Origin of the sequence: Mesorhizobium sp. C268A (assembly GCF_040324475.1) — a bacterium.
GTDB lineage: Bacteria > Pseudomonadota > Alphaproteobacteria > Rhizobiales > Rhizobiaceae > Mesorhizobium.
The window spans coordinates 3,963,091-4,183,314 of sequence record NZ_JAMYVX010000001.1 but is presented as its reverse complement, the minus strand read 5'-3'; the positions used below and the strand labels follow the sequence as shown (position 1 = coordinate 4,183,314).

226 protein-coding genes, 2 tRNA genes, 3 pseudogenes and 1 riboswitch (2 of these 232 cut by a window edge) are annotated in these 220,224 nt (G+C 63.3%); of the genes and pseudogenes, 110 read left to right on the top strand and 121 right to left on the bottom strand.

What is annotated here, in order from left to right; translation table 11 throughout:
* From NKL06_RS20435 to NKL06_RS20425, 3 genes are all read right to left on the bottom strand, one after another.
* On the bottom strand, positions 1-1,552 hold the 5' portion of the coding sequence (locus tag NKL06_RS20435; RefSeq protein WP_050587141.1) for a PAS domain S-box protein. It extends 383 nt beyond the left edge of the window; 1,552 of the gene's 1,935 nt are visible here — the first part of the coding sequence; the start codon lies at positions 1,550-1,552; its stop codon lies off the left edge, out of view.
* A gap of 202 nt (positions 1,553-1,754) precedes the next feature.
* Positions 1,755-2,393, bottom strand: a complete 639-nt coding sequence (locus NKL06_RS20430; RefSeq protein WP_023671666.1) for an NrsF family protein — start codon at positions 2,391-2,393, stop codon at positions 1,755-1,757.
* Between the two features lies 1 nt (position 2,394).
* The gene (locus tag NKL06_RS20425; RefSeq protein ID WP_023685326.1) at positions 2,395-2,946 is read right to left on the bottom strand and encodes a sigma-70 family RNA polymerase sigma factor; all 552 of its coding nucleotides are present in this window, start codon (positions 2,944-2,946) and stop codon (positions 2,395-2,397) included.
* Positions 2,947-3,150: 204 nt separating this feature from the next.
* Here NKL06_RS20425 and NKL06_RS20420 point away from each other — a divergent pair, with 204 nt between their 5' ends.
* The 3 genes from NKL06_RS20420 (at position 3,151) to NKL06_RS20410 (ending at position 6,963) form a co-directional block, all read left to right on the top strand.
* Positions 3,151-4,158, top strand: a complete 1,008-nt coding sequence (locus NKL06_RS20420) for an iron ABC transporter substrate-binding protein (protein ID WP_023685327.1) — start codon at positions 3,151-3,153, stop codon at positions 4,156-4,158.
* A 154-nt stretch (positions 4,159-4,312) separates the two neighbouring features.
* Positions 4,313-5,884 (top strand): ABC transporter permease, encoded by a 1,572-nt coding sequence (locus tag NKL06_RS20415; protein WP_023694015.1) that lies wholly within the window; start codon positions 4,313-4,315, stop codon positions 5,882-5,884.
* On the top strand, positions 5,881-6,963 hold the full coding sequence (locus NKL06_RS20410; RefSeq protein ID WP_023694016.1) for an ABC transporter ATP-binding protein: 1,083 nt from the start codon (positions 5,881-5,883) through the stop codon (positions 6,961-6,963). The genes NKL06_RS20415 and NKL06_RS20410 overlap by 4 nt, the downstream gene beginning before the upstream one ends.
* Positions 6,964-6,998: 35 nt before the next feature.
* Here NKL06_RS20410 and NKL06_RS20405 read toward each other — a convergent pair whose 3' ends face one another.
* The 4 genes from NKL06_RS20405 to ugpB all read right to left on the bottom strand — a co-directional run bounded on the left by NKL06_RS20405 (position 6,999) and on the right by ugpB (position 11,192).
* Positions 6,999-8,060, bottom strand: a complete 1,062-nt coding sequence (locus tag NKL06_RS20405) for a sn-glycerol-3-phosphate import ATP-binding protein UgpC (RefSeq protein ID WP_023694017.1) — start codon at positions 8,058-8,060, stop codon at positions 6,999-7,001.
* Positions 8,061-8,067: 7 nt separating this feature from the next.
* On the bottom strand, positions 8,068-8,916 hold the full coding sequence (gene ugpE / locus NKL06_RS20400; protein ID WP_023694018.1) for a sn-glycerol-3-phosphate ABC transporter permease UgpE: 849 nt from the start codon (positions 8,914-8,916) through the stop codon (positions 8,068-8,070).
* Between the two features lie 9 nt (positions 8,917-8,925).
* Entirely contained in the window at positions 8,926-9,810 is an 885-nt protein-coding gene (ugpA, locus tag NKL06_RS20395) for a sn-glycerol-3-phosphate ABC transporter permease UgpA (protein WP_023694019.1), read from the bottom strand.
* A gap of 71 nt (positions 9,811-9,881) precedes the next feature.
* The gene (gene ugpB, locus NKL06_RS20390; RefSeq protein WP_023685331.1) at positions 9,882-11,192 is read right to left on the bottom strand and encodes a sn-glycerol-3-phosphate ABC transporter substrate-binding protein UgpB; all 1,311 of its coding nucleotides are present in this window, start codon (positions 11,190-11,192) and stop codon (positions 9,882-9,884) included.
* A gap of 185 nt (positions 11,193-11,377) precedes the next feature.
* Between ugpB and NKL06_RS20385 the strand changes: the two genes are divergently transcribed.
* Positions 11,378-11,524 (top strand): hypothetical protein, encoded by a 147-nt coding sequence (locus NKL06_RS20385; protein ID WP_023694020.1) that lies wholly within the window; start codon positions 11,378-11,380, stop codon positions 11,522-11,524.
* 146 nt (positions 11,525-11,670) lie between these two features.
* Positions 11,671-14,118, top strand: a complete 2,448-nt coding sequence (locus NKL06_RS20380; protein ID WP_023694021.1) for a bifunctional diguanylate cyclase/phosphodiesterase — start codon at positions 11,671-11,673, stop codon at positions 14,116-14,118.
* Here NKL06_RS20380 and tlpA read toward each other — a convergent pair.
* On the bottom strand, positions 14,115-14,807 hold the full coding sequence (gene tlpA / locus NKL06_RS20375) for a thiol:disulfide interchange protein TlpA (protein WP_023694022.1): 693 nt from the start codon (positions 14,805-14,807) through the stop codon (positions 14,115-14,117). The two genes, NKL06_RS20380 and tlpA, sit on opposite strands and share 4 nt — an antisense overlap.
* Before the next feature lie 35 nt (positions 14,808-14,842).
* Between tlpA and argH the strand changes: the two genes are divergently transcribed.
* From argH to lysA, 3 genes are all read left to right on the top strand, one after another.
* A complete protein-coding gene (gene argH / locus NKL06_RS20370; RefSeq protein ID WP_023694023.1) occupies positions 14,843-16,243 on the top strand; it encodes an argininosuccinate lyase in 1,401 nt (466 codons plus the stop codon).
* Between the two features lie 68 nt (positions 16,244-16,311).
* Positions 16,312-16,518, top strand: a complete 207-nt coding sequence (locus NKL06_RS20365; RefSeq protein WP_023673325.1) for a hypothetical protein — start codon at positions 16,312-16,314, stop codon at positions 16,516-16,518.
* 80 nt (positions 16,519-16,598) lie between these two features.
* Complete coding sequence (gene lysA / locus NKL06_RS20360; protein WP_023694024.1) at positions 16,599-17,867, top strand: diaminopimelate decarboxylase; 1,269 nt, start codon at positions 16,599-16,601, stop codon at positions 17,865-17,867.
* Between the two features lie 20 nt (positions 17,868-17,887).
* Here lysA and NKL06_RS20355 read toward each other — a convergent pair whose 3' ends face one another.
* A complete protein-coding gene (locus NKL06_RS20355; RefSeq protein ID WP_023694025.1) occupies positions 17,888-18,190 on the bottom strand; it encodes an ArsR/SmtB family transcription factor in 303 nt (100 codons plus the stop codon).
* Between the two features lie 50 nt (positions 18,191-18,240).
* Between NKL06_RS20355 and NKL06_RS20350 the strand changes: the two genes are divergently transcribed.
* The 3 genes from NKL06_RS20350 (at position 18,241) to NKL06_RS20340 (ending at position 22,322) form a co-directional block, all read left to right on the top strand.
* Positions 18,241-19,182 carry a threonine/serine dehydratase gene (locus NKL06_RS20350; RefSeq protein WP_023694026.1) on the top strand — a complete coding sequence of 314 codons (942 nt, stop codon included), beginning with the start codon at positions 18,241-18,243 and terminating at the stop codon, positions 19,180-19,182.
* Between the two features lie 138 nt (positions 19,183-19,320).
* Entirely contained in the window at positions 19,321-21,909 is a 2,589-nt protein-coding gene (locus tag NKL06_RS20345; protein WP_023694027.1) for a TIGR02302 family protein, read from the top strand.
* A 41-nt stretch (positions 21,910-21,950) separates the two neighbouring features.
* On the top strand, positions 21,951-22,322 hold the full coding sequence (locus NKL06_RS20340; RefSeq protein WP_023685340.1) for a glyoxalase superfamily protein: 372 nt from the start codon (positions 21,951-21,953) through the stop codon (positions 22,320-22,322).
* On the opposite strand, the gene NKL06_RS20335 is transcribed toward NKL06_RS20340, so the two are convergent.
* Complete coding sequence (locus NKL06_RS20335; protein WP_023694028.1) at positions 22,319-23,182, bottom strand: LysR family transcriptional regulator; 864 nt, start codon at positions 23,180-23,182, stop codon at positions 22,319-22,321. The genes NKL06_RS20340 and NKL06_RS20335 overlap by 4 nt on opposite strands.
* 226 nt (positions 23,183-23,408) lie before the next feature.
* Here NKL06_RS20335 and NKL06_RS20330 point away from each other — a divergent pair, with 226 nt between their 5' ends.
* Positions 23,409-24,359: a DMT family transporter gene (locus tag NKL06_RS20330; protein WP_023694029.1), complete on the top strand. Its 951-nt coding sequence runs from the start codon at positions 23,409-23,411 to the stop codon at positions 24,357-24,359.
* Positions 24,360-24,365: 6 nt separating this feature from the next.
* On the opposite strand, the gene NKL06_RS20325 is transcribed toward NKL06_RS20330, so the two are convergent.
* The 3 genes from NKL06_RS20325 to NKL06_RS20315 form a co-directional block, all read right to left on the bottom strand.
* Positions 24,366-24,737, bottom strand: coding sequence for a response regulator (locus tag NKL06_RS20325; protein ID WP_023694030.1), 372 nt, complete (start codon positions 24,735-24,737; stop codon positions 24,366-24,368).
* A 64-nt stretch (positions 24,738-24,801) separates the two neighbouring features.
* Positions 24,802-25,344: a hypoxanthine phosphoribosyltransferase gene (hpt, locus tag NKL06_RS20320; RefSeq protein ID WP_023673315.1), complete on the bottom strand. Its 543-nt coding sequence runs from the start codon at positions 25,342-25,344 to the stop codon at positions 24,802-24,804.
* Positions 25,345-25,367: 23 nt separating this feature from the next.
* Complete coding sequence (locus NKL06_RS20315; RefSeq protein WP_023685343.1) at positions 25,368-26,003, bottom strand: hypothetical protein; 636 nt, start codon at positions 26,001-26,003, stop codon at positions 25,368-25,370.
* Between the two features lie 180 nt (positions 26,004-26,183).
* Here NKL06_RS20315 and ftsE point away from each other — a divergent pair, with 180 nt between their 5' ends.
* The 3 genes from ftsE to NKL06_RS20300 all read left to right on the top strand — a co-directional run bounded on the left by ftsE (position 26,184) and on the right by NKL06_RS20300 (position 28,678).
* Positions 26,184-26,843, top strand: coding sequence for a cell division ATP-binding protein FtsE (ftsE, locus tag NKL06_RS20310; RefSeq protein ID WP_023685344.1), 660 nt, complete (start codon positions 26,184-26,186; stop codon positions 26,841-26,843).
* Entirely contained in the window at positions 26,836-27,825 is a 990-nt protein-coding gene (locus NKL06_RS20305; protein ID WP_023694031.1) for a cell division protein FtsX, read from the top strand. Before ftsE ends, NKL06_RS20305 begins: the two co-directional genes overlap by 8 nt.
* 133 nt (positions 27,826-27,958) lie before the next feature.
* Complete coding sequence (locus NKL06_RS20300) at positions 27,959-28,678, top strand: YdcF family protein (RefSeq protein WP_023673311.1); 720 nt, start codon at positions 27,959-27,961, stop codon at positions 28,676-28,678.
* 5 nt (positions 28,679-28,683) lie between these two features.
* Here NKL06_RS20300 and NKL06_RS20295 read toward each other — a convergent pair whose 3' ends face one another.
* Positions 28,684-29,316: a pyridoxamine 5'-phosphate oxidase family protein gene (locus NKL06_RS20295; RefSeq protein ID WP_023694032.1), complete on the bottom strand. Its 633-nt coding sequence runs from the start codon at positions 29,314-29,316 to the stop codon at positions 28,684-28,686.
* Between the two features lie 114 nt (positions 29,317-29,430).
* Here NKL06_RS20295 and NKL06_RS20290 point away from each other — a divergent pair, with 114 nt between their 5' ends.
* Together NKL06_RS20290 and NKL06_RS20285 are read left to right on the top strand one after the other, a co-directional pair.
* Complete coding sequence (locus tag NKL06_RS20290; protein WP_023694033.1) at positions 29,431-30,336, top strand: LysR family transcriptional regulator; 906 nt, start codon at positions 29,431-29,433, stop codon at positions 30,334-30,336.
* Between the two features lie 115 nt (positions 30,337-30,451).
* Positions 30,452-31,261 carry a lysophospholipid acyltransferase family protein gene (locus tag NKL06_RS20285; protein WP_023694034.1) on the top strand — a complete coding sequence of 270 codons (810 nt, stop codon included), beginning with the start codon at positions 30,452-30,454 and terminating at the stop codon, positions 31,259-31,261.
* 69 nt (positions 31,262-31,330) lie between these two features.
* On the opposite strand, the gene NKL06_RS20280 is transcribed toward NKL06_RS20285, so the two are convergent.
* From NKL06_RS20280 to NKL06_RS20265, 4 genes are all read right to left on the bottom strand, one after another.
* The gene (locus tag NKL06_RS20280) at positions 31,331-31,729 is read right to left on the bottom strand and encodes a LysE family transporter (protein WP_348625511.1); all 399 of its coding nucleotides are present in this window, start codon (positions 31,727-31,729) and stop codon (positions 31,331-31,333) included.
* Entirely contained in the window at positions 31,717-31,956 is a 240-nt protein-coding gene (locus NKL06_RS20275) for a hypothetical protein (RefSeq protein WP_348625512.1), read from the bottom strand. Before NKL06_RS20275 ends, NKL06_RS20280 begins: the two co-directional genes overlap by 13 nt.
* 83 nt (positions 31,957-32,039) lie before the next feature.
* Positions 32,040-32,987 (bottom strand): aldo/keto reductase, encoded by a 948-nt coding sequence (locus NKL06_RS20270; protein WP_023694035.1) that lies wholly within the window; start codon positions 32,985-32,987, stop codon positions 32,040-32,042.
* A 164-nt stretch (positions 32,988-33,151) separates the two neighbouring features.
* The gene (locus tag NKL06_RS20265; RefSeq protein WP_023673305.1) at positions 33,152-33,685 is read right to left on the bottom strand and encodes a gamma-glutamylcyclotransferase; all 534 of its coding nucleotides are present in this window, start codon (positions 33,683-33,685) and stop codon (positions 33,152-33,154) included.
* 124 nt (positions 33,686-33,809) lie between these two features.
* Between NKL06_RS20265 and NKL06_RS20260 the strand changes: the two genes are divergently transcribed.
* Together NKL06_RS20260 and NKL06_RS20255 are read left to right on the top strand one after the other, a co-directional pair.
* The gene (locus NKL06_RS20260; protein ID WP_023694036.1) at positions 33,810-34,808 is read left to right on the top strand and encodes a DUF2125 domain-containing protein; all 999 of its coding nucleotides are present in this window, start codon (positions 33,810-33,812) and stop codon (positions 34,806-34,808) included.
* A 124-nt stretch (positions 34,809-34,932) separates the two neighbouring features.
* Positions 34,933-35,856 (top strand): sugar kinase, encoded by a 924-nt coding sequence (locus tag NKL06_RS20255; protein ID WP_023694037.1) that lies wholly within the window; start codon positions 34,933-34,935, stop codon positions 35,854-35,856.
* 7 nt (positions 35,857-35,863) lie between these two features.
* Here NKL06_RS20255 and NKL06_RS20250 read toward each other — a convergent pair whose 3' ends face one another.
* Both NKL06_RS20250 and hisC read right to left on the bottom strand, forming a co-directional pair.
* Positions 35,864-36,799, bottom strand: a complete 936-nt coding sequence (locus tag NKL06_RS20250; RefSeq protein ID WP_023694038.1) for a prephenate/arogenate dehydrogenase family protein — start codon at positions 36,797-36,799, stop codon at positions 35,864-35,866.
* A gap of 4 nt (positions 36,800-36,803) precedes the next feature.
* Complete coding sequence (hisC, locus tag NKL06_RS20245) at positions 36,804-37,913, bottom strand: histidinol-phosphate transaminase (protein ID WP_023694039.1); 1,110 nt, start codon at positions 37,911-37,913, stop codon at positions 36,804-36,806.
* 126 nt (positions 37,914-38,039) lie between these two features.
* Positions 38,040-38,117, top strand: a riboswitch (SAM riboswitch).
* Positions 38,118-38,178: 61 nt separating this feature from the next.
* Between hisC and metX the strand changes: the two genes are divergently transcribed.
* Positions 38,179-39,348, top strand: coding sequence for a homoserine O-acetyltransferase MetX (gene metX, locus NKL06_RS20240; protein ID WP_023694040.1), 1,170 nt, complete (start codon positions 38,179-38,181; stop codon positions 39,346-39,348).
* The gene (metW, locus tag NKL06_RS20235) at positions 39,345-39,959 is read left to right on the top strand and encodes a methionine biosynthesis protein MetW (RefSeq protein WP_023685353.1); all 615 of its coding nucleotides are present in this window, start codon (positions 39,345-39,347) and stop codon (positions 39,957-39,959) included. The genes metX and metW overlap by 4 nt, the downstream gene beginning before the upstream one ends.
* Before the next feature lie 7 nt (positions 39,960-39,966).
* Here the strand turns inward: metW and NKL06_RS20230 are convergent, their stop codons facing one another.
* Positions 39,967-40,287 (bottom strand): DUF1330 domain-containing protein, encoded by a 321-nt coding sequence (locus NKL06_RS20230; protein WP_023694041.1) that lies wholly within the window; start codon positions 40,285-40,287, stop codon positions 39,967-39,969.
* 248 nt (positions 40,288-40,535) lie between these two features.
* On the opposite strand from NKL06_RS20230, the gene NKL06_RS20225 reads away from it, so the two are divergent.
* Positions 40,536-41,471 carry a glycosyltransferase family 2 protein gene (locus NKL06_RS20225; RefSeq protein ID WP_023673297.1) on the top strand — a complete coding sequence of 312 codons (936 nt, stop codon included), beginning with the start codon at positions 40,536-40,538 and terminating at the stop codon, positions 41,469-41,471.
* 51 nt (positions 41,472-41,522) lie between these two features.
* Here NKL06_RS20225 and NKL06_RS20220 read toward each other — a convergent pair whose 3' ends face one another.
* From NKL06_RS20220 to NKL06_RS20210, 3 genes are all read right to left on the bottom strand, one after another.
* Positions 41,523-42,311: a DUF1194 domain-containing protein gene (locus NKL06_RS20220; RefSeq protein ID WP_023694042.1), complete on the bottom strand. Its 789-nt coding sequence runs from the start codon at positions 42,309-42,311 to the stop codon at positions 41,523-41,525.
* Between the two features lie 64 nt (positions 42,312-42,375).
* On the bottom strand, positions 42,376-44,196 hold the full coding sequence (locus NKL06_RS20215; RefSeq protein WP_023694043.1) for an ABC transporter ATP-binding protein/permease: 1,821 nt from the start codon (positions 44,194-44,196) through the stop codon (positions 42,376-42,378).
* A gap of 137 nt (positions 44,197-44,333) precedes the next feature.
* Complete coding sequence (locus tag NKL06_RS20210; protein ID WP_023670688.1) at positions 44,334-45,116, bottom strand: class I SAM-dependent methyltransferase; 783 nt, start codon at positions 45,114-45,116, stop codon at positions 44,334-44,336.
* A gap of 118 nt (positions 45,117-45,234) precedes the next feature.
* Here NKL06_RS20210 and gloB point away from each other — a divergent pair, with 118 nt between their 5' ends.
* Together gloB and NKL06_RS20200 are read left to right on the top strand one after the other, a co-directional pair.
* Positions 45,235-46,002, top strand: coding sequence for a hydroxyacylglutathione hydrolase (gene gloB / locus NKL06_RS20205; protein ID WP_023694044.1), 768 nt, complete (start codon positions 45,235-45,237; stop codon positions 46,000-46,002).
* A 20-nt stretch (positions 46,003-46,022) separates the two neighbouring features.
* Positions 46,023-46,475 (top strand): cupin domain-containing protein, encoded by a 453-nt coding sequence (locus NKL06_RS20200; RefSeq protein ID WP_023694045.1) that lies wholly within the window; start codon positions 46,023-46,025, stop codon positions 46,473-46,475.
* Here NKL06_RS20200 and NKL06_RS20195 read toward each other — a convergent pair.
* Genes NKL06_RS20195 through NKL06_RS20185 form a run of 3 tightly spaced genes read right to left on the bottom strand, consistent with a single transcriptional unit; the run spans position 46,450 to position 48,851 of the window.
* Entirely contained in the window at positions 46,450-47,121 is a 672-nt protein-coding gene (locus NKL06_RS20195; RefSeq protein WP_023694046.1) for a lysoplasmalogenase family protein, read from the bottom strand. The two genes, NKL06_RS20200 and NKL06_RS20195, sit on opposite strands and share 26 nt — an antisense overlap.
* Positions 47,118-48,005, bottom strand: coding sequence for an aromatic amino acid exporter YddG (gene yddG / locus NKL06_RS20190; protein ID WP_023694047.1), 888 nt, complete (start codon positions 48,003-48,005; stop codon positions 47,118-47,120). The genes NKL06_RS20195 and yddG overlap by 4 nt, the downstream gene beginning before the upstream one ends.
* Positions 48,006-48,050: 45 nt before the next feature.
* Positions 48,051-48,851 carry a DUF3108 domain-containing protein gene (locus NKL06_RS20185; RefSeq protein WP_023686727.1) on the bottom strand — a complete coding sequence of 267 codons (801 nt, stop codon included), beginning with the start codon at positions 48,849-48,851 and terminating at the stop codon, positions 48,051-48,053.
* 259 nt (positions 48,852-49,110) lie between these two features.
* On the opposite strand from NKL06_RS20185, the gene rpmB reads away from it, so the two are divergent.
* The 3 genes from rpmB (at position 49,111) to NKL06_RS20170 (ending at position 50,925) form a co-directional block, all read left to right on the top strand.
* On the top strand, positions 49,111-49,407 hold the full coding sequence (gene rpmB, locus NKL06_RS20180; RefSeq protein WP_023670682.1) for a 50S ribosomal protein L28: 297 nt from the start codon (positions 49,111-49,113) through the stop codon (positions 49,405-49,407).
* Positions 49,408-49,569: 162 nt separating this feature from the next.
* Entirely contained in the window at positions 49,570-50,250 is a 681-nt protein-coding gene (locus NKL06_RS20175; protein ID WP_023694048.1) for a queuosine precursor transporter, read from the top strand.
* A gap of 3 nt (positions 50,251-50,253) precedes the next feature.
* A complete protein-coding gene (locus NKL06_RS20170; RefSeq protein WP_023694049.1) occupies positions 50,254-50,925 on the top strand; it encodes a polyamine aminopropyltransferase in 672 nt (223 codons plus the stop codon).
* 5 nt (positions 50,926-50,930) lie between these two features.
* On the opposite strand, the gene NKL06_RS20165 is transcribed toward NKL06_RS20170, so the two are convergent.
* From NKL06_RS20165 to NKL06_RS20150, 4 genes are all read right to left on the bottom strand, one after another.
* The gene (locus NKL06_RS20165; protein ID WP_023694050.1) at positions 50,931-51,956 is read right to left on the bottom strand and encodes an esterase-like activity of phytase family protein; all 1,026 of its coding nucleotides are present in this window, start codon (positions 51,954-51,956) and stop codon (positions 50,931-50,933) included.
* Positions 51,953-53,851: a cobaltochelatase subunit CobT gene (cobT, locus tag NKL06_RS20160; protein ID WP_023694051.1), complete on the bottom strand. Its 1,899-nt coding sequence runs from the start codon at positions 53,849-53,851 to the stop codon at positions 51,953-51,955. Before cobT ends, NKL06_RS20165 begins: the two co-directional genes overlap by 4 nt.
* Positions 53,852-53,862: 11 nt before the next feature.
* The gene (gene cobS, locus NKL06_RS20155; RefSeq protein ID WP_023670677.1) at positions 53,863-54,849 is read right to left on the bottom strand and encodes a cobaltochelatase subunit CobS; all 987 of its coding nucleotides are present in this window, start codon (positions 54,847-54,849) and stop codon (positions 53,863-53,865) included.
* A gap of 123 nt (positions 54,850-54,972) precedes the next feature.
* Positions 54,973-55,602, bottom strand: a complete 630-nt coding sequence (locus NKL06_RS20150; protein WP_032887126.1) for a J domain-containing protein — start codon at positions 55,600-55,602, stop codon at positions 54,973-54,975.
* A 168-nt stretch (positions 55,603-55,770) separates the two neighbouring features.
* Between NKL06_RS20150 and NKL06_RS20145 the strand changes: the two genes are divergently transcribed.
* The gene (locus NKL06_RS20145) at positions 55,771-56,073 is read left to right on the top strand and encodes a BolA family protein (RefSeq protein WP_023694052.1); all 303 of its coding nucleotides are present in this window, start codon (positions 55,771-55,773) and stop codon (positions 56,071-56,073) included.
* Between the two features lie 12 nt (positions 56,074-56,085).
* Here NKL06_RS20145 and NKL06_RS20140 read toward each other — a convergent pair whose 3' ends face one another.
* Positions 56,086-57,639, bottom strand: coding sequence for an acetolactate synthase large subunit (locus NKL06_RS20140; RefSeq protein WP_023694053.1), 1,554 nt, complete (start codon positions 57,637-57,639; stop codon positions 56,086-56,088).
* Between the two features lie 112 nt (positions 57,640-57,751).
* On the bottom strand, positions 57,752-58,003 hold the full coding sequence (locus NKL06_RS20135) for a hypothetical protein (RefSeq protein ID WP_245260666.1): 252 nt from the start codon (positions 58,001-58,003) through the stop codon (positions 57,752-57,754).
* A 173-nt stretch (positions 58,004-58,176) separates the two neighbouring features.
* On the opposite strand from NKL06_RS20135, the gene NKL06_RS20130 reads away from it, so the two are divergent.
* The 3 genes from NKL06_RS20130 to NKL06_RS20120 are packed head-to-tail and all read left to right on the top strand — an operon-like array spanning position 58,177 to position 63,011.
* Entirely contained in the window at positions 58,177-60,126 is a 1,950-nt protein-coding gene (locus NKL06_RS20130; RefSeq protein ID WP_023685367.1) for a PrkA family serine protein kinase, read from the top strand.
* A gap of 17 nt (positions 60,127-60,143) precedes the next feature.
* The gene (locus tag NKL06_RS20125) at positions 60,144-61,451 is read left to right on the top strand and encodes a YeaH/YhbH family protein (protein ID WP_023685368.1); all 1,308 of its coding nucleotides are present in this window, start codon (positions 60,144-60,146) and stop codon (positions 61,449-61,451) included.
* A 9-nt stretch (positions 61,452-61,460) separates the two neighbouring features.
* Entirely contained in the window at positions 61,461-63,011 is a 1,551-nt protein-coding gene (locus NKL06_RS20120) for a SpoVR family protein (protein ID WP_023685369.1), read from the top strand.
* Positions 63,012-63,052: 41 nt separating this feature from the next.
* Here NKL06_RS20120 and NKL06_RS20115 read toward each other — a convergent pair whose 3' ends face one another.
* Genes NKL06_RS20115 through NKL06_RS20105 form a run of 3 tightly spaced genes read right to left on the bottom strand, consistent with a single transcriptional unit; the run spans position 63,053 to position 65,687 of the window.
* Complete coding sequence (locus NKL06_RS20115; protein ID WP_023670669.1) at positions 63,053-63,949, bottom strand: HlyC/CorC family transporter; 897 nt, start codon at positions 63,947-63,949, stop codon at positions 63,053-63,055.
* Entirely contained in the window at positions 63,946-65,079 is a 1,134-nt protein-coding gene (gene aroB, locus NKL06_RS20110; protein ID WP_023694054.1) for a 3-dehydroquinate synthase, read from the bottom strand. The genes NKL06_RS20115 and aroB overlap by 4 nt, the downstream gene beginning before the upstream one ends.
* The gene (locus NKL06_RS20105; RefSeq protein WP_023670667.1) at positions 65,076-65,687 is read right to left on the bottom strand and encodes a shikimate kinase; all 612 of its coding nucleotides are present in this window, start codon (positions 65,685-65,687) and stop codon (positions 65,076-65,078) included. The genes aroB and NKL06_RS20105 overlap by 4 nt, the downstream gene beginning before the upstream one ends.
* Positions 65,688-65,858: 171 nt before the next feature.
* Between NKL06_RS20105 and NKL06_RS20100 the strand changes: the two genes are divergently transcribed.
* The 5 genes from NKL06_RS20100 to NKL06_RS20080 all read left to right on the top strand — a co-directional run bounded on the left by NKL06_RS20100 (position 65,859) and on the right by NKL06_RS20080 (position 69,824).
* Positions 65,859-66,011, top strand: coding sequence for a hypothetical protein (locus NKL06_RS20100; RefSeq protein WP_023670666.1), 153 nt, complete (start codon positions 65,859-65,861; stop codon positions 66,009-66,011).
* A 20-nt stretch (positions 66,012-66,031) separates the two neighbouring features.
* Positions 66,032-66,943, top strand: a complete 912-nt coding sequence (locus NKL06_RS20095) for a site-specific tyrosine recombinase XerD (protein ID WP_286439652.1) — start codon at positions 66,032-66,034, stop codon at positions 66,941-66,943.
* 88 nt (positions 66,944-67,031) lie between these two features.
* Positions 67,032-67,982 (top strand): acetyl-CoA carboxylase carboxyltransferase subunit alpha, encoded by a 951-nt coding sequence (locus NKL06_RS20090; RefSeq protein WP_023670665.1) that lies wholly within the window; start codon positions 67,032-67,034, stop codon positions 67,980-67,982.
* Positions 67,983-68,219: 237 nt separating this feature from the next.
* Positions 68,220-69,515, top strand: coding sequence for a L,D-transpeptidase family protein (locus NKL06_RS20085; protein WP_023694055.1), 1,296 nt, complete (start codon positions 68,220-68,222; stop codon positions 69,513-69,515).
* A gap of 60 nt (positions 69,516-69,575) precedes the next feature.
* On the top strand, positions 69,576-69,824 hold the full coding sequence (locus tag NKL06_RS20080) for a sulfurtransferase TusA family protein (RefSeq protein WP_027050749.1): 249 nt from the start codon (positions 69,576-69,578) through the stop codon (positions 69,822-69,824).
* Positions 69,825-69,836: 12 nt separating this feature from the next.
* Here NKL06_RS20080 and NKL06_RS20075 read toward each other — a convergent pair whose 3' ends face one another.
* Both NKL06_RS20075 and NKL06_RS20070 read right to left on the bottom strand, forming a co-directional pair.
* On the bottom strand, positions 69,837-70,940 hold the full coding sequence (locus tag NKL06_RS20075) for a CobW family GTP-binding protein (RefSeq protein WP_023694056.1): 1,104 nt from the start codon (positions 70,938-70,940) through the stop codon (positions 69,837-69,839).
* Positions 70,941-70,943: 3 nt separating this feature from the next.
* Entirely contained in the window at positions 70,944-72,122 is a 1,179-nt protein-coding gene (locus NKL06_RS20070; protein WP_023694057.1) for a D-alanyl-D-alanine carboxypeptidase family protein, read from the bottom strand.
* A 233-nt stretch (positions 72,123-72,355) separates the two neighbouring features.
* Here NKL06_RS20070 and NKL06_RS20065 point away from each other — a divergent pair, with 233 nt between their 5' ends.
* Positions 72,356-73,519, top strand: a complete 1,164-nt coding sequence (locus NKL06_RS20065; protein ID WP_023694058.1) for a M20 aminoacylase family protein — start codon at positions 72,356-72,358, stop codon at positions 73,517-73,519.
* 108 nt (positions 73,520-73,627) lie between these two features.
* Positions 73,628-73,704, top strand: a tRNA-Arg gene (locus tag NKL06_RS20060).
* A gap of 278 nt (positions 73,705-73,982) precedes the next feature.
* On the opposite strand, the gene NKL06_RS20055 is transcribed toward NKL06_RS20060, so the two are convergent.
* The 8 genes from NKL06_RS20055 to NKL06_RS20020 all read right to left on the bottom strand — a co-directional run bounded on the left by NKL06_RS20055 (position 73,983) and on the right by NKL06_RS20020 (position 81,651).
* Complete coding sequence (locus tag NKL06_RS20055; RefSeq protein ID WP_023708223.1) at positions 73,983-74,393, bottom strand: TadE/TadG family type IV pilus assembly protein; 411 nt, start codon at positions 74,391-74,393, stop codon at positions 73,983-73,985.
* On the bottom strand, positions 74,383-74,823 hold the full coding sequence (locus NKL06_RS20050) for a TadE/TadG family type IV pilus assembly protein (RefSeq protein ID WP_023696401.1): 441 nt from the start codon (positions 74,821-74,823) through the stop codon (positions 74,383-74,385). The genes NKL06_RS20055 and NKL06_RS20050 overlap by 11 nt, the downstream gene beginning before the upstream one ends.
* Positions 74,824-74,827: 4 nt before the next feature.
* Positions 74,828-76,033 carry a pilus assembly protein TadG-related protein gene (locus NKL06_RS20045; RefSeq protein WP_352580799.1) on the bottom strand — a complete coding sequence of 402 codons (1,206 nt, stop codon included), beginning with the start codon at positions 76,031-76,033 and terminating at the stop codon, positions 74,828-74,830.
* A 375-nt stretch (positions 76,034-76,408) separates the two neighbouring features.
* Complete coding sequence (locus NKL06_RS20040) at positions 76,409-77,395, bottom strand: methyltransferase (protein ID WP_023693716.1); 987 nt, start codon at positions 77,393-77,395, stop codon at positions 76,409-76,411.
* A gap of 236 nt (positions 77,396-77,631) precedes the next feature.
* Positions 77,632-79,023: a chromate efflux transporter gene (chrA, locus tag NKL06_RS20035; RefSeq protein ID WP_023693714.1), complete on the bottom strand. Its 1,392-nt coding sequence runs from the start codon at positions 79,021-79,023 to the stop codon at positions 77,632-77,634.
* Positions 79,020-79,838, bottom strand: a complete 819-nt coding sequence (locus NKL06_RS20030) for a chromate resistance protein ChrB domain-containing protein (protein WP_023670055.1) — start codon at positions 79,836-79,838, stop codon at positions 79,020-79,022. Before NKL06_RS20030 ends, chrA begins: the two co-directional genes overlap by 4 nt.
* A gap of 140 nt (positions 79,839-79,978) precedes the next feature.
* Positions 79,979-80,767, bottom strand: a complete 789-nt coding sequence (locus tag NKL06_RS20025) for a 3-hydroxybutyrate dehydrogenase (RefSeq protein WP_023693713.1) — start codon at positions 80,765-80,767, stop codon at positions 79,979-79,981.
* A 347-nt stretch (positions 80,768-81,114) separates the two neighbouring features.
* Positions 81,115-81,651, bottom strand: coding sequence for a TetR/AcrR family transcriptional regulator (locus NKL06_RS20020; protein ID WP_023693712.1), 537 nt, complete (start codon positions 81,649-81,651; stop codon positions 81,115-81,117).
* A gap of 149 nt (positions 81,652-81,800) precedes the next feature.
* Here NKL06_RS20020 and NKL06_RS20015 point away from each other — a divergent pair, with 149 nt between their 5' ends.
* Both NKL06_RS20015 and NKL06_RS20010 read left to right on the top strand, forming a co-directional pair.
* Complete coding sequence (locus NKL06_RS20015; protein ID WP_023693711.1) at positions 81,801-83,105, top strand: efflux RND transporter periplasmic adaptor subunit; 1,305 nt, start codon at positions 81,801-81,803, stop codon at positions 83,103-83,105.
* Entirely contained in the window at positions 83,102-86,185 is a 3,084-nt protein-coding gene (locus NKL06_RS20010; protein ID WP_023693710.1) for an efflux RND transporter permease subunit, read from the top strand. The genes NKL06_RS20015 and NKL06_RS20010 overlap by 4 nt, the downstream gene beginning before the upstream one ends.
* A gap of 164 nt (positions 86,186-86,349) precedes the next feature.
* Here the strand turns inward: NKL06_RS20010 and NKL06_RS20005 are convergent, their stop codons facing one another.
* On the bottom strand, positions 86,350-86,811 hold the full coding sequence (locus NKL06_RS20005) for a L,D-transpeptidase (RefSeq protein ID WP_023683946.1): 462 nt from the start codon (positions 86,809-86,811) through the stop codon (positions 86,350-86,352).
* A gap of 331 nt (positions 86,812-87,142) precedes the next feature.
* Here NKL06_RS20005 and NKL06_RS20000 point away from each other — a divergent pair, with 331 nt between their 5' ends.
* Both NKL06_RS20000 and NKL06_RS19995 read left to right on the top strand, forming a co-directional pair.
* Positions 87,143-87,475, top strand: a complete 333-nt coding sequence (locus NKL06_RS20000; RefSeq protein ID WP_023670061.1) for a hypothetical protein — start codon at positions 87,143-87,145, stop codon at positions 87,473-87,475.
* A gap of 33 nt (positions 87,476-87,508) precedes the next feature.
* Positions 87,509-87,679 (top strand): hypothetical protein, encoded by a 171-nt coding sequence (locus tag NKL06_RS19995; protein ID WP_023670062.1) that lies wholly within the window; start codon positions 87,509-87,511, stop codon positions 87,677-87,679.
* Between the two features lie 71 nt (positions 87,680-87,750).
* Here NKL06_RS19995 and NKL06_RS19990 read toward each other — a convergent pair whose 3' ends face one another.
* A complete protein-coding gene (locus NKL06_RS19990; RefSeq protein ID WP_023693709.1) occupies positions 87,751-88,455 on the bottom strand; it encodes a response regulator transcription factor in 705 nt (234 codons plus the stop codon).
* A gap of 94 nt (positions 88,456-88,549) precedes the next feature.
* Between NKL06_RS19990 and NKL06_RS19985 the strand changes: the two genes are divergently transcribed.
* Both NKL06_RS19985 and NKL06_RS19980 read left to right on the top strand, forming a co-directional pair.
* Positions 88,550-89,278, top strand: coding sequence for a response regulator (locus NKL06_RS19985; protein ID WP_023670064.1), 729 nt, complete (start codon positions 88,550-88,552; stop codon positions 89,276-89,278).
* 222 nt (positions 89,279-89,500) lie between these two features.
* On the top strand, positions 89,501-91,591 hold the full coding sequence (locus tag NKL06_RS19980) for a hybrid sensor histidine kinase/response regulator (RefSeq protein ID WP_023670065.1): 2,091 nt from the start codon (positions 89,501-89,503) through the stop codon (positions 91,589-91,591).
* A gap of 235 nt (positions 91,592-91,826) precedes the next feature.
* Here NKL06_RS19980 and NKL06_RS19975 read toward each other — a convergent pair whose 3' ends face one another.
* Positions 91,827-92,207 (bottom strand): hypothetical protein, encoded by a 381-nt coding sequence (locus NKL06_RS19975; protein ID WP_023693708.1) that lies wholly within the window; start codon positions 92,205-92,207, stop codon positions 91,827-91,829.
* Between the two features lie 503 nt (positions 92,208-92,710).
* Between NKL06_RS19975 and NKL06_RS19970 the strand changes: the two genes are divergently transcribed.
* On the top strand, positions 92,711-93,913 hold the full coding sequence (locus NKL06_RS19970) for an aromatic ring-hydroxylating oxygenase subunit alpha (protein WP_023693707.1): 1,203 nt from the start codon (positions 92,711-92,713) through the stop codon (positions 93,911-93,913).
* Between the two features lie 15 nt (positions 93,914-93,928).
* On the opposite strand, the gene NKL06_RS19965 is transcribed toward NKL06_RS19970, so the two are convergent.
* Complete coding sequence (locus tag NKL06_RS19965) at positions 93,929-95,341, bottom strand: aminotransferase (protein WP_023670068.1); 1,413 nt, start codon at positions 95,339-95,341, stop codon at positions 93,929-93,931.
* A gap of 292 nt (positions 95,342-95,633) precedes the next feature.
* Between NKL06_RS19965 and NKL06_RS19960 the strand changes: the two genes are divergently transcribed.
* From NKL06_RS19960 to NKL06_RS19950, 3 genes are all read left to right on the top strand, one after another.
* Positions 95,634-96,551 carry an ABC transporter permease gene (locus NKL06_RS19960; protein WP_023693705.1) on the top strand — a complete coding sequence of 306 codons (918 nt, stop codon included), beginning with the start codon at positions 95,634-95,636 and terminating at the stop codon, positions 96,549-96,551.
* Positions 96,548-97,372 (top strand): ABC transporter permease, encoded by an 825-nt coding sequence (locus NKL06_RS19955; RefSeq protein ID WP_023693704.1) that lies wholly within the window; start codon positions 96,548-96,550, stop codon positions 97,370-97,372. Before NKL06_RS19960 ends, NKL06_RS19955 begins: the two co-directional genes overlap by 4 nt.
* A gap of 91 nt (positions 97,373-97,463) precedes the next feature.
* Positions 97,464-98,537 carry an ABC transporter ATP-binding protein gene (locus NKL06_RS19950; RefSeq protein ID WP_023693703.1) on the top strand — a complete coding sequence of 358 codons (1,074 nt, stop codon included), beginning with the start codon at positions 97,464-97,466 and terminating at the stop codon, positions 98,535-98,537.
* Here the strand turns inward: NKL06_RS19950 and NKL06_RS19945 are convergent.
* From NKL06_RS19945 to NKL06_RS19925, 5 genes are all read right to left on the bottom strand, one after another.
* On the bottom strand, positions 98,501-99,811 hold the full coding sequence (locus tag NKL06_RS19945; RefSeq protein WP_023693702.1) for a flavin monoamine oxidase family protein: 1,311 nt from the start codon (positions 99,809-99,811) through the stop codon (positions 98,501-98,503). The genes NKL06_RS19950 and NKL06_RS19945 overlap by 37 nt on opposite strands.
* Positions 99,808-100,884, bottom strand: coding sequence for an extracellular solute-binding protein (locus NKL06_RS19940; protein ID WP_023693701.1), 1,077 nt, complete (start codon positions 100,882-100,884; stop codon positions 99,808-99,810). The genes NKL06_RS19945 and NKL06_RS19940 overlap by 4 nt, the downstream gene beginning before the upstream one ends.
* A 117-nt stretch (positions 100,885-101,001) precedes the next feature.
* Entirely contained in the window at positions 101,002-102,084 is a 1,083-nt protein-coding gene (locus NKL06_RS19935; RefSeq protein WP_023693700.1) for an ABC transporter substrate-binding protein, read from the bottom strand.
* Between the two features lie 53 nt (positions 102,085-102,137).
* Positions 102,138-102,803 carry a transcriptional regulator BetI gene (betI, locus tag NKL06_RS19930; protein ID WP_023693699.1) on the bottom strand — a complete coding sequence of 222 codons (666 nt, stop codon included), beginning with the start codon at positions 102,801-102,803 and terminating at the stop codon, positions 102,138-102,140.
* 48 nt (positions 102,804-102,851) lie between these two features.
* The gene (locus NKL06_RS19925) at positions 102,852-103,631 is read right to left on the bottom strand and encodes a methyltransferase domain-containing protein (RefSeq protein ID WP_031208770.1); all 780 of its coding nucleotides are present in this window, start codon (positions 103,629-103,631) and stop codon (positions 102,852-102,854) included.
* 201 nt (positions 103,632-103,832) lie between these two features.
* Between NKL06_RS19925 and NKL06_RS19920 the strand changes: the two genes are divergently transcribed.
* The 4 genes from NKL06_RS19920 to NKL06_RS19905 all read left to right on the top strand — a co-directional run bounded on the left by NKL06_RS19920 (position 103,833) and on the right by NKL06_RS19905 (position 108,695).
* Positions 103,833-105,452 (top strand): phytoene desaturase family protein, encoded by a 1,620-nt coding sequence (locus NKL06_RS19920; RefSeq protein WP_023693698.1) that lies wholly within the window; start codon positions 103,833-103,835, stop codon positions 105,450-105,452.
* Positions 105,439-107,004, top strand: a complete 1,566-nt coding sequence (locus tag NKL06_RS19915; protein WP_023693697.1) for a phytoene desaturase family protein — start codon at positions 105,439-105,441, stop codon at positions 107,002-107,004. Before NKL06_RS19920 ends, NKL06_RS19915 begins: the two co-directional genes overlap by 14 nt.
* Before the next feature lie 204 nt (positions 107,005-107,208).
* On the top strand, positions 107,209-108,444 hold the full coding sequence (locus NKL06_RS19910) for an aminomethyl transferase family protein (RefSeq protein ID WP_023693696.1): 1,236 nt from the start codon (positions 107,209-107,211) through the stop codon (positions 108,442-108,444).
* Positions 108,445-108,446: 2 nt separating this feature from the next.
* A complete protein-coding gene (locus NKL06_RS19905; protein ID WP_023693695.1) occupies positions 108,447-108,695 on the top strand; it encodes a hypothetical protein in 249 nt (82 codons plus the stop codon).
* On the opposite strand, the gene NKL06_RS19900 is transcribed toward NKL06_RS19905, so the two are convergent.
* The 4 genes from NKL06_RS19900 to NKL06_RS19885 form a co-directional block, all read right to left on the bottom strand.
* Entirely contained in the window at positions 108,692-109,750 is a 1,059-nt protein-coding gene (locus tag NKL06_RS19900; protein WP_023693694.1) for a dipeptidase, read from the bottom strand. The two genes, NKL06_RS19905 and NKL06_RS19900, sit on opposite strands and share 4 nt — an antisense overlap.
* A 116-nt stretch (positions 109,751-109,866) precedes the next feature.
* Complete coding sequence (locus NKL06_RS19895) at positions 109,867-110,166, bottom strand: GNAT family N-acetyltransferase (RefSeq protein WP_023693693.1); 300 nt, start codon at positions 110,164-110,166, stop codon at positions 109,867-109,869.
* Positions 110,159-110,791 (bottom strand): alpha/beta hydrolase, encoded by a 633-nt coding sequence (locus NKL06_RS19890; protein ID WP_023693692.1) that lies wholly within the window; start codon positions 110,789-110,791, stop codon positions 110,159-110,161. The genes NKL06_RS19895 and NKL06_RS19890 overlap by 8 nt, the downstream gene beginning before the upstream one ends.
* A gap of 4 nt (positions 110,792-110,795) precedes the next feature.
* Positions 110,796-111,728: a VOC family protein gene (locus NKL06_RS19885; RefSeq protein ID WP_023693691.1), complete on the bottom strand. Its 933-nt coding sequence runs from the start codon at positions 111,726-111,728 to the stop codon at positions 110,796-110,798.
* Between the two features lie 219 nt (positions 111,729-111,947).
* Between NKL06_RS19885 and NKL06_RS19880 the strand changes: the two genes are divergently transcribed.
* Positions 111,948-113,501 (top strand): alkaline phosphatase family protein, encoded by a 1,554-nt coding sequence (locus NKL06_RS19880; protein ID WP_023693690.1) that lies wholly within the window; start codon positions 111,948-111,950, stop codon positions 113,499-113,501.
* 82 nt (positions 113,502-113,583) lie between these two features.
* Here NKL06_RS19880 and NKL06_RS19875 read toward each other — a convergent pair whose 3' ends face one another.
* A complete protein-coding gene (locus NKL06_RS19875) occupies positions 113,584-114,888 on the bottom strand; it encodes a PRC-barrel domain-containing protein (protein ID WP_023693689.1) in 1,305 nt (434 codons plus the stop codon).
* A gap of 258 nt (positions 114,889-115,146) precedes the next feature.
* Between NKL06_RS19875 and NKL06_RS19870 the strand changes: the two genes are divergently transcribed.
* Positions 115,147-116,067 (top strand): diacylglycerol/lipid kinase family protein, encoded by a 921-nt coding sequence (locus NKL06_RS19870; RefSeq protein ID WP_023683959.1) that lies wholly within the window; start codon positions 115,147-115,149, stop codon positions 116,065-116,067.
* 26 nt (positions 116,068-116,093) lie between these two features.
* Here NKL06_RS19870 and NKL06_RS19865 read toward each other — a convergent pair whose 3' ends face one another.
* Complete coding sequence (locus NKL06_RS19865; RefSeq protein ID WP_023693688.1) at positions 116,094-116,321, bottom strand: hypothetical protein; 228 nt, start codon at positions 116,319-116,321, stop codon at positions 116,094-116,096.
* Positions 116,322-116,433: 112 nt separating this feature from the next.
* Here NKL06_RS19865 and NKL06_RS19860 point away from each other — a divergent pair, with 112 nt between their 5' ends.
* Complete coding sequence (locus tag NKL06_RS19860) at positions 116,434-118,008, top strand: HWE histidine kinase domain-containing protein (RefSeq protein ID WP_081725542.1); 1,575 nt, start codon at positions 116,434-116,436, stop codon at positions 118,006-118,008.
* 58 nt (positions 118,009-118,066) lie between these two features.
* Here NKL06_RS19860 and NKL06_RS19855 read toward each other — a convergent pair whose 3' ends face one another.
* From NKL06_RS19855 to NKL06_RS19845, 3 genes are all read right to left on the bottom strand, one after another.
* On the bottom strand, positions 118,067-118,528 hold the full coding sequence (locus NKL06_RS19855) for a hypothetical protein (protein WP_023683962.1): 462 nt from the start codon (positions 118,526-118,528) through the stop codon (positions 118,067-118,069).
* Between the two features lie 11 nt (positions 118,529-118,539).
* Complete coding sequence (locus tag NKL06_RS19850) at positions 118,540-118,866, bottom strand: ElaB/YgaM/YqjD family protein (RefSeq protein WP_023670092.1); 327 nt, start codon at positions 118,864-118,866, stop codon at positions 118,540-118,542.
* Positions 118,867-118,990: 124 nt separating this feature from the next.
* Positions 118,991-119,752 carry a Crp/Fnr family transcriptional regulator gene (locus tag NKL06_RS19845; RefSeq protein WP_023670093.1) on the bottom strand — a complete coding sequence of 254 codons (762 nt, stop codon included), beginning with the start codon at positions 119,750-119,752 and terminating at the stop codon, positions 118,991-118,993.
* 280 nt (positions 119,753-120,032) lie between these two features.
* Here NKL06_RS19845 and NKL06_RS19840 point away from each other — a divergent pair, with 280 nt between their 5' ends.
* Positions 120,033-120,410 carry a response regulator gene (locus tag NKL06_RS19840; protein WP_023693686.1) on the top strand — a complete coding sequence of 126 codons (378 nt, stop codon included), beginning with the start codon at positions 120,033-120,035 and terminating at the stop codon, positions 120,408-120,410.
* A 56-nt stretch (positions 120,411-120,466) separates the two neighbouring features.
* Here the strand turns inward: NKL06_RS19840 and NKL06_RS19835 are convergent, their stop codons facing one another.
* Positions 120,467-121,018, bottom strand: a complete 552-nt coding sequence (locus NKL06_RS19835; RefSeq protein WP_023670095.1) for a sigma-70 family RNA polymerase sigma factor — start codon at positions 121,016-121,018, stop codon at positions 120,467-120,469.
* A gap of 3 nt (positions 121,019-121,021) precedes the next feature.
* Positions 121,022-121,225 carry a NepR family anti-sigma factor gene (locus NKL06_RS19830; protein WP_023670096.1) on the bottom strand — a complete coding sequence of 68 codons (204 nt, stop codon included), beginning with the start codon at positions 121,223-121,225 and terminating at the stop codon, positions 121,022-121,024.
* A gap of 212 nt (positions 121,226-121,437) precedes the next feature.
* Between NKL06_RS19830 and NKL06_RS19825 the strand changes: the two genes are divergently transcribed.
* The 6 genes from NKL06_RS19825 (at position 121,438) to NKL06_RS19800 (ending at position 124,915) form a co-directional block, all read left to right on the top strand.
* A complete protein-coding gene (locus NKL06_RS19825; RefSeq protein WP_023670097.1) occupies positions 121,438-122,232 on the top strand; it encodes a response regulator in 795 nt (264 codons plus the stop codon).
* A gap of 220 nt (positions 122,233-122,452) precedes the next feature.
* Entirely contained in the window at positions 122,453-122,620 is a 168-nt protein-coding gene (locus NKL06_RS19820; protein ID WP_023670098.1) for a DUF1328 domain-containing protein, read from the top strand.
* Between the two features lie 160 nt (positions 122,621-122,780).
* Positions 122,781-123,815 carry a sensor histidine kinase gene (locus tag NKL06_RS19815; RefSeq protein WP_023670099.1) on the top strand — a complete coding sequence of 345 codons (1,035 nt, stop codon included), beginning with the start codon at positions 122,781-122,783 and terminating at the stop codon, positions 123,813-123,815.
* A 128-nt stretch (positions 123,816-123,943) separates the two neighbouring features.
* The gene (locus NKL06_RS19810) at positions 123,944-124,120 is read left to right on the top strand and encodes a hypothetical protein (protein WP_023693685.1); all 177 of its coding nucleotides are present in this window, start codon (positions 123,944-123,946) and stop codon (positions 124,118-124,120) included.
* Between the two features lie 142 nt (positions 124,121-124,262).
* Positions 124,263-124,589: a hypothetical protein gene (locus NKL06_RS19805; protein WP_023693684.1), complete on the top strand. Its 327-nt coding sequence runs from the start codon at positions 124,263-124,265 to the stop codon at positions 124,587-124,589.
* A gap of 83 nt (positions 124,590-124,672) precedes the next feature.
* Positions 124,673-124,915, top strand: a complete 243-nt coding sequence (locus NKL06_RS19800; protein ID WP_023670102.1) for a YMGG-like glycine zipper-containing protein — start codon at positions 124,673-124,675, stop codon at positions 124,913-124,915.
* A 39-nt stretch (positions 124,916-124,954) separates the two neighbouring features.
* Here the strand turns inward: NKL06_RS19800 and NKL06_RS19795 are convergent, their stop codons facing one another.
* The 4 genes from NKL06_RS19795 to xylF all read right to left on the bottom strand — a co-directional run bounded on the left by NKL06_RS19795 (position 124,955) and on the right by xylF (position 130,069).
* Positions 124,955-126,601: a CHASE domain-containing protein gene (locus NKL06_RS19795; protein ID WP_023693683.1), complete on the bottom strand. Its 1,647-nt coding sequence runs from the start codon at positions 126,599-126,601 to the stop codon at positions 124,955-124,957.
* Positions 126,602-126,757: 156 nt separating this feature from the next.
* A complete protein-coding gene (locus NKL06_RS19790) occupies positions 126,758-127,555 on the bottom strand; it encodes an ATP-binding cassette domain-containing protein (RefSeq protein WP_023693682.1) in 798 nt (265 codons plus the stop codon).
* A 12-nt stretch (positions 127,556-127,567) separates the two neighbouring features.
* The gene (locus tag NKL06_RS19785) at positions 127,568-128,884 is read right to left on the bottom strand and encodes a sugar ABC transporter permease (RefSeq protein WP_023693681.1); all 1,317 of its coding nucleotides are present in this window, start codon (positions 128,882-128,884) and stop codon (positions 127,568-127,570) included.
* Between the two features lie 144 nt (positions 128,885-129,028).
* Positions 129,029-130,069: a D-xylose ABC transporter substrate-binding protein gene (gene xylF / locus NKL06_RS19780; protein ID WP_023683968.1), complete on the bottom strand. Its 1,041-nt coding sequence runs from the start codon at positions 130,067-130,069 to the stop codon at positions 129,029-129,031.
* A gap of 266 nt (positions 130,070-130,335) precedes the next feature.
* Here xylF and NKL06_RS19775 point away from each other — a divergent pair, with 266 nt between their 5' ends.
* The gene (locus NKL06_RS19775; RefSeq protein WP_023807897.1) at positions 130,336-131,571 is read left to right on the top strand and encodes an ROK family protein; all 1,236 of its coding nucleotides are present in this window, start codon (positions 130,336-130,338) and stop codon (positions 131,569-131,571) included.
* A 30-nt stretch (positions 131,572-131,601) separates the two neighbouring features.
* Here the strand turns inward: NKL06_RS19775 and phoB are convergent, their stop codons facing one another.
* The 7 genes from phoB to NKL06_RS19740 all read right to left on the bottom strand — a co-directional run bounded on the left by phoB (position 131,602) and on the right by NKL06_RS19740 (position 142,854).
* Complete coding sequence (phoB, locus tag NKL06_RS19770) at positions 131,602-132,291, bottom strand: phosphate regulon transcriptional regulator PhoB (protein ID WP_023822590.1); 690 nt, start codon at positions 132,289-132,291, stop codon at positions 131,602-131,604.
* A gap of 16 nt (positions 132,292-132,307) precedes the next feature.
* Positions 132,308-133,012 carry a phosphate signaling complex protein PhoU gene (gene phoU, locus NKL06_RS19765; RefSeq protein ID WP_023670109.1) on the bottom strand — a complete coding sequence of 235 codons (705 nt, stop codon included), beginning with the start codon at positions 133,010-133,012 and terminating at the stop codon, positions 132,308-132,310.
* A 41-nt stretch (positions 133,013-133,053) separates the two neighbouring features.
* Positions 133,054-133,878, bottom strand: a complete 825-nt coding sequence (gene pstB / locus NKL06_RS19760; RefSeq protein ID WP_023670110.1) for a phosphate ABC transporter ATP-binding protein PstB — start codon at positions 133,876-133,878, stop codon at positions 133,054-133,056.
* A 17-nt stretch (positions 133,879-133,895) separates the two neighbouring features.
* The gene (gene pstA, locus NKL06_RS19755; RefSeq protein WP_023693680.1) at positions 133,896-135,212 is read right to left on the bottom strand and encodes a phosphate ABC transporter permease PstA; all 1,317 of its coding nucleotides are present in this window, start codon (positions 135,210-135,212) and stop codon (positions 133,896-133,898) included.
* Positions 135,209-136,669, bottom strand: coding sequence for a phosphate ABC transporter permease subunit PstC (gene pstC, locus NKL06_RS19750; protein ID WP_023693679.1), 1,461 nt, complete (start codon positions 136,667-136,669; stop codon positions 135,209-135,211). The genes pstA and pstC overlap by 4 nt, the downstream gene beginning before the upstream one ends.
* A gap of 96 nt (positions 136,670-136,765) precedes the next feature.
* Positions 136,766-137,794, bottom strand: coding sequence for a substrate-binding domain-containing protein (locus NKL06_RS19745; RefSeq protein WP_023693678.1), 1,029 nt, complete (start codon positions 137,792-137,794; stop codon positions 136,766-136,768).
* Between the two features lie 497 nt (positions 137,795-138,291).
* Positions 138,292-142,854, bottom strand: coding sequence for a PAS domain-containing protein (locus NKL06_RS19740; protein ID WP_196814123.1), 4,563 nt, complete (start codon positions 142,852-142,854; stop codon positions 138,292-138,294).
* A gap of 188 nt (positions 142,855-143,042) precedes the next feature.
* Here NKL06_RS19740 and NKL06_RS19735 point away from each other — a divergent pair, with 188 nt between their 5' ends.
* Entirely contained in the window at positions 143,043-143,399 is a 357-nt protein-coding gene (locus NKL06_RS19735) for a hypothetical protein (RefSeq protein ID WP_023693676.1), read from the top strand.
* Positions 143,400-143,517: 118 nt separating this feature from the next.
* Here NKL06_RS19735 and NKL06_RS19730 read toward each other — a convergent pair whose 3' ends face one another.
* Complete coding sequence (locus NKL06_RS19730; RefSeq protein WP_023693675.1) at positions 143,518-144,429, bottom strand: DUF2865 domain-containing protein; 912 nt, start codon at positions 144,427-144,429, stop codon at positions 143,518-143,520.
* A gap of 291 nt (positions 144,430-144,720) precedes the next feature.
* Here NKL06_RS19730 and NKL06_RS19725 point away from each other — a divergent pair, with 291 nt between their 5' ends.
* Positions 144,721-144,936 carry a hypothetical protein gene (locus tag NKL06_RS19725; protein ID WP_023690098.1) on the top strand — a complete coding sequence of 72 codons (216 nt, stop codon included), beginning with the start codon at positions 144,721-144,723 and terminating at the stop codon, positions 144,934-144,936.
* A gap of 135 nt (positions 144,937-145,071) precedes the next feature.
* Here the strand turns inward: NKL06_RS19725 and NKL06_RS19720 are convergent.
* The 6 genes and pseudogenes from NKL06_RS19720 to NKL06_RS19695 form a co-directional block, all read right to left on the bottom strand.
* Positions 145,072-145,438, bottom strand: a pseudogene (locus tag NKL06_RS19720) (UCP034077 family protein).
* A gap of 213 nt (positions 145,439-145,651) precedes the next feature.
* On the bottom strand, positions 145,652-146,533 hold the full coding sequence (locus NKL06_RS19715) for a glutathione S-transferase family protein (protein ID WP_023693673.1): 882 nt from the start codon (positions 146,531-146,533) through the stop codon (positions 145,652-145,654).
* A gap of 25 nt (positions 146,534-146,558) precedes the next feature.
* Complete coding sequence (locus NKL06_RS19710; protein ID WP_023670120.1) at positions 146,559-147,140, bottom strand: VOC family protein; 582 nt, start codon at positions 147,138-147,140, stop codon at positions 146,559-146,561.
* Between the two features lie 594 nt (positions 147,141-147,734).
* Positions 147,735-147,809 (bottom strand) — tRNA-Glu (locus tag NKL06_RS19705).
* 92 nt (positions 147,810-147,901) lie between these two features.
* On the bottom strand, positions 147,902-148,309 hold the full coding sequence (locus NKL06_RS19700) for a VOC family protein (RefSeq protein WP_023693672.1): 408 nt from the start codon (positions 148,307-148,309) through the stop codon (positions 147,902-147,904).
* A 13-nt stretch (positions 148,310-148,322) separates the two neighbouring features.
* The gene (locus NKL06_RS19695) at positions 148,323-148,703 is read right to left on the bottom strand and encodes a hypothetical protein (protein WP_023690093.1); all 381 of its coding nucleotides are present in this window, start codon (positions 148,701-148,703) and stop codon (positions 148,323-148,325) included.
* Between the two features lie 25 nt (positions 148,704-148,728).
* On the opposite strand from NKL06_RS19695, the gene NKL06_RS19690 reads away from it, so the two are divergent.
* Both NKL06_RS19690 and rpoH read left to right on the top strand, forming a co-directional pair.
* Complete coding sequence (locus NKL06_RS19690) at positions 148,729-149,787, top strand: RluA family pseudouridine synthase (protein ID WP_023693671.1); 1,059 nt, start codon at positions 148,729-148,731, stop codon at positions 149,785-149,787.
* A 244-nt stretch (positions 149,788-150,031) separates the two neighbouring features.
* Positions 150,032-150,943 (top strand): RNA polymerase sigma factor RpoH, encoded by a 912-nt coding sequence (gene rpoH / locus NKL06_RS19685; protein ID WP_023670124.1) that lies wholly within the window; start codon positions 150,032-150,034, stop codon positions 150,941-150,943.
* Between the two features lie 161 nt (positions 150,944-151,104).
* Here the strand turns inward: rpoH and NKL06_RS19680 are convergent, their stop codons facing one another.
* The 4 genes from NKL06_RS19680 to NKL06_RS19665 all read right to left on the bottom strand — a co-directional run bounded on the left by NKL06_RS19680 (position 151,105) and on the right by NKL06_RS19665 (position 153,622).
* On the bottom strand, positions 151,105-151,977 hold the full coding sequence (locus NKL06_RS19680; protein WP_023693670.1) for an MBL fold metallo-hydrolase: 873 nt from the start codon (positions 151,975-151,977) through the stop codon (positions 151,105-151,107).
* 145 nt (positions 151,978-152,122) lie between these two features.
* Positions 152,123-152,782, bottom strand: coding sequence for a peroxiredoxin (locus NKL06_RS19675; RefSeq protein ID WP_023693669.1), 660 nt, complete (start codon positions 152,780-152,782; stop codon positions 152,123-152,125).
* Positions 152,783-152,971: 189 nt separating this feature from the next.
* Positions 152,972-153,337, bottom strand: a complete 366-nt coding sequence (locus NKL06_RS19670) for a cell division protein ZapA (protein ID WP_023670127.1) — start codon at positions 153,335-153,337, stop codon at positions 152,972-152,974.
* Between the two features lie 12 nt (positions 153,338-153,349).
* Positions 153,350-153,622, bottom strand: coding sequence for a DUF4164 domain-containing protein (locus NKL06_RS19665; RefSeq protein WP_023670128.1), 273 nt, complete (start codon positions 153,620-153,622; stop codon positions 153,350-153,352).
* Between the two features lie 273 nt (positions 153,623-153,895).
* On the opposite strand from NKL06_RS19665, the gene tkt reads away from it, so the two are divergent.
* The 11 genes from tkt to NKL06_RS19610 all read left to right on the top strand — a co-directional run bounded on the left by tkt (position 153,896) and on the right by NKL06_RS19610 (position 165,660).
* A complete protein-coding gene (gene tkt, locus NKL06_RS19660; protein WP_023683983.1) occupies positions 153,896-155,887 on the top strand; it encodes a transketolase in 1,992 nt (663 codons plus the stop codon).
* Positions 155,888-156,042: 155 nt separating this feature from the next.
* The gene (gene gap / locus NKL06_RS19655) at positions 156,043-157,053 is read left to right on the top strand and encodes a type I glyceraldehyde-3-phosphate dehydrogenase (protein WP_023683984.1); all 1,011 of its coding nucleotides are present in this window, start codon (positions 156,043-156,045) and stop codon (positions 157,051-157,053) included.
* 206 nt (positions 157,054-157,259) lie between these two features.
* A complete protein-coding gene (locus tag NKL06_RS19650) occupies positions 157,260-159,146 on the top strand; it encodes a potassium/proton antiporter (RefSeq protein WP_023683985.1) in 1,887 nt (628 codons plus the stop codon).
* A gap of 145 nt (positions 159,147-159,291) precedes the next feature.
* Positions 159,292-160,494, top strand: a complete 1,203-nt coding sequence (locus NKL06_RS19645) for a phosphoglycerate kinase (protein WP_023693668.1) — start codon at positions 159,292-159,294, stop codon at positions 160,492-160,494.
* A gap of 120 nt (positions 160,495-160,614) precedes the next feature.
* Complete coding sequence (locus NKL06_RS19640) at positions 160,615-161,640, top strand: class I fructose-bisphosphate aldolase (protein ID WP_023693667.1); 1,026 nt, start codon at positions 160,615-160,617, stop codon at positions 161,638-161,640.
* A gap of 171 nt (positions 161,641-161,811) precedes the next feature.
* Positions 161,812-162,552: a DUF899 domain-containing protein gene (locus NKL06_RS19635; RefSeq protein ID WP_023693666.1), complete on the top strand. Its 741-nt coding sequence runs from the start codon at positions 161,812-161,814 to the stop codon at positions 162,550-162,552.
* 63 nt (positions 162,553-162,615) lie between these two features.
* Positions 162,616-163,329: an SGNH/GDSL hydrolase family protein gene (locus tag NKL06_RS19630; RefSeq protein ID WP_023693665.1), complete on the top strand. Its 714-nt coding sequence runs from the start codon at positions 162,616-162,618 to the stop codon at positions 163,327-163,329.
* A 121-nt stretch (positions 163,330-163,450) separates the two neighbouring features.
* On the top strand, positions 163,451-163,858 hold the full coding sequence (locus tag NKL06_RS19625) for a hypothetical protein (protein ID WP_196814122.1): 408 nt from the start codon (positions 163,451-163,453) through the stop codon (positions 163,856-163,858).
* Positions 163,859-164,050: 192 nt separating this feature from the next.
* Complete coding sequence (locus NKL06_RS19620; protein ID WP_023670139.1) at positions 164,051-164,221, top strand: hypothetical protein; 171 nt, start codon at positions 164,051-164,053, stop codon at positions 164,219-164,221.
* Between the two features lie 182 nt (positions 164,222-164,403).
* Positions 164,404-164,814, top strand: coding sequence for a hypothetical protein (locus NKL06_RS19615; protein WP_031193200.1), 411 nt, complete (start codon positions 164,404-164,406; stop codon positions 164,812-164,814).
* Between the two features lie 126 nt (positions 164,815-164,940).
* Entirely contained in the window at positions 164,941-165,660 is a 720-nt protein-coding gene (locus NKL06_RS19610; RefSeq protein WP_023683994.1) for a helix-turn-helix transcriptional regulator, read from the top strand.
* Between the two features lie 63 nt (positions 165,661-165,723).
* Here the strand turns inward: NKL06_RS19610 and NKL06_RS19605 are convergent, their stop codons facing one another.
* The 3 genes from NKL06_RS19605 to NKL06_RS19595 form a co-directional block, all read right to left on the bottom strand.
* Positions 165,724-166,416 carry a DUF1013 domain-containing protein gene (locus NKL06_RS19605; RefSeq protein ID WP_023670142.1) on the bottom strand — a complete coding sequence of 231 codons (693 nt, stop codon included), beginning with the start codon at positions 166,414-166,416 and terminating at the stop codon, positions 165,724-165,726.
* 326 nt (positions 166,417-166,742) lie between these two features.
* The gene (locus tag NKL06_RS19600) at positions 166,743-166,883 is read right to left on the bottom strand and encodes a DUF1127 domain-containing protein (RefSeq protein WP_023670143.1); all 141 of its coding nucleotides are present in this window, start codon (positions 166,881-166,883) and stop codon (positions 166,743-166,745) included.
* A 356-nt stretch (positions 166,884-167,239) separates the two neighbouring features.
* Complete coding sequence (locus NKL06_RS19595; RefSeq protein ID WP_032887144.1) at positions 167,240-168,250, bottom strand: NAD(P)H-quinone oxidoreductase; 1,011 nt, start codon at positions 168,248-168,250, stop codon at positions 167,240-167,242.
* A 146-nt stretch (positions 168,251-168,396) separates the two neighbouring features.
* On the opposite strand from NKL06_RS19595, the gene NKL06_RS19590 reads away from it, so the two are divergent.
* The 3 genes from NKL06_RS19590 to NKL06_RS19580 all read left to right on the top strand — a co-directional run bounded on the left by NKL06_RS19590 (position 168,397) and on the right by NKL06_RS19580 (position 170,222).
* A complete protein-coding gene (locus NKL06_RS19590; protein WP_023670145.1) occupies positions 168,397-168,591 on the top strand; it encodes a DUF1192 domain-containing protein in 195 nt (64 codons plus the stop codon).
* Positions 168,592-168,687: 96 nt separating this feature from the next.
* Positions 168,688-169,926, top strand: coding sequence for an MFS transporter (locus tag NKL06_RS19585; protein WP_023683997.1), 1,239 nt, complete (start codon positions 168,688-168,690; stop codon positions 169,924-169,926).
* A 32-nt stretch (positions 169,927-169,958) separates the two neighbouring features.
* On the top strand, positions 169,959-170,222 hold the full coding sequence (locus NKL06_RS19580) for an ArsR/SmtB family transcription factor (protein WP_023670147.1): 264 nt from the start codon (positions 169,959-169,961) through the stop codon (positions 170,220-170,222).
* Positions 170,223-170,251: 29 nt separating this feature from the next.
* Here the strand turns inward: NKL06_RS19580 and NKL06_RS19575 are convergent, their stop codons facing one another.
* The 5 genes from NKL06_RS19575 to NKL06_RS19555 form a co-directional block, all read right to left on the bottom strand.
* Positions 170,252-170,716 carry an SRPBCC family protein gene (locus NKL06_RS19575; RefSeq protein ID WP_023693662.1) on the bottom strand — a complete coding sequence of 155 codons (465 nt, stop codon included), beginning with the start codon at positions 170,714-170,716 and terminating at the stop codon, positions 170,252-170,254.
* A 16-nt stretch (positions 170,717-170,732) separates the two neighbouring features.
* A complete protein-coding gene (locus NKL06_RS19570; protein WP_032887163.1) occupies positions 170,733-171,107 on the bottom strand; it encodes a nuclear transport factor 2 family protein in 375 nt (124 codons plus the stop codon).
* A 23-nt stretch (positions 171,108-171,130) separates the two neighbouring features.
* Complete coding sequence (locus NKL06_RS19565) at positions 171,131-171,457, bottom strand: ArsR/SmtB family transcription factor (protein ID WP_023699361.1); 327 nt, start codon at positions 171,455-171,457, stop codon at positions 171,131-171,133.
* A gap of 5 nt (positions 171,458-171,462) precedes the next feature.
* Positions 171,463-172,119: a glutathione S-transferase family protein gene (locus NKL06_RS19560; RefSeq protein WP_023693661.1), complete on the bottom strand. Its 657-nt coding sequence runs from the start codon at positions 172,117-172,119 to the stop codon at positions 171,463-171,465.
* A 116-nt stretch (positions 172,120-172,235) separates the two neighbouring features.
* Positions 172,236-173,069, bottom strand: coding sequence for an alpha/beta fold hydrolase (locus tag NKL06_RS19555; protein WP_023693660.1), 834 nt, complete (start codon positions 173,067-173,069; stop codon positions 172,236-172,238).
* Between the two features lie 115 nt (positions 173,070-173,184).
* Between NKL06_RS19555 and NKL06_RS19550 the strand changes: the two genes are divergently transcribed.
* The 3 genes from NKL06_RS19550 (at position 173,185) to NKL06_RS19540 (ending at position 174,632) form a co-directional block, all read left to right on the top strand.
* Positions 173,185-173,712: a winged helix-turn-helix transcriptional regulator gene (locus tag NKL06_RS19550; protein ID WP_023684001.1), complete on the top strand. Its 528-nt coding sequence runs from the start codon at positions 173,185-173,187 to the stop codon at positions 173,710-173,712.
* Between the two features lie 79 nt (positions 173,713-173,791).
* On the top strand, positions 173,792-174,025 hold the full coding sequence (locus tag NKL06_RS19545) for a hypothetical protein (protein WP_023684002.1): 234 nt from the start codon (positions 173,792-173,794) through the stop codon (positions 174,023-174,025).
* Between the two features lie 175 nt (positions 174,026-174,200).
* On the top strand, positions 174,201-174,632 hold the full coding sequence (locus NKL06_RS19540; protein ID WP_023690074.1) for a GlcG/HbpS family heme-binding protein: 432 nt from the start codon (positions 174,201-174,203) through the stop codon (positions 174,630-174,632).
* A 121-nt stretch (positions 174,633-174,753) separates the two neighbouring features.
* Here NKL06_RS19540 and NKL06_RS19535 read toward each other — a convergent pair whose 3' ends face one another.
* The 4 genes from NKL06_RS19535 to NKL06_RS19520 all read right to left on the bottom strand — a co-directional run bounded on the left by NKL06_RS19535 (position 174,754) and on the right by NKL06_RS19520 (position 177,538).
* Entirely contained in the window at positions 174,754-175,155 is a 402-nt protein-coding gene (locus tag NKL06_RS19535; RefSeq protein WP_023670154.1) for a hypothetical protein, read from the bottom strand.
* Positions 175,156-175,348: 193 nt separating this feature from the next.
* Complete coding sequence (locus NKL06_RS19530; RefSeq protein WP_023693659.1) at positions 175,349-176,296, bottom strand: agmatinase; 948 nt, start codon at positions 176,294-176,296, stop codon at positions 175,349-175,351.
* Positions 176,297-176,494: 198 nt separating this feature from the next.
* Positions 176,495-176,677 carry a 50S ribosomal protein L32 gene (rpmF, locus tag NKL06_RS19525; protein ID WP_008834724.1) on the bottom strand — a complete coding sequence of 61 codons (183 nt, stop codon included), beginning with the start codon at positions 176,675-176,677 and terminating at the stop codon, positions 176,495-176,497.
* Positions 176,678-176,830: 153 nt separating this feature from the next.
* A complete protein-coding gene (locus NKL06_RS19520) occupies positions 176,831-177,538 on the bottom strand; it encodes a biosynthetic peptidoglycan transglycosylase (protein ID WP_050587122.1) in 708 nt (235 codons plus the stop codon).
* A 132-nt stretch (positions 177,539-177,670) separates the two neighbouring features.
* On the opposite strand from NKL06_RS19520, the gene NKL06_RS19515 reads away from it, so the two are divergent.
* Entirely contained in the window at positions 177,671-178,588 is a 918-nt protein-coding gene (locus NKL06_RS19515) for a polyprenyl synthetase family protein (RefSeq protein WP_023693656.1), read from the top strand.
* A 97-nt stretch (positions 178,589-178,685) separates the two neighbouring features.
* Here the strand turns inward: NKL06_RS19515 and NKL06_RS19510 are convergent, their stop codons facing one another.
* Both NKL06_RS19510 and NKL06_RS19505 read right to left on the bottom strand, forming a co-directional pair.
* A complete protein-coding gene (locus NKL06_RS19510; RefSeq protein WP_023693655.1) occupies positions 178,686-179,687 on the bottom strand; it encodes an NADP-dependent oxidoreductase in 1,002 nt (333 codons plus the stop codon).
* Positions 179,688-179,755: 68 nt separating this feature from the next.
* A complete protein-coding gene (locus NKL06_RS19505; protein ID WP_023693654.1) occupies positions 179,756-180,571 on the bottom strand; it encodes an oxidoreductase in 816 nt (271 codons plus the stop codon).
* Positions 180,572-180,674: 103 nt separating this feature from the next.
* Here NKL06_RS19505 and NKL06_RS19500 point away from each other — a divergent pair, with 103 nt between their 5' ends.
* Positions 180,675-181,259, top strand: a complete 585-nt coding sequence (locus NKL06_RS19500) for a TetR/AcrR family transcriptional regulator (RefSeq protein WP_023693653.1) — start codon at positions 180,675-180,677, stop codon at positions 181,257-181,259.
* Between the two features lie 113 nt (positions 181,260-181,372).
* Here the strand turns inward: NKL06_RS19500 and NKL06_RS19495 are convergent, their stop codons facing one another.
* The 6 genes from NKL06_RS19495 to NKL06_RS19470 form a co-directional block, all read right to left on the bottom strand.
* Entirely contained in the window at positions 181,373-182,230 is an 858-nt protein-coding gene (locus NKL06_RS19495; RefSeq protein WP_023693652.1) for a sigma-70 family RNA polymerase sigma factor, read from the bottom strand.
* On the bottom strand, positions 182,230-182,703 hold the full coding sequence (locus NKL06_RS19490; protein WP_023673089.1) for a carboxymuconolactone decarboxylase family protein: 474 nt from the start codon (positions 182,701-182,703) through the stop codon (positions 182,230-182,232). Before NKL06_RS19490 ends, NKL06_RS19495 begins: the two co-directional genes overlap by 1 nt.
* A 98-nt stretch (positions 182,704-182,801) precedes the next feature.
* A complete protein-coding gene (locus NKL06_RS19485) occupies positions 182,802-183,902 on the bottom strand; it encodes an ABC transporter ATP-binding protein (protein ID WP_023693651.1) in 1,101 nt (366 codons plus the stop codon).
* A gap of 14 nt (positions 183,903-183,916) precedes the next feature.
* Positions 183,917-186,121 (bottom strand): ABC transporter permease, encoded by a 2,205-nt coding sequence (locus tag NKL06_RS19480; RefSeq protein WP_023693650.1) that lies wholly within the window; start codon positions 186,119-186,121, stop codon positions 183,917-183,919.
* A gap of 91 nt (positions 186,122-186,212) precedes the next feature.
* Positions 186,213-187,238: an ABC transporter substrate-binding protein gene (locus tag NKL06_RS19475; RefSeq protein WP_023693649.1), complete on the bottom strand. Its 1,026-nt coding sequence runs from the start codon at positions 187,236-187,238 to the stop codon at positions 186,213-186,215.
* Between the two features lie 61 nt (positions 187,239-187,299).
* The gene (locus NKL06_RS19470) at positions 187,300-188,133 is read right to left on the bottom strand and encodes an inositol monophosphatase family protein (RefSeq protein ID WP_050587118.1); all 834 of its coding nucleotides are present in this window, start codon (positions 188,131-188,133) and stop codon (positions 187,300-187,302) included.
* Positions 188,134-188,351: 218 nt separating this feature from the next.
* On the opposite strand from NKL06_RS19470, the gene NKL06_RS19465 reads away from it, so the two are divergent.
* The 3 genes and pseudogenes from NKL06_RS19465 to NKL06_RS19455 all read left to right on the top strand — a co-directional run bounded on the left by NKL06_RS19465 (position 188,352) and on the right by NKL06_RS19455 (position 192,021).
* The gene (locus NKL06_RS19465) at positions 188,352-189,371 is read left to right on the top strand and encodes a LacI family DNA-binding transcriptional regulator (RefSeq protein WP_031208759.1); all 1,020 of its coding nucleotides are present in this window, start codon (positions 188,352-188,354) and stop codon (positions 189,369-189,371) included.
* Between the two features lie 37 nt (positions 189,372-189,408).
* Positions 189,409-189,594 (top strand): hypothetical protein, encoded by a 186-nt coding sequence (locus NKL06_RS19460; RefSeq protein WP_023684018.1) that lies wholly within the window; start codon positions 189,409-189,411, stop codon positions 189,592-189,594.
* Positions 189,595-189,679: 85 nt separating this feature from the next.
* Positions 189,680-192,021, top strand: a pseudogene (locus NKL06_RS19455) (response regulator).
* Here the strand turns inward: NKL06_RS19455 and NKL06_RS19450 are convergent.
* The 6 genes from NKL06_RS19450 to NKL06_RS19425 form a co-directional block, all read right to left on the bottom strand.
* Positions 192,022-192,774: a Stf0 family sulfotransferase gene (locus NKL06_RS19450; RefSeq protein ID WP_023693646.1), complete on the bottom strand. Its 753-nt coding sequence runs from the start codon at positions 192,772-192,774 to the stop codon at positions 192,022-192,024.
* 80 nt (positions 192,775-192,854) lie between these two features.
* Complete coding sequence (locus NKL06_RS19445; protein ID WP_031208758.1) at positions 192,855-193,991, bottom strand: sterol desaturase family protein; 1,137 nt, start codon at positions 193,989-193,991, stop codon at positions 192,855-192,857.
* A 166-nt stretch (positions 193,992-194,157) separates the two neighbouring features.
* Positions 194,158-194,709, bottom strand: a complete 552-nt coding sequence (locus tag NKL06_RS19440) for a chloramphenicol phosphotransferase CPT family protein (RefSeq protein ID WP_023693645.1) — start codon at positions 194,707-194,709, stop codon at positions 194,158-194,160.
* A gap of 14 nt (positions 194,710-194,723) precedes the next feature.
* Positions 194,724-195,581, bottom strand: coding sequence for a lytic transglycosylase domain-containing protein (locus NKL06_RS19435; protein WP_023693644.1), 858 nt, complete (start codon positions 195,579-195,581; stop codon positions 194,724-194,726).
* Between the two features lie 3 nt (positions 195,582-195,584).
* Positions 195,585-196,838: a flavodoxin-dependent (E)-4-hydroxy-3-methylbut-2-enyl-diphosphate synthase gene (gene ispG / locus NKL06_RS19430; RefSeq protein ID WP_023693643.1), complete on the bottom strand. Its 1,254-nt coding sequence runs from the start codon at positions 196,836-196,838 to the stop codon at positions 195,585-195,587.
* A gap of 287 nt (positions 196,839-197,125) precedes the next feature.
* A complete protein-coding gene (locus tag NKL06_RS19425) occupies positions 197,126-197,305 on the bottom strand; it encodes a YdcH family protein (protein ID WP_023684024.1) in 180 nt (59 codons plus the stop codon).
* A 239-nt stretch (positions 197,306-197,544) separates the two neighbouring features.
* Here NKL06_RS19425 and NKL06_RS19420 point away from each other — a divergent pair, with 239 nt between their 5' ends.
* The gene (locus NKL06_RS19420) at positions 197,545-197,748 is read left to right on the top strand and encodes a YdcH family protein (protein ID WP_023673103.1); all 204 of its coding nucleotides are present in this window, start codon (positions 197,545-197,547) and stop codon (positions 197,746-197,748) included.
* 24 nt (positions 197,749-197,772) lie between these two features.
* On the opposite strand, the gene NKL06_RS19415 is transcribed toward NKL06_RS19420, so the two are convergent.
* Positions 197,773-198,588: an IclR family transcriptional regulator gene (locus tag NKL06_RS19415; RefSeq protein ID WP_023693642.1), complete on the bottom strand. Its 816-nt coding sequence runs from the start codon at positions 198,586-198,588 to the stop codon at positions 197,773-197,775.
* Positions 198,589-198,744: 156 nt separating this feature from the next.
* Between NKL06_RS19415 and NKL06_RS19410 the strand changes: the two genes are divergently transcribed.
* The 8 genes from NKL06_RS19410 to NKL06_RS19375 all read left to right on the top strand — a co-directional run bounded on the left by NKL06_RS19410 (position 198,745) and on the right by NKL06_RS19375 (position 205,211).
* Positions 198,745-199,575: a transporter substrate-binding protein gene (locus tag NKL06_RS19410; protein ID WP_023673105.1), complete on the top strand. Its 831-nt coding sequence runs from the start codon at positions 198,745-198,747 to the stop codon at positions 199,573-199,575.
* 69 nt (positions 199,576-199,644) lie between these two features.
* A complete protein-coding gene (locus NKL06_RS19405; protein ID WP_023693641.1) occupies positions 199,645-200,310 on the top strand; it encodes an amino acid ABC transporter permease in 666 nt (221 codons plus the stop codon).
* A 1-nt stretch (position 200,311) separates the two neighbouring features.
* Positions 200,312-200,962, top strand: coding sequence for an amino acid ABC transporter permease (locus tag NKL06_RS19400; protein WP_023684027.1), 651 nt, complete (start codon positions 200,312-200,314; stop codon positions 200,960-200,962).
* A gap of 4 nt (positions 200,963-200,966) precedes the next feature.
* Positions 200,967-201,761 (top strand): amino acid ABC transporter ATP-binding protein, encoded by a 795-nt coding sequence (locus NKL06_RS19395; RefSeq protein ID WP_023690058.1) that lies wholly within the window; start codon positions 200,967-200,969, stop codon positions 201,759-201,761.
* A gap of 117 nt (positions 201,762-201,878) precedes the next feature.
* The gene (locus NKL06_RS19390) at positions 201,879-202,340 is read left to right on the top strand and encodes a RidA family protein (RefSeq protein ID WP_023673109.1); all 462 of its coding nucleotides are present in this window, start codon (positions 201,879-201,881) and stop codon (positions 202,338-202,340) included.
* Between the two features lie 20 nt (positions 202,341-202,360).
* Entirely contained in the window at positions 202,361-203,566 is a 1,206-nt protein-coding gene (locus tag NKL06_RS19385; RefSeq protein ID WP_031203187.1) for an aminotransferase class V-fold PLP-dependent enzyme, read from the top strand.
* A 74-nt stretch (positions 203,567-203,640) separates the two neighbouring features.
* Positions 203,641-204,138: a 5-(carboxyamino)imidazole ribonucleotide mutase gene (gene purE / locus NKL06_RS19380; protein ID WP_023684029.1), complete on the top strand. Its 498-nt coding sequence runs from the start codon at positions 203,641-203,643 to the stop codon at positions 204,136-204,138.
* On the top strand, positions 204,135-205,211 hold the full coding sequence (locus NKL06_RS19375) for a 5-(carboxyamino)imidazole ribonucleotide synthase (protein ID WP_023693640.1): 1,077 nt from the start codon (positions 204,135-204,137) through the stop codon (positions 205,209-205,211). The genes purE and NKL06_RS19375 overlap by 4 nt, the downstream gene beginning before the upstream one ends.
* Before the next feature lie 38 nt (positions 205,212-205,249).
* Here NKL06_RS19375 and NKL06_RS19370 read toward each other — a convergent pair whose 3' ends face one another.
* Positions 205,250-205,678 (bottom strand): lysozyme inhibitor LprI family protein, encoded by a 429-nt coding sequence (locus NKL06_RS19370; RefSeq protein WP_023684031.1) that lies wholly within the window; start codon positions 205,676-205,678, stop codon positions 205,250-205,252.
* A gap of 242 nt (positions 205,679-205,920) precedes the next feature.
* On the opposite strand from NKL06_RS19370, the gene ykgO reads away from it, so the two are divergent.
* The 4 genes and pseudogenes from ykgO (at position 205,921) to NKL06_RS19350 (ending at position 208,389) form a co-directional block, all read left to right on the top strand.
* A complete protein-coding gene (gene ykgO, locus NKL06_RS19365) occupies positions 205,921-206,046 on the top strand; it encodes a type B 50S ribosomal protein L36 (RefSeq protein WP_006327841.1) in 126 nt (41 codons plus the stop codon).
* Between the two features lie 113 nt (positions 206,047-206,159).
* Entirely contained in the window at positions 206,160-206,741 is a 582-nt protein-coding gene (locus NKL06_RS19360) for a tetratricopeptide repeat protein (RefSeq protein WP_023690055.1), read from the top strand.
* A 109-nt stretch (positions 206,742-206,850) separates the two neighbouring features.
* A pseudogene (locus tag NKL06_RS19355) lies at positions 206,851-207,917 on the top strand (alpha/beta fold hydrolase).
* Positions 207,918-207,924: 7 nt separating this feature from the next.
* Complete coding sequence (locus tag NKL06_RS19350; protein WP_023693638.1) at positions 207,925-208,389, top strand: hypothetical protein; 465 nt, start codon at positions 207,925-207,927, stop codon at positions 208,387-208,389.
* An 8-nt stretch (positions 208,390-208,397) separates the two neighbouring features.
* On the opposite strand, the gene pyk is transcribed toward NKL06_RS19350, so the two are convergent.
* Both pyk and NKL06_RS19340 read right to left on the bottom strand, forming a co-directional pair.
* Positions 208,398-209,843, bottom strand: coding sequence for a pyruvate kinase (gene pyk, locus NKL06_RS19345; protein ID WP_023673117.1), 1,446 nt, complete (start codon positions 209,841-209,843; stop codon positions 208,398-208,400).
* Positions 209,840-210,328, bottom strand: a complete 489-nt coding sequence (locus NKL06_RS19340; RefSeq protein WP_023693637.1) for a DUF1036 domain-containing protein — start codon at positions 210,326-210,328, stop codon at positions 209,840-209,842. Before NKL06_RS19340 ends, pyk begins: the two co-directional genes overlap by 4 nt.
* Positions 210,329-210,574: 246 nt before the next feature.
* Here NKL06_RS19340 and NKL06_RS19335 point away from each other — a divergent pair, with 246 nt between their 5' ends.
* From NKL06_RS19335 to NKL06_RS19325, 3 genes are all read left to right on the top strand, one after another.
* Positions 210,575-211,372 carry an N-formylglutamate amidohydrolase gene (locus NKL06_RS19335; RefSeq protein WP_023693636.1) on the top strand — a complete coding sequence of 266 codons (798 nt, stop codon included), beginning with the start codon at positions 210,575-210,577 and terminating at the stop codon, positions 211,370-211,372.
* A 12-nt stretch (positions 211,373-211,384) separates the two neighbouring features.
* Entirely contained in the window at positions 211,385-211,627 is a 243-nt protein-coding gene (locus tag NKL06_RS32770; RefSeq protein WP_502903761.1) for a DUF1244 domain-containing protein, read from the top strand.
* 220 nt (positions 211,628-211,847) lie between these two features.
* Complete coding sequence (locus NKL06_RS19325; RefSeq protein WP_023693635.1) at positions 211,848-213,023, top strand: MFS transporter; 1,176 nt, start codon at positions 211,848-211,850, stop codon at positions 213,021-213,023.
* Here NKL06_RS19325 and NKL06_RS19320 read toward each other — a convergent pair.
* Positions 212,987-213,895 carry a LysR family transcriptional regulator gene (locus tag NKL06_RS19320; RefSeq protein WP_023693634.1) on the bottom strand — a complete coding sequence of 303 codons (909 nt, stop codon included), beginning with the start codon at positions 213,893-213,895 and terminating at the stop codon, positions 212,987-212,989. The two genes, NKL06_RS19325 and NKL06_RS19320, sit on opposite strands and share 37 nt — an antisense overlap.
* A gap of 94 nt (positions 213,896-213,989) precedes the next feature.
* On the opposite strand from NKL06_RS19320, the gene NKL06_RS19315 reads away from it, so the two are divergent.
* The 5 genes from NKL06_RS19315 (at position 213,990) to NKL06_RS19295 (ending at position 218,997) form a co-directional block, all read left to right on the top strand.
* Complete coding sequence (locus tag NKL06_RS19315; protein ID WP_023693633.1) at positions 213,990-214,946, top strand: SDR family oxidoreductase; 957 nt, start codon at positions 213,990-213,992, stop codon at positions 214,944-214,946.
* A gap of 178 nt (positions 214,947-215,124) precedes the next feature.
* A complete protein-coding gene (locus tag NKL06_RS19310; protein ID WP_023693632.1) occupies positions 215,125-215,985 on the top strand; it encodes an FAD binding domain-containing protein in 861 nt (286 codons plus the stop codon).
* Complete coding sequence (locus NKL06_RS19305) at positions 215,985-216,467, top strand: (2Fe-2S)-binding protein (RefSeq protein ID WP_023693631.1); 483 nt, start codon at positions 215,985-215,987, stop codon at positions 216,465-216,467. The genes NKL06_RS19310 and NKL06_RS19305 overlap by 1 nt, the downstream gene beginning before the upstream one ends.
* Positions 216,464-218,728 (top strand): xanthine dehydrogenase family protein molybdopterin-binding subunit, encoded by a 2,265-nt coding sequence (locus NKL06_RS19300; RefSeq protein ID WP_023693630.1) that lies wholly within the window; start codon positions 216,464-216,466, stop codon positions 218,726-218,728. The genes NKL06_RS19305 and NKL06_RS19300 overlap by 4 nt, the downstream gene beginning before the upstream one ends.
* A 23-nt stretch (positions 218,729-218,751) precedes the next feature.
* A complete protein-coding gene (locus NKL06_RS19295) occupies positions 218,752-218,997 on the top strand; it encodes a MoaD/ThiS family protein (protein WP_023684042.1) in 246 nt (81 codons plus the stop codon).
* A 275-nt stretch (positions 218,998-219,272) separates the two neighbouring features.
* Here the strand turns inward: NKL06_RS19295 and NKL06_RS19290 are convergent, their stop codons facing one another.
* Both NKL06_RS19290 and NKL06_RS19285 read right to left on the bottom strand, forming a co-directional pair.
* Positions 219,273-220,055, bottom strand: a complete 783-nt coding sequence (locus NKL06_RS19290; protein ID WP_352580763.1) for a hypothetical protein — start codon at positions 220,053-220,055, stop codon at positions 219,273-219,275.
* A gap of 56 nt (positions 220,056-220,111) precedes the next feature.
* Positions 220,112-220,224: the 3' portion of a phage holin family protein gene (locus NKL06_RS19285; RefSeq protein ID WP_023693628.1), read on the bottom strand. It continues 280 nt past the right edge of the window; only the last 113 of its 393 coding nucleotides appear in the window; its start codon lies off the right edge, out of view; the stop codon is at positions 220,112-220,114.

Here is a 220,224-nt window from a genome sequence, read left to right as displayed (position 1 = left end):
CGGCGTGCCCGCCAGTGTCGTTGACCAGCTTGAAATGGTCCAGATCGATGAACATGAAATGATGTTCGCCCGCCGACCTGGCTGTGCCGGCCTTGCGGCTCCGGTCGACCAGTTCCTCCATGGTGCGGATAAAGCTCGAACGGTTGGCAAGGCCGGTCAGCGCATCATGCGCGGCGGCATAGGCGAGCTGGCGCTGCAAGGCGCGCGCATCGGTGAAGTCCTGGAAGACGATGACAAGACCGCAGAACTCCTGGCGGTCGTTCATGATCGGCGACACCACCTGGCGGATGCTGCAGCGTGTGTCGTCGCGACGGATGAGGACGGCGCGACTGTTCTGGTCGGCAGGGCTGGCGCTGCCGAGCGCCGGCCGCGTCATGCCGATCCTTTGCCCGGTTTCTTCGTCCACCGCCCAGTAGACATGGCCAAGCGTCTTGCCGAGCGCCTCCGCGCCAACAACGCCGGTGAGCTTTTCGGCGACCGGGTTCATGAAGGTGATGCGGTTGGCGGCATCGGTGCAGATGACGGCGTCGCCGATCGACTGCAGCGTCACCCTCAGCCGCTCCTTCTCGTCGGCCAGCATTGCCGCCGATACGATGAGGCTTTCCTCGGTTTGCTTGCGCTGGGTGATATCGGTCAGGCTGCCGATGGCCCTGACCAGCCGTCCGTCCTTGTCGCGTTCGAGCGTCTTGCCGCGGTCGAGGATCCAGACCCAGTGGCCATCCTTGTGGCGCATCCGGAACTCGGCTTCGAAGAACGGTGTCCTGCCCTCCAGATGGGCACGATCGGCTTCGGCGACGTTTTCGCGATCGTCGGGGTGGATCATCGCCAGCCAGCGGTCGGGGTCGCCGTCCAGTTCGCCATCGGCATAGCCCAGCATCTTCACCCAGGTGGCGGAGTAGGTGGTGCCGCCCTTCCGCATATCAAGATCCCAGACGCCTTGTCCGGCGCTGGCCAGGGCAAAATTCCAGCGCGTTTCGGCTTCGGCTATGCGCGCCTCGGATTGCTTGCGCGCATCGATATCCTCGATCTGGGAGACCAGGTAGAGCGGGCTCCCGCTCTTCTCGTCGCGAATGACGGAACCGGCAAGATGGGCCCATACCGGCGTGCCGTCCTTCCTGAGGTAGCGCTTTTCGAAGTGGAAGGCGTTGACGGTGCCCGCCCGCATGCCGTCCATCGTCTCACGGCCGATCTGCACATCGTCGGGATGGGTGATCTGAAAGAAGGTCAGCGCCTCGATCTCCTGCTTGCTATAGCCGAGCATGGCGGCGAAGGCCGGGTTGGTTTCGTGGATGCGGCCGTCGAGGCCGACAATGGCGATGCCGATCGCCGAATCCTCCATGGCGCGGCGGAAACGCTGCTCGCTTTCGGCGATCTGCCGGCGGTCGTCCAGTATCCGGTAAATGAACAGGGCGGCGAGAATCAGCGCAACGGCGGCGACCGGCACCGATATCTGCAGGCAGAGTTTCAGCACTTCGGCGCTGACATCGAGCCGCGACAGCAGGAGCGCGACCACGGCAGCGCAAAGCCCTCCGGCCGCAAGCACCAAAGCCACGTGACTGTCAGCCCGCAGGCTTTTTCGCTCTCGTCGCATCACTGTGCATGCCACCCCATGCGCAACACATTTCTGCAAAAAACACTGGATGATCGTTTTTAAGGAAAGGTTGCGCCGGAGCCACCGGCAACACGGTGAACCCGCAAACAATTGCCGGCATGATTAAGCATCGGTGATTATTGGGCGATCTTGAACGGCCCGGTCACCAGCGCACGAAGAACCGTCCCCCGAGCGCGCCCAGACCGGCGAGGACGGCGATGGCGAGCGTGTACCAGGTGGCGACGAAAAGCGGCGAATCGTCGAAGCAGTGCGCGGCGTAGAAGGTCGCCGCCAGGCCGCCGGCGAGCAGTCCCGCGACCGCCCCGGCCAACACCGGCCGCGTCGGCGCGCCATAGCGCAGCATCCACAGGAAGACGGCAAGCGGGCCGATGCCGATCAGCGGGATGAAGCCCATGCAGATCATCATGTTGGAGCCGACCATGCGCGTGCTCCACATCGGCTCCGGCACCATGAACAGTTCGAGAGCCACCGCCACGGCCACCAGCAGCGGCGCCGCCAGCATCCAGGCCGCGGCTCTTGCCGTCGAAGCGCCCGGCGTCGACAACGCCCGGACCAGGCCAAAGGCGGTGACGGCGAGCACGATGGTGAACACGAACTTCGCCAGGAACCGCATCGTGTGCATGGCGGTCATGATGTCGGGACGCGGGCCGATGGTGAGAAAGAAGACCAGAGCCGCGATCACCGCCGCGGCTGCCGCCGCCATCAACCAGGCCGAGCGCAGCGGCATCGCCTTGCTGCTTGTGTCGGCGTCGAGTGCCTTGATGAGATCCTCCGTCCTCATGTCACTGCCGCCCGAAGCGCCCCTGCCCAAATCGCTTGGCGATCGCGGCAAGCCCGCGATGCAGCGACACCCGCACCGCCGTCTCGCTGACGCCGAGCGTGGCCGCCGTCTCGCCGATGGAGCGGCCGTCGACCGAGATCGAAGAAACGACGGAACGCTGCGCAGCCGGCAGTCCGTCCAGCGCCCGGTTGATGTCGCGTTCGCTGACGGTCTCGGTTTCCGGCTCGGCAAAGGTCTCGGCGATCTCGTCGATCTCGATTTCGATGCGCCGTCCGCGCCGCCGGAAAGCATCGATCAGCTTGAAGCGGGCTATCGCATAGATCCATGGCAACACCGGCGCGTCCTGGCGCCAGGTATGCCGTTTCACATGAATGGCCAGCAAGGTTTCCTGCACAACATCCTCGGGATCGACCCCGCCCTGTACGATCTTGCGCCTCGCAAAGCCGCGAACCAGCGCGGCGATCCGGTGCAAAAAGTCGGCGTAGGCCCTTTCATCTCCCGCGATCGCGGCCCGCATCAGCCGGGAAAGCTCGGCCTCATCCTTGCCGCTCACAAGAGTTCACTCCCCGATCTTCGCGCCTCGGCACCGATTTGTTACGTGTCCGGCGAAATGATGTCCAAGCCAAAGTGCCGCAAAATCACGAAAGTTTGCGGGAGCGGCGACCGATTGAAGCAGCCGAGCAATGTTGACTACTGCTGTCAGGTATCGATAGGTGCAGCCTGCGAAACCAGAACCACCGAGATTGAGGATGACGCCATGAGATACACGCTCTCCACCCTAGCGGGGGCCACAGCGCTGGCCGTGAGCATGATCGCCGGGCCGGCGATGGCCGCGGATGCCGGCATCATCGTCTACAACGCCCAGCATGAGAGCCTGGCCAAGGAATGGGTCGAAGGTTTCACCAAGGAAACCGGCATCAAGGTCACGCTGCGCAATGGCGGCGACAGCGATTTCTCCAACCAGATCGTCGCCGAGGGCGCTTCTTCGCCGGCCGACGTGTTCCTGACCGAAAACTCGCCGGCGATGACCCTGGTCGAAGCGGCGGGCCTTTTCGCGCCGGTCGACGCCGACACGCTGGCGCAAGTCCCGGCCGAATTCCAGCCGAGCAGCGGCAGATGGGTGGGTGTCGCGGCGCGCAGCACCGTCTTTGCCTACAACAAAACCAAGCTCACGGCCGAAAAGCTGCCCAAATCGATGCTCGATCTCGCCGATCCGAGCTGGAAAGGCCGCTGGGCAGCCTCGCCTTCCGGCGCCGATTTTCAGGCCATCGTCAGCGCGTTGCTCGAGCTCAAGGGCGAAGCCGCAACCGCCGACTGGCTGAAGGCCATGAAGGAGAATTTCACCGCCTACAAGGGCAACGGCACGGTGATGAAGGCGGTCAATGCCGGCGAGATCGAAGGCGGAATCATCTACCACTATTACTATTTCGGCGATCAGGCAAAGACCGGCGAAAACAGCAAGAACGTCGAACTGCATTATTTCAAGAACCAGGATCCCGGCGCTTTCGTCTCGATCTCCGGCGGCGGCGTGCTCGCCTCGAGCAAACACCCGAAGGAAGCCCAGGCGTTCCTCAAATGGGTGACCGGGAAAGGCGGCCAGGACGTGCTGAAGACCGGCACGTCCTTCGAATACGCTATCGGCAAGGACGCGCAGTCCAATCCCAAGCTGGTGCCGCTGGCCGACCTGCAGGCGCCGAAGGTCGATCCGGCGACACTGAACTCCAAAAAGGTGACGGACCTGATGACGGCAGCCGGCTTGCTTTAGGCTGGGTTCGTCCTAAAAGGGCAACGATTGCGCTCCTGCCGGACTTTCCGCAGGAGCGCTCTGTTTTCGAGATGGCATTGTCCATGACAACACATTGCGTTTCCGGCCGCGCCTGCGGCGCCCCCGCCCCGGCGGCAGTGGCGCGGTCGAGCTGATGCAAACTGCGGTCGATCTCGCACGTTCAGGCCAGACAGTCGGGCGGTCCCGCCGGAAGCCCATGTCCTGGATCGCGCTTGCCGCCATAATTGTCTCGCTGCTGTCGCTGCTGCCGCTGGCGTTCATCATCTGGATCGGTGTGCAGATCGGCTGGGACACTGCTTCGGCCCTGGTCTTCCGGCCGCGCGTCGGCGAACTTCTGGTCAACACCGTGCTTCTGGTGGCGCTCACCGTGCCGATCGCCACCGTGCTGTCGGTGACGCTGGCATGGCTGACCGAGCGCAGCGACCTGCCCGGCGCCCGGCTGTGGGCTTGGCTGTCGGTGGCGCCGCTCGCCATCCCCGCCTTCGTGCATTCCTACGCCTGGATCACCATGGTGCCGACCTTGCACGGCCTGTGGGCCGGCGTGCTGGTCTCGGTTCTCGCCTATTTCCCGTTCCTCTATCTGCCGCTGGCGGCGGCTCTGCGCCGGCTCGATCCTGCTTTGGAGGACGCAGCCGCAGCACTCGGCCTTGGACCATGGCGGGTGTTTTGGCGTGTCGTGCTGCCGCAGCTGAGACTGGCCATTTGCGGCGGCGCGCTGCTGGTCGGCCTGCATCTGCTGGCCGAATACGGCCTCTACGTCTTCATCCGCTTCGACACTTTCACCACGGCGATCGTCGACCAGTTCCAGTCGACCTTCAACGGTCCCGCCGCCAACATGCTAGCCGGCGTCCTGGTGACTTGCTGCTTCGTGCTGCTCGCGCTGGAGGTGCTGGTGCGCGGCGAGGAACGCTATGCCCGCGTAGGCTCGGGTGCCGCGCGCCGCCAGCAGCGCACCAGGCTCGGGCGCGCCACGCTGCCTTGCCTGGCTCTGCCTGCCATCACCACGCTGCTCGCCATCGGCGTGCCCTTCGTCACCATCGGCCGCTGGCTGGTCGCCGGCGGCGCCGATGTCTGGCGTTTCGACGAGATCGGCCTGGCGCTTGGCCAGACGCTCTTCCTGGCGCTCGCCGGCGCCTTGCTTGCGACCATCGCCGCCATGCCGATGGCCTGGATCTCGATCCGCGCGCCGGGACCGCTGCAGCGGCTGCTCGAAGGCTGCAACTACATTGTCGGTTCGCTGCCCGGCGTGGTCATCGCGCTGGCCTTGGTCACCATTACCGTGCGCATCGCCATGCCGCTCTACCAGACGCTGTTCACAATCCTGGTCGCCTATGCCCTGATGTTCCTGCCGCGCGCCTTGATCAGCCTCAGAGCCTCGATCGCACAGGCGCCGGTCGAGCTCGAACGCGCCGCCGCCAGCCTTGGCCGGCCGCCGCTGAAGGCGCTTTGGTCGACAACGATTCGACTGTCGGCGCCGGGGGCTGCGGCCGGCATGGCGCTGGTCGCGCTCGGCATCATGAACGAGCTGACCGCCACCCAGATGCTGGCGCCCAACGGCACGCGCACGCTGGCCATGGCGTTCTGGTCCTATAGCGGCGAGATCGACTATGCCTCCGCCGCCCCTTACGCCTTCATCATGGTGGCGATGTCGCTGCCGCTGACCTGGCTGCTCTATGTCCAGTCGAAACGGATGGCCGGGCGATGAGCTTTCTCGAAATCAGTGGCCTCACCAAGCACTACGGCCCGGTCGCAGCCCTTGCCGGCATCGAGCTCAGCGCCGCAAGCGGCAGTCGCACCGCGATCGTCGGCCCGTCCGGCTGCGGCAAGACGACGTTGCTGCGGCTGATCGCCGGCTTCGAGGCGCCCGACCAGGGCCGCGTCGTGCTCGACGGCGAGGTGCTGGCCAATGGCGGCCATGCGGTGCCGGCGCACCGCCGCGGCATTGGCCTGGTGGCGCAGGACGGCGCCCTGTTCCCGCATCTCAGCATCGCCGACAATATCGGCTTTGGCATGGCCCGCGGCGAGGACCAGCGCGCCGAGCGCATCGCCGAGCTCGCCTATACCGTCGGGCTGGACAAGGCGATCCTCAAGCGCCGCCCGCACCAGCTCTCCGGCGGCCAGCAGCAGCGCGTGGCGCTGGCCCGCGCCATGGCGATGAAGCCCAGGCTGATGCTTCTCGACGAGCCGTTCTCGGCGCTCGACACGGGGCTGCGCGCCTCGATGCGCAAGGCCGTGGCCGAACTGCTCGAAGCCGCCGGCATCACCACCATCCTGGTCACCCACGACCAGGCCGAGGCGCTGTCCTTCGCCAGCCAGGTCGCGGTGATGCGCGACGGAAAGTTCTCGCAGGTCGGCACGCCGCGTGAGCTCTATATGCAGCCGAAGGACCGCATGGTCGCCGAATTTCTTGGCGACGCCATCATCTTGCCGGCAAAGATTTCAGGCGGCTTCGCCACCTCCTCGCTCGGCCGCATCGCCGTCGACTCGAAGGAGCGGCGCGACATCGCCCGCATCATGCTGCGACCGGAGCAGGTGCAGGTAAAGCGCACGTCGCGCGAAGGCATGTCGGGTCCTGCGGGCACGATCTTCGCCGAGGTGACGGACTCGGAATTCGCCGGCTCGATGTGCACCATTGCGGTGCGTTTGTTGAACAACCCCGATCCGCCCGACGCCGCGGCAATAGGCAGCACGCCGCTGATCCTGCGCAAACCGGGTATCGACGCGCCTTCCGTCGGCGAGATCGTGCGCCTGACAGTTTCCGGCAAGGCGCATGTCTTCGCCTGAACTGCCGATGCGTCGGATTGGCGCGAGCGGCTGCGTCAATCGACTCGTTTCCCAGCATTGTCGAACCAATGCAGCTTCTCGGCCCTGGCCACGACGCGCAGTTGATCGCCGGGTTTGGCCGTGGCGCGGCCGGCCACACGCACGACGATGCGGTTGCCGCCGGCGGCACAGTGAAGAAAGCTTTCGGCTCCCACAGGTTCGACCGCCTCGACCGCCGCAGGCAGAATAAGCGCGCCGGATGATGCCTCGGCACTGAAGGTGACGTCGGCATCCTCAGGGCGGAAGCCAAGCGTGGCGGCGTTCGTAGGCGCGAAGTCAACCGTCTTGCCGTCGGTCAGCGCCGGACCAGCCGGTCCTTGCGAAAGAGGCAGAAGGTTCATCGGCGGCGCTCCGATGAAGCAGGCGACGAAGGTCGATGCCGGCTTCTCGTAGATGTCGAGCGGCGCGCCCGTCTGCTCGACCAACCCGCCATTCATGACGACGAGAATATCGGCCAGCGTCATCGCCTCAAGCTGGTCGTGGGTGACGTAGACCGAGGTGACACCGAGCGAGCGCTGCAAATTCTTGATTTCGACCCGCATCTGGCCGCGCAGTTTGGCGTCGAGGTTGGAAAGCGGTTCGTCGAACAGGAAGACTTTTGGATTGCGCACGATTGCGCGACCCATGGCCACGCGCTGGCGCTGGCCGCCGGAAAGCTCGCGCGGGCGCCGGTCGAGCAGCGCCGTGAGCTCCAGCACCTTGGCGGTCGAGCGAACCCTGCTGTCGATCTCGTCCTTGGGAGTACCCCGGTTGCGCAACCCGTAGGCCATGTTGTCGTAGACCTTCATATGTGGATAGAGCGCATAGTTCTGGAACACCATGGCGATGTCGCGCTCGGTCGGACCGATCGTGTTGACGATCTTGCCGTCGATGGCGACGATGCCGGAAGAAATGGTCTCAAGCCCGGCGATCATCCGCAGCAGCGTGGACTTGCCGCAGCCGGACGGCCCAACCAGAACGCAAAGCTCCTTGTCGGGAATGGCGATCGAGACACCCCTCACCGCCTCGACGCCGCCGGGATAGACTTTCTTCACATCCTTCAGATCGACGGTCGCCATCAGCTTCTCACTTTTCGGTATCGACCAGTCCGCGCACGAACCAGCGTTGCATCAGCACCACGATCAGGATCGGCGGCAGGATGGCCAGCATCGCGGTGACCATGACCAGATGCCATTGGGTATCGGCATCGGCGAAGGAGACCATCTTTCTAAGTGCGATGACGATGGTGTTCATGTCATTGCTGTTGGTGACGAGCAGCGGCCACAGGTACTGCGTCCAGCCATAAATGAAGAGGATGACGAACAGCGCCGCGATGTTGGTGCGCGACAGCGGCAGCAGGATGTCGAAAAAGAAGCGCCATGGTCCGGCGCCGTCGACACGCGCCGCTTCCACCAACTCACCTGGGATGGTCATGAAGAACTGGCGAAACAGAAGCGTGGCGGTGGCCGAGGCGATCAGCGGAATGATCAGGCCGGCATAGGTGTCGATCATGCCGAGATCGACCATCACCTTGTAGGTCGGCAGGATGCGCACCTCGACGGGAAGCATCAGCGTGATGAAGATCAGCCAGAAGAAGACCATCCGAAGCGGAAAACGGAAGAACACGATCGCATAGGCCGAAAGGATCGAGATGAAAATCTTCCCCACCGCGATGCCGAGCGCCATGATCGTGGTGTTGAGCAGCAATCGGCCGACACTGACGCCGCCGATGCGGCCGACACCGCCGAACAGCGCCTCGCTGTAATTGTTCCAGACCTGGTCGCCGGGCAAAAGAGGCAATGGCGGCTTGAGGATGGTCTGCAGCGTCTGCGTGGAGGCAACGAAGGTGTAGTAGATCGGGAAAGCGACGATCAGGATGCCCAGGATGAGCACGGCGTGGGCGATGAGGGCGCGAAGCGGGGACTGACCAATCATCGCTCGCGCTCAACCGTAGTGGACTTTGCGTTCCACATAGCGGAACTGGATGGCCGTGAGTGAGATGACGATGACCATCAGGATGACCGACTGCGCGGCCGAATCGCCGAGGATCAAATTGACGAAACCGTCATTGTAGACCTTGTAGACCAGCGTCTCGGTGGCCTTGCCTGGCCCGCCGCCGGTGACGGCATGAACGATACCGAAAGTGTCGAACAGCGCATAGACAGTGTTGACGACCAGCAGGAAGAAGGTCGTCGGTGCGAGCAGCGGGAAGACGATGGTCCAGAAGCGCTTCGTCTCCCCGGCGCCGTCCATGGCCGCCGCCTCTATCAACGTCTTCGGCACCGCCTGCAGCCCGGCGACGAAGAACAGGAAATTGTAGCTGATCTGCTTCCAGGCAGCCGCAGACACCAGCAGGATCATGGCTTGGTTTCCGTTAAGCAAGGGATCCCAGGCGATGCCGAGACCTCTCAAGGCGTAGGCCAGCGAACCGATCGAGGGGTTGAACAGAAACAGCCACAACATGCCGGCAATCGCCGGCGCCACCGCATACGGCCAGATCAGCAGCGTGCGATAAAGGCCTTTGCCGCGCACCACCCTCTCGGCCATGACGGCAAGCAACAGGGCCACACCCATGGCGACCATCGCGGTCGCCAGAGAGAACACCAGCGTAACTTTGATCGAGTTGAGGTAGGCCGGGTCGGCCAGCACCTTGCGAAAATTGGCGAGCCCGACGAACTTGCTCTTCAGCCCGAACGGGTCTTCCCTAAGCATCGACTGGTAGAGCGCCTGCCCCGTCGGCCAGTAGAAAAAGATCAGCGTAATGGCGAGTTGCGGCGCCACCAGCAGGTAAGGCAGGGTCTTGTTGGGAAAGACGACGCGTGGAGACAGTGTGGTTCCCTCGCTGTTCAGGAAGTCGTCCACGCGGGTCCGCGTGGACGAGGTTCAACTGACAAATCGCTTCAATTTCCGATCGCTTCCTGAATCGCCTTGTTGCCGCGTGCGACCGCGTTGTCGAGCGCCTGCTGCGCAGTCTGCTGGCCGGCCAGCATCTTCTCGAACTCCTCGTTCTCGATGTCGCGCACCTGCGGCAGGTTGACGAGGCGCACGCCCTTCGAGTTCTCGGTCGGCGCCTTGCCCAGCATCTGCAGGATCGGCGTCTCACGGCCCGGGTTCTTGTCATAGAAGCCGGACTTCTTGGTCGCCTCATAGGCAGCGAGCGTCACCGGCAGATAACCCGACTTCTGATGCAGATACTCCTGCACTTCGGTCTTGGACAGGTAGGAGAAGAACGCCGCGACGCCCTTGTATTCCTCGTCCGATTTGTTGCCGAACACCCACAGGCTGGCGCCGCCCGGCGTGGTGTTCTGGGGCGCGCCCTTGGCGTCACTATCATAGGGAAGCTGGCCGATGCCGTAGTTCATGCCCGACTTGACGATGTCACCGAGACCCCCCGACGATTCGGTGAAGATGCCGCATTCTCCGGCAAGAAAGATCTGCTTGGCTTCGGATGTACGGCCGCCATATTTGAAGGTGCCGTCCTTGGCCAGGTCGGCGAGCGCCTGGAAATGATTGACGAAGATCGGCGCATTGATCTTGAGCTCGACGTCGGTTCCGGCAAGTCCGTTCTGGTTGGTGCCATAGGAAACGTCGTTCCAGGCCGCGAAGGCCTCAAGGTGGATCCAGGTCAACCACGTCGAGGTATAGCCGCAGGAAGCGGCGCCGCTCGCCTTGATCTTCTTGGCGGCTTCCCACACCTCGTTCCAGGTCTTTGGCGGGTTGTTCACATCAAGCCCGGCCTTCTGGAAAATATCCTTGTTGTAGTAGAGGATGGGCGACGAGGAATTATAGGGGAAGGACAGCATGGTCCCGTCCGGCTTCGAATAGTAGCCGACGATGCCGGGCAAATACTGGCTCTTGTCGAAGGTCACGCCGGCGCTGGTCAGCACATCGGCCACCGGCTTGATCGCACCTTCGGCGGCCATCATGACGCCGGTACCCACGTCGAACACCTGGATGATATCGGGCGCTTGCCCCGCACGAAAGGCAGCGATGCCGGCATTCAGCGTTTCGGGATAGGTGCCCTTGAAAACAGGGAGAATTTCATAGTCGCTCTGGCTGGCATTGAAATCCTTGGCGATCTTGTCGACCACCTCGGCATTGGCGCCGGTCATTGCATGCCACCAACTGATCTGGGTGGCGGCGAAGGCGGAGGTGGTGGAAAGCAGGGTCAAGGTGGCGGCAACACCGGCCGCAAAGCCGAACAACTTCATGTTTCATCTCCCGTTTGTCATTGGCGAAAGGGGCACTCCCGCAAAGGCAATATGTGTCGCTGATGACAATCGGACAACGGATTTGTTGCTGTTTCGTGAATTTCATACCCGGCTAACTTCGCGCCCCCTCGCCTTGCAACGAGGACAGAGAGAAATGCCAAGCCGGCTCAGCGATAGAATGGGGCATGGTGGGCCTGCAAGGATCGCCGACCGCCCAGCGATGCGTGAAGGGCCCGCGTGACAGCGCCACGCACCTGCACCGTGAGGCCGCCAAACCGGCGCTCGGCCAGATCGAGATCGGCCGAGCGGCATCGCGCCAGGCGCTGCTGTAACCGTGCGTCTGGAATGAGACAGGATCGCCGCAACGTACAACCCGAAAAACCCGCTGTAGTTGTAGTTCGCATAACCGATTCTTCGTCAAGCGTGGCATACTAATCAAGTGGACGGCTTGATTGCTGTGGGAGAGCAGGTGGGCGAGATGCTGACGGTCTATAATTGTATCGTGCATGAGCACGATCTGAGACTGGTCGCACTGGCAGCGCTCATTTGCGGTATTTCTTCCTTCTCGGCGGTCAACCTGCTTCGCCATGTCGACCGCTCGAGCGAGCGCAACCGCTATACCTGGCTGATGATAGCAGCCACTTCCACCGGCTTCGGTATCTGGGCGACGCACTTCATCGCAATGCTTGCCTTTTCTCCCGGAATCCCCAACGCCTACAATACGGAAATGTCGGCGCTTTCGCTCGCCGGTTCCGTCGCCCTGACCGCTGCGGGCATGTGGATCGCCACCTTGCGCCGGGGCATCGACTACCCTCTGGTCGGCGGCGCGGTCCTCGGCGCTGGTATCGCCGCCATGCACTATATCGGCATGGCCGCTTTCGAGGTCGAAGGGCGCATCGTCTGGAACCCGCTGCTGGTCGGCGTCTCGGTGCTGGCAGGCGTGACCCTCGCCGCGCTGGCGCTGCTGGTCGTGTTGCGACGGCCGTCCATGCAGGCCACAATCGCCGCCGCCATCCTGTTGACGCTGGCGATCTGCAGCCTGCACTTCATCGCCATGGGCGCGGTGTCGATCTTCCCGGACTCCTCCATCGAGATATCACAGTTCACGGTCGAACCGGTGTCGCAGGCCTTCGCCGCCGCTGCAGTCAGCATGGCTATCCTGGTGCTTTCAGCCGCAGCATTGTGGATCGACCTTCGCTTCCGGCGTCACAAGCTCGAGGCCGAGCGCATGCACGGCCTCGCCAACGCCGCCGTCGAGGGGCTGATCGTCTGCGACGGCGCCCGCATCGTCAGCGCCAATGACAGCATCGCCGCGCTAACCGGCATTGCGCCGGAAGTGCTGAACGCGATGCTGCTTGGCGACCTCTTCGGCGAACGCACCGCGGCCGGCATGTCCGACTGCAGCGGACAGGCACAGGAAGCCGAACTCAGAGCCCATGACGGCGCCACCATCCCCGTCGAACTTATCGCCAGGAGCATCGATTATTGCGGCAAGCGGCACAGCGTGGTCGCCGTGCGCGACATCCGCGAACGCAGGAAGGCCGAGCAGGAGATCCTGCGCCTCGCCCATTTCGACCCGCTGACCGGGCTCCCCAACCGCCGCAGTTTCTCCGGCCGGCTCGAGGCCGAAATTGCCGCAATGGACCGCGGCGGCAAGGGTGGGCATCTTGCGCTGCTGCTGCTCGACCTCGACCGCTTCAAGGAAGTGAACGACCTGTTCGGGCATGGCGCCGGCGATGCCATGCTGCAGAAGGTGGCGCTGTGCGCCTCCGCCGTGCTCCGCCACGGACAGATGCTGGCGCGTCTCGGCGGCGACGAGTTCGCCATCATCGCTCCGAACCTTCCCGATCCGCAGGCGGCCGGCCGCATCGCCGAGGCGGTGCTGGCGGCCATGCGCGAGGAAAACCGGCTGTCGGTCGGTGGCGGGCTGGTGTCGGCCAGCATCGGCATTGCACTTTATCCGCTCGACGCCGATGAGCCGACACTCCTGGTCAGCCACGCCGACACCGCGCTCTACCGCGCCAAGGCCGAGGGCAAGGACACCTACCGTTACTTCGAGGCCTCGATGGGCGCCGAGGCGCGAGACCGGCGCGTGATGGAGCACGAACTGCGCCAGGCCATGGCGCGCGATGAGTTTCGCCTCGTCTACCAGCCACAAAAGGAGATCAGCAGCGGGCGGATGGTCGGGTTCGAAGCGCTGATCCGCTGGCGCCATCCACAGCGCGGCGACGTGTCGCCGGCGACCTTCATCCCGGTGGCCGAAGACAGCGGCGTCATCATCCAGATCGGCGAATGGGTGCTGGCGACGGCCTGCGCCGAGGCAGCGCGCTGGAAGAACCCTCTCACCGTCGCGGTCAATGTCTCGGCGGTGCAGCTCCACAATCCGAATTTCAGCCGCAAGGTGCATGAAGTCCTGCTCGGCTCCGGCCTGACGCCCGGCAGGCTCGAACTCGAGATCACCGAAACGGCGCTGGTCAAGGACATGCCGCGCGCGCTGGCGACCTTGCGCCAGGTGAAGGCGCTTGGCGTGCGTGTGGCGATGGACGATTTCGGCACCGGCTACTCCTCGCTGTCCAATCTCCGCGCCTTCCCCTTCGACAAGATCAAGATCGACGGCTCATTCATCAAATCAGTCGACAGCAACGGCCAGGTGGCAGCCATCGTGCGCGCCGTTCTGGGGCTTGGCCGCGGTCTCGGCCTGCCGGTTCTGGCCGAGGGCGTCGAGACGCTGGGCGAGCTGAAATTCCTCGACGCCGAGGCCTGCGAGATCGGCCAGGGCTACTATCTAGGCCGGCCCAGCCCGATCGAGGCGTTCAGCGAACTGACCGGCGTAGCGGCACCGGCGGCACAAGACGACGCCGGCGTCAAACAACGCGGCGGCAGCATCTTGATGCTGCCGCCGGCGGCGGCCCTGCGCTCATCCTAAGGGGCGAGTGCGGCCTCGACCAGGCGCTTGGCATCCGGTCCCGACCATTCGGCCGGTCCGTTCATATGCGCGATCAGGCAGCCTTCGCCGTCGATCAGCATGGTGACGGGGAGGCCTAGCGCCAAGCCACGCGTCTTGACGTCGTTGAACAGCGCCAGCGTCGAATCGCGGTAGTAGCCGAGCGACCCGATGCCGATATCGGCTAGGAACTTCTTCGGCTTCACATCGTCGCCGGCATCGACATTGACCGCGACCACTTCGAAGGCATCGCTGCCCTTTTCCTTCTGCAGCGTATCGAGCGCCGGCATTTCGGCGCGGCAGGGCGCGCACCACGTCGCCCACAAGTTGAGCAGCACGGTCTTGCCGACATGATCGGCGATCGTCATCGGCTTGCCGTCTGGGCCGTTGAAGGCGAGGCTTTTCAGCGATTGCGGCGGATCGGCGGGCAGCAATGCCGCCACCTGGCCGGTGGCTGCGGCGGCAACCTTTTTGGCGCGGTCGCTCTTGGCGGCGCAGGCGACATCGTCCTTGCTGTTGCCCGCGCCGGCCGCAGGTGCGCTGCCGGTGGCTGCGTTGTTGCCAGACCCGCTCTCGCTGACATATACCGCGACCGCGCCGGCCAGCACGCCCGCCACCAAAGCGGCGAGGATCAGGCGCGGGGCCGGGAAGTATCTGTTACCGTCTGCCATTTTTCTAAGACTGCTCCGGAGCACGGGTTATAGCGATGAGCGACAAGAAGGCCAGCAACCAGATGTGGGGCGGACGTTTTGCCTCGGGTCCGGCCGCGATCATGGAAGCGATCAACGCATCGATTTCGTTCGACCGCAAACTCTATGCCCAAGACATAAGAGGTTCGGTCGCCCACAGCGAGATGTTGGCTGAAACGGGCATTATTTCGGCGGCCGATCAAGAAAAAATCGCTCACGGGCTGAACACGATCCTGAAAGAGATCGAGGCCGGCACGTTCGAGTTCTCGACCCGGCTGGAAGACATTCACATGAACATCGAGGCCCGCCTTGCCGATCTGATCGGCCCGGCCGCCGGCCGCCTGCACACGGCGCGGTCACGCAACGACCAGGTGGCGGTGGATCTCCGGCTCTGGGTCAAGGACGAGTGCTTTCGCGTCGCCGAGGCGCTGAAGGGGCTGATCTCAGCCTTGCTCGACCGCGCCGAGGAGCATGCGGCGACCGTGATGCCCGGCTTCACCCACATGCAGGCGGCGCAGCCGGTGACCTTCGGCCATCATTGCATGGCCTATGTCGAGATGTTTTCGCGCGACCTGTCGCGGACCCGCGATGCCATCGAGCGGATGGATGAAAGCCCGCTCGGCGCGGCAGCGCTTGCCGGCACCAGTTTTCCGATCGATCGCCACAAGACCGCCAAGGCGCTCGGCTTCCGCGAGCCGATGCGCAATTCGTTGGACAGCGTCTCCGACCGCGATTTCGCGCTGGAGTTTTTGAGCCTGGTGGCGATCTCCGCCACGCATCTGTCGCGGCTCGCCGAAGAAATCATCATCTGGTCGACGCCGCAATTCGGCTTCGTCAGGCTGTCGGACAGTTTCTCCACCGGCTCCTCAATCATGCCGCAGAAGAAGAACCCGGACGCCGCCGAACTGGTGCGCGGCAAGACCGGCCGCGTCACCGGCCATCTGGTCGGCCTTTTGACGGTGATGAAGGGCATGCCGCTGACCTACGGCAAGGACATGCAGGAAGACAAGGAATCGGTCTTCGACGCCGCCGAGACGCTCGATCTGATGCTGGCGGCGATGACCGGCATGGTGCGCGACATGACGGTCAATGCCGCCGCCATGAAAAAGGCCGCCGGCTCGGGCCACGCGACCGCGACCGACCTCGCCGACTGGCTGGTGCGCACGCTGGGCCTGCCCTTCCGTGAGGCACACCATGTCACCGGCGGCGCGGTGGCGTTGGCCGAAGAGAAGAAGGTGAGCCTTGAAAAGCTGTCGCTGGAGGATCTGCAGTCGATCAACCCCGGCATCACGGCAGACATCTTCTCGGTTCTGGCGGTGCAGAATTCGGTGAAGAGCCGCACCAGTTTCGGCGGCACCGCGCCATCGGAGGTCAGGAAGCAGATCCGCAGCTGGAAAAAGCGCATCGCCAAGGCATGATGCCGGGGTGCAATGCGCCTAAAACTCGGTTAAAAGCGCAGCACATAAAGTTTCGGACGGATGGATCGATGACCGCGAGCAGGATTTTGGTGACGCTGACGCTGCTGACGGCGATGGCTGCCGTGACCGCTTGCGGCCGTAAGGCTGGTCTCGACACGCCCTATGAAGCGGCCGTCCAGGCCCGCAAGGACGCCGAGCGCGCCAAACAGCCGGTGCCGCCAGAGCCGGAAAAACCGGTCGTGGACAAGAAGTTCATCCTCGACCCGCTGATCTAGAGCCGATGAGACCGGCTTGGTCTTTCTGACCAGGTCTCGTGCTAACCAGGTCTCGTGCTCCAACTTCCGGAAACACTCTCGTGAACCATTTCGATTACCGCGACGGCGTGCTCCATGCCGAGGACGTGGCGATACCAGACATCGCCGCAAGCGTCGGCACGCCGTTCTATTGTTATTCGACGGCAACCTTGACCAGGCACTACCGGGTGTTCGCCGGGGCCTTTGCCGGGCTCGACACGCTGGTCTGTTACGCCTTGAAGGCGAATTCCAACCAGGCGGTGCTGCGAACGCTGGCAAAGCTCGGCGCCGGCGCCGACACCGTCTCGGAAGGCGAAATGCGCCGCGCGCTCGCCGCCGGCATCCCGGCCAGCAAGATCGTATTCTCGGGCGTCGGCAAGACCGCGCGCGAGATGGATTTTGCGCTCGAGGCCGGCATTCTCTGCTTCAATGTCGAATCCGAGCCGGAGCTTGAATTGCTGTCGGCCCGCGCCACCGCGCTCGGCAAGGTGGCGCCGGTCTCGCTGCGCATCAACCCGGATGTCGACGCCAGGACGCACAGGAAGATCTCCACCGGCAAGGCCGAGAACAAGTTCGGCATTCCCTGGCAACGGGCGCGCCAGGTCTATGCCCGCGCGGCCGGGCTGCCGGGCACCAAGCCCATCGGCATCGATACCCATATCGGCAGCCAGATCACCGAGTTGCAGCCCTTTGACGATGCTTTCGCGCTTCTGGCGGAACTGGTCGGCGCGCTGCGCGCCGATGGCCATGCCGTCGAGCATGTCGATCTCGGCGGCGGCCTCGGCATCCCCTACCGCACCGACAACAGCCCGCCGCCTTTGCCCGATGCCTATGCCGAGATCGTCAGGAAGCATCTGACAAAGCTTGGAGTGAAGGTGATGTTCGAGCCGGGCCGGCTGATCGTCGGCAATGCCGGCATCCTGGTCTCGGAAGTGATCTTCGTGAAGGAAGGCGACGCCAAGAACTTCCTCGTCGTCGACGCCGCCATGAACGATCTGATCCGGCCGACGCTCTACGATGCCTTCCACGACATCAAGCCGGTGGTGCAGCCGCCGGCCGACACGCCGCGCATGGCGGTCGATGTCGTCGGCCCGGTCTGCGAGACAGGCGACTATCTCGGCCTCGACCGTGACCTGCCCCGGCTCAAGTCTGGCGACCTAATTGCCGTCACCACCGCCGGCGCCTATGGCGCGGTGCAATCCGGCACCTACAACACCCGCCTACTTGTGCCTGAGGTTCTGGTCGACGGCGAACGTTTCCATGTCGTACGCCGGCGCCAGACCTATGACGAGCTGATCGGCCTGGATTCGGTGCCCGACTGGCTTGCATAGGAGCTGCCACGCCGGCTGCGCTACAGCCGGTTCTGGATGAGCATCCTTGTGTCGGCGATCCTGTCCTCGTCGCGGCGGTAGAACGTCCATTGCTTGATGCGCTTGGGCCGCAGCAGGCCGGCCTGGGTAAGCACGCGCATATGTTCGGAGAGCGTCGCCTGCGTAATGCCGAGCTTCTCCGCGATCAGCAGCGCGCAAACGCCGTCCTCGACCAGATCGCCGTCTGCCTGGGCCGGGAAATGGGCCTGCGGATCCTTCAGCCAGTCGAGGATCTGCAGCCTGCGTTCGTTGGCGATCGCCTTGAAGACATCAACCTCTTGCATTTAGCCATTTTGCCAAGTTACTAATTGCTGTCAATCCCAAGGAGATGGTCATGACGAACGGCAACACCGTCACGCGCGAACGCATTGCCGCGATGGAACCGCGCATCCGCCGCTATATCAGGCACACGCCGGTGCTGCGCGTCGACATGGCCGATTTCGACCGGCCGCCGCTGGCGGTCGACCTCAAGCTCGAATGCCTGCAGCATTCCGGTTCGTTCAAAGCGCGCGGCGCCTTCACCAATCTGCTCGAACGGCCGGTGCCTGCGGCCGGCGTGGTTGCGGCTTCGGGCGGCAATCATGGCGCCGCGGTCGCCTATGCCGCCATGCGGCTTGGCCACAAGGCGACGATCTTCGTTCCCGAAGTCAGCCCACCGGCCAAGCTGCAGCGCATCCGCGGCTACGGCGCCGAACTGATGGTCGGCGGCGCCCGCTATGCCGAGGCGCTGGCCGCCAGCGAGGCTTTTGCCGAAAAGACCGGCGCGCTGCAGATCCATGCCTTCAACCAGGAGGAAACATTGGTCGGCCAGGGCACGCTCGGCCTCGAAATCGAAACCGATCTGCCAGACATCGACACGCTGCTGGTCGCTGTCGGCGGCGGCGGCCTGATCGGCGGCATCGCCGCCTGGTTTGCCGGCCGCATCAGGATCATCGCCATCGAGCCCGAAGGCGCGCCGACGCTGCATCGCGCCTTCGAGGCCGGCCACCCCGTCGATGCGCCGGCCGAAGGCGTCGCCGCCGATTCGCTGGCGCCCAAACGCGTCGGCGAGATGATGTTCCCGATCGCCGAGGCCTTCGTCGAACGCTCCATCCTGGTCACCGACGACGCCATCATTGCCGCGCAGAAGGCGCTGTGGGAGCGGGTGCGTATCATCGCCGAGCCGGGTGGCGCCGCAGCCTTTGCGGCTCTCTTGTCCGGCCGCTACACCCCGGCGCCGGGCGAACGGATCGCGGTCCTGGTCTGCGGCTCGAACACCGATCCCACGAAATTCTGAAGCCTTGCTTTGGCTGAAGTGCAGACCCAAACCCGCCAAAGCTTTTCAAGTTTTCCGGAACCGCCTCGCCTTTGCCGTGTTTGCTGGTAAACTTCTGCTTGTTGAGTCCGGGCTATCCTGCCCGGGCAGGAAGGGCCGATGACGGAACGCCCCATTTCCAGTGGCGATCGCAGCCTGGCCGGGCGGCTTGCCCTGAGCCGGCTGGCGACACGGATCTCGATCACGGTCGAGCGCGGCTGGCCGCTGCTTCTGCCGCTGCTCATCGTCGCCAGCCTGTTTCTCAGCCTCTCCTGGCTCGGCCTTTTCCCCCGGCTGCCTGACATTGCGCGCATTATCCTGGTCACGGCGTTCGGTATTTCCACGCTGGCGGCGCTCTATCCGCTGCGTTTCTTCAAGCTTCCATCCGCCGCTGAAATCGACCGCCGTATCGAGGCCGCCAACCAGTTGCAGCACAGCCCGGTGCTGGTGCAGACCGACCGTCCCAGCGGCAAGGAAAGCATCTTTTCCCAGGCGTTGTGGCGCGAGCACCAAAAGCGCATGGCCGACAAGCTCGGCAGCCTTGGCGCCGACCTGCCGCGTACCCGCGTGCCGGAGCGCGATCCGTGGGCATTGCGTGCCGTGGCGGCGCTGCTGTTGGTCACCGCTTTTGCCTTCTCCTTCGGACCGTCCGGCGGCAGGCTGTCCGATGGTTTCAGTGCCCATGCGGCGCGCGACATCGTACCGCCGCGCGTCGATGCCTGGGTGACCCCGCCGGCCTATACCGGCAAGCCGCCCATCTTCTTGACCGCGCCAGTCATCGATGGCAACGCCAAGCAGGCGGTTGCCACCTTCACCGTGCCGCAAGGCAGCGACGTCTCGCTGCGCGTGACCGGCGGCTCCGGCGAGGAAACGCTAAGCTTTGCCGACAAGGGCGGCAATGCTCGCGCCATCGACCCGTCGGGACCACAGGTGGCGGCCGTCAAGGCAGCGGCGGTCAACCCGGCGACCCCCAAGCTGCGCCAGTTCACCGGCAAGCTGACCGCCGACGGCACGCTGACGCTGAAGTCGGGCGAAGCCGATCTCGGTCGCTGGGCCTTCGCGGTGATCCCCGACAAGCCGCCGACGATCCGCTTCGTCGGCGAGCCCAAGCGCGCCGTCAACGGCGCCTTCGAGCTCAACTACCAGATCGACGACGACTATGGCGCGGCCACCGCCAAGGCGGTTTTCGCGCTGGCCGATCCGGCGGCGCCCGATGCGCATCCGCTCTACGGTCCGCCTGACCTGCCGCTGGCGCTGCCGCGCCGCGGCGGCAAGGCGAACGCCGCCAAGACCACCAAGGACCTCACCGAGCACGTCTGGGCCGGCGCCAGCATCAAGCTGTCGCTTGTCGCCACCGACGATGCCGGACACACCGCGACCAGCGAGACCAAGACTATTGTGATGCCGGAGCGGCCCTTCGCCAACCCGCTGGCGCGGGCGGTGGTCGAGCAGCGCCGCCTACTGGCGCTCGACGCCAATGCCAAGCCGCGCGTGCTCGACCTGATGGACGCCATCACGCTGCGGCCCGAGGACACGTTCGACAACATGTCGCATTACCTCGCCATCATGAGCGCCCGCAGCCGGCTGAAGATGTCGGACAGCGACGATCAGTTGCGCAACGAGGTTGCCTATCTCTGGGAAATCGCGCTCGGCATCGAGGAAGGCAATCTCTCGTCCGCCGAAAAGCGGCTCCGCCAGGCCCAGCAGGCGCTGCAGGACGCCATCAAGCGCGGCGCCAGCGACGAAGAGATCGAAAAGGCGATGAAGGAACTGCGCGAGGCGATGAACGAATTCCTGCAGGAATTCGCCGAGCGCGCCAAGCAGAACCCGAACGCGCCGCAGATGCAGCAGAATGGTCGCGAGCTGCGTCAGAGTGATATCGACCGCATGATGGACCAGATCGAGAACCTGGCGAAGTCGGGCGACCGCGACAAGGCGCAGGAGCTGCTGTCGCAGCTGGAAAACATGATGAACAACCTGCAGGCCGGCCGTCAGCAGCAGGGCGGCGAGCAGGACAGCGAGATGCGCCAGCAGATGGACAAGCTGGGCGAGATCATGCGCCGCCAGCAGGAGATGATGAACGACACCTACCGCATGGACCAGATGCAACGCGGAGATAATCAGCAGCCCGGCGAAGGCAATGGCGACGACCCGGACCAGCCGGGCGTCGGCAAGGATCGCGATCCTCTCGCCCGGCCGAAGTCGATGACACCGCAGGAATTCGCCGATGCGATGAAGCAGTTGCAGGAAGGCCAGGGCCAGTTGCAGAGCGAACTCGACAAGCTGAAGAAGGGCCTGGAAGGCATGGGCATGCAACCCAATGAGGGGTTTGGCGACGCTGGCAAATCCATGGGCAATGCCGAAAAGTCGCTTGGCGAAGGCGAAGGCGACCAGGCAGTCGGCCACCAGGGTCGCGCGCTGGAAGCGCTGCGCAAGGGCGCCAAGGAGATGATGAAGCAGCTGCAGGCGATGCAGGGCGACCAGGGCGGCAGCCAGGAAGGCGGCCGCCAACAGGACGCCGGCCGCGATCCGCTGGGCCGACCGCGCGCCAGCCGCGGACCCGATTTCGGCGATTCGGTGAAGGTGCCCGACGAGATCGACGTGCAGCGCGCCCGCCAGATTCTCGAGGCGATTCGCAAGCGGCTCGGCAACGCGCTCAGCCCCGACATCGAGCGCAGCTACCTCGAGCGGCTGCTGGAGCTGAAGTAGCCTCCAAGGCAACATCCGTCGAACTGAATGGTATCAGCGCCATGCCGAAACTCGGTGCCGTCACGCCCATCCTGCGCATCTTCGACATCGCCAAGGCACGCGAATTCTATGTCGACTTTCTCGGCTTCAAGGTCGAGTTCGAGCACCGCTTCGACGACAATGCGCCGCTCTACATGGGTGTAATCCGCGACGGCTGTGTCCTGCATCTGAGCGAACATCATGGCGACGGCGCGCCGGGTATAGCCATGCGCATCAAGGTCGAGGACATCGCGGCATTGCACCGCGAACTGATCGGCAAGAGATACCGCTACGCCCGGCCGGGCCTCGAAACCACGTCGTGGCAGACCCGTGAAGTGTCGGTCGGCGACCCCTTCGGCAATCGCCTGCATTTCTACGAGGATGCAACAGACTAAGCCGGCCGGTTGACGAACGCCTCGCGGATCGCCTCCTGCATGCCGTCGATAGCTTCGCCTGAGGCATTTGGGCTGCGGTGCATCACCACATTCGAGGAATCGATATGGCCGAACCCGTCAGCGGCGGTGAGTTCACGACAGCCATCCGGAATATTGCTGTGCGAGATCGGCGCGATCGCCAGGCCAGAGGTGACGGCGAGCTTCAGGCCGCCGGTGGTGTCGCTGGTATAGGCGACACGGTAGGCCAGCCCACGCTGCTCAAGCGATTTGATGGCAAAGTCCTTGCACCAGCCGGCCCGGTTGTAGAGCGCGATCGGCACCGGCCGCTCCTCATGCATGTGATGCAGGCTCGATGTCACCCACACGGTCGGATCGTGCATCAGCACCTCGCCGCCGGAAGGATCCTGCCATTCGAACACCACGGCGAGGTCGAGTTCACCGGCCGCCAACGCTGCCAGCTGGGCGCCCGAATGTGCATAGCGCACGGTGACCTCGACCTTGGTGTGACGCTTCGAGAAGGCGCCGAGCGCGCGCGACAGGATGGCGTGACCATATTCCTCGGGAATGCCGATGCGCACTGGCCCGCCAAGCGGTGCCGCCGCCATCGATGCCGCCGTCTCGTCGAGCAGCGAGACGATGCGGCGGGCATTGAGGATCAGCTCGCCGCCACGGCGCGTCAGCGCCACGCCGCGCGAGCCGCGTTCGAACAGGCTGTCGCCGACCAGCTCCTCGAGCTTCTTCATCTGCATCGACACCGCCGACTGGGTGCGCCCGGCCTGCTCCGCCGCCCGGGTGAAATTGCCGGCTTCGGCAATGGCGACGAAGGTGCGCAGGAGATCGCTGTCGAGGGGTGGCCGCATCGAATCCGTCATAAGCAAATTTGATCGCTGGTATCATTCCAATTCGTTTGCAACATGTCAAACGCCGCAGCATAGTCCGCTCGCCCATTGGATATGCCGCCGCGAAATCGGCTGCGGACCAATCAAAGAGTCCTCACTCATACCCGCTGCCCGAAACGGTGGCGGGTTCTTTTTACCCCATGGCCGGGCGGCTGCGGGCAGTTAAGGCAAGGGCCGGCAGAACAACATGCGCAACCGGATCGTTCTCGGCATCATCAGCCTCTGCCTTGGCGTGCTGGTGTTCTCGCTCCAGGACCCGCTGGTCAAGGCGGTGTCGGCCGGCTATCCCGTCACCGAGGTGATGTGGATCCGCTCGATCGTCGCTTTGCCGATCCTGATCTTTCTCGTTCGCGCCGACGTCGGCCTGCGGGCCATCGCCTCGAAGCGGTTTGGCCTGCTGACGATCCGCGCCTTCATCCAGTTCAGCTCCTATACCGTCTACTATCTGGCGATCGCTGCCTTGCCGCTCGCCGACGCGGTGGCGCTCTATTTCATGGCGCCCCTGTTCATCATGGCGATAGCCGGGCCCTATCTCGGCGAGCGGGTATCCTGGCAGGCTCTCGCCACCGTGCTGATCGGCATGCTGGGCGTGGTCGTGATGCTGCGCCCGGGCGCCGGCCTGTTCGACTGGGCGGCGCTGCTTTCGTTGGGCTCGGCTTTGCTCTACGGCTTTTCACAGCTGATGGCGCGCAAGATCGGCGACACCGAATCCTCCACCGTCATGGCCTTCTACCAGAACGGCGCCTATCTGGTCGGCGCCGCTGCGGTTGCCGGCACATTCTGGCTTGCCGGCATAACCCATGCTGTCCACCCCAGCCTCGAATTCCTGGTGCGGCCGTGGGTCTGGCCGACGACACCGGATTTCCTCAAGATGGCGGCCTGCGGGTTCGTCGCTTCGGCCGGCATGATCCTGCTGTCACAGGCCTACAGGCTGGCGCCCGCCAACCGCGTCGCCACCTTCGAATACACCGGGATTATCTGGTCGCCGCTGTGGGGCTTCCTGTTCTTCGACGAGGTGCCGCGCTCGACCACCGCCATCGGTGCGGCGCTGATCATCGGCGCCGGTCTGCTGGCGCTCAACACCGAACGGCGCCGGAGCGCTGCGCCTGTCCTCGCCGCGTCTCAGGATGCCGCCTGAAGCGTGTCAGGCGAAGCAGGCGAGCGCCTGGTCGACCCGCGAGCGGATTTCGGCCAGCGTGAAAGGCTTTTGCACGACGTCGATAATGACGCCGTTCAATTCCTCGGCGCGCTCGCGCTGGTCGGCATAGCCGGTCATCAGCAGGATCTTCATGTCAGGGAAAAGCCTGGCTGCGGCGATCGCCATCTCGATGCCGTCCATTTCCGGCATGCGGATATCGGAGACGACGAGGTCGTAGCCGCCGCCTGCAGCACTGACCATCGCCAGCCCCTGCGCGCCGTCGGCGGCGATATCGATCGAGTGCCCGGCGCGTTCGAGCGCGCGGGCGGCGAGGGTGCGGACGGACTCATCGTCCTCGACGATCAGAAGCTTTGCCATGGGCCGGAATTTGGCGGGCAAAAGTTGACTTTTTCTGAAAATTTGAAGCGTCGGGGGCCTTTTCTCAGGCATCGCCTTTGACGACACCGACAAACGGCAGTTCGCGAAAAGCGTGAGCGACGTCCATGCCGTAGCCGACGACGAAGTAATCGGGACAGTCGAAGCCGACATAGTCGGCGTTCAGCTCCGTCTGGCGGCGCATGCGCTTGTCCAACAGCACCGCGATGGCGCAGCTTTTGGCGCCGCGCGACAGCATCAGGTTGCGGGTGAAGGAGAGCGTCTTGCCCGACTCCAGGATATCGTCGATCAGCAGCACGTCGCGGCCGGCGACCTCATTGTCGATGTCGCGCAGCACCCTCACCTCGCCGCTGGTGGTGCCGGCGCCATAGCTGGAAATGAAGATGAACTCGACCTCCGGCGACAGCCCGACATCGTGCATGGCGCGGATCAGATCGGCGGCGAAGATGAACGAGCCCTTCAGCACCGAAATCACCAGCAGGTCGTGATAGTCGTGCTCGGCGATCTCCTTGGCGAGTTCGAGATTGCGCCGCGCGATCGCGGACGCCGAAAACAGGACCTCGATGTCCTTGCCGCGCACAACTGGCATCAACAACCTTTCCAGAGAACCGACTAGCCGGCGAAGGTGACCGCCACGGCCTTGACGCCGTTTCTAGGCACATCGAGGCGGCTGGAAAAGCCGAATCTTTCGCCGGGCGCCAGAGAACGGTTGGATGTCCCCAGAGTATAACGGGTGATGCGGCTGTCATTGCCGGTGACACGTATCTCCAGCGGCGGCAATTGTCCCGCCTTCAAACCGTCATTGACGGCCTCGCCATCCACGAACAGCACCGGGGCGGGTCCTGAGGCGTCGACACGCGACGTGACGCCGGCAATGCTGAGTACGGCGCCCTCCGGCTGTTCGACTGACCAGAACGGCGTCTGGCGCACCAGCGCGTGGCCACCCGAGACCCAGAAGGCGGCAAGCGCCGCACCGATGCCGGCAATCCAGAAGATCGGCCCGCCACGCGATGCCGGCCGCCCGGCTGACGCATCTGATTTGCGCAGCATCTCCATGCCTTCCATCGACGGCGTCGCGATGTCGCGCGCCGGCGTCGGCATGGCTTCTATCAGTGGGATCAGCTGCGGCAGCACCTCATAATCCGCATCGACGATGTCGGTCGCCACAGGCCGCGATTCCGGTGCGACACTTGTCCCGGTCATGATTTCGCCGGAAACCGGGCGCGCGGTTCGTTGCTCAGCCATCATGGCCCCGCTGTTGCCTCTTCGTTTCTTTTGCGTAAATGGAAATGGTTAACGCTTCCCCACCGGAACCCTTGTGACGCACTCAAAAACAGCGAAAATTAACCGACGGTTAACCATGGCGGCCGATGGTCGTTGGACAGAAAGGGCTGGCACGCCGCCGCCACACACCTCAGGTCGTCGCACGTGATCCGCTTCGAAAATGTCGGCCTCCGCTATGGCATGGGTCCGGAAATCCTCCGCGACATCTCCCTGCACATTCCGGAGAGCTCCTTCCAGTTCCTGAGCGGGCCCTCCGGCGCCGGCAAGACGACGCTGCTGCGCCTTCTGTTCATGTCGCTGAAGCCGACACGCGGGCTGATCACCATCTTCGGCAAGGACCGCTCGCGCATCTCGCGCGCTGAACTGCCGCATCTCAGGCGCCGCATCGGCGTGGTGTTCCAGGATTTCCGCCTGCTCGACCACATGACCACCTATGAGAATGTCGCTCTGCCGCTGCGCGTGCGCGGCCGCGAGGAAGCGAGCTACCGCACCGACGTCACCGAACTTTTGAAATGGGTTGGCCTGGGCGAGCGCATGCATGTGTTGCCGCCGGTCCTTTCGGGTGGCGAAAAGCAGCGCGCGGCAATCGCCCGGGCCTTGATCGAACAGCCCGAAATCCTGCTTGCCGACGAGCCGACCGGCAATGTCGACCCGCCGCTGGCGCGCCGGTTGCTCAGGCTGTTCATTGAGCTCAACCGGCTCGGCACCGCGGTGGTGATCGCCACTCACGATCTCGGCCTGATGGAGCAGGTCGACGCGCGCCGCATGATCCTGGCCGGCGGAAGGCTGGATATTTATGACTGAGCTATCGGCCGAACAGCTGCATGAAGACGCCGCCGAGCCCGCGACGACGACGCAGCGCGTCCAGCGCCGCATGGCGCCGATCGTGCCGGCGCAGAATATTGCCGGCCGCGCCTTGGTGCTGGTCATCGCCATCATGACCTTCCTGTCCTGCCTGACTTTCGGCGCCGTCACGCTGGTGCGCGACACTGCCTCGATCTGGGAAAACCAGATCTCGCGCGAGGCGACGATTCAGATCAAACCGGTCGACGGCCTCGACATGGAGGCAGCCCTTGCCCAGGCCTCGCAGATCGTCGGCGAATTCCCCGGCGTGAAGGAAACCCGGATCATCGATCGCGACGCCACCGCGCGTCTGTTGGAGCCATGGCTGGGCTCGGGCCTGAATATCGACGAATTGCCGGTGCCGCGCCTGATCATCGTCAACATCGACGAGACCAGTCCGCCCGACTTTAGCGCCATCCGTGCGGCGCTCACGCCCAAGCTGCCGAGTGCTTCGCTCGACGATCACCGTACATGGGTCGACCGGCTGGTCGCCATGGCCCGCACCACGGTCACCATCGGCATCGCCGTGCTGGTCCTGATGCTGTCGGCGACGGTGCTGACCGTAGTGTTTGCGACGCGCGGCGCTATGGCGGGTAACGGCCATATCATCGAAGTGCTGCATTTCGTCGGCGCCGAGGCGCGCTTCATCGCGCGCGAATTCCGCTGGCATTTCCTGGTCACCGGCATGAAGGGCGCGGCCGCCGGCGGCGCAGCCGCGATCCTGGTTTTCATCGTCTTTTCCTGGTGGTCGTCGCGCAACATGGCAACGCCGCAGGCCGACCAGGCCACCGCTTTGTTCGGCAATTTCGCCATCGGATCGGCAGGCTATCTCGGCGTCGGCCTGATGGTGCTGGTGATCGGCGGACTGACAGCGGCGACCTCGCACGCCACCGTCGTCGCCTATCTCAGCGACATCGATGTCCGCCAGCCGGATGCGGGGTGAACCGTGAGGGCAGAAGCGAAAACAGTTCGGGGGCAAGGACAGGAATGGAAGGGACGATCACGGATCGAAAACCGACGTAACGCAATGTGCGCTTTTTTCCTTACCAAAAAGGCATTTCAGGATTAACCATAGGATGATGAACGCGCGGGAGTCGACCGGAACGGCTGGACAGATGCCAGTGGTGCGTTTGCGTGTGCGTACCGGGCTGGGCCGTTTGCGCACCGCCCTGCGTCTCGCCTCCCTCTGTCTACTGCTGCTGGTGGCCCTGTTTGCCGGTGGCTTCGGCTGGTTCGCCAGCAAGGTCAGCCACATGACGACCCCGACCAACCCGGCCAAGGCCGATGCGATCATCGTCTTGACCGGCGGTCAGGCCCGCCTCGACGCAGCACTCGATCTGCTTGCCTCCGGCAAGGGCGAGCGGCTGCTGATCTCAGGCGTGCATCCCTCTGCCAGCCGCCGCCAATTGCAGGCTGCTACCGGCGGCGACAAGGCGCTGTTTTCCTGCTGTGTCGACATCGACCGCGCCGCGCTCGACACGATCGGCAATGCCGAGGAAAGCGCTAAATGGGTGGAGAGCCACGCCTATGGCAGCGTCATCCTCGTCACCAACAATTACCACATGCCGCGCAGCCTGCTCGAGATGGGCCGCCTGCTGCATGGCGCCAGGCTTGAACCCTATCCGGTGGTCAACACCAATCTGGACAATGGCGACTGGCTGACCAAGCCGGAAGCGCTACGCGTGCTTCTGACCGAATACAGCAAATACCTGCTGGCGCTGGCGCGCGGCGTCGTCCCGGTCCGCCAGACCGCCGACAGCGTCGCTCTGGCCGAGGTTTCGACCGCCAAGGACTGAGTCGATTACCCCTTGGCCGTGCCGTCTTCCGCGCCACGCAGCCGCGCAATCTCCTGTTCGAGGCGTTCGATCCGCTTGTCGCGTTCGGCGAGTGCGGCCGCGACATCGGCGGCCTCGAATCGCTGCGGAATGTGTTGCGGGCAATTGGCATCCCAGGCCGAGACGGTGAACAAGATGACCTGCTCGGGGCGCGCCTTGTAGTCCTGCGGCATCAGCCTTGCCAGAAGCTCGGCATCGTCCTCGACGACCCGCGCCGTGCCCCAGATCTTGACGCGCTGGCGATGCGCATAGTCGATCAGGAACAGGAATGCCTGGTTGTTGTCGGCGAGATTCCCTTGCGTGATGAACTGCCTGTTCCCGGAGAAATCGGCGAAGCCGATGGTCTTTTCGTCCAGCACCTTGAGGAAGCCAGCTGGCCCGCCGCGATGCTGGATATAGGGCTGACCCTCGCCATTTGCAGTCGACAGGAAGACGCTGGTCTGCGCCGCGATGAAGTCGGCGAGGTCGGGCGTGATATGGGCGCGCCATCCGCCGCGCTCCTCGGCGCTGGCATAGCCCTTGCGCGAACCTTTGCGGGTCTGGATCGCCTTGACCGTCGGCGTGAAGGCGACATCGCTGGTGAAAGTATGTGCATTCATGGAAGCCTCCGCGAGACCGAAACACGGCCATTGTACGCGAAGAGGTAGGTCCTTCCATGTTTTGGATGTAGATGGCATAGTTGCAAGCTATCTTTCCAATTTCCGGAAGGAACTGTGGATCGTCTCGAAGCCATGTCGCTGTTCGTCGCCGCGGTGGAAGCGGGCAGCCTTTCCGCTGCCGGCCGCCATTTCGGCATTCCACTGGCAACGGTCAGCCGCAAGGTTTCCGACCTCGAAAAGCACCTTCAGGCGCGCCTGCTGAACCGTTCGACCCGGCAGCTCACGCTGACCGATGCCGGCCAGGCCTATCTCGCCGCCTGCCGCCGCATCCTCGGCGAGGTCGGCGAAGCCGAACGCACCGCTGCCGGCGAATACAGCACGCCGACCGGCGACCTGTTCATCACCGCGCCGGTCGTCTTTGGTCGCCTGCACGTGCTGCCTGTCGTCACCGAATTCCTGGCGGCTTATCCTCAAGTCAACATTCGCCTGACGCTGGCTGACCGGATAACCCAACTGGCGGAGGAACATCTCGACCTTGCCATCCGCATCGGCGAGCTTGCGCCTTCGAGCCTCATTGCCATCCGCGTCGGCGCGATCCGTCGCGTCGTGTGCGCCAGCCCCGCCTATATCGCCGCGCATGGCATGCCGCGGACGCCGGACGATCTGGCCGCGCATGAATGCATCAGTTTCGAGGGGCCTTCCGCTCTCGCCAGCTGGAGCTTTGCCGGCGACAAGGGCGAACTGATCGTGCCGATCCGCTCACGGTTGCGCGTCAACACGGCGGAAGCTGCAATCGATGCCGCGATTGCAGGCGCCGGGATGACGCGGGTGCTCTCCTACCAGATCGCGGACGCAGTACGTTCCGGCGTGCTCGTCCCGGTCTTGCGGCCCTTCGAGCCGCAGCCATGGCCGGTGAGCCTCGTCCATGCCGGCCAAGGCCTGCTGGCGGTGAAACTCAGGGCGTTCCTCGATTTCGCCGCTCCGCGGCTGAAGCAGCGGCTATTGCAGGCGACGTGGTGAGTTGAGACTGTCTTGAGTCAGTGGCGAGCCGGCCTATGTCAGGCCATTGCGGCGTTTCCTTTTTGCCCGCGCTTGGTGTAACCAACGCACACCTCCTCAACGGGCCCTTCCCCGCATGCTCTATATCCGCTCGCTGGCGTTCAACTTCGTCTTCTATGTCAATCTCATCGTCCAGATGGTCTTCTGGACCCCTTACTACTTCCTCTCGCCACGCCATCGCGCCTGGTTCGTGCCGAAATTCTGGTCGCGCACCAGCCTGTGGCTCTACGACAAGATCGCCGGCACCAGGAGCGACATCACCGGCGTCGAGAACCTGCCGGAGGGCTCTTTCATCCTGGCGCCGAAACACCAGTCGTTTTGGGACGCGATCGCTTTCTTTCCGTTCCTCCACGACCCGCTTTATATCCTGAAGCGCGAGCTGACCTGGATCCCCTTCTTCGGCTGGTACATCCTGAAGATGCGGATGATCCCGGTTCACCGCGGCAGCCGCTCCAAGGCGTTGAAGCAGGTCGTTGCATCGACAAAGCAGGAGATGGGGCGCAATCCGCGCCAGCTGATTATCTACCCCGAAGGCACGCGCCGAGCGCCAGGCGACGAGCCGGCTTACAAATACGGCATTGTCGAGCTCTATACGCAGCTTGGCGTCCCGGTGGTACCGGTCGCCCATGTCGCCGGCCTCTATTGGCCTCGCCGCAAATTCTTGCGCTTTCCCGGCATCATCAAGGCCCGCTTCCTGCCGCCGATTCCGCCCGGGCTCGGCAAGGACGAATTCATGGACCGGCTGATCGGCGATACGGAAGCCGCCTGCGACCAGCTGCTGATCGAGGCATCGCAGGCTCCTAACCCGCCGCAAATGCCGCCGACGGCGGTCAAGCGGCTGGCCGAACTCGCCGCGGCCGCCAAAGCAATTCCAGGAAAAGTGTGAGCGGTTTTTTCCGTCCTGAATCGCGCCAAAACAAAAAAGACCAAAGCTTGATCTCTTCTGCGGGCCGGCTCAAGGCCACGCCGCCAGCGCCGTGGTCAGCACCAGCGTCGCCGCGAAGGCCAGATTGATGATCCGCGACGCCAGCGGCTGGCGCAGGGTGCGGGCGACGGCCGCGCCGGCCAGCAGCCACAGCACATGGATGGCTACGATCATCAGGGTGAGAACCGCCAGCCAGGCCGGGATGCCGAGAGCATCGGCGCCGGCTGCGGTCGCGGAGCCAGCAAGGACCGCAGCAATCGCCACATAGGCTTTCGGGTTGGCAACGGCGAGCAGGAAGCCGCCGAGGAAGGTCGGCAGAACCGCGCTGCTGTCACGCGCGGCCAGCGGCGGCGCTGTCGCTATTCTGTAGGCGAGGTAGAGAATATAGGCGGCGGAAGCGACCGCCAGCACTGGCGCTACGCCCGGCATCGAGGTGAGGATAGCCTTGATGCGGTGGCCACGACCAGCAGCACCGCGACCGTGCCTAAAATGATCCCCGATGTGTAGTGAAGCGAATTGCGCAGGCCGAAGGCGGCCCCTATCGCCGTGACGCTGATCGTCGCCGGGCCAGGACTGCTCATGACGACGGTTGCCGCCAGCACCAGCGCCAGCAATTGCTGCCAGGGCTGCGCCTGCGAAAGAATGTCTGCGGCCATGCTGCCTCTTCTCCACAATAATGGAGAACAGTGTGGCAAGGCAGACAGCCGTCGTCTTGAACGATCGTGCCGAACCTGCGCGGCTAGGCGCTGGCCTTGTCCAGCGCCACGAGATCCTCCGCGCTGAGCTTCAGCGATGCGGCGCGCACCAGGCTGTCGACCTGGTCCAGCGTCGTGGCGCTGGCGATCGGCGCGGTGATGCCGGGCTGCGCCATCACCCAGGCGAGTGCTACTTCCGCCTGCTTGGCCGAATGGCGCGCCGCCACAGTGTCGAGTGCGGCCAGAATGCGCATGCCGCGCGCATTGAGATAAGCCTTCACGCCGCCGCCGCGTTCACTTTTGCCGAGATCGGCCTCGCTACGGTATTTGCCGCTCAAAAACCCCTTGGCGAGACTGAAATAGGTGATGACGCCGATATCCTCGGCCACGCACAGATTATGCAGCGGCCCGTCGAAGGATGAGCGGTCGTAGAGATTGTATTCCGGCTGCAGCACGCTGTAGCGCGGCAGCCCGCGCAGGCTGGCAACATCGAGCGCGGCGCGCAGCTGGCCGGCGTCGAGATTCGAGGCGCCGATATGGCGGACCTTGCCGGCAGCGAGCAGCTTCTGGTAGGCGCCGAGCGTCTCCTCATAAGGCGTGGTCGGGTCCGGCCAGTGCGACAAATAGAGGTCGATCACATCGGTCTGCAGCCGCTCAAGCGACGCCTCGACCGCCCTTTCGATATGGGCAGCGGACAGATCCTTCTTGCCTTGTCCCATATCCGAGCCGACTTTGGTGATGACGATGATCTTGTCACGGTTGCCGCGGCTTTTCATCCATTTGCCGATGATGGTCTCGGACTCGCCGCCCGCGTGGCCCGGCACCCAGCGCGAATAGGCATCGGCCGTATCGATAGCGTTGAGGCCGGCGTCGCCGAACCGGTCGAGCAGGTCGAAGGAGGTCTTCTCGTCCGCGGTCCAGCCGAAGACATTGCCGCCCAGGACCAGCGGCGCGATGGAAAGGTCGGTTTGACCGAGACGGCGTTTTTGCAAGACGGGGCTCCGTGGGCTGGCGGCGGGCGACCCGAATGCTTCGGGCCGCAGCTAAGCTAGGTCTCGCCGCGCCGAGGTCAAAGGCCTCAGCCAATTTTTCCAGCGGGCCAGCGCTTCACAAAGGCGCGAGCGCTTCGCCTGCAGGCTCGCCGTGGTCTACTGGCTCACGAGGCGATCCGCTTCGCCACCTCTTCCAGCCAGTGGTCGCTGATACCCAGCGCCGCGAGATGCTGCAGCGTGTTGAGCACATAGTCCTCGTTGTTTCCGGACTGGCCGACGGCGCCACGGATAACACCTGCCGCATGTGCGGGGTCGAGCCCGCCGGCATACTGCTCATGCTGGCGGTCGACGATATAGGCGACCGCTTTCACTCTCTCTCCCGCAGCCGCCCCATTCCCGTCGAGGCTGATATCGAGCACACGCTCGAGGTAGACGCTGGTCACCAATTCGCGCTCGCGCAGATAGGTCAGCACCTCATCGCGCAGCTCGCCGGGCACGCGAAAGGCCAGCCCGATGCAGGAGCCGCCACGGTCGAGGCCTAGCACCAGGCCTGGCCGCTGGCGCGTGCCGCGATGCACGAAGGAATAGACGCACAGCGACCGGCGGTAGCCGTAAAGCCGCGCGCGGCGGGTCTCCACATGCGCAAATCCCGGCCGCCAGATCAGCGAGCCGTAGCCAAAAACCCAAAAATCGCCCATATCGCCAAGCCTGATTGCACGAGAGTGACGCCGCCGCATCGGAATCGGTGCTCTTCTGTTCTTTTTGCTTGTTGCGTAAGCCACAGTCCACCCGCAACACGCCCGCGTTAATGAAAGCCGCAGCATGACGTCAAGTGACGAGCGTCCGTCGAAGTTTCGCCGCCGGCTGATGTGGCTCGCTGCCTTGGTCGTTATGCTGTTCGGCGTCTACAGCGCGGTCTGGTTCTATGTCGCCGGTCGCGTCAGCAGCGAAGCCGACAAGGCGGTGGCCTCGCTCAAGGACAAAGGCATCGAGGCCGGCTGCGCCAACCTCACCGTCAGCGGCTACCCCCTGAGTTTTGCCATCTCCTGTGACAATCTGGCTTACGAGGACGACGCCAGGAACGTTGCCGCCTCGGCAGGCAGCTTCAACTTCGTTGCAGAGCTCATCCGGCCTTTGTCGCCTGCCGCCGAGTTGCGTGGGCCGCTGCGCACCTCGGTGCCGGGGATGGCGCCGCTATGGATCGACTGGGACAATCTGCAGGCCAATGCCAAGCTCTCCTGGCCCTTGCCACGCAGCATTTCGCTGCAGGCCGAGAGCTTGTCCGGCCAGACCGATCCGGCCGACGACACCGACCCGGTTTCACTGTTCAGCGCCGGAACCGCGGCGGGCGAGTTGCGACCCGACGGCCAGGACATCGGCTACGTCGGCAGCTTCACCGATCTTGAGATCGACGCCGACGCGATCGGCGGGCGCGTGCTGCCGCCGCTCGACGGCAGCGGCGACGCGACGCTGAAGAACGGCGTCGCGCTGATGAAGACGCAGGCCAGGAGCCTGCGCGGCCAGGCGGTCGGCATCCACAAGCTCGATCTGTCGTCGGGAACCGCGCGCATCACCGTCTCCGGCCCGGTGTCGGTCGACGCCAACGGCCAGGTCAATGCCGACCTGACGATCAAGCTGCAGGATCCCAAAGCCGTGGCGGCAATCCTCGCCACCGCAATCCCCGAGCAGAAGAGCCAGATCGAGCAAGGCTTTGCCGGTCTGGCGCTGCTCGGCAACGAACCGTCGATGCCGCTCAAGGTGGTGAAGGGCAAGGTCTCGCTCGGCTTCATTCCGCTGGGCAAGATCAAGCCGCTCGATTAGAGCAATTCCAGGAAAAGTGTGCGCGGTTTTCCGTCCGGAATTGCGTTAAAACAAAGAGATAGAGCATGATCGCAAAGAGCGGGAATGGCTTTTGGGGAGAGATCATGTTCGAGCAAGCCGACGCATGAACCGACCGGTGAAACTGCTGAGCGTTGGCGCGCTGACGCTGGATACCATCCTGCGCGTCGAAACCCTGCCCACGCATCAGGGCAAGTTCATCGCCTCGGACGGCATCCAGATCGCCTCGGGCATGGCGACAAGTGCTGCCTGCGCCGCCCGCCGTCTCGGCGCCGAGGTGTTCCTGTGGGCAAGTGCAGGTGACGATGCCGTCGGCGACCAATTGCTGGCCGGCATCGAGGCCGAGGGCGTCGATTGCGGCTTTGTCCGCCGCGTCGAAGGCGCCCGCTCGGCGCTGGCCGCGATCCTGGTCGACGCTCATGGCGAGCGCATCATCGTGCCCTTCTACGACCCAAAGGCGCAGGCCGACCCCGAGGCGGTGCCTGTCGCCGATCTTTCCGGCTTCGATGCCGTGCTGGTCGATGTGCGCTGGCCGGGCGCCGCCGCTCTTGCCTTGACCGCCGCGCGCAACGCCGGCCGTCCCGCCATCCTCGACGCCGACACGGCGCCGGTTGAGGTGCTGGAGCGCCTGCTGCCGCTGGCATCGCACATCGTCGCTTCGGAGACGGCGGCACGCATCGTCTGCGGCCATGCGCTGGACCCCGGAACCGCCTGTGCCGACCTCGCCAGCCGCACCGATGCCTTCGTGGCGGTGACCGGCGGCGCCGCGGGAAGCTGGTGGCATGACCGGTCCGCCGGATGCGTGCGCCACATCGCGGCGCCGAAGATCAAGGCGGTTGACACGCTTGCCGCCGGCGACGTCTTCCACGGCGCCTTTGCTGTCGCGTTGGCGGAAACCATGCCGATCGAGCAGGCGTTGCGCTTTGCCAGCGCGGCGGCCGCGCTCAAATGCCAGCGCTTCGGCGGCCGGCTGGGGGCGCCAAACAGGGACGAGGCAATGGCCATGGTCGCGGCGACCTGGCCCGTCTGAAACAGATTTAACTTTTCACCGGGTGCTCGACCGCCTGCCGGCCGAAATCCGGCACGTCGATATCCTGGCCGGCCTCGATGATCGAACGGCGAACGGCCCGGGTGCGGGTGAACAGGTCGAACAGCTTGTCGCCGTCGCCCCAGCGGATCGCCCGCTGCAGCGAGGCGAGGTCCTCCGAAAAGCGCGCCAGCATTTCCAGGATGGCATCCTTGTTGTGCAGGCATACGTCGCGCCACATGGTCGGGTCGGAGGCGGCCAGACGGGTGAAGTCGCGGAAACCGGAAGCCGAATATTTGATCACTTCCGACTTGGTCACCGATTCCAGATCGTCGGCCGTGCCGACGATGTTGTAGGCAATGATGTGCGGAAGATGCGAAACGATGGCCAGCGTCATGTCATGATGCTGCGGGTCCATCGTGTCGATGTTGGAGCCGCAGCGCCGCCAGAATTCCGACAGCTTTTCCAGCGCGGCCGGATCGGTTCCCGGCAGCGGCGTGAAGATGCACCAGCGGTTTTCGAACAGCTCGGCGAAACCCGCATCCGGGCCCGATTTCTCCGTACCTGCCAGCGGGTGCCCCGGAATAAAATGCACGCCTTCCGGCACATAGGGCTGCATTTGCGCAATGACGGAGGCCTTGGTCGAACCGACATCGGTGAGGATGGCGCCTTTTTTCAGCGCCGCTGCGATCTCTTGCGCCACCTCGCCCGACGATCCCACCGGCACCGAGACGATGATCAGGTCGGCGTCGCGGACCGCTTCCCTGGCGTCGGTGGTGTAGCTCTCGCCAAGACCGAGCTCCTTCGCCCGTGCCAGCGTGGTCGGGCTGCGCGTCGCGATGGCGACATGGCGGGCCAGGCCCTCGCGGCGGATGATGCGGGCCAGCGACGAGCCGATCAGGCCGATGCCGACCAGCGCGATCTTTTCAAACATCGGTGCTGTCATTGTTTCAGCTTTTCAGGAATGTCGTGAGGGCATCGATGACGCCGCGATTTGCTTCTTCGGTGCCGACGCTCATGCGCAGCGCATCGGGAAAGCCATAGCCGGTAACGCGCCGCAATATATAGCCGCGCTGGGTGAGGTAATCGTCCGCCGCCTCAGCCGAATGCCTCTTGTCGTCGGGAAAGTGGATGAGGACGAAATTGCCGACGCTGGGCGTCACGCGCAGCCCAAGCTTCGTCAGTTCTTCATTCAGCCAGGTAAGCCAGGTCTCGTTGTGCAACGAACTGCGCTCGACATGGGCGCGGTCGCGGATGGCGGCAATGCCGGCCTCGATCGCTGTTGCGTTAACGTTGAAAGGGCCGCGGATGCGGTTGATGGCATCGACGATGTGCAGTGGGCCATACATCCAGCCGATGCGCGCGCCGCCAAGGCCGAGCTTGGAGAAGGTGCGGGTCATGACCACATTCTGTGCGCTGCCCGCCAGCTCGATGCCGGCCTCATAGTCATTGCGCCTGACATATTCGGCATAGGCCGCGTCGAGCACCAGAAGCACGTTGCCCGGGAGAGCGGAATGCAGGCGGCGGACCTCCTGGAACGGCAGATAGGTTCCGGTCGGATTGTTGGGATTGGCGAGGAAGATGATTTTGGTCCGCGGCGTCACCGCGGCCAGGATCGCGTCGACATCGGCGCGCTCCTGGGTTTCCTTCACAGCAACCGGCTTGGCCCCCGCCGACTGAATGTAGATCTTGTAGACCATGAAGGCATGTTCGGTAAAAATCGCCTCATCGCCTGGCGCAAGATAGGTCTGCGCCAGCAGGCCAAGTATCTCGTCGGAACCGTTGGAGCAGATGATGTTTGCCGGGTTGAGGCCATGCACCTCGGCGATCGCCTCGCGCAGCCGGCGGGCGGTGCCGTCGGGATAGACATCGAGCTTGCCAGCCACTTCGCGCGCGGCCTCGATCGCCTTCGGCGACGGGCCGAGCGGGTTCTCGTTCGACGACAATTTATGTACCTTGGCGACGCCGGCCGGTGCCGTGCTCTTGCCCGGCACATAGGCGTCGATGTCCATAATGCCCGCGCGGGGCGTCGGCCGTGCCTTGTCCGCTGTCTTGTCCATGTCGCAAATCCATCGAGAATGCCTCCGTCCGGAGGCCGCAGCGGAAATACAAGCCGTAGCCGCGAATGTCGAGAGGCGGGCAATAGCTGGCCGTTGACGCCGGGCCGCACGAGTTCTAGAAGAACGCAACAGTTCCGTGGTGATTTGGCCGGTCGGCTTGCAGCCACGTTAAACAACTCGCTAAAGGGCCGTTTGCGTGACGTAACCGGCTTTGCGATCGCATTGCCGGTTTTTTTATTGCCTGACGGCGGGCAAGGAGAGTCACATGGCCGCGCTCCGCGCTACAAAAACCAACAACGAGGCCGACAGCCCGTCGAGCCCGGTGTTGCGTTTTGGCCCTGACAAGCCGCTGAAGCTCGACGCCGGCACGCTTTTGTCGCCGTTCCAGATCGCCTACCAGACATATGGCGCCCTCAACGATGCCCGCACCAACGCCATCCTGGTCTGCCACGCGCTGACCGGCGACCAGCATGTCGCCAGCACCAATCCGGTGACCGGCAAGCCCGGCTGGTGGGAAGTGCTGATCGGTCCCGGCAAGATCATCGACACCAACCGCTTCTTCGTCATTTGCTCCAACGTCATCGGCGGCTGCCTCGGCTCCACCGGTCCGGCCTCGACCAATCCCGCCACCGGCAAGCCCTACGGCCTCGACCTGCCAATCATCACCATCCGCGACATGGTGCGGGCGCAACTGATGCTGGTCGACCATTTCGGCATCGAAAAGCTGTTTTGCGTGCTCGGCGGCTCGATGGGCGGCATGCAGGTGCTCGAATGGGCGTCATGCTATTCCGAGCGCGTCTTCTCGGCCCTGCCGATCGCCACAGGCGCACGCCATTCCTCGCAGAACATCGCCTTCCACGAGGTCGGCCGCCAGGCTGTCATGGCTGATCCGGACTGGCATGGCGGCAAATATTTCGAGCACGGCAAGCGCCCGGAAAAGGGGCTCGCCGTGGCGCGCATGGCCGCCCACATCACCTATCTGTCGGAAGCCGCCCTGCATCGGAAATTCGGCCGCAATCTGCAGGACCGCGAAGCGCTGACCTTCGGTTTCGACGCAGATTTCCAGATCGAAAGCTATCTGCGCCACCAGGGCATGACATTCGTCGACCGCTTCGACGCCAACTCCTACCTCTACATGACCCGTTCGATGGATTATTTCGACCTCGCCGCCGACCATGGCGGCCGGTTGGCAGATGCCTTTGCCGGGACCAAGACCCGCTTCTGCCTGGTGTCCTTCACCTCGGACTGGCTGTTCCCGACCGAGGAGAGCCGCTCGATCGTGCATGCGCTCAACGCCGCCGGCGCCTCCGTCTCCTTCGTCGAGATCGACACCGACCGCGGCCATGATGCCTTCCTGCTCGATGAACCCGAACTGTTTGCCGCCATCAAGGGCTTCATCGGCTCGGCGGCCCGCGCAAGGGGGCTCGCCTCATGAGCGTCAATGGCAGCCAGCGCGTCGACCTCGAAGTCGTGGCCAACCTGATACCGCCGCAGTCGCGGGTGCTCGATGTCGGCTCCGGCGACGGCCTGCTGCTCGAACTCCTGCAGGAGACCAAGCAGGTCGACGGCCGCGGGCTGGAGCTGTCACAGCGCGGCGTCAATGAATGCGTGGCGCGCGGTCTCTCGGTCATCCAGGGCGATGCCGATACCGACCTCGAATTCTATCCGGACAAGGGTTTTGACTTCGTCGTCCTGTCTCAGACGCTGCAGGCGACCCGCAACCCGAAGCTGGTGCTCGACGAGCTGCTGCGAATCGGCAACCGCGCCATCGTCTCCTTCCCCAATTTCGGCCACTGGCGGGTGCGGCTGTCGCTGTTCGTCAAGGGCCGGATGCCGGTGACCGCGGACCTGCCCTATTCCTGGTACGACACGCCCAACATCCATTTCTGCACCATCCGCGACTTCGTCAATCTGGTCGAGGAACTCGGCGCCTCGGTCGAGAAAGCCACCGCGCTCGACGGCAACGGCCAGAAGATCGGCCTGTCGATGCCATGGTGGTTCTGGAATTTCTTCGGCCAGCAAGCGGTGTTCTTGCTGAAGCGGTAGTTTGCCCCTATTCCAGCACGTCCGTCGCCTTGTGCGGGTGCTGAACGCCATCGGCGATGATCACATCGGCGTGGGAGTTGTCGGTGCGCAAGGCCAGAATCTCCCGATAGGCTGATGAATCGTACCAGCCCCACGCATGCGCCCTGTCCGGAAACTCGATGACGATCAGATGCCCGGGCCATTCGTTTTCGACCACGTCCATGTCGCCGCCGTGGACAAGGAAGCGGCCGCCGAACGGCTCCAATGTGGCGTCGATCCTCTGCAGATACTCGACAATCTGCGGGCCCATTGTGACTTGACGCATATGGGCGACGGCGTAGGCGGCCACGGCTGAACTCCCTGTGAGATCGAAGCCCGACGACCGGCTTCGTTGGCGCAATCTGCAGACATGATGGCCATCGGTCGATTACGTCTGGGGTAATCGGCCGGCTTACCGGCGTCCTGGCTCAACAGTTTGTGATGACATTGCCGCTGGTTTTTTGTAGCGTCGAATCGAATGCCATCCCGGGGTAAGGCTTGGACGGCGACCATCAAAACCTCCGGCCTCCAGGCATTTCGGGGCACAATCGAAGCAACATGTCCAAGGCAACCGACCTCGCTCCGCTGATCTCGGTGATCACACCGACGCACAATCGCCGCAGCAAGGTGGTGCGCGCCGTGGAGAGCGTGCTGGCGCAGAATTTTCCCCGGTTCGAACACATTGTCGTCGATGACGGCTCGACCGACGGTACGGCAGCCGCACTTGCCGAAATCCGCGATCCACGGCTGATCTATGTTGGCTCGAAATGGCGCGGCGCCAATGCCGCCCGCAATGCCGGCATCGAGCGGGCGCAGGCGCCGGTGGTGACATTCCTCGATTCCGACGACGTCTATTTGCCGGATCGCCTGGCGCGGACGCTGGAGCAGTTCGACAACAATCCCTCGCTCGAAGTGCTGATCAGTTCCTTCGTGTCGCTGAAGGGCAATCGCCGCACCAACTGCGTCAACCGCGAGGCGCTGCTGAGCCGCGACTCGCTGGAGCGGGCCCTTGTCGCGCAGACCATCTTCATTGCCGGGTCGGCAATCACCGCCCGGCGCGAGTCGCTGCTGGCCATCGGCGGCTACGACAGTGACGTCACGCGCATGCAGGATCGCGAATTGTTGCTGCGCTTTGCCCGTCGCAGCGGCGCGCAGCTGTCCGAAGTGATCGACTGGAAAAAGTACAACTCGGAGAATTCGATCTCCGGTCGCCGGGACGGCTATGTCGAAGCCTATGCGAGCTTGATCGACAAGCACCCCTATATCGCCGACCGCTACCCCTACATTCCGCCTTACATGATCGCCCGGCAGCTCATCGCCGATGCACTCAAGGGCAGGGTTTCGCAGGCGTTCTCCGGCTATATGGCCAACCGGTCGTCGAAGGCGCTTGGCTATTCGCTGCCGCAGCTGTTGCGTGGCTATGTCGGCGGCCGGCGCTGGCGCCGCGATCTCTATGCCGAATTTCGCGACAAATACGGTGCACGGCCGGCCTGAAGTTTGCCGACAAGCCGCGCAGCGGCTTTCCCCTCCGAACTGCCTCAAACCTCATTTGTCGAGTTCCGGCAGATATGGGTCGGAATATAGCCGCCGGTCGCGTTCGCCCTGTAGGCAGTCCATGGGTGCGGCGGCATCGATCGGGACCACGGTCGCATCGGCGATGCCGCTCACCTCCAGGATCAGCTTGCGGCGTATGGCGGTGGCGAATTCCGAGGCCGCATAGATCGGCAACACGAAGGAGCCGGGCCCACCGGTGACGCAGTCGTCATAATACTGGTCGAGATGGTTGAACGTCGGCGACGGGCTGATCAGGATCGGCAGGCCGTTGATGACGATGCCCTTGGCCACCGCCGCATCGCGTGTCGTGGCGACGGGCAGCCCGGTGTTGTTGGGACCGTCGCCGGAAATGTCGATGACGCTGCGTGGCGCATCGAACCCCGTGCCCTCGAACAGCCCGGCGCCGAAGGCAAGCGCACCGGAAATCGAGGTGCCGCGAAAGCTGCGGAACGGCCGCGCTTCTATTCTGTCGGCGAAGGCGTTGGCGCTCTCTGCGCTGTCGATCACCTGCCAGGCGATGACGCCATCCTCGCGCACGACGCCCGCCCATTCGAAATAGGCAAGCGCGATGCGCCCGGTGGTTCCCGAGCGCACGGCCTTGATGAAATCGGGATGCCTGAGCGCCTCGACATAGCCAGCGCGCTGCAGCGCGAACTCCCTCTCGTCCATCGACTGTGATATGTCGACGGCCAGCACCAGTTCGACATCCACGGCAACGGCCGGGGCAGCCACGGGCGTGGTGCAGGCAAGGCAGGCAAGCAGGCTGAGCGCATCGAGCATGGCCGCACCACGGATGTTTCGACCCGTGAATCTTCGCCGCGATCGCGGCGAAATAAAGCCCCTTCTACTTCTTTCGCCGCACGGCCGCTTTCGGCGGCGGGTCGATGGCGCCGGTCCTGACTCGGGCGGGTTTCAGTGGCGCAGCACCCGTATCCTTCACGATGTTCAATGCGCGTGGAAAGAAATGACCATTGTGCAGTCCGCGCCCGATGTTGAGGATCGCGGTTTCCGGCAGGCGTTTCTCCAGCATGGACAGTACCCTTCGCAGCGAAGGACCATCGAACGCGTCCATCGCTTCGTCGATGATCACCCATTTCGGCTGCCGCAAGGCCAGCCTGGCGAAGGCCAGCGACCGCTGTTCGTCATCGTTGAGTTCCCGCTCCCAGCGTGCGGAACGGTCGAGCGAGGATGACAGCCGCTCGAGGCCGACCTCGGCCAGCACCGCCCCAAAATCAGCATCGCCAGCCGGCGCCGAGCCATTCGGATGCAGCACTTCGCGTAACGTGCCGGCAGGAAAATACGGAACACGCGGCACGAAAATCGGCGTTTCTCCGGCCGGCAAGCCGATCCGCCCGCTGCCCCAGGGCCAGAGGCCGGCAATGGCGCGGAAGAACAATGTCTTGCCGGCGCCTGGGTCGCCGGTGATCATGACGCGCTCTCCGGGATGGATCTCGACATGGCTGTCTGAAAGTTTGGTGCAGCCCTCCGGCGAGGCCACTTGGAGCTTCTCGAAGGTCAGGCTGCCATTGGCGTTATCGCCGAATTCGATGCGCTTTTCCTTGTCGTGCAGCACATCGGTTTCATCGAGCGCGATGCGGAAGTCGGCAACGCGCATCAGCGTGGCGCGCCAGTCGGCGATGCCGCCGATATTGTTGATGAACCAGCGCAGCGACGAGTGCACCTGGTTGAAGGCGCCGACCGCCATCATCAACCCGCCAAAGCTGATGTCGCCTGAAAAATAGACCGGCGATGCCACCAGGATCGGCGCCACCACGGTGATCCAGCCATAGGTATCGGTCACCCAGGAAAGGTTGATCTGCGCTTTGTAGATGTTTCGCATCGCGCCCAGCACCGTGCCAAGGTCGATTTCGAGCCGTCTCTTGGCATCGGCTTCGCCGTGATAGAGCGCGATGGCGTCGACATTCTCGTTGACGCGCACCATCCCGGAACGCAGCTCGGCCTCGCGGGTGTAGCGGTCGCTGTTGAGGCGGATCAGCGGCCGCCCGACCAGCCAGCTCAGCCAGGAGGCGATGCCGGCATAGAGGAACGCGGCCCAGACCATGTAGCCCGGTATCGCCAGCGACCAGCCGTTGATGTGGAAGACGAAGCCCGACGAGAGTTGCCAAAGCACGCCGACGAACGACACCAGCAGGATGAAGGATTGCAGCAGGCCGACGCCGAGGTCCGTCGACAGATCGGACAGATGCGCGGCATCCTGCTGCATGCGCTGGTCGGGATTGACGCCGATGGCGCCGGCATTGGCGAGCCGGAAGGCCCGCGCCGGCCGCATCCATTGGTCGATCAGGTCGAGCGTCAGCGCCTCGCGCAGCTTCAGCCGGATCATCTGGTTGAGCCAGGTCTGAGCGATGTTGAGCAGCAGCAGCGTGCCGGCAATCACGGCAAAGATCATCAGCTGATGCAGGAAGGCCGCCATGTCGCGACGCGCCAGCGCATCGTAGAAAGGCTGGTTCCAGCGGTTGAGCAGAACCTGGCCGATCGACGTCGCGCCGATGACCGCCATAATGCCGACCGACGTCCAGACCAGCCACTTGCGCACCGGTGAGCCTATCAGCGCCCGTTTGATCGTCGCCACCTGATCGCGCAGGCTGCTGGCTTCGACGGTTACCGGCTGAGCGGTGGCGGACTTGTCCGGTTGATCAGCCATGCACGAGGTCCTTGCGTTCAGAAGCGTTGCTGAAACCAGATGGAGAGACTTGAAGGCATCCGCCGCTCAAACGGACCGCGAATGCATCTGCGACAGATAGGTGGGAAAAACCCACGCAACACCAGTTTTCATGATGATCACGAAGGTGTCACCTGACGCGTCGTCGATGTCACCCCTTCCGCCCGGCGGCCAAGCCGCGTCGCACCGTGCGGTGACAGTACCGGCACGAAGACACGGCGCGAAGCGCGCTGCGCGACCGGCACGCCCTGATAGAGCCGCTTCTGCGCCTCGACCACGATGACGCCGGAAAAGATCGGCCAGAACCGCCGGCCGGCGCGCTCCAGCACATTGTGGAACCGCATCATGAAGCGCCGCGGCGATGGCGGGAAGAACAGCGCGTCGGACCAGGAAGCCGGCGTGAAATTCGCCTCGCGCAGCAATTCTGTCAGCTGGCCGCGCGAGAACGGCCGGCCATTGCCGAACGGCGTGTGCTCGAACCGCGCCCAGACACCGCGCCGGTTGGGCACGACGATGACGACGCGCCCTGCCGGCGACAGCACCCGCCAGATCTCGTTCAGCGTCTCGCGCGGGTTTTCGACATGTTCGAGCGAATGCACGAGCAGCATGCGGTCGATGCAGGAATCGACCAGCGGCAATTCCTCGTCGAAGACCAGCGCCGTAGCCGTCGGCCCGTTCGCCGGCCAGACGACGGCGCCTTGCGTAGCAGGCATGAAGGCAAACACCCGCTCGGCATCGGTGCCGAACCGCTCCAGCCACGGCAAGGTATAGCCGAGCCCGACCAGCCGCTCATTCGGCACTGTTGCCCATATTGAGGACAGCGCCATGGTGATCGAGCGTTCAGCCAGGCGGCCGAGCGTGGTCGAATAGAAGGAGCGGAGATCGACGATATCGGAATGCATGCGCGGGACGGTAGCTGCGATGCCGCCCAAGTTCAACAAAGCCGCCACGTTCTGCAAAGCTAGAGTGACATCGGCGGCCAAGCGCCCTATGTCTGCGCCAACAGATGGAGAGATGCCAATGCCCGTCGAAATCGAACAGTTCATGTGCCGCAGCGACAATTTCGGCGTGCTGGTGCATGACCCGAAAAGCGGCGAGACCGCCATTATCGACGCGCCCGAAGAAGCGCCGATCATTGCCGCGATCGAGCGTACCGGCTGGAAGCCGACGATGATCCTGACCACCCACCACCATGTCGACCATGTCGAGGCCAATCTGGCGCTGAAGGAGCGCTTCAAGCTGCGCATAGTCGGACCGGAGGCTGAAAAGGAAAAAATTCCCGGCATCGACGAGACCGTCGGGCAAGGCTCGGTCGTCCATCTCGGCGGCGAGCGGATCGATGTCATCGCCACGCCCGGCCACACTGCGGGCCATGTCTCCTATCATTTTCCGGCCTCGAAAGTGGCGTTCACCGCCGACACTTTGTTCGCGCTCGGCTGCGGCCGGCTGTTCGAATGCAAGCCGCCGGTGATGTATGAGTCGCTGAAGAAGCTGGCGGCACTCCCGGCCGACACGGTCATCTATTGCGGCCATGAGTATACGCTTTCGAACGCCCGCTTTGCGTTGACCGTCGACCCGACCAATTCGGCGCTGAAAGAACGCGCCGCCAAGATCGAGACCCTGCGCGCCGACAACAAGGCGACGCTGCCGACCACGATCGGCGAGGAATTGTCGACCAATCCGTTCCTGCGCTGGCACGACCCGGCGATCCGCAAGCATCTCGGTATGGAGGCGGCCCCGGACGCTGAAGTGTTCGCGGAAATTCGCAAGCGCAAGGACAATTTCTGAGCATCGTTCCGGGATCAGCCATGACCAGCGCCGCTGAAATCATCGCCACGCTCGGCCTCAAGCCGCATCCGGAAGGCGGCTGGTATGCCGAGACCTTTCGCGACGGCGCGGGTGGCGCGCGCGGCCATTCGACGGCAATCTATTTCCTCCTTGAACAGGACCAGATTTCGGCCTGGCACCGCGTCAAGGACGCGGCCGAGGTCTGGCACTTCCATGCCGGAGCGCCGCTGGCGCTGTCAATCTGCGAGGAAGGCAGTCCAAAGGTTAACCAGGTGATCGAGCAGGTGCTCGGCATTGAACTTGCGGCGGGCGAGCGGCCGCAGATCGTCGTGCCGGCCGGCTGGTGGCAATCGGCGCGCAGCCTCGGCGAATGGACGTTGGTCGGCTGCACCGTGGCGCCGGGCTTCGACTTCGCCGCGTTCGAAATGGCCGAGCCGGGCTGGGAACCTAGCGTAGCAAAAAGCCGAGCGTAATTGCCAACTGGGCGGCATAGTACAGCACCCAGACCGCATAACGGATGCCGGCGCGATAGGGTGCTATTGCCGGAACCAGGAATTTCTCCGCGGCAAGCAGCCCGTCCGATGCCATGAACATAACAGCGCCGCCGATGACCCACGGATTGTCGAGCGTCAACGCCGAGATGCCCATCGCCAGAATGGCCGCGATATAGACGGCGATCGGCACCCGCAGGCCGGGACTGACACGGCGCCAGAGCGCCGCCAGCATGACGACTGCGAAGGCCGCCATGGCAAGCGCGATGGCGCCGCGCCATGTCTCGGTGCTGAGCACATCCAGCCCGCCGCCGCGCAGGAAGAGCGGCACATAGAGGACATGCGCCGCAAGGAAGCTGGCCAGCCCGCCGAGGAAGGCCTTTTCGCCATCACGCGACAGGAAGGCATCGCCGACGCCGCTGAGCAGCAGTGCGACGACGAGCAACAGCGGCCCACCTTGCATGAAGGCGAGTGCCGCAAGCATGGCCACGGCCAGCGTCTTTGCCGCCGAGCGGGCCAGCGTCGGCCGCATATCCAGGGTGAAGGCGTAGATCACTGCCGCCACCAGCGAAAAAATCAATGTTGCATTGGCGTTGGCGTCGATGCCGCCGGCAAACGGCATGGTCATGCGCTTGCCCCACCCATTGCCGCCTTGCGCAGGAACAACGATTTCGCCGCCAGCGCCGCGCCGCCGGTGATCAGCACGCAGGCCGCCAGGATACGCAGCGACGGCTCGGCAACGCCCGCCGCGATCAGCACCAATGTCGACAGCAGTGGCGCCGCATAGCTTGCCGCGCCGAGCACCTGGATGTTGCCTCGTTTGACGCCGATATCCCAGGCGTAGAAGGCGGCACCCACCGGCATCAACCCCAAACCAACCACCGCCAGCCACTGGCCGGGGCCATCGGGCAGCACCGTCTTTTCCAGCAGAAGATGGCAGATGAGGGACAGGGCTGCCGTGGCGGCGCAGAACCAGGCGACGATCGAGGTCGGCACCGCCGGAAAGCGCCGCGACAGCAGCGAATAGGACGACCACAGCAGCGCACACACGGCCGCCATCGCATAGCCGAAGGTGTAGCGAGCATCGAAGGCGAGGCCGCCACCCTTGGTGACGATCAGCACGGTCCCGGCGAGCCCGAGCAGCGCGCCCACGACATGGTTCCAGGCCAGCTTCTCGCCCGGCATCAGCGCTGATCCCAGCACGATCAGCAGCGGCCACAGATAGGCGATCAGGCTTGCCTCCACCGCCGGCGCGTTGCGCAGCGCGGTGAAATAGAAGAAATGGTAGCCGAACAGTCCGGCAATGCCGATCACCCAGACCTGGCGTGGGATCTTCAGGCTTTTATCGGTCGCCGGCATGAACAGCCGGGCAACCAGCCCGACCGCGGTGCCGATGGTGAAGGTGATGGCCGAGAGCAAGAATGGCGGCACGGCGCCCGACGCATCGGTGAGCAACGCCAGCAGCGCCCACATGGCGACCGCCGAGAAACCGATCAGTGTTGCGCGCCCCATGCCCGTCTCCGGCGACGCGCCCCATTTCTATTCGGGTGGGCGCGTCTATTCAGTAGCTTCGAACCGCCCCGCGCTGACAGTCAAGGTGCCGATCTGCGTCCCGACCGTGGCGTGGATCGGCGCATATATGCCGGTTTGGCCGAGCGGTGCAAACGTCACCATCATCTGGCTCTTCTTCTTCAGGTAATTCAGCGCCTTGCGACCCTTGCGGTAGCCTGCCACCGGCTCGAAGCTCATCTTGCAGGTAACGGTGTCGCCCTTGTAGCCCTTGACCGAGATCGATCCTTTCGAGGCGTAGGTCAGCGTCAGGTCGGCGCGCATCTCGCCGTCATAGAATTTCACCTTGCGCCCACAGACCTGGTCGAGGCTGTCGGCATGGATGACGGTAGCCGCCATCGGATCGAGCACCGATGCCAGATCGTTGCTGCCCAGCGGTATCCAGTTTTTGGGATTGCGCTTTTTCGGCTCGGGAATGACCTGGGTGGCGGTCACCGCGCCATTGGCAAAGCGGATATCGACCATGGAAGCCTTCTTGCCGGACTTATAATCGGCGCGAAATACCTGCGGCTGCATCTGCTTGCCCAGAATCTTGCCCTTTGACGAGATCGTGCCGCTCGTGTCGTCGAACAAGGTGGCGAGACCGGCGCTGGAGACGGTGCCCTCTATGGAATAGCTATCGCCTTCGTAGTGGCTGGAAAATGTCGCCTTGGCCACGGAAAGGCCGAGGAACGACACCGTGTATTCGCCCTTGAAGGACTGTGCGGTGGCTGCGGGCGCGGCGGCAAGGATTGAAGTCGGCAAGGCGGCGACAAGTATGGCGACAACGGCATGTGACGGGCGAAGCATGGCGGGCTCGGTCCTTGATTTTTTAACCGGAGGCGGGCGACTCCGGCTTGAAATGTCCCTGTCCGACCGCTTATAGGCTGAATTTCGGCCTTTATGTGAAACGCCCGTCACAGTCGTGGGCAAGCCGGAGCTTGACGCATTGGCGAAATGCAACTAAGGAACGCCAACTTTTCCATAAGGCCGCCTGACTGAAACCGCGCGCCACCCGGCGCGGGCGAACAAGGTTTGGCAGGCTTAGACAGAACTGAAGGTTAGAACCATGTCCCGTACTTGCGAACTCACTGCCAAGGCAGTCCAGACCGGCAACAATGTGAGCCACGCCAACAACAAGACCAAGCGCCGCTTCCTGCCGAACCTCGTCAATGTGACGCTGATTTCGGAAGCGCTGAACCAGAATGTGCGCCTGCGCATTTCGGCCAACGCGCTGCGTTCGGTCGAGCATCGCGGCGGCCTCGACGCCTTCCTGGCCAAGGCCGACGCCAAGGAACTGTCGCAGCGCGCGCGCCTGTTGAAGAAGCAGATCGCCAAGAAGCTGGCCGACCAGCCCGCCGCTTAACGATATCAAGGCGGGGGACGACCGCCCTGAGCATCGGAGCAATCCGATGCTCAAAACTTCTAAGGCAGCAGCATCGGAGCAATCCGATGCTCAAAACTTGCAAGGCAGCGCGATCCGGATTTCGGCTAGCGCCTGGCTGGTTCCATTACCCAGGATAAAAAAATGACTTCCTTCTCGCGATATCTGCCCTTTGTGGCCGCCATGGCGCTTGTCGTCGTGGCATCGAACATCCTCGTGCAGTTCCCGATGCAGGGCCAGGCCGGCGGTCTGTCGCTGGGCGACATCCTGACCTGGGGCGCCTTCACCTATCCCTTCTCCTTCCTGGTCACCGACCTTGCCAACCGCCGCTACGGGCCGACCGTTGCGCGCCGCATCGTCCTTGTCGGCTTCATGACCGCTGTGGTCTGCTCGATCCTCGTCCCGCCCTTCCTGTTTCGCCACGGCCTGATCGAGTTCGAGACATCAGCCGACCGGCTGGTGCGCATCGCCGCAGCTTCCGGCGCGGCCTTCCTTTGCGCGCAATTGCTCGACGTCACCGTGTTCAACCGGTTGCGCCGGCAGAGCTGGTGGCGCGCGCCGATCGTCGGCACGCTGGTCGGCTCGGTGTTCGACACCCTGGTGTTCTTCAGCATCGCCTTTTCGGCCGCCTTCGCTTTTGCCGGCCCGAACGACGGTTTTGCGCTGGAGACGGCGCCGCTGATGGGCGTGCTGCCGGTCGAGACCATGCGCTGGGTCTCCTGGGCGCTGGGCGACCTTTCGGTGAAGCTGATCATCGCTGTTGTGGCCCTGATCCCCTACCGGCTGCTCGCCGCCCACTGGAGCCAGCCGACCGTGGCTGTCTAGGCCGTGATCCCTTGGGTCCAGCTCGGCTCGGCCAAAACGCCTGACGGCGGACAGGAACTGCGCCTCAAGCAGCGCGGCAGCGAATTCTCGATCATGCTCGGCACCAATGAGCTGATGAACAGCCGCCTCAGCGGCTCCGAGGAAGCGCTGGCCAAGCTCTCCTGTGAAAAGATCGGCGGCCGCGCCCAACCGAAAATCCTGATCGGCGGCCTCGGCATGGGTTTTACACTGCGCGCTGCGCTTGCCCAAATGGGCGCCGACGCAGGCATCACCGTTGCCGAGCTTGTCCCCGCCGTCATCGCCTGGGCGCGCGGCCCCATGGAGGCGGTCTTCGCCGGCTGTCTCGACGATCCCCGTGTGACGGTTCGCGAAGCCGACGTCGGGCACATCATAAGATCCGACAAGGCAGCCTGGGACGCCATCCTGCTCGATGTCGACAATGGCCCCGAAGGCATCGTCTACAAGGGCAACGACGCCCTCTATGGCGCTGCCGGCCTCGGCGCGGCGCGTGCAGCGCTCAGGCCCGGGGGCGTGCTGGCTGTTTGGTCGCAAGGCCCCGATGCCGGCTTCACACTTAGGCTCAAGCAGGCGGGCTTTGTCGTGGACGAGGTGAAGACGCGCGCCAATGGCAAGCGCGGCGCGCGCCACGTCATCTGGATCGCCACCAAGCCTTAGGGCTCTCAATCCTGGTGCAGGATGAATTCCAGATAGAGGTTGCGCTGCAGGATCGAGTGGTTGTCGTCCGAGATCAGCGACACCATCAGCGCTCCGTCATCGCGGGTCCAGACGTCGAGTCCTTCCATATTGTCGATCTGGTAGCCCATGTCGGCTTCCATCAGCACCGGCCCGTCGGCAACCGCGCCCTTCTCGACGCTTTCGCCATAGATGCGCCTTAGCCGCATCCTGACACCGCCGGCCATCGAGAAACTGCGCTCCAAAAGCAGCAGGTCGCCATCCGGCAGGAAAGCGCCGTCAGTGATGTCGAAATCACCGTTGCGCTTGACCGTGAAGACGCCCTTGTGCGGCCCTTCGATGATGGCGGCATAGATGTTGCCAGCCTTGTCCAAGCTCTTTTCCGAGACCACGACGAGGCCGCCCTCGTGCTGGCCGTTGGAATTGGCGTGGGTGACGGTCTCGAAACCGCGGTTCTGTCGCAGTTCGCGGGCTGGAACCAGAAAGTTCAGTTGCTTGAACGGCGCCGTCATGTTGCTGGGGTCGATCTTGAACTGGGCGACGCGGTGATCGCGCTCGAAGCCGACGGTGGCGATGCCGTCCTTGACTGCAAGGCCCTCGGCATCGACTTCCCATTTCCTGTCGATCGGCCGGCCCTTCTCATCGACCATCTGCTGCATGCGGAAATTCTGGATGCCGGACGGCCGCTTGTCGGCATCATGGGTGATCGAGCCGAAGAACCAGAAGCCCGTATCGGCGACGCCGATGAAATCGCTGCCGGGTTTGACGAACCGAAATGCCGACAGCGCGCCGAAATCGCGCGTCGTCGAGTTCATCTCAAGACCGCCGACGAATTCCAGCGGCCCAAACTGCTTGTCGGCGCTGCCGATATGGAAGGTGGTGATCGGTCGCGCCGAGACTTCGACCGGCTCGACCGCGCTTGGGCCGGCGGCGATGGCCGGCGCAAACGCCATGCCGGACAAGGCAGTGACCGCGAAGAGCATCTGCCGAAACCCGCCGCGCAAAAAAATCATCCGGCGCGCCGGTAGCCGCCGCGACGTGTATCGCGCACGTTTTCCTCGGCGAACAGCGAGGCCAGCTGCTCGGTCATGGCGCCGGCCAGTTCCTCGGCATCGACGATGGTGACGGCGCGCCTGTAATAGCGGGTGACGTCGTGGCCGATGCCGATGGCCAGAAGCTCGACCGGCGAGCGCGTCTCGATCAGCTCGATGACGGCGCGCAGGTGCCGCTCGAGATAGTTGCCAGGATTGACCGACAGCGTCGAATCGTCGACCGGCGCGCCGTCCGAGATCATCATCAGGATCTTGCGCTGTTCGGGCCGGGCGATCAGCCGGTTGTGCGCCCATAACAACGCCTCGCCGTCGATGTTTTCCTTGAGCAGGCCCTCGCGCATCATCAGGCCGAGATTGCGCCGGGCGCGGCGCCACGGATGATCGGCGGATTTGTAGATGATGTGGCGCAGATCGTTGAGCCGGCCGGGGTTCGGCGGCTTGCCGTCCTTCAGCCATTTCTCGCGCGCCTGTCCGCCCTTCCACGCCCGCGTGGTGAAGCCGAGGATCTCGACCGAGACGCCGCAGCGCTCCAGCGTGCGCGCCAGAATGTCGGCACAGGTGGCGGCAACCGTGATCGGCCGGCCGCGCATCGAGCCCGAATTGTCGAGCACCAGCGTCACCACCGTGTCGCGGAATTTGGTGTCGCGCTCCTGCTTGAACGACAAGGGCTGCATCGGATCGATGACGACACGAACCAGGCGTGCCGGATCGAGATAACCCTCTTCGAGGTCGAAATCCCAGGAACGGTTCTGCTGCGCCATCAGGCGGCGCTGCAGCCGGTTGGCGAGCCGGCCGACGACGCCGGAGAGATTGGCCAACTGCTTGTCGAGGAAGGCGCGCAGCCGGTCGAGTTCTTCCTCCTCGCACAGCTCTTCCGCACCGACCGTCTCGTCGAAGGCGGTGGTGAAAACCTTGTAGTCGATCTCTTTCGGCAGATTGGTGAAGGGGTTGTCGTTGCGGCGGGCTTCGCCCGGCGTTTCGGCGTCCGCATCGTCATCGTCGGAAAGATCGTCGGCGGTGGCGTCGGACGCCTCCGTCTCGGACGACTGTTCGTCGTCGGCCGAGGCCTCGGCATCCTCGGACTGCGACTGCTCGGAGCCGGAATCCTCTTCGCCGCCCTCCTCGCTCTGCTCCTCGCCTTGCGGCTGGTTGTCGTCATTGTCCTCGGAGTCTTCGGTCTCCTGATCGTCGCCGAGTTCCTCGGCCATCTCCATGGACGCCAGCATCTCACGCACGACGCGGGCGAAGGCCTGCTGGTCGCCGAGCTTGGCCGACAGTCCGTCGAGATCGGCCTTGGCCTTCTCCTCGACCCAGGGTCGCCAGAGGTCGACCAGACGCTCGCCGCTCTTCGGGATCGGCCGCCCGGTCAGCTTCTCGCGCACCATCAGCGCCAGCGCTTCCTCGATCGGCGCGTCGGCCTTGTCCTTGACGTCGACAAGGTTGGCCTTGGCGTATTTGTCCTCCAGCATCGAGCCGATATTGTCGGCGACGCCTTGCATGGCGCGGCTGCCGATCGCCTCGACGCGGGCCTGTTCCACGGCGTCATAGATCGAGCGCGCCAGCTTGCCTTCCGGCGCCAGTTTGGTGTGGATGCGCTGATCGTGGCAGGCGCGCTTCAGCGCCATGGAATCGCCCAGGCCACGAGTAATCGCGATGTCTGTCTTGGACGCTTTCTTCGGCAGTTCGGGCAGTCGGGCGCGGCTGCCGGCGAGCGCCGGGCGGTCCTTGGCGAAACCGACTTCGAGCTCCTTGTCGCCGGCGATGGCGCGCATGCAGACGGTGACGGCACGCTTGAAGCTGTCGGCTTCAGACCCCGTCTTCGACTTGTTGCGCGTGTTGTCGCCCGGACCCGCCATCGAGGCTCAGCTTACCCCAGCACCACGTTGGCGGCGCTCTCGGGCAAATCCTCGCCGAAGGCGCGCTGGTAGAACTCGGCCACCACCGAACGCTCCAGCTCGTCGCACTTGTTGAGGAAGGTCAGCCGGAACGCCATGCCGATATTGCCGAAGATCTCGGCATTTTCGGCCCAGGTGATGACGGTACGCGGGCTCATCACGGTCGACAGATCGCCATTGATGAAGGCCGAGCGCGTCATGTCGGCGACGCGCACCATCTTGTTGACGATGTCCTTGCCCTTGCCGTCGCGATAGTGCTTGGCCTTGGCCAGCACGATGTTCACCTCATTGTCGTGCGGCAGGTAGTTCAGCGTGGTGACGATCGACCAGCGATCCATCTGCGCCTGGTTGATCTGCTGCGTGCCGTGATAGAGGCCGGTGGTGTCGCCGAGGCCGACCGTGTTGGCGGTCGAAAACAGCCGGAACGCCGGATGCGGGCGGATGACCCGGCTCTGGTCGAGCAGCGTCAGGCGGCCCGACGATTCCAGCACGCGCTGGATGACGAACATCACGTCCGGACGGCCGGCATCGTACTCGTCAAAGCAGAGCGCGACATTGTGCTGGTAGGCCCAGGGCAGGATGCCGTCGCGGAATTCGGTGATCTGCAGGCCATCCTTGACGACGATGGCGTCCTTGCCGACGAGGTCGATACGGCTGACATGGCTGTCGAGGTTGACGCGCACGCAGGGCCAGTTAAGGCGGGCGGCGACCTGTTCGATGTGCGTCGATTTGCCGGTGCCGTGATAGCCAGACACCATGACGCGGCGGTTGTAGGCAAAGCCGGCAAGGATCGCCAGCGTCGTCGCCTTGTCGAACAGATAATCCGGATCGATGTCCGGCACATGTTCCGAGGTTACCGAATAGGCCGGCACCACCATCTTGGACTCGAAGCCGAATTTGTCTTTCACCGACACCGTCGTGTCGGGCAAATTGGCGATGTCGCGATCGACCTTGTTCATCTCTATCCAAGTCTCCACGGGCGAAATGCCTGATTTCGCCGGCAATCGATTTTGTCCGGGGGCGGTCTTAGAGCCTTTTCCACCCTTATGAAAGTTGGAAAACGACACGAACCGTTAGGTTGCTCAGCACAAACCCGCCTGCTTGAGCACGCGATAGGCCTGCAGCACATCGCGGAACCGGTCTTCCGAACCTCTATCGCCGCCATTCGCATCCGGATGGTGGCGCTTCACAAGTTCCTTATAGCGCGCCTTGATGTCCTTGCCAGTCGCCTTTGTATCAAGGCCAAGCGTTTCCAGTGCCTTGGCCTCAAGCGGCTTGGCCTTGCGTTCGCGCGCCTCGCGCGGGTCCTTCGGCCCTTTGAACAGATCGAAGGGATCGCGCATGCGGTTGTAATAGCCGGCGCGACCGGAACGCTGCTGGGCGAAATCGGGCGAGGAGCGCGTCGAGGCGCCGGCGACGCCCATCTTCCATGTCGGCCGGTGGCCGGTCATCGCTTCCTTCTGGAAGCGGGCGATCTCGGTGTCCGGCACGCCGGAGAAGTAGTTGAAACCCTTGTTGTATTCGCGCACATGATCGAAGCAGAACTGAAAATACTCGCCTTCCTTCATGCGTCCGACCGGCGCCCGGTGAGTACCGGCCTCCTTGCAGCCGTCCCACTGGCAGATCGGCGAGTGCGACTTCAGCTCCGCATCCTTGTCGGGACGGACCCGAATTTTCTCGAAATATTTGGGGTACGGTTTCATCTCACCCATTTATGGGCTGTTCGCACGTGCGAAACAAGAATTGACATTTTCGCGATCATCGCCCTAACCGCTGAATCGCGGCATAAAGCAGGGCGAATGGCGATTTTTGAGGCGGCCCGGCGGGATCGATCCCGATTTCCCGATCACGCCTTGCAGATATGGTGAAGGGAGATGGCGATGTCCATACAGGCGACGATGGAAGACAAGCTAAACAAGGCGTTTTCGCCGGAGCGGCTGGCGATCGTCAATGAAAGCCATCTCCATGCCGGTCATCACCACCACGGCTCCGACCATCACGGTGCCTATGACGGCACTGGCGAGACGCATTTTCGCGTCCGCATCGTCTCATCCGTCTTTGCCGGCATGAGCCGCATCGACCGCCACCGCGCCGTCAACGAATTGCTAGCAGCGGAGTTGCAAGGCGGCGTCCATGCGCTGGCAATCGAACCGGCTGCACCCGGCGAAAAGACCCGCTGGTAAGTCTCTTCCGCCTCAGATCACCGCTTCGATGAGAAACGGTCCCGGACGCGACAGCGCACTGTCGAGCAGCGCGTCGAACCGTTCGCACGTGTCGGCGCGGGCCGCCTCGACGCCCATGCCTTTGGCCAGCGCAACCCAGTCCAGCGCAGGATGGTCGAGATCGAGCATGCGCCTGGCGTTCTCGCCGATTTCATTGACCCCGACATTCTTCATTTCGCCATGCAGGATGGCGTAGGTCCGGTTGGAAAAGATGATGGTCAGCACGTCAAGCTTTTCCCTGGCCTGGGTCCACAGTCCCTGCACCGTGTACATACCGCTGCCGTCGGCTTCGAGATTGATCACCTTGCGGTCCGGGCAGGCGATCGCTGCGCCGGTAGCCATGGGAATGCCGCCGCCGATCGATCCGCCCGTACCCATCATGTAGTCGTGCGGCGCCGCAAAGGCGGATAGCGCGAAGAACCGTCTCGCCGAGGTGACTGCTTCGTCGCAGACGATGGCATTGGCCGGAAGTTTGCGCGCTATCGACAGCGCGATGGCATCGTCCGTCAGTCTCCCGCTCAGCGTCGTTTCGTCTGGAAAGGCGGTTGCCGCGGTGAATTGCTGCGTCGGCTTGATGCCGAGTTCGTCGGCCAGCGCCTCCAGCGCCGCTTTCAGATCCTGGCCATGCGCCGCCAGCGAAAGCACCTTGCAATCGTCCCGAACCAGCCGCCCGGGCTTGCCGGGATAAGCGAAGAAGGCAACCGGCTCCTTGGCGCCGACCAGCACCAGCAAATCGATGTCCCGGAGCGTGGCCGTCGCCGCATCGACCGGATAGGGAATGCGGGTCGGGGCGAACCGCCCGCGGCCGCGCTGCATGCGGGCGATCAGAACCTCACTGAACAGCCTGACATCGCTTCCCGATGAGATTCTCCCTGCGATTTCAAGTCCATCGGCGCGCGCCGCCTGCCCACGCACCACCATGCCGACACGGCCCGGCGCGGCGCGGATTGCTTCGGCGATCGTGCGCACAACATCCATGTCGACGGCGGGCGGCGGCTCCAGCTTCACCTTGCCAGGCGAAATCGCAGCAACTTCGCCCCAGGCGGCATCCGCAGGCAGGATCAAGGTCGTGACGCCAGGCGGCGTGAGTGAAGCGCGGAAAGCCGCCTCTGCGGCCGGCACAATATCGGCCGGCCCCTTGACGCGGCCAACCCAGTTCGACATCGGCGACGCCAGGCCTTCTATGTCGCTGGTCAGCGGGGCATCGAGCGGCAGATGGTAAGAAGCATGGTCGCCGACAATGTTGATCATCGGGCTGCGCGCACGCCTTGCGTTGTGCATGTTGGCCAAACCGTTGGCGAGACCCGGTCCGGTATGCAGCAACGTTGCTGCCGGGCGGTCGGTCATGCGCGCATAGCCGTCGGCGGCGCCGGTCACCACGCCCTCGAACAGGCCGAGCACGCAGCGCATCTGAGGTTTGCGGTCCAGTGCGGCAACGAAATGCATTTCGGATGTGCCAGGATTGGCGAAGCAGACCGTGACGTCATTGGCCAGGAGCACGTCGCACAGCAGATCGGCGCCATTCATGATTTTCTTTCCCAATCGACAATTCAGGAACAATTGCACCTGTAGGCGCCGGGTCGGCAATGTCCCGCCGGGGCTTTTGGTCTGATCCAGGACGCCTCGCGGGGATCCGGGATCAACCGACGGTCGCATTCAGGAAGGCCAGCATCGCGGCGGTCAACGCGTCGACGTCCTCGCCGAAGTCGTGATTGATCGACATATGCGTGTAGGCGTTGCCGTCGAACAGCGTCACTTCAGTGCCGGTGGCGCGCAGGCGCTTGGCAAAGCCTTCGATTGGTCGTCGCAGCCTTCGGCGCGCGAATAGGCGATGAAGGTCGGCGGATGCTTGTGTCCATCGAGATAGCTGGCCGGCGACAACGCCGCCCATCAGCGCCGCAGCACCGGGCAACCCGCCATTCCAGCCACTCCGAATGTTTCCTCCCAAGCCTTCTACCCGGATTGCAGCCACTCTCCTTCATGTGAAGGGAACCAACAATGCTTTCCGACAGTTGAAGGTGATGAGGCGATTGGAATCCAGATCGGCTCCGAGGGCAGAACATCATGCGTGCAACCCAATCCGACGTCTTCGATCTTTTTTCGGAAATTTATGCCAATGCGGCGGACGAAGAGGTCAGCATCCAACAGTATCTTCTTGCCTGTCGGGAAGACAAATCGATGTATGCTTCGGCTCCCGAAAGGATGGTCGACGCAATCGGCGAACCAAAACTGGTTGACACCAGCAAAGACGAGCGGCTCGGCCGCATTTTCGCGAATCGGACCCTCAAGGTCTACCCTCATTTTTCCGACTTCTATGGAATGGAGGATACGATCGAGCGCATAGCCGGGTATTTCCGCTATGCCTCGCAGGGGCTCGAAGAACGCAAGCAGATCCTCTATCTCCTCGGCCCGGTCGGCGGCGGCAAATCCTCCCTGGCCGAGCGCCTGAAGAAACTGATGGAGCAGCGCCCGATCTACACGCTGAAGGTCGGCAACCAGATCAGCCCGGTTTTCGAGTCGCCGCTTGGGCTGTTCCATCCCGATCACATGGGTGATCTGCTAGAGGATAAATACGGCATAGCCCGGCGCCGGCTGAACGGATTGATTTCGCCATGGGCGGCCAAGCGCCTCGACGAATTGTCTGGCGACATTTCCAAATTCAGCGTCGTCAAGCTGATGCCTTCGCGGCTGCGCCAGATCGGCATTGCCAAGACCGAACCTGGCGATGAGAACAATCAGGATGTCTCGGCCCTGGTCGGCAAGGTCGACATCAGGCAATTGGAAAATTTTAGCCAGTCCGACCCCGATGCCTATTCCTATAGCGGTGGCCTGAACCGGACCACGCAAGGTCTGCTTGAATTCGTCGAGATGTTCAAGGCACCCATCAAGGTTCTGCATCCGCTGCTGACCGCGACACAGGAAGGCAGCTACAACGGCACTGAAAATTTCGGCGCCTTTCCCTACCAGGGGATCATCGTCGCCCATTCCAACGAGTCGGAATGGCAACAGTTCAAGAGCAACAAGAACAATGAGGCGTTTCTCGATCGCATCCTGGTGGTCAAGGTACCCTATTGCCTGCGGATCACCGAAGAGAGGCAGATCTATGAGAAATTGCTGCGTGAGAGCGAGTTGGCCGCCAGCCCCTGTGCCCCTGAAGTTTTGGACATCCTCAGCCGCTTTGCAGTTTCGACGCGCTTGGCCGAGCACGACAACTCGCCGCTCTACACCAAGATGCGCGCCTATGACGGCGAAAATCTGAAGGAAGTCGATCCCAGGGCAAAGTCGGTCCAAGAGTATCGCGACGCCGCCGGCGTCGATGAAGGCATGACGGGCGTCAGCACGCGCTTTGCCTTTAAGATCCTTTCGCAGACATTCAACTTCGATAATGAGGAGGTGGCCGCCGATCCTGTGCATCTGATGTACATTCTGGAGGAGGCGATCAAGCGGGAGCAGTTCCCGAAGGAAACGGAAGCGGCCTATCTTGAATTCATCAAGTCGGAGCTTGCGGCGCGCTACGCCGAGTTTATCGGCCACGAAATCCAGAAGGCCTATCTGGAGTCCTATAGCGAATACGGCCAGAACCTCTTCGACCGCTACATCGCCTATGCGGATGCCTGGATTGAGGACCAGGACTACAAGGACCCCGACACCGGCCAGATCCTCAACCGGGAGATCCTGGACAACGAACTTTCGCAGGTCGAGAAACCGGCAGGCATCGCCAATCCCAAGGACTTCCGTAACGAGGTGGTGAAGTTCACTCTGCGCGCTCGCGCAAGAAACCACGGCCGCAACCCGTCATGGACCAGCTATGAAAAACTGCGCGAGGTCATCGAGAAGCGGATGTTCGGACAGGTCGAGGACCTCTTGCCGGTGATCAGCTTCGGCTCCAAGCAAGACAGCGTTACGGAAAAGCGCCATAACGAATTCGTACAGCGCATGATCGAGCGTGGCTACACAGAACGGCAGGTACGCCGGCTGGTGGACTGGTACATGCGGGTGAACAAGGCGGGTTGACAGAGCCGGATGGTTCCATGCCGATCTTCATCGACCGTCGCCTGAACCCCAAGGACAAGAGCCTTGGCAATCGACAGCGCTTCCTCAGGCGTGCTCGCGAGGAGTTGAAGCGGAGCATTCGCGATCAAATCCGCACTGGCAGGATCGCCGACGTGGATACCGAGCACGCCGTGCCCATGCCTGAAAGGAAAACGGCCGAGCCGAGCTTCAACGATGACAGGGCCAGCGGACGGCGCCGACACATCCTTCCGGGCAACAGGCATTTTTCCCCTGGAGACCTGCTCCCGAAGCCGCATGGGGGCGGCGCGGCGTCGTCGCCAGGAAACACGGCGTCGGAAGACGATTTTCGTTTCGTGCTGTCACGCGAGGAGGTGCTCGAACTCTTTTTTGAGGATCTCGAACTGCCCGACCTGGTTAAGCTCAATCTCAAGGAAATCCTTGCCTTCAAGCCGCGCCGGGCCGGCTTCGCGGCAACTGGTTCCCCGACCAACATCAATGCCGGCCGCACGATGCGCAACAGCCTAGGCCGGCGCATTGCGCTGAGGCGCCCCACGCAGCAGGAACTGGAGGCGATCCTCCGGGAAATCGTCACGCTTGAGTCGGCCCCGGCCGGCGCGGCGGTGCGCCAGCGCATCGCGGAATTACGCGACGAGCTTGACCGGCTGGAGCGACGGCGCAGGCGAATTGCCTTTGTCGATCCGGTCGATATCCGATTCAACCGCTTCGACGCCCGGCCGGTGCCGAATGCCAATGCCGTCATGTTCTGCCTTATGGACGTGTCCGGATCGATGGGCCAACGCGAAAAGGACTTGGCCAAACGCTTCTTCGTGCTGCTGCACCTGTTCTTGAAACGGCGCTACGAACGCACGGAGATCGTCTTCATCCGCCATACCCATGAGGCGCACGAAGTGGATGAGGACACGTTCTTCTACAACACGCAGAGCGGCGGTACGATCGTCTCCACCGCGCTCGACGAAATGCACCGCATTATCGGCCAGCGCTATCCTGCCAGCGAGTGGAACATTTACGCCGCGCAGGCCTCTGACGGGGACAATTTCACCACCGATTCCGAGCGATGCATAGAGCTCATGAACGGCAAGCTCATGCGCCTGTGCCAGTATTTCGCCTATGTCGAGATCATCGACGAACGCGAGAGCCACATATTCGGTGCTACCGAAAACGGGACGTCGCTTTGGCGCGCCTACAGTACGATCGAGCTGAAATGGCCCAACTTCCAGATGAGCCGCATCGCTGCTCCCGCGGATATTTACCCGGTCTTCCACCGGCTCTTCGCCAGGCAGCCGGTGGCCATCAAGAGCGCTTGAGAGAGAGAGATGGTCAGGCGAGCCAACGAAACGAATTTGTTGTTTTCCGGTTCCGACTGGAATTTCGAGAAATTATCGCGGGCTTTTGAAGAGATCGAGGCGATCGCGGTCGACGAGTTGCATCTCGATACTTACCCGGTCCAGATGGAGATAATCTCCTCCCAGCAAATGCTCGACGCCTACTCATCTATCGGCATGCCACTGATGTATCGGCATTGGTCGTTCGGCAAACATTTCCTTCACCAGGAGCTTCTTTACCGTAAGGGTGGTCGGGGGCTGGCCTATGAACTGGTCATCAACTCCAATCCCTGCATCGTCTACCTCATGGAGGAAAACACCATGGCCTTGCAGGCCCTTGTGACGGCCCACGCGGCGCTTGGCCACAATCATTTCTTCAAGAACAATCATCTGTTTCAGCAATGGACCGACGCCGGGGCAATCCTGGGTTATCTGGACTTCGCCAAGGGCTACATCGCCCGGTGCGAGGAGCGGCACGGCCTTGCAGCAGTGGAGGCTATTCTCGATTCCGCCCATGCGCTGATGGAACAAGGGGTGTTCCGCTACCACCGGCCGCCAAAGCTCTCGTCGGAGCGACAGCGCGAAGGGCTTCGCGAGCGCCTCGAATACGAAGAGCGCTCCTACAACGATCTGTGGCGCACGCTGCCGCCGTCGCAGAACAAAAACAAGTCCGGCAATGAGGATCAAGGGATGGCGGAGCGCAAGAGATCGCTCAACCTTCCCGAGGAAAACCTCCTTTATTTCCTCGAGAAGAACAGCCTGATCCTGGAACCCTGGCAGCGCGAGATCATCAGGATCGTCCGCGTCATCGCGCAATATTTCTACCCGCAGCGACAGACTCAAGTCATGAATGAAGGCTGCGCCACCTTCGTGCATTATACGCTCATGAACATGCTATTCGATCGCGGCCGGATCGGCGAAGGTGCCATGCTCGAAATCCTGCGCAACCATTCGAACGTGATCTTCCAGCCGGCCTTTGACGATCCCCGGTTTTCAGGCATCAATCCCTATGCCCTCGGCCTCGACATGATGCAGGACATACAGCGCATTTCGACCGAGCCGACGGCGGAGGACCGCGACTGGTTCCCGGACATTGCAGGACATGGCAACTGGCGCGAGGTCCTGCTTGAGGCCTGGGCCAACCACCGCGACGAATCCTTTATCCGCCAGTACCTCAGCCCGAGCTTGATCCGAAAATGGCGGTTCTTCGTGCTTGGCGATGGAGCCGACCAACCGCATTTCGAAGTCGCCTCGATCCACAACGAACGTGGCTATCACAAGATACGGGCCGAGCTAGCCCACGGTTACGACCTTGGAGCGAATCGGCCGGACATCCAGGTGATTGATGTCGACCTGCTCGGCGACCGGCAGTTGCGACTGCAACACAGGGTAAAGGATGGTGTTGTGCTCGAAGGGGCCAGCCGTGACGCGACGCTGCGCCATGTCCGCAGCCTCTGGGGCTACGAGGTCAGCCTGGTCGCAGTTGACGCTCAAACCGGTGCGACCATCCACGAACGGTCTACGAGCCAGATCGCGGCATAAGCTCGGCAAAGAGCGTCATGTGGCGGGCCTGCTCGGTACCTTTAAGATTCGCCCGCCGGCCTGATCCTGATTCTGGCGATCCGGTTTTTGTCGCGCTTCATCACCACGAAGCGCTTGCCGTGGAAGGTGAAAGCCTGCTTTTCCTCGGGGATCGACTGCGTCTCGTGGATGACCAGGCCGGCAATGGTGGTCGCTTCCTCGTCAGGCAGGTTCCAGTCGAGCGCCCGGTTGAGATCGCGGATCGGCACGGTGCCGTCGACGACCACGGAACCGTCCGCCTCCTGCTTCACGCCCTGAATGTCTACATCGTGCTCGTCGGCGATCTCGCCAACGATCTCCTCGATAATGTCCTCCAGCGTCACCAGCCCTTCGACCTCGCCATATTCGTCGACGACGATAGCGAAATGCGCCTTGGCGCGCAGGAAGGCGTTGAGCTGTTCCTGCAGCGTCGTGGTGTCGGGCACGAACCAAGGCTTCGAAGCGATCTTCATCACGTCGATCCGGGAAAAGTCGTTGCCGACCTCGTTCAGCGCTCGCAGCAGGTCCTTGGCGTGCAGCACGCCGACAATGTTGTCGAGAGAGCCTTTCCACAACGGCATGCGGGTGTGCGGGCTTTGCAGGATCTCGCGCACCACCGCTTCCGGCCCATTGTCGGCATTGACCGAGCGCATATTGGTGCGGTGGACCATGATGTCGGAGACTTCGAGCTCGGCGAGATCGAACAGCCCGCCGACGCGGTCGCGGTCCTCACGCACCATCTGGCCGTCGCGGCGGAAATCGTCGACCGCGCCGCGCAACTCGTCCTGTGTCGAGCGCTGCGGCTCGATGCGCGACAGCTCATAGCCGAACATGGCAAGCAGGCGCGTGCGCACGGCCAGGACCAGCAGGATGAGGATGGCAAGGACGGCGACGACGGTCCAGCCGGGCTCGTTGATCATCGCTGCCGGCTTTCCTGGCCCGGGTGGTTCTCCCTGAGGAACGAAAGCACTTCCGACGCCGGTACATCCTTGGCAATAAAAGCCTGGCCAACGCCGCGCGTCAGGATGAAGGTCAGCGCGCCGCGCGACACTTTCTTGTCCTGGGTGATGAAGCCAAGCAGCGCCTCGGCATCGGGCAACTCACCAGGGATGTCGGCCATCCGCCAGGGTAGACCGACGGCGCGAAGATGCGCCTCCACGCGCGCCGCGTCGTCCGGGCTGGCCAGATTGAGCCTTGCGGAAAAGCGGTGCGCCAGCGCCATGCCGATGGCGACGCCTTCGCCATGGACGAGGCGAGCGCCATCATACTGTGTGGCGCCTTCCAGCGCATGGCCGAACGTGTGGCCAAGATTGAGCAGTGCGCGGTCGCCGGTTTCGAACTCGTCGCGGGCGACGACATCGGCTTTGGCGCGGCAGGCCTCGGCAATCGCCTCCGCCCGTTCCGCACCACCGGCGAACACCTTTTCCCAGTTCGCTTCCAGCCAGGCGAAAAACGCCGGTCGGTCGATCAACCCGTATTTGGCAAGCTCGGCATAGCCGGCGCGAAATTCGCGGATCGGCAGCGTGTCGAGCACTTCGGTGTCGGCCAGCACCAGCTTCGGCTGATGGAAGACGCCGACCAGATTCTTGCCGCGCGGGCTGTTGATGCCGGTCTTCCCACCGACCGAGGAATCGACCTGCGCCAGCAGCGAGGTTGGAATCTGGACGAAATTCATGCCGCGGCGCACGATGCCGGCGGCAAAGCCGGTCAGGTCGCCGATGACGCCACCGCCGAGCGCAATGACGACATCGCCGCGCTCCAGCTTGGCGGCGAGCACGCCGTCGACCACCTCTTCGAGATGGGCAAAGCTCTTGGTCTTTTCGCCGGCCGGCAAAGTGATGACGGCAGGCTGGATGCCGCCTGTTTCCAGACCGGCCTTCAGCGCGTCGAGATGTGCCGCCGCGACATTGTCGTCGGTGACCACCGCCGCCCTCGTGCCGGGCAGGCGGCGCGAAATCTCGGCGCCGGCGCGCGCCAAAAGGCCAGGGCCGATCAGGATGTCATAGGCACGCTCGCCAAGGCCGACCTCGACAGTGACCGGTTCGCTCACAGCCGCACCTCGCCTGGCGCAGTCGGAGCCGGAATGCCGAAATGCCCGCACAGCGCGTCGACAACCTCCGTCGCAATGACCTCCTTGCGGTCGTCGCGTGTCGGCACGGTGATGTTGGACGTGGCATAGACCGGGTAGCGCTCGCCCATCAGTCGCTCGAGCACGGCGCGCGGATCGGCGCTTTTGAGCAACGGCCGGTTCTGCTTCTTGGACACGCGTTCCATCAACAGGTCGATCTCGGCCTTCAGCCACACCGACACGCCATGCCCGGCGATCGCTTCCCGCGTCTGCGCATTCATGAACGCGCCGCCGCCGGTCGACAGCACCTGCGGCCCACTCTCCAGCACGCGCAGGATGACGCGCTGCTCCAATGCCCGGAATTCGGTCTCGCCATAGCGTTCGAACAGTTCCGGCACCGTCATGCGCGACACGGTTTCGATCTCCTGGTCGCTGTCGACGAAGGGCAGCGACAGCATCGTCGCCACCTTGCGGCCGATCGCCGTCTTGCCGGCGCCCATCAGGCCGACAAAGACGATCGAGCGGCTGCCCAGCCTGTCGAGCAGCGCGGCATGGCTATCGCCGGGAGGATTTGCTGGTAACGCGTTCATGAGACCATGCTGTTTCTAAGCCGTCTTTACCGGCGTATCGACATCAAAAGCCCGTTTGCGTCAAGCATAGCGCCTTTCGCACGCAGAGCCCTTCGTCCTTGAATTGACGGAATTAGCGTCCCATAAGGACACGGGCTTGGAATCGCAGAGCAAGAAGACGGGCGAAGATTGATGCCGACACTGTTCCGCTTTGTCGTGACGATGATGATTCTTGCCGGCATTGCCTATGGTACGATGGTGGCGCTGGCGATGTTCGTCGAGCCGAAAAAAGCCGAAATCACCGTGCGCATCCCACCGGAAAAGCTGAACCCCAAGAAAAACTGACCCAAACTGACCCCTGGAACATGAACAGCGCGGCTCGCATCGAAGCCTTTCTCGAGATGATGAGCGCCGAACGCGGTGCCGCTGCAAACACGCTGTCTTCCTACCGCCGTGATCTCGAAGACGCTTCGCAGCAGATTGCCGGCGGGCTTGCCGCTGCCGCCGCAGCCGACATCCGCGCCTATCTCGACGATATCGCGGCGCGCGGCTTTGCGTCGACGTCGCAGGCGCGCAAACTGTCGGCGATCCGCCAGTTCTTCAAGTTTCTCTACGCCGAGGGCTTGCGCGGCGACGACCCGACCGGCACGCTGGACAGTCCGAAAAAGGGCCGGCCGCTGCCCAAGACGATGAGCGAGGCCGATACCGGTCGGCTGCTCGACCGTGCGGCGCTTGAGACAGGCGATGGCGTCAATGGTGACCGGGTGGCGGCACTGCGCCTGCACGCTTTGGTCGAGGTGCTCTATGCCACCGGCCTGCGCGTCTCCGAACTTGTCGGCCTGCCGGTGACCGTCGCGCAGCGCGACGACCGCTTCTTCATGGTGCGCGGCAAGGGCGACAAGGAGCGCATGGTGCCGCTGTCGGCCAAGGCCCGCATGGCGATGCGGGCATGGCTCACGGCCCGGGCGTCGGTGCCGGCTTTCGCCGACAGCCCGTTTCTGTTCCCGGCCGCCGGCGACAGCGGCTTTCTCTCCCGGCAGGTCTTTGCCCGCGACCTCAAAGGCCTTGCCGCGCGGGCCGGCATATCGGCGGCGAAAATTTCGCCGCATGTGCTGCGCCATGCTTTCGCCAGCCATCTCCTGCAGAACGGCGCCGATCTCAGGGCGGTGCAGCAGCTGCTCGGCCACGCCGATATCTCGACCACGCAGATTTACACGCATGTGCTGGAAGAGCGGTTGGTGCGGCTGGTCAACGATCATCATCCGCTTGCCGACTAGGCCTCATATCGCTATGTGAGGGCAACGTGCCCGCGCGGAGCCTACATCTGCGCGATGTTTGCCTTCCGACGCATCGGTCCGCTCAAGAATGTACAATTACCTCGATTTCGAAAAGCCGGTGCAGGACCTTGAACTCAAGATCCTCGAGCTGAAGAAGCTTGCCGAGAATGGCGAGGCGGTCGATGTCGGCGACGAAATCAGCCGGCTCGAGAAGCGCGTGCGCGACGCGCTGCGCGACATCTACAAGGCGCTGACGCCGTGGCAGAAGGTGCAGGTCGCGCGCCACACCGACAGGCCGCATTGCCTCGACTACATCAAGGGTCTGTTCAGCGATTTCACGCCGCTCGCCGGCGACCGCAATTTCGGCGAGGACCAGGCGATCATCGGCGGCTTCGCCCGATTCCGCGGCGAACCGGTGGCCGTCATCGGCCAGGAAAAGGGCTCCGACACGGCGAGCCGGCTCAAGCACAATTTCGGCTCGGTGCGCCCTGAAGGCTACCGTAAGGCCGTGCGGCTGATGGAACTTGCCGACCGCTTCCAGATTCCACTTCTGACGCTGGTCGACACCGCCGGCGCCTACCCCGGCGTTGGCGCCGAGGAACGCGGCCAGGCTGAAGCCATCGCCCGTTCAACCTCGGCCTGCCTCGGCCTCAAAGTGCCATCGATTTCGGTCGTCATCGGCGAAGGCGGTTCGGGCGGCGCCATTGCGATCGCCACCGCCAACCGCGTCTACATGCTGGAACACGCCATCTATTCGGTGATCTCGCCGGAAGGCGCTGCCTCGATCCTGTGGCGCGACACCACGCGCTCGAAGGATGCGGCGACCAACATGAAGATCACCGCCCAGGACCTTCTGGAAATGAAGATCATCGACGCCATCATTGCCGAGCCGCTCGGCGGCGCCCAGCGCGCGCCCGAAACGGTGATCGCCGCCACCGGCGACCTCATTGCCAAGACGATGAAGGAATTTGCCGGCGCCAACACCGATTTTCGCGAGCAGCGCCGCGAAAAATACCTGGCGATGGGCCGCAGCCTCTGATTTCGGCGGGCAACGCACCGCAATGTGGCGTCAAGGAGCAATTTCGCCATAAAAATGCCGCCGCATTCGGCTCAATAAAAAATCCGTGACACCGGGCGAATTGCCGTGGGGGACGCCGTCCGACGCTTGCGGTAAGGAATTTTCAAGGTTAACGGGCTTAGGGTGTCCGTCAGTGTTCAGCATACCGGACCGGTCGCTATCCGGCCCGTGACGCGAGAAAAAGACATAGCCGTATCCATGTTTACCAAGCTTGCCCGGACCGCACTTCTGATCGCCGCGCTTGGCGTTGCCGGCTGCAACGATTCCTCGATGAAGAATTTTGCGCCGGAAGCCAGCAAGCCGCTGCCGGACAAGATCCTGGCCGACATGAAGGCCAAGGGCATGATCCGCACCTCGTCGGTGATGGCTCGCATCTTCAAGGAAGAAGGCAAGCTCGAAATCTGGAAGGCCAAGACCACCGGCCGCTACGAGATGGTCGCCAGCTACGACATCTGCAAATGGTCGGGCAAGCTCGGCCCGAAATACACCGAGGGCGACCGCCAGGCGCCGGAAGGTTTCTATACGGTCCGCCCGTCGCAGATGAATCCGCGCTCGAACTATCACCTGTCCTTCAACATCGGCTATCCCAACGCCTATGACCGTGCCAATGGCCGCACCGGCGCCAATCTGATGGTGCACGGCGCCTGCTCGTCGTCGGGCTGTTATTCGATGACCGATCCGCAGATCGAGCAGATCTACGCTTTTGGTCGCGATGCCTTCCAGGGCGGCCAGACCGAGTTCCAGATCCAGGCCTTCCCATTCCGCATGACCGCCGCCAACATGGCGCGTTACCGCAACGACCCGAACTATGAGTTCTGGAAGATGCTGAAGGTCGGTTACGACAATTTCGAGATCACCAAGGTGCCGCCGAAAGTCGATGTCTGCGACAAGCGCTATGTCTTCAACCAGGTGGCGCCCGAGGGCACGACATTCGATCCGACCGGCGCCTGCCCGGCGACCACGCAGCCGGATTCGCTGAAGAGCGCACTCAACGCCTATCAAAGCAGCTATGACGCGGCCTTCACCGGCGCGGTCAAAGCCAGCGTGCCGGCGCCCAAGCCGACCATTGCCGGCATCAAGGAAGCCGCCATCGTTTCCGAATGGTCGAAGCGCCGCGCCCGGGGCGAGCGCGTGCCGATCGAACCGCCGTCGCTGAATTCCGACGGCACGCTGACCGAGACGGCGCGCATGGGCCGCATCGATTCGCCCGCCGGCCGCAAGATGGCGGCGCTGGACGCAGAGAAGGAAGCCAAGCGCAAGGCCGAGGAACAGCGGGTTGCTGCCATCGAGGCTGCGAAAGCCGCCAAGGCCCAGGCACTGGCTGAAAAGCAAGCCGCAAAGGCCCAAGCGCTGGCCGAAAAGGAAGCAGCCAAGCAGGCCCCCCAGCAGCCGGTCGCCACTGCGAGCGTCGAGGCGGTGCCTGCAGAACCGCCGGCGGACGAAAGCCGGATGTCGAAGATCAAGAACAAGCTGCTAGGCATGTTCGGCGGCTGAGGTTTTTCGCCTTGCCGATGCATGTCGCCCAAAAGTGCGCAGCGGTTTTGGGACAAAGACATGCATGAAGACAAACAAACAAATCACACCGCGATCTATGACCTCAAGGGCCTGAACTGCCCCCTGCCCGTTCTCAAGGCGAAAAAACGCCTGGCGGCAATGCAGCCGGGCAGCCGGCTTTGGCTGGAGACCACCGACCCGCTGGCGGTCATCGACATCCCCGCCTTTTGCGCCGACGCTGGCCACCAGCTTGTTGAAACATCAGCCGTCAGCGGCGGCCACCGCTTCCTGGTCGAACGCGGCGCATAGCGAGCCTGACAATCAGCCCCCGGCTATCGCCAGCGGATTGCTCTCCAGCGCCGCGCGATCCGGCGTGTCGATCGACGGCCGGTTGGTGAAGGCGGAAAACAGCCGGCGCACATAATCTTCCGGCATATCGAGCGTGATCAGCACCAGCCTGGTGCCGCGTTGGCCGTCCGGCCAGGCCAGCAGCCGCGCCGGCGGATGCAGGATCTTCTGCACCCCGTGGACGACAAGCGGCCGCGACGGGTCCTCCGCAAGCTCGATGACGCCCTTCATCCGCAAAAGCTTGTCGCCATGCGCAGAACGCAGCAGGTCGAGGAACATCTCGATCGCCGAAAACGGCACCGGGCCGTCATGGACCAGCGAGTAGGAGCGCACGCGGGAATCGTGGCGGTGGTGGTGCTCATGCTCGCCGTGGTCATGATCATGATGATGGTGGTGTTCATGGGCGGCTTCTTCGCCGAGCCAGCGCCGGACATCGGCGGATTTGGTCGCCGGATTGTAGAGGCCGCAATCGAACAGCGCCGTGACGCCGGTTCGGCCGTCGCCGGCGCCCAGCACCACGGCGCCTGGATTGAGCTGATGGAGTCGCGTTCGCAAAGCATCGACGTCGCCGGGATCGCTGGCCAGATCGACCTTGGTCAGCACGATGCGATCGGCGACCGCCACCTGCTTGACCGCCTCGACATGGCCGTCGAGCGTCGCATTGCCGTTGACCGCGTCGACCAGCGTGATGACGCCATCAAGTCGGAAGGCCTGCACAAGGGCGGGATGCGCCATGATCGACTGCAGCACCGGCGCCGGATCGGCGAGCCCGGTGGTTTCGACGACGACGCGGGCGAGGCGGGCGATACGGCCCGTCTGCAGCCGGTCGACGAGGTCAGCCAGCGTGTCGACCAGTTCGCCGCGCACCGTGCAGCATAGACACCCGTCGGACAGCTGGATGATGCCGTCCGAGGCCTGCTCGACCAGAAGGTGGTCGATCGCCACCTCACCGAATTCGTTGATGATGACGGCCGTGTCGACCAGTGCCGGATCTTTGAGCAGCCGGTTGAGCAATGTCGTCTTGCCGGCGCCGAGGAAGCCGGTGACCACCGTGACGGGTATCGGAAAGCCAGCCATCGCCTAGTTCGCGGCTTTGACCAGCTGGTCGCCCTGCACTGCGGTTGCCTGGCCCACCACGGCCGGTTCGGCGCCCTTTGGCGCCGGAATGTCTGGCCGCCAGCTCGGCAGCGGCACATCGGCGTATTCCTGGCCGCCCTGGTCGAGCATCGCCTTCGGCGCCGGCCCGGTGGCGCCGCCGAGGCCGACGGCAACCAGCGTCGGCACGTGGTCGAGCTTTTCCTGATAGGGCGATTTCGGCACGTCGGCACCCTTCGCGGCCACCGGCGGAGCCGCCTCGGACTGCTCGTGCGGCGCCTTCTTCCTGCAGATCTCATCATGCATGTCGTTGGGTGACATTGTATCGCCATAGGAAGGCATGGCCGCGACCGTGAGCCAGTTCGGGTCGGGCGTGGCAAAGCCCTGGTCGAGCAGCCTGGCGGCGGTCTCGGCACGGCTGATCGCCGATTTTTCGCCGAGCACGACCGCGACCAGCGTGCGGCCATTGCGTGTCGCCGAGCCGATCATGTTGAAGCCCGAGGGACAGACGAACCCGGTTTTCATGCCGTCGGCGCCGGGATAGCGCCCGATCAAGAGATTGTAGTTGGAGATCGCCTTCTTGCCGACGGCAAGGCCTTCGATCGAGAACCAGGGGGCGTATTGCGGGAATTCCTTGCGGATCGCCATCACCAGCAGGGCAAGATCGCGCGCCGTCGTATACTGCTCCGGCGAAAACAGTCCGTTCGGATTGACGAAATGCGTTCCGGTCATGCCTAGCCGCGCCGCCTCCGCATTCATGCGAACGGCGAATCCGGCCTGCGAGCCGCCTATGTTTTCGCCGATGGCCATGGCGATATCGTTGGCCGATTTGACCAGCATCATCTTCAACGCATTGTCGAGCCGCATCACCGAGCCCGGCTTGAAGCCCATCTTGCTCGGCGGTTCGCCCGCCGAATGCTTGGTCACCTTGATCGGTGAATCGAGCTGGACCTCGCCGGCGGCAATCGCCCGGAAGGTGACATAGGCGGTCATCAGCTTGCTCAGCGAAGCGGGATACCAGCGCTTGAATGCGTCCTGGTGCTGCAGAACCTTGCCGCTGTTGAGGTCGAACAGGATCACCGGATTGGCCAAAGCTGGCCCAGCCAGCATGGGTAGCGCCAAGCCGCCCGTTAGCAGTAATTTGAGGATATGGCTGTGCCGCATCATGGAATCCGAAATCGCCTCTTGCCGTAGTCGCCCCTGGCTCCGTAAGATTTCGTTACGCGATGGCCAGCATGACCTGATCCGGCCCTCAATTTCCGGATCACATTGTCTGGGGTGCTATTTACCCTATGTGACGCCAAGATGGCAAAGTGCCAAGATGGCAACAAGCATGGCAATCACAATTGCAATCAAGCAGGCCAGATCGTCTGCTCCAACAGCGAGATGGAACCATTATGCCGATTCTCAACCGCGCCGCCGAGATGCAGGATGAAGTTGCCGGCTGGCGACGCCATCTGCACCAGACGCCAGAACTGAATTTCGATGTCTTCAAGACCGCCGCCTTCGTCACCGAGAAGCTGAAGGAATTCGGCTGCGACGACGTGGTGACGGGCCTCGGCAAGACCGGCGTCGTCGGCATCATCCATGGCCGCAAGGGGCAAGGCGCGACCATCGGCTTGCGCGCTGACATGGACGCGCTGCCGATCAACGAGATCACCGGCAAGCCCTATGCCTCGACCATCCCCGGCAAAATGCATGCCTGCGGCCATGACGGCCATACGGCGATGCTTTTGGGCGCCGCCAAATATCTGACCGAAACGCGCAATTTCGCCGGCTTGGTCGCGGTCATCTTCCAGCCGGCGGAAGAGGGCGGCGGCGGCGGCAACGAGATGGTCAAGGACGGCATGATGGAGCGTTTCGACATTTCGCGCGTCTTTGGCATGCACAACATGCCGGGCCTGCCGGTGGGCCAGTTCGCCATCCGGCCGGGTCCGATCATGGCGGCGACCGCCGAGTTCACCATCACCGTGAAGGGCCGCGGCGGCCATGCGGCGATGCCGCACGGCACGATCGACCCGATCGTCATCACCAGCCAGTTGGTCGGCGCCCTTCAGACGGTCGCTTCGCGCAGCACCGATCCGGTCGAGGCGGTGGTGGTTTCGGTGACGAAGTTCCACGCCGGCGACGCCTACAACGTCATTCCCGAGACCGCCGAGATTGCCGGCACGGTGCGCACACTGAAGAAAGAGATCGCCAAGAAATCGGAAGAGCGCATCCGCACCATCTGCGAAGGAATAGCCACCGCCTTCGGCGCGACGATCACCGTCGACTATGACGCCAACTATCCCGTGACCTTCAATCATCCGGAAGAAACGGTCTTTGCCGGCGATGTCGCGGCAAATGTCGCCGGCGACACCCAGGTCCACCGCGCCATCCAGCCGGTGATGGGCGGCGAAGACTTCTCCTACATGCTGGAAGCCCGACCTGGCGCCTTCATCTTCATCGGCAATGGCGAGACCGCCGGCCTCCACCATCCGGCCTACGACTTCAACGACGAAGTCATCCCGCACGGCATGAGCTACTGGGTAAAACTGGCCGAAACGGCGCTCGCAGCCTGACCTGCCCCGACGAAAGGCCGGCCGATTAGCCTTCGGCCGGCCTCTTCATTGCCTTCGGGGCGAGCCTCTTGGCGAAACGATCGGAAGCGGCTATGTGTCTGGCCGCGTGGTCCCGTAGCTCAGTAGGATAGAGCGGCAGATTCCTAATCTGTAGGTCACAGGTTCGATTCCTGTCGGGATCACCAGCAAGATCAAAGGCTTGGTGACTGAGATAGCCTGTCGGCATGTTGCAGCACTGATGGACTGGTTTTCGGTGATTTTCACGGACGCGACCAAGCAAGCAGCCTGACTTTAGTTCCATAGAAAAAGTCCATCCCTGAGGTCTCAGGAGCGAGCTTTAAGCATCTACAGCCGCGAAGAGAATCGACCTCTTGCAAGTACAATTCCAGATCGAGCGATGGTTCCCAGTCGATCCGTTACGGTCTGAGTTCGGCGCCGCCAACTCAACGAAGCCGGCCGTATCCTAGCTGGCAACCAGGGGCACCGTGACGGTCGTGGCGTAATTTATCGGATACTGGTCGAAATACGGGAAAGCGATGACGAAGGCATAGCTGGCGGTCAGATGCGCCATCTTGAAACCGCCGCTGGCAGGGTCGGTCGCGATCGTCACAATGACGTTCTTCAGACCCAGGTTCACCAATTTCTGCGTGGCGATGGCCTGGATGTCGCTCTGCGAAAGCGTGTTGTTCAGCTGCAGCGCCCGGGAAGAGGTTTCCAGTGTATAGCGGACGGTCGACACGGCATTCATGGCCCAGCCGAAGGCGAAGATTCCGAACAAAAGCATCACCAGGAAAGGCGCGATCAAGGCGAATTCCAGCCCGGCTGCGCCGGAGCAGTCACGGCGCCACCTGGATCCGATCCTTTCAGCGGACACGGATCACCTGCTGATGACTGATCGCGCGCGGGTCCGGGAAGACACCGAAGTTAAACGGGGGCACCCAGGTGCCCGTCGCCGTTATCTGGACGAAGACGGTCGGCAGCTTCGTTCCGCCGCAAATGGTGGTCGCATCCACGACCGTGGCGCCGCACAAATAGGAGCGGACCAGTACGACCGCGGCGTCCTCGGGCTTGTCGTTCCAGCTCGAAAGCGCGACCGCCTGCGTTCCGGTGTCATTGGACGCGCCGGCCATTACGAGATTGGCCGCGGTTTTGACGCCCGCGCGCATCTGCAGGTAACTCGTTACGTAGGACCAGCCGTCGGCGATGCCGAGGCAGACGAGGCACAGGATGGGCAGCAACATGGAAAACTCGACGGCAGCTATCCCGGATTTGTCCAGGACAATGCGCAAGGTCCGCCCACCCATCCCGCTACTCGACGAGCTGAACGGATTGCGTCGCCGGAATGTTCTTCATCCCGAGGCTGGTGCAGTCCTGCTTGATGGTCGTACTGCCGGACCACTGGATGGTGTCGGCGACGACCTGAGTGCAGCCGCCGTTCCCGGAGAAGTTGCCAAGGTAGTTGACCTGCTGCCTGGGGAAATAGATGGCGCCGGTCAAAAGCGAGGCCGCGGTGCCGTTGAAGGTGCTCTGCGCCGCAGTCCCGGTCCTGTCGCCGTAGAACAGCACGCCGGAATAGGCTCCGGAGGTAGGCGCGCTCAGCGTCACCTTGGCGTTGCCGTTCATGCTGACGGTGTTGCTGCCTGCCATGAAGATGGTTACCCCGCTGCCGGCGACGACCGCGTTGGCGTTGACCTTCATACCGCCCTGCACGACGTAGACGCCGGGCTGCAGGGTGACGTTGCCGCTGAGGCTCATGCCGCTACAGTAGGTGCCAGGCTGGAGTGTTTGCGACGTCTTGTTGCCGTTGACATTCTTGCAAGGGTTGCCTGCTGTCGGCGTCGCCAAGCCGGAGAAAGGATCGGCTGCCGGCAAGGCTCGGGTGATGTTGGACTTGCAGACTGTGGTCGCTGGATTGTTCAGCACCATGCCGCCGACCGTGATCAGGCAGTCGGCCTTGAGCACAGCCGAGCCCTGCGTCTTTATGGCGTCCAAGGCAATCGAGTCCGACATGACCGAACAGCCGGTGAGGTTGACGGTGGTGTTGCCGGAAAAGAGCGCAGCCTGGGAGGCCGAGGGACTGAGCGCCAGCACACAAGCCTTGGAGGCGTCATTGATCAGCGCCACCGCCCTTGCCTGTTCGGCAACGGGCGCCTGGTTGAAAATCGCCGTGAAGTAGCGATCGAGATTCTGCTTGACGATGACCTCTACCGCCTTCTTCGCGGTGTTCGGGCCGGACAATGGCGGCGTGTTGACCTGGATCGTGCCCGGCGTGGCAAAATTGTTCGAGGTCGCGGACTGCGTGGCGGCGGCAATGATGGTCGGGTTATCGGAACCCGCGACTTTCTCGAGCGCACCGGCATAGGCCGCGGCATCGGCGACGGCCTGCAGCTTGAGGCTGCTGTAGTACCAGAAGGATGTCTCGACACCGAGGCCGGCGCCGCCGACCACGACCGGCAAGGTGAAGGCAAAGATGACGGCAACGTTACCGTTCGTGGCGCGCGTTGGGCGGCCCAAAGCAAACCAAATCCGGGTGAACGCGTTGGATGCCATATGTATTAGAAACCACGAATAGATAAACGAATGTCTAAAAACTCCATTCCGATTCGACGTAGTCGAACGTGCTAGGCGCAATTGCAGCGACCGCGCATCATCCTGTCGGAGGTACCGCCCCAGAATCGATGAATGCGAAATATGCCGCTATCGCGAACTTTGTTGTCGACCAAGTGACATTTAAATGCCCCCTCTGCGAAGAAGCTATCGAGAAGACAGGGGACACCGCGCTGCCCGGTAAGGGGAAAGATCGGCTCACGCCGCCTCAGGAACTTTGTGCAATCCGTCCGGGGCTGGCTCTGAGGGCCACACGCTCGAAACCAACCACTCCAGCCACGATCAGTCCGTGAGGCGCCCACGAAACAACGTGGTGCCGTCGGTCAACTGCGACCTGGAGATATCCCGGAACCCAGCCCCGGCCATCCACCCGCGATACTGACCTTCCGTGTACGATTCGCCTGCGCGGTAAAGGTTCAGGAAGGTGAGATTGAGAAAGACACCCTCAGGCGGGCCGAGACGGTCGTGATCGACGACACCCCACCCCGCAATTGCGATCTCGCCTCCTTGGGTGAGGCAACGCGCCGCGTTCAGGATCGAACTGCGCGCCTGGTCCGGCGGCAGGACCTGGACGACGGCCTTCAGGATTGCCAAGTCATGCCGGCCGGTCGATGGCGCGACCGTTATGTCGCCTTCTTCGACAACCACATCGCCGGCACCGTATTCCGACAGGATCGCTGGTGCGACCGCTGCGACCGTCGGGAGTTCCATCAAAGTCGCCGCAATATGCGGCCATCGCTCGCGAAGTCCGACCAGAATGGTCCCGGCGCCGCCGCCGATGTCGATCACCGAACGGACCGCCGAGAGGTCCAGCTCACGGGCCAGATTCCGGCCGAAAATCACCCCTCCCGGTGCGAGCATGCGGCTGAAGGCCGCTGCGGATTCTAGCCCCGCTTCGGAAAAGTCATGCAGCGCGGCCGGCCGGTTCTGCCGCAGCGACTCTGCGGTCAAAAGGTCGGCTCCCCAGAGTTCGCGCAGCAGCACATGATCGCCGCCGCGATAGGTCGGCTTGGACGCGTCAAGAAACTCCGACGATTCGGCTCCGTTGCGAAACTGACCATCCTCGACCTCGAGGAGACCGATGCTGGCGAGCGCGTAGAGGAGCCGCGACAGACGAGCGGGCTCGACTTTGAGCGCTGCCCCAAGGCTGTCGGCAGTCGCAGCATCGCCGCCGAGCCGGGTGAAGATGCCAAGGTCCAGCCCGGCACGAAGCGCCAAGGCAGGGGGCACCCCTGCGATCAGCTTGTCGATCCGATCGGAATCCACCATGTCATATCCCGTTGTGCGATCCAGGATCGACTTTGAACAGCTCGGCCAACCTCGTCAAATCAGTTCACCAGCGCGTCGCTCTCCACGTCGAACAGGTTCAGCTTGGCGGTATCGGGTTCGACATAAAGGGTATCTCCGGGGCCGGCGCTGATCCTACCAGCGCCCGCGACCGTTGTGCGCCGCCCCGGCATACCTCAAAAACCGGCTGTGATGATGGCTGGCCGCGCCTTCGAACGCTACGCAGGCAAGGCCAGCAGCGCCAGTCCGGCCAGCGCCGAGCCGGCCAATGTCGGCAGCATGCCGATCCTCAGTTTCAGCATGGCGACCATAGCGGCTGCCGCCAGCAGCGCGGCACGCCAATCCAGCGACGACAGCACCGGCACCTCCATGCCCAGGCCAACGCGGTGCACCGCGCCGAAGACGACATGAAGTGCGAACCACAGCGCAAGGTTCATCACCACGCCGACGACAGCCGCTGTGATCGCACTCAGCGCGGCCGACAGTGCCTTGTTGCCGCGCAGCGCCTCGATGTAGGGGGCACCGAGAAAGATCCAGAAGAAGCACGGCACGAACGTCACCCAGAGCGTCAGCAATGCGCCGAGCGATCCGGCGACAAGCGGTCCCATCGCACCGGCGTGACGATAGGCGGCGACGAAGCCGACGAATTGCAGCACCAGGATCAATGGTCCCGGCGTCGTCTCGGCCAGGCCAAGCCCATCGACCATTTCACCCGGCGCCAGCCAGCCGAACGAGGTCACCGCTGCCTGCGCGACATAGGAGAGTGCGGCGTAGGCGCCGCCGAATGTGACCACCGCCATCAGGCTGAAGAAGCCGCCAAGCTGTGCCCAAACACTGGCAGGGCCGGTCAGCGCCAGGATCAGTATGACCGGCCCGAGCCAGATCGGCAGCCAGATCGCGATGGTGCGCGGCGCGTGCCATTTCGTCGGCTTGGTGTGAGCGAGTTCGCCGCGTTCGAACATGACGTCGACGGCGCCCCTGACATCGGGCAAATTGTCCTTGCCGCGTGCGGCTCCGGAAAAACGCGCCGGTGCCAGGCGGTTGCCGATCCAGCCGGTCAGCCCTGCAACCAGGATGATCAGCGGAAACGGCAGCCTGATGACATGAATGGCAAGGAACGCGGCCACCGCGATCGCCATCATCACCCGGTTCTTGAGCGCCCGTTTGCCGATGCGGAGGACCGCCTCGACGACGACGGCCAGCACCGCCGCCTTGATGCCGAAAAACAGCGCCTCGATGACGGGCGCATCATTGTAAAGCACGTAGAAGATGCTGAGGCCCAGCATGACAAACGCACCGGGCAGCACGAACAGGATGCCGGCAACGAGGCCGCCGGCGGTCCGGTGCAGCAGCCAGCCGATATAGATGGCGAGCTGCTGTGCCTCGGGGCCTGGCAGAAGCATGCAGTAGTTGAGCGCATGCAGGAACCGCTGCTCGCCGATCCAGCGGCGATCCTCGACCAATTCCTTGTGCATCAGCGCGATCTGTCCGGCCGGCCCGCCGAAGGAGAGCAGGCCGATCCTTGCCCACAGTTTCGCGGCTTGGCGGAAGGTCGGGACGATCGGAGCCTCGGTAGCCTGTGCATCGTCGTCCGCGGCGAGGGCGCTCATGGCGCTTTGCCCGCGCTGGGCCAATTGTGGGTTTCGTCAGTGGCATCGCGGCACCATCTGAAGAACGCATCGTAGAGCAGCATGCCGGCATCAAGCTGTTCGAGATCGTCGCGGAACATGCGCGACAGCCCGAGCGATGCAGCGAGGAACCCGGCCGCCTGCGGTACGAGATCGAGGCGCGCCGTATCGGCTGCACGCACGATCAGCGCAAGGCGATCGAGCGCTTCGGACCGCAACCCGAACTCTTCGATCATCGTGTCGAAGGTGCAGCGCTCGCCGCGATGGCTCCAGAACACGTCGTCGATGTCGAAGGCAACTGCCCCAAACCGATCGGCGGCCGCCAGCACTTCAGACGGCTCGACAAACAGGAACACCGCTGAGGGATCGACGAAGCGGCGGATCAGCCAGGGACAGGCGATGCGGTCGACCTTGGGGCGGGCACGCGTCACCCAGACCGTGCGGCCCTTGTCGTCGCGGGGCGGTATCTTGTCGGCCTTGACCAGAAGTCCCTTGGCCGCCTGCCACGCCTCGAAGCCGCCTTCAAGGGATTCGGCAGCAATGCCCTCATGGCGCAGCCATGCGGCAACGCCTTGCGAGAGCTTCAGCCCCTTCTGGCAGATGACGACAGCATGAGCCCCCGTGAACTCGGCCGCCCAGCTCGAAACAGACTTGAAGTCGCGCCGGCACGAGGCCGGAAGCAGGCGCGGATCGGCGTCGTAGTCTTCGTCGATGCGGACATCGACAAGAACAGGCGCGTCGGACAGACCGACAAGGCGGGAAAGCTGCGCTACGGTGATTGCGGTTGTTGACGGCATGGCGTCCACCTCCAGAGTGAGAGTTTGGACGCGATCATTGGGCTGACGCCTCACGGGGTCGTCGCGAAGGAACCCCTTGCCACAATGCTGGATTGATCCTTCGCCTTTGTCAAGGAAAGAGCGGCGCCGGGGGACCGCGCCTACTGCGCCGTCCAGCCGCCATCCATCGGCAAGGTGGTGCCGGTGATCTGTCTGGCTGCGTCAGAGCACAGGAACAGAGTCAGCGCGGCGAGCTCCTCGACGGTGACGAATTGCTTCGTCGGCTGCGCTGCCAGCAGCACGTCGTGCTTGACCTGTTCCTCGGTCATGCCGCGCGCCTTCATCGTGTCGGGGATCTGTTTTTCGACCAGTGGCGTCCAGACATAGCCGGGCGCGATGGCGTTGACGGTGATGCCGTCCTGCGCGACTTCCAGCGCTACCGTCTTGGTCAGACCCGCTATGCCGTGCTTGGCCGAGACGTAAGCCGACTTGAACGGCGAGGCGACCAGTGCATGCGCCGACGCGGTATTGATGATGCGGCCCCATTTGCGCGCCTTCATGCCGGGCACCACGGCCTTGATCGCGTAAAAGGCGGCCAGCAGATTGATGCGGATGATGGCTTCCCACTTGTCATCGGGAAACTCCTCGATTGGCGCGACATGCTGTATCCCGGCATTGTTGACCAGAATGTCAAGGCTGCCCAAGGCCTGCTCGGCTTCGTGCACCATGGCGGTCACCGCTGCGCCGTCCATCATGTTGGCGCCGGAGTAGCGGCACTGGACGCCGAAATCCTTCTCGATGCCGGCGCGCTCCTGTTCGATCGCCGGGGCTTCGCCAAGGCCGTTGATCGTGACGTTGGCGCCCTCGGCGGCAAGGGCGCGGGCAATGGCCAGGCCAATGCCGCTGGTCGATCCGGTGACGAGCGCATTCTTCGAAGAAAGGGAACCCATGGAGATCTCGCGACTGTTGGGAGGGACTACAAAGACACATAGTTTGTGCGCCGCAACATGACAACGCCATAACCATATGTCGGCGCTGTTACAGCCCTAAAACGCGCTTTGCCGGCCTCGCCGAGCGCCGTCTCAAGGCTGACACGTCAAGGCTGACACGGCAGTGTTATGGTGCGGCGCAACATAGTCGGCCGCGCATTCGCGCAGTCATTCCTGAACCATCGATCCAACGAATAAGGGGGCTGTAGCTTGAAATCGCCGATGTCGTGATGCGTGCCTATGCCATGCCGCTCACCAACCGTCCTTTCCGCCCGGCCCGTATCGCTTCTTAGATCCGACGCCCTGAGCTATCCCGCAATCTCCAGCAGGGCCGATACCAGCAAGCGGCGTTCGTCGGCGGAAAGCACGTCGGAATCGAAGAGGTTCATGCTGCGCAGCCCTTCGATGGCCAGAAAGCAGACCAGCAGCGTCTTCAGGTCCGGCGTCTCGCTCTTCAGCCGCTGCAGCAGCTGCGACTTGAAGGCTTTTATCGGCGTCAGGAAATCCGGATCCTCGGCGATCGCCGAGAATATCCACGAAGCCGTCGGCTTCGGCTCCTCGCAATCATCCGCCGAGAGCCGGATATAGGTGGCGAGCAGGCTCTCGCCGCTGGCGCCGGCGACACGGCCCGATTCCAGCGCCAGCTCGAACGCGCGCAGGTAATTCTCCACCAGGCCCTGCATCAGTTTGGCCTTGGTCGGAAAGTTATATAACAGGCCGCCTTTCGACACGCCGGCGCGGCTGGCGACGGCGTCAAGCGACAGGCTGCCGGGACCGGTCTCGCGTGCGACATCGGCGGCGGCGGCGAGTATCTTGTCGCGCGAATTTGCCCTTTGGGTCTTCATCGATCCCTTCCCCCGCACCAGCCTAGGCGGAATTGACAAGACCGTCCAGACGGTACAGTAAGTTCGCCGTCATTTGTAATCGGGACCTGGCGTCGATAAGTGTCCCGCTATTCGGCTATTTTGCCGGACATCGGCCGAGGGGACAGTTCGTGAAGCGCTTCATCTCTATCACCGCAATTCTGCTTCTGCTCGCTCTGGTGTGCGTCGGCGTTGTCGGCTTCAACCTGTTCCGCGACAACGCTATCAAACAGTATTTCGCCACCATGAAGCCGCCGGCGACGACCGTATCGACGGTTGTCGTCAAGCCTTCCGACTGGACGCCGGGGGTCGAGGCGATCGGCACGGTACGCGCCGTGCGCGGTGTCGACCTTACCGTCGAGACCAGCGGCATCGTCAAGGACATCCTTTTCCATGCCAACCAGAAGGTGCCGGTCGATTCGGTCCTGCTGCAGCTCGACGATGCCGTCGAACGCGCGGATCTGGTCGCGGCCAAGGCGCAGTCCGTGTCCGACAAGACGGCGCTCGAACGCGCGCTGGAGCTGCAGCGGCGCGGCGTCGGAACGGATGCCACGCTCGACACCGCTCAAGCCGCTGCATCGGCCTCCGCCGCGCAGGTCAACAAGCTGCAGGCCGTGCTCGATCAGAAGCAGCTGACGGCGCCGTTCGCCGGCACCGTGGGCATCCCCAAGATCGACCTCGGCCAATATCTCTCGCCCGGCAACGCAGTGGTGACCTTGCAGGATCTGGACACCATGCGGGTCGATTTCTCGGTACCCGAACAGCAGCTGCCGCTGCTCAAGATAGGCCAGGCGGTGCGGCTCGGCCTCGGCGGCACCAGCGGCGGCGCCGACATGCCGTTTGCCGGCTCCATTCGCGGCATCGATCCCAAGATCGACGCTTCAAGCCGCCTGGTGTCCGTCCGCGGCGAGGTCGCCAACCCTGACGGCAAGCTGACGCCCGGCCAGTTCGTCCAGGTTCGCGTCGAGCTGCCGCAGGAGAAAAACATTCTGTCCTTGCCGCAGACGGCATTGACGTCGAGCCTCTATGGCGACTTCGTCTTCGTCGTCGTTCCGGCGAAGCCGGCGGAAGGCGCCCCAGCCGCGAAACCCGAGGAAAAGCCTGCTGCAGGGGCCGACGCAGCAAAGCCGGCGGCAGATGCAAAGCCGGCAGACGCGAAACCGGCTGCCGAAGACGCCGCGGCGAAGCCCGCGGACAAGCCGGCTGTCGACCCCGCGAAGCCCGCGGCAGAACCGGAAAAGCCGGCGCTCGTGCTGTCGCAGGTGTTCGTGAAGCCCGGCCGCCGCAACGACGGCATGGTCGAGATCATCGAGGGCATCAAGGCCGGTGACGAGGTCGTCACCGCCGGTCAGAACCGTCTCTTCAACGGCATGTCCGTCGCTGTCGACAACACCATTGACCCCAGCAAGTCGGCTAACCAGCAGGCTCAGCAATGAACTTTTCCGACATCTTCATTCGCCGGCCGGTCCTCTCCACCGTCCTCGCCTGCATGATCCTGCTCCTGGGTTTCCAGGGCATCTTCAACCTGTCGATCCGGCAGTATCCCAAGGTTGACGAGACGGCGATCACCATCACCACCGCCTATCCCGGCGCCAGCGCCGACCTGATCCAGGGCTTTATCTCCGCCCCGATCGCGCGGGCCGTCGCCTCGACCGAGAACATCGACTACGTCACCTCGTCCAGCCGGCCGTCTTCGAGCACTGTGGTCGTCCAGATGAAGCTCGGCTCCAATCCGGATGTCGCGCTCACCGAGGTCCTGTCGAAGGTGCAGGGCGTACGCGGCACCTTGCCGGATGCATCCAAGGATCCGGTCATCGTCAAGGGCACCGGCCAAGAGTTCGCGATGATGTACATCTCGATGCAGAATCCGAACATGAGCAAGGAGCAGCTCACCGAATATATCGAGCGCGTCGTGCGGCCCCGCATGTCGACGGTCGAAGGTGTCGCCGACGTGCAGATCTTCGGCGCCGAGGAATATTCGATGCGGGTCTGGATCGACCCGGTCAAGCTTGCTGCGCGTGGCGTCACCGCCGCCGAAGTGCTGGCGGCGATCAACAACTCCAACTTCCTGTCGGCGCCCGGCAACACCGAGAACGAATATGTCGTCTCCTCGATCACGGTTCGCTCGACGCTGCAGACGCCTGAGGCCTTTGCCGAGCTTCCGCTGCGCTCGACGGACGGCCAGGTGGTGCGCTTGCGCGACGTGGCGCGAGTCGAGCTTGCCGCCGAGAGCACCGACACGAGGGTGAGCTTCAATGGCAAGCCCGGCACCTTCCTCGCCATCTTCCCGACGCCGGCCGCCAACCCCCTGACAACGGCGGAGGCGATCCACAAGATCGTGCCTTTGATTCAAGAGACGCTGCCGAAAGGCATGACCATCGAAATCGTCTACGATTCCACCGAACAGATCAGCGCCTCGATCGATGAAGTGTTCAAGACCATCGCCGAAGCCGTCGCCATCGTCGTCGTGGTCATCCTGTTGTTCCTCGGCTCATTCCGCTCGGTGATGATGCCGATCGTGACCATCCCGCTGTCGCTGGTCGGCGTCTGCTTTCTTTTGTTTGCGGTCGGCTATTCGATCAACCTTCTGTCGCTGCTGGCCATGGTGCTGGCCATCGGCCTTGTCGTCGACGACGCTATCGTGGTGGTGGAGAACATCCATCGCCACATGGAGGAGGACCACATGTCGCCGATGCAGGCGGCCTTCAACGGCATGCGCGAGATTTTCTCCGCCATCGTGGCCATGACCATCACGCTCGCCGCCGTGTTCGCGCCGCTGGCCTTCACCGGCGGCCTGACCGGCGCGCTGTTCCGCGAGTTCGCGGTGACGCTCGCCGGTTCGGTGGTGCTGTCCGGCCTCATAGCCGTCACCATCACGCCGATGATGGCGGCGCGTCTGCTAAAGACGGGATCGCACAGTCGCTTCCAGCGCGTCGTCGACGGAACCTTCAGCCGTGTCGAGCATGTCTATGAGCGGGCGGTCACCGCCTCCTTGAGAAATCGACCGGTGACGCTGCTGATGGTCGTGGCGCTGGTTGCGCTCACCGGCTTCATGTTCACCAAGACCTCGAGCGAACTGGCGCCGGAAGAGGACCAGGGCTTCCTCTTGTCTATCGTGACGGCACCGCGCTACGCGACCTCGGACTACACCGAGACCTACGTCAACCAGATCCTCGGCCTGGTGAAGGACATTCCCGAAACCAGGGCGCAATTCTCCGCCGTTGCCTTTGGCGGCGCCACCAACGGCGCCTTTGTCGGCTTCGCCTTCAAGGATTGGGCCGAGCGCCAGCGCAACTCAAAGGAGCTTCAAGCCGATATCCAGGGACGCCTCGGCAAGGTGGCCGGCGTCGAGGCCTTCGTCTTCGCGCCGCCGACGCTGCCGGGCTCCGGCGGCGGCCTGCCGATCTCCATGGTGGTGCGCTCGACCGGTGGTTCCGCCGAGGTCTACGAGGCGGCCGAGCAGATTAAGAACAAGGCGCAGGCCTCCGGCCGCTTCATCGTCGTGCAAAACTCGATGTCCTTTGACGCTCCGCAGGTGACGGTGACCATCGACCGCGACCGCGCGGCGGCTCTCAACCTGCCGATCGCCGACATCGGCCAGACGCTGACGCTGCTGGTCGGCGGCGCCGAAGTGGCTCAGTTCGACCGCGACTCCAACAGCTACGACATCATCCCGCAGGTGCCGAAGGAATTCCGCGACAATCCCGAGAAGCTCGGCGAATATTTCGTGCGTAGCGTGACCGGCGAAATGGTGCCGCTTTCAGCGGTAGTGAAGATTTCGACCAACGCCGCGCCGGCCGCGATCGAGCAGTTCAACCAGCTGAACTCGGCGACGATATCAGCGCTGCCGCTTCCCGGCGTCACCACGGGCGACGGGCTGCAGACCCTGGAGAACCTTGCCAAGGAGAGCCTGCCCGATACCTTCTTCATCGATTATTCCGGCCAGTCCCGGCAGGAGAAGGAGCAGGGCAACACGATCCTTATCGCGTTCGCAGCCGCCGTAATCGTCATCTATCTGGTGCTGGCGGCGCAGTTCGAAAGCTTCCGCGACCCGCTGATCATCATGATGGCGGTGCCACTGTCGATCTTTGGCGCCATCGTGCCGCTCAATCTGGGGCTTGGAACGCTCAATATCTACACGCAGGTCGGCCTGATCACACTGATAGGTCTGATCACCAAGCATGGCATTCTTCTGGTCGAGTTCGCCAACCAGCAGCGCGAGCTGCATGGCATGAGGCGGCGCGATGCGATCGTCGCCTCGGCCAAGGTGCGCTTGCGGCCGATCCTGATGACGACAGCGGCGATGGCGCTCGGCGTCGTGCCGCTGATCGTGTCCAGTGGTGCTGGTGCGGCGGCGCGCTATTCGATGGGCCTCGTGATCTTCACCGGCATCCTGGTCGGAACCATGTTCACCCTGTTCGTGGTGCCGATGTTCTACACCTTCATCGCCAGCAAGGACCTGCCGCACCACGCCGAAAAGCCAGACCCGAAGCTGATGCCGGTGCACGCGGACTGAGCTGCGAACGGCGTTAGCGAACAAACGAAAAGAGGCCGGAAATTTCCGGCCTCTTTTTTGACTGGATTGATTTACCGCGAAGCTCTGATGGAGCTTCAGGCGGGAACTTGCGGTGCGGCATGACCTGGCCGGCTGCGCTGCACCATCGCTCCAAACGCAGTCTGCTACTTGACGATGACGATGCTGGTGTTGGTCGGGCCGAAGGTTTCGACCAACTGGTAGAAGTCGGCGGCATTGTCGGGATGCAGCCGCACGCAGCCATGCGACGCCGGCCGTCCCAGCCGCTTGATGGCGTTGGTCGCATGCACGGCGTAGCCGCCGCTGAAGAAGACCGAATGCGGCATCGGCGCGTTGTCGTATTTCTTCGAATGCCACATCTCGTGCATGCGGGTCGGCTTGAACGAGCCGGTCGGCGTGACATGCGCACTGTCGCCGGTCGAGACCTTCCAGGCGAAAGTCGGCCGGCCATCGACCAGCACTTCCATGGTCTGCTGCGACAGCGAAACACGCGCCACGATCTGGTTTGCCGCGGCATGGGCGGTGCTGTTGGCGGTGCCAAGCAGAAGCGCGGCGCCGCCGGCTGCGGCGGTGACGTTGATGAGTTTGGCGGAAATGGCTTTGTACATGATGGCTCCTCTTTGCCGGTCCTGCCGGCGTCAATTCGGTGGCCGCCTTATCCCCGCGCCATGTTTCAGACTGACTTCGCTGAGGCTCGTTTGTGTTTCGAATCTGTTTCCTCTGGTTAACAAGCAAGGTGGACAAGGGAAGCGTGCTCCGCCTTCGCTGCGCACTCCCGATCACGCACCGCGCCCCCAAACGAAAGTGCTGATGTCCTTATATGAAAGAAGATTGGCTTCGCTCGAAACCGACTTGCAACAAAGCGCGGCCTGGGCGGCATGATCTGGTTACAGGCTCGCGGCACAGTCATCTCAACGAGAACAGCCGGCGCCAACGAAAATGAGCATCAAATCGACCACCCTGTCCTGGCTCTTCAGGATAAGCATCGCCGCATTTGTCGTCGGCGGCATCGGCACAGTAGCCGGCACCCCGATGACGAAACTGGCGGTGATGAATTCGGGTGAGATTTCGACGCTGCATGCCGCGCTGTTCATAGCCTTGGTCTGGATTGTCTCCAGTCTGCGCATCAACCGTCTCAGGGCCCTCTGGCGGGTCGGCCTCGGGTTGAAGTGGATGCGCGGCCCCTCCGGCAACTTGCTGCCGAGAGGACCGAAGGCCCGCGTCGCAACGGGGGGCTCCGTGGGCGACGCGGGCACTTCGGGTTTATCCTGAAGCACCCGCGGTTCTGATTTTTGGGGACAACCGATGAAGACGAAATCTGCAGCCTCCGTGCTTTCGGTACTGCTCTATGCACAAGGCCTGCTCGGCTTTGCCGGTCTCGCCACGGTTCTCCTGAAGGACCGCGCGCATGCCGCCAGCGAAATCGTAGTCGCCAGCGAATTGCCGTCGGGACCATCGCTTCTGGTGGTGCGCTGACGCCTATGCATGGCGCCCGAGATTGCGCAGCTTTTTTGGGCGAGCCGAGGAACAATCCAGCCTCCCGACCCTCAGTCGGCGCGCTGCGTCGGCGGGTCGAACCGGTAGCCTGCGCCGCGTATAGTTGTGATGGTTTCGGTGTCGAGCTTGCGGCGCAGCCGCACGATGCGCGAATCGATCGAGCGGTCGAAGGCATCGGCATTTTCGGCGGGCGCCGCCGCAATGATGTCGTCGCGCGTCAGCACCTTGCGCGGGCTGGCCAGAAACAGCCTGAGCAGCGCCACCTGGCCCGGCGACAGCTGTTCTTCCGTACCCGAACGGTGCATGACGATGGCCGACCGCAAATCGACGGTGGCATTTTCCAGCACGATCAGTTCCTGGGCGGACCTGCCGCGCCGCGTCAGCAGGCCGCCGATGCGCGCGGCAAGCTCCCTGACATTGAGCGGACTTTCGACGACATCTGCGGCGCCAAGCTCGAGCGCCAGCACCTTGTCGACCAGATCGGCCGGCCGGCAGATCAGGATGAAATCCGGCCCCGCCTTCCCGTCCGCGCTCTGGCCGCCGCCATAACGCCTGAGCAGGTCCCGCCCTTCCGCCTGGCTGAGGCTGTCGCCGACGATGACGATATCGATGCCTCCGGACGAAAGCAGGGATTCAGCTTCCCAGGGCTGCCGCGCCTCGCGCACGTCATGGCCGCGCCGGTCGAGATGATCGGCAAGATCGCCGGCCACCACATCGGCGACGGAAACCAGCGCGATGACGGATCGTGCAGCCATGTTTTTCTTCCCGTTCCCCCGCAACCGGATATGAGTGCTGGACATCATGTTTATACCCAATCTACTTTCCGCTGAAAGCGGGAGCGAGGCCATAGTGCGGGCACGGATTGTCATCGTCGAGGACGAGCCCGATCTCCGGGACGCGGTCGCCGAGTATCTCGGCGCCAACGGCTACGATGTGACCCAGGCCGGAAGCGCGGCCGAGGCGCGCGCCTTGCTGGAGACGGAATCGTTTCATTTGGCCATTCTCGACATCGCCATGCCGGGCGAGGACGGACTGTCGCTCGGCCGCTGGCTGCGCTCGAAAATACCGGTCGGCATCATCTATGCCACGGCTGCCGGCACCGCACTCGACCGCATTGTCGGGCTGGAGCTTGGCGCCGACGACTACATCGTCAAGCCCTACGAGTTGCGTGAGGTGCTGGCTCGTGTGCGCAGCGTGCTGCGCCGCGTTCCGCAGCCGAGCCCGCCCCAGGCGGCGAAGACACAAGCCGATGGCGGCCGCCGCCTGACCTTCGGCCCGTTCCAGGCCGACCTCGACGGCAGGCTTGTCACCGGCGCCAACGGCGCCGTCATCGACATGGCCAAGAGCGAGTTCGATGTGCTGGAGGTTTTCCTGACCCGCGCCAACCGGCTGTTGACGCGATCGGCGATCTCCGAGGCGATTGGTTTTGTTGAGGATCCTGAATCGTCGCGCGCCGTCGACATTCGCATCATGCGGCTGCGCAAGAAGATCGAAACCGATCCGGCCAATCCGAAATTTTTGCGCACAGTGCGCGGCGAAGGCTATATCTTCTCGCTGCCGACCGGTGACGGGCACTAGAGCAATTACAGGAAAAGTGTACGCGGTTTTCCGCCCGGAATTGCGTAAAAACAAAGAGATAGAGGCTTCTCCGTTTCCGTGAAACGGTGAAACGCTCTAGCAATTCCAGGAACAGTGCGTAGCGATTTCCGTTCGGGATTGCATTGAAACATGGAGCGTTTCACCTTTTTCGTGAAATGCTCCATAGCTGCCTAATTCGACGGCCCTTTACTGATGGCTGACATGACCGCTGAACCAGCACCACGTATGGACCCGCAAGGCGCTCGCCAGAGCGCCGCGATGGCGGCTGTGCGCGTCGTCCGCCGGTTGCGCGATGCCGGCGACTGGCAGCGCGAGATGGAAACCATCCTCGAAACGCTCTGCAGCGCCATGAATTGCCAGCGCGGCATCCTGTTCAGGCTGCGCGAATTGCCCGGCCAGGGCTTCGCCCAATCGGTCGCCGCCTACTGGATCGATCCTCGCTTCGGCGGCGAACTGGCTTCGCCGACGGTGATCATGCAGTCGATCGTCGATACCGATCCGCTGCTGGAGCGGATTGGAGAGGACGAGCGGCAAGGCAAGATCTTCGCCGGCCATACGCGCGATCTCGACGGGTTCCTCAGGGCCGATTTCGAGAAGCAGCACATCAAGTCGTTCCTGTCGGTATCGGTGTTCGCGCACGGTCATCTGTGGGGCACGTTCGCGGTCAATGACTGCCTAAACGAGCGCGAATGGACCGAAGAGGAAGAGGCGACGATGCACATCATCGCGCTCGCCATCGGCGACGCCATCGAGCACTCGCCGTCCGACGCCCATGCCAGCGAAGTCATCCGCCGCACCATGCTGCAGGCGTCGCTCGACGCCATCATCGTCATCGACGAGACCGGCTCGATCATCGAATTCAATCCGGCCGCCGAAAAGATGTTCGGCTATCAGCGCAGCGACATCCTCGGCAAGGACCTGCTCGATACCGTGGTGCCGGAATATTACCGCAAGGGCTATGTCTCGGGCGCCGAATACATGTCTGGCCGCGGCGCGCCGATGGTTGGCCAACGGCTTGAGACCGTGACACAGAATGCGGCCGGCGAGGTGTTTCCCATCGAATTGACGGCGACCGAGATGCGGGTGGCTGACCGTCAGCTCATCTTCGGTTCGATCCGCGATCTGCGCGATAAGCTGCGCGCCGAAGAAGAGATCAACCGCCAGCGCGAAAAACTGCACCAGAACGAGAAGATGGCGGCGATGGGTTCACTGCTGGCCGGTGTTTCGCACGAGCTCAACAACCCGCTCGCCGTGGTCGTTGCGCAGTCGACGCTGCTGCATGAATTCGCCACCGACCCGCAGACCAAGGTTCGCGCCGAGAAAGTGCGCGCCGCTGCCGAGCGCTGCGGTCGCATCGTCAAAAGCTTCCTGTCGATGGTGCGCCTGCATCCGGCGGCGCAGGCCGAGACCGATCTCAACCAGGTGATCCGCGCCGCACTCGAAGTAACCGCCTATGGCGCACGCTCGAGCGGCATCATCATCGACACCGATTTCGCGCCCGGCCCGCTGCTGGCGATGGCCGATGCCGACCACGTCACGCAGGTGGCCGCCAATTTCCTGATCAACAGCCAACACGCTCTGGCCGGTATCGGCGGCGACCGCCTGATCAAGGTGCGGACATTCCGCAGCGATCGCGGCAACCCCGGGTTTTCGGTCGAGGACAACGGACCGGGCATTCCCGAGGCGATCCGCAGCCGCATCTTCGAATCCTATTTCACCACCAAGCCGGTCGGCGTCGGCACCGGCATCGGCCTGTCGATCTCGAAATCGATCGTCGAGCGCCACAACGGCAATATCTGGTTCGAGGAGGTGCTGCCGCGTGGCGCGCGCTTCGTCGTCCAGCTGCCGGTAATCACCGGCGGCGCGGCAGCAGCCGGCGACAGCCCGGCTCGTTCCAGCGGCTTGCGCCATGCGCTGATCATCGACGACGAACCCGACGTCGCCGGCTCCCTCTCCGACATCCTGGAACTGATGGGTATCAAGTCGCGGGTCGTGCCGGCCTGGACGTCGGCGGCGGCGACCTTGACCGGCCACATGCCGCCAGACATCGTCTTTTCCGACTTGCGCATGCCCGGCACCAGCGGCATTGCCATCTACCGCGAATTGCTCGCCGACAACCTGGCGCTGGCCAAACGCTTCGTGCTGGTCACCGGCGACCTGATCGGCGCCAAGGCCGAGATCGAAGCCTTGCCGGCGCCGCAGCGCCCGCAAATCCTGGAAAAGCCGTTCTCGACGCTGGACGTCCGCGGCGTACTCTCGGCAATAGCCGACCAGGTCGCCGCCGCCGGCTAAGTTTTCGGAAGCACCCATGTAGGGTCTATCGAGATTCGGGTCAGGCCGAGTCGAGAATGGTGGTTCCCGAGAACCGGAGCGGAGCGTACTTGAAGTACGCGAGCACCGGAAGCGCAGGGAACCTCCATGCGCAGGCCGGCCTCACCCGAATCTCGATAGACCCTAAAAAAGAGGCTCCCGACCGAGGGAAGCGGCGGGAGCCAAGAACGAGCGCGGGAGGAAGCGCTCGGGAGGTTCAGAAAACGTTGGGTGTCGTGGTCAGCGGCGCTGCGTTGGCGATCATGCGGACGGAACGCGCCTTGTGCACGCCGGACTGGGCGGCGATGACGCGCAGGCACTCCGCGCTCTCGGCGCCCCAGGCCTGACCCTGGCAGGCAAAATCGATTTCCGGCTCCGGCAGCCGGGCGGTCTTGATGGTGGTCAGCGCGCCCTGGACGACATTGGCCGGCGGGTTGAGCGAAGCGAAGGCCGGACCGGAAGCCGGTGTCAGGAACATGACGGCCAGAGCGCAGGCGCCCAGCATGGAGAACATCGCAACCGGATGGTCGCTGGCGCGCTGACGCAGTGCCAGTTTGGCGCGTCGTTCGTTGCTAGTGATCTCGACTTTCGTATGCATTGCTGCTCCCCTTCGTTTTCTTATGAAACGAACCTAAGCGCGCCTGGTAACGGGCGAATGATGCGCTTGGCTTGCCCGCGTAACAGGTTTGAAACAAGAAATTCGGGCATATCCGGACAGATCCGGTCATGTGCCGACGGCAAGATGCGTTTGCGAAGCTGTTTCATCCGGGCAATCAAATGTTGACGACAGGCGGGCCGCGAACGCACCAAGCCCGCTTCCTGTCGGCCGCACTATGAACAAGCTCACACTGCGGATCGAATTTGCGGACGCCAGGTATTTTCGTCTCGGAGCGGGCCGTGTTTGCAAGCTCGGCACGGCCAAATCCGCATGCCGGACAGCTATTTCACGCCCCCGGTTAACGCCCGGATATTCCGGGATTTTCTGGCTTTCAGCTGGTCCTGTTGTGCCGACTTGAAAAGTTGTGATTTCTACAACCCATTGCATTTCAATGTAAAATATGGTTTTATTGAATGAGTATTCAATAAAAGAAGAGCTTTTTTATGAACCCGCATCTCCGTGACGTGGCGATCCCCAATGATTGGGACCGGCGGGGTCTGCCGGGCTGGAGTTATCACTCCGACGCGCTTCTCGAACTTGAGAAGGAATACGTCTTCCGCAACCATTGGCAGATCGCCGGCCATGTCTGCGACGTGCCGAATGCCGGCGACTATCTGACTATGGACGTGGTCGGCGAGCGGGCGCTCATCGTGCGCGGCAAGGACGGCGTCGTGCGCGCCTTCAACAACATGTGCCGGCATCGCGGCAGCCGCGTCGTCGCCGACAGCCAGGGCACCTGCAAGAACGCGCTGGTCTGCCCGTTCCATGGCTGGGTCTACAATCTCGACGGCACGCTGCGCGGCGCCGCCCGGCCGCGCTCCTTCCCCGAGCTCGACAAGACCGAATTCGGCCTGATGCCGCTCGACCTTGAGATATGGATGGGCTTCATCTTTGTCCGCTTTCGCAAGGGGGGCCCGCAGCCTTCGGTGGCCGAACTGTTGAAGCCGATCGAGGCCGAGATGGCCCACTACAATGCGGCCGAGATGGTGCCGTCCTGGGGCATCTGGACACAGAAAACGCCGGTCAACTGGAAGTCGGTGCGCGACGTCGACAATGAAGGCTACCACGTCGCCATGGCGCATCCGGCGCTGCAGGATCTCTACGGCTCGACCTATTTCGATGAGCCGTTCATCAACGGCGTGTCGCGCTCGTTTGCCACCTACAATCCGCATGCCGGCCGGCGCTGGAGCGTGCGCGAATACATCAAGCTCACGCCCGATGCCTCACACCTGCCGGAGCATCTGCGCAGGGCCTGGATCTATTACGGCATCTTCCCCAACAACGCGCTGTCGATCATGCCGGAATCGGTGCAGTTCTATCAGGAGTTCCCGCTGTCGACCGGCGAGACGCTGCTGCGCGGCGCCATCTACCGCTACCCCGACGAGACCCGGGAACAGGCGGCCGCCCGCTATCTCGCCTACCGCATCGACCGCGATACCATGAACGAGGACGTGCAGCTTTCCGTCTGGTCAAACGAGTCCATGATCTCGGAGGCCTTCGAGGGTTTTTATCTCTCCGACCTCGAATACGGTGTGCGCACCCACCACGACCATCTGCGCAAGCAGATCCCGGTGCTGGGCCTGGAGACGGCGCCGGAGGAGAAGGCCATGTGGAACCTCAATGAGGCTATGCGCTCGCAGGTGTAGGGGCGGAACTGCCAGTCACCCCTGCCACACGCCCTCTTTGCGCAGATCGTCCATGGTCCGCGAAATGCCTTCGCGCAGGATCGCCACCATGTCGTCGATCTGCTCTCGCGTGATGATCAGCGGCGGCGACATCACGCACATGTTGATCAGCGGCCGGACCAGGAGGCCGAGTTCGTGGCAATGCGCGTCGATGCGCTTGCCGACATCCTTGTCGAGCTGCAGCGGATCCTTGCTTTCGCGGTCGGCTACGCACTCGACGCAGCCCATCAGGCCCATGCCGCGGACTTCGCCAACCAGCGGCAGTTCCTCCAGCGTCTTCAACTGCGCCTGGAAATAGGGCGCGACATCGCGCGTGTGGGCCAGCACGCTGTCTTCCAGGATATCGAGGTTCTTCAGCGCCACCGCGCAGCCGATGGGATGACTGGTATAGGTCAGGCCATGGCCGAACATCGCATCGGGATGGTTGGAACGGCGCATTTCCTGAAGCAGCCGCTCCGAGATGATGACGCCGCCAAGCGGGAAATAGCCTGATGTAACGCCCTTGGCGAAGGTGATCATGTCGGGGTCGATGCCGAAGCCATCGCCGGAGGCAAAGACATGGCCGAGCCGCCCGAAGCCGGTCACCACCTCATCGGAGATATAGAGGATATCGTTGTCCCTGCAGATTTCGCGAATGCGCTTGAGATAGCCATCCGGCGGCACGACGACGCCGCCGGATGCCTGCACCGGTTCGCCGACGAAAGCACCGATCTTCTCTGCGCCGACGCGGGCGACCGTATCGCGAAACTGATCGACCAGGAAATCGCAGAAGGCGGCGATGTCAATGCCTTTCGGCCGCCGGAACGGGTCTGGCGAGGACAGTTTGACGACCAGATCGTCGGCGCCGTCCATCCAGTCGCGGTCGCGCGGCCGGCCGTTGAGCGAGGCCGACAGATAGGTCGAGCCGTGATAGGCGCCGCCGCGGCTGAGGATCAGCTTCTTTTCCGGCCGCCCGCGCACATTGTTGTAAAACTGCATGAAGCGCAGTGCCGTCTCGACAGCCGACGATCCGCCGGTGGTGAAGAAGGTATGGCTGAGATCGCCCGGCGCATGATCGGCGAGGCGCTTGGCGAGCTCGGCCGACGGCGCATTCATCGTATACCAGGGCGTGTTGTAGGACAGCATCATCGCCTGGTCGTACATCACCCTGGCCAGCTCCTCGCGGCGGTGGCCGACATTGATGCACCACATGCCGGCCGGCCCGTCGATCAGTCGCTTGCCTGTTACATCGGTGATGTAGATGCCATCGCCCTCGCCAATCAGCGCACGCGCTTCATTGCCGACCGAGCCGGCATAAGGCCAGGGCTGGATGAGATGGCGCTTGGCCAGCTCGACCGCATCGCCACCGTCAGCCATTTCCATCGCTCTTAGGTCTCTTGCAGCCGCCATCATTGCCTCGCATCGTCTGAGCGTAATTTCACCGGACGGAAAGCGAAGCGCCAAGGGCAGGAAAGCCGGCTTTCTTCACTTCATTTTGAATGTCCGTTCAATCAATATTACAGAAATAGCGCTTGATTTCAATGCACGGATGCGCTCATGATGAAAGAAAGCCGGCAAGCTTGGAGCGCAACCAGCAAAGCGCGCTCCGCAAAAATTGGGAACAGGCAGCCGGCCCGGTCGATGGGAGCATCATGGCGGAACAGTTCGAGCCAGCAACCGAGATCACGCCCGGGTCGCTGCAATGACGGTAGCTGCCGAAGGGGTGCCCACGCGGCGCATGACGCGAGCAAGGCGAAACGCCCTTCTGCAGTCCGAGTCCGTCCAGGGCCTTGCCCTGATCAGCCCGACCTTGGTCTACGCTTTGATCCTGCTGCTCGTGCCGATCCTGGTGGTCTTCGCCCACTCCTTCTGGACGCAGAACTACCTCACCATCGACCATACATTCACGCTGGAGAATTATCGCATCGCGCTGACCGAGCCGATCTACCGCGATCTGCTCTGGCGCTCGCTCTACATTTCGCTGACGGTGAGCTTTTTCACCGTCATCCTCGCCTATCCGATCGCCTATTTCATTTCGTTCCATGGCGGCCGCCACAAGAGCCTGTGGCTGTTCCTGATCACCATCCCGTTCTGGACCAGCTATCTCCTGCGCGTGATGTCATGGAAAGTCATCCTCGGCTATAATGGCGTGCTGAATTCCGGCCTGATGGGCCTCGGCATCATCGACGAACCATCGACCGCGCTACTCTACAATTCCAGCGCGGTCATCATCACGCTCACACACGCCTGGGCGGCCTTCGCCATCCTGCCGATCTTCGTTTCGCTGGAAAAGGTCGACCGCACCTTGGTCGAGGCTGCCACCGATCTTGGCGACGGCCCGCTGCGCTCCTTCCTGCGCGTGACGCTGCCGCTGTCGGCGCCGGGCGTCATCTCGGCCGCTCTCATCGTCATGATCCCCACCGTCGGCGACTACGTCACCCTAAGGCTGGTCGGCGGCAAGGATGGCGTGATGATCGCCAATGCCATCGAGTCGCAGTTCCATAAGGCCTCCAACTGGCCACTCGGCGCGGCACTGTCCGTGACCACCATGCTGGTCGTGACGCTGATGGCGGGCGCCACCGTGCTCATCATCCGCGCGCTGCAGAGGCTGGCGCGATGACAGCGAGGCGGCGCCTTTTCCCCGGCGGCTGGCTGTCCGCCTACGCCCTCCTCTACGTCGTCTTTCTCTATCTGCCGGTGATCTTCCTGCCGATCTTCTCGATCAACACCGCGCCGACGCCAAAATTTCCTCTCACCGGCTATACGCTGAAATGGTACCAAGACCTGCCGAAGACGCCGGCGCTGCTTGACGCCGCCTGGAACAGCCTGATCGTCGGTATCTCGGCATCGGTGCTGGCGACGCTGCTCGGCATCCTCGCCGCCCGCTCGATCACCCGCTACCGCTATCCCGGCCGCCGCACAATCAATGGCCTGATCATGGCGCCGCTGGTGCTGCCGGAAATCATCCTCGCCATCTCCATGCTGCTGGTCATGCTGCAACTGGGCTTGAGCCTTTCGCTGTTCACCGTCGTACTCGGCCATGTCCTGATCTGCATTCCCTATTCGATGACGGTGCTGACCGCCGGTTTCGAGGGCTTCGACCGCAGCCTCGAAGAAGCCTCCGCCGATCTCGGCGAGAGTGCCTTCGGCACCTTCCGGCGGGTGACGCTGCCGATGGTGGCGCCGGCGATCATTTCCAGCCTCCTGGTCTGCTTCACCATCTCGCTCGACGAGTTCGTCATCGCTTTCTTCCTGACCGGCACCGAGACGACGCTGCCGATCTATATCTGGGGCCAGTTGCGCTTTGCCGCCAAGCTGCCGGGTGTGTTGGCGCTGGGCACGCTGCTGCTGGTTGCCTCTTTCGTTTTGATGACCGTTGCCGAGATCCTGCGCCGCCATGCGGCCAGACGCACCCAGAGCGAGGGAGGCCTCTATGCCTGAGCAGTCCCGGGCCGAACGGCCTCAGGATGAACCATCCAAGCAAGATAAGTCCGAGCGGGCCCAATCTGATCGACCCCAAACCGACCGAGCAATGATCGAAATCCGCAGCGTTACCCGCAGCTATGGGGCGTTCAAGGCGCTCGACGACGCCTCGCTGACCATCAAGGAGGGCGAATTCTTTTCGCTGCTCGGCCCTTCCGGCTGCGGCAAGACTACGCTGCTGCGCATGATTGCCGGTTTCGACAACCCGACCAGCGGCTCGATCTCGGTCGGCGGCCAGTCGATGGAAGGCATCCCGGCCAACCGCCGGCCGACCAACATGGTGTTTCAGAGCTACGCCATTTTCCCGCATCTCAATGTCGAGCAGAACGTCGCCTATGGGCTGAAACGGCTGAAGCTGGGCGCGACGGAAGAAAAGCGCCGCGTCGAGGAGGCGCTGGCGCAGGTGTCGCTGATCGGCCTCGGTAAACGCCTCGCCACCGAGCTTTCCGGCGGCCAGCGCCAGCGCGTGGCGCTCGCCCGCGCTTTGGTGATGCGGCCCAAGGTGCTGCTGCTCGACGAGCCGCTGTCGGCTCTCGACAAGAAATTGCGCGAGCAGATGCAGGTTGAGCTGCGCCGCCTCCAGCAGGCGGTCGGCATCACCTTCGTGCTGGTCACCCACGACCAATATGAGGCGCTGGCAATGTCCGACCGGATCGCGGTGATGTTCGGCGGCAAGATCGCGCAGGTCGCCTCGCCCAAGGAAATCTACCAGCGGCCGGTCAACCGTCAGGTCGCCGACTTCCTCGGCGGCATGAACTTCGTCAAGGCTGAGATCGTCGAGGAGAATGCCGCCTCGCTGGTCGTCGACACGCTGGGCTTCGGCCGTGTCAGAACCGACAGGCCGAAGGCCTTCGTGCGCAACGGCGGCGGCGCCACTCTGGGCATCCGGCCTGAGCGCCTGCGGGTGCTGTGGGACAATGCGACGGCCAAATTCGAGGTCGCCGGCAAGGTGGTCGAACGCCATTACTTCGGCGAGATCACCCATCTGATCGTCGAGATACCGGGTCTGGAGAAGCCGCTGTCGGTGACCGAGACCAACGACTTCGGCGCCGACGACATCCCCGTCGGAACCTCGATCCGCCTTGCCTACGACCCCGAAGCGCTGGTGGCGATGGCGGACTGAAGCGCCGCCACGATTTCTTTGGCGGCGATGCGTCCCATCACGATCGCGCCTTCGATATAGCCCGGAAAGGACGGCGACAGTTCCGATGATGCGAAATGAACAGGAGTCGCGCCGTCACGGATCGTGCGCTCGGCATCCCGTGCCGTCACATCGACAATGAGGTCGCTGTAGGCGCCGCCACTCCAGCGGTCATGGATCCAGTCGCGCTGGCTGAAGTCTACAATGTCGGCAGCGTCCGGACCAAGGGCGCTCACCAGCCTCCCCGTCACTTCCGCACGCAAAGCCGAATCGCCGAGCGCATGCCAGCGCAGCGCCAACGGCCCGCCGACGAAGACGACGAGTGCGGCGTGGTTGATATCCTTGCTGGCATCGCAGGCGAACAGGCCCGGCAGGTCGAGCCACATCACCATGCCGCACAGGTCGCGCTCGCGCCAGAACGGTCGGGGATAGCGCACCAGGATCTTGATCACCGCGCCGCTTTCCCAGACGCCCAGCGCCTTGCCGAGAGCTGGCGGCAAGGCCGGCGCGAAATCGAGCCTCGCGGCCATTGCCGGCGGCAGCGCGACCAGCACTTTTCGTGCTTCGATGGTGCTGCTTGTCGAGACGACACGGACCCCATGCGGCCCATGCTCGATGCGCGTGACGGGTTCGCTGAGCAGCACCCGGTCGCCGAGATCGCCGGCCAGATCCTCGGCCAGCGACTGCATGGTCTCGAGCAGCGAATATTGCAGTTCCGGCACCTCGTTGGTGATGCGGCGGTCGTTGTCGATCAGGTGCCACAGCGGCACCTTGTCCATCGCCAGGCACCACAGGCCTTCGATCATCGACCGGAACGCCGTCTTGGCATCGGTGGGATCAGACTGATGTTCGAGCCAGGCGGCAACGCTCATGCCGGCGATCGAAGGGTCGTCCGGCTCGATCGCATTCATGCGCTCGCGGATCGCCATCGCGCCGTAATAGGTCCGTTCGGCCTGTTCGACCGACAGCGACGGATGGGTGATGAAATCGCCATCCACATAGGTCTCGACGAAAGCCTTGCCACGGGCCGCGGCCAGCGCCGTCACCTCCGGCATGTCTTCGCAGAAGAACTGGCCGCCGCTGTCGATCCGTTCGCCAAGCCCGTTGCGAACCGCTTCGACCCTGCCACCGACACGGTCGCGCGCTTCAAGCAGCACGAAATCGATGCCGGCCCGCTTCAGCACAAGCGCAGCCGACAGGCCGGTGAAACCGGCGCCGACGATGACGACGTCGGTTCTTTCCAATGCGGTGGTCAATAGCCGGCCTTGATCTTCTCGAACTCGGTGACCATGCGCTGCTTGAGCTCCGGCGGCACCGGCTGCTGGAACAGCGTCTTGTCGAGGAACTTGTCGAGATTGTCGAAGCCGCGGTCGCTCAGCACCTGGTGGTCGATCGCGGCCATGCCGGCGCCATTGCCGTGGCCATAGCCAAAGGTCTTGACCATGTAATCCGACACGCCGGGTGCGTTGACCGCGCTCAGGAAATCATAGGCCTGGTCGAGCTTGCCCGGAGCGTCCTTCATCAGCACATAGCCGCACACCCAGGTCGAGATGCCTTCCTTGGCGTCGCGGTTCATGGCAATCGGCATGCCTTGGCCCTTGAGCGTCACGAAGGTCTCGTTCCAGCCCCAGACGAGGTCGACCTCATTGCCGGTGAAGGCCTGGTTGAGATCGGTGTCGTCGGTCCAGTAGAAGCGGACATTCTTGTGGACGTCGCGCAGGAAGGCGGACGCCTCCTGGAACTGCGCATCGGTCATCTTGGTCCAGTCCTTGAGGCCGATGACCAGGCTTGCCAGCGCATAGGCATCGTCGACATTGTCGCCGATGGTGACGCGGCCCTTGAATTTCGGATCGGCGAAAATCCTCAGCGACTGCGCCTCTTCAGCCGTCACCTTGTCGGTGCGGTAGAGCAACGAGGTGTTGCCCCAGTCGAACGGCATGAACCAGGCCTTGCCGTCGGCGGTGACGGCGAGATCCTTCATCGCCATGATGCCGGGATTGAGGTCCTTCCAGCCGGCGATCCTCGATGTGTCGAGCGGCTGCAACATGCCGGCCGCACGCCATTTGGTCACGCTTTGCGAGCAGGGGTGGGCGATATCGGCCTTGAAGCCGGCCCGCATCTTCTCGAAGGCCTCGTCCTCGTCGCCGAAGAAAGCGAAAGTCGGCTCGGCGCCATGTTTGGCGGTGTAGTCGGGATGCAGCAGCGGATCCTCATAGCCCGACCAGTCGAACACGACGAGGTCGCCACCACCTTCGGCATAGGCCAGCACGGCGCCGGCGCCCACAGTTAAGGCAGCGGCAAGGGCAAGGCGGCGAAGCATGGAATTCATGGCGCGAAACTCCTCATCGCTAAAAAGCAGCCGGGCGACGTTACGGAATTTCAGCGACCTTGGCGAGACCGTCTGCCCGGCACAGTGACGGGCAGACGGATGAAGCCGGACGAGCTTTTAGTAGCCCGCTTTGATCTTCTCGAATTCGGCGATCATCTTGAGCTTGAGCGCCGACGGCACCGGCGATTGGAACAGGGTCTTGTCGACGAATTTCTGCACGTCGTCATAGCCCTTTTCCTTCAGGATCGCCGGGTCGACGCCGGCCATGCCCTTGGCATTGGCCTGGCCATAGCCCCAGTCCTTGACCAGCACTTTGGCGGTTTCCGGATCGTTGATCGCGTTCAGGTAGTCATAGGCCTTGTCGACATTGTCGGGTGCGTCCTTGAACAGGACGTAGCCGCAGACCCAGGTCGAAATGCCTTCGTCAGTGTCCTTCTTGGACTTGATCGGCACACCGGCGGCGACCGACTGTACCGTCGCATCGTTCCATGCCCAGGCGAGATCAACCTCGCCGCCGCTCAGCAACTGCACGACGTCGGTGGTGTCGGTCCAGTAGGAGCGCACATTCTTGTGCACCTGGCGCAGGAAATCGGACGCCTGCTTGAACTGGTCGTCCGTCATCTTGGTCCAGTCCTTCAGCCCGATGGCAAGGCTGGCCAGCGCATAGGCGTCGTCGACATTGTCGCCGATCGAGACCCGACCCTTGAACTTGGGATCGGCGAAGGCCTTTAACGACTGCACATCCTTGGCGTCGATCTTTTCGGAGTTGTAGGTGAGCTGGGTGTTGCCCCAGTCCCAGGGCATGAACCAGGCCTTGCCGTCGTCGGTGGTGGCAAGGTTCTTCATTGCCATGATGCCGGGATTGAGGTCCTTCCAGCCGGTGATCTTCGAGGTGTCGAGCGGCTGCAACAGGCCTGCCTCACGCCATTTGGTCACGCTCTGCGAGCAGGGATGGCCGAGATCGGCCTTGAAGCCGGAGCGCACCTTCTCAAATGCTTCGTCCTCGTCGCCGAAGAAGGCGAAAGTTGGCGAGTCGCCGTTCTTCTCGACATATTTCGGGTGGAAGCTCGGGTCTTCATAGCCGGACCAGTCGAACACGATCAGGTCCTTGTCGGCGGCAACCGCAAGCGCTGCGGCGGAAGCCGCGAGCGTTGCGGTCAGCGCCAATGTCAGTGTCAGGCGTCGGGCTATTCTTTTCATGCTGTTCCATCCTCTTTGTCGTTGCGTTGCCGGCTCGACTGGTCGGCTTCTGGTTATGGGTAGTGCTTGGGAAAAGCCGCGGCGAGGAATGCGTTTGCCGCTTGCAGGGCAGTTTCGCGAGTGGTGTCTTCGGTTCCCATCATCAGCCGCAGCCACAACCCTTCCAGCATGGCCGACAGCGCCAGCGCCATCACCTGCGGCTCATAGGCATAGCCGCCGCTCTGCTTGAGCGTCGCGCAGAGGTCGATGAAGACCTGCTGGTAGTATGCGTCCCGGGAACTGCTCAGCGCCTGATAGGTCGGCCGCGACTTGGCCTCGCCCCAGAACGCGCACCAGGCGGCGAGCTTGCGCTTGTTGCAGATCGAGCGGTCGAAGTCGGCCCACACCAGGACCTGCAGTTGGCGGGCTGGATCGTCCCCTGCTTTCTGCAGGGCAGCGCGCCAATGCGCCGAATACTCGTCATACATATGCTGCAGCGTCGCGATGAGCAGCTTCTCCTTGCTCTCGAAATGGAAGTTGACGATACCGCGCGACAGGCCGGCGCCATCGGCGACATCGGCCATCGTCGTCTCCGAATAGCCGCGCTTGGCCAGCGAATCGATCGTCGCCTCGATCAACTGCTGTTGCCTGACCTCCTTCGACGCCTTGCGGCCGCGTTTTTCCGGTTCGTTTTTTCCAGACGTGTCGGAGGATCGCTCTTCGCGCGCTGCAGCTTTCATCGGTGCCGTCATGCTCCACATTGCCGGCTATCCCACCATAGCCGGCTTCTACCCACGAAGATGAGTGGGACGGTGCTCACCACTGTCAAGCACCTTCTGCATGGCTTCCCAGGTTCGTATGTTCTTGTCGACATAGGCCGCCCCAACCGCTGCCGCCGCCGTCCGGTAGAGCGGGCCTTTCAGCCTTTCCAACTCGCCGCGCGCGACCTCGCGATACCATGGGTTGCGGTCTTGGACCGCGACATCGGCAAAGCCGGCGCGGCGCATCGCCTGCGCATAGCGCGCCGGCGAAGCCATGGCGAAGGACAAGCCTTCAGCCACGACATAGGCTTTCATCTCAGGCGACGGTTCGCCGTCATGGCCAATCAACCAGTCGGAGGCGGCAAAGACGCCCCCCGGTTTCAGCACGCGGAAAATCTCGCCAAACAGCGCATCCTTGTCGGGCACGTGCAGCAGCGCATCCTTGGAGAAGACGACATCGAACGAACCTTCGGCAAAAGGCAGCGGCCCCGGCGGCGCCTGGATGAAGCTGGCGCGATCTGAAAGCCCGCGCACGGCGGCGCGTTTCATGGCCGCCTCGATCACTGGGTGTTCAATGTCGAAGCCGGTGGCATGGGCAGCGCCATGGCGGTCGATCAGATGCAGCGCGATACCGCCTGAGCCGCAGCCAATATCGAGGATGGTCTTGCCCTTCAGCGAGAGCCCTTCGATCACCCGGTCGACCTCGTCTGGCCCGCCCGGCGACAGGTACCCCTCGCCCCACAACGCTTCGAGGAAGCGGATGGCGGTGTCGTCATATTCCGGTTCGGCATCTGCCCCTTCTGTCATCGAACCTCGGTCCCGTCAGCCGAACTCACCACGTTCGATTGCCGGCAAAGCGTAGCGCATACCAAAGAAAACGCAAGACTATTTGTTGAACATTCATTCAATATGGCTGGACAAAATGCCGGCTGCCATGCCAAATTTCGCGCAATCGGGAACGAGATCACGCAAAATGAACAGCGGATCGCCTAGGGAAAACGGACGAGAATGAAAGCTTGGGATGCGATCATCATCGGCGGCGGACACAATGGCTTGGTCAACGCCTGCTACCTGCAGCGCGCCGGGCTCGACGTGCTGGTGGTGGAGAAGAACGATTGGGTCGGCGGCGCCGCCACCAGCCGCGAACTGACGCCGGGTTTCCTCTATTCCAACTGCTCCTATGTCTGCTCGCTGTTTCGCCCCGAGATTATGCGCGACCTCGAACTGCCGCGCTTCGGTCTGCAGGTCATCTCCTACGAGGGCGGCGCCGTGTTCACCCGCGACGGCGACTACCTCGCCAATTACCGCGACCACGATGCGCACCGGCGCGAGTTCGCCCGCTTCTCCAGGCGCGACGCCGAAGCCTACGATCGCTATTCGCGCGACGTGACGCGGCAGTGCCGCTTCATCCAGCCACTGCTGATGCGCACCGCCCCTGATCCGACCAGTTTTCGGCCACGCGACCTCGGCGAACTTCTCTATCTCGGCAAGAAATTCGCCGGCCTGTCGGCCGAGGAAATGGCGCTGACGCTGCGCTTCTGGACCATTTCGATCTCGGAATTCCTCGATGAATATTTCGAGACCGACGTCGTCAAGGCGAACTTCGCTCTGTCCGGCATCATCGGCACCGCGCTCGGGCCGATGTCACCCGGCACGGCCTATGTGCTGCTGCATCACTATATGGGCGAGGTCGATGGCTCGGTCGGCGCCTGGGGCTATGCACGCGGCGGCATGGGCGCCGTCACCAAGGCGCTTGCCGCCTCGTTCAAGGCTAGCGGAGGCACCATCCGAACCGGCGCCGAGGTCGACCATGTGCTCGTCGGCAGGGGCAAGGCGAAGGGCGTGGTGCTGGCCGGCGGCGAGGAGATTTACGGCAAGCTCGTCGTCTCCAACGCCGACGTCAAACGCACCTTCCTCAAGCTGGTCGAGGAAAAGGAACTGCCCGACATCTTCCTGCGCCGTGTGAAGAACTTCAAAATCCGCGGCTCATCCGGAAAGGTCAACATCGCGCTGGATTCCCTGCCGGAATTCCCGGCGCTGCCGAAGGATTCGCCGGTCTATCGCGGCGACATGCATTTCACCGATTCGATGGAGCGCATGGAACGCGCCTATGACGACTGGAAGGCTGGCCGCTGGTCGGCGGACCCGTTCCTCGACATGGTCATCCCGACGACGCTCGACCCGACGATGGCGCCGCCCGGCAAGCACTTCATGAGTTGCTTCGTGCAGTACGCCCCGCCCAAGGTGAACGGCCGCGACTGGACCGATGCCGATCGCGACGGTTTCGCCGAAAGCGTGATCGCGCAGATCGCCGAATACTCGCCGGGCTTCCGCGACCGCATCGTCCACATGGAAGTCCGCACGCCGCGCGAGATCGAGGCCGAGGTCGGCCTCACCGAAGGTAATATTTTTCAGGGCGAACTGACCTTCGACCAGCTGCTGTTCAACCGCCCGGTGCCGGGCTACGCGCAGTACCGCTCGCCGGTTGGCGGCCTCTATATGTGCGGCTCCTCGACCCATCCCGGCGGCGGCGTCATGGGCGCACCCGGCCGCAATGCGGCAGCCGAGATCCTACGCGACCTCGCCAAATCGACCTCCCATATGAGCCCGGCCCATGACGTCATTTGATGCCATCGTCATTGGCGGCGGCCATAACGGCCTTGTCGCTGCCGCCACGCTGGCCAAGGCCGGCCGCAAGGTGCTGGTGCTGGAAGCTGCCGGCGACGTCGGCGGCGCCGCGCGGACCGAAGAGTTTGCGCCGGGTTTTCGCGTCTCGTCGATCGCCCATGTGCTGAACCGCCTGCATCCCGACGTGGTGAAGACGCTGGAGCTGGAAAAGCACGGGCTGCAAATCGCGCGCGCCGACTTCATGCCGTCGGTTGCCCTATCCAAGGATGGCCCGTCGCTTGTCCTGCATGGCGCCTATGGCGAAGTGCTGACCGGCTCCAATCCGTCCGAGCAGTCCGCGTGGAAGGAATTGCGGGCGCAGTTGCTGCGCTATGCCGGCGTATTGAAGCCGTTCCTGTCGCGGCGCCCGCCTGATCTCGGCGGCATGTCGCTGCTTGAAACCGTAGGGCTTGGCCAAACCGCCCTGGCGTTGAAAAAGCTCGGCAAGGAAGATATGCGCGACTTCCTGCGCGTGCTCCTGATGAACGTCGCCGACCTGCTTGACGAGCAGCTTGCCGATGTCAGGCTGAAGGGCCTGCTCGCCTTCGACGCCACGCTGGGCAGCCATCTCGGTCCGCGGTCGCCAACCTCCCTGCTCGACCTCCACTACCGGCTGGCGGGCGAGACCGGTGGTGCGGCCGGCGCGCAGATGCTGCCGAAAGGTGGCATGGGTGCGGTCGTCACCGCCATCCGCGCAGCGGCGGAGAAAGCCGGCGTCACCATCCGCACGGCCGCCCCCGTTGCGAAGATCATCGTCGAGAAAGGCCGCGCCGTCGGCGTCGCGCTCGACAGCGGCGAGGTGCTGCGTGCGAGAACCGTCGTTTCCGCCATCAACCCGGCGACCACCATGCTCGACCTCGTCGGGCCGCGCGAGATCGATACCGGCTTCGTCCGCAAAGTGAAGAACATTCGCATGAAAGGCGATGCGGCGAAGCTTCATCTGGCGCTCGACCGGCCGCCCCAATTTTCTGGCGTCGACGAGGATAGTCACAAGGGCCGTCTGGTCATCGCGCCTTCGCCCGACTATGTCGAACGCGCCTTCAACCCTTCCAAATACGGTGAGTTCTCGCCCGAACCGGTGATGGAGATCACCCTGCCCTCACTTGCCGACCCGTCGCTTGCGCCAAGCGGTGCCTGCGTGCTGTCGGCTGTCGTGCAGTACGCGCCCTACGCGCTGAAAGAAGGCTGGGACGCCGGCAAGCCGAAATTCCTCAAGGCGATCATGGCGCAGCTCGAGGTTTATGCCCCCGGTATCGGCAAGTGCGTGCTGCATGCCGAGCTTTTGACGCCGGCCGATATCGAAGCCAATTACCGCATGCCTGGCGGCCACTGGCACCACGGCGAATTGCAGGCCGACCAGATGCTGATGTCGAGGCCCGTCTCCGGCTGGTCGGGTTACGACACGCCGGTCGACGGCCTGTTCCTGGCCGGCGCCGGCTCGCATCCCGGCGGTGGCGTCTCCGGCGCCCCTGGCTTGAACGCGGCGCGGGGCATTATCGCGATGAAGGGGTGAGCATGATTTTGCAGTTCGCCAACGCCGCACTCTACGGCGCCCCCCTCTGTCCTGCCGGACATCTCCCCCACCTGGGGGGAGATCAGCAGCTTCGGCGCGGCCGCTTATTCTTGAAATGTTGGCGATTAGCGAAAGCCGCGATGACGGCCAATCTCCCCTCTCGTGGGGCGGGCAGGACAGAGGGGGGCGCGAAGGATCGCTATCATGAACCATCAACCCACCGTCAAACCATCAAAAACTCGCATCGCTGCGCAGTCGCATTTCCGCACGCTGCGTCTCGGCACGCCGTTCCAGCCGCGCATCGACGCATTGGCCAAGACCCAGGATTGGTACAATTGGGCCGGCTACCGCGCGCCGCATTCGCTGTGGGACGAGGAGCTCGAATATTTCGCCATTCGCAGCCAGGCGGCTTTGTTCGACATCTCGCCGATGACCAAGTACCGCGTCGAGGGACTGGATGCCGAAGCCTTCCTCGATCGCGTCACGCTGCGCGATGTCACCAAGCTCAAACCCGGCCGCGTCCACTACACCGCGTGGTGCGACGACGAAGGTTTCGTGCTCGATGACGGCACGCTGTTTCGCCTGTCGCCGACACGCTTCCGCCTGTGTTCGCAGGAGCGGCACCTGCCCTGGCTGCTCGACAGCGCGATTGGCTTCGACGTTAAGGTCGAGGAAGAGACCGAAACCGTCGCCGGCCTGGCGCTGCAAGGCCCGACCTCGTTTGCGGTCCTGCACGATGCCGGCTTCGCCGGCGTCGAGAGATTGAAGATCTTCGACCTCGCCGAGTTCCCGCATGATGGCGGCACGCTCACCATCTCGCGCACGGGCTTTACCGGCGACCTCGGCTACGAACTGTTCGTGCCGGCCGACAAGGCGCTGAGCCTCTGGGACCGGCTGATGATATCAGGCGAACTGCGCGGCATCCGCGCCATCGGCTATGCCGCCTTGAACCGTGCTCGGTTGGAAGCCGGCCTGATCGTCGCCAATGCCGACTTCACCACCGCCGAGCATGCCATCCGCGCGGACCGCCTGCGCATGCCGGACGAGATCGGCCTCGGCTTCATGGTCGACTTGGAAAAAAGCCATTTCAACGGCCGCCGCGCCATCCTCGAAGCCCGCGCCAAGCGCAATCTGCGCTACGTGCTGGTCGGGCTGGAGATCGAAGGCAACATGCCGGCCGAACACGCCATCGTCTATCACAAGAAGCATCAGGAGGTCGGACTGGTCAGCGCCGCCATGTGGTCGCCGATGGCCAAGCGCAACATCGCCATCGCCTCGCTGGCGCGGCCCTATGGTGATACGATGGTGGAAGACCTCTGGGTCGAGATCTACGCCATGCGCGAGTTGCAGTACCAGAAGCTGATGAAGCGGGCCAAGGTGGTGGCGCGCCCCTTCATCAAGCTCGACCGCCGCATCGCCAATCCGCCAGCGGATTTCTGACCATGGCCGACCAACTGGATGATGAGGCGGAAGCCGCCGAACAGTGGCAACTGGTCAACACGCCGCTCGGCGAGAAATGGTCTGGCCGCACGCGCTATGCCGCAGCCATGTACTTCTACAAGCGCGGCGAAATGAGCGCCGAGACGCTCGAAGTCTACCGCATCTGCGCGCGGCTGGACTCGGAGAACCCGCTGCCGATCATCAGGAATCGCGGCGCCGGCCAGGACTGGCTGAAGCGCATGGGCGCCTAGCCTATCGTCCTCTCAAGAACGTTGAGCCAGTTGCGGTAAGCAATCTTCTCGATCAACGCGCGTCCGAAGCCACGCGCGGCCAGCGCGTCGATCAGCTTTGGCAGGCCGGCGACGTCGCCAATGACGGCCGGAATCATCGCCCCGTCGAAATCGGAGCCGAGACCGACGCCGTCCTCGCCCAGCGCCTGCAGCAGCGAATCGACATGGCGCACCATGATGTCGAGGCTGGTGTCTGAATTCATCCGCCCATCTTCACGCAGGAAGCCGGTGGCAAAATTCAGCCCGACCATGCCGCCGGTGTCGCGGATGGCGCCGAGCTGCCAGTCGGTCAGGTTGCGCGAGTGGGTGCACAGCGCGTGCACGTTCGAATGGGTGGCGACCAGCGGCGCATCGCTGAGCGCGGCGACATCGCGAAAGCCCTTCTCGTTGAGATGCGACAGGTCGATCATGATCTTCAGCTGATTGCAGGCCTTGACCAGCGCCTTGCCGGCATCGGTCAACCCCGGCCCGGTGTCGGGCGACGACGGAAAGCGGAACGGCACGCCATGGCCGAAGGCATTGGGGCGGCTCCAGACGATACCGAGCGAGCGCAGGCCGGCTTCATAGAGCACATCGAGCAGCGTAAGTTCGGGGTCGATCGCCTCGACGCCTTCGATGTGAAACACCGCAGCGATCGAGCCTTTCGCCATCGCCTCGCTGATATCACCGGCGCTGCGGCAGACTGTCAGCGCGCCCGCGCGCTCCAGCCGAAACAGGATCGAGGCCATGCCGATGGTGGACGTCAGCGCGTCGGCGCGCGGCAGTTCCGGCGGCAATGGCTCGTTGTCGCTCGGCGCCGGCGGCACCGCGGCGCGCTTGGACTTCTCGACCGGCGGCGGGAAGATTGCGAACATGCCGCCGGCAAAGCCGCCCTTCTTGGCGCGCGGCAGATCGATATGGCCGCCCTGCGTTCCCTCGATGAACAGCTTTTCGACGTCCGTGTCTTTCGACTGGTAAAGTCTCAGCAGCGTGTCGTTGTGGCCGTCAAAGACGGGGACGAGATCGGATTCGGTCATCAGGAAGCCATTCGATTGAGGAGCTGCAGGCGCAAACCGCGCCTGCGGGCGATACCTCTATCTAGGCAAGATGGCCGAAGCGCGCAAATGCCAGACGCGTGTTTGCGTTGCCTGGCCTATTGCTTCAGCACATCGGCCCATTCCGGGTGGCGGCGGAACTGGGCGTTGGCGAACGGGCAGAGCGGTATGATCTTCTTGCCCACTGCCCGCGCATCCTCGACGGCGCGGGTGACGAGCCGAAGCCCGGCGCCCTGGCCGCGAAACACGTCCGGCACTTCGGTGTGATCGATGATGATCTGGTGCTCGCCGACCTTGGTGAAGGTCATCTCCGCCTCGGCGCCGCCCGGCCCGCGCAGGACATAACGGCCCTTCGAGCCGCGGTCCTCGAGTTCGATGTCAGGCAATTGGTCAGGCATTGCTTGCTCCTTCAACCGGCGCGTCGGCGAAGAGTCGCCTTGCCGCTTCGATCTCGTTCGGCCGCACCTCGTGGCCACCATCGTGCCATTCCACTGTGACATCGGCACCATCGGCGCGCAAATAGGCTTCCAGCCGCGACGTCAGGTTGGGCGGGCAGATCGGGTCGCGCTTGCCGGCGGTGACCAGGATGCGGCGGCCGGCGAGGCTGCCCTTCACCTCAGGTTCGAACGGGATCAGCGGATGCATCAGCACCGCCGCGTCGAACAGCTCAGGCGCGGCGAACACCACCGAAGCCAGGATGTTGGCGCCGTTGGAATAACCGAGGCCGAGCACCGAGGACGGCTTTGCCGCTTCGACCTGCGCCTTGATGAAGCCGGCCATCTTGCCGGCCGCCCGGGTGAGGTCGTCCATATCGTAGACGCCCTCGCCGGTGCGGCGGAAGAAACGCGCCGCACCATGTTCGGAAACATCGCCGCGCGGCGACACGATGGTCGCCTGGGGCGCGAGGTCGCGCCCCAGAGACAGCAGCTGGTTTTCGTCCGCCCCGGTACCGTGGAAGACGAAGAGCAGCGGGCCGCCGGGCGAACCCGGCAGCGCCTTATGAATGTAAGCGTCCTTGCTCATTGTCTCAGCCTTCCAGCTTCTGCAGATGTTCTTCAAGATAGGGCCGCAGATGCTGGTGCTGCGTCGGCAGTTTCAGCGCCTCGCCGAGATGCGCGGTGTCCTCGTCGCGGTCGAAACCCGGCTCGTTGGTGGCGACTTCGAACAGCACGCCGCCGGGCGTGCGGAAGTAGATCGCCCAGAAATAATCGCGGTCGATCACCGGTGTCACGCCATAGCCCGTATCGATCAGTGCCTTGCGCACTTCGAGTTGCTTGGCGCGATCCTCCACCGCGAAGGCGACATGGTGGACCGAGCCGGCGCCGAGATTGGCGAAGCCAGCCGTCGGCAGCGATTCGATGTCGACGACATCAGCGCCGTTGCCGTTCTTGATGGCGAGCCGGCTGACATTGCCAGACTTGTCGACCTCCTCGTAACCCATGAACTTCAACAGCTCTTCGGTGGCGCCGCCATCCTTGAGGCGAAGCGACACCGAGTGGAAGCCGCGTATCGCCTCGTCGGCGGGAACGCCGCCTTTCAACCATGGCGCGCGGCTGTCCGTTTTGTCTTCGACCAGCGCGAAACCGTCGCCGTCGGGACCGGCGAAGGCCAGCCGCTTCTCGCCGAACGTTTCCTCGCGAGCGAGGCCGGCAACGCCCTCATCGGCAAAACGCTTTTCCCAATAGTCGAGCGTGCCCGCCGGCACCGAATAGGCCGTGGTGCCGACCTCGCCGACGCCGTGGCGGCCCCTGGCAATGTCCGGGAACGGAAAATAGGTCATCACCGAACCCGGCGTACCGTGTTCGTCGCCATAATAGAGGTGGTAGACGTCGGGCGCGTCGAAATTAACAGTCTTCTTGACCCGGCGCAGGCCAAGCTTGTGGGTGAAAAAATCATTGTTCTGGCGCGCATCGCCGGCCATCGACGTCACGTGATGCAGGCCCTTGATCTGGTCGAGCATAGTCTGCTCCTTCCCTTGGTGTTTGCGGCCCTTGCCGCTGTCCACGCCAATATGAGGATACACCGGGCGACGGCAAAGGCGGCAAACTCAGAATGGACTGTATCCAAATGGTGAACGGCAGAAAATTTTCGTTCACCATTTCAGCAAGACTGACAGGCTTGCACCGCCGCCAGGATTCAGTTCATTGAACGTCTTGCCCGACGTGACAGGATAGAGCCATTGGCCGCGAAAAGCAGACGCCCGAACATCCTGTTGATCTCCTGCGACCAATGGCGCGGCGACTGCCTGTCGGCTGCCGGCCACAAGGTGGTGAAGACGCCGAATGCCGATGCGCTCGCCGCCGAAGGCGTCCTTTTCAAGCGGCATTACGGCGGCGCGGCGCCCTGCTCGCCGGCACGTGCCTGCCTCTACACCGGCCTCTACCAGATGAACAATCGCGTCTGCCGCAACGGCACGCCGCTCGACGCCCGCCATGGCAACATCGCGCTGTCGGCCCGCGCCCTTGGCTATGATCCGACTTTGTTCGGCTACACCGACGTCTCTTCCGATCCGCGCACAATGGCTCCGGGTGACCCCCGGCTGAAGAGTTACGAGGGCGTGCTGCCCGGCTTCAGCGTGCGCCAGTTCCTGCCTGAGCATCAGAAACCATGGCTGTCATGGCTGAAGGCACGTGGCGTCGACACCAGCGCGGGCTCTCCCGGCATTCACCGTCCCGTGGGCGGGGAAGCGGGCGACGCCGTGACCAACGCGCCGCCTGTCTATTCCAGGGACGAGACGCCGACCGCTTTTCTTGCCGGCGAATTCATTCGCTGGCTGGACGAACAGGATTCGCCATGGTTCGCGCATGTCTCCTTCATCAGCCCGCATCCGCCCTTTGTCGTACCGCAGCCCTACAACACTCTGTATGATCCGGCGGACGGACCGCCCTTCCGCCATGTCGAGACTTGGCAGGCCGAGGCGCAAAGGCATCCCTATCTGGCTTACGACCTTGGTCGCCAGAAGCGGAGAAGCTTCCGCCCCGGCACCGACGGCCACGTGCGCGACTGGGGCGGCGACAACATCCGGGCCATCCGCGCGATCTATTACGGCATGATCTCGGAGGTCGACGCGCAGCTTGGCCGCATCTGGCAAGCGATCAAGACGGCGAATGCATGGGATGACACCATCATCGTGCTGACTTCGGACCACGCCGAGATGATGGGCGACCATTTCATGCTGGGCAAAGGCGGCTTCTTCGACGGCAGCTATCACATCCCATTGATCGTGCGCGACCCACGACGCGGCAATGCAGCCGGCTCGATCGTCAACCACTTCACCGAGGCAGTCGACATCTTTCCGACTTTGCTCGATCTGCTTGACGCCGACGCCCAGCTGCATCTCGACGGCCGCTCGCTAAAACCGTTCCTGCAAGATGAACCGCCTAAGGATTGGCGCGACGCGGCGCATTGGGAGTTCGACTTCCGCTCGATTGCCAGCGGTGAGGCCGAACGGCATTTCGGCATCGGCTCGCGCCAGTGCAACCTCGCCGTCATCCGTACGGAAAAATTCAAATACGTGCATTTCGGCGGCGGCCTGCCGCCGCTGCTTTTCGACATGGAGAAGGATCCGGGCGAACTGGCCAACGTTGCCGCCGACCCGGCCTATCTCAGCGTGCGGCTTGAATTTGCCGAGCGGCTGCTTGCCTGGCGCGCCGAGCATCTTGACCAGTCGTTGGCGCTTGCAGAGCTGACGGACGAAGGGGTGGTGGGTATGTGGGTAGGCAGTAGGCAGTAGGCAGTAGGCAGTAGAATGTTCTGGCGGCTAATGCCTCGTCACTCGGTTTTCGCCTACTGCCCAATCCCTACTGCCTATTCCCTTACTGCACCATCATCCGCTGCTGGTCGCGCTTCTCAGCATAGCTGCCCTTGTCATAGGCGGCCTGCGCCTGCAGCTGCTCCTTGGTGAAGTTGGTGTAGAGATATTTGTTGCCGTCCTTGTCGGTCATGAATTTGAGCTTGTCCATGCCGACCGCGACCTCCTTGGCGCCGATGCCTAGAAAGCCGCCGACATCGATGATGACGGCATCCGGCTTGCTGTCGGGCGTGAGCACGACGTCGCCGATCTCGCCGACCTTGGCGTCGTTGGCGCCATAGACGGTGGTGCCCTTCAGGTCGTCGCCTCTGATGTTACCGACCGGCATTTCGGTCAGTGTGGACTTGTCGATCGCTGCCGTTTGCGTCGGATCGGTAGCCTTTGTCCCGGCCGGAGCTTCCGCGGTCTTGTCCGCTGGCTGAGCATTGTCAGCCGGTGCAACGGCCGTCGGGGCAGCCGGAGCAGTCGGCTGCGTCGCGTCGGAGGTTGTCGTCACGGGCGCCGGATCATAGGGCTTCCGGTCGAAATCAGGCTGCGCCTGCAGTTCCTCCTTGGTCGTCTGCGCCACCAGCCAGCGATCGCCGTTCTTTTCGGCCCACCGCGCCTTGGCGAAATCATAGGTGACGTTCTTTTCACCCATGCCGAGGAAGCCGCCGACGCCGATCACCAGCGACTGCGCCTTGCCATCCTTGGTCAGCACGATGTCGTTGACGTCGCCGATATTCTGGGCATCGTCGCCAGTGCCATTGTAGACATTCTCGCCGATGATGTTGGTTGCGAGATTGCCGTCAGCGCGTTTCACCGCCGGTTCTGACGGCGCGGCGTTGAGATCAACCGGCTTCTGCGGGTCGTTCTGCGCCGTGGAAGCAGGCGCCGAGGCCGGATCGTAGGGCTTACGGTCGAAGTCGGGCAGCGCCGTCAACGCTTCTTTCGTCGTCTCGGCGACGAGCCAGCGGTCACCATTCCTCTCGACCCATTGCAACTTGCCGTAGTCGAAGGCGACGTTCTTGCTGCCTATGCCGAGGAAGCCGCCAACGCCGATAATGGCGGATTTCGCCTGGCCGTTTTCATCGAGGACGACGTCGCTGACGTCACCGATCTTCTGCGCATCGTCGCCAGTGCCATTGTAGACGGACTCGCCGATGATATTGGTCATCAGCGCGCCGTCGGCCTGTTGTGTCGCCGGCGCGATGGTAGCAGGGGCTTCAGCCGGCGCTGGGGTCGTCGCCGGGGCCGTCGTTGACTGCGCAAACGCACCGGTAGCGATCAGCGTTGCGAGTGCGGTCGTCGCGAACAGTGTGCGGATCATGATTAAGTCTCCTCTTGCGTGATCTCGTGCGCGCCGCAATCGGCAAACCACTTGCCGGGAGACCGAAGGCGGCGCCTCCAATGGGATCACAACGTTGTGACAAGGCGCTTGTTCCGAAAAAACGGGAGCATCGAAACACCCCGGGCAAGTCCGTGGAATCGCCGGACTTTCCACCCGGCCGATGGAACCTTTCCCAAGCTTGCCCGTTTCAGCCTGCGGCTGGCATTCCGACCACTAAAAAAGAACACGGAGCGGGGCATGCGATTTGCAGCGGTGCTGAACCGGGACGGCGGCACCTTGCGGACCACCGATCTTTCCGCGCTAACCGACCGCATGCGCCAGACGCTTGAGACGGCTGGTCACTCCATCGATATCGACATCGTCGCCGGCAAGGAGATTGTCGCGGCGCTCGACAAGGTCGCCGCGCGACGCGACATCGACGTCGTGCTGGCCGGTGGCGGCGACGGCACCATTTCGGCCGCCGCGGGGCGGCTGATGAATGGCAAGAAGGCGCTGGCCGTCCTGCCTGCAGGAACCATGAACCTGTTCGCCCGCGGCCTTGGAATTCCGCAGACCATCGATGGCGCGCTGAAGTCCTTTGCCGACGGCGAGATCATGGCGGTCGATATCGCGAGCGCGAATGGCCGGCCGTTCGTGCATCAGTTCTCGATCGGCCTGCACGCCAGGATGGTGAAGCTGCGCGACAATATGGAATTCGCCTCGCGCCTGGGAAAGATTCGCGCCTCGGCCAAGGCCGCTTGGACGACGATCAACAATCCTCCAGCCATGAAGGTGACATTGACGGTCGGCGAAGCCGAAATCGTGACCCGCATCAGCGGCATCGGCATTTCCAACAATCTGTTTGGCGAAGGCCATCTGCCTTATGCCGACAATCCTGCCGGCGGCGTGCTCGGCATCTATGTAACCGTGGCGCGGCAGCGTGGCGAGCTGGTCAGGGCGCTCTTCGACATGGCTCGAGGCAGGTGGCGCGACAGCGACCATGTCGAAACTCATCAGGCCGACAAGGCAATCGTGAAAATCCATACAGGGAGCAAGAAATTCGGCGCCGTCATCGACGGCGAACTGGTCAAGCTGGAGCGTGAAACGACAATCCAGATCCACCCTGGCGCGCTGAACGTCCTGGTTCCGGCGCAAGCCGCCCAGGCAAAGGCCGCCTGATGCGATTACGAATGACGAGGAAAACCCTAGCCGCCCGACTGCCCCTCGCCGGCTGGCGCGCTCTGGTCGGCCGGCGCGGTCTGGCCGGTGGGCTGCCCCTGGCTTTCAGGGGTATCTGGATCGATCTTTTGGCCATAAATCTCGGCCGCTCCCCAAGCAATGAAAGCCAGGAGCAGCGCGGCGACCAGTATGCGCAAGCCGTGCCAACCCCAGCGCCCCTGACGGGCTTTGTTTTCAGGGGCGATCTTGGTCATCGGCGGCGTTCCTATCGTGCAACCGGCATGGTGGATAAAACCATCGCTGGCGAAACATGGTGGGGTAACGATTGCTTGCTACAAAAGTTCCGGCGCGCGACGGCCGCGCAAGATGCGCGCCACCGCGGGTGGGGCCTGCAAGCGAGGGGGCTTGGTGGATAGCAAGGTGCCGAAGCAGGTTTGTTTGCCGGTTGAAGTCCGCCGCGCCGTGGTGGCGCCGGAGCGGCTTGCCGTACTGCACGGGCTTGACGCGATCGACACCGACTCCGATCCCGACTTCGATCGCATCACCGGCCTAGCCGCCGCCGTGATGCGGGCGCCGATCGCGCTCGTCACGCTGCTCGACACCGAACGACAGTGGTTCAAATCCTGTGTCGGCTTCAACGAGACCGAAACCGCGACCGACATATCGTTCTGCGCCCATACCATTGCCGCCGGCGACGAGCCCATGGTGGTGCCGGATGCCAGCATCGACCCTCGCTTCTCCCGCAACCCGCTGGTCACCGGCGAACACCATGTCCGCTTTTATGTCGGCGCGCCGATGGTGGTTGCCGGCGCGCGCGTCGGTACGGTGTGCGTACTCGACCGGGAGCCGCATGAATTTCCGTCCGCTGCCGCGCTCGATCATTTGAAATCGCTGGCCAGCCTCGCCGCCAGCCTGTTTACCCTCAAGGACGCCACCCGCAGCGGCGCCATTGCCACGGCTGCTTTGGCGCAGGAGGAAAAGCGCCGAGCCATAGCGCTCGATGCCGCCTCGCTCGCCAGTTGGGCCTGGGATATCCGCACCGACATGATCGAATGCGACGTGCGTTTGTCGGAGCTGTTCAACCTGCCGCGTTCGAACCGGCTGCGGGCGCGCGACATTTTGGCCGCCATCGACCCGCGCGACGTCTACCAGACCGAGACGCGCTTTCGCGATGCCCTGACCGGCAGCGACGACTATTTCGGCGAATACCGGGTCAAAGGCTTCGATCCGCCGCGCTGGATAGTCACCCGCGGCCGCGTCATCGAGCGCGACGGCGAAGGCAAGCCGACGCTTATCTTTGGCGTCAACTACGACATCTCGGAACGCAAGCTCGGCGAGGACCGGCAAAGGCTGCTGCTGCGCGAGCTCAACCATCGGGTCAAGAACACGCTGGCAACGGTGCAGGCGCTGGCGACGCAGACCGTTCGCCACGCTCGCCGCCCAAGCGAATTCCTGGAAGCCTTCGGCGCCAGGCTGCAGGCGCTGGGCGCAGCCCATAACCTGCTGTCGGATCGCGAATGGCGCGGAATCGGTATTCGCGAACTGATGCAGATCGAGGTCAAGCCGTTCGATTCGGCAGAACGGCCGCGCATCGTGATCTCCGGTCCGGAGCTGCTGCTTTCGCCCGACCAGGCGGTGGGGCTCGGCCTGATCATGCACGAACTGGCCAGCAACGCGCTGCAATACGGATCGCTGTCGGTTGGCTCGGGGAAGGTCGATGTCGACTGGAAGGCGGCGGGCAAGAAAGGCGCGCGCCGCCTTGTGCTGACCTGGATCGAAAGCGGCGGGCCGAAAGTCGACCCGCCGGAACGCCAGGGCTTCGGCTCTATCCTGATCCGCCGCAGCCTCGCCAAGGTTTTGTCGAGCGAAGTGACCCACGAATTCCGCGCCGAAGGCGTGTTCGCCGAAATATCGATGCCGCTTGAAGATCTGCCGGCTTAAAGCAATTTCAGAAGTGCGAAGCGGTTTTCCCGGGAACAGCGTATCAGCGCGACGCGCTTTAGTCGGCTTCGCTGTCTGGATCGCCCGGATCCGGTTTGACGTTCTCGCGGTAGATGGCATAGGCCGCGAGCGCGATCATCGGGCCGAGAATGACGCCCTTCCCGCCTTTCCCCTTGAGCAAGGCCGGCAGCACGGCAAGCGCCGCGGTGATACCGAGCGCCTTCAGGTCGGCATTGCGCCTTCGCGCACGTCGGCGTGCACGCGTTCCAGCCGCAAGTTGATGAATGAGCACGATAAGCCCGGCCAGTACCAGGAAACCAGCGGCGAAGCCAAGACAGGCGGCCATCGAGCCATAACGGTCAGCCGCCCAGATGTAGGCCGCCCCCAGGAGAAACCCGAGGCCGCACAGGGCAGCCACGGCGGCGAGCCCGTAGACGATTGCCGCCGTGCGCGCGCGGCGCATGGCGGCAATGGCTTCACCCGAGGCCAAGGCCGAGATAAGCGGTGCCAGCATGCCCATCTCTGTCGAAACTAGCGCCGGGCAAGAAGCGCAAACAGGAAGCCGACGCCGGCCGCGATCGCCAGTGAAGTGACCGGCTTCTCGCGCACATTGGCCGTGATCTGGGCCTCAAGATCCTTGGCGTTGCCACGCAGGCTGTCGAAGACGGCTTCGCCCTGCGCGCGCAACTGGTCGACGCCTTCGGCAGCAGCGCGCCGCGCCGTGCCGTAACCATGTTCGCCGGTCTTGGCCAATTGCTTGGTCAACTTTTCGATATCCGCCTTCAACTGCCGAATGTCGGCTTCCAGGTCGGCGTTCGTCTGACTTTCGTTGGCGGTTTTTCCTGCGGCAGTTGCCATTCTAAACTCCTTGCGTTTGCTTGGCTTCAAACGCCCGACACACGTCATGGTTCCGAAATCGGAAACCGTATCCATGAAAGGGTGTTTGCAAGTGCGAGTCCAGCCCCAGATGGAGGCCTGCCTGTCAGATCAGCGGCCGACGGCCTTCGCTTAGGCCCTCCCAGCGCGCGAGATCCTTCAGCCCCTCCCCGTCGATCACTTCGCAACCGCCGTCGCGCCAGGCGATCAGCTTGCGATCGATGAGCTTGCGGATCGTCTTGTTGGTGTGGACCAGCGACAGGCCGAGCGTATCGGCGACATGCTGCTGGGTAATCGGGATTTGCACCGGCGCCTTGCCGTTGAGCCCGACTGCCGCCGCGCGGCTGGCGATGAAGGCTATGAGATAGGCGGTGCGCTCGACCGCCGTGCGCCGACCGACGCTGAGCAGGTTCTCGTCCAGCATGCGCTCCTCGCGCGACGCCAGCCAGGTAATGTCGTAAGCAAGGCCCGGATGGTTGCGGTAGAGCTCGTGCAGGTTTTCACGCTCGAAGACGCACAACAGCATGGGCGACAGCGCCTCGACCGAGTGCTGCATTTCGCCCATCAGGCTGCCCTGCAGCCCGATAAGATCGCCGGGCATGGAGTAGTTCAGGATCTGGCGCCTGCCGTCCGACAATAGTTTGTAGCGGAAGGCCCAGCCCGAAAGCACGGTGTAGAGATGAGCACTTTGGCTGCCTTCGACCAGCACTGTGGCGCCCTTGTCGACGGCCAGTTCGCCCTTCTTGAACATGCTGACATAGGCAAGCTCCTGCTTCTCGAATTCCCGGAACACCGGCAATGGCCGAAGCGGGCATATCTCGCATGGGTACTGACGGCTGGAAAACGAGCGACCGTTCTGGCCCGACATTTCGATCCCTCTTTCGAAAGTCTCTTGCCAGAGACTGAGTGCTACGCCTTTGCAAGGCCGCGGTTCCGCTGCCGATGGCATGTCTTTTTTAAATGACAGGATGGCAAATAGCGATCATGACTCGCTACACTCCATTGAGGCGAATTCGAAGCTCGCTTGTGGAGTAGAGCCGGTGGGCGAACTTTTCGGATTAAGGCCTGACCGATCCCCCCAAGGTCCGCGATGCGGTTGACTGGAGTCACTGTACCCGATGCTGCAAGAATTGAGGAGAGATTGCCAAGTGCCGCCATTGCTTGAGGGATTGCGAATTCTTGTCTTGGAGGATGAATTCCTGATCGCCATGGATGTCGAGCAGCTTTGCCGCGACCATGGCGCGAGCGACGTAGTGATTGCCCGCGCTCTGGCCGAGATCGATGAGCAGAAGGTCGTTGGCGAGTTCGACGCCGCTATCGTGGACCTCATGCTGGGCGGAACGTCCACACTCGATTTCGCCGCGCGGCTGCGCCAATCGGGCCTGCCGTTTGTCTTTGCCTCCGGCTATTCGGACCCCGATGAGATCAAAGGGTCCTTTCCCGGCATCCGCCTGGTCACCAAGCCTTATTCGGGGACCGATCTCGTCGAGGCTCTGGCGGCGGCCTGCGGCCGCGCGCCAGTCTGAGATATCTTCGATGCGTATGTGTAGAGAGCCCAGGCCCGCAAACGGGGCCTCCGCCGTCAGGCAGCGTTTGAACCCGTCACCTGGGACGAGATCGCGTCCGGCCCGTATTCGTCTTCGCCGGAGATTTTGAGGATCTCCTGCAACCGCGTGCGGGCCCGGCTGACCCGGCTCTTGATCGTTCCGACCGCACAGCCGCAGATTTCGGCGGCCTCTTCATAGGAAAAGCCTGAAGCGCCGATGAGGATGATGGCTTCGCGCTGGTCCTCGGGGAGTTGCTCGAGCGCGCCGCGGAAATCCTTGAGGTCAAGCTGGCCGTGCTGAGCCGGATGAACGGCAAGCCTGGCCGTCATGATGCCGTCGCTGTCCTGCACCTCGCGGCCGCGCTTGCGCATCTGGGAATAGAACTCGTTGCGCAGGATGGTGAACAGCCATGCCTTGAGATTGGTGCCGGGCTGAAAGCTCTCATGCTTGTCCCAAGCCTTGACCAGCGTCTCCTGCACCAGATCGTCGGCCTTGTCGGCATTCTGCGTCAGCGACACGGCAAAAGCCCGCAGGCTCGGGATCGAGCCGAGCAGGTCGGTCTTGAACCCTTGTGAGACAGCTGCCATGCCTCAGTCCTTCTTCTGTGCAGGTTCGGCCTTTTCCAATTGGCTGAGCAACTGGGCAAAGCGATCCGGCACATTGTCCGAGACCAGCTCGTCATAATATTGTTTGAGTTTGCGGCCGATTTCCGAATTCGCCCCGAGCGGGTCGCCGGAATTGGCCCGGCGCCTGTCAGCGGCGCCAGCCAGCGTTTCTTTATTCATGTCCTTCATTTCGCCCTTAAATCCAGCGCCCCGAGCCGCCCCATTACACAACGCAAAGCGGCCCCCTCGTCTGGTTGCCCATCGCACCACAAACGTCGCCCGTACGGTTTCGTTCCACAAGTCTCGGAACTTTTTCGCAAAACCCGCGTTTGGGTGTTGGGGCTTGCAATCAGCTTGACCTGCAATCTATGCAATCACGTCATCTGAGGGAGACGTCTACCATGAGCCTTTCCGCAACCATCGCTCCGCACCTGCCGTTCCTGCGCCGCTTTTCACGCGCCGTATCCGGATCGCAGGAGAGTGGCGATGCGCTGGTCGCCGCGATGCTCGAAGCCATCATCGCCGACGTCGACATCTTCCCGCAAGCGTCAAGCGACCGCATCGCGCTCTACAAGGTATTCGCCAAACTGTTCACCTCCATTGCCATCCGCGTTCCGCAGGAGCAGGCACAATCGGCATGGGAGCAGCGCGCCGCCGCCAATCTGAACGCCATTGCGCCACGGCCACGCCAGGCTTTCCTGCTGGTCGCGGTCGAAGGCTTCGGTGAAGACGAGGCAGCTGAAATTCTCGATGTCGACGCCAAGGAATTCTCCGAACTGCTTGCCCAGGCGAGCAACGAGATCTCTCGCCAGGTGGCGACCGATGTGCTGATCATCGAGGACGAGCCGCTGATCGCCATGGACATCGAGGAAATGGTCGAGAGCCTCGGCCACCACGTGGTCGGAACCGCGCGCACCCATACCGAGGCGGTGGCGATGTTCGGCAAGACAAGGCCGAAGATGGTGCTGGCCGACATTCAGCTTGCCGATGGCAGCTCGGGTATCGATGCGGTCAACGAAATCCTGTCGTCGACTTCGGTGCCGGTAATCTTCATCACCGCCTTCCCCGAACGTCTGCTGACCGGCGAGCGGCCTGAACCGGCCTTCCTCGTCACCAAGCCGTTCAATCCCGACATGGTCAAGGCGCTGATCAGCCAAGCGCTGTTCTTCGACCGGCAGGCCAAGGCCGCCGCGTGAAGTAGGGCCTTCAATCTCCAACTTTTCGCCGCCTCGCAGCGTTGCCGGCACTGGCGATCGCCTAGCCCGGCGATCGGCGGCTGCCCGTCGCTCCGTATGGGGCGCACGCGCGTGAATCAATTCGCATCCGGGCCACTTCCAAAGACCTTCTTTTTCGGCAAATGGTGGAACAAACAGCAATCACTCACGTTCTTGATTCAGTATCGGAAGGAGACAGATCATGCTCTACTGGGCGCTCGTATTTCTCGTCGTGGCGATCATCGCCGGCGCGCTTGGTTTCGGCGGCATCGCCGGTACCTCGGCCGGTATCGCGCAAATATTGTTCTTCATCTTTCTCGCCTTCCTCGTCATCTCGCTTCTGGCCGGCCTGTTCAGACGGGCATCGTAGGAGCGGGCGAACACTGGAAGCCGCACCCCTCAAACGGTTTCCAGCCACCGCCGGGCGATGTCCTCCAACGGGACATCGTCCGGCGGACCTTTTCTGGGGACCTACTCAGGAACTGAGTCCAAGTGAATCGTTCGGTCCTGATCAGGTGGACAGGTGATTGATGCGTTCCATTGGCGGAGGCGAGAGCGGACAGGGCGACGAGGTGATCGCACTGCACCCGGCTGAAAGCGGAATGCAGCTTGGCCGGGCCTTGCTTCACGCTCTGCACAATGCCGGCATTTCCGTCCTCTATCAGGATCGTGAATTGAAGACTGTATGGGCCCGCAACATGCGTGCGCCGTGGGTTTCCGACACAGCCGACAGCAACGGCGCGTTGCCACCGGCGCAAGCTGAGCAAATCGCCGCCGCCAAAAGCAATGTGATCGCTTCCGGCAATCCGGAACGCCTTGAACTGAGTGTTCCCACCGGTGATGGCATGCGCTGGTTCCAGGTATGGGTCGATGCCGATCGGGGCCATCGCGGCGACGTGCAGGGCGTCGTCACCACGATGGTGGAAACCACCGAGCAGAAACGCCGCGAACAGACGCTGAAGACGCTGTTGCGCGAAGTCAGCCACCGCTCCAAGAACCTGTTGGCCATCATCCAGAGTATTGCCACCCAGACCGGCCGCTATTCCGAGACACCCGACGATTTCCTGAAGCGCTTTCGCGGCCGCCTGCAGTCACTGGCTTCCTCCCAGGATCTGGTAACGTCGTCGAACTGGCGGGGTGCAGCACTTCGCGAGCTTATCCGCGGCCAGGTCGTTCGCTACGGCGCCGATCCCGCGCAGAGCCTGCGCTTCAATGGCGTCAACCCCTACCTCAATCCCAACGCCGCCATTCATATCGGACTGGCAATGCACGAACTCGCCGTCAATTCATTCAGCTACGGCGCCCTGGCGCGGCCGGACGGCTTTGTCGAGGTAACCGCCGATCTGTCGAACGTCGCAGAGGCCGCCGACAAGCCGGCTTTGTCGCTGACTTGGGTCGAGGCCATTGTCGCCAATGATAACAGACGCACCGAGAAACGCTTCGGCAGCGTTGCCCTCGAACGTGTCGTGCCGGCATCGCTGAACGGCACGGCGACGCTGGAGATCACCAGTGACCGCCTCGAATATCGCCTGGTGGTTCCGCACGGCAATTTCGAAACCGAATGAGCGGCGGGATTCCTTAACCGGCTGTTCACCATAAAATCCGATGCTGTGGTTCCCAGAGATTGCTGGATCTTGACCGATTCAACCGATGTTCGGCCGCGGCCTGCAACGCAAGTATGGGAGGAATGATCATGACGGTGGCCGATATGAACAGGCTGGAGCAGGCCGCGCGGGTCTCGATGAGCGGCTTTCAGGATCCTGATGCTTCAGCCTCGCCTTTGCAGCACGCCTGGCACCCCTTGCTTCGCTTCGCCGCTGTCGCGCTCGTCGCCGCTGTTGTGCTGATCGTGGCGTCGCAATTGGTCTGAGCCAGATGCTCAGGTTCACGCTGCTCCCAAGCAGCCTGGCTCAGAAACTGTCCAGCTCGTAGCCGACCAATTATTAACGCCCCTTTCGGCACAGGAACTTTGACGGCTGTGGACCGTTCTTATGGCGAGAGGACGTGTCGCCGTGGAACACATCGCCGCTTTGCTTCTGGTAATTGGCTGTTCGAACAACGTGACCGAATGCCGTGAACTGCCGGTGCCGGTCAGTGTTTTCGAAACCGCCGAAGCATGCACGGCAGAACGTCCATTCGCTGCCGGCGACGTGCAGGGTCAGGCCGAGCACGTCGTTGCCAAATGTCTTACGGTCGACCCCGCGCTGGAGGATGATTATGACCAGATCGTCTGGAACGTGCGCCCGGACGGCACCCTCGACGCGTCTTTGCAGATTTCCAGTGTCGTGGTCGCGTCGAACGCCACGCGCCGCGAAAAAGACTCTCTTAGCCAACAATAAGATCGAGCGGGCAAAGGCTGCTGTTTCGTGCTAAATAGCGGCTGGAGCTTACTAAAGTGAGGACAAAAGTGAGGAGAGATTCCATGCGGAAATTGATTATTGCCATGGTTGCGGTGGTCGCCGTCAGCGGCTGCAGCACGACCGAGCAGGATGTCGGTGTCGGCGCCGGTGTCGGTGCTTTGGCCGGCGGACTGATCGGCGGCGGCAAGGGTGCGCTGATCGGCGCAGCCGTTGGCGCCGGTTCCGGCCTGCTGGTGCGCAACCTGCGCAACGGCTATTGCCAGTATCGCGACAATCGCGGCCGGCTCTACACCGCTCGCTGCTGATCCGCTTCAAAAGCGTCAGACAATCGCGACGGAGACCGGTCAGCCGGTCTCCGTTTGTTTGACTGCATCAGGCTGCGGGATCCTGATTTCCACCGTAAGCCCATCGATGCGAAAATCTCGGGCAATCGTGCCGCGCAATTCGCGCGTGACATTGAGGTCGATCAGCTTGGTGCCGAAGCCGGTCTTCGCCGGCGCTTCGAGTTCCTTCTGCCCGGCCTCGCGCCAGTTCAGAACCAGCATCCGCTCGGACCCGCGCCCCTCGAACGACCAGTCGACCTTGAGCGCACCCACGGAATTGCCGGCCTCGCCATATTTCAGCGCATTCGTCGCCAGTTCGTGAAAGGTAAGGCCAAGCGCCTGCGTCGTCCTCTCGTCGAGCAGCACCTGAGGCCCTGACAATATCCCTTCCGGAAGCTCCTTGCCGAACACCTGGCCGAGCTCGATGCGCAGCAGGTCGCCAAGATCGGCCTTCTGCCAGCGCGAACGCGTCAGCATATCCTGGGAAGCCGCCATTGCCTGCAGGCGGGCCGAGAAGGAAGTTGAGAACTCCTTCACGTCGGTTGCTTGCGCTGCCGTCTGGCGCGCAATCGCCAGCACCCGCGTGATCGAATTCTTGATCCGATGCTTCATCTCCTGCAGCATCAAATCCTTTTCGAGCAGGCTTTTTTCCGTCGTTTCATGCAGCAGCGACTTGGCGTCGTAGGCGCGCTCCTGGTAGCGGGCCACCAACGCGATGGCGCCGGCCAGAAGCAGGCCGAACAGCCCGAGCATGACCGGAATGGCGCGCGAGGACGGTTGCGAAAATGCACTTGTCGGCCGAAACAGCACCGTCCACGGCCGACCGGCGACGATGATCTTGCGCGTCACCAACAGCCTGTCGCCAAAGCTCGCGGCCGGCGGCGTTTCGGACTGGAACAGAAGATTGTCGGCGTCCGCCGTGCCGTCATAGACTGCGGTGTTGACCGGCAGCAAAGGCGTGCGGCTGAGCGCGGTCTGGAACAGGTCGCGGGCGCGGAAGGCCGCGTAGAGAAGGCCTGATGTCGATGATCTGGACGCATTGATACCATCCGGCGCGGTTTCTACATTGAGCCTGACGAAGACCAGGAAGCCGGTAAAGGTCTGCGCCGCGCCAGTATCCTGGCCGAGCTGGACCAGACCGCTTGCGTGCTGTGCGTCATCGGCCAGCGCTTTTTCGATCGCCTCGCGCCGCACCGGCTCGGTGAACATGTCGTAGCCGATGGTGGATTCGTTGGCAGGGTCGAGCGGCTCGAACAGCACGACGGGCGTGCGCCATGGCTGTGTCGTGTCCGGATAGACCGTGTGGGCGGCGCCGCGGTCGCGCAACATGTCGCGCTCGACCGCCGCTTCGTCACCGGTCTTGGCCAGCCTGAGATAGCCGATGCCGCGCAGGCCGGCGAAATTGTTATCGACATCGAGGGCGCTGAAGAAGGCCTTGAATTCGCTACCTGAAATCTCGCCATTGCGGGCGTCGAACAGCGCCTGCGTCGAGCGCAGCAGTGACAGATGCAGATCGATACGGCTTTCGATGCGGTTGAGCGCGTCGTCGGCCGTCGCCTCGAACTTGATGCGCGCCGCTTCCTGGGTCGCGAAATAGGCGAAGCCCGCCATCGTCAGGCTGATCAGTGCAACGGCAATGAAGGCAAGGATCGGGAAAAACTTCTTCAACGCAGGCCCATGGACGGTTCGCGACCTTTATGGGCAAGTCGCCGCGGCAAGACAATGGCGCGGCCAAGCCATAATGACAGCTGGCATATCATGCATATTTAGCCGGCTTATCGATCTCGAGCATCAGTGAACATGACAGCTGACGATAGCGTGGTCTCAGGCCGCGATCTTCAGCGCACCCGGACCGGGAATGGCGCCGGGCGGGCACTTTCCCAGGATGATCATGCCGAGCACTTCGTCCTGGGTCACATCGGTGGTGCGCGCGGTGCCGACGACCTGGCCGTTCTTCATTACGCAGACTCGGTCGGCAAGCTCGAACACGTCGTGAATGTCGTGGCTGATCAGGAAAATGCCGATGCCGTCGGCCTTGAGCTGCTTGACCAGTTCGCCGACCTGCGCCGTCTCCTGCGGCCCAAGCGCGGCCGTCGGTTCGTCCATGATCAGGATGCGGGCGTTGAACAGGATGGCGCGTGCGATCGCCACCGACTGGCGCTGGCCGCCCGAGAGCTTGATTACCGGCTCCTTGAACCGCTGGAAGCGCGGATTGAGCCGGCCCATCACCTTGCGCGCCTCGGCCTCCATGGCGACATCGTCGAGTGTCCCCCACGCGGTCATCAGTTCGCGGCCGAGGAAGAGGTTGGCGGCAGCGTCGACATTGTCGGCCAGCGCAAGCGTCTGGTAGATCGTTTCGATGCCGTATTTCTTGGCGTCGCGCGGATTGGAGATCGAGGCCTCCTGGCCGTTGACCAAGATCTGGCCGGCATCGCGCTTGTAGGCGCCCGACAGGATCTTGATCAGCGTCGACTTACCGGCGCCGTTGTGGCCAAGCAGCGCCACCACTTCGCCCGGGAAAAGATCGATGGACGCATCGTCGACGGCGCGAATGCCACCGAACGCGATCGAGATGTTGCGCATGTCGATCAGTGGCGTACCGGTGGGAGCAGTTTTTTCCATAATCGTTCCTCCCTAGACGCGCTTGCGGTAGACGGTGTCGAGCCAGACGGCGATGACCAGGACAGCGCCAACGACAATGCTCTGCAGCGGCGAGTCGATGCCGAGCAGCACCATGCCGGATTGCAGCGACTGCATCAGTAGCGCGCCGAGCATGGCGCCCATCACCGTTCCGGCGCCGCCCGCGAGCGACGTGCCGCCGATGACAGCGGCCGCGATCACCAAAAGCTCGTCCAGTGTGCCCAGCGCATTGGTTGACGCATTGAGACGGGCCGACGAGATCGCCGCGCTGATTGCAGCCAGCACACCCATGATCATGAACACCTTCATGGTCACCCAGCGCGTGTTGATGCCGGCGAGTTCCGCTGCCTCCGGATTGCCCCCGATGGCGAAGACATAGCGGCCGAAACGCGTGCGCTTGGTGATGAACGTCATGATGATGCCGACAATCACCGCCATCAGCACCGGTATGGCGATGCCATGCGCGATGAACAGCCCGCCTTCGGGAACGGTGATGCCGTTCTGCTGTGCGTACAGGCGCACGATGCCGATCGGCCATGGATAGGAATTGGCGATCCACACGGCGCCGAGGATGGCCGCGCAAGCGACCACGCCAAGCAAGGTCTCGGCCCAGACGGGGCGCAGTGGAAAGCTGAAGCGCTTGCGCTGCGAGCGACCGTTGAGCAGCGCGAAGGCGACCGCCGCGCAGGCGACGATGCCGACCATCCAGCTGGCAGCGGCGCCAATCGAGCCGCGTGGTCCGCCGCCCATCAGCTGGAAGGTGGCGTCGAGTGGCGCGACCGTGCGCCCGCTGGTGATGAGCCATGCCATGCCGCGCCAGACCAGCAGGCCACCAAGCGTCACGATGAAGGCCGGAACCTGCATATAGGCGATGATGAAGCCCTGGAACGCGCCGATCAGCAGACCAAGCACCACGCCGGCGGCAAGCGCGACGATCCAGAGCCAGGGGTTTCCAAGCTGGAAGCCGATGACGCGAATGAGGAATTCGGCCTGTGCTACGCCCATGATCATGCCGATCACGCCTTCGACGGAGCCCACCGAAAGGTCGATGTTGCGCATGACGATGACCAGTACCATGCCGGTCGCCATGATCGCGACCGAGGACGTCTGCACCGACAGGTTCCAAAGATTGCGCGGCGTCAGGAAAAGCCCACCCGACAGGATATGTATGCCGACCCAGATGACCAGCAGCGCGCCGACCATGCCGAGCATGCGCGTGTCGAGCTCGGTCGCTTTCAGGAACCGGGCGACCGCGCCGAGTTCAGACGCTCGTGCCGTATCGGCCTGCGGATTTGAGGTCGTGTCGGTCATGATGTCCTCCAGCGGCTTGCCGTCTGGCGCGGATGCCGGACCACAGCCTAGAAGTTTGCCGCCGATGGCGGAAACACACAATTCTCGTAGAGAAAACGCCGCGGCTTGACAGCCGCGGCGCCTCATTTCTTCAAGTCGTCGAGATCAGTTGCAAGCCGCGACGCTGCCGGCGGCGACGCCTGTGCAGACTTCGTCCTTCTTGATCCAGCCGGCGTCGATGACGACGTTGAGGTTGTCCTTGGTGATCGCGACGGGGGTCAGGAACAGCGACTTGACGGTGTTGCCGCCAGGCGTGGTGAAGTCCTTGGCGCCGGCAATGTCGCCCGTCTTCTTGCCATCGGCAAGCTGCGAGGCGATCTCGGCGGCGTTCTTGCCGAGTTCGCGCGCGTCCTTCCACACCGACACCGTCTGCGTGCCGAGTGCGATGCGGTTCAGAGCGGCATGGTCGCCGTCCTGGCCCGAGACCGGAACCGTTCCTGCAAGGCCCTGCGCCGTCAGCGCGGCGACAACGCCGCCGGCTGTGCCGTCATTCGCCGCAACCACGGCATCGACCTTGTTGTCATTGGCGGTCAGGAACTGTTCCATGTTCTTTTGCGCGTTGGCCGGCAGCCAGCCATCGGTATAGGCCTCGCCGACATTCTTGATCTTGCCCGAGTCGATGGCTTCCTTGAGCACTTCCATCGAGCCCGAGAACAGGAAATCGGCATTCGGATCCGAGCCAGAGCCCTTGATGAAGACATAGTTGCCTTCGGGCTTCGCCTTGAACACTTCGCGGGCCTGCATGCGGCCGACTTCCTTGTTGTCGAAGGTCAGGTAGAAGACGTCCTTGTTCTCGATCAGGCGGTCATAGCCGACGACCGGAATGCCTTCGTCCAGCGCCTTCTGCACCGCCGGGCCGATGGCCGAGGCGTCCTGCGCCAGGATGATCAGCGAGTTGGCGCCCTGCGAGATCAGGCTTTCGACGTCGGTCAGCTGCTTGCCGGGATTGGACTGCGCGTCGGCGGAAATGTACTTGTCGCCGGCAGCCTCGATCGCCGTTTTCATCGCCGCCTCGTCGGTCTTCCAGCGCTCTTCCTGGAAGTTCGACCACGACACGCCGATGACCTTGTCCTTCGCCTGCGCGACCGACATCAGCGCCAGCGACATGGCGACACCCGCCAGCATGGCGGCTGCAAATCTGTTCATCATAATCCTCCCTGCGCCGCGTGCGGCGCGACAAAACTGGCCCGAGGGCCGGCACACAGAGGCCCTATTTTTTCGAGCCTCGAAAAAATACTGGTTCAATGATAAGGCGCTGTCAACATCGATGCTGATGGATTCTGATGGCCTTGCCGATTTTTTTCGAGGTCCGCAATAAACAATGACAGGGCTGCCGGCGTCTGCCAATATTTGGCTGGTGCCGTCGAACGCCTTCACTATCATGAGGCGCGAGGAGGCCGGGAGGAAAACAAATGTCGGTTGGGATCCGCCACGACGATCTGCGCCGTCGCAACCGTGCGATGGTGATTTCGGCCGTGCGCCGGGCCGGCCAGCCGTCGCGGACCGAGATTGCGGCGACCACCGGCCTCAGCCATTCGACGATATCGGCAATCTCGTCTGATCTAATTCAAGAAGGCATCCTGATTGAAGGCAAGCCTGGCGAGACCGGCTCGCTGAAACGCGGCCGGCCGCAGGTCGGCCTTGGCCTCAACCCGGAAGCGGCGGCGGTCATGACCGTGGTGCTGTCGCTGAACTTCCTCTCCGTCACCGTCATCGACTATGCCGGCCAGGTGGTCGCGGAAGAACAGCGCCGGCTCGACACGCTGACCATGCCGCGCGACGAGCTGATCGGCGAATGCGTAGCAATCGTCGGGCGGCGTCTCGCGGACCCGGACCTCGATGTCCAGAGCATCGCCCGCATTGCCATGGGCATCCAGGGCATCACCGATTCGCAGGCGCGGGCCATGCTGTGGTCGCCAATCACGCCACTGACCGACATTGCCTTCGCCGACATGTTGGAAGCGGAATTCGGCATTCCTGCCACCATGGAGAACGACTGCAATATGATGGCGGTGGCCCTGCAATGGCGCCAGCCCGAGCGCTACCGCGACAATTTCATCGCGATCCTCTTGTCGCACGGCATCGGCATGGGGCTGGTGCTGAAAGGCGAACTGTTCACCGGCACCCATTCCTCGGGCGGCGAGTTCGGCCACATGATCCACCGTCCGGGCGGCGCGCTCTGCCGCTGCGGGCGGCGCGGCTGCGTGGAAGCCTATGCCGGAAACTACGCCATCTGGCGCAGCGCCAAAATGATGGGCGAGGATGCCGAGCCGGTCGATATCGGCGACGCTGATATGCGGGCGCTGGCCGCTCGTGCGCGAGAGACGGACGGACCGGAGCGCGAAGCCTATCGCAGGGCCGGTGAGGCGCTCGGCTTCGGCCTCGGCAGCCTGTTTGCGCTGATCGACCCGGCCCCCGTCGCCATGGTCGGCGTCAGCGCCGCCGCGTTCGACCTGATCGAACCGGCATTGCGCGAAGCGATCGCCCAGACCGCCGGCGGCCAGCACTCGAAGTCGATCTCCTTCGACACCGAGCCCAACGAGCTGCCGCTGATCCGCGAAGGCTGTGCCACGCGCGCGCTCGGCTTCGTCGACCAGGAGATTTTTGCGCCGGGTATTCAGCCCAAATCCGGCAAGCATGTCGCGTGAATGGCCGGCAACGGCGCGACGCGCAGGATCCTAGTCTTCCCTGATCGCGTAGCCGGCGCCGCGAATGGTACGGATGACATCCGGCATGCGGCCGTTGTTGACGGCCTTGCGCAGCCGCCCGACATGCACGTCGACGGTTCGCTCGTCTATATAGATCGTCTCGCCCCAGACATTGTCGAGCAGTTGGCTGCGCGAGAACACGCGGCCGGGATGGCGCATCATGAATTCGAGCAGCCGGAACTCGGTCGGTCCGAGCCTGATCTCGCTCTTCTTGCGGTAGACACGGTGCGACTCGCGGTCGAGCACGATGTCGCCGACCTTGAGCACGCTGGACAGCACTTCCGGCTTGGCCCGGCGCAGCAGCGCCTTCACGCGCGCCATGAACTCCGGCGTCGAGAATGGCTTGACCAGATAGTCGTCGGCGCCGGTGGACAGGCCGCGCACGCGATCGCTTTCCTCACCGCGCGCGGTCAGCATGATGATCGGCAGCCGCTCGGTTTCGGGCCGCACTCTAAGCCGCCGGCAGAGCTCGATGCCGGAAACAGCGGGCACCATCCAGTCGAGCACCAGGAGATCGGGCACGTTTTCCTGCAGGCGGATCTCGGCCTCGTCGCCGCGTGTCACCACCTCGACTTGATAGCCTTCGGATTCGAGGTTGTAGCGGAGGAGCACGCCTAGCGGCTCCTCGTCCTCCACGACCATGATGCGTGGCGCGATCATAGGCAGTTCACCCTCATCAGGCCGGCGTGGCCATCGCCGTCTCGTCCTGCTTCGGACGATTGGCGGGCAATTGCTGGCCGGTCAGCACATAATACGCATTTTCGGCGATGTTGGTGACATGATCGCCGATGCGCTCAAGATTCTTGGCGCAGAACAAGAGATGCGTGCAGGCGGTGATGTTGCGAGGGTCTTCCATCATGTAGGTCAAGAGCTCACGAAACACGGACGTGTATTTGACGTCGATGCGCTCGTCGTCATTCCTGAGTTTTGCAAGCGCTGCCGCATCGGTGGCGGCATATTCCTCGACGACGCCTTGCACCTGGATCAGCACCAGTTGCGCCATGGCATCGATGGAGTGCGAGAGGTCGCGCGGCGTGACGCTCAAGCCCACGGTGCCGACGCGTTTGGCGATGTTCTTGGCGAGATCGCCGATGCGCTCGAGGTCGCCGGCCATGCGGATCGAGCCGACCACGGCGCGCAGATCGTTGGCCATCGGCTGGCGCTTGGCGATCAGCGTGATGGCGCGGTCGTCCAGTTCGCGCTGGCGCGCATCCATGATGGCGTCGTCGGAAACGACACGCTGTGCCAGCGCATTGTCCGAATTGAGCAGCGCCCTGGTCGAGCCGCTGACCATCGAGCCGGCCAGATCGCCCATGTCGCGGATCAGCTTGCTGATCTGCCCGAGCTCTTCATCGAAGGAGGCGACGGTATGTTCACCCATGATCTTGGTCCTCGTGCCTGAAAATTCACCCGCCGGACGGCTCAGCCGAAGCGGCCGGTAATGTAGTCTTGGGTGCGCTTGTCGTCGGGGTTGGTGAACATCTTGTCGGTGGCGCCCTCCTCGACGAGATAGCCGAGATGGAACATCGCTGTACGCTGCGACACGCGCGCCGCCTGCTGCATCGAGTGGGTGACGATGACGATCGTGTAGTTCTGGCGCAGTTCGTCGATCAGCTCCTCGACACGGGCGGTGGCGATCGGATCGAGCGCCGAGCAGGGCTCGTCCATCAGGATCACCTCCGGCGACACGGCGATGGCGCGCGCGATGCACAGGCGCTGCTGCTGGCCGCCGGACAGGCCGGTGCCGGGCTCCTGCAGGCGGTCCTTGACCTCGTTCCAGATCGCAGCCTTCTTAAGGCTCTGCTCGACGATCTGGTCCATGTCGGACTTGCGCTTGGCCAGCCCATGGATGCGCGGGCCGTAGGCGACGTTCTCGTAGATCGACTTCGGGAACGGGTTGGGTTTCTGGAACACCATGCCGACGCGGGCGCGCAGTTCGACGACATCGATGTTCTTGTCGTAGATGTCGTCTTCATCGAGCGTGATCTTGCCGGTCACCCGCGCCGAATCGATGGTGTCGTTCATGCGGTTGAGGCAGCGCAGGAAGGTCGACTTGCCGCAGCCGGACGGGCCGATCAGCGCCGTCACCTGGTTCTGTCGGACGTCGAGATTGACGTCGAACAACGCCTGCTTCTCGCCGTAGAAGACGCCGACCTTGTCGCCGCGCATCTTGATGACTTCGTTCGACTTGGCGTTCATTTTGTCGCCCACTGCATTCTCAAGGGACTGTTCGGTCATGATGTTCATACCAAATTGCCTTTTTTCTACCAGCGCCGCTCGAACCGGCGCCGGAGCACGATCGCGGTGATGTTCATGGCCATGAGGAAGACGAGCAGGATGATGATGGCGCCGGACATGCGCTCGACAAAAGCGCGCTCAGCCTCGTTTGCCCACATATAGATCTGCACCGGCAGCGCGGTCGCCGGATCGAAAGGCGTCGCCGGATAATCGGCGACGAAAGCGACCATGCCGATCAAGAGCAGCGGTGCTGTCTCGCCGAGCGCACGCGCCAGGCCGATGATGGTGCCGGTAAGGATGCCTGGGGCGGCAAGCGGCAGGATGTGGTGGAACACCATCTGCATCTTGGAGGCGCCGAGGCCGAGTGCCGCCGAGCGGATCGACGGCGGCACCGCGGCGAGGGCGGCGCGCGTGGCGATGATTATGGTCGGCAATGTCATCAAGGTCAGCACCAGGCCGCCGACGAAGGAAGCCGAGCGCGGCATGCCGAGGAAGTTGATGAACACGGCAAGGCCAAGCAGACCGAAGACGATCGACGGCACCGCCGCGAGATTGTTGATGTTGACTTCGATCAGGTCCGTAAAGCGGTTCTTCTTGGCGAATTCCTCGAGATAGATCGAGGCGGCGACGCCGATCGGCAGCGCCAGCAAAAGCACGATCACCATCATGTAGAACGACCCGATGATGGCCACGCCCATGCCCGACGTCTCGGGCCGGCTGGAGGCGCCATAGCTGAACAGGCCGGTGTTGAAATGCTCGGCCATCGCGCCTTCGGCTTTGAGCTTGTTCATCCAGTCGATCTGCTGGTTGGACACCTTGCGGCGCGCTTCATCGACGCCGAGGTCGATCTGGCCCTTGAAGGCCGAGTCGAGATTGGCGGCGGCCAGGATGTCGACGTCACGCGTCGTGCCGATCACCGACGGATCGGCGGAGACGATGTCGCGCAGCTGGACGCGGGCGCCTTCCGACAGGAAGCCCTTGAGCTTCAGCATCATCGGCTTGTTGGCCGGATCGATGCCGAGCTTGGCCACCAGCGCGTTTTCGGCGAGCTTGGGATAGTTCGCCTTGATCAGCACATTCGGGTCTGTGGCACGCTTGTTCGAGGGGTCGATGACCTTCTCATCGAAGGTGATCGGAAGCGTCACCGTCGTCTGCCAGAAGGCGGTGTAGCCTTTCGAGACGATGGTGATCAACATGATGGCCAGGAACGCCAGGCCCACCGAGATCGCAATCACGCCATAGATGCGGAACCGGCGTTCGGCGGCATAGCGCGCCTTCAGCCCGATGTCGCGGCGCGGACGCGCGACGGCACCCGCCATCGTGTCCAGGGGGATGTCGGTCATTCGTACTGCTCCCGGTACTTGCGCACAATGTAGAGGGCGACGATGTTCATCACCAGCGTCAGCGCGAACAGCGTCAGGCCGAGCGCGAAGGCGACCAGCGTCTGCGGCGAGTTGAACTCGAGATCGCCGGTCAGCTGGTTGACGATCTTGACAGTGATGGTCGTCATCGCCTCGAACGGATTGGCCGTCAGATTGGCGGCGACGCCCGCCGCCAGCACGACGATCATCGTCTCGCCGATGGCGCGCGACGCCGTCAACAGGATGGCGCCGACGATGCCGGGCAGTGCCGCCGGCAGGATCACCCGCTTGATCGTCTCGGAGCGCGTGGCGCCGAGGCCGAGCGAGCCGTCACGCATTGCGCGCGGCACCGCGGTGATGATGTCGTCGGACAAAGAGGACACGACCGGGATCAGCATGACGCCCATCACCAGGCCGGCGGTGAAGATGCTCTGGCCCTGGATGAAGGGCGAGCCGCCGGTGAGTGCCGCCGACAGGTCGCGCAAGAACGGTCCGAGCGTGACCACGGCGAAGATGCCGTAGACGATGGTCGGGATGCCGGCCAGCAGTTCAAGCGCGGGCTTGACCACCGACCGGACGCTGCGCGAGGCGTATTCGGACATGTAGACCGCCGACATCAGCCCGACCGGCACTGCGACCAGAAGCGCGACGGCGGCGATGTAGAGCGTGCCGGCGAGTAGCGGGATCAGGCCGAACTGACCCTGGCTGCCGCCGGAACCGGCGGCGGCGAAACGCGGATCCCACACCGTGCCGAAGAAGAAGCTCATCGGCGATACGCTTTCGAAGAAGGTGATCGTCTGGAACAGCATCGACAGCACGATGCCGACCGTGGTCAGGATGGCGATGGTCGAGGCCGCAAGCAGCCCCCACAGCATCAACTTCTCGACATTGTTGCGCGCCCTGGCGCGCGGCGCGATCTGCCTCAGCGCATAGAAGGCGCCGGCGATCGACAGAGCGAAGGTCAGCACGGCGCCGAACAGGCCGAGCCGGTCCTGGACCTGGTTCGCCTCGACCGCGATCGGGATCATATAGTCCTGGGTGTCGCTGGCCAGTGCCACGCCCTTGGCGGCGAGCAGCGGCTGCAATTCGGCGAAAGTAGCGGGAAGTGCGGTATCGCCATCGAGCCGACGCAGGCCCTTGGCCAGGCTCTTCACCAGGCTGGCGTCGAGCGCTTCGCTGGCGACCTTTGTGTCGGCGGTGCGCTCGGGCAAAGCGGCATGGATATGCCGGTCGAGATAGAAGGAAGAGCCGATATCCCAGACGGCGAGCAAAAGGACGGCAGGCAGGACCGCGAGCAGAAAGGCCCACCAGCCATGATAATGCGCGCGCGAATGCGGCTTGACCTTGCCGGTATCCTGCGCCGCTGCGCGCTGGCGGCCGACCACAAAAGCGACCACGCCTATGGCAATGACTATGGCGAGTACGAGCAAGGACGACATCACCCACCCCAGGGAAAATTCAGATCGCCGCCGCCGTTGCGGCAAGCGGCGAAATCAGGGCGCGGATTTGGTCCGCGCCCTGATCCGGTCGGTCGATTACATTGTCTTTCCGGCGGCGAAGGCGTCGCGCTGGCCCTGACGTTCGGCGTCGGGAGCGGAAACCAGGCCGTACTGGGCGAGCGGGCTTTCCGGGCCGATCATCTGGTCATCAAGGAAGAACTCGACATATTCCTTGAGGCCGGGAACGACGCCCAGATGCGCCTTCTTGACGTAGAAGAACAACGGCCGCGACACGGGGTACGTGCCATCGGCGATGGTCTGCGTCGAAGGCACGATGCCTTCCACGGTGGCGACCTTCAGCTTGTCGGCATTGTTCTCGTAGAAGGCGAGGCCGAACACGCCAACGCCGGTCTTGTTGGAGTCGATGCGGGCCAGCGTCTCGGTGTAGTCGCCATCGATGTCGACAGCCTTGCCGTCCTTGCGGATGGCGATGCAGGTCTTGCCGATTTCCTTGTCGTCGGCGATGCCGGCAGCCTTCAAAGCGGCCTTGTCGCAGCCGGCGTCGAGCAGCTTGGTCTCGAACACTTCACGGGTGCCGTGCTTCTCACCCGGGATATAGGCGGCGATATCCCAGTCGGGCAGCTTCGGATTCACCTGGTTCCACTTGGTGTTCGGGTTTTCGACCAGCTTGCCGTCGACCACCAGCTTGGCGGCGAGCGCCTTGTAGATGTCGGCGGGAACCAGCGCCCAGTCCGGACCCTTGATGTCGGTGGCAAAGACGATGCCGTCATAGCCGATGCGGACTTCCTGGACGTCCTTGACGCCGGCGTCGGCGCAGGACTTCAGCTCGTCCTTCTTGATCGGGCGCGAGGAGTTGGCGATGTCGATCGTGTCTTCGCCGACGCCCTTGCAGAACTCCTTGATGCCGGCGCCGCTGCCGCCGGACTCGACCACCGGGGTCTTGAAGTTGGTGAAGGTTTCGCCGAACTGCTCGGCGACGATCTTGGCGTAAGGCAGCACGGTCGACGAACCGGCGACCTGGATCTGGTCACGCGCAGCGGCGACACCGGACGATGCGGCGAACGCTACCGCCACGGCCGATGCCGTAACGAGGAATTTCTTCATGTGGCCTGCTCCTGTTCGGAAGATGGTCTCTTGGCGCCCTCTTCAAACCGGCGCCCGCTGAGGCCAATAGCCTTCGATTATTACAGTCGCATGACAGTTTCGTGTCAGCCCGGTAACGTCGCACAGACGTCTTGTGGGCCGCCCCCTTTAAGCCGGTTTGTGGGAATGGAAGTTGCCGCTGGAATCAGACGCTTGCGCGATCCGTGCTGGCATCAAGTCCCGGCACACCGCAGGCCGCGATGCCGAGAAAGAAAAACCGGACGGGAGCGCGTTGCCCGTGGCCAGAGCGAATCTTGGCCGAGCCATCGCCAAAAACAGGTCCGTTGGGGTAGATTCGACGCTGTTTCTTGTCGGCGGTCGCTTGCTCCCGCCCGTAACTGAATGAGCGGTTTCGTTGCGACCATTGTCCTGACTGGGCGCCAGCTTTGATATGGTGCGATCGCACCATATCCTTGGCTGTTGCGGCGCGGCCGAATCCCGGCCGGCGCCGCAGGTTGCTATCCAGCGTCTCGTTGGGCTTCGCTTGATATGCCGACCCAGCGCTCGACCTTTTCGAGCAGCGCCCTGGGGCTGATCGGCTTGGGCAAATAGTCATCCATGCCGGCTTCCAGGCAGCGCTCACGGTCGCCCTTCAAAGCATGCGCGGTGACGCCGACGATCGGGATATGCATACCCGTATGTTCTTCAAGCCGGCGAATTGCGGCGGTGGCCTCGAGCCCATTCATCTCCGGCATCGAGACGTCCATCAGGATCATACGCGGATTGAGCCTGCCGAAGGCGTCGAGCGCCTTGCGGCCGTTGCCGACAATTTCGAAACTATAACCGGTCTCGCCGATTATCTGGGTGAACACCATCTGGTTCACCTCATTGTCCTCGGCAACGAGGATGTCGAGCCGGCTTTCATCCCCGGCGGCCCGGGCGCGGGCGCGAACCGGCGGCGGTTGCAGCAAGGCGCGTTCCGATGCAGCGAGCGGCGGCTTTGCCGGTGACGGTCCGTTCCTGTCGTTGCCGGACCCGCTGCTTGCCGCCGGGAGCACGCGGCTCCCCGTGATATTGTGATGGTGGCGCTGGATGGTAGCGACCAGCGTTTCCAGAAGCACCGAGGAACGCGCCGGCTTGATCAGCTGGGCGTCGATGCCGAGATCGCGATAGCTGGTGTTGGCGAGCGACTGGTCGACCGAAGTCAGCATGATGATCGGCGTGTCGGCCAGCCCTGCGGTGCTGCGCACGACGCGCGCCATTTCGGCGCCGCTCATCCCCGGCATCTGATAATCGAGCACGACGCAGTCGACCGGCACGCCGTAGGCAGCCGCGGCGACCAGCACCTTGAGCCCTTCGGGTCCGCTTTCGGCGGCGCAGGAATCGAAGGTCCATGACGCCATCTGCTCGCTCAGGATCGATCGGTTGACGGCATTGTCGTCGACGATCAGCACCCGTGAGCCGGTCACGTCGACCGGCATGATCCGCCGTCCGGTCCGTTCCTCGGCCCTGGGCAATGTCACGGTGAACCAGAAGGTCGAGCCCTTGCCTTCGGCGCTCTCGACACCGATCTCGCCGCCCATCAACTCGACCAGCCGCGAGGTGATGGCGAGCCCGAGCCCTGTGCCTTCGTGGCGTCTGGTCGACGAGGTGTCGGCCTGACTGAATTTTTCGAAGACGAGCTTCAGTTTCTGCTGCGGAATGCCGATGCCGGTATCGGTGACCGAAACGGTCAGCTTTGTCCCCGTCGGCCCCCTTTGTCCCGTCACGTCGACCAGCACGTGGCCTTCGTCGGTAAACTTCACCGCGTTGCCGACCAGATTGGTGACGATCTGCCTGATGCGACCGACATCGCCGACGAACAGGCTTCCCAGGCCCGGCTCGACGCGCACGATGAGCTCGAGGTCCTTCTCCTTGGCGCGGGTCGATATCAGCGTCGCCACATCCTCGATCGCTTCGGGCAGGTTGAAGGGCGCAGGGTCGAGCACCAGCTGTCCGGCATCGATCTTGGAGAAGTCCAGTATGTCGTTGATGATGGTCAAGAGCGCGTTACCCGATTTGACGATGATGTCGGTGAACGTCTTCTGCTTGGGATCGAGGTCGGATTTGGCCAGCAACTCGGCCATGCCGAGTACGCCGTTCATCGGCGTGCGGATTTCGTGGCTCATATTGGCCAGGAATTCCGACTTGGCGCGGTCGGCCAACACGGCGCGCTGCCGCGCCTCGCGCAGTTCGGCCTCGCGCAGCTTCAGTTCGGTGATGTCGGTGGTCGACCCAATCAGATAGAGCGAACCGTCGGACGCGATCATCGCGCCCTTGCGGGCGAACTGGTGGCGCACGCTGCCGTCGGCAAGCGTCACCGTTTCCTCGATCTCCTGTGTATCGCCTGTGCGCAGCACGGCGAGATCGCTGTTGACGAAGGCTTCGCCGTCCTCGCCGAAAATCTCGATGTCCGTCTTGCCGATCGCGTCTTCCCTGCGGAGGCCGGTGAGGTCGCACCAGCCCTTGTTGACGTAGAACTGCCTGAGGTCGGAGCGCTTGGCGTAGATCGACACCGGCACGTTGTCGATGAGATTGCGGAACACCTCGTTCTCGCGCATGCTCTCTTCCAGCGCCTGCTCGCGCGCCTTGACGTCGGTGATGTCGGTGCTGGAGCCGACAAGGTGCACCGACCCATCGAGCGCCACCAGCCGGCTCTTGCGCGTCATCAATTGCCGCACCGTGCCGTCGCGATGGGTAACGGGCTCCTCGATCTCGCGGCCGCGCCCGGTGACGACGACCTCGGTGTCGTCATGGGTGTAGGTTTCGGCGTCGTCGATGCCGAAAAGCTGGAGATCGGTCCGGCCGATGACCTCCTCCTTGGGGATGCCGGTCAGCGCGCACCAGGCTTTGTTGACGAATTCCATGCTCAGATCCTGCGCCTTGATGAAGGCGGCGACCGGCAGTTCGTCCATGACGTGGCGGAACAGGTCGATCTGGCGCATGCTTTCCTGCAGCGCCTTTTCGCGGCTCTTGATCTCCGAGATGTCGACGCGCACGCCGATAAAGGTGCCGTCCTCGGTGCGCATATCGTAGACCTGATACCAGCGGCCGTCCGCATTGAGGCGCTCATAGGACGAGTTGGGCAGGCGATAGCGGGCGAGGATGGCATTGAGCCAGACATCGAGGTCGCCTTCATAGAGCCTGTCGATTTCTGGATCGCCGCTCGATCGGAAATAGCCGACCGAATGTCCAAGTTCCAGGGCCGCGCGGAAGCTGCGGCCAGGCTGCCATGCCGGTTTCAGCTCCGGCAGCGTGTCCTGCAGCTTGCGGTTTGCAAAGACGAACTTGTCGTCGCGGTCATAGATGATGACGGCCGCCGGCAGCGACTCCAGCACCGTGGTGAGGTTCTTGCGGGCGTCTTCGGCTTCGGTCTCGCGGCGCTTCATGTCGGAGATGTCGAACAGGAAACCGGCGACATAGTTGCGGCCGCTGGGCATGCCGACGCGGTTCTTGCGCACGATGCGCGAGCGGCTGGCGCCCTCGGCGTCGAAAGTCTCCTCGACCTCGTAGGGCGTGCCGGTCGCCAGCACGGCGCGTTCGCTGTCTTCGAACTGCGCGGCGTCCTTTTGCTTGAGGAAGTCGCCGCCGGGCCTGCCCAGCATCGCTTGCGGGCTCTGTCCGAACAGTGCCGAAAACGCCTCATTGACGAAGACGAAACGCAGATTGTCGTCCTTGACGAAGATCGGGTCCTTGACGCCGTTGATCACCGCCTCGGCCAGCCGCGATTTCTCCAGCGCATGGGCGAGTTCAGCCTCGCGATCCTTCATGTTGGTGACGTCGACATAGGAGATCAGCCTTTTGCCGCCGGCGAGCGGCGCCAGCGATGCAATCAGCGTACGGCCGTCATTGCGTGGCAGTTGCCTGGAGCCCACCAGGCCGGCCGAGATTTCTGCTTCGCGCTCGGCGATGTGGTCCTGCCATTCCGCATCGTCAGCACCGTACGGGTCCATATCGCGGCTGGCCTGCATCAGTTCGCGGAAGCCGCAGCCGATCCTGGCGCGTCGGGGATCGATTTCCCAGAAATCATAGAAGGCGCGGTTGATCACCTCCGCCCGCATGTCCGCATCAAGGACGAGCACGCCGATCGGCATCTGGTCGACCATCGTGCGAAGATTGGCGAAGGTCTCCGTGATTTTGGCGTTGGCACTCTCGATCTCTGCGTCGCGACGCTTGAGCTCGGAGACGTCGTAGTAGGTCAACAGCCGCTTGCCGCCGGACAATGCCGTCACCGAGAACATCATCGTCCTGCCGTTGGCATGGAGAAATTCGCGTGGCGCAACCGAGCCGGCGCTGATCTCCTCGATGCGGGTGGCTAGGTAGTGCTGCCACTGCTGTTCATCGAGATCGCCGTAGATGCCGTTGCGGCGGTTGAGTTCCATCAACAGACTGAACGGCGCGCCGACAGTGACGGCGCCATCAGGAATCCTGGAGAGCTCGCGATAGGCCTTGTTGACGATGAGTGTGCCGAGCTTTTCGTCAAGCAGCACGACGCCCATATGCATGGCATCCATCGTCCGCTCGAGATCGGCGAGGTGCTGCGTGGCCTCCCCGGCCGGCGGATCGCTCTCGTCCTGCCGCAGTTCGTCCAGCGCACCGGCCAGTGCCGTGACGTTGCGGCCGATGCCGCGATAGCCGATGAATTCGCCTTCGCCGTCGAACCGCGGGGAACCGGTGATCGAAACCCAGCGGCAACCGGGACGGCCGCCCTTCAACTCATAAACAAAGTCGCGAAACGGCCGATGCGCCTGCAGATCCTCCAGATGCGCGGCGGCGTGTCGATTGCCGTGCACCATCTGCTTGAGGAAATCGAAGCGGAAACGGCCAAGAATGCTGGCGGGATCGATGCCGGTGGCGGCCTGGTAGTTCTCCGAAAGCCAGGAAAAGCGCAGCTCGGCGTCGGTCTCCCAGACCCAGTCGGCGCCGGCCTCGACCAGTTCGCGCAGCGCTTCGGGCGAACCCCCGACGGACGTATCCTCGCCGTTCACCACCCCTTTTCGGGAACCGCGTCCGCCGCGTGTTCCAACAGTCCCGTCAGCCATCCCGTTCCCACCCCGAAAGCCAAGGCCGAACCCCCTCAGCGGTTCGCCGGCGGAATTTGCCCGAGAAGCATTAATGATCCGCTAACCATAACCAATCCAGACTGCGGCCAGAGCCACATTGCCCTGCGGTATTCCGCCGGTTGTCGGCGGAACCCCGGCCGGGCTATAAGTCGGCGGGGGTGTTGCTGATGACGGGTTGGATCGTGCCTTGTTTCCTGTGCCTGGCGCTGCTTGCGGGCAGCGGCTGCGCACGCAGCTATGACGGCACGGTGGTGATCCCGAAGCCGCTCGATATCAGGCGGGTCTGGGATCGCGATCCGTCGCAGACTGAGGCCAGCCGGATGCAGGCGGCAGCCGGTGTGTTTCCGACGCCGCCGCCGCAGGAGCCCTACCGGCCCGCGGCACGCAGGCACACAACACAAATAGCCGCGCCAAGGCGGCACGTCAGGTCCAGCCCTCCCAGCATGGCTTCCGAACCGGCCAATCCGCTCACCTGCAAGAATGTCAGCGAACCCGGCAAACGCTACAGGATGGTTTGCGAATAGCTGGTACTAGAGCAATTCCAGGAAAAGTGTGAAACGGTTTTCCGTCCGGAATTGCGTAAAACAAAGACATAGAGCGGTTCGCCGTTTCGGTGAAACGGTGAAACGCTCTAGGCGCAGGTTACTCCGCCGGGAAGAAAGCCGGCCCGACCACCCTGACCGGCCGCGAGCCGGCCAATGGCTCGACCGACTGTCGCTGGGCGGCGCCCCTGGCCTCTGCAGCGTCTGCGCCAGGCTGGGGAATTTGCGCCACGGTGCCAAGATCCGGCTTCGCTGACGGCAAAGGAATGATCGCGTTGGCCATATTGGCTGGCGTCACCGTGCGCGCTCTCAGCTCGGCAACGCGCTGGTGATAGCGCTTGAGGTCGCAGGCCCTGAAGTTCGCATCATTGCGATATTTGAAGGCCGTCGGCAGGTCCTTGTAGGATGTGCGCGTATCGAGCGCGACCATCTTTTCGGTTTCAAGGCTTGGGTCCCTGAGCGTGTACAGGTCGACGCCGGCATCGTCGCAGATGTAGCGGCACTGGTCGACCATCTCCTTGACATCGCCGCCTTGCACGAACTGCGATTTCGGCGCCGGGAAGAAATAGCCGTCGGAGAGACGAACGCAAAACAGCATCGAATTGCTGCCGATCATGGCGCCAGCCGGACGCTGTCTTTGTTGCCCGGCGGCGGGCGTGCAGCCGAGCGCGACGAGCCTGGCCTGCAGTCCGGACGTATCCCGGCGCGAAATCGCGGCGCCGGCGATCTGGCGTTGCACCTGTGTGCGGCTTTTGGCGAGGTCGGCGCAAGCATTGAAGAAGCCCCCCACCGCACTTTGCGCCGTGCACCGGCGTTGCCTCTCCAGCCCCTGGATCGCCGCAAGCTGGCGACGCAGCTGCGCAAGCTCGGGGCTGATCCCGCCGCTGCGGCCGGACGGTGCCAGCTGGCTCCTGAGCGCGGCGCATGGATCGGCAAGGGAAGCCGAAATGCCGAGGACGCTTGCCGCTACCGACACCAGTGCAAAGGTCACGACAAGCCACAAACGCATCATCGGCGACACCTGGTCCTTGTACCCCTGTGGAGCCGATCGCCGCTCCAGCCGATTGAGCCTCAATGCGTGAGGCAAGTCTAATTCAAGAGACGCCAGCAACCGCCAGGTATTTTATGCCAAGTGTATTATGCCGGTTCCTGTAAATTCGCTATTACACTTTTGTTTCAAGATTGAGACGTAGCCAGGCTCGGGCGACCCAGGCCGCCGCAATCATCGATCCCGCGTTATCGGCCCTTGCGGATGAAACCTTTCTCCGGTGTCTCGCGTTGTGTCGGGCAAAGGAGACCGAAGATGTCTATTCACTTCACTGTCTCTGGCCTGACCAGGAACCTGTTCCACTCGCTGGGGCTGGACCATGAGCGGGCGCCGAGAGCGCTCGATCCCGAACAGAGCCTGCTGCTGGAATGCTATCTGGCCGGACAGATTCCGGAATCCGCCTGGGCCGACTACGTCTTCGAGACGCCGGAACTGCAGCGGCATGTCGATATCAGACGCCCGCACAACTGATCAGAGCAATTTCAGCAAAAGTGTGAGCCGTTTTTCCGGGAAAAGCGCGTAGCGCTTTCCCTTGGGAATTGCGTCAAGACAACGAGAGAGCGGGTCGCCGTTTCTGTGAAACGCGTGAAACGCTCGCCCGCTCGCCTACCGCTTGGGCGAAGCCAATTGCACGGTGAAGACATTGCCCGCGACGCCTTGCGCCAGCGTCGGCGAGAAGCTCAACGGCAAGCACTTTTGCAGGGCAGTAGTTGCGGCGTCGACGAATGATTTCCTGGTATCCGCATCGCCATCGACCTTGATCGCCGTCGGCCGCGGCGGACCAATCAGCGTGCCGTCGCTTGAAGCTGAAGCTCAAGGTGACGCTGGCATTTCCAACACCCGCCGGCGGCGTCCAGCACGCCTGGATGGCATCGCCGACCTCCGCCATCGTGTCGAGCGGCGCGGCATCGGAGGGGTAGCCTCCGGCCAACACAACACCGGCAATCGCAAACACTCTCGCTACGCCCTTCATAAAGCTCCTCGTGTGTCGTCCGCCGACCATGATGGTAGGGTCGAAGCAAACGATGGCAATATGCCTGATGTCTTACAGCATGAGACGCGCCTGATGGCGCATCGGCGAAAAGCAAAAGGCCGGCATTGCGCCGACCTTTCCCTTCACCCTTGCGCCAGTACATCCGTGGTCGCCGCGGTGCCTTCAATAGACAGCGCTTTGGTTAATGAATCCTTAGCGTTGCGCGTTGGCCTGCGACTTCACATACGCAATGTAGCCGCGCACGTCGCCGGCCGGCTCGGCATAGGCCTGGCCGAGTTTCTTCTCCATCGCAGCGACATACTCCATGGCCCATTTGGGCAGCGCATAGTCGATGACGGCCAGGAACTCCAGCGTCGATGCCAGGCGTATGTCGGCGATCGACGGGTGCTTGCCGCCGATGAACGGCTTGCCGTCCCTGAAGAAGGAGTGAAACACCTCCAGCGGCTCGGCAATTGCCGCCATGGCGGCCTTCTGCGCCTCGGACTTCTTCTCCGGATGGGCGTCGCTATGGCCGACCTCGCCGGCATAGTGCGGGAAACCCAGCGCCGGATAGGTGGCGCGCGCCACATACGGGTAGAGCGTGCCGATCAGGTAGAACATGGCGCTGTCGACCATCGCCCGCTTGGCCGGCGCCTTGGGATAGAATTTCTCCAGCCCGTGCTTGTTGGCGAGATACTGCATGATGGCACAGCTCTCCCACAGCACGCCGCGCGGCAGCCCCTTGTCCTCGATCATCGGCGTCAGATGCGCCGGATTGCGCGCCATATATTCGGGCGAGCGCGTGTGGCCCCAGGCGTCAGTCTCGGCGGCGTCGAACCCGGCCGCACGGGCAAACACCCGGACGGTCATGTTGTTGACGCTCGGCTTCAGCATCGAGAGCTTCAGCGCCGGTTTTTTCGCCGCCTTGACCTTCGGCGCGGATTTCTTGGCAGCCGGCTTTGTCGCGGCTTTCGCGGCCGGCTTCGCGGCTGCCTTCGGCGCGGCCTTTACGGCCGCCTTTGCGGCCGGCTTCGCTGCCGCTTTTGCTGCTGGCTTGGCCGCTGGTTTGCCAGCGCTCTTAACTGTCTTTGCCATTATGGTCCTCCCCTTTTTCTGGCCGTCAGTATGGATTCTTCGGCGTCCGGTCGTCCGACAAGGTCGCGCGCGACCGTTCGACCAGCGTCTGGATCGCGTCGGCAAGGTGCACTTCGGCGATGTTGTAGTCGCCGCGCGCAACGCGCAGCTTGTGCGCCTGCATCAGCACATCGGCGTGGGTGAAGCCGGCCGGCGGCTCAAAGCGATAGGACGCCAGTTCGATCAAGAGGCCGAGCGGATCCTCGAAATAGATCGAATCCATGAAGCCGCGATCCTTGACGCCGCTGTGCTTGATGGCGCGCTCGTCGAGCCGGGCGACCGCCTGCAGGAAGGTCACGCGCGACACCGAGAACGCAATATGATGGACGCAGCCCGGTTCGGTGGGCGTGCGCCGCTTGACCGGCGTGCGGCTCTCGTCGGTGAAGACGGTGATCAGCCTGCCGTCGCCGGGATCGAAATAAAGATGGCTTTCGCTTGGCTTGTCGAGGTTGGGCTGCTCGAAAATGAACGGCATGCCGAGCACGCCTTCCCAGAAATCGATCGAGGTCCGGCGGCCGGCGCCGACGAGCGTGATGTGATGGACGCCCTGCGACTGCAATTTCTGCATCGGTGTCCTCCTCCCCGACCCTCGCCTATGTTCCCCGGCGTCTTGGGCGCCGCAAAGAGCCCTTTGGCTAGGCTTCGTACATGATGCTAGTGCAATTGGCAGCGCCGCGCCACAAGCTCGCGGAGACTGCCGGCGCTGGATGGTGAAAGAGGCTTAAGGTTGCATGACCTGAGGCTACGCAACGGCTCTGAGTTCGGCCTCCGCCAGCGTGCCCAGGCCCGCGCATTCGGCGCATGCCATGGTCTGCCCGGGACAGCCGGCCCGATGCGTACCTTGCGGGCAGCAATGCCCTTTCGACTCACGCCATTTCAAGCAATCGAAAACCTGCCCGCTGCCGTGACAGCACGGGCATATCATTTTTGCCGAATTCATGCCTGCTATGCCAAACCAAATCCGCGTTGCCGCAGATGCTATCCCCGCACCGCAAGTAACAGAGATCGCTACGCTTTCAAGCGTCGCGGCCTGACTTAAATTGGGTGTATTCGGGTGCGCGGACTTGCCGAATTTCGCTGATGCCGCCGACCCTCGCGGTCACACGCGATCCGCGCGGCTGCTGCCCGAAATTTTCGATGATGCGGAAGGAAAGTCGTTGTTTGGTACGCCCAAGGGGAATCGAACCCCTGTTCCCGCCGTGAGAGGGCGGTGTCCTGACCGCTAGACGATGGGCGCGTTCAAGAACCGGCGATATAGGCTGACGGTTTGGAAAAAGCAACTGGGCTTCGAACCGCCGGACCGCTTCTGTGCAATCTCGGTTTGCGGACTTAGCGTTTCGGCTCGATCAGGTCCCACAGATTGCCGTAGAGATCGGCGAAAACCGCCACGGTGCCGTACGGCTCATGGCGTGGCGTTTCATGGAAATCGACGCCGTTTTCCAGCATCGTCGCATGGTCCCTGGCAAAATCGTCGGTTTCGAGAAACAAAACCACGCGGCCGCCGGTCTGGTCGCCGACGCGGCTTTTCTGCACATCGTCCAACGCTTCCGCCAGAAGCAGCCGGGGGCCTTGCCCGGCCGACGGCGTTACCGTCACCCAGCGCTTGCCGTCACCGAGATCGATGTTGTCGCAGAGCGCAAAGCCAAGCTTGCCGACATACCAGGCAATCGCCTCGTCATAATCGGCGACGACGAGCGTGACGGTTGCTATGCGGCGATGGTCGGCAAACCCGGTCATTGTTTCGGCCCGCTCATTTGTTGCGGATGGCGAAGCGGCCGATGATACGGCGCTCGGCGATGTCGTAGACGAAGATGGTGCGGCTGCCGTCGCTGAGCTCGGCGTCGATCGAAATGCGATTGCCCGACAGAGCCTGGCTGATCACCTTGGCTCCGACCGGGAGCACTATGTCGGCCGCGAGCGGCTCGCCGGGCGGAACTGGAATGTCGTTGGCGAGCGGCGGGTTCGCGGGCGGCGCTTTGCGCGATTTGTAGACAATGGCTGCGATCACCACCATAAGGGCCAGCAAAAGCAGGCCGAGATTGATGGCCATGAAACGGATGAGCCTGCCGCGCACCTTTTCGATCTCGGGATCGAGCGGCTTTTCTTCTTCATCGGCAACGGGCCGGGCCATGGCAGAACTTCCGGAACTTTTTTCGATGAGCGCTCATAGCGAAGAGACCCCTGAATTGATAGAGGCTGGACAATTCATAGAGGCGGCGCCAACCGTGCTCGAAGCCGGCGCGGAAGCGGCCGGCCAGCGCCTCGACCAGTGGCTGGCGAGCGCCCTTGGTCCCGACATGTCGCGCAGCCGGGTGCAGATGCTGATCCGGCAAGGTGCCGTTTCGATCGACGGCAAGCCGGTCGACGAGACCAAGCGCAAGATGAGTGCCGGCGAGCGCGTATCGGTCGTCATGCCCGAGCCGGAACCGGCCGAACCGCAAGGCGAGGCCATCGTGCTCGACGTGCTTTATGAGGACGACGAGCTGATCGTCATCAACAAGCCGGCCGGCCTCGTCGTCCATCCCGGCGCCGGCAACTGGACCGGCACGCTGGTCAACGCCCTGATCCACCACTGCGGCAACAGTCTTTCCGGCATTGGCGGCGTCAGGCGGCCGGGCATCGTCCATAGGCTGGACAAGGAAACGAGCGGCGTCATGGTGGTGGCCAAGACCGACCGCGCCCACAAGGCGCTGTCGGAGGCCTTTGCCGACCACGGCCGCACCGGCGACCTCGAACGTGCTTATTTGGCGCTGGTCTGGGGAATCCCGTCGCGGCCGACCGGAACGGTCGACGCGCCGCTTGGCCGTGCCGCCGACCGCGTGCGCCGCGCCGTCGTGCCGGAAGGCCGTGACGACGCCCGCCACGCCGTGACCCATTTCACCGTCAAGGAGCGTTTCGGCGAGGGCCAGCAGGCGTTTGCCACCGCCAGCCTGGTCGAATGCCGGCTGGAAACCGGCCGCACCCACCAGATCCGCGTCCACATGGCCCATATCGGCCATCCCGTCATCGGTGACCCGGATTACGGCCAGGCCTTCCGCACCAAGGCCAACCGGCTGCCTGAACTGCTGAAGGGTCAGGTCAAGGCGTTTTCCAGGCAAGCTTTGCATGCCTGGCTCCTTGCATTTCGGCACCCGGCTACCCATTTATCGATGAGGTTCGAGGCGCCGATACCGGGGGACATGGAGGAACTCGTCGGCGGCTTTCGCAAACTCTGAACCCCAGCTATTCCAGGAAAAGTGTGAAACGGTTTTCCGTCCGGAATTGCGTCTAAACAAGCCAGCTAAAACCTGAGCGGCATTGTTCACTTCAGCGTGACACACTGTTTCGTGTTGAACAAATGCCTGTCTTTTCTGGTTTTGTTCCTATATAACTCAGTTGCCGCGGGCGAGCCTTTTGGTGCTCGCGTCACATGCCCGCCGCGTTTCGGGGGCATCACTCCAATAGAGAGGGGGCGCAATCATGGCCCAGTCACTACCCAGTATTGTTTCCGGCGAAGGCGGCCTCAGCCGCTACCTGGAAGAAATCCGCCGCTTTCCCATGCTTCAGCCGCAGGAAGAGTACATGCTCGCCAAGCGTTACGCCGAGCATGAAGACACCAGCGCTGCGCACAAGCTCGTCACCAGCCACCTTCGGCTCGTTGCCAAGATCGCCATGGGCTATCGCGGCTACGGCCTGCCGATCGGCGAAGTGATCTCGGAAGGCAATGTCGGCCTGATGCAGGCCGTCAAGAAATTCGAACCCGAGCGTGGCTTCCGCCTCGCTACCTACGCCATGTGGTGGATCAAGGCCTCGATCCAGGAGTACATCCTGCGCTCGTGGAGCCTGGTCAAGATGGGCACGACCGCCAATCAGAAGCGCCTGTTCTTCAACCTGCGCAAGGTGAAGGGCAAGATCCAGGCGCTGGACGATGGCGACCTCAAGCCCGACCAGATCACCGAGATCGCCACCCGGCTGAACGTGTCGGAAGCTGAAGTCGTGTCGATGAACCGCCGCCTGTCCGGCGACGCGTCGCTGAACGCGCCGATCCGCGCCAGCGAAGGTGAATCCGGCGAATGGCAGGACTGGCTGGTCGATGACCACGAAAGCCAGGAAGACATGCTGATCGAGCAGGACGAGCTGGAAAACCGCCGCGGCATGCTGTCGGGCGCTCTGGCCGTGCTCAACGATCGTGAGCGGCGCATCTTCGAGGCCCGCCGCCTCGCCGAGGAGCCGCTGACGCTGGAAGAACTGTCGTCCGAGTTCGACATCAGCCGCGAGCGCGTGCGCCAGATCGAGGTGCGCGCCTTCGAGAAGGTGCAGGACGCGGTCAAGGCCGCCGCCAAGCGCCAGATGCAGGCGCTGCGCACGATCGAGGCGCAGCCCGCGGCGTAAGGGTGGGTTCGGCTAAGGAACAAAGGCGGCGTCGGGAAACCGGCGCCGCCTTTTTTGTTTTGTCGTCCGTCGGCGGTTAGCGAAAGTCGGGCAACAGCTGATCTCCCCCCTTGAGGGGGAGATTGGCAGCTTCGGCGACGGCGCCTACAGCATGAACCGATCTACAGCCCATCCAGCGGAAACTTGAGATACCTTCGGCCATTGGCCTCCGGTTCCGGCAGCCGTCCACCATTCATGTTGACCTGCAGCGCATGCAGGATCAACCGCGGCATCGGCAGTGTCTTGTCGCGCGCTTCGCGCAAGTCGACGAACTCGGCTTCGCTGCGCGCCGCAACGAGGTGGATATTCTTTGCCCTCTGCTCGGCGACCGTGCTCTCCCAGCACGGCTCGCGGCCGCCGGCCTGATAGTCGTGGCCGACGAACACGCGCGTATCGTCCGGCAGCGCCAGAATGCCCTCAATCGAATGCCACAGCCGCGCGGCACTGCCGCCGGGAAAGTCCGTCCTTGCCGAGCCGCTGTCGGGCATGAACAGCGTGTCGTGGACGAAGGCGGCGTCGCCGATGACAAAGGTGATCGAGGCGAGCGTGTGGCCGGGCGAGAACAGCACCTTGACCGGCAGGTTGCCGATCATGAACGTTTCGCCTTCCCCAAACAGCCGGTCCCACTGCGAGCCGTCTGCGGGGAAATCCGGCCAGTTGTAGATCGCCTTCCACAGCGCCTGGACTTCGATGATCCTGTCGCCGATCGCCGTCGGCGCGCCGGTCTTTTCCCGGAGATAGTGCGCCGCCGAGAAATGATCGGCATGCGGATGGGTGTCCAGGATCCACTCGAGCTCCAGCCCGTTTTCGCGGATAAAATCCAGCAAGGCGTCGGCATTCTTCGTCGCCGTCGCGCCGGATTTTTCGTCGAAATCGAGGATCGGGTCGATGACGGCGCAGCGTCTCGTCACCGGGTCGGTGACGACATACTGGATGGCGCCGGTCTGCTTGTCGTAGAAGCCGGCGACCTCAGGTTTGGCCGAAGCGATGTCCAATGTCCGGCCCCCCTGCCCCTTGCCCGACAGGAACCGTTTTCTCCGTCGGGTTGAACAAGAGCATGGTCATCTGGCAAAGCGCGCCGGTCAAGCACGCCTTGCCACAAATAGGACTGAAGCCCCAAATAGCTCCGACGGAGAAAACCTAGGCTGACGGCTGCTTGGTCTTCCTGAGATAGGGCAGGATCGTCTCGAAAGCGCCAAAACGCTTGACCGCATCTTCGTTCGAAACCGCGGCGGTGATGATCACATCCTCGCCCTGCTTCCAGTTGGCCGGCGTCGCCACCTGGTGCTTGGCCGTCAGCTGCATGGAATCGACCGCGCGCAGGATCTCGTCGAAGTTGCGGCCCGTCGTCATCGGGTAAGTCAGCACCAGCTTGATCTTCTTGTCCGGCCCGATGACATAGACCGAGCGCACCGTGGCGTTGTCGGCCGGCGTGCGGCCGTCCGACGTCTCGCCGGCGCCCGCCGGCAGCATGTCATAAAGCTTGGCCACCTTGAGGTCCTTGTCGCCGATCAGCGGGTAGTTCACCGTCTGGCCGGTCGCCGTCTTGATGTCGGCCTGCCACTTGTCGTGGCTCGCAACGGGATCGACGGAAATGCCGATGACCTTGACGTTGCGCTTCTTGAACTCGCCTTCGAGCCCCGCCATCGTGCCCAGCTCGGTGGTGCAGACCGGGGTGAAATTCTTCGGATGGCTGAACAGGATCGCCCAGCCGTCGCCGATCCAGTCATGAAACTTGATCGGCCCTTGCGTGGTCTCGGCGGTGAAGTCAGGCGCGATGTCGTTGATACGAAGGCTCATGGCATTATTCCCCAGCAACAGATTTCGTCAGGAGCGGCCGTGGACGGCGTCAACGCTCCGGCATTCCCGCATCTTAGCGCAAAAATCGCGGCTGCAGGACAATAGGAAACTATTATTGGCGACCGAACGAGCACTTTCGTTCTACGGACCGACGTTGGGCCGACAATCTTTCGTTTGTGCGGGGAAGACTCAAGCCTTGTTGACCGCCAGCGACGTGGCCAGGTCTTCCATGCGCTGGGCGAGCGCGCCGAGCGCGCTGGTCAGCACGGTGTCGTTCTTGTCGGCCTTGGTCAGCGCTTCGTCGCGCGTCTTGCGCAGTGTCTGCACTTCGGTCTCCATGCCCTTGACCCGCTTCTGCAGCTCCGAAAGCTCGTCCATCACCATGATGCCGGCCATCACCGTCAGCCGCTGGTCGCCGATCTCGCCGAACGAATCCTTCAGATGCGAGACATAACGGTCGAACCGCTCGGCGAGGTCGATCAGGTGCTCTTCCTGACCCTCGTCGCAAGCCATGCGATACTGCTTGCCGTCGATGGAAACCGTGACCTGTGCCATGGCCTGCAGCTCCTACCTGTCCAGCACCGCGCGGATGGTTTCCATGGCGGTCACCAAGCGGCGCGACACTTCCTTGTTGGCATCTTCCAGCCGTTCGGCGCGGGCTTCGGAATTGTCGAGTTCCTGCGCCAGCCGTGAACGGTCGGCGTTCATGCGCTGCACCTCAGCCTCGGCTTCGGAATAGTCGCGCTCGTGCTCGAGCTTGGCCGCGACGGCGTTTTCCAGCCCCTCGATGGCCTTGCCCAGCCTGTGGATGACTTCCTTGAGTGTGGTTTCGCCGGTCATGGCCTTCGTCCTGTGCCCTGCCCATCACCGAATCGCTTCGCGTTCAGAACGCGTTAACAAGGAAACATTAGGCACCGGGTGAAGGCAACGTCAACAAAGCTCTCGCGACTGTCCCCCGCTAACGCTAATGTAGGTCGCCCCATAAGGTCTCAAAGCCATCACAAGACCGGCAAATGTGCAGCCGATTTGTTGACTAAAAGCCCGTGGCTGCTATGTGTCGCGCACTCTTTCCTGGGCTCTGCCAAGCCCACAAATCCCCACCCCGGAGGTACCATGACGTCGCGTGAACAACATGACCGGATGGCCAATGCGATCCGTTTTCTCTCCATGGACGCCGTCGAGAAGTCCCAGTCCGGCCATCCCGGCCTGCCCATGGGCTGCGCCGACATCGCCACAGTGCTGTTCACCCGCTTTCTGAAATATGATCCGAAGAACCCCCATTGGCCGGACCGAGACCGCTTCATCCTGTCGGCCGGCCACGGTTCTATGCTGCTCTACTCGCTGCTGCATCTGACCGGTTACGAGGACATGACCCTCGACCAGATCAAGCATTTCCGCCAGCTGGGTTCCAAGACTGCCGGCCATCCCGAATACGGCCATGCCACCGGCATCGAGACGACGACCGGCCCGCTCGGCCAGGGTCTCGCCAATTCGGTCGGCTTCGCGCTCGGCGAGCGCATCATGAACGCCGCCTTCGGCAACGACCTCGTCGACCACTACACCTATGTGCTGGCCGGCGACGGCTGCCTGATGGAAGGTGTTTCCCAGGAAGCCATCGCGCTGGCCGGCCACCTCAAGCTCAACAAGCTGATCGTCTTCTGGGACAACAACAACATCTCGATCGACGGTCCGGTTTCGCTTGCAGACAACACCGACCAGGTCGCCCGCTTCCAGGCCTCGGGCTGGAATGCCAGCCACATTGACGGCACCGACCCCGAGGCGATCGCCTACGCCATCGAAGCCGCCCGCCATTCCGACAAGCCGACGATGATCGCCTGCAAGACGACCATCGGCTTCGGCGCCCCGACCAAGGCCGGCACCAACAAGGCGCACGGTTCGCCGCTCGGCGCCGACGAGATCGCAGGCGCGCGGAAATTCTTCAACTGGGACTCGCCGCCCTTCGAAATTCCGGCCGACATTCTCGACGCCTGGCGCACCGCCGGCAAGGCCGGCGTCAAGCCGCGCACCGACTGGGAAGGCCGGCTCGCCAAGGCCAAGCCCGAGCTGAAGGCCGAGTTCGAGCGCCGCCTCGCCGGCAAGCTGCCGTCGAATTTCGATGCCGTCATTGCCGACTACAGGAAGAAGCTGTCGGCCGACAAGCCGAAGGTCGCCACCCGCAAATCGTCGGAAATGGCGCTGGAAGTCATCAACGGCGCGGTGCCGGAAACCATCGGCGGCTCTGCCGACCTGACGGGCTCCAACAACACCAAGACCAGCCAGACCAAGAACATCACGCCGGACGATTACGGCCAGCGCTATGTCCACTACGGCATCCGCGAGCATGGCATGGCGGCCGCCCTCAACGGCCTGACGCTGCATGGCGGCCTCATCGCCTACGGTGGCACCTTCATGTGCTTCTCTGACTATGCCCGTCCGTCGATGCGGCTGGCGTCGCTGATGGGCATCCGCTCGATCTTCGTCATGACCCATGATTCGATCGGTTTGGGCGAAGACGGCCCGACCCACCAGCCGGTCGAGCACCTGGCGGCGCTCCGCGCCATCCCCAACCACAATGTCTTCCGTCCGGCCGACGCGGTGGAAACCGCCGAATGCTGGCAGATTGCCATTGAATCGGAAAAGACCCCGTCCACCCTGGCGCTGACCCGCCAGAACCTGCCGACGGTGCGCACCGAGCACTCGGCCAGGAACCTCTCGAGCCAGGGCGCCTATGAACTGGCCGCGGCGAGCGGCGAAGCGGCGGTGACGATCTTCGCGACCGGCTCCGAGGTCGAGATCGCGCTCGGCGCCCGTGATTTGCTTGAAAAGCATGGGCACCCGACCCGCGTCGTCTCGGTGCCTTGCTTCGAACTGTTCGACCAGCAGAGCGACGCCTACCGCAAGGAGACGATCGGCAACGCGCCGATCAAGATGGCGATCGAGGCCGGCATCCGCCAGGGCTGGGATCACCTGATCGGCTCCGACGGCATCTTCATCGGCATGACCGGCTTCGGCGCTTCCGGCACCATCGAGCAGCTCTACCCGCATTTCGGCATCACCGCCGAAGCCGCGGCCAAGGCGGCGGAAGCCCGCCTGCACGGCAAGTAAGATCAGGGTCAGTCCCGCGCACCTCCAAGGCGGATTCGCGGGGCTGGACCAACCTAATCGATTTAAATTCGGCCTTCTGCGGCTGGATTCTTGTGCCATCCGCCGCTATGAAGCTGCGGACCCATCTGCCGCCTCCAGCTCCCAGGGAGAGTAAAATGACCGTCAGAGTTGCCATCAACGGATTTGGCCGCATCGGCCGCAACATCCTGCGCGCCATCCATGAATCCGGCCGCAAGGACATCGACGTCGTCGCCGTCAACGACCTCGGCCCGGTCGAGACCAACGCGCATCTGCTGCGCTATGACAGCGTGCACGGCCGCTTCCCGCACGAAGTGTCGGTCTCGGGCGACCAGATCACCGTCGGCAAGGAGACCTTCAAGGTCACCGCGATCAAGGACCCGGCGCAGCTGCCGTGGAAGGAGCTCGGCATCGACATCGCGCTCGAATGCACCGGCATCTTCACCGCCCGCGACAAGGCTGCCGCGCATTTGACCGCCGGCGCCAAGCGCGTCGTCGTCTCCGCGCCTGCCGAAGGTGCTGACCTCACCGTCGTCTACGGCATCAACCACGACAAGCTGACCAAGGACCACATCGTCATTTCGAATGCGTCCTGCACCACCAACTGCCTGGCGCCGCTCGCCGCAGTGCTGCACGAGACCGTCGGCATCGAAAAGGGCATGATGACGACGATCCACTCCTACACCGGCGACCAGCCGACGCTGGACACCATGCACAAGGATCTCTACCGCGGCCGCGCGGCTGCCCTGTCGCAGATCCCGACCTCGACCGGTGCGGCCAAGGCGATCGGCCTGGTGCTGCCCGACCTCAAGGGCAAGCTCGACGGCATCTCGATCCGCGTGCCGACCCCCAACGTCTCGGTCGTCGACTTCAAGTTCATCGCCAAGCGCGCCACCACCGTGCAGGAGATAAACGAAGCGGTGATCGCCGCCTCCAACGGCAAGCTGAAGGGCATTCTCGGCGTCACCCATCATCCGAATGTGTCGATCGACTTCAACCACGATCCGCGCTCGTCGATCCTGGCGCTCGACCAGACCAAGGTCATGGACGGCAACTTCGTTTCGGTGCTGTCCTGGTACGACAATGAGTGGGGCTTCTCCAACCGCATGGCCGACACCTCGGTCGCCTTTGGCAAGACCATCGCCTGATCTGAAGGCATCGTCTCGCAGCTTCGAACGCCCGGCTGTGCCCGGGCGTTTTTCGTCAGCGCGCCGGGCAAGGCGCGCCGAGCCGCCAAACGCCGGAAAATCAGCGGCATAAGGCAAAAAGCCATCCTTGCGCCTTGCACCGGCCATGCCTTCGCCCCACTCTCCCGTGAATCGGTAGAAAGAGGAATTCGAGGGGCAAATCACGGATGGAGCATGCGATCTATCTCGTCACGCTGGTCGGCACAGCGCTAGTCGTCGCCGCAGCGTTCTCGAGCCTGATCGCCTTCCGCTTCGGCGCCCCTTTGCTGCTGCTCTTCCTCTGCATCGGCCTCGCCAGCGGCGTCGATGGTCTCGGTATCGAATTCGACAATGCGCGCGTGGCATATTTTGCCGGCTCGCTGGCGCTGGCGGTCATCCTGTTCGATTCCGGTTTCGGCACGCCGCTCAACGCGCTGCGCCAGGCGGCCGGACCGGCGGTGTCGCTGGCGACCTTCGGCGTAATCCTGACCACTGGCCTGTTCGGCGCCGCCGCCTATTACCTGCTCGACCTCAGCTGGCTGGAATCCTTCCTGCTCGGCGCCGCGGTCGCCTCGACCGATGCGGCGGCCGTCTTCTTCCTGCTACGCGCCGGCGAGATCAATCTGCGCGAACGCGTGCGCGCGACACTGGAAGTCGAATCCGGCACCAACGACCCGATCGCCATCTTCCTGACCATCACGCTGGTCGAGATCATCGCCGCCCACGCCAATCCCGAGACCCATGTGCTGGTCACCGACCTGATCCTCGGCTTCCTGCTCAATATGGGGCTCGGCGCCGTCGTCGGCGTGCTTGGCGGGCTCGGCATCGTGCGCCTCGTCGACCGGCTCAACCTTGACCATGGCTTGCTGCCGATCTTCGTGCTGACCCTGTCACTGATGGTGTTCGCCGCGGCCGGCGCCATTGGCGGCTCGGGCTTCCTGGCGGTCTATCTCGCCGGGCTCATTGCCGGCAACTCCGACATCCGCGCCGTCACCATCCTGAAGCGCTTCCAGGACGGCATGTCGTGGCTGGCACAGATCATCATGTTCCTGATCCTCGGCCTGTTCGCGACACCCTCGCAGTTTCCGGCGATCATGGTGCCGGCGGTGCTGCTCGGCCTATTCCTGATGTTTGTCGCGCGCCCTGTCGCCGTCTGGCTCTGCCTGATCCCGTTCCGCCTGCCGCGTCCCGAGATCGCGTTCGTCTCCTGGGTCGGCCTGCGCGGCGCCGTGTCCATCCTGCTTGCCATCACCCCGCTGCTCGGCGGACTGGAGAACGGCCGCACCATCTTCAACGTCGCCTTCATCATCGTGCTGGTATCGCTGGTGGTGCAGGGCTGGTCGGTCGGTCCGCTGGCGCGCCGGCTCGGCCTGATCGTGCCGGCGAGGCTCGGGCCGCTCGACAAGGTCGAACTCGAACTGCCGGGCTCCGCCCATCACGAACTGCTCGCCTACCGCGTGGCGCCCGGCAGCCCGGTGGCGCGCGGCGAGCGTATCCCGCGCTGGGCACGGCCCTCGTTGGTGCTGCGCGACGGCCGCTCGATGCGTTTCCAGGACATGGGCCGGCTCGCGGCCGGCGACCAGGTTTATATCTTCGTGCCCGACCGCTATCCGCGCCTGCTTGACAAGCTGTTTGCCAGCCGCGCCGTAGTCGACCCCGAGGATGCCGACTTCTTCGGCGCCTTCGCCGTCGATCCCGCCCGCTCGGCCGCAGAGCTCGAGGCCGCATACACACCGGGATTGAGCGAAGCCGAGCAGAAGCTCACCGTCGGCGCGCTGGTGACGGCAAGGCTTGGCGGCCATGCCGAATATGCCGACCGGGTGCTGATCGGCCCGATCGAATTGATCGTCCGCGACGTCGACGACAAGGGCAAGATCACCGGTCTCGGCCTCTCCTTCGAGCCGACCGCGCCGGTGGCGCGGGTTCCGGTGTTCCTGAGCGCCGGCGAGATCGGCGATCGTGTCTCCGCCTTCATCCGCAACTGGCGCAAGCCGACCGAGACGCAGACTGCAGAGGCGACAGCCAATGAGAAGGCCCTTGAGCCGACGGCGGAAAAGATAACGACAGAAGGCTGACAAGCGATCGGTTCACGCTGACGTCCCGCATCATCACGACAGCCTTCGCCTTGATCTCAAAATTTAGCTCGCACCCCGGCTCAAGCCTTGCATCGTCATCGATGCGAGGTATGGTCCCGGCGATTTTCCACGGAAAGGAACCCGCATGGCCGCCTTCAAGACACTCGACGATATCGGCAATATCAGCGGCAAGCGCGTGCTGGTGCGCGTCGACCTCAACGTTCCCGTCGCCGATGGCAAGGTCACCGACGCCACCCGAATCGAACGCATCGCACCGACCATCGCCGAACTGTCCGGCAAGGGCGCCAAGGTCATCCTGCTCGCGCATTTCGGCCGCCCGAAGGATGGTCCCTCGCCCGAATTCTCGCTGAGGCCGATCGCCAAGGCTACCGCGGAGGTGCTTGGCCGCCCGGTCGGCTTTGCCGGCGATTGCGTCGGCGACACGGCGGGCAGTGCGGTCGCCGCCATGAACAAGGGCGATGTGCTGCTGCTGGAAAACACCCGCTTCCACAAGACCGAGGAGAAGAACGATCCTGATTTCACAGAGCGGCTCGCCGCCAATGGCGACATCTTCGTCAATGACGCCTTTTCCGCCGCCCACCGGGCGCACTCCTCGACCGAAGGCCTGGCGCGGCTGTTGCCGTCCTATGCCGGCCGCACCATGCAGGCCGAGCTCGAGGCGCTGGAGAAGGGGCTCGGCAATCCGGTCCGCCCTGTCGTCGCCATTGTCGGCGGCGCCAAGGTGTCGACCAAGATCGACCTGTTGATGAACCTGGTGAAGAAGGTCGACGCGCTGGTGATCGGCGGCGGCATGGCCAACACTTTTCTCGCCGCGCGTGGCACCGCTGTCGGCAAGTCGCTGTGCGAGCATGACCTTGCCGCGACCGCCAAGCAGATCATGATCGAGGCCGCCGAGGCCGGCTGCGCCATCATCCTGCCTGTCGACGGTGTCGTCGCCAAGGAATTCAAGGCGGGTGCGGCCAGCGAGACCGTTGCCATTTCGGATGTCCCGGCTGACGGCATGATCCTCGATCTCGGCGAAAAGACCGTGAAGACGATCGGTGAATGGATCGACCGCGCCGCGACGCTGGTCTGGAACGGCCCGCTCGGCGCCTTCGAGATCGAGCCTTTCGACCACGCCACGGTGGCGGCGGCCAGGCACGCGGCGGCCCGCACCAGGGCCGGCAAGCTGGTCTCGGTCGCCGGTGGCGGCGATACGGTGGCCGCCCTCAACCATGCCGGCGTCGCCGACGACTTCACCTATGTCTCGACCGCCGGCGGCGCTTTCCTCGAATGGATGGAAGGCAAGCCGCTGCCCGGCGTCGACGTGCTGAAGAAACAAGCCTGACCGGATCGGGGGCGCAAAAACGGACGCCAGGAACTTTCAATCGATTCGAGCTTTCCGATCCCATTCCTTTGGCGGTAGACTTCCGTTACGCGCGGAACGTACCCCCTTAGGAGAAGAAAAATGAGCGAACGTCTCGAAGACATTGCCGCCGCGATGGTGGCCGGCGGCAAGGGCCTGCTGGCCGCCGATGAGAGCTCCGGCACCATCAAGAAGCGCTTCGACGTTATCGGCGTCGAATCGACCGCCGATAGCCGCCGCGACTACCGCGAGATGATGTTCCGCGCCAAGGACGCAATGACGAAGTACATCTCCGGCGTCATTCTCTACGACGAGACCATCCGTCAGAAGGCTGCCGACGGCACGCCTCTGGTCGACATCATCAAGGCGGCGGGCGCCATTCCCGGCATCAAGGTCGATGCCGGCGCCAAGCCGCTCGCCGGCTTTCCCGGCGATACCGTTACCGAAGGCCTCGACGGCTTGCGCGAGCGGCTCGCAGATTATTACAAGCTCGGCGCCCGCTTCGCCAAATGGCGCGCGGTGATCGACATCGACACCGGCAAGGGCGTGCCCTCGGTCAATTCGATTGCCTCCAACGCCCATGCGCTGGCCCGCTATGCCGCACTGTGCCAGGAGGCCGGCATCGTGCCGATCGTCGAGCCGGAAGTGCTGATGGACGGCGCGCACGACATTGCCACCTGCTACGACATCTCGAAGGCAACGCTGATCAAGCTCTATGACGAGCTGCATGCGGCGCGCGTTGTGCTGGAAGGCACCATCCTGAAGCCGAACATGGTGCTGGCCGGCAGGAAGTCGGGCAAGGTGAGCAGCCCCGAAGAGGTCGCGGAAAAGACCATAAAACTGTTCCGCGAAACCGTACCGGCAGCGGTGCCGGGCATCGCCTTCCTTTCGGGCGGGCAGTCGGACGAGGAGGCTACCGCCAACCTCAACGCCATCAACGCCATCGGCCCGCATCCGTGGAAGCTGACCTTCTCCTATGGCCGCGCCTTGCAGGCCGCCCCGCAAAAGGCCTGGAGCGGCAAGGCATCGAACGTCGCCGCCGGCCAGGCCGCCTTCACCCATCGTGCCCACATGAACCATCTGGCGGCGCTGGGACAATGGACGGCGAGCCTCGAACAGGCCGCCTGAGCGCAGTCCTCCCGTTGTCATACAACCCGGGCCGATGCGCCCGGGTTTGTTTATGCAAAGCCCGGCTTGGACGGAGTTCGTCCATCCTTATCTCCTTTCGGCAAAAGCTGACGGCGATGTCGGTTTCTGCCCACCCCAAACGTCCTTGGGTGAACAGACAGGGAGAACTTCATGACTCGCAGCAAGGTGGTTTCGCGTGAAGACTGGTTTGAGGCGCACAAGGCGCATCTGGCGCGCGAGAAGGAATTGACACGGTTGCGTGAGCGCATCGCCGCCGAGCGGCGTGAACTGCCCTGGATGAAAATCCGCAAGGACTATGTCTTCGAGACCGAGCAGGGTCCGAAGAACCTGGCCGGACTGTTCGGCGCCAACAGCCAACTGATCGTCTACCACTTCATGATGACGCCAGGATCGAACCACCGCTGCGAAGGATGCTCCTTCCTTGCCGACCATATAGACGGCGCCGATCAGCATCTCAGGCACCACGACGTGTCGCTGGTGGTGGTTGCGCGCGCGCCGCTGGCGGAACTGCTGCCTTACAAGCAGCGTATGGGCTGGAAATTCGACTGGGTGTCGTCCTACGCCTCGGATTTCAACTTCGACATGCAGGTCTCCTTCACCGACAAGCAGATCGCGGCCGGCGACACCACCTACAATTTCGAGACGCGTCCGCGCACGTCAAAGGACCTTCCCGGCACCAGTGTTTTCTACAAGGAAGAGAACGGCGACATATTCCTTACCTTTATGTCGCGCGCCCGCGGCGGCGAGGCCCAGATCGGCACTTACGACTATCTCGACATGACACCGAAGGGCCGCGGCGAAAATGGCCCTTATCATAGCCTGATGGACTGGGTGCGGCTGCATGACGAATATCAGGACAAGCAGGCGGACAAGCCGAACTGCTGCGACTAGAAGCTCGTTCACCTCAGGCGAAACTTGCGCTAAGGCTGCGGCTTATCTCTAAACGGTATCGCCATGCGCTTCCCGGCCCTTCTTACCTGGCTCGCCTACCCCGTTTATGTCTGGCAGGGCCTCGGCGTGCGCCGCCGCACCACCCGCATGCTGCCGGCACAAGGGCCGGTCATGCACGAAGTATCGGGCAAGGCGCCGGCCATCTCGCTGCTGGTGCTGGGCGATTCCTCGGCCGCTTCCGTCGGCATCGGCAATTCCGAGAACGGGCTTGCCGCGCAGCTTGCAATGCTGGTCGCAAAACGAACCGGCCTTGCCGTGCGCTGGCGCGCCGCCGGGTTCAACTCGGCAACGTCGGGCCAGATCCGCGACCATGTGCTGCCCAATCTGTCGGCCGATCGGTGGACGCATATAGTGCTGGCCATCGGCACCAACGACACCAAGAATTTCCACTCGGTGCCGCGCTTCAAGAAAGAGTTCGGCGGCCTGCTTTACGCGCTGCGCGCCAAATGGCCGGAGGCCCGCGTCGTCTGGTCGCCGGTGCTGGAATTCACCCGTGCGCCGGCCATGCCGCCGCTGCTCGGCAAGATACTCGAAATCCGCGCTACCGCAATGAACCGCATGGGCGAGCGCCTCTGTTTCGAGCGCGGCGCCGTGCCGGCGCCACGGCTGCCGATCACCAACCCTGAGGCCGGCTTTGCCTCCGATGGCTTTCATGCCTCGGAAGCCGGTTACCGCGCCTGGGCCGAACATCTGGTCGGATGGGTGCTCGCCGATTGACCTGAGGGGGCACAAGCTCGGACTGGTGGGCTTCAGAGAACTGACGCGAGTATTTCCAAATACTGTTGATTGCAGCCTGCTTCCAATGGATCTGAGCCAGAATATAATCCAGCAGCAATGGATGAGCTACGGCCTGGATTCCGAAACCGGCAACGACACCTGCACGCTGACCGGCAACCGCGCCGAATCGAGCAAGCATGTCATTCCGGCCGGCCCGGCCAACGCCACGCCCTCTATTGCGGCGAACCTGCCGGAATTCGTGACGACGCGCGGTGGCGATGATTTCTTCGTGCCCAGCCTCAACGCCATCCGGATGATCGCCGTGGGAACGGTGGACCCGACCGGACCCTCAAGGCTATGTCCAGTGCCCCAGCGCACCCGCCAGCGCGATGGCCGCCATGGCGAGCAGGGCCAGCTTCCAGAAATCGCCGCGCCGCTTCAGGCCCGGCCAGCCGAGCGGCTTGATCAGCTGAATGGCCATCATGCCGATGATGACGAGCGCGAGGAGTTTCGACATGCCCGCCTTTGAGCAGCATCGCGACAGGCTGTCAAAGCGGTTCTTGCATGGTCTCGGTCGACTTGGCCATTCCTGACAAAAGGCTCGTTTCCGAACCGACCGCCAAGCACCTCGCAGCTTTCTTCAACGACCTGACATGCTCCTGACAGACTGCTGTCAGGAGGGGTATGCGATAGTGTCTCCATCAGAGAAGAGGAGATGGTCATGAACAGCTTTGGTATTTTGAACAGCGTACAGCACTATGTCGGCAAGATCCGCACGATGCGCAATGAAGTTCGTACCCAGCGCTTCCTGAACTCCTTGCCGGCGGACATCCGCAAGGACATTGGCTGGCCGGATATGTATGAGGGTCACAGCCGCATTCGCGAGATCTGAGGCGTTTTACATGACAATGCTTGGATGCGGACCCCGCAACGCCCGGATCATTGACATCGACCCCCGGGCGGCGACCCCTCGGGCTGGCGCAAAGACTTTTGGCGCCTGCTGCGGACAATGCTGAAGGCTCCTGACAGAATGCTGTCAGGAGCACCATGCCATAAACGTGTCAGGAGACATGAATGGTGAAAAGCTGGAACGACAGGCTGAACACGCCGGGCGTCAACGGCGTGAAGCCGACGCCACGCACAATGGGCGACGTCGTCGAGGGCCAGCCGATGCTGGTGCCGACGGCCCGTCAGGTCGATGATTTCATTCGCACGATCCCCAACGGCGTCGAGATGGATGTACGCGCCTTGCGCACCGCCCTCGCCATCGAGCATGGGGCGCAAGTGACATGTCCGGTCACCATCGGCTATCATCTGCGCACCGTCGCCGAAGCCGCCAATGAGGATCTCGAACGCGGCATGACGCTGAACGATATCACGCCGTACTGGCGTGTGCTCGACGTGAACACGCCGACAACGAAGAAGTTGTCCTTCGGCGCGGAATTCGTCGCCGTGCAGCGCAAGCGCGAAGGACTTAAACCATAATGCGTGTCGCCCAAAAGTGCGCAGCGGTTTTTGGGAGAACGACAAGCATAAAACAGGACATGGATGTCACCCGGAACCGGTTTTGGGACCATGACATTCATAGACAAGCAGCCGAGGGACCATACGATGCGACGTGCCGACAGGCTCTTTCAGATCGTGCAGCACCTGCGTGGCGGCCGGCTGGTCACCGCCCAGAAGCTCGGCACATGGCTCGAGGTTTCCGAGCGGACCATCTACCGCGATATCGCCGATTTGCAGTCGACCGGAGTGCCGATCGACGGCGAGGCCGGCGTCGGCTACATGATGAGGGAGGGTTTCGACCTTCCGCCGCTGATGTTCACGCGTGACGAAATCGTCGCGCTGGTCGCTGGCGCCCGCATGGTGCGGGCCTTTGGCGGCGCTGCTATGGCGCGTGCGGCCGACGAGGCGCTGGTCAAGATCGGCGCCGTCCTGCCCGACGCCGAGAAGGACCGCATCGCCCGCACCGAGATCCACACCCCGATGTGGGTGGTGAGCGACGCCGCGCGTGAGGCGATCGACGTGATCGAGCGCGCTGTCGAGAAGCGACAGGTGCTGACCATCGACTACCGCGACGAGGCCGGCCGCGGCACCGGGCGTGACATCCGTCCGCTCGGTCTGTGGTTCTGGGGCAAGGTATGGACGCTGGTTGCCTGGTGCGAGATGCGCGACGATTTCCGCGCCTTCCGCATCGACCGCATCGCCTCGGTGGTCATCGCCGGCCGCATCTTCAAGCCTGAGCGCGGCAAGCAGCTTGCCGACTTCTACCGCGCCGTCGAACGCTCGGAGGACTATGGCATGACGCCGGACCGGGCGGCGCGCAGCTGAGACTTCGATAATCAATGAAAAAGCCCGCTCGAAGCGGGCTTTTTTGATGAACTGTCGCAAACCTTACTCGTCGTCCGCATCTTCCTTCTTGGACTTGAGCGCCGAGAGCTTGGCGAACACGGCGTTTGCGTCGAGCTCGGCATCCTCGTCCTTCGGCTTCTCCGGCGCCGGCACCAGGCGCTCGGTCACGGCAGCCGGCAGCAGCGTGTCGCCGACAGGCTGCGCCTGCTCGCGGCCGCGCGAGGCGCGGTTGACTTCCATGTCGAGGTCGATCTGGGAAGCGAGACCCAGCGTCACCGGGTCCATCGGCTGCAGATTGGCCGAATTCCAGTGCTTGCGCTCGCGGATCTGTTCGATCGTCGACTTGGTCGTGCCGACCAGGCGCGAAATCTGCGCGTCCTTCAATTCCGGATGGTTGCGGACCAGCCACAGGATGGCGTTGGGCCGGTCCTGGCGCTTCGACAACGGCGTGTAGCGGGGACCCTTGCGCTTGGATTCCGGCACCCGCACCTTGGGGTCGGACAGTTTCAGGCGCTGGTTCGGATCCTTCTCGGCGCGCGCGATCTCGTCGCGGGTCAGCTGTCCGGTCATGATCGGATCCATGCCCTTGATGCCCTGCGCCGATTCGCCGTCGGCGATCGCCTTGACCTCGAGCGGATGCAACCCGCAGAACTGCGCGATCTGCTCGAAGGAAAGCGCGGTGTTGTCGACCAGCCAGACGGCGGTCGCCTTGGGCATCAGCAGCGTATTGGCCATTTCAAAAATCCTTCTCGTTCGCCCGCGTTCCCGTGCGGGCGGTGGTTTAGAGCCACCAAAATGGGAAATTCGCGGCCTGTATAACCGCTCCGCTGCCGTTTCGCAATGTTTTTGGCGCAGGGCGCAGCCGTCGGACACCGGACAGCGGGGGAGGCCAGGAGGGCCTCGGCTCCGGCGATCATTGATGCCGAGTTGTACAGGGGGTCCAAAACGACAAAACCCGCCGGACAGGGTCCAGCGGGCTCGGAACCGGCGACGGGATACCGTCTGCGGCGGCTCTTGCTTCTGCCGCGTGGTCAGGCCTCATCGGCCGACCAGGCTTCGAATTAGATGGCCTTGCGGGCAATCCTCTCGATGTCGCCGCGGCTGATGCCGAGGTCGCTGAGCTGACGGGCGTTGAGCTTGTTCAGCTCGCGCACGGTTTCGTTGTACATACGCCAGTTACGGAAAGCGCGGATCGGGTTCATGCTTGTCCTCCAGTTGTTGGATCAAATCGTTTCGATGACGCTTAGATAGGCAGTGCTGCCCACGAATTGAACAGACGTCTTTGCATAGCCGCAATGCAAATGCTGCATTGCAGCATTAAGCTTCTGTTCATCTTGCCGACAGGCTGAGCGCGGAGCATGGCGCGAGGTTCAGGTCAGGCCGAGCAGAGAATGGCGGCTCCCGAGAACCGGAGCGGAGCGTACTTCAGTACGAAGCACCGGCCTACGCCGGCCGTAGCCTTAACTGCCGCAACGCCTCATGAGGGCTTCGGCCGGCGAAGGCCGGAAGCGCAGGGAGCCGCCATTCGCAGGCCGGCCTCACCTGAATCTCGCCCCATCTAGCCGACGTCGAGAACGATCTTGCCTATATGCTCGCCCTCTTCCATGCGCTCATGCGCCCGCCAGGCGTCGGTCAGCGGGAAGATCATGTCCATCACCGGCGCTACCTTCCGGGTGCCGAGCAGCGGCCACACCTGTGCTTCCAGTGCGGCGGCGAGCGCCGCCTTGAACTCGACCGTGCGAGGCCGCAGCGTCGAGCCGGTGTGGGTCAGCCGCTTGACCATGATTTTCGAGAAATCGGCGCTCGCCACCGCGCCGGCCTGGACGGCGATCTGGACGATCCTGCCCTCGACCGCGGCGGCCTCGTAGTTGCGCGCGATATAGTCGCCGCCGACCATGTCGAGAATGACGTCGGCCCCCTTGCCGCCAGTCGCATCCTTGACCGCCGCGACGAAATCCTCCTCGCGGTAGTTGATCGCCCGGTCGGCGCCGAGCTTCAGGCAGGCGTCGCATTTCTCCTTCGAGCCGGCGGTGGTGACGACATACGCGCCGAAGGCCGACGCCAGCTGGATCGCCGTGGTGCCGATGCCCGATGAGCCGCCATGGACCAGCAGCGTCTCACCCTTTTTCAAGCCGCCGCGCTCGAACACATTGTGCCAGACGGTGAAATAGTTTTCCGGAACCGCGGCCGCCTCCGTGTGGGTGAAGCCGGCGGGCAGCGGCAGCACGCTGCCGGCATGAACCTTGACATATTCAGCATAACCGCCCCCCGGCGTCAGCGCGCAGACCCGGTCGCCGATGCGCCAGCGCGATATCTCGTCGCCAAGGGCGGCCACTTCGCCCGATGCCTCGAGACCGGGCAGGTCGGAAGCGCCGGGCGGCGCCGGATAGGCGCCCTTGCGCTGCTGCACGTCGGGGCGGTTGACGCCGGCCGCACGCACCCGGATCAGGATTTCGCCGGGACCAGGCACCGGCACGTCGCGCGTTTCCGGTTTCAGCACCCGCGGCCCGCCCGGTTGCGAGATCGCGATGGCCGTCATCGTGGCTGGAATTTTATGTCCGCTCGCCATGAAATTTCCCGTCTCGGTCCGCCGGTCTGTCGCCGGCTGCCAGCTTCTTGCCGGCTGTTTGCATCTACGCCCCTGCCCTATGTATGCTGATTGCCGGATCAGGCAAATGGCCAAATCAGCCCAATACTGAATAGGGAGGAGCGACGATGGCGATCTTCGACGACGAACCCAAAAAGAAAGCCCGCCCGCATGAGATCGGACAGGATCTGTCGCTGCTTTCGGTCGGTGACCTTACCGAACGGATCAGCATCCTGCGCGAGGAGATTGCCCGGCTGGAAGCCGAGCTCCAGACCAAGGGCAGCACCAAATCGGCGGCCGAAGCCCTGTTTCGCCGCGGCTAGTTTTCGCGTTAGTTTCGGCGTTGAGCATCCGCCGCCGAAAAGCCCGAATGCGCCTGTCTTCAGACCCCGCCACCGAATCTCCAGACGGATCAAACAATGTTTGCAAGCTACAGGCCGATCCTCTCGCTGCTTCGCGGCACCGCTTTCCTGCTCGCGGCTTCGGGATTGCACGGCCTGTTGTTGCCGTTGCGCGGCCAGCTCGAAGGGTTTTCGACCGCATCGCTCGGTCTGATGGGCACGGCCTGGGCCGGTGGCTTCGTCACCGGCTGCTTCTTCGCACCGCGCCTGGTGCGCCGCGCCGGCCACGTCCGGGCGTTCGGCGCCTTTGCCGCTTCGGGCGCCATCGTGGCGTTGCTTACCGGCCTGATCATCGACGAATATGTCTGGATCCTGCTGCGCGCTTTCACCGGCTTCACCATGGCCGGAGCCTTCATGGTCATCGAAAGCTGGCTGAACGAGAAGGCCACCAACGAGAACCGCGGCACCGTCTTCGGCCTCTACATGATGGTCACCTATGCCTCGATCATGGGCGGCCAGATGATCGTTGCGGGCGGCGACGTCAGATCGGCGTCGCTGTTCATGATTACCGGCATATTGTTCTGCCTGTCGCTGATCCCGACCGCAGTGTCGTCGGCTTCGTCTCCCAAGCCTTTGCAGGACGTCAAGCTCGATGTCAAAGGTCTCTACGCCAACTCGCCGGTGTCGGCGATCGCCTGCCTGTTGGTCGGCATCGCCAATGGCGCCTGGGGCACGCTTGGCGCCGTCTACGGCGCCCGTATCGGCATCTCCACCGCCCAGATCGCACTGATGATGAGCCTTGTCGTTATTGCCGGCGCGGCCATGCAGCTTCCGGCCGGACGCCTCTCCGACAAGACCGACCGCCGTTTCGTGCTGGCGGGCGCGGCTTTCGGCGCCGCACTGTTCGCCATCCTGATCTTCCTGTTCGAACCGCGTTCCGCCGTCCTCGTCATTGTCTTCGCCGCCGCCTACGGCGCCTTTGCCTACACGCTCTATTCGATCGCCGTGGCGCATGCCAACGACCACGCCCGATCGGAGGATTTCGTCAAGGTCTCGGGCGGCCTGCTGCTTCTGTATGGCTTCGGAACCATGATAGGGCCCTTGCTGGCTGCCGCCCTGATGGGCTGGCTCCGCCCCGAAGGCCTGTTCCTGGCCACCGCGCTGGCGCATCTCAGCCTCGCCGCCTACACGCTGCTGCGCATCAGCCGCCGCGCGCCGGTGCCTATCGAAGACCGCGACGCCTTCAAGACCCAGCCGGCCGATCGCTCGGTCACCCCTGAAGCACTGCGGCTCAGAAAAGCGGAAGCCGACGGTTGAGATTTGAAAAGCTTTGCCCCACAAGTATAGGCATGATCTTTTCTGACGCCTTCATGGCGATTGCCGACCCCAACCGGCGCTATCTTCTGGAAGAGCTCCGGCGTGGCCCGAAAACCGTCAACGAACTGGCTTCGGGCCTGCCAGTCTCCCGCCCGGCCGTGTCCCAGCATTTGAAAGTGTTGCTGGACGCCGGTCTGGTTCAGGCCAAGGCCGAGGGCACGAGGCGGGTCTATACAGTCAGCAGTGGCGGCTTCCTCAAGCTCAATATTTGGCTTGATCAGTTCTGGGAAGCATAGGCCGCGATTCCAGCTCGCCTCCCTGGCTTTCAAGTATCCGTTGCCAGCGCCTTGCCCAGCGCATCGAGCAGGAATCCGGTACCATGCTCGCGCGATGACGGTGTGTCGTGCCCATCGAGAAACGCGCCCTGCTCGGTGAGCACCAGACGCGTGCCCGTGCTTTCCGGGCGAAGCTCAATTGTCGCCAGCGAAACCGAGATTCTGACATCACCGAACAGCATGTCGTAGCTGTAGACGATGCGCTGGTTGGGCACGATGTCCTGATAGGTGGCGGTATAGGTGTGGATCGGCCCGTCCTTCGGCCCGCCGGCATTGACCTCCTGGCCGCCGACGCGAAAATCCATTTCGTGCCTGTGGGTCATCGGGTTGTCGGGGTCGGCGAACCAGCGCCGCTTGGCGGCCGGATCGCTGAGCGCGAAATAGACTTTCGCCGGTGCAACTGGATAGAGGCGCTCGAGGACGAAGGTGGAGTGGACGACGGATCGTTCGGCCATGGTCAGGTCCTCTTGGTCAGCTTGATGGTTTCTGCGCGACGAAGACGCCGTCGCGATAGGACGCGCCGAAATAGACTTCGACGGCGCGCAACCTGTCGTCATGGAACAGATGCAGTTCGGTGTTGCGGAAGGTCTTTCCGTCCGCCGTCTCGCAGCGATAGAGGACAAAGGCGGCGTCCTCGTCCTCGCATATCCGCTCGATGACGATCGAGCTGAAGGCCGGGCTGTCCGGCCAGCAGCGCTCGAAATAGGTCGCACGGTCGATGGCGTCGTCATAGGGGCTGGTGAAGGTGAAATCGTCGGCGAGAACCGCCGCGACGGCAGCCTTGTTATTCGCCTGGTAGGCGGAAAAATAGCCGCGGATCAACTCCGCTCTGCTTTTGCCGGGCATGGTCATTTCTCCTCTGCTTCAGGTCATTCGGTCCCGGCGAGAAAATCGCCGAGCCGGTCGAGCCGACGCTCCCATGTCAGCCGCCGTTCGTTGATCCAGTGTTCTGCACTACGCAGCGCCTGCGGCGCGATCTGGCAGGTGCGCACGCGGCCGAGCTTTTCCGAGCGCACCAGCCCGCTTGCTTCGAGCACGTTGAGATGCTGGACGACGGCCGACAGCGACATCGCCAGCGGTTCGGCCAACTGGCTGACCGAGGCCGGCCCACGCGACAGCCGCTCGACCATGCTGCGCCTGGCCGGGTCCGCGAGCGCCTGGAACATCAGGTCGAGCTGGGCGGGATCGTGCAGCATCGCGATCAGCCGTTATTGTAGGGAAAGAACTTGAAGTAGGGCTGCGCCTCCTCGACCACCCGGGCGAAGGACGGCCGCTTGAGCAGGCGGTCGTGGTAGCGTTTCACGGCCGGATAACTGTCGCCGAATGGCTCGACCTTGTTGGCGTAGAACAGCGCCGGCGAGGCCGCGCAGTCGGCCATGGTGAAGGTGGGGCCGGCCGCCCAGAGTTTCGAACGCATCTCCTCCCCGATGATCGCATAGGCGTTGCGCAATTGCGCGCGCGCCTCGTCGACCCCGAACGGATCGGTCTTGTCCTGCGGGCGCAACCTGTCGCCGACGATCTTCTGCATCGGCGCCTGCACGTAGAAATCGTAGAAACGGTCGGCCTGGCGGACCTGGAGAGCAAGGTCGGCCTCGGCCGGGATGAGCTCGACCGGCCCGGGATAATGCGCGGCCAGATATTCGATGACGATGGTCGATTCCAGCACTGTGCGGTTGCGTGCATCGTCACGCAGCGCCGGCATCTTGCCGGTCGGCGACACCTTCAGGAACGCTGCCCGCGACTGCTCATCGCCGAGGTCGACGATAACCGGCGTGAAGGGAGTATCGTTCTCGTAAAACGCTATCAGCGGTTTCCAGCAGAACGATGCCAGCGGATGGAAATGGAAGGTCAGGGACATTTTTTGCTCGTCTGTTTGCGGTTCGTCGATGCTGGAGCGGTGCCAGCCAGCGCCAACACTGAAGCATTTACTTAACTATTTCCGTGAGGCGAATGTGTCAAGGTTCCAGACTGCCTTCAGGGTTTGGTATGCGCCACGATGGCGGCGACGATCGTGCCCCAGTCGTCGGGATGCAGTTCGTGGCCACCGCCTTCGACGCGGACAAGCCGCCCGCCGGCAACAGCGTCGGCAAGGGCTGCGCCATGCTCGACCGGAAAGATCGGATCCGATGTCCCGTGAATGACGAGCAGCGGAACCTTGATCTCGCGCAGGCGTCCTTTCAGATCCTCGCAGCTCTTCAGCATGAAATGGTTAGTCGCGCTCAGGAAGCCGCCGGATCGGTCGTAGTCCCGTTCGACGAACGCCCGCATCGCCTTCTCGTCGAAGGGATGCGCGGTGCTGGCGATCGCACGCGCATCCTTGACGACGAAGCCGACCACCTGGTCGCGGTTCGACCAGTCGACTCTGGCGCCATCGGCCGAGTGCTCCATATAGGCTTCGGTCGTTCCCGGCAGCTGCGATGTGTCGATCCCCACCGGCGAACTGCTGATTACGGTCAGCGAGATGACACGCAAGGGATGTTTCAACACCAGTCGTTGCGCGATCATGCCGCCCATCGACATCCCGATCACATGCGCCTTGCCGATGCCGCAACTGTCGAGGACGCGCACCGCATCGTCCGCCATGTCGTCGAACGTATACGGCGGCTCGCCCGGCGTATATTTGGTCGACAGGCCGGTGTCACGATTGTCGTAGCGGATCACGAAGTGGCCTTCGCCGGCGAGCTTTTTGCAGAGCGCCTCCGGCCACCAGAGCATCGAGGCCATGGCGCCCATGATCAGCAGAATGGCTGGATCTCCGGGATCGCCAAACGTCTGGGAGACGATTTCGGGTGCTGCGGCCCTTGTCATGGGACTCTCCTCCTATCGGCCAATCAAAGGCCAATCAAACTGGTTGCATTTTGCAATCGGTTGCACGATAATAAAACTGATACGATAATGCAACCGGTTTTTTGAGGAGAGTCGGATGAAAACCGAACACCGCTCGGGATGCCCTATCAATCTGTCGCTGGAAGTGTTCGGCGATCGCTGGAGCCTGATCATCCTGCGCGACATGATTTTTGGCGGCAAACGCCACTTTCGCGAACTGCTCAACGGCTCGATCGAGGGCATCGCTTCCAATATCCTGGCCGACCGGATGAAGCGGCTGATGGAACTCGGCATGCTGACCAAGGCCGACGACCCCTCGCACAAGCAGAAGGCGATCTACAGCCTGACCGAGATGGCCATCACGCTGGTGCCGATCATGGCGCATCTCGGCGCTTGGGGCCGCGTCTGGCTGCCGGTGAGCGAGGAGCTTTCGATCCGCGCCGAGCTGCTGGAGAAAGGCGGGCCGCCAATGTGGGAGCAGTTCATGGACGAGTTGCGCCACGACCATCTGGGCACGCCTGTCGCCACACCCGCGCAGCCTTCCGTCCGCGCTACATTGCAGGCCGGATATGAGGCGGTGGTAGCCCGCAAGGCGTCGAGCGGCATCGAGGCCCCGGCCGCTTGACCAACTTATTTCCCCATTATCAGGCCGGCTCTGCTATCAAGGGGCTGAAAAACATAATTTACGGGATTGGATAACGCTCTTGGTCGAGAACTCTAAGGATACTGCCCGCGCCAGGGCAGATATGCGTTTCAAGAAGCAGGAAGAGGCAGCCACGGTGCGGCAAAAGGCGATGGCGGAGTATGTCGCCGAGGCCGACGCCCGCCAGGCCAAGACCAACAAGCTCCGGGCATTGCGCCTTGCCAAGGAAGCGGAAGACCTCGCCAACGCCCCTGCCGTTCCGGTCAAGAAAGCGCCCCGAGCCAAGAAAAAATAGCGCGGCCTTCTTCATCGACGCCCGATCTGGATGCCGGCGGATCGTATCGGCCATGTGCCACGATCAGCAATGCCCGCCATTTCCGCTTTCCCACGCGAAGCAATTTCAACCGCAACCGGGATTTCGCATCCCGCATGTCAGGCGATGATTGACGCGTTTTGATCAGGAGACAGCCATGACCGCACTGACCCTCGAAAAAGCCAAGCACATCATCGACGCCGCCTTCGCCAAGGGCGCCGAGCTGAAGCTCAAGCCGCTCGGCGTTTCCGTGCTGGATGCCGGCGCGCATCTCGTCGCCTTCCAGCGTCAGGACGGCGCCTCGTTCCTGCGCCCGCAAATGTCGGCCGGCAAGGCCTATGGGGCGCTGGCCATCGGCATGGGCTCGCGCCGTGTCGAGGCTTTCGCCAAGGAGCGGCCGCATCTCGTCGCCGGCATTTCGGACGTTTCGGGTGGACGCGTATTGCCGGTCGTCGGCGGCGTGTTGATCCGCGACAAGGCAGGCGCCGTCATCGGCGCCGTCGGAATTTCGGGCGATACGTCGGACAATGACGAGGCCGCCGCCATCGCCGGCATCGAAGCGGCGGGCTTCACCGCCGATCCGGGCTGAGGGGAGCTTCGTCATCCCAGGGCGAAGCAGGAGCGAAACTCCGTCGCGAAGACCCTGGGATGACGACCAGAAAGAGCAGCCACGCCAATCGCGAACGGATGCGACCATCCAACGAAGGCGGCTAGTTCAAATTTATGTCTCTACTCGCCGACCGCATCGACACCGAAAACCCGGCCAGCACATCGAACAGGGCGATCACCATCAGCGTGAAGAAGACGGAGTGCGCCGCGCCCTTCACCAGCAGGAACTCGACCAGGAACGCCACGAAGACCAGCGTCGACAACAGATGGTCCATGATCGAAGCGTTCGTGGTGCGCACCGACTTCACCATTTCGAGGAACAGGAAGATCAGCCCGATCACGACCATCAAGTCGCCGAGCGTCATCGAAAACACTCCGCCCGACATCATGCTGAACGAGAAGATCTCGGTCGCCCACGGATCGTCGCCGCTGCCGAATATTCCGAGGAGTCCGAGATTGTAGGCCACGAAGGGCACGATCAGCAGCGGGATGGCACCGAACATCAGGCGTCTCCTCTAGCAATTCCAGGAAAGCGGTTTCCCGAGGAATTGCCTAAACAATGGGGGCACCTTCTGTAGAATGCCCCGCAGGCACGCCGTCAAGATTTTTCGCTAGCGCCCGCAAACACGGAAAAAGACCGCGCGAAACAACCCTGTCAGCCACAGTTGCCCCGGCTGACCACCGACACGCCGGGATTCAGCGCTTGAACTGGCCTGTCCGCACGGCGGCGCCGATAGCGTTGAGGATGAAAAGGCCGGCGGTCATCGAGGTGATCTCGTTGACGTCGCGCGCCGGCGCGATCTCGACGATGTCGATGCCGACGACACGTCCCTTGGCGAACAGGCCCTTGATCAGTTCGATCGTCTGCCGGTAGCTGATGCCGCCAGGCGCCGGCCCTTCGACCGCCGGCATGACAGCGGGATCGAGACCGTCGGCATCGATGGTCAGGTAATAGCGGCCACGGTCCGGGATGCGCTTGAGCAGCGCCGCCGTACCGATATCCTGCCATTCATTGGCGGTGACGATGTTGGAGCCGTAGGCGCGGGCCGCCTCGACCTCCTCGAGCCGGGCGCTGCCCTGGCCGCGGATGCCGAGCTGGAAAATCCCGGCTATATGCGCCATCTCCGAAGCGCGGCGGATGGGGCTGGAATAGCCTTCCCTGACCCCGTTGACATTGTCGCGCCAGTCGAGATGGGCATCGATCTGAACCAGGGTGATCGGCCCTTCGTCGTCAAGCGCCCGCAGGATCGGGATTGGAATGCCGTGATCGCCGCCAATGGTGATCGGCAAGGCGCCGGCGACGCGGATCTTGCGGATCGCCGTTTCGGCCAACCTGTAGTGGCCGCCGGCGGCATCGCCGGGAACATCGCCGACATCGACCACCTTGACGTCCTGCCCGTCGAACAGGGTTCCGCCAATGTCGAAATCATAGCGGTCGAGCCCGAGGCTGATGCGCTGCGAGGCGCGCCGCACCGCGGTCGGCGCGTTGGTCTGGTCGTTGACCAGCTCGTCGATCGTGTAGGGACTGCCGTAAGGCATGCCGATGATGGCGACATCCGCCTTCAGCGCATCGAGGTCCTCGACCAGCGGGAAGTTCATGAAGGTCTGGAAGACATCGCGGGGTGCTGTGGTGAGCTTGGTCATGCGGTCCCTCTGAAGCCGGTCGATCATCGCGCGGAAGCGCCGCGACAAGGCATGCGGACTCAATACAGCACCGCCGCCGCAGCTTGTATCGCCACGGACGCCCGGTCTTTGGCATAGTTGGCGGCGCGGCGCACCAAACGCAAAAAAAACCGGCCAATGGCCGGTTCTTTTGGCATTCAAACCCTTCGAAAGCTGGTCTCAGCTTTCCTTGGGCGTCAGCACCTGGCGACCGCGATACATGCCGGTCTTCAGGTCGATATGGTGCGGGCGGCGCATTTCGCCGGAATTCTTGTCCTCGACATAGGTCGGGGCCTTGAGAGCGTCGGCCGAGCGGCGCATGCCGCGCTTGGACGGAGAGGTTTTTCGTTTCGGAACGGCCATGGATATGCTCCACTACATGGTCAAAATGCCCCGATAGCCCTCGTGAAAGGGCCGCGTCAGGGCCATAATCTGAGAAAGTCGGGTGCCTATACACGCCCTGCGCCGTTTTGGCCAGCACCGTGGCGATTTTTTTTGAACTGGCAGCGGTTCTACCTAATCAAGACAACCGACATACGCGCCCGAACGGCCGGCGCGGCGTTCGATCAGCGACGCCAGCCGCCGCAGACCCGGACCGGGCTTGGCCGGATTGCGGGCGATCGGATTGGGCAGCGAGACGGCCAGCAATGCCGCCTGCCGCCGCGACAGCTGTTTGGCCGAAACGCCGAAATGGTGCTGCGCCGCCGCCTCGATGCCGTAAATGCCCGGCCCCCATTCGGCGATGTTGAGGTAGATCTCCATGATCCGCCGTTTCGACATCACCGCGTCGAAATAGACGGCCAGCGGCAGTTCGACCACCTTGCGCACCGAGCCCAGCGGCCGCGACCACAGGAAAAGGTTCTTCACCGTCTGCATGGTGATGGTCGAGGCGCCGCGCGTCGCCTCGCCGGCCAGCGCATCGTCGACGACGCCGCGCAATTCGCCGAGATCGATGCCGCGATGGAAGCAGAATTGCCCGTCCTCCGACATGATCACCGAATTGGCCAGCACCGGGGACACATCGTCGATCGACACCCAGCGCCGGTCGTAACCGGAGAAGGTCGCGAGGTCTTTGACCATCAAGGTCGATATCGGATGCACGAAGGACGGCAGATAGAGGAAGGTCAGCACAATGGGTATCGCCGCCAGCACGACGGCGACGACCAGGCCGCGCCGTGCCAGGCGCTTCAGACCGGCGCGGTTCACGCGCCTTGGTCGCGCCATCTCAAACCCTTCGGTTTCATGATCGACGATCGGTTCCGTCAAGCCGCCCCCACCCGCGCCACTCTCCCGCCTCCGGCATAATGGCGCGAGGCTTCTTGCGCAACGTCTGAGTGTCGGCTACCGCTCCCGGCCATGACGAAAGACGAGCAATTGGCCTTTGAGGCCGCACTTCTGGGGCGGGCGGCGGCGATCGAGGCCGGGCTCAGGCTGCTGCTCGACGGCCGCACGCTTGCCGGCGAGATCGCCCGACCGGAGCGTCTGATGGCGGCCATGCGCCATGGCGTGCTGAACGGCGGCAAGCGGCTGCGCCCCTTCCTGGTCATGGAAAGTGCCGCCCTTTTTGGCGCCGATGGCGAGGCGGCGATGCGCGTGGCGGCGGCGCTCGAATGCGTGCATTGCTATTCGCTGATCCATGACGATCTGCCTGCCATGGACGACGACGATCTGCGCCGCGGCCAGCCGACCGTGCACAAGGCCTTCGATGAAGCTACCGCCATACTTGCCGGCGATGCGCTTCTGACGCTTGCCTTCGATGTCCTCGCCGATGAGGCGACGGCGCTGCCGGCGGAGCGCAGGGCGGCGCTGGTGCTGGCGCTGGCGCGCGCGGCTGGCACCGGGGGCATGGTTGGCGGGCAGACGCTCGACCTCGAAGCCGAGCGCAACAGGCCGGACGAAGCCGGCATTATCCGGCTGCAGGCGATGAAAACCGGCGCGCTGATCCGCTTCGCCTGCGAAGCCGGCGCGATCATTGCCGGCGCCGCACCGCAGGACCGCGACCGGCTGGCCGAATTCGGCTCGGCGGTCGGGCTTGCCTTCCAGCTTGCCGACGACCTGCTCGACCTGACCGCCGATGCCAGCCAGATGGGCAAGGCGACCGGCAAGGACGCAGCCGCCGGCAAGGCGACGCTGGTGGCGCTGCATGGCGCGAACTGGGCGCGCAGCCAGCTCCATGGGCTGGTCAAGCAGGCCCATGAATTGCTCGAGCCTTACGGCGGACAGGCAGCCTTGCTGAAGGCAGCGGCAAGCTTCGTTGCAATCCGCAACAACTGAGGTTTGGGCGATCGGATGCCGAACCGTTTTCGGAATTTGTCGGCCTTGCGCTGCCTTGCTTTGGTGTCTCTCAAATGCCCCAAAGCAACTGGGCGCGCTATCTGACCTTGACGACGACCTTGCCCTTGGCGCGTCCTGTTTCGACGTAAGCCAGCGCCTCATTGGTCGCTTCAAAAGGAAAGACCCTGTCGACGACCGGGCGAATCGCCCCATCTTCGATGAGGGACGTGATTTTGCTCAGTTGCTCACCTTGCGCCGACATGAACAGGAACGAAAATCCCACGCCCCGGCGCTTGGCTTTGGTCCTGATACCACGGCTCAGCAGCCGCAGCAGCAGCCTTAGCACCACGTTCAGTCCCTGTTTCCTGGCAAATTCGGGATCCGGAGGACCGGAAATCGAGATGAGCTTCCCACCCGGTTTCAGCACAGTCAGGGATTTCTCAAGCGTCTTGGCGTCCTGGCTGTTCAGGACGACGTCGTAGCCCGACAGGATTTTCTCGAAGTCGTCCTTCCTGTAGTCGACGACGACATCGGCGCCGAGATCCCTGACCAGATCGTTGCTTGCCGCGCCCGCTGTTGTCGCAACGATCGCGCCGAGATGCTTTGCCAACTGGATGGCGAATGTCCCCACGCCGCCGGAGCCAGCCTGGATGAAGATCTTCTGGCCTGCCTTCAGACCCGCCCTCTCGATGAGAGCCTGCCAGGCGGTCAGACCGACCAGCGGGATCGAGGCTGCCTCTTCCATGCTGAGGTTCGCCGGCTTCAGCGCCACGTCGGCTTCATCGATTGCGATGAATTCGGCGAATGTCCCGATCCGGCCGTCGCGCGGCCGCGCATAGACGGCGTCGCCGGGTTTGAATTTGCGGACTTTCGAGCCCACCCTGACAACCCTCCCGGCAACGTCGTGACCGAGGATGAAGGGCCGGCGATAGGGAAGGACGAGTTTGAATTCGCCGGTCCTGATTTTGGAATCCAGCAGGTTCACCCCGGCGGCATGTACCTCGACCAGGACGTCATTGTCCAGCAGCTCCGGCTCCGGCATCTCGGCCAGCCGCAAAATGCCTTTCTTGCTATATTTATCGACAACGAATGCCTTCATGGCAGTGACTTTCTGAGAGTGTCCGTTGGTGTGCCGTTTGTGTGTGAAATTCTCCGTCCCACCGTTGTTCAGACCGGCAGGCGGAACTGCTTGCGCAAGGTCTTGTCGAACATCCCCGCGGGGGCGAAGCGGCGCAGCAGGCTGACCTGGCTCGCTGCCTTCCCTGCGGTATAGCGCCGTCGCGGACGGGCGTCGGTCGCTGCCTTGACGACCACATCCGCCACCACTTCCGGGCGATCGGCCTTGGGCATCACATCGGCAAGCAGCGCCTTGAGAACGGCGCGCGCCTGATCGTAGTCCTTCAACAGGGAATCCGGCTCGATGCCGTTCTGGTCGAAGACGGTGCGCACGAATGCCGGCTCGATGACCGAGACGCGAATGTTGAAGGCGCGAACCTCATGATCGAGCGATTCCGAATAGCCCTCCAGCGCGTGCTTGACCGCCGAGTAGTGCGCTGAGTATGGCGCGGGCACCAATCCCAGAATCGAGCCGATGTTGACGATGCGCCCTTGGCCGCGGCGCCGCATCGACGGCAACACCGCATTGGTCATGCGCATGACGCCGAACAGATTGACGTCGAACAGAGCCTGGACCTGTTCGACCGAAGATTCCTCGGCGCCGCCAAGCAGGCCGACACCGGCATTGTTGACCAAGAGGTCGATGCGGCCGGTCTGGGCCAGCACGGTTGAAACCAGGGCGCTGACCGACTCCCCGTCGGTCACGTCGCAGGTTAGCATGGACACCTGCGCCGGGCCGTTGCCGGCCTTGCTGCGGCTTGTCCCGAAGACGGTATACCCCGCCCCGGCCAAGGCCTCGGCACTTGCGCGGCCGATGCCCGAAGAGGCTCCGGTCACGACTGCGGTTCTTCCCGAAAGGGTATTCATTTGATACTCCAGAGACATGAGGGCTAGCTTTTTGCCGTCGATTGAATTATGATCGTAATATCACATTACACTCCTAATGCAATAGCAGAAAGGAAGAGCCGCCATGCGCTACGAAAAGGGCCGAAAGGACGCCTCCCGCGATCGCATCGTCGAGGTCGCAGCCCAGCGTTTTCGCGGTGACGGCATCGCCGCGTCCGGACTGGCAGCCATTATGGGCGACGCCGGGCTGACGAACGGAGCCTTCTATCCGCATTTCCAATCCAAGGCGGAGCTTGTGCGTGAAAGCCTGGTAGCGGCGCTAGAGAGCCAGGTGCAGCAACTGCAAGAGGTATTGGCCGCCGGTGGTCCGGAGATGGGGATAGCGGCGTATCTGTCAGCCGGGCACCGGGACAATCCGGGAACGGGCTGCGCCAACGCCGCGCTGCTCCCGGAACTCGCGCGTCAGCCGCTCGAAACGCGCCAAGTCTACACCGAACGCCTGCTGGTTTTGGTGCGCCAGTTGTCTGCAGCGCTTCCGCAGGCCAGGGATCCGGAAGGCGTTGCCATGGGCGTCTTTGCGACCCTCATCGGCGCGCTTCAACTGGCCCGCGCGGTGGCAGGGACCGAATTGTCGGATCGCTTCCTTGCGGCAGGAGCAGATGCCGCGCGCAGGCTGATCCAGCCACGTGACGGCGAGAAGGCATCCTAGAGGCCGGTGGCGGCAGCGGCAAAGGGCCCTGACATCGTCCTGCGGGTCGCACACAGGAAGGGCCGGCTTTTGGAGGCGGGCCGAACCGGTATTTCGCTCCGATTCAATCGGGTCTAACGCAGATGCCTGAGCTTGTCGGGATTGCGCATGACATAGACGGCCGCGATCTTCCCGTCCTCGATGTCAAGCGCGGTCGTCTGCAGTTCGCCATCGGCCTCCTGGGTGACGAACCCCGGCAGTCCATTGACGAAGCCGATGCGCACCAGCGTCGAGCGATTGTCGCGCAGCCAGGCCGCGACTTGCGCGTATTGCTTCATGACGGCGTCGAAGCCCAGCACCGGCGCCAAAGCCGCCGGACGCTTGCCGCCGCCATCGGCATGAGCGCTGACATCTTCCGTCAGCAGCGCGCCGAGCGCCTGCATGTCGCCGCTGCGCGATGCCGCGAAAAAGGCTTCGGCGATCTCCAGGCCACGCTGCTTCTCCACCTTGAAGCGAGGCCGCGCCTCGCGGACATGGCCCCGTGCGCGAGCGGCAAGCTGGCGGCAGGCGGCTGAATCGCGCTCGATGGCGGTCGCGACCTCCTCGAATTCCAGCCCGAACACATCGTGCAGCAGAAAGGCCGCCCGCTCGAGCGGCGAAAGCCGCTCCAACGCCAACATCAGCGGCAAGGTGACATCTTCAAGATCGTCCTCTTCGACGATCGGCTCGGGCAGCCAAGGGCCGATATAGGTCTCGCGCTGGCGCCGCGTGGATTTGAGCTGGTCAAGGCAAAGCCGCGTCACCGTGCGGCGCAGGAACGCTTCTGGCTCGCGAACCTGCGAGCGGTCGGTCCCCATCCAGCGGATGAAGGCATCCTGCACGACATCCTCGGCGTCGCTCACCGAGCCCAGCATGCGATAGGCGACCCGCATCAGCTTCGGACGCAGCGGGCCGAAGCCCGCTGCCGCGTCGTCGGGTGCCGTCGCCGTCATCAGGCCGCCTTGGCGCTGGCGCGTATCGTTGCTGCGTCGGTGTAGAGCCCGAAGCCAACGGCGATGCGGTTCCAGCCATTGATGATGTTGATCAATACGGTGAGCTTCACCTGCTCCTCCTCGGTGAAATGCGCCTTAAGATCATCATAGGCGCTTTCGCGGTCCTGTCCTTCCGAGAGGCGCGTCAGCGCATCGGTCCAGCCGAGCGCGGCACGCTCGCGGTCGCTGTAGCAGGGCGCTTCGCGCCAGGCCGGCAGCAGATAGATGCGTTGCTCGGTCTCGCCATTCTCGCGCGCTTCGGTGGCATGCAGATTGATGCAGTTGGCGCAGCCATTGATCTGCGACGCCCGAAGCTTCACCAGCTCGTTGAGGCTGTGCTCGAGCCCGGCGGCGACAGAGAGTTCGGTCGATGCGCGCTGCCACTGCTTGATCAGCGCAGGGGCGGCGGCGAAGAGGTCGATTTTGGCGGTCATGATTGCAGTCCTTGTGTTGGGTACGCCATCATGACGAGACAAGACCGGCCGGTGTGACATTCAGGCTGGATTTTTTCGAAGGTGCTTTCCCGGCGCGTTCAATCGTCTTTGATCAGCACGATCTTCGCCGGATCGAAATCGATCCCGACCATCGTCCCTTCCGCCACGGCGGGTGTGACATCAGGCGATGTCGCGAACAGTTCGACCGCCGGATCGCTGATCGCGATGCGGTATTCCATGTGGTCGCCGAGATACGAGCTCTTGACCACCCGGCCCTTCATGGTGCCCGCTGGCTGGCCGGGCAAGATGCGCACGGCATTCGGGCGCACAGCGAGCATCGCCGGCCCCGGAGCGTTACCGCGACCCGGCATGTCGAGCAGCAAGGGTCCGACCTTGACCCTTGCACTGGTCGCATTGCTGGAAAGCACCTCGACGTCGAGCAGATTGGCGTCGCCCATGAAGTCGGCGATGAAGCGGTTGGTCGGCTCGTTGTAGAGGTCGCGCGGCGTGCCGTCCTGGGCGACGCGAGCGGCGTTCATGACGATGATGCGGTCGGAGACGGCGAGCGCCTCTTCCTGGTCATGCGTGACATAGACCATGGTCAGCGCCAGATCTTGCTGGAGACCCCGGATTTCGTCGCGCACGCGCCGGCGCAGCTTGGCGTCGAGATTGGACAGCGGCTCGTCGAACAGCAGCACCTTCGGCTCCAGTACGATGGCTCGCGCCACCGCGACGCGCTGCTGCTGGCCGCCGGACAATTCGCTCGGCTGGCGCCTCTCGTAGCCGGACAGGCCGACAAGCGACAGCTTTTCGGCGGCGCGCTCGGCTGCCTGCGCCTTGCCAAGCCCCATAGCCCGCAAGCCGTAGCTGACATTCTCCATCACGTTCATGTGCGGGAACAGCGCATAGGACTGGAACACCATGGAGACATCTCGCTCGGCGGCGGACAGCAAGGTGACGTCCTTGTCGTCGATCAGGATGCGCCCGGTGCTAGTCTGTTCCAGCCCGGCGATCAGCCTGAGCGTCGTCGTCTTGCCGCAACCCGAGGGCCCGAGCAGCGTCACCAGGCTGGCCGGCGCGATGTCGAAGCTGACATTGTCGACGGCGATCACCGCGCCGTATTTCTTGGTGACGCCCTCGAACCGCACGGCCGGCCTGTCCGTGACAACCGGGACAGCATTCTTCGCCGTCTGATCCACGCCGCTTCTCCCCATCAGATTGCTGCCACCACGGCTTCCGCCCCAGGCCGGCGCCGGCCGAGCCGGCGTTCGCCGACCAGCAGCTGGATGCCGATGAGGATGACCATCATGACAACGATCATCACCGCCGAATAGACAATCGCGATGCCGTATTCGCCGACATCTGCGCGCCCGACAATGTAGACCGTGGCGAGATTGAACCGGCCGCTCGCCAGGAAGATGACGGCGCTGACCGCCGTCACCGCGCGCACGAAACTGTAGATCATCGCGGTCACGATCGCCGGCTTCAGGATCGGCAGGATCACCCGCAGCAAGGTAGCAAAAGACCGCGCCCCAAGCGTCAGCGATGCCTCGTCCAGGCTCTTGTCGATCTGGCCCAGATTGGCGAGCCCGGCACGGATCGCCACCGGCATATTACGGAAGATGAAGGAGATGACGATGATCAACCTGGTACCGGTCAACTGCACCGGCGGCACGTTGAAGGCAAGGATATAACTGACGCCGATCACCGTGCCGGGAATGGCGAAACTCATCATGGCCAGGAACTCGAACATGGTGCGCCCGGCGAAACGCTGCCGGTCGAGCAGATAGGCCGTCAGGATGCCGAGCGCCGCAGTGAACGGCATCGCCACCAGCGCCAGGCCGATGGTCATCAGCAGCGACGGCCAGGCCGAGCCGCTGAAAAACCAGCCATTGACGCCTTTCTCGATCGAAAAGGCGGTGAGGAAATACTCGAGCGTCGGCGTGTTGTCGCGCCCGATCGATTGCACGAAACCGCCGCCCAGGATGATGCCGTAGACCACGATGGTCAGAACCAGCCACGGAACGACGGCGGCGTAGCAGCCGATCCGCAAGGCCTTGGGCAGCGTCGCCGGTACGCCGCCATCGCCCTTGCCTGCGACGGTGACGTAGCTGCGGCTGCCGATCCAGCGGCGCTGGATGACGAAGGCTGCCAGCGTGAACATCAACAGCACGATCGCCAGCACCGCCGCGCGGCCCTGGTCGTGCGCCGCGCCAACCACCGCGAAGAATATATCGGTCGACAGCACGTTGAAATTGCCTCCCAGCACCAGCGGATTGGCGAAATCGGCCATGCTCTCGATGAACGAGATCAGGAAGGCGCTGGCCAGCCCCGGCCGGATCAACGGCCAGGTGACGGTGCGAAACGTCCGCCAGCGGCTGGCGCGCAAGGTCTGCGACGCCTCCTCCATGCTCGGGCTGACCCCTTGCAGCACGCCGACCAAAACCAGGAAGGCGATCGGCGTGAAGGCCAGCACCTGCGCGATGGTGATGCCGGCCATGCCATAGATCCAGCGGCTGCGCGGAATGCCGAGATGCACCGACATGAGGTTGGTGACGATGCCGGCGCGGCCGAACAGCAGGATCAGCGCCAGGCCGATGACGAAGGGCGGCGTGATGATCGGCATGATGGACAGGCCGCGCAGCAACCATTTGGCCGGCAGCTTGGTGCGTAGCGCGATCAGCGCCAGCGCCAGGCCGAGCGCCGTGCAGAAAAAGCCGACGAGGACTGCGATCGCCACCGTGTTCCACGCCACGCCGCAGGAGCCCTCGCCATAGAGGCAGCGCAGGCTCCATATGTTGGCGCTGAAGATCTTTTCGAAGAACAGCGCCGGCACGACATTGCCGTCATTGTCCTTGATGGCCGAGGTGAGGATCGACAGCAGCGGATAGGCGACGAACAGGATCAGCGAAGCAATCACGATTGAGAGCGAGCCGACGACGAAACGGTCGCCCTTGCACCAGCCGCGCGCGGCGAGCGCCTCGGCGATGAACATCAGCATCGCCACGGCATAGAGCGCCGCACCCCAGCCGAGCCCCGGCTGTATCGGTCCCGGCGTGCCGGCGATCTGGGTAAGCAAGCCAAATCCCCAGCCCGAATGGATGATGGAAAAGCCTTCGATGGCCAGCCACAGCAGGCCCGCCGCGCCTGCAACCGCAAGGCTCTTGGGGTTGTTGCGCGCCACCAGCCAGCTCGCCAGCAAAAGCGGCAGGACAAGCGGCAACAGCCAGGGCCGGCCACCGAGCGCCAGGATGATGGCCGGCGTCGCATCCGCCGGCTGTGCCAGCCAGTCGAACGACAGGAAGCCGCCTTCGACCTTGTACCAAGGCAAGAGCACGAAGCTCGCCCACGCGGCCATTACCCAGGCGAGCGCGCTGCGTCCAGGAGCGGAACTGACGATGGAACCGGCCGCGGCCATTCAATGTCTTTCTGTTGCCAAAGGATGGTGCGCCGGCTGCCGCGAGGGGCAGCCGGCGATCAGATGCTAGAGTGAGCGCAAAAGAACGCGCTCAGCCGCCATTGCGAACCTCGTCGGTGAACTTCTTCAACAGCCGCTTGCGTTCGGCCGACGAGCCATATTTGGCGAAGTCGTAGTCGATCAGCTTGATCTTCGAGAGGTCCGGCGCCTCGGGCGGCACCGGCGTGGCGCTGTTCGACGGGATCTGGAAGCTGCCGTTCGGCGCCGCGAGCTTCTGCGCGTCCGGGCTCAGCGCCCAGTCGTAGAATTTCTGCGCCTCTTCGGCATGCTTGGCGCCCGTCACGATGCTCATCGAACCGATCTCGAAGCCGGTGCCTTCGCAAGGCGACACCACCTTCACGGCAGGGTTCTGTTTCGCGGCATTGATCACGTCGTGCTGGAAGGAGATGCCGATCAGCGTCTCGCCCTTGCCGACGGCGAGCGCCGGCGCGGCCCCTGCCTTGGTGTATTCGGCGATGTTCTTGTTGAGCTGCTTGAGATACTCGAATGCCTTGTCCTCGCCCATCAGCTGGACGATGGTGGCGAGCATGGTCCAGGCCGTGCCCGATGAATTCGGGTCGGCCATCTCGATTTCGCCCTGGAATTCCGGCTTGACCAGATCGGCCCAGCACGCCGGCGCGGTCAGCCCGCGCTGCTTCAGATCTTCCTCATTGTAGCCGTAGCCGAGTGCACCGAGATAAATGCCGACCGTGCGGTTCTTCGACCTGTCGGCCTGCTTCAGCGCCCAGTCGCGCAAGTTTGCCAGCTGCGGCGACTTGTATTCCTGGGTGAGGCCCTCTTCCGCCGCCTGCAGATGCGGGTCGCCGGTGCCGCCCCACCAGATATCGGCTTGTGGATTGTCCTTCTCGGCCCGGAGGCGGGCGTAGATTTCGCCGGCGCTCATGCGGGTCATGTCGACGCTGACGCCCGTCTCCTTCTGGTAGGTGGTCGCCATCGCCCGGCACCAGGCCTCGTCGACGGCGCAATACATTGTGAGGCTGCGATCGGCCGCCTGGGCGGCACCCGCCAATCCGAACATGGCCAGCGCCGCGCCAAGGCCAAGCCAGGCGGCGCGCAAGCCTTGCTTACTGTCAAATGTCTTCATCGATATTCCTCCCTATCTTTCACACTGAAACGATCTACCCGTCGTCGAGCGGCACTCCGATCACCTGGGACAATGTCGCCGCAACACCGGGTGCTGCCGCAAGCACGGGATTGCCCTTCGCCATGCCGTCGCCGTCGAGGAACCGGTTCACCCGGCCGCCGGCCTCCTCCACCAGCAGCAATCCGGCCAGGCAGTCCCACGAATTGATGTGCAGCTCGGCATAGGCATCGGAGCGGCCGTCGGCCACATAGGCCAGCCCAAGCGCTCCGGAGCCGGAGCGCCGCACGTTGGCGCCGAGTGCCCAGACAAGGCTCACCTTGTCCAGATAGTCGCGATTGGGAATCCTGGGCGACCAGCCGAACTCGACAAAGGCGCGGTCGAACGCTTGCGTCGGCGACACACGGATCGGCGCGCCATTGCGCGTCGCGCCTTGCCCGCGGCGGGCAAAGTACGTTTCGCCGATGGCCGGATTGGCAATGCCGCCGATCTCGCTGCGGCCGTCCTCGACGAAAGCTATCGAAATGCAGAAATGCGGAATACCGCGCATGAAATTGGCGGTGCCGTCGATGGGGTCGACGACCCACATGCGGGCAGAGCCGATGCCGCCGCCTTCCTCGCCCAAAAACCCGTCCTGCGGAAAAGCCTCTGCCAGAGTGGCGCGGATGTGCTCCTCGACCTTGCCGTCGGTTTCAGTGAGAAAATCCTGCGGGCCTTTCATCGCCACCGGCTGGACGGCGCCCTGCCGGGCATAGCCTTCCATCGCCAGTTGCCCGGCCGTGACAAGCAGTTTCCGGCAGACCTCGGCACGCCTGTCCATCTCGGCCTCGGACAGCCGGTCCGCCTTCGGATGCGCCGCCGCCCTGCTCATGCAGCCGGTCCGGACAGTCGCGCCCTCAATGCCGTCTTCGGCGAAATGGACAGGGTATTCCTCCGATGCCACTCTTGAGCCGGCTTGTATTGCACGGCTGTGCAAAGCTGTTGCATTCCGCCATGCCTGTCAAGTGCGGTGGGTGGCAATGGCAGAAGAGTTGCATTACATTGCACGGGCGTGCAAAGAATCACGAAAACAGCAGCGAGGGCGTTCGCTTGACGGTTCCGAGAATCCGCACCGGTTTTTCCAGCGCCCAGCAGGTTGCCGACCTCGCCGGGGTTTCGCGCTCGGCCGTGTCACGTACCTTCACGCCCGGCGCTTCCGTTTCCGGGGAAACCCGCGAGCGGGTGATGCTGGCGGCCGAGCAACTCGGCTATCACGTCAACCATCTGGCTCGCGGCCTGATGCGGGCCTCGACCGGCATTGTCTGCCTCATCGTTGCCGATGGCGACACGCCCTATCATGCCCGCCTGCAGAAGGCGCTGACCCAACATCTGCGGGACGCCGGCAAAATGGCCATGGTGTTCAACACCTCCGGCCCCAGCCACCATGTCGACCAGGCGCTGCGCAACACGCTGAACTATCGCGCCGATGCGAGCATCGTTCTGTCCGGCTCGCCGCCGCAATTGCTGATCCGCACCTGTCTTGAGAACGGCCAGCGGCTGGTGCTGATCAATCGCGATGACCGCTTCGACGGCCCGCACAATATCGGTGTCGACAACGCTGCAGCCGCAGAGGCAGCGCTGCATGCCTTCATCCGGGCCGGCTGTACCCGCCCCGCCCTGGTGACCTCGGCTGCCGGCACGCCCAGCCTGCTCTCCCGCGAAACCGCCTTCCTTACCGCCGCGCAGAAGGAAGGGCTGGAGGTGACCGTGTGGCGCGAGGGCCGCACCGGCTATGCCACCGGAGCCGATGGCGCCAGGCGGCTCTTTTCCGGCCGGCAGCGGCCGGATGCGGCGTTCTGCGTGACCGACCTGATTGCGTGCGGCTTTCTCGATGCGGCCCGCCACGAGTTCGGCATCAGCGTACCCCGCGATCTCTGCGTCATCGGCTTTGACGACATTGAACAGGCCGACTGGGCCTCTTACCGGCTGACGACGTTCTCGCCGCCGATCGAGGAGATCGCCAGGCGCGCCGTGCGGCTCGCGACCGGCGCGCGGGAGGAGGCTGGCAGCCGCCTGATCTGCCATGCGCCCATGGTCTGGCGCAGCACGGTGAGGCCGGGCCAGGGCTGATGCGAAACATGTGTCGGTCAAGACGGGAAACGTACTGATGTCCAAGAAAAAGGCCAGGAAGACCCGCCAGGCGGCAAGACCGGTGGAGATAGCTGTAGGCCCCGAAATCCGGAGCATGATGCGCAAGTTTGGCCTGACCGAGGAAGAAGCACTGCGCATGATGCGCGAATGCGATGCCACCCTCTATGGCGCCAACTCCGGGCACGTGCAGCCAGGATCTTGACGGCCCGCCAGGCGCGAACGGAATTTTAATGTAAATCAAGCGTAATCCCGACCGTTAAAATGATGCGTATGTGTTGGGGTTGCGCATGCCGGAATATTCTTTCTTCATCCGCTCGATCCGGATCCGCTACATCTCGGGATTGCTCATCTTTGCGCTGGCTTCCACCGCGGTGATGTTTGCGCTCAACCGCGTCAATTCCTTCCGCCACGACATCGACGCGCTGAGCAGCAATCTCGTCGTCTTCACCCGCGACCTGCGCAACGCCTCCAGCTTTGCCGAAACCGCCAGCACGACCTGGCGCACCGAAACCCGTGACGGCCTTGCCGCCGCCGCGCGCGGCCATTCGCAACGCCTGACCAGCGAGATCGAAACACTGTCCGCGGAGTTGGCCGCGATCAAGCCGAGCCTATCGGCCAAAACGCTGGACGAACTCTCGTCGGCCGCCGTCAACGGCGACCTGTTCTGGTCGTCGCGCGACATCGTGCGCAACTTCAACCTGATGTCGGCGGCGCAACAGACCGACGAATGGAGTTCGCGCGAAATCCTCAACCAGAACGACCTGTTCGTCCAGCCGATGCTGGTGCGTGTGCGTACCGCCATGGATGGCGAACGCCATCTGGCCGACGCCTCCAGCGACAGGCTGCTGTTTTGGGCAAGCGGCCTTCTGTTCGCGGTTCTTGCCATCGTTGCCCTCTGGATCTTCCGGCCGATGGAAAAGGCGATCCGCCGCGCCTTCACCGAATCCGCCGCATCCTTGTTCAAGGCCGAAGCGGCCGACCGCGCCAAATCGGAATTCCTGGCCAATATGAGCCATGAGATCCGCACGCCGATGAATGGTGTGCTGGGCATGGCCGAACTGCTCGCCAAGACCGAGCTTAACGCGCGCCAGAAAACCTTCACCGAAGTCATCGTCAAATCGGGCAATGCGCTGCTCACCATCATCAACGACATCCTCGATTTCTCCAAGATCAATGCCGGTCAGCTGACGCTCGATCCTGCACCCTTCCGGCTTGCCGAAGCGGTCGAGGACGTGGCCACACTGGTGTCGGCGCGCGTCGCCGAAAAGAACCTCGAGCTGATCGTGCGTGTCGACCCGCGCCTGCCTGCCCATGTCGTCGGCGATGCGGGACGGTTTCGTCAGATCGTCACCAATCTGCTCGGCAATGCGGTGAAGTTCACCGAGAAGGGCCATGTGCTGATCGATGTCGGCGGCGAGGTGGTCGACGGCATGGTCCAGCTCAAGGTCCGCGTCGAGGACACAGGCATCGGCATTCCTGCCGAGAAGCTCGAGAACGTGTTCGAGAAATTCGCGCAGGTCGACGGCTCGTCGACGCGCCGCCATGAAGGCACCGGCCTCGGCCTTGCCATCGCCGCCCGCCTCATCGACCTGATGGGCGGCAAGATCGGCGTCGAAAGCGAGATCGGCCGCGGCTCGGTGTTCTGGTTCGCCGTGCCGCTGCCGGCGCATCAGCAGGACACGCGCAACGAGATCGTGCCGGTCGATGTCACCGGCGCCCGCGTGCTGGTCATCGACGACAACCCGGTCAACCGCGAGATCTTGCTGGAGCAGCTCAGAAGCTGGAGCTTCGACTGCGCGGCCGCCGAAAGCGGCGCCGTGGCCTCGCCTTTCTAGACCGGGCCAGCCAACTCGGTGCTGCGGTCGACTGCATCATCCTCGACTACCAGATGCCCGGCATGAACGGCGCCGATGTCGCCAAGGCGATTTCCGCCGACAGCCGTCTCTCCGCCATCCCGGTGGTGCTGCTGACCTCCGTCGACCAGGTCGATTTCGGCAAGATGGTCATCGATTTCGGCATCGCCGCGCATCTCACCAAGCCGGCGCGCTCGGCCATCCTGCTCGGCACCGTCATCTCGGCCATCCAGAAAGCGCGGGCCCAGATCGGCAAGGCCCAGTTCGTTCGCGAGCCTGTTGTTCAGCAGGCGGCACCCGTGACGCCACCCGCCTTCACCGTCATTCGCGGCCCGGCAATTCCGGCGGCCACAGTGCCTGAATCGATCGCCACGCCAAACGGCCCGATCGATATTCTGATCGCCGAGGACAATGACGTTAACCAGCTGGTGTTCGGCCAAATCCTCAATGGGCTTGGCCTCAGCTACCGCATCGCCAGCAATGGCCGCACGGCCGTTGAGATGTACCGGGCGCTGCGGCCGAAGCTGATCCTCATGGACGTCTCCATGCCGGAGATGAACGGCTACGAGGCGACCCGCGCCATCCGGGCGGCGGAGGCAGCGAGTGGCAATCACACACCAATCATCGGCGTCACCGCTCACGCACTGAAGGGCGACCGCGACAAATGTATCGAGTCCGGAATGGACGACTATCTGCCCAAGCCGGTGTCGCCCGACCGCCTCGGCAGTAAGATCGGCACATGGCTCAGCGAAACGGTCGCGGTAAAGAGGGCTTGATCAAATCGCCGCGTCCAGACGATAGCGGCGCATCCAGTCCAGACTAATCTCGTCCGAGAGCTTGGCGACGCCCGGCTTTACGTCGGCGGCATTCGGCGCCGGAACGCCCAGGGCCTTGCAGATGGATGCCAATGCCGCTGCCGGATCGCCTGACAGGCGCTCATAGCCGATGCGCAGCGGGACGATCCCCTGCTCCGCGAACCAGACGTTCCAGCCCGCGTCATAGGCTTCGAGTTCGGCAAGCTCGCGCTGGATCCGCTTGAAATCGTAGCGGGGTTCCTGCGGCGGTGCGACCCGTTCGATCTCGGTTCCGTCGGGCGCGATGTGCCAAAGCCCAGTCTGCTCGGCCTTGATCAGCGACACCGCCTGCGCCAGCTTGTTTTCGCGCGAAAGATGGATGTAGAGGATCCGGCCGAAGGCCTTTTCAAAGCGTGCTTTGTCCGATGGCAGGTCTGGGTAGATCCGGTCGAGGATGGCCGAGAGTTCACCCAGGTTTTCCCGCATCAGGCGCAAGCCGAAGACGGCTGTTCCGCCCTTTCCCGCGCTGATTGCCGCCTTGAGGTAGGCGACATCGAAGTCATGCGCGCTCATCGTATCGGGATGCGGCAATTTCCACTCTTCTGCCCATTCCGCCTTGTCCTGCCGCCGGTAGAACGAGTGCGGATCGCCGGCTGTTTTCGTCGAGGCCAGAAGGCCGCACAGCAAGGTGCTTCCGGTTCTCGGCGTGCCGCAGATTATGTAGCCGTCACGCATCTCGGGGCTCTGTCGCTTGTCATGGATTGGGCTAACCTCGCCAGGCGCGGTGACACGCGCGCTTCGCGAAGGACTCCAGTCTAGCCGCGCCGGAAGGGATAGAGGAATTGCTGCCAATATCCGTTCGGAACGGGATGTCCGTGAATGCCGTAGCCGTTCGGCCAGCGCCCTTCGGGCATATGGTGGGTACCGAACAGCCGGTCGAGCAGCGGGAAATGGATGGCGAAATTTACGTCGATCGCTTCTTTCTCGAGGCCGTGATGCCAGTGGTGGTAACGCGGCGACACCAGCATCTTTTCGACTGGACCGAAACTGGTCCCGATGTTGGAATGGATGAAAGACGAATAGACGTAGACGATCAAAATATACGTCTGGATAGCCGATTCATCGAACCCCAGCACGAACATCGGGGTTGCCGTCAGGCTGCGCAGCATGATGATTTCCAGGAAATGCATGCGCGCACCGGCAATCCAGTCCATCGACTTGGCGGAATGGTGCACGGCATGGAACTTCCACAGCCAGGGAATGCGATGAAAGGCCCGATGCACCCAATACTGGGCAAAGTCGGTCAGGAACATTACCGCCAGCAGTTGCACCAGCCACGGCAAGTCGTGGACCCAGGCGCGCACCGAACCAAGGGCGCCCTGCGCATTGACGAAGTTGGACGGCGCCAAGGTCAGGTAGGTCAAAATCTGCACCAGCAGCGATGAGACCAGATAGTAGAACAGGTCCTCGCGCCATTCGTCGCGGAACACGGTCTGATCCTTGTTGCGCGCGAAAAGACGTTCGAGCGGAACGAACAGCACACCCATGAACAGGGCGTTCAGGATGAAGAAATCAAGCCCGAAGAACACCCCTTCGATGTGCAGTTGATGGCGCACCGGAAGCATGCCGACCAGCGACGCCAGCAGCACAGTGAACATCGCTGCCGCGCCGAGCGTCTTTTGCCTGCGCAGCGTCATGCTGAGGATCGCCAGGATATAGCCGGAGATGAGGACGAAATAGAGCACCGGCTTGAAGAACAGCATCTGGTGGATGGGGGCCAGATCCGGCATCGATGTAAGCGACGGGTAGCGCAGCACGATGACCATCAGCAGGGCGGTGACCCCGGCAAGCAAGCCAATCGAGCCGGACAGCCAGCCAGAACCGAACGGCCGTTTGGCGCGCGGCGTTTCAAGTTCACTTACAACGCGTCTAAGGAAATTTGCCACCGCCATGATGCTCCCCCGTTAACGGCCTTCAAAAGGTCTCGCCGGAAATTTCCACCGTCTTACTACAGCAGGGCTCATAAATATTTAATCGACACGACTTTGCAGGCCAGAGACGGCTATCGGCTTTTGGGGCAATTGGTAAAAGCTGCGATCGTGTCAAAGACACCGGCCACTATAGTCGGAATCTTTCCTGGATGCGACGGGCGCATTCAAGCGGCGTCAGCCGGCTGGTGTCGACTTCGAGGTCGTAGTCTATGCCCCTGTGGATGCGTCCATATTGCCAGCGCGCCAGACCGGGCAGCCTGTCGGCGCGCGCGGCCTCGCGCGCTTCCAGCACCTCCAGCGGCGCCATGACGCCGACCAGATGCAGGTCAAAGCTCGACAGCAACTCGACATACTCCGCTATCTCGTCATTGAAGATCACGTCGTCGACAATGAGATTGTTGCCTTGCCCGGCCATGGCGGCGATGGCATGGCGCATGCCGCGCATGGTTCGCGCGCCGATCAGCCCGCTCCTGATCACCACCGACGGCTTGCCGTCCTCCAGCACCGTCTCAAAGGAAAACCCGTCGGCATGATCCTGCAGCGCCGGCGGCAGCATGTCGATGAAAGCATCCATCTGGACATGCAGGAACGGCTCGGTGGCGATCGTTTGCAGCGCCCTGGCGATCGAGCTTTTGCCGGCGCTGCCGACGCCATTGAGCAGGACGATTTTGGCCGTCATGTCGCCCCCTCGGCCTATCGGTTGCGCACGACGATACAGGCGCCGCCGACGCTTTGCAGTTTCTGGCAGATGACGTTGGCGGCGGCACGGTCGTCGACACCGATCCTGACGGCGTAGATGCCGCGTCGGCCGATCGGCGTGCGCACCCGGCTGACCACCGGGTCACGACCGGACAGCAGCGCCGGAAACCGGCTCCTGACCCGCAGCCACTGATTGATCGCAGCTCCCCTGCGGAAATTGCCGGCCACCTGGACGCCCCATGGCTTCACATTGATCGAGGCCATCGCCACGGTTCTGGACATGATCACCGGCAGCTTGCGGCAGGCGACGGCAAAGCTGGTTTTCGCGTCGAGCGGCTCGATCGTTCCGGCGTAGGCGCTGTCGGAGAACTTGTCGGCCGGTTCGCCCATGATGTCGAAGACGTAGCTCTCGGTCTCCATGGGCAGGAAACCGCCGGAACCCAGCCAGCGCGAAACCCGGCTCTCGCCGGCATTGTAGGCAGCCGCCGCCAGGCCGAGATTGCCGAAGCCGGTCTTCATTTCGGCGAGATATTTCGCCGAAGCCGGGATCGCCTGGTCGATGTCGAAAGGATCGGCCAGCCCGCGCATCTTGGCGGTGCTCGGCATGAACTGGGCGATCCCTTCGGCACCGACCGGGCTAACCGCATTGGGATCGAAGCGGCTTTCTTTCCAGATCAGCCGGGCGAAGTAATCCTTCGGCAGGCCGTTCCGCTCGGCATGCGTCTCGATCAGGTCACAGACATGGCCGATCAATCGTTTCGCCGCCGAGCGCGATTGCGGTGGATCGGCAAGCGCCTGTCCGGCACTCAGCCCGCAGAACAGGATCACACCGGCTTTGAGCAGCCCCCGCATGGCTCATTCGGCCGCGGCTTTGCCGTGCTGTCCAAACCGCTGCTCGATATAGTCGGCAACCATTTTTTCGAAATCGGCGGCGATCGACGGACCGCGCAGCGTCGCCGACTTCTTGCCGTCGACGAAGACGGGTGCGGTCGGCATCTCGCCGGTGCCGGGCAGCGATATGCCGATATCGGCGTGCTTGGATTCGCCGGGGCCGTTGACGATGCAGCCCATCACCGCGACCTTGAGGTTCTCGACGCCGGGATATTTCTCCCGCCAGACCGGCATGTTCTTGCGCAAATCGGCCTGGATGTTCTGGGCGAGCTCCTGGAACACGGTGGAGGTCGTGCGACCGCAGCCGGGGCAAGCGGCGACGATCGGCACGAACTGACGGAAGCCCATGGTCTGCAGCAGTTCCTGCGAGACCTGCACCTCGCGCGTGCGGTCGCCATTCGGCTCCGGCGTCAGCGAGATGCGGATGGTGTCGCCAATGCCTTGCTGCAAGAGGATGCCCATGGCAGCCGACGAGGCGACGATGCCCTTGGATCCCATGCCGGCTTCGGTGAGGCCAAGATGCAGCGCATGGTTGGAGCGCGTGGCAAGCTCGGCATAGACGGCGATCAAATCCTGCACGCCGCTGACCTTGGCCGACAGGATGATCTTTTCGCGGGCGAGGCCTATCTCTTCGGCCATTTCGGCCGACAGGATGGCCGACTGCACGATCGCTTCGCGGGTTACTTCCTGCGCCGTCAGCGGAAAGCCTTGGCGCTGGTTTTCGTCCATCAGCCGGGTGAGCAGCTCCTGATCGAGCGACCCCCAATTGACGCCGATGCGCACCGGCTTGTCATGCCTGATCGCCATTTCGACGATCGCGGCGAACTGGCGGTCCTTCTTGTCCTTGAAGCCGACATTGCCAGGATTGATGCGGTATTTGGCCAGCGCCTCGGCACAGGCCGGATGATCGGCCAGCAGTTTGTGGCCGATATAGTGGAAGTCGCCGACCAGCGGCACATTGATGCCGAGCCGCTCGAGCCGTTCGCGGATGCGCGGCACGGCGGCGGCGCTCTCGTCACGATCGACGGTGATGCGCACGATCTCGGAGCCAGCGCGATGCAAAGCCGCAACCTGCGCGACGGTCTGGTCGATATCGGCCGTGTCGGTGTTGGTCATCGACTGCACGACGACCGGCGCGCCGCCGCCGACGACCACGCCGCCGACATCGACGCCGACCGATGTCCGGCGCGCAAAGGGGGAGGAAAAATACCCGGTCATGCCGGCAGCCTCTTGATCACCCGAGCGACATACGTCCACGTCGACGCACGCTCAATCAGCTATCAGCGCATAGCGCTGAGGTTCGGGCATGAGGTGGAGGAGCAAAGATGGCTTGTCAATGGCGACAGACAAGCAGAGCCGCCAAATCGCAGCAGCGCGGTGACCCCACAGACGGGTTTCGCCAGCCAACAGTATCGGAATCAGTAGCAAAAACAGGCCTCCGGCGGCATGTCGCCACCGGAGCGATAGTCACGCGCCAAGGCGGCGCGTCTAATCCTGGAAGGGCGTCAGTGTCTCGTCGGTTTCGCCTTCAGTTTTTCAATCTCGTCCTTGAGTGCCAGCTTGCGTCGCTTCAGATTCACGATTTCGAGGTCGTCGACCGATGGATGGTTCATCGCATCGTCGATCTCGCGTTCGATATCACCGTGTTTCCGCTGCAACTCATCAAGATGGGATGCAAGAGACATGATTGGTTCTCCCTTTCATGGTTTCCTCGATTGCAGCCGTCAAAGGCACGTCCACCGCAGGTCGCATCTGTGACGGCACCATGACAGTCTGCCACCATCCGGCTGCGATGTCGAATGCTGCGTGGTAGCATTCCACGACAATGTGATATGTGATATTGGCTGCGCGCCGGCGGCAATTGATGCCGCCCCCGCCCAATCATGCCCATTGCCGGGCGCCGCAGACATGCAGACGGTAGAGAATGTCCGACCAGGAAAAGGCCGATGTCCGCCTCGAATTTTCCCGCCTGAAGCAGGAGCATGCCGATTTCGACGCGGCCATCAATGCGATGATCGCCATGGGCTGCGACCCCTTGCAGATCCAGCGCATGAAGAAGAAGAAGCTTTTCCTCAAGGACCGGCTGATGGCGCTGGAAGACAAGATCATTCCGGACATCATCGCTTAGCCGACGGCCTCGGGGCCTAACTGCTCACCCCGCTATCGACAGCCGCGCCGCGCGATGGCGCAGCAACGTCAGCAATTCGTCGGTCTTCTCCGCTGAAGTGTCGATCGGCACCACCAGGCACAGCGTCGCCTCGACCTTGCCGGCGGCCGCGAAGACAGGGGCGGCCAGGCATTTGGTGTAGGCGTCGACCAGCCCCGAAGTGATGCAATAGCCGGTCGTTCTGGCCGTCGCGATATCGGCAATGAAGTCGTCGAACTGCAGCCTGCGGCCGTCGGGCAGCAAAAGGTCGTCTTCCGAGACCATGTCCTGGATGGCGGCCCTTTCCAATCCGGCCAGAAGCAGCCGCCCCGATGCCGTCCATGGCAGCGGGATCTGCAGGCCGGTGGCCGAGCTGATGCGGAACGGCCTGGTGCCGGGGCTGGAATGGACGATGGTATAGCGCCCGCTTTGCAGCATGCACAATTCGGAGGTCTCGCTGGTCTCGCGCGACAGATTGTCGACCTCCTGCCGGCCCCGCCTAAGCAGGTCGTTGCCCCTCACATAGTCCATTCCATAGAGGTAGAGCTTCTTGCCGAAATAGACCCGGTTGCCGTCGCCCTCCATCTCCAGGAGACCCGCATCGACCAGCGAACGCACCAGCGTATAGGTGGTGGAGCGCGGCGCATTCACCCCCTTGGCGAGATCGCCAATGCCGATGGCGCGCTGCGTAACATGCAGGAAGTCCAGGATCTCCAGCACCCGGTTGAGGCCCTTCTCGCGCGAGCCGGAGGTCTTGTCGGGCGTCGGGCTCTCGGCTGGACCAAGCTCCGCCCGATCCGTGAGTCCATTGCTGTCTTGCATAACTGATTCCTGATGTTAGTATCTGTCTTGTACAGGATACATGTGTCTATTGTAAGAGACAATTCAGGTCGGCGACACGTGTGTCTGTAAGGGGAATTCAAACAACAGGAGGTCGCAGTGAACGACGCATCCAAGCGAGATTTTCTGAAACTGGGCATGGCCGGGCTTGCAACGGCGGGCGTGATGACCGCTGTCAGCGCCGAAAAGGCGGCGGCACAAGCCGCATCCGACAGCGTTCTGCGCACCGCGCTTGACCGCGGCAAGCTGATCGTCGGCACCGGCAGCACCAACGCGCCATGGCATTTCGAAAACGATGCCGGCGAGCTGGTCGGCATGGACATCACCATGGGCCGCATCCTGGCCAAGGGTCTGTTCGACGATCCGAGCAAGGTCGAGTTCGTCATGCAGGATCCGGCGCAGCGCATCCCCAATGTCACCACCAACAAGGTCGACATTACCATCCAGTTCATGACCATGACCGCGCAGCGCTCGCAGCTGATCCACTTCTCCAGGCCATACTATGTCGAGGGCGTCGCCCTGCTGACGCTGCCGACGGCGGAAAACAAGACCTTCGACAAGCTGCTCGCCGGCGGTTCGGCGACGCGCATCTCGATCCTGCAGAATGTCGATGCCGAAAGCTCGGTCCATTACGCCCTGCCGGAGGCGCAGGTGCTGCAGATCGACACCCAGGCCAATGTGCTGCAGGCACTGGAATCGAAACGCGCCGATGCCGCCGCTGTCGATCTTTCAACCGTGCGCTGGCTGGCCTCGCGCAACCCCGACAAATATTTCGATGCCGGCAAGAGCTGGTACTCGATGCTCTACGGCGCGGCGGTCAGGCAGGGCGACCTGGACTGGCTGACCTTCGTCAACCAGACCTTCACCATCGCCATGTTCGGCCATGAGACCGCACTCTACGACGCCGCCTTCAAGGACTATTTCGGCCAAGAGCCGCCGGCCCGCCATCCCGGTTTCCCGGTTGTCTGACAAGTGCTGGCGGAAGGGTTAGCCCTTCCGCCTTCTAGTTCGCATCCCCTTGGTTATTGCGGGAGACGCATGGGCTATACGCTCAACTTCAACCTGATCTGGCGCCATTTCGACAAGCTGTGGGGCGGCCTTCTGCTCAGCCTCGAGCTTGCCGTGATTTCGATTGCCATCGGCGTCGTCATCGGCCTGGTGCTGGCGGTCTGGTATGTCTCGGCCGGACGCGTGGTGCGCGCCATCATTGCGGCTTACGTCGAATTCATCCGCAACGTGCCGCTGATCCTGCTCGTCTATCTTGTCTTCTACGGCCTGCCGACGGTGATCGACGTCGCCTACGACGCGCCGACCTCGTTCGTGCTGACGCTGTCGGTCTATAGCGGCGCCTATCTGGTCGAGGTGTTCCGCTCCGGCCTGGAAGCCGTGCCGCGCGGCCAGCTCGATGCCGGCAAAGCCATCGGCCTGACGCCCTGGCAGCGGCTGGTTCATGTGCGCCTGCCGACCATGCTGCGCATCACGCTGCCGGCGCTGTCCAACACCTTCATCTCGCTGTTCAAGGACACGTCCATCGCATCGGTCATCTCGGTGCCCGAGCTCACCTTCGGCGCCCAGTGGATCAACTTCAACACCTTCCGCATTGTCGAGGTCTATCTGGTGACGACGGCGATGTACCTGGTGACCGGTTACACCCTGCTCTTCGGGCTGCGGCTGGTCGAACGCCGGTTCAGGGCTGCGCGCTGACATGCTGAGCCAGATCCTCTACGCCGTACCGTTCCTCGCCCAGGGCTTCGCCATCACTTTGTGGGTGTCGCTGCTGGTCGTGGTGCTGTCGCTGATTGCCGGCGTCGCGCTCGGCGTCGGCCTGGTCTACGGCCCGGCGCCGCTGCGCTGGGCCGTGCGCATCTTCTCCGACACCATCCGCGGCATCCCGATCCTGGTGCTGATGTTCTTCGTCTATTACGGCCTGCCGGCCATCGGCCTGCATCTGCAATCCTTCTCGGCGGCGGTGCTGGCGCTCACCTTGTTCAAGACCGCGCAGGTCATTGAGTATCTCCGCGGCGCCGTCGGCTCCATTCCCAAGGGGCAGTCCGAGGCGGCGATGGCGATTGGGCTGACCTTCCGCCAGCGGCTCACCTACGTCATCTTTCCGCAGGCCTTCCGCCGCTTCCTGCCGCCCTGGATCAACGGCGTCACCGATGCGGTCAAGGGCAGCGCCCTGGTCTCGCTGCTCGGCATCACCGACCTGATGCAGGCGATCAACCAGGTCATCGGCCGCACCTATGAGGCGATGCCGCTCTACATCCTCGGCGCCTTGATCTATTTCGCGGTCAACTATGCGCTTTCCTACGCCAGCCGGCGGCTGGAACGGCGCTTTGCCTTCATCCGGGACTAGCACGATGGCCACAAGCTCGAACGACAATGCTGCCCTTCTCGACATTGCCGGGGTCTCGAAAGCCTTTGGTTCGGTCGAGGTGCTTCGCTCGGTCAGCCTCAAGGTGGACAGGGGCGAGGTGGTCACCGTCATCGGCCCTTCCGGCAGCGGCAAGACCACCCTGCTGCGCTGCGTCAACTTTCTCGAAAGCTACGACTCAGGCTCGATCCGAATCGACGGCAAGGAGGTCGGTTTTCGTGAGGTCGGCGCGCGCCAGCGGCGCAGCGAGCGCGACCTTGCCAATATGCGCGCCGAAACCGGCATGGTGTTCCAGAGCTTCAACCTGTTTCCGCACCTCACCGCCGCCGGCAACATCATGCTCGGCCTCACCAAGGTGCGCGGCAAGAGCAAGGCCGAGGCGCGCCAGATCGCCGAGCATTGGCTGAGCCGCGTCGGCCTGGCCCACAAGGCCGACAGCCTGCCGGCGGAACTCTCCGGGGGCCAGCAGCAGCGCGTCGGCATAGCGCGGGCAGTCGCCATGGAGCCAAAGATCCTGCTGCTCGACGAGATCACCTCCGCGCTCGATCCCGAATTGGTCGGCGAGGTGCTGGCCGTTGTGCGCAGCCTGGCCGAAGACGGCATGACAATGGTGATGGTCACGCACGAGATGGCCTTTGCCCGCGACGCTTCGAGCCGCATTGTCTTCATGGCCGATGGCGGTGTCAGCGCTGTTGGCCCGCCGAAGGAGATCCTTGCCGAAGAGACCACCAATGAGCGCCTGCGCTCTTTCCTGGCGCGGTTCCGCGCCTCGCATTTCTGACATGGGCGGCCCAAAGCAATTCCAGGAAAAGTGTAAGCGGTTTTCCCGGGAAAAGCGCGAAGCGCTTTCCCTTGGGAATTGCGTAAAACAACAGGCCGTCCCAAGGAGAATTCTTCCATGACGCCTTACATCCGGCTCGCCGAGCTCGGCCTGACGCTGCCCGAGCCGCCGACGCCGATCGCCAATTTCGTCACCCATGCGGAAAGTGGCCGGCTGATCTTTCTTTCGGGTCAAGGGCCGCTGCGCGCCGACGGCACGCTGTGCACCGGCAAGGTCGGCGAGGACGTCACCGTCGAGCAGGCCTATGAGCATGCCCGCCTCACCGGCCTCAACCTGCTCGCCGTCATGCACGCCGCCGCCGGCGATCTCGGCCGCATCGTGCGCGTCGTCAAATTGCTCGGCTTCGTCAATGCGACGCCGACCTTCAGCGACCACCCGAAAGTGGTCAATGGCTGCTCGGACCTGTTCGCCAGCGTCTTCGACAAGATCGGCGGCCATGCCCGCTCGGCGATCGGGGTCGGCTCGCTGCCTGGAAACATCACCGTCGAAATCGAAGCGGTCGTCGAGATCGCCGCCTGACCGTCAAGGGATTGCTGAACATGAAAACCTATTCCGACACCGGCTCCAACACCACGATCCGTGAACGGCTGGGACTGCGGCCGATCATCAACGTCTCCGGCACGATGACGACGCTCGGCGCCTCGATCATCGTTCCCGAGGCGATCAGCGCCATGGCCGAGATCGCCTCGCAATGGGTGGAGATGGACGATCTGCAGCGCGCCGCAAGCGTGATCACCGCCCGCCTCACCGGCGGCGAGGCCGGCTTCATCACCGCCTGCTGCGCCTCAGGCATCACAATGGCGATCGCCGGGGCAATGACCGGCACCAATTTGCTGGCGATCGAACGGCTGCCCGACGACACCGAAGGCCTGAAGTCCGAAGTCGTCATCCAGCTTGGCCATATCGTCAATTACGGCGCACCGATCGACCAGTCGATCCGCGTCGCCGGCGCCAAGGTCATTCCGGCCGGCACGGTCAGCGTCACGCAGGATTATCATGTGCGCGAGGCTATCAACGAGCGCACGGCGGCGGCGCTCTACGTCGTGGCGCACCACACCGTGCAATACGGCATGCTTTCCCTGGAGGAATTCTGCGATATCTGCCACGCCAGGGGCGTGCCGGTGATCGTCGATGCGGCTTCCGAATATGACCTGCGCAGCTTCCTGGCGCGCGGCGCCGACATCGTCGTCTACAGCGGCCACAAATTCCTTTCGGGGCCGACCAGCGGCATCGTCGCCGGCCGCAAGGATCTCGTCCGCGCCGCCTATCTGCAAAACCGCGGCGTCGCCCGCGCCATGAAGGTCGGCAAGGAAAGCATCGCCGGCACCATGGCGGCGCTCGAAGCCTGGGAAAAGCGCGACCATGCCGGCATCCGCCGACGCGAGGAAGCGGCGCTCAATCTATGGAGGGATTCGCTGCAGGGAACACCCGGCATCGTCGCAAACATCATTCCCGACCCGACCGCCAATCCGCTCGACCGGCTGCAGATCTTCGTCTCCCCCGAAAGCCGCTTCAGTGCCGCCGGCCTCGCCTCGGCATTGGCGGCCGGATCGCCGCCCATCATCGTGCGCAATCACGAGGTCGAGCGTGGCCATTTCTTCCTCGACCCCTGCAATCTGCACCCAGGCGAGGCCGAGATCGTCGCCGAACGCCTCCGCGCCGTGCTCACCGCGGCCGACAGGCCGGCGGATGCGATGAGACAGCCGCGAAAGGATTCATCCGGCGCCCTGCGCTGGCCGGACTAGGCTGCGGCGGCCGCCATCCTTGCGGGCCAGCCCGAATTCCGCTAAGGCGCGCCTTTACCGCCGGGAGCATGCGCTTGACCGACCACCGCGCCGACGTCGCCATCATCATGGGCAGCCAGTCCGACTGGGCGACGATGCGCCACGCCGCCGAAACGCTGGAGGCGCTGGGCATTCCGCACAAGCGGCTGATCGTCTCCGCCCACCGCACCCCGGACCGCCTCTATGATTTCGCCAAGGGCGCCAAGGCGGCCGGCTTCAAGGTGATCATCGCCGGCGCCGGCGGCGCCGCCCACCTGCCCGGCATGACGGCGGCGATGACGCCGCTGCCGGTGTTCGGCGTACCGGTCGAATCGAAGGCGCTGTCAGGCCAGGATTCGCTGCTCTCCATCGTCCAGATGCCGGCCGGCATTCCGGTCGGCACGCTTGCCATCGGCAAGGCGGGTGCGGCCAACGCCGCCCTTCTGGCGGCCGCCGTGCTGGCGCTGAACGACGAAGAACTTGCCGCCCGCCTGGATGCCTGGCGCACCGCCCAAACCGCCAGGGTCGCCACCGAACCGACGGATGCGCCGTGAGCCTGCCCGCGGGATCGAGCATCGGCATCATCGGCGGCGGCCAGCTCGGCCGCATGCTGGCTGTTGCCGCAGCGCGCCTCGGCTACCGCACAACTATCCTCGAACCGCAGGCCGATTGCCCGGCGGCTCAGGTCGCCAACCGCCAGATCACCGCCGCCTATGACGATGCGGACGCCCTTGCCGAACTGGCGGCAGTCAGCGCCGTCGTCACCTACGAATTCGAGAATGTGCCGGTGGCGGCCGCCGGCGCACTTGCTTCCAAGGTCCCGGTTTATCCGCCGCCGCGAGCGCTGGAAGTTGCCCAGGATAGGTTGGCGGAGAAGCTATTCCTGAACGGCATCGGCATCAGGACAGCGGATTTCCGCTCCGTCGACAATGACGACGAGCTGACGGCGGCGCTGAGAGAGTTCGGTGGCAGCGGCATCTTGAAAACCCGCCGCATGGGCTATGACGGCAAGGGCCAGCGCGTCTTCCGCAACATGGAGACGGGCGGCTTTGCCGGCACATGCGAGACCATGGGCAATGTGCCGCTGATCCTCGAATCCTTCGTCGCTTTCGAGCGCGAAATCTCGGTCATCGCCGCGCGCGGGTTGGACGGCGCGGTCGCCGCCTACGATCCGGCTGAGAACGTCCACCGCGACGGCATCCTGCATACCTCGACCCTGCCGGCCCAGATCAGGCTGGAGACGGCGGCGACGGCACAGGGGTCGGCAGCGAAAATCCTGGCGGCCCTCGACTATGTCGGCGTCATCGGCGTCGAGTTCTTCGTTCTTGCCGATGGCACGCTGCTGGCCAACGAAATGGCGCCGCGCGTGCACAATTCCGGCCACTGGACGGAAGCCGCCGGCATCGTTTCGCAGTTCGAGCAGCATATCCGCGCCATTGCCGGCCTGCCGCTGGGCAACCCTGGCCGGCATTCAAACTGCATCATGGAAAACCTGATCGGCGACGATGTGCTGCGCGTACCCGCTTTGCTCGCCGAGCCCGATCTGATGCTGCATCTCTACGGCAAGGCGGAAGCGCGCCCAGGCCGCAAGATGGGCCATTTCACGCGCATCAGCCGCCGTAGCTAAGCCATTCCGGCACTTTGCGCGAGGGCGTGGCTCGAGCCCTATTGCAGCTCGTCGTTCAGATCCCCGTCTTCGTCGGGGCTGGCGCAACTCGCATCGCCTTCCCTACAATTGGCGCCCGCGGTGAGCTGTTTGATGCGCTGGTCCGTCAGTTCGGTCAGGCATTGTGAAACCTCCATCGGATGGATGGAGCCGCCCTCGCTGTCTGTCGTCGTGTAGGCGCATTCGGCGTCGCGGAAGGCGATCCAGGCGCGTTGCGCGACCTGCAGCAGCTTCCTGCCCTTGTCGTCGTTGCGACCGACGAGATCCTTGTAGGCCTGGTTGAGCTTGGCATCGGCGGCCCGATAGTCCTCGCCGGCGCAGATGTTCATCATCTGCTGGCTGTCGTCGTTGCGGTCGCATTCCTGCGCCTGCGCGATGGAGGCGGCTGCCATAACGGCAAGGCTCGCGGACACAAACAACAGGCGCATAGAGGTCTCCAAATCGGCTTGCGGGTGCCGCACCATTCCAGCCCGCCTTCGGCCGCGCAATGGCGTGGAGCCGAGATGGCGGATATTTGATGGCCAAAGCCATTCTCGGCCTCTATCCAGCACGCTTGCGGTTGACACGGGCAAGGCTCCTCGTTTATGAGCCACCGCAAGTTCAAAGGCGCGCTTTTCAGGCGCGCCTTAATAATTCGGCCCGGACAGGGCCCAGACCGACGGGCAAGACCATGAAGATCAAGAATTCGCTCAAGGCGCTGAAGGCGCGTCACCGCGACAACCAGCTGGTTCGCCGCAAGGGCCGCGTCTACATCATCAACAAGACCGCTCCACGCTACAAGGCGCGCCAGGGCTGAGTGTTCGGCCGGAGGCTCGTTGCCTCCGTCCATACGATGGTAATTGCCTAGTTCCAGGCACTTTCACGCTAATTTCAGTTTGACGATCCGCCGTCCGGGGTTAGATTCCGGCGATGCGGATTCTTTTTGCATTTTTGGCCACCCTCTTTCTTTTCGGCGTCGCTCCGGCGTCGGCGGACGATCCGCCGGCAAAGCCGCCGGTTGCCCTGACCAGGGAAGCCAGGCTCGACCAACTGTTTGCCGAGCTGAAGCGCGAGCGCAACGAAAAGGCGGCCGAGCGCATCGCCGGGCGCATCTGGGGCGAATGGTTCCAGTCCGGCAGCGCCTCGATCGACCTGATGATGCAATGGTCGCAAAAGGCGATTGACGACCAGAAGTTCGACGTCGCCCTCGACTTCCTCGACCAGGTCGTCATCCTGCAGCCAAAATATGCCGAAGGCTGGAACCGGCGCGCCACCGTCCATTACATGATGAAGAATTTCGGGAAGTCGATGTCCGACATCGACCAGACGCTGCAGCTGGAACCACGCCATTTCGGCGCGCTTTCCGGCCTGGCCCAGATCATGGCCGCCACCGGCCACAAGCAATCGGCGCTCGAAGCCTGGCAGAAGGTGCTTACCATCTATCCGATGATGCGCAGCGCCCAGGACCAGGTCGCGGCAATTTCGGAAGAGCTTGCCGGCGAAGGAATTTGATTAGGCAGTAGGAATTAGGGATTAGTGAGTAGTCAGTAGAGAAGATTGGTCGAGACGCCACTTCCCTACTCCCTAGAACTTATCCCCCTCCACCCCCGTATCTCCGCGCATGAACCTCATTTACGCCGCCTGTGCTTTGCTCCTCGCGCTCGTCTTTGCCCTGGCCGGTGTCACCCGGGCCGGCGCGTGGCTGATCGAGTGGCGCAACCCGCCGGCCGGCGAATTTGCCGACATCGACGGCACCCGCATCCACTATGTCCACGTGCCGGCTCCGCAAAATGCAGAGCTGCCGGCCATCGTCTTCATCCACGGCGCCAGCGCCAATCTTAGGGATCAGATGCTGCCGATCAGGCCTTTGCTCGAAGGCCGCGCCGAGATGGTTTTCCTCGACCGGCCGGGCTTCGGCTGGTCGGCACGCGGCCCCGGCAACAATGAGAGCCCGTCGGCGCAGGCCGACACCATCGCCAGCCTGATGGACCGTCTCGGCATCCACAATGCGATCATCGTCGGCCATTCGTTTGGCGGCGTGATCACCGCCGCCTTTGGCCGCGAACACCCGGAGAAGACGCTCGGGCTGGTCTTTCTGTCGCCGGTCAGCCACCCCTGGCCGGGCGGCGCGACCGCCTGGTACTACAAGCTGACCGCCACCCCATCATCGGCTGGCTGTTCTCGGAGACATTGACCTATCCGGCAGGCACGCTGCAGATGGACAGCGCCACGGCCTGCGTGTTTTCTCCCAACAAGGTGCCGGAAGGCTATGTCGGCAATGCCTCGATTCCGCTGGTGCTGCGTCCCGGCGCTTTCCGCGCCAACGCCATCGATGTCGCCGGCCTCTACGACTATACGCTGAAGGCCGCGCCGCATTACCGCGACATCACAGCGCCGACGATCGTCATCACGGGCGACCGCGACAAGGTGGTCTATGCCTCGATCCATTCGGTCGGCCTGGTCAGGGACATCCCCGGCGCCGAACTGATCTGGGTCCACAATCTGGGCCACAAGCCGGATTGGATCGCCTCCGACCTCGTCGTCGGCGCGATCGAGAAAGTCGCCGGCAAGGACGTCGACCTGCAGGCAATGGCAAAAACCGTGGAAGCGCGGATCGCCGGCGACGCCTACAACGATGCACAGTGCCCCGACATTACGGTGCCCGACGCGCAACTCGCCCCGACGTGACGGCCGCATGTATGTCCTGAAGCACGGAATCAAGAAAAACCCCGAAGCGTTCTGGGCGCTACCGGATCGCATCTTCTTCGGCTACGGCGCCTGCCACATCCTTGCGGGCACCTTCCTCAGCCATCCTCCCCTGGACGGATTCTACGGCGAACGGATCATTCCGGGCGAGGATTTCTACGGCAACCATATCTATATGACGAACGGCGTGATCGCCTTCGACTATCACGGCTATTCCAGCCGAGAGCGGCTTCTGCAGCACCACGGAAGGGGATGGGCTTCGCATAGCGCAGGCTGGCACTGCACGCTGGAAAGGGTCGATTTCGACCTGCTCGACACCGCCGACCTCAACCGGCGAAAGATGCGCGGCCCGGATCAGTATCTCTATGACCCAATCCCTCGCGCACACCGCTTCCTTCAGCGTATCGATCACGCCGAAGGTGCGGCAAGAGCGCTGCGAACTGTGATGAGTTGAAGCCTCTGTCAACCTATGTTGCGGGTGGCCTGCACGTCCGACCCGACATAGGCGATGCGCAGCATGTTGGTCGAACCCGGCGTCCTCAGCGGCACGCCCGCCGTGATGATGACGCGGTCGCCCGGCTGACCGAACCCCTCTTCGAAAGCGATGCGGCAGGCGCGGTCGACCATGTCGTCGAGGTCGCTGGCGTCGGGCGAGACGACGCAATGCGTGCCCCACAAGAGCGACAGCCGCCGCGCCGTGTTGAGGATCGGCGACAGCGCGATGATCGGCACTTGCGGCCGCTCGCGCGCGGCGCGCAGGCCCGTGGTGCCCGACGCCGTATAGGTGATGATCGCCGACAGTTTCAGCGTCTCCGCAATCTCGCGGGCGGCGAGCGAAATGGCGTCGGCGCCGGTTGCTTCCGGTTCCGAGCGCTGCGCGTTGATGATGCCGGCATAGGTCGGGTCGGTCTCGACCTTGGTGGCGATGCGGTTCATCATCGCCACCGCCTCGACCGGATAGGCGCCGGCAGCGGATTCGGCTGAAAGCATGATGGCGTCGGCGCCCTCGAACACGGCGATCGACACGTCGGACACCTCGGCGCGGGTCGGCACCGGCGCGGTGATCATCGATTCCAGCATCTGCGTGGCGACCACCACCGGCTTGCCGGCGCGGCGCGCGGCGCGCGTGATCTGCTTCTGGATGCCGGGCACCGCTTCCAGCGGCATTTCCACACCGAGATCGCCGCGGGCGACCATCAGCGCGTCGGAGAGTTCGATGATTTCGGCCAGCCGGGCGACGGCCTGCGGCTTTTCAATCTTGGCCATGATCAGTGCCCGGCCGCGCGCGATCTTGCGGGCTTCCGCCAAATCCTCTGGCCGCTGCACGAAGGACAGCGCCACCCAGTCGACGCTTTCCGCCAGCACCGCATCGAGGTCCTTGCGGTCCTTTTCGGTCAGCGCACCGACCGGCAGGTCGGTGTCGGGCAGGCTGACGCCCTTCTTGTCGGAAATGGTGGTGCCGGCGACGACGGTGCAGGTGATAGACTTGCCGTCGCTCTTCACCGCCCTGAGCTCCAGCTTGCCGTCATCGATCAACAGACGGTGGCCGGCCTCGACCGAGCTAAGGATTTCGGGATGCGGCAGGTAGACCCGGGTCGACGTGCCGGGCTCGGGATTGTTGTCGAGGGTGAAGGTCTGGCCCGGCGTCAGAACCTCCTTGCCGTTGGCGAACTTGCCGACGCGCAGCTTCGGTCCCTGCAAATCGGCCAGGATGCCGATCGGACGGCCGACCTTTTCCTCGACCGCGCGGATGCGGCCGACCAGCGTGCGCATCAGCTCGTGATCGGTGTGGCTCATATTGATGCGGAAGACATCGGCGCCGGCTTCGAACAGCTTCTGCAGCATCTCCTCGGACGAGGAGGCAGGACCGATGGTGGCGAGGATCTTGACCTTGCGGCTACGTCTCATTGACTGTTTGTTCCCGGGGCGGCTGGAGCGCCTCCCGTTGTGGACTCATCGGTCAGCTGGACCATCCAGCTTGCCTGCTCGCCCGTGTCATATTCCTGGAATCCGGCGCGCTGGAAGCCCCGGGCGACGCAATCGGTAACGCCGGCAATCTTGAATTCTTTTTCGGCCACGCACATGTTGATCGGGCCATCCCAGCGCCCGCCGCGCTCGGCGTCTTCTGCATAAAGATAGTAAAACCTCGATGACAGCGGACCTTCGATCAGCGTCTTGCAGCTCGATCCTTCGATGTGCCACCACCCCTCGGTGATCCAGCCTGCCTTGGCGCGGTAGCCGATGCCGACGCCGACCAGGTTCTGCGTGGCGTTGCAGACGCGGAAATCGGCGCGGGCGGGCGAAGCCGCGACCAGCGCGGTGAGCCCTAGCGTCAGGGTCAGGAGCTGCACGGCAAAGGCGGTGCGCGCACGCGGCCTGCCGGCGGAACCCATCCCGAAACCCCTCAATAACGTCATCTGCATCTCTCAACGCCCCTTTTCGGAAAAGTCCGGGCGCATGTCAACGCGCCGTTCTGTCCAATTCCAATCGATTTAGAAAGGCCCCCGACACGCGATCTGCCGCGCGTCACAGGATTTTCGCAGAAACCGTGGCCAAACAACGGCATTGCGCAACAATCCTCTTCGTGGGAATGACGGTACCACCCTCCCCGGAAGCCAGCGAACAGACCTTTCCAGCCAATGACCCGATCCACAGTTTTCGCGCCTTTCGATATCGTCGAAGGCGACCGCAAGCGAGGCATCGTGCTTGTCGCCGACCATGCCCGCCGCGACCTGCCGGAGGAGTATGGCAGTCTCGGCCTGCCGGCGGCGGAACTCGATCGCCATATCGCCTACGACATCGGTGTCGAGACGGTGACGCGCGAACTGGCCGCAGCGCTCGACGTGCCGGCGGTGATCGCCAATTTTTCGCGGCTGCTGATCGATCCCAATCGCGGCGAGGACGACCCGACGCTGATCCGCCAGCTCTATGACGGCACCGTCGTGCCGGGAAACTATCCCATGGCACCGGCCGAACGCGAAAGGCGGCTCGACGGCTTCTACCGGCCTTATCAGGACGCGGTCGGCGCCATGATCGCGTCGGTGGCGCACGCCTCAGGCAAAGCGCCGTTCATCTTCTCCGTACACTCCTTCACCCCTGTCATGCAGGGCTTCATCCGCCCTTGGCATGTCGGCATATTGTGGGACCTCGACGACCGCGTGGCGCGGCCGCTGATCGACATGCTGGCGCAGGATAAAAACCTCGTCGTCGGCGACAATGAACCCTATGACGGCGCGTTGCGCGGCGACACCATGTTCAAGCACGCCATCGTCAACGGCTTTGCCCATGCGCTGATCGAGATCCGCCAGGACCTGATATCAGACCGCAAGGGGGCGCTGGCCTGGACGGAACGGCTGGCGCCGATCGTTGACGCCATCGACCGCCGTCCCGATATACATCAGGTGAAGATGTTCGGCTCGCGCACCGGGCCGCTGTGAGGATCCAAGGCAATGACCGAACTCAGCGATGACCAGAAACGCGATTTCGAGGCCGCGGCCTTCCGCCGGCTGGTCGATCATCTGCGCGAGCGCAGCGATGTGCAAAACATCGACCTGATGAACCTCGCCGGCTTCTGCCGCAACTGCCTGTCGAACTGGTATCGCGAAGCGGCCGAGGCTGAGGGCGTCGATCTCGGCAAGGATCAGTCGCGCGAATCGTCTACGGCATGCCCTATGCGCAATGGCAGGCGCTGAACCAGACCGAGGCTTCGGACGCCAAGAAAGCGGAGTTCGAGGCAAGACGGCCGAGGGATCACTGAAGTAGCGCGCGGTTCACAGGATTGACGTCGGCGGGACAGCGCCTAACGGTTTCCCCTTAGATGTGGCCCACAAGCTTTTCGCAGCCAAGCGCTTGACGAGAAATTGAATCGATCTAATTTGCCGCGCAAAGCCATTCCTTGACCGGATTCGGGCCATGAACGCGCAAGACACCATGCAGAGAGCCATTCGCGGGCGATGGGCCGTAGCAGCGATATTCCTCGCCAACGGCTTCCTGACCGGCAGCTGGGCGCCGCAGATTCCGGTGTTCCTGACCCGGCTCGACATCTCGAAATTCACCCTCGGTCTGCTGATCCTTCTGTTCGGCGTCGGCGCGGTCGCGGCCATGAGCTGGTGCGGCCATCTGATCTCCAGGCATGGCTCGCGCACCGTGTTGCGCTGGTTCGGCCTGTGCGGCAGCCTCGGCCTGCTGGTCGTGGCGCTGGCGCCCAACGTCCCGCTGGCGGCGATCGCCATGATCATCTTCGGCGGCTCGATCGGCGGCATGGATGTCGCCATGAACGCCAATGCGGTGGTGGTCGAGCGCCGGCTCTCCCGCGCCATCATGTCGTCGTCGCACGGCTTCTGGAGCCTCGGCGGTTTCGCCGGCGGCGGTCTGGGCGGTTACGCCATCCAGACTTACGGCCACCTCGCCCATGCGGCTGTAGTCACGGTCATTGCTTTTGCCGTCATTGCCGTGGCGGTCGGCTACCTCATCGCCGAGCACAAGCCGCATGCCGCCGAACATCACAAATTTGCGCTGCCGGCCAACCCGCTGGTCTATCTTGTCGGGCTCATGGCGCTGCTGACGATGATTTCCGAGGGCGCCGTGCTCGACTGGGCAGCGCTTTATCTCAGGCAGGAGCTCGGCGCCGACCTCGCCATCGCCGGCCTTGCCTACGCCGCCTTCTCCGGCGTCATGGCTGTCATGCGCTTTTTCGGTGACGGCGTGCGCAACCGCTTCGGCGCGGTGGCGACGCTGCGCGGCTCGGCGGTGGTCGCCGCCGCCGGCATGCTGGTCGCCGGCCTGTCGCCTTCGCCCTGGATCGCCATCGCGGCTTTTGCCCTGTGCGGCTTCGGCATCGCCAACATGGTGCCGATCATCTTCTCGGCAGGCGGCAATCAGGAAGGCATGTCGTCGGGCACCGGCATGAGCGTCGTCACCACCATGGGCTATTCCGGCATATTGGTGGCGCCGTCGGCGATCGGCTTCGTCGCCGAGCATTCCAGCTTCGGGCCGATCTTCGTCGCCATGTCGGGGCTGTTGATCGTCGTGCTTTTGATGGCCGGGCTCGCTCACCGCGCCGAATTCGCGGCCGCCCCCGCCGAATAGCGCTTCAGCTCCTCGTAGAGGAAATCCGCTACGCGGCGGATGCGCACGCTGGTGCGCACGTCGCGATGCATGGCCAGCCACACCGGCAGGCTGGGCAGTGGCAGGCCGAGCAGCAGTTTCTCCAGCGACGGGTCGCTGTCGGCCAGCGGCTCCTGGCCAAGACCGACGCCGTTTCCCGCCCGCAGCGCTTCCCACAGAACGATCTGGTTGTCGGCCCTGAAGCGGAAGCTGCTTCGGGTGACGGGGATGCCGGCCTGGGTAAAGCCCCGGATCATCTCGTCGCTGCGGTCGAAGCCGATCAGCGGATGGTCGAGAAGGTCGGCGGGCTTGAGCGGGCGGCCGTACGTGTCGAGATAGGATTTAGCCGCGCAGCAGCAGAGCTTGATATCGCAGACCTTGCGCGCCGTCAGCTCGTTCTGCGCCGGCTTGACCATGCGGATGGCGATATCGGCATCCCTTCGCAGCAGGTTCTCGACCTGGTTCGAGGCGACGATCTCGACCTCGATGCCGGGTTCCTCGATGCCGAGCCGCGCCGTCATCCTCGGCAGCACATAGGCCGCCACCACCTCGCTGGCGGCAATGCGCACCGTGCCTTCGATCGCCTCGACCGAGCCCAATGCCAGTAGTGAGAACGCGCTCGCCTGCTCGCTCACCGCCTTGCCGCGTTCGAACAGCGTGGCGCCTGCTTCCGTCAGCGCATAGCCGCGCCGCCCGCGCCGGAACAAGGTGACGCCCAACGCCTGTTCGAGCTCACCGATGTGACGCCCGAGCGTCGGTTGGCTGGCCGACAGTTTGCGCGCCGCGGCCGACAGACTGCCGGTCTCCGCCACGGTAACGAAACTCTTGATCAGGTTCCAATCGATATCTTCCATTCATTTATGAATAACAAAGCTGCATCCACAGTCAATTTTCATTCGCATATGGAGGCATCATATTCGCCGTGCAAACACATACACGGAGAAGAAAATGACCAAGATCGCAATTCTGGGGGCCAATGGCCGGCTCGGCCGCGTGGTTGGCAAAGCCTTCATCGACGCCGGCTTCGATGTCCGCGCCGTCACCCGCACCGGCAAGGTCCCGGCCGAACTCAAGGGCGCCACCGCCGTCGCCGGCGATGCGCTCGACCGCGAGGCGCTGATCCGCGCCACGCAAGGCGTCGACATCATCTTCAACGGCCTCAACCCGATCTACACCGATTGGAGCAAATGCCTGCCGATGGCGGAAAACGTCGTGGCCGCCTGCCATGCCAATGGCGCGCTGCATCTCTTCCCCGGCACCGTCTATAATTACGGCTCGCCGATGCCTCAGCTCGTCGCCGAAGACACGCCGTTCCGCCCGACGACCGAGAAGGGCCGCATCCGCTGCGCCATGGAAGCGCTGTTTCGCCGCGAGGCCGATGCCGGTCGCGTCCGCACCATCATCCTGCGCGCCGGCGATTTCTTCGGCGGCACGGGCAGCGGTTCATGGTTCGACCTCGTCGTCGCCGCCAAGATGAACAAGGGCGTCTACACCGCGCCCGGCCCGGCCAACCTCGTGCATGAATGGGCCTATTTGCCGGACTTCGCCGTCGGCTTCGTCGGCGTGGCGCGCAACCTGGACAAGCTCGGCATCTATGAGGCGCTCAACTTCCCCGGCCACGCCGTCACCGACATGGACATAAAGGCCGCGGCCGAGAAAGCGTTGGGACGTCCGCTGAAACTGACCTTCATGCCTTGGTGGGTGCTGCGCGCCGGCAGCCCGTTCGTGGCGATGTGGCGCGAGATCGTCTCGATGTCCTATCTGCGCTTCGAACCGCACCGGCTCGTGTCCGACCGGCTGGCAAGCATCATCGGCGAAGTCCCGCACACGCCGCTGGACGAGGCCGTGGCCGAGGCATTGAAGGACATCGGCATCAGCCTCGACAATGCAAAAGACGCCGCTTAAATGCATGTCGCCCAGAAGTGTGCGCGGTTCTGGGACAACGACATGCATCAAAACAAAGACTTTAGACAAAAATCTCTCTCGCGGTGCTGGCCCAATCGCTGGAAATCAGCAACCGGATGGTCATTATGAGGAGACTGTTTATAACGGTCGGCGAGATCACCATCACCAAGGGGAGACGATGCGTTACATACGTCCGCTTTCAATCGAAGACGCCGTTGGCCTGCTGGCCGACGCTTCCGGCACATCAGCCATTCTCGCTGGAGGCAGTGACCTCCTCGTTCGGATGAAGGGCGGGTTTGTCGATCCCGACCTGATCGTCGACATCAAGGCGATCGAGGGCTTGAGCGAGATCAGGGAGACGGCCGACGGCTTCAGCATCGGCGCCACCGTCCCCTGCGCCGTCCTGGGCGAGAGCTCGGTTCTGAAGAAGGCCTGGCCCGGTGTCGTCGAAGCGTCGAAGCTGATCGGCTCGAAACAGGTCCAGGGCCGCTGCACCATCGTTGGCAATCTGTGCAACGCATCGCCGGCCGCCGACAGCGTCCCGGCCTTGGTGGCCGCCGCCGCAAAGGCCGTGGTTGCCGGTCCGTCGGGCAAGCGCACCATTCCGGTCGAGGCTGTGCCGATCGGGCCTGGCAAGACATCGCTCACCAAGGGTGAGATCGTCGAGGCGATCCTGCTCGACAAGCGCGCGCCGCGTTCGGGCGACGCCTACCTCAGATTCATCCCGCGCACCGAGATGGACATCGCGGTGGTGAGCGCCGGCGTGAACCTGACGCTCGACGAGCATGGCGTCATAACAGCCGCCCGCGTCGCGCTGGGCGCCGCGGCCCCGACCGTGCTTCTGGTTGAAGAAGCAGCCGAGGCCCTCATCGGCCGGAAGCTGGACGAGGCGGCACTTGAGCGGCTCGCCAAGATCTGCGCCGGGGCCTGCCGCCCCATCGACGACAAGCGCGGCACCATCGAGTTCAGACGAAAAGTTGCGGGCGTGCTGGCCGGACGGGCCGCGACGACCGCCTACGCACGCGCAGGAGGCAAATGATGGCCGGTGTAGCAGTTTCAACGACAATCAACGGCGACAGCGTCGAATACCTTTGCCAGCCCGACGAGACGTTGCTCGACGTCCTGCGCGACCGGCTCGGGCTGACCGGCGCCAAGGAAGGCTGCGGCACCGGCGACTGCGGCGCCTGCTCGATCATCCTCAACGACCGGCTCGTCTGCTCGTGCCTTGTGCTCGGCGCTGAAGCCGAAGGCCGGCATATCGAAACCGTCGAGGGCATGGCGCATGGCGATCAGTTGCATCCGCTGCAGCAGAAATTCCTCGAGCATGCGGCGCTGCAATGCGGCATCTGCACGCCGGGCTTCCTCATCGCGGCCAAGGACCTTCTGGCCAAGAACCCCGATCCTACCGAGGAAGAAATCCGCTTCGGCCTCGCCGGCAACCTCTGCCGCTGCACCGGCTACGACAAGATCGTGCGCGCGGTCCAGGACGCGGCCAATGTGATGAAGGGAGCGCACGCATGAACTTCGATCCACGCTTTTCGGGCCGCAAATTCTCCTCCGTCGGCACGCGGCCCATCCGTCCCGACGGCGTCGACAAGGTGACCGGACGCGCCCGCTACGGCGCCGACTTCAACATGGCGGGACAGCTGGTCGGGCGTGTCCTGCGCAGCCCGCATGCGCATGCCAGGATCCTCAAGATCGACACTTCGAAAGCGGAAAAGCTCCCCGGCGTGAAAGCGGTGATCACCGCCGCCGACCTGCCCGATCTCACCGATGGCGATGCCGCCATGTACGACGTCCTCGACAATTGCATGGCGCGCGGCAAGGCGCTCTATGACGGCCACGCCGTGGCCGCGGTCGCCGCCGTCGATGCCCGCACGGCCAGGCAGGCGCTGAAGCTCATCGAGGTCGAATACGAGCTGTTGCCGCATGTCACCGATGTCGACGAGGCGATGAAGCACACCGCGCCGTTGATCAACGACACGATCTTCACCGAGGGTCTCGAGGAAAAGCCGGTCAAGCCGTCCAACGTCACCAAGCGCAGCCAGTTCGGCCATGGCGATGTCCATCAGGGTTTCGGCCACGCCGATGTCATCGTCGAGCGTTCCTTCAAGACCGAGCAGACGCATCAGGGCTATATCGAGCCGCATGCCTGCGTGGCGAGCGTCTCGTCCGACGGCACCGCCGACCTCTGGGTCTGCACGCAGGGCCATTTCGTCTACCGCCAGCATTGCGCGCAACTGCTCGGGCTGGAAGCCTCGAAGCTGCGTGTCACCTCGTCGGAAATCGGCGGCGGCTTCGGCGGCAAGACCCATGTCTGGGCCGAACCGGTGGCGCTGGCGCTGTCGCGCAAGGCCGGTCGGCCGGTGAAGCTCGTCATGACCCGCGACGAGGTGTTCCGCGCCTCGGGTCCGACAAGCGCGACCTCGATCGACGTCAAGATCGGCGCCCGCAAGGACGGCACCATCACCGCCGCCGAGGCGACGCTGCGCTACACCAGCGGGCCCTATGCCGGGACCTGGGCCGAGATCGGCGCCATGACGGCCTTCGCCTGCTACAAGCTCGATAACGTCCAGACCGTCGGCTTCGAAGTGCTGGTCAACCGGCCGAAGACCGCGGCCTATCGCGCGCCCTCCGCGCCGATGGCGGCATTCGCGGTGGAAAGTGCAGTCGATGAGCTGGCCAAGGAACTCGGCATGGACCCGGTCGAGTTCCGCATCAAGAACGCCGCGCAGGAAGGCACAAGGTCTTCCTATGGCCCGGTCTACGGCCCGATCGGCATCGGTCCGACGCTGGAAGCGGCCAAGCACCATCCGCACATGAAGGCCCCGCTGGGCAAGAACCAGGGCCGCGGCATGGCCTGCGGCTTCTGGTTCAACTTCGGCGGCCAGACCTGCGTGGATCTGAACATCGGCATGGACGGCTCGGTGTCGCTGGCCGTCGGCACGGTGGACGTAGGCGGCTCGCGCGCCTCGCTGTCGCTGGTGGCGGCGGAGGAGCTCGGCATCGACTATGCCCAGCTCAAGGCGGTGGTCGCCGACACGTCCTCGCTTGGCTACAACGACATGACCGACGGCAGCCGCGGCACCTTCTCGTCCTCGATGGCGACCATCTCGGCCGCCCGCAACGCCATCAAGATCCTGCGTGAGCGCGCCGCCCAGACGTGGGACATCCCCGTCGACGACGTGGTCTGGGAAAACGGCCACGCCATCGCCAAGGGCGAAAAATACGGCAATCTTGCAGCCCTGTCGCTGAAGGAGATCGCCGCCGCTTCCGGCAAGACCGGCGGGCCGATCGCCGGCCACAGCGAACTCGTCGCCGACGGCGCCGGCGTCTCCTTCGCCACCCATATATGCGACATCGAGGTCGACCCCGATACCGGCTCGACCAGGGTGATCCGCTACACGGTGATCCAGGATGCCGGCAAGGCGGTGCACCCGACCTATGTCGAGGGCCAGTACCAGGGCGGTGCGGCGCAAGGCATCGGCTGGGCGCTCAACGAGGAGTATATCTACGGCAAGGACGGGCGTCTCCAGAACGCCGGCTTCCTCGACTATCGCATCCCGGTCTGCTCGGACCTGCCGATGATCGACACGCAGATCCTCGAGATACCTAATCCCAACCACCCCTATGGCGTGCGCGGCGTCGGCGAAACCTCGATCGTGCCGCCGCTGGCGGCGATCGCCAATGCCGTCTCCAACGCAGCCGGCGTGCGCATGACCCACATCCCGATGTCGCCGCCACGGGTTCTCGCCGCGATCGAGGCGGAACGGGGAGGCTAGGGCAAAATGAGGTTCTTGCCCTAATGGTCGAAGTGACGCTCTGGGGCGCGCTGGGCCAGCTCGCCGGCGGCCAGAGCAAGGTCGAGGTCGAGGCCAAGGACATCAGGGAGCTGTTCAGGAAACTGGCTGAACAGTATCCCGGCATCGAGCCCTGGATCGAGAAGGGCATCGCGGTGGCCATTGACGGGACGATTTATCGCGATACGTGGTCGAAGGAACTGCCGCCGGGGGCGGAGATTTTTCTGCTGCCGCGGCTGGCTGGGGGGTGAAGTGGGGTGTCGCCCTACGTCCCAGAGCGGACCGGCATCCTCGGTCTGCGACCTTCAAGTGCAGGTCGGTCCTCGCCTAGATACCAGTTTTGCTGACCGCGTCTTATCGGCGGCGGGTTGGCCAATAATCCAGAGAACCTGATCCGCTGGATTACTATCGGCAAGGGACATCAGTCCGCACACCGCTCTGAAGTGACTCGAGCGGGTCACCGTTTGACGGACAACACCGGCCCCTTTCTGGAGAGGCCGGCTATCGTTGATCCAGGATCATCAAGCTAGGTTTGGCGCTGAGACGTATCGGAAATACGTTCGCGCACGGCATGCTCGGTCTTGTCTGCTGTGGACTTCACGATCTCGCCGAGCTGATCGGCTATCGTGTCTGCTTCCATATCTTGCCGGCCAGCTTCCTGCTTGATGGTCTCATAGGCTTCGGCGGCGACCTGCTTGGCCTCATCGAGGCCCCTATTGAGCAAAGTTTCGGCGGAATCGCGAAGCTTGTCGCCATAGGCGCCTAGTTGCTCGTCCTCCGTTGCGGTATGGGGCAGCATTGCACCTATAGCGGCGCCGATGGCGAGACCGACGGCCGCTACGGCCAAGGGTTGGTCCTCCAACAGATCTTGCGCGGAGCGGCTGGCTTTCGCCGCCATGTCCCCAGTCGTCGAGCTTGCATTGGCAGCGCTTCCCGTCAGACCCGCCGCAGCGGCTCTTGCGGTGCTCGATATGGTGTCGCCGACGCTGGCAGCGCTCGAGGAGAGCGATTCCGCGGCGTCGGAGAGCGTGCCGCCCAAGCCGCCGCGCTCCCCTGCTACATCATGTCGTCCCGGCGCTGAAGGCAATGGATAGCCAGCCGAACGGTGGGCTGTGTTTGAGGTACCGCTGCCGAACATCAGCCAGGCCAGACCTGCGCCCACCATGGTGACCGGCAAAGGATTGTCTCGGACCTGCGTTCTGAGATTTCTGAGCATGGCCGCGCTCTCCCCTCCCGAGAACAGCCCGGTGAACTCATCCAGCAATTGTCCAGGCGTCATCTTGCCTCGAATGGATTCGGCGGTCTCCATCACCCGAGCGCGAGCAGCCTCGGCCTCGCGTTCAAGTTCGGCTGCGGATTTCTCGTTCATCTCACCTGTTCCTTAATCGCGCTCGCGTCGCGCTTGAGCTGTCCCTGGGTCCGGTCGGGGGTAAGTTCCGAAGGCGCCATGCTGGCCGTCCCCGTCCGCAGCAGGATGA

What these genes read in the sequence shown, in the direction of transcription:
- NKL06_RS20175 (WP_023694048.1), top strand. Translation starts at nt 49,570, where the DNA reads ATGACTTCCTTCTCGCGATATCTGCCCTTTGTGGCCGCCATGGCGCTT.
- NKL06_RS20280 (WP_348625511.1), bottom strand. Translation starts at nt 31,729, where the DNA reads ATGCCGGGCGTAGCGCCAGTGCTGGCGGTCGCTTCCGCCGCCTATATT.
- NKL06_RS19420 (WP_023673103.1), top strand. Translation starts at nt 197,545, where the DNA reads ATGTCCGACCAGGAAAAGGCCGATGTCCGCCTCGAATTTTCCCGCCTG.
- NKL06_RS19885 (WP_023693691.1), bottom strand. Translation starts at nt 111,728, where the DNA reads ATGCTCGACCAGATCAAGGGCCTGCATCACGTGACGTCGATGGCCGGC.
- NKL06_RS19295 (WP_023684042.1), top strand. Translation starts at nt 218,752, where the DNA reads ATGGTCGAAGTGACGCTCTGGGGCGCGCTGGGCCAGCTCGCCGGCGGC.
- NKL06_RS19445 (WP_031208758.1), bottom strand. Translation starts at nt 193,991, where the DNA reads ATGGCGGTGGCAAATTTCCTTAGACGCGTTGTAAGTGAACTTGAAACG.
- NKL06_RS19540 (WP_023690074.1), top strand. Translation starts at nt 174,201, where the DNA reads ATGACCGCACTGACCCTCGAAAAAGCCAAGCACATCATCGACGCCGCC.
- NKL06_RS19585 (WP_023683997.1), top strand. Translation starts at nt 168,688, where the DNA reads ATGTTTGCAAGCTACAGGCCGATCCTCTCGCTGCTTCGCGGCACCGCT.
- NKL06_RS20355 (WP_023694025.1), bottom strand. Translation starts at nt 18,190, where the DNA reads ATGCAAGAGGTTGATGTCTTCAAGGCGATCGCCAACGAACGCAGGCTG.
- NKL06_RS19730 (WP_023693675.1), bottom strand. Translation starts at nt 144,429, where the DNA reads ATGATGCGTTTGTGGCTTGTCGTGACCTTTGCACTGGTGTCGGTAGCG.
- NKL06_RS19315 (WP_023693633.1), top strand. Translation starts at nt 213,990, where the DNA reads ATGACCAAGATCGCAATTCTGGGGGCCAATGGCCGGCTCGGCCGCGTG.
- NKL06_RS20410 (WP_023694016.1), top strand. Translation starts at nt 5,881, where the DNA reads ATGAGCTTTCTCGAAATCAGTGGCCTCACCAAGCACTACGGCCCGGTC.
- NKL06_RS19740 (WP_196814123.1), bottom strand. Translation starts at nt 142,854, where the DNA reads ATGGCTGACGGGACTGTTGGAACACGCGGCGGACGCGGTTCCCGAAAA.
- NKL06_RS19565 (WP_023699361.1), bottom strand. Translation starts at nt 171,457, where the DNA reads ATGCTGCACGATCCCGCCCAGCTCGACCTGATGTTCCAGGCGCTCGCG.
- NKL06_RS20125 (WP_023685368.1), top strand. Translation starts at nt 60,144, where the DNA reads ATGCCGATCTTCATCGACCGTCGCCTGAACCCCAAGGACAAGAGCCTT.
- NKL06_RS20250 (WP_023694038.1), bottom strand. Translation starts at nt 36,799, where the DNA reads ATGACAGCACCGATGTTTGAAAAGATCGCGCTGGTCGGCATCGGCCTG.
- NKL06_RS19480 (WP_023693650.1), bottom strand. Translation starts at nt 186,121, where the DNA reads ATGGCCGCGGCCGGTTCCATCGTCAGTTCCGCTCCTGGACGCAGCGCG.
- NKL06_RS20020 (WP_023693712.1), bottom strand. Translation starts at nt 81,651, where the DNA reads ATGAAGACCCAAAGGGCAAATTCGCGCGACAAGATACTCGCCGCCGCC.
- NKL06_RS19510 (WP_023693655.1), bottom strand. Translation starts at nt 179,687, where the DNA reads ATGAAGGCATTCGTTGTCGATAAATATAGCAAGAAAGGCATTTTGCGG.
- NKL06_RS19905 (WP_023693695.1), top strand. Translation starts at nt 108,447, where the DNA reads ATGGCCGACCAACTGGATGATGAGGCGGAAGCCGCCGAACAGTGGCAA.
- NKL06_RS20005 (WP_023683946.1), bottom strand. Translation starts at nt 86,811, where the DNA reads ATGTACAAAGCCATTTCCGCCAAACTCATCAACGTCACCGCCGCAGCC.
- NKL06_RS20405 (WP_023694017.1), bottom strand. Translation starts at nt 8,060, where the DNA reads ATGGCGACCGTCGATCTGAAGGATGTGAAGAAAGTCTATCCCGGCGGC.
- betI (WP_023693699.1), bottom strand. Translation starts at nt 102,803, where the DNA reads ATGAAAGCTGCAGCGCGCGAAGAGCGATCCTCCGACACGTCTGGAAAA.
- NKL06_RS19870 (WP_023683959.1), top strand. Translation starts at nt 115,147, where the DNA reads ATGCGATTTGCAGCGGTGCTGAACCGGGACGGCGGCACCTTGCGGACC.
- NKL06_RS19790 (WP_023693682.1), bottom strand. Translation starts at nt 127,555, where the DNA reads ATGGAAAAAACTGCTCCCACCGGTACGCCACTGATCGACATGCGCAAC.
- NKL06_RS19855 (WP_023683962.1), bottom strand. Translation starts at nt 118,528, where the DNA reads ATGGGCATGCTGGCACCGCTTATCTCGGCCTTGGCCTCGGGTGAAGCC.
- NKL06_RS20385 (WP_023694020.1), top strand. Translation starts at nt 11,378, where the DNA reads ATGGTGGGCCTGCAAGGATCGCCGACCGCCCAGCGATGCGTGAAGGGC.
- NKL06_RS20095 (WP_286439652.1), top strand. Translation starts at nt 66,032, where the DNA reads ATGAACAGCGCGGCTCGCATCGAAGCCTTTCTCGAGATGATGAGCGCC.
- NKL06_RS19620 (WP_023670139.1), top strand. Translation starts at nt 164,051, where the DNA reads ATGAACAGCTTTGGTATTTTGAACAGCGTACAGCACTATGTCGGCAAG.
- NKL06_RS19645 (WP_023693668.1), top strand. Translation starts at nt 159,292, where the DNA reads ATGGCCGCCTTCAAGACACTCGACGATATCGGCAATATCAGCGGCAAG.
- NKL06_RS19615 (WP_031193200.1), top strand. Translation starts at nt 164,404, where the DNA reads ATGGTGAAAAGCTGGAACGACAGGCTGAACACGCCGGGCGTCAACGGC.
- NKL06_RS19515 (WP_023693656.1), top strand. Translation starts at nt 177,671, where the DNA reads ATGACGAAAGACGAGCAATTGGCCTTTGAGGCCGCACTTCTGGGGCGG.
- NKL06_RS20080 (WP_027050749.1), top strand. Translation starts at nt 69,576, where the DNA reads ATGCATGAAGACAAACAAACAAATCACACCGCGATCTATGACCTCAAG.
- NKL06_RS19395 (WP_023690058.1), top strand. Translation starts at nt 200,967, where the DNA reads ATGGCCACAAGCTCGAACGACAATGCTGCCCTTCTCGACATTGCCGGG.
- NKL06_RS19435 (WP_023693644.1), bottom strand. Translation starts at nt 195,581, where the DNA reads ATGCGGGGGCTGCTCAAAGCCGGTGTGATCCTGTTCTGCGGGCTGAGT.
- NKL06_RS20130 (WP_023685367.1), top strand. Translation starts at nt 58,177, where the DNA reads ATGCGTGCAACCCAATCCGACGTCTTCGATCTTTTTTCGGAAATTTAT.
- tlpA (WP_023694022.1), bottom strand. Translation starts at nt 14,807, where the DNA reads ATGGCAGACGGTAACAGATACTTCCCGGCCCCGCGCCTGATCCTCGCC.
- NKL06_RS19290 (WP_352580763.1), bottom strand. Translation starts at nt 220,055, where the DNA reads ATGGAGACCGCCGAATCCATTCGAGGCAAGATGACGCCTGGACAATTG.
- NKL06_RS19335 (WP_023693636.1), top strand. Translation starts at nt 210,575, where the DNA reads ATGACCCGATCCACAGTTTTCGCGCCTTTCGATATCGTCGAAGGCGAC.
- NKL06_RS19915 (WP_023693697.1), top strand. Translation starts at nt 105,439, where the DNA reads ATGACGTCATTTGATGCCATCGTCATTGGCGGCGGCCATAACGGCCTT.
- metW (WP_023685353.1), top strand. Translation starts at nt 39,345, where the DNA reads ATGAGCGTCAATGGCAGCCAGCGCGTCGACCTCGAAGTCGTGGCCAAC.
- NKL06_RS20215 (WP_023694043.1), bottom strand. Translation starts at nt 44,196, where the DNA reads ATGGCTGATCAACCGGACAAGTCCGCCACCGCTCAGCCGGTAACCGTC.
- NKL06_RS19690 (WP_023693671.1), top strand. Translation starts at nt 148,729, where the DNA reads ATGAGCGCTCATAGCGAAGAGACCCCTGAATTGATAGAGGCTGGACAA.
- rpmF (WP_008834724.1), bottom strand. Translation starts at nt 176,677, where the DNA reads ATGGCCGTTCCGAAACGAAAAACCTCTCCGTCCAAGCGCGGCATGCGC.
- pyk (WP_023673117.1), bottom strand. Translation starts at nt 209,843, where the DNA reads ATGAGACGTAGCCGCAAGGTCAAGATCCTCGCCACCATCGGTCCTGCC.
- NKL06_RS20030 (WP_023670055.1), bottom strand. Translation starts at nt 79,838, where the DNA reads ATGCCGTCAACAACCGCAATCACCGTAGCGCAGCTTTCCCGCCTTGTC.
- NKL06_RS20340 (WP_023685340.1), top strand. Translation starts at nt 21,951, where the DNA reads ATGCCGAAACTCGGTGCCGTCACGCCCATCCTGCGCATCTTCGACATC.
- NKL06_RS20120 (WP_023685369.1), top strand. Translation starts at nt 61,461, where the DNA reads ATGGTCAGGCGAGCCAACGAAACGAATTTGTTGTTTTCCGGTTCCGAC.
- NKL06_RS19390 (WP_023673109.1), top strand. Translation starts at nt 201,879, where the DNA reads ATGACGCCTTACATCCGGCTCGCCGAGCTCGGCCTGACGCTGCCCGAG.
- NKL06_RS19405 (WP_023693641.1), top strand. Translation starts at nt 199,645, where the DNA reads ATGGGCTATACGCTCAACTTCAACCTGATCTGGCGCCATTTCGACAAG.
- NKL06_RS20330 (WP_023694029.1), top strand. Translation starts at nt 23,409, where the DNA reads ATGCGCAACCGGATCGTTCTCGGCATCATCAGCCTCTGCCTTGGCGTG.
- NKL06_RS19825 (WP_023670097.1), top strand. Translation starts at nt 121,438, where the DNA reads ATGAGCCTTTCCGCAACCATCGCTCCGCACCTGCCGTTCCTGCGCCGC.
- NKL06_RS20145 (WP_023694052.1), top strand. Translation starts at nt 55,771, where the DNA reads ATGTCCATACAGGCGACGATGGAAGACAAGCTAAACAAGGCGTTTTCG.
- NKL06_RS19980 (WP_023670065.1), top strand. Translation starts at nt 89,501, where the DNA reads ATGACCGCTGAACCAGCACCACGTATGGACCCGCAAGGCGCTCGCCAG.
- NKL06_RS20085 (WP_023694055.1), top strand. Translation starts at nt 68,220, where the DNA reads ATGTTTACCAAGCTTGCCCGGACCGCACTTCTGATCGCCGCGCTTGGC.
- NKL06_RS20260 (WP_023694036.1), top strand. Translation starts at nt 33,810, where the DNA reads ATGACGTCAAGTGACGAGCGTCCGTCGAAGTTTCGCCGCCGGCTGATG.
- NKL06_RS19460 (WP_023684018.1), top strand. Translation starts at nt 189,409, where the DNA reads ATGTCCAAGAAAAAGGCCAGGAAGACCCGCCAGGCGGCAAGACCGGTG.
- NKL06_RS20040 (WP_023693716.1), bottom strand. Translation starts at nt 77,395, where the DNA reads ATGGTGGATTCCGATCGGATCGACAAGCTGATCGCAGGGGTGCCCCCT.
- NKL06_RS19340 (WP_023693637.1), bottom strand. Translation starts at nt 210,328, where the DNA reads ATGGGTTCCGCCGGCAGGCCGCGTGCGCGCACCGCCTTTGCCGTGCAG.
- ispG (WP_023693643.1), bottom strand. Translation starts at nt 196,838, where the DNA reads ATGACCGGGTATTTTTCCTCCCCCTTTGCGCGCCGGACATCGGTCGGC.
- NKL06_RS20070 (WP_023694057.1), bottom strand. Translation starts at nt 72,122, where the DNA reads ATGCGGCACAGCCATATCCTCAAATTACTGCTAACGGGCGGCTTGGCG.
- NKL06_RS20090 (WP_023670665.1), top strand. Translation starts at nt 67,032, where the DNA reads ATGTACAATTACCTCGATTTCGAAAAGCCGGTGCAGGACCTTGAACTC.
- NKL06_RS19800 (WP_023670102.1), top strand. Translation starts at nt 124,673, where the DNA reads ATGCGGAAATTGATTATTGCCATGGTTGCGGTGGTCGCCGTCAGCGGC.
- NKL06_RS20350 (WP_023694026.1), top strand. Translation starts at nt 18,241, where the DNA reads ATGACGAACGGCAACACCGTCACGCGCGAACGCATTGCCGCGATGGAA.
- NKL06_RS20295 (WP_023694032.1), bottom strand. Translation starts at nt 29,316, where the DNA reads ATGAATGCACATACTTTCACCAGCGATGTCGCCTTCACGCCGACGGTC.
- cobT (WP_023694051.1), bottom strand. Translation starts at nt 53,851, where the DNA reads ATGGCGGGTCCGGGCGACAACACGCGCAACAAGTCGAAGACGGGGTCT.
- NKL06_RS20010 (WP_023693710.1), top strand. Translation starts at nt 83,102, where the DNA reads ATGAACTTTTCCGACATCTTCATTCGCCGGCCGGTCCTCTCCACCGTC.
- NKL06_RS19605 (WP_023670142.1), bottom strand. Translation starts at nt 166,416, where the DNA reads ATGGCCAATACGCTGCTGATGCCCAAGGCGACCGCCGTCTGGCTGGTC.
- xylF (WP_023683968.1), bottom strand. Translation starts at nt 130,069, where the DNA reads ATGAACAGATTTGCAGCCGCCATGCTGGCGGGTGTCGCCATGTCGCTG.
- NKL06_RS19745 (WP_023693678.1), bottom strand. Translation starts at nt 137,794, where the DNA reads ATGAAGAAATTCCTCGTTACGGCATCGGCCGTGGCGGTAGCGTTCGCC.
- NKL06_RS19820 (WP_023670098.1), top strand. Translation starts at nt 122,453, where the DNA reads ATGCTCTACTGGGCGCTCGTATTTCTCGTCGTGGCGATCATCGCCGGC.
- NKL06_RS19535 (WP_023670154.1), bottom strand. Translation starts at nt 175,155, where the DNA reads ATGTTCGGTGCCATCCCGCTGCTGATCGTGCCCTTCGTGGCCTACAAT.
- NKL06_RS19965 (WP_023670068.1), bottom strand. Translation starts at nt 95,341, where the DNA reads ATGGCGGCTGCAAGAGACCTAAGAGCGATGGAAATGGCTGACGGTGGC.
- NKL06_RS19940 (WP_023693701.1), bottom strand. Translation starts at nt 100,884, where the DNA reads ATGAATTCCATGCTTCGCCGCCTTGCCCTTGCCGCTGCCTTAACTGTG.
- NKL06_RS19900 (WP_023693694.1), bottom strand. Translation starts at nt 109,750, where the DNA reads ATGACCGAATCCGATCTCGTCCCCGTCTTTGACGGCCACAACGACACG.
- NKL06_RS19425 (WP_023684024.1), bottom strand. Translation starts at nt 197,305, where the DNA reads ATGTCTCTTGCATCCCATCTTGATGAGTTGCAGCGGAAACACGGTGAT.
- NKL06_RS19320 (WP_023693634.1), bottom strand. Translation starts at nt 213,895, where the DNA reads ATGGAAGATATCGATTGGAACCTGATCAAGAGTTTCGTTACCGTGGCG.
- NKL06_RS19700 (WP_023693672.1), bottom strand. Translation starts at nt 148,309, where the DNA reads ATGACCGGGTTTGCCGACCATCGCCGCATAGCAACCGTCACGCTCGTC.
- NKL06_RS19835 (WP_023670095.1), bottom strand. Translation starts at nt 121,018, where the DNA reads ATGGCAGCTGTCTCACAAGGGTTCAAGACCGACCTGCTCGGCTCGATC.
- NKL06_RS19490 (WP_023673089.1), bottom strand. Translation starts at nt 182,703, where the DNA reads ATGACCGCCAAAATCGACCTCTTCGCCGCCGCCCCTGCGCTGATCAAG.
- NKL06_RS20210 (WP_023670688.1), bottom strand. Translation starts at nt 45,116, where the DNA reads ATGCATTCCGATATCGTCGATCTCCGCTCCTTCTATTCGACCACGCTC.
- NKL06_RS20025 (WP_023693713.1), bottom strand. Translation starts at nt 80,767, where the DNA reads ATGGGTTCCCTTTCTTCGAAGAATGCGCTCGTCACCGGATCGACCAGC.
- NKL06_RS19470 (WP_050587118.1), bottom strand. Translation starts at nt 188,133, where the DNA reads ATGAGCAGGGCGGCGGCGCATCCGAAGGCGGACCGGCTGTCCGAGGCC.
- NKL06_RS19590 (WP_023670145.1), top strand. Translation starts at nt 168,397, where the DNA reads ATGGCGATCTTCGACGACGAACCCAAAAAGAAAGCCCGCCCGCATGAG.
- NKL06_RS20415 (WP_023694015.1), top strand. Translation starts at nt 4,313, where the DNA reads ATGCAAACTGCGGTCGATCTCGCACGTTCAGGCCAGACAGTCGGGCGG.
- rpmB (WP_023670682.1), top strand. Translation starts at nt 49,111, where the DNA reads ATGTCCCGTACTTGCGAACTCACTGCCAAGGCAGTCCAGACCGGCAAC.
- NKL06_RS20345 (WP_023694027.1), top strand. Translation starts at nt 19,321, where the DNA reads ATGACGGAACGCCCCATTTCCAGTGGCGATCGCAGCCTGGCCGGGCGG.
- NKL06_RS19595 (WP_032887144.1), bottom strand. Translation starts at nt 168,250, where the DNA reads ATGGCGAGCGGACATAAAATTCCAGCCACGATGACGGCCATCGCGATC.
- NKL06_RS19960 (WP_023693705.1), top strand. Translation starts at nt 95,634, where the DNA reads ATGACGGTAGCTGCCGAAGGGGTGCCCACGCGGCGCATGACGCGAGCA.
- NKL06_RS19875 (WP_023693689.1), bottom strand. Translation starts at nt 114,888, where the DNA reads ATGATCCGCACACTGTTCGCGACGACCGCACTCGCAACGCTGATCGCT.
- NKL06_RS19895 (WP_023693693.1), bottom strand. Translation starts at nt 110,166, where the DNA reads ATGCCTGACCAATTGCCTGACATCGAACTCGAGGACCGCGGCTCGAAG.
- NKL06_RS20255 (WP_023694037.1), top strand. Translation starts at nt 34,933, where the DNA reads ATGAACCGACCGGTGAAACTGCTGAGCGTTGGCGCGCTGACGCTGGAT.
- NKL06_RS19675 (WP_023693669.1), bottom strand. Translation starts at nt 152,782, where the DNA reads ATGAGCCTTCGTATCAACGACATCGCGCCTGACTTCACCGCCGAGACC.
- rpoH (WP_023670124.1), top strand. Translation starts at nt 150,032, where the DNA reads ATGGCCCAGTCACTACCCAGTATTGTTTCCGGCGAAGGCGGCCTCAGC.
- NKL06_RS19640 (WP_023693667.1), top strand. Translation starts at nt 160,615, where the DNA reads ATGAGCGAACGTCTCGAAGACATTGCCGCCGCGATGGTGGCCGGCGGC.
- NKL06_RS19710 (WP_023670120.1), bottom strand. Translation starts at nt 147,140, where the DNA reads ATGCAGAAATTGCAGTCGCAGGGCGTCCATCACATCACGCTCGTCGGC.
- NKL06_RS19500 (WP_023693653.1), top strand. Translation starts at nt 180,675, where the DNA reads ATGCGCTACGAAAAGGGCCGAAAGGACGCCTCCCGCGATCGCATCGTC.
- NKL06_RS19415 (WP_023693642.1), bottom strand. Translation starts at nt 198,588, where the DNA reads ATGCAAGACAGCAATGGACTCACGGATCGGGCGGAGCTTGGTCCAGCC.
- NKL06_RS19350 (WP_023693638.1), top strand. Translation starts at nt 207,925, where the DNA reads ATGTATGTCCTGAAGCACGGAATCAAGAAAAACCCCGAAGCGTTCTGG.
- NKL06_RS20325 (WP_023694030.1), bottom strand. Translation starts at nt 24,737, where the DNA reads ATGGCAAAGCTTCTGATCGTCGAGGACGATGAGTCCGTCCGCACCCTC.
- NKL06_RS19625 (WP_196814122.1), top strand. Translation starts at nt 163,451, where the DNA reads ATGAGCTACGGCCTGGATTCCGAAACCGGCAACGACACCTGCACGCTG.
- NKL06_RS20195 (WP_023694046.1), bottom strand. Translation starts at nt 47,121, where the DNA reads ATGACCATGCCGTTTGCCGGCGGCATCGACGCCAACGCCAATGCAACA.
- NKL06_RS19830 (WP_023670096.1), bottom strand. Translation starts at nt 121,225, where the DNA reads ATGAAGGACATGAATAAAGAAACGCTGGCTGGCGCCGCTGACAGGCGC.
- gloB (WP_023694044.1), top strand. Translation starts at nt 45,235, where the DNA reads ATGCCCGTCGAAATCGAACAGTTCATGTGCCGCAGCGACAATTTCGGC.
- hisC (WP_023694039.1), bottom strand. Translation starts at nt 37,913, where the DNA reads ATGGACAAGACAGCGGACAAGGCACGGCCGACGCCCCGCGCGGGCATT.
- NKL06_RS19440 (WP_023693645.1), bottom strand. Translation starts at nt 194,709, where the DNA reads ATGACGGCCAAAATCGTCCTGCTCAATGGCGTCGGCAGCGCCGGCAAA.
- NKL06_RS19925 (WP_031208770.1), bottom strand. Translation starts at nt 103,631, where the DNA reads ATGACAGAAGGGGCAGATGCCGAACCGGAATATGACGACACCGCCATC.
- NKL06_RS19975 (WP_023693708.1), bottom strand. Translation starts at nt 92,207, where the DNA reads ATGCATACGAAAGTCGAGATCACTAGCAACGAACGACGCGCCAAACTG.
- hpt (WP_023673315.1), bottom strand. Translation starts at nt 25,344, where the DNA reads ATGCCAGTTGTGCGCGGCAAGGACATCGAGGTCCTGTTTTCGGCGTCC.
- NKL06_RS19650 (WP_023683985.1), top strand. Translation starts at nt 157,260, where the DNA reads ATGGAGCATGCGATCTATCTCGTCACGCTGGTCGGCACAGCGCTAGTC.
- NKL06_RS20075 (WP_023694056.1), bottom strand. Translation starts at nt 70,940, where the DNA reads ATGGCTGGCTTTCCGATACCCGTCACGGTGGTCACCGGCTTCCTCGGC.
- ugpB (WP_023685331.1), bottom strand. Translation starts at nt 11,192, where the DNA reads ATGAAGTTGTTCGGCTTTGCGGCCGGTGTTGCCGCCACCTTGACCCTG.
- NKL06_RS20265 (WP_023673305.1), bottom strand. Translation starts at nt 33,685, where the DNA reads ATGGGCGATTTTTGGGTTTTTGGCTACGGCTCGCTGATCTGGCGGCCG.
- NKL06_RS20185 (WP_023686727.1), bottom strand. Translation starts at nt 48,851, where the DNA reads ATGCTTCGCCCGTCACATGCCGTTGTCGCCATACTTGTCGCCGCCTTG.
- NKL06_RS20165 (WP_023694050.1), bottom strand. Translation starts at nt 51,956, where the DNA reads ATGATTTTTTTGCGCGGCGGGTTTCGGCAGATGCTCTTCGCGGTCACT.
- NKL06_RS19695 (WP_023690093.1), bottom strand. Translation starts at nt 148,703, where the DNA reads ATGGCCCGGCCCGTTGCCGATGAAGAAGAAAAGCCGCTCGATCCCGAG.
- NKL06_RS19935 (WP_023693700.1), bottom strand. Translation starts at nt 102,084, where the DNA reads ATGAAAAGAATAGCCCGACGCCTGACACTGACATTGGCGCTGACCGCA.
- NKL06_RS32770 (WP_502903761.1), top strand. Translation starts at nt 211,385, where the DNA reads ATGACCGAACTCAGCGATGACCAGAAACGCGATTTCGAGGCCGCGGCC.
- phoB (WP_023822590.1), bottom strand. Translation starts at nt 132,291, where the DNA reads ATGATCGCGCCACGCATCATGGTCGTGGAGGACGAGGAGCCGCTAGGC.
- NKL06_RS19670 (WP_023670127.1), bottom strand. Translation starts at nt 153,337, where the DNA reads ATGGCACAGGTCACGGTTTCCATCGACGGCAAGCAGTATCGCATGGCT.
- NKL06_RS20200 (WP_023694045.1), top strand. Translation starts at nt 46,023, where the DNA reads ATGACCAGCGCCGCTGAAATCATCGCCACGCTCGGCCTCAAGCCGCAT.
- pstA (WP_023693680.1), bottom strand. Translation starts at nt 135,212, where the DNA reads ATGACCGACATCCCCCTGGACACGATGGCGGGTGCCGTCGCGCGTCCG.
- NKL06_RS20335 (WP_023694028.1), bottom strand. Translation starts at nt 23,182, where the DNA reads ATGCGGCCACCCCTCGACAGCGATCTCCTGCGCACCTTCGTCGCCATT.
- NKL06_RS19560 (WP_023693661.1), bottom strand. Translation starts at nt 172,119, where the DNA reads ATGTCCCTGACCTTCCATTTCCATCCGCTGGCATCGTTCTGCTGGAAA.
- NKL06_RS19910 (WP_023693696.1), top strand. Translation starts at nt 107,209, where the DNA reads ATGAACCATCAACCCACCGTCAAACCATCAAAAACTCGCATCGCTGCG.
- NKL06_RS19305 (WP_023693631.1), top strand. Translation starts at nt 215,985, where the DNA reads ATGGCCGGTGTAGCAGTTTCAACGACAATCAACGGCGACAGCGTCGAA.
- NKL06_RS19550 (WP_023684001.1), top strand. Translation starts at nt 173,185, where the DNA reads ATGAAAACCGAACACCGCTCGGGATGCCCTATCAATCTGTCGCTGGAA.
- NKL06_RS19865 (WP_023693688.1), bottom strand. Translation starts at nt 116,321, where the DNA reads ATGACCAAGATCGCCCCTGAAAACAAAGCCCGTCAGGGGCGCTGGGGT.
- NKL06_RS19995 (WP_023670062.1), top strand. Translation starts at nt 87,509, where the DNA reads ATGAAGACGAAATCTGCAGCCTCCGTGCTTTCGGTACTGCTCTATGCA.
- NKL06_RS20150 (WP_032887126.1), bottom strand. Translation starts at nt 55,602, where the DNA reads ATGGGTGAGATGAAACCGTACCCCAAATATTTCGAGAAAATTCGGGTC.
- NKL06_RS20225 (WP_023673297.1), top strand. Translation starts at nt 40,536, where the DNA reads ATGTCCAAGGCAACCGACCTCGCTCCGCTGATCTCGGTGATCACACCG.
- pstB (WP_023670110.1), bottom strand. Translation starts at nt 133,878, where the DNA reads ATGAACATCATGACCGAACAGTCCCTTGAGAATGCAGTGGGCGACAAA.
- NKL06_RS20105 (WP_023670667.1), bottom strand. Translation starts at nt 65,687, where the DNA reads ATGAACGCGTTACCAGCAAATCCTCCCGGCGATAGCCATGCCGCGCTG.
- NKL06_RS19400 (WP_023684027.1), top strand. Translation starts at nt 200,312, where the DNA reads ATGCTGAGCCAGATCCTCTACGCCGTACCGTTCCTCGCCCAGGGCTTC.
- NKL06_RS20140 (WP_023694053.1), bottom strand. Translation starts at nt 57,639, where the DNA reads ATGAATGGCGCCGATCTGCTGTGCGACGTGCTCCTGGCCAATGACGTC.
- NKL06_RS20285 (WP_023694034.1), top strand. Translation starts at nt 30,452, where the DNA reads ATGCTCTATATCCGCTCGCTGGCGTTCAACTTCGTCTTCTATGTCAAT.
- tkt (WP_023683983.1), top strand. Translation starts at nt 153,896, where the DNA reads ATGACGTCGCGTGAACAACATGACCGGATGGCCAATGCGATCCGTTTT.
- NKL06_RS20420 (WP_023685327.1), top strand. Translation starts at nt 3,151, where the DNA reads ATGAGATACACGCTCTCCACCCTAGCGGGGGCCACAGCGCTGGCCGTG.
- NKL06_RS19600 (WP_023670143.1), bottom strand. Translation starts at nt 166,883, where the DNA reads ATGAACCCGATCCGCGCTTTCCGTAACTGGCGTATGTACAACGAAACC.
- NKL06_RS20100 (WP_023670666.1), top strand. Translation starts at nt 65,859, where the DNA reads ATGCCGACACTGTTCCGCTTTGTCGTGACGATGATGATTCTTGCCGGC.
- NKL06_RS19955 (WP_023693704.1), top strand. Translation starts at nt 96,548, where the DNA reads ATGACAGCGAGGCGGCGCCTTTTCCCCGGCGGCTGGCTGTCCGCCTAC.
- NKL06_RS19530 (WP_023693659.1), bottom strand. Translation starts at nt 176,296, where the DNA reads ATGACCAAGCTCACCACAGCACCCCGCGATGTCTTCCAGACCTTCATG.
- NKL06_RS19860 (WP_081725542.1), top strand. Translation starts at nt 116,434, where the DNA reads ATGCGCGCCACCGCGGGTGGGGCCTGCAAGCGAGGGGGCTTGGTGGAT.
- NKL06_RS20115 (WP_023670669.1), bottom strand. Translation starts at nt 63,949, where the DNA reads ATGATCAACGAGCCCGGCTGGACCGTCGTCGCCGTCCTTGCCATCCTC.
- NKL06_RS19890 (WP_023693692.1), bottom strand. Translation starts at nt 110,791, where the DNA reads ATGAGCAAGGACGCTTACATTCATAAGGCGCTGCCGGGTTCGCCCGGC.
- NKL06_RS19725 (WP_023690098.1), top strand. Translation starts at nt 144,721, where the DNA reads ATGTCTATTCACTTCACTGTCTCTGGCCTGACCAGGAACCTGTTCCAC.
- NKL06_RS19370 (WP_023684031.1), bottom strand. Translation starts at nt 205,678, where the DNA reads ATGCGCCTGTTGTTTGTGTCCGCGAGCCTTGCCGTTATGGCAGCCGCC.
- ugpE (WP_023694018.1), bottom strand. Translation starts at nt 8,916, where the DNA reads ATGATTGGTCAGTCCCCGCTTCGCGCCCTCATCGCCCACGCCGTGCTC.
- NKL06_RS19715 (WP_023693673.1), bottom strand. Translation starts at nt 146,533, where the DNA reads ATGGCAAAGACAGTTAAGAGCGCTGGCAAACCAGCGGCCAAGCCAGCA.
- NKL06_RS20300 (WP_023673311.1), top strand. Translation starts at nt 27,959, where the DNA reads ATGATGAACGCGCGGGAGTCGACCGGAACGGCTGGACAGATGCCAGTG.
- NKL06_RS19775 (WP_023807897.1), top strand. Translation starts at nt 130,336, where the DNA reads ATGTCGGTTGGGATCCGCCACGACGATCTGCGCCGTCGCAACCGTGCG.
- NKL06_RS20365 (WP_023673325.1), top strand. Translation starts at nt 16,312, where the DNA reads ATGACCGCGAGCAGGATTTTGGTGACGCTGACGCTGCTGACGGCGATG.
- NKL06_RS19575 (WP_023693662.1), bottom strand. Translation starts at nt 170,716, where the DNA reads ATGGCCGAACGATCCGTCGTCCACTCCACCTTCGTCCTCGAGCGCCTC.
- NKL06_RS19630 (WP_023693665.1), top strand. Translation starts at nt 162,616, where the DNA reads ATGCGCTTCCCGGCCCTTCTTACCTGGCTCGCCTACCCCGTTTATGTC.
- NKL06_RS20065 (WP_023694058.1), top strand. Translation starts at nt 72,356, where the DNA reads ATGCCGATTCTCAACCGCGCCGCCGAGATGCAGGATGAAGTTGCCGGC.
- NKL06_RS19495 (WP_023693652.1), bottom strand. Translation starts at nt 182,230, where the DNA reads ATGACGGCGACGGCACCCGACGACGCGGCAGCGGGCTTCGGCCCGCTG.
- NKL06_RS19785 (WP_023693681.1), bottom strand. Translation starts at nt 128,884, where the DNA reads ATGACCGACACGACCTCAAATCCGCAGGCCGATACGGCACGAGCGTCT.
- NKL06_RS19810 (WP_023693685.1), top strand. Translation starts at nt 123,944, where the DNA reads ATGACGGTGGCCGATATGAACAGGCTGGAGCAGGCCGCGCGGGTCTCG.
- NKL06_RS20315 (WP_023685343.1), bottom strand. Translation starts at nt 26,003, where the DNA reads ATGATGGCTGAGCAACGAACCGCGCGCCCGGTTTCCGGCGAAATCATG.
- NKL06_RS19325 (WP_023693635.1), top strand. Translation starts at nt 211,848, where the DNA reads ATGAACGCGCAAGACACCATGCAGAGAGCCATTCGCGGGCGATGGGCC.
- NKL06_RS19555 (WP_023693660.1), bottom strand. Translation starts at nt 173,069, where the DNA reads ATGACAAGGGCCGCAGCACCCGAAATCGTCTCCCAGACGTTTGGCGAT.
- NKL06_RS19410 (WP_023673105.1), top strand. Translation starts at nt 198,745, where the DNA reads ATGGCCGGGCTTGCAACGGCGGGCGTGATGACCGCTGTCAGCGCCGAA.
- pstC (WP_023693679.1), bottom strand. Translation starts at nt 136,669, where the DNA reads ATGTCGTCCTTGCTCGTACTCGCCATAGTCATTGCCATAGGCGTGGTC.
- phoU (WP_023670109.1), bottom strand. Translation starts at nt 133,012, where the DNA reads ATGGGTGAACATACCGTCGCCTCCTTCGATGAAGAGCTCGGGCAGATC.
- NKL06_RS19950 (WP_023693703.1), top strand. Translation starts at nt 97,464, where the DNA reads ATGATCGAAATCCGCAGCGTTACCCGCAGCTATGGGGCGTTCAAGGCG.
- NKL06_RS19580 (WP_023670147.1), top strand. Translation starts at nt 169,959, where the DNA reads ATGATCTTTTCTGACGCCTTCATGGCGATTGCCGACCCCAACCGGCGC.
- NKL06_RS20000 (WP_023670061.1), top strand. Translation starts at nt 87,143, where the DNA reads ATGAGCATCAAATCGACCACCCTGTCCTGGCTCTTCAGGATAAGCATC.
- cobS (WP_023670677.1), bottom strand. Translation starts at nt 54,849, where the DNA reads ATGAACAAGGTCGATCGCGACATCGCCAATTTGCCCGACACGACGGTG.
- NKL06_RS20135 (WP_245260666.1), bottom strand. Translation starts at nt 58,003, where the DNA reads ATGGGCGGCGTTGTCGCCGGCCAGCTATCTCGATGGACACAAGCATCC.
- NKL06_RS19850 (WP_023670092.1), bottom strand. Translation starts at nt 118,866, where the DNA reads ATGGCAACTGCCGCAGGAAAAACCGCCAACGAAAGTCAGACGAACGCC.
- NKL06_RS19310 (WP_023693632.1), top strand. Translation starts at nt 215,125, where the DNA reads ATGCGTTACATACGTCCGCTTTCAATCGAAGACGCCGTTGGCCTGCTG.
- NKL06_RS19505 (WP_023693654.1), bottom strand. Translation starts at nt 180,571, where the DNA reads ATGAATACCCTTTCGGGAAGAACCGCAGTCGTGACCGGAGCCTCTTCG.
- NKL06_RS19845 (WP_023670093.1), bottom strand. Translation starts at nt 119,752, where the DNA reads ATGTCGGGCCAGAACGGTCGCTCGTTTTCCAGCCGTCAGTACCCATGC.
- NKL06_RS20275 (WP_348625512.1), bottom strand. Translation starts at nt 31,956, where the DNA reads ATGGCCGCAGACATTCTTTCGCAGGCGCAGCCCTGGCAGCAATTGCTG.
- argH (WP_023694023.1), top strand. Translation starts at nt 14,843, where the DNA reads ATGAGCGACAAGAAGGCCAGCAACCAGATGTGGGGCGGACGTTTTGCC.
- metX (WP_023694040.1), top strand. Translation starts at nt 38,179, where the DNA reads ATGGCCGCGCTCCGCGCTACAAAAACCAACAACGAGGCCGACAGCCCG.
- gap (WP_023683984.1), top strand. Translation starts at nt 156,043, where the DNA reads ATGACCGTCAGAGTTGCCATCAACGGATTTGGCCGCATCGGCCGCAAC.
- NKL06_RS19300 (WP_023693630.1), top strand. Translation starts at nt 216,464, where the DNA reads ATGAACTTCGATCCACGCTTTTCGGGCCGCAAATTCTCCTCCGTCGGC.
- NKL06_RS19990 (WP_023693709.1), bottom strand. Translation starts at nt 88,455, where the DNA reads ATGGCTGCACGATCCGTCATCGCGCTGGTTTCCGTCGCCGATGTGGTG.
- NKL06_RS19360 (WP_023690055.1), top strand. Translation starts at nt 206,160, where the DNA reads ATGCGGATTCTTTTTGCATTTTTGGCCACCCTCTTTCTTTTCGGCGTC.
- NKL06_RS20050 (WP_023696401.1), bottom strand. Translation starts at nt 74,823, where the DNA reads ATGGGTGGGCGGACCTTGCGCATTGTCCTGGACAAATCCGGGATAGCT.
- NKL06_RS19920 (WP_023693698.1), top strand. Translation starts at nt 103,833, where the DNA reads ATGAAAGCTTGGGATGCGATCATCATCGGCGGCGGACACAATGGCTTG.
- chrA (WP_023693714.1), bottom strand. Translation starts at nt 79,023, where the DNA reads ATGAGCGCCCTCGCCGCGGACGACGATGCACAGGCTACCGAGGCTCCG.
- NKL06_RS20430 (WP_023671666.1), bottom strand. Translation starts at nt 2,393, where the DNA reads ATGAGGACGGAGGATCTCATCAAGGCACTCGACGCCGACACAAGCAGC.
- ykgO (WP_006327841.1), top strand. Translation starts at nt 205,921, where the DNA reads ATGAAGATCAAGAATTCGCTCAAGGCGCTGAAGGCGCGTCACCGCGAC.
- NKL06_RS20380 (WP_023694021.1), top strand. Translation starts at nt 11,671, where the DNA reads ATGCTGACGGTCTATAATTGTATCGTGCATGAGCACGATCTGAGACTG.
- NKL06_RS20220 (WP_023694042.1), bottom strand. Translation starts at nt 42,311, where the DNA reads ATGCTCGATGCGCTCAGCCTGCTTGCCTGCCTTGCCTGCACCACGCCC.
- NKL06_RS19520 (WP_050587122.1), bottom strand. Translation starts at nt 177,538, where the DNA reads ATGGCGCGACCAAGGCGCGTGAACCGCGCCGGTCTGAAGCGCCTGGCA.
- NKL06_RS19610 (WP_023683994.1), top strand. Translation starts at nt 164,941, where the DNA reads ATGCGACGTGCCGACAGGCTCTTTCAGATCGTGCAGCACCTGCGTGGC.
- NKL06_RS19970 (WP_023693707.1), top strand. Translation starts at nt 92,711, where the DNA reads ATGAACCCGCATCTCCGTGACGTGGCGATCCCCAATGATTGGGACCGG.
- NKL06_RS19635 (WP_023693666.1), top strand. Translation starts at nt 161,812, where the DNA reads ATGACTCGCAGCAAGGTGGTTTCGCGTGAAGACTGGTTTGAGGCGCAC.
- NKL06_RS20305 (WP_023694031.1), top strand. Translation starts at nt 26,836, where the DNA reads ATGACTGAGCTATCGGCCGAACAGCTGCATGAAGACGCCGCCGAGCCC.
- NKL06_RS19570 (WP_032887163.1), bottom strand. Translation starts at nt 171,107, where the DNA reads ATGCCCGGCAAAAGCAGAGCGGAGTTGATCCGCGGCTATTTTTCCGCC.
- NKL06_RS19385 (WP_031203187.1), top strand. Translation starts at nt 202,361, where the DNA reads ATGAAAACCTATTCCGACACCGGCTCCAACACCACGATCCGTGAACGG.
- NKL06_RS19735 (WP_023693676.1), top strand. Translation starts at nt 143,043, where the DNA reads ATGACGGGTTGGATCGTGCCTTGTTTCCTGTGCCTGGCGCTGCTTGCG.
- NKL06_RS19665 (WP_023670128.1), bottom strand. Translation starts at nt 153,622, where the DNA reads ATGACCGGCGAAACCACACTCAAGGAAGTCATCCACAGGCTGGGCAAG.
- yddG (WP_023694047.1), bottom strand. Translation starts at nt 48,005, where the DNA reads ATGGGGCGCGCAACACTGATCGGTTTCTCGGCGGTCGCCATGTGGGCG.
- NKL06_RS19815 (WP_023670099.1), top strand. Translation starts at nt 122,781, where the DNA reads ATGCGTTCCATTGGCGGAGGCGAGAGCGGACAGGGCGACGAGGTGATC.
- NKL06_RS19450 (WP_023693646.1), bottom strand. Translation starts at nt 192,774, where the DNA reads ATGCGTGACGGCTACATAATCTGCGGCACGCCGAGAACCGGAAGCACC.